The sequence below is a fragment of the Streptomyces sp. AgN23 genome, assembly GCF_001598115.1.
In the GTDB taxonomy this organism is placed as follows: domain Bacteria; phylum Actinomycetota; class Actinomycetes; order Streptomycetales; family Streptomycetaceae; genus Streptomyces; species Streptomyces antimycoticus.
Genome location: NZ_CP007153.1, coordinates 9,689,496 through 9,920,181 on the forward strand (window position 1 = coordinate 9,689,496; position 230,686 = coordinate 9,920,181).

Annotated in this window: 117 protein-coding genes and 4 pseudogenes (2 of these 121 only partly in view); 70 read left to right on the top strand and 51 right to left on the bottom strand. The window is 71.6% G+C overall.

Annotation, left to right across the window (positions count from 1 at the left end):
- Positions 1-3 carry the final stretch of a M20 family metallopeptidase gene (locus AS97_RS41620; RefSeq protein WP_059142887.1) on the top strand. Its footprint begins 1,152 nt before the window's first position, so only the last 3 of its 1,155 coding nucleotides appear in the window; its start codon lies off the left edge, out of view; it ends in the stop codon at positions 1-3.
- A 120-nt stretch (positions 4-123) separates the two neighbouring features.
- Here the strand turns inward: AS97_RS41620 and AS97_RS41625 are convergent, their stop codons facing one another.
- Both AS97_RS41625 and AS97_RS41630 read right to left on the bottom strand, forming a co-directional pair.
- Positions 124-360, bottom strand: a complete 237-nt coding sequence (locus tag AS97_RS41625; protein ID WP_059142886.1) for a DUF397 domain-containing protein — start codon at positions 358-360, stop codon at positions 124-126.
- 5 nt (positions 361-365) lie between these two features.
- Positions 366-1,226, bottom strand: a complete 861-nt coding sequence (locus AS97_RS41630) for a helix-turn-helix transcriptional regulator (RefSeq protein WP_059142885.1) — start codon at positions 1,224-1,226, stop codon at positions 366-368.
- Between the two features lie 212 nt (positions 1,227-1,438).
- On the opposite strand from AS97_RS41630, the gene AS97_RS41635 reads away from it, so the two are divergent.
- Positions 1,439-1,909, top strand: a complete 471-nt coding sequence (locus AS97_RS41635; protein ID WP_079059220.1) for a hypothetical protein — start codon at positions 1,439-1,441, stop codon at positions 1,907-1,909.
- 11 nt (positions 1,910-1,920) lie between these two features.
- On the opposite strand, the gene AS97_RS41640 is transcribed toward AS97_RS41635, so the two are convergent.
- The gene (locus AS97_RS41640; protein ID WP_210567398.1) at positions 1,921-3,912 is read right to left on the bottom strand and encodes a histidinol-phosphate transaminase; all 1,992 of its coding nucleotides are present in this window, start codon (positions 3,910-3,912) and stop codon (positions 1,921-1,923) included.
- 233 nt (positions 3,913-4,145) lie between these two features.
- Positions 4,146-6,449, bottom strand: coding sequence for a LuxR C-terminal-related transcriptional regulator (locus AS97_RS41645; RefSeq protein WP_247204660.1), 2,304 nt, complete (start codon positions 6,447-6,449; stop codon positions 4,146-4,148).
- A 377-nt stretch (positions 6,450-6,826) separates the two neighbouring features.
- Between AS97_RS41645 and AS97_RS48050 the strand changes: the two genes are divergently transcribed.
- The 6 genes from AS97_RS48050 to AS97_RS41670 all read left to right on the top strand — a co-directional run bounded on the left by AS97_RS48050 (position 6,827) and on the right by AS97_RS41670 (position 17,197).
- Positions 6,827-7,021, top strand: a complete 195-nt coding sequence (locus AS97_RS48050) for a DUF5999 family protein (RefSeq protein ID WP_079059219.1) — start codon at positions 6,827-6,829, stop codon at positions 7,019-7,021.
- Positions 7,018-7,512, top strand: a complete 495-nt coding sequence (locus AS97_RS41650; protein ID WP_210566721.1) for an ATP-binding protein — start codon at positions 7,018-7,020, stop codon at positions 7,510-7,512. Before AS97_RS48050 ends, AS97_RS41650 begins: the two co-directional genes overlap by 4 nt.
- Positions 7,513-7,747: 235 nt before the next feature.
- Positions 7,748-10,648, top strand: a complete 2,901-nt coding sequence (locus AS97_RS41655) for an AAA family ATPase (protein WP_125758448.1) — start codon at positions 7,748-7,750, stop codon at positions 10,646-10,648.
- A gap of 57 nt (positions 10,649-10,705) precedes the next feature.
- Positions 10,706-13,462: a LuxR family transcriptional regulator gene (locus AS97_RS41660; RefSeq protein WP_086707080.1), complete on the top strand. Its 2,757-nt coding sequence runs from the start codon at positions 10,706-10,708 to the stop codon at positions 13,460-13,462.
- Entirely contained in the window at positions 13,452-16,259 is a 2,808-nt protein-coding gene (locus tag AS97_RS41665; protein ID WP_125758450.1) for a LuxR family transcriptional regulator, read from the top strand. Before AS97_RS41660 ends, AS97_RS41665 begins: the two co-directional genes overlap by 11 nt.
- A 332-nt stretch (positions 16,260-16,591) precedes the next feature.
- Positions 16,592-17,197, top strand: a complete 606-nt coding sequence (locus tag AS97_RS41670; protein ID WP_185929893.1) for a LuxR C-terminal-related transcriptional regulator — start codon at positions 16,592-16,594, stop codon at positions 17,195-17,197.
- Positions 17,198-17,270: 73 nt separating this feature from the next.
- Here the strand turns inward: AS97_RS41670 and AS97_RS41675 are convergent, their stop codons facing one another.
- Positions 17,271-18,956: a PucR family transcriptional regulator gene (locus tag AS97_RS41675; protein ID WP_086707076.1), complete on the bottom strand. Its 1,686-nt coding sequence runs from the start codon at positions 18,954-18,956 to the stop codon at positions 17,271-17,273.
- A gap of 202 nt (positions 18,957-19,158) precedes the next feature.
- On the opposite strand from AS97_RS41675, the gene AS97_RS41680 reads away from it, so the two are divergent.
- The 3 genes from AS97_RS41680 to AS97_RS41690 all read left to right on the top strand — a co-directional run bounded on the left by AS97_RS41680 (position 19,159) and on the right by AS97_RS41690 (position 23,452).
- A complete protein-coding gene (locus tag AS97_RS41680; RefSeq protein ID WP_086707074.1) occupies positions 19,159-20,418 on the top strand; it encodes an aminotransferase class III-fold pyridoxal phosphate-dependent enzyme in 1,260 nt (419 codons plus the stop codon).
- 89 nt (positions 20,419-20,507) lie between these two features.
- Positions 20,508-21,980: an NAD-dependent succinate-semialdehyde dehydrogenase gene (locus AS97_RS41685; RefSeq protein ID WP_059142875.1), complete on the top strand. Its 1,473-nt coding sequence runs from the start codon at positions 20,508-20,510 to the stop codon at positions 21,978-21,980.
- 107 nt (positions 21,981-22,087) lie between these two features.
- Complete coding sequence (locus tag AS97_RS41690; protein WP_210566722.1) at positions 22,088-23,452, top strand: CAP domain-containing protein; 1,365 nt, start codon at positions 22,088-22,090, stop codon at positions 23,450-23,452.
- A gap of 52 nt (positions 23,453-23,504) precedes the next feature.
- Here AS97_RS41690 and AS97_RS48055 read toward each other — a convergent pair whose 3' ends face one another.
- Positions 23,505-24,239 (bottom strand): peptidoglycan-binding domain-containing protein, encoded by a 735-nt coding sequence (locus tag AS97_RS48055; RefSeq protein WP_247204661.1) that lies wholly within the window; start codon positions 24,237-24,239, stop codon positions 23,505-23,507.
- 173 nt (positions 24,240-24,412) lie between these two features.
- On the opposite strand from AS97_RS48055, the gene AS97_RS41700 reads away from it, so the two are divergent.
- A complete protein-coding gene (locus tag AS97_RS41700) occupies positions 24,413-25,666 on the top strand; it encodes an FAD-dependent oxidoreductase (protein ID WP_125755302.1) in 1,254 nt (417 codons plus the stop codon).
- A 61-nt stretch (positions 25,667-25,727) separates the two neighbouring features.
- Here the strand turns inward: AS97_RS41700 and AS97_RS41705 are convergent, their stop codons facing one another.
- On the bottom strand, positions 25,728-27,248 hold the full coding sequence (locus AS97_RS41705) for an amino acid permease (protein ID WP_059142872.1): 1,521 nt from the start codon (positions 27,246-27,248) through the stop codon (positions 25,728-25,730).
- Between the two features lie 115 nt (positions 27,249-27,363).
- Complete coding sequence (locus AS97_RS41710; protein ID WP_059142871.1) at positions 27,364-28,371, bottom strand: hypothetical protein; 1,008 nt, start codon at positions 28,369-28,371, stop codon at positions 27,364-27,366.
- Between the two features lie 230 nt (positions 28,372-28,601).
- Here AS97_RS41710 and AS97_RS41715 point away from each other — a divergent pair, with 230 nt between their 5' ends.
- The 3 genes from AS97_RS41715 (at position 28,602) to AS97_RS41725 (ending at position 32,850) form a co-directional block, all read left to right on the top strand.
- Positions 28,602-30,098 (top strand): FGGY family carbohydrate kinase, encoded by a 1,497-nt coding sequence (locus AS97_RS41715; RefSeq protein ID WP_125755304.1) that lies wholly within the window; start codon positions 28,602-28,604, stop codon positions 30,096-30,098.
- Between the two features lie 74 nt (positions 30,099-30,172).
- Entirely contained in the window at positions 30,173-31,600 is a 1,428-nt protein-coding gene (locus AS97_RS41720) for an NAD(P)/FAD-dependent oxidoreductase (protein ID WP_059142869.1), read from the top strand.
- On the top strand, positions 31,597-32,850 hold the full coding sequence (locus AS97_RS41725) for an FAD-dependent oxidoreductase (RefSeq protein WP_125755306.1): 1,254 nt from the start codon (positions 31,597-31,599) through the stop codon (positions 32,848-32,850). Before AS97_RS41720 ends, AS97_RS41725 begins: the two co-directional genes overlap by 4 nt.
- Before the next feature lie 7 nt (positions 32,851-32,857).
- Here the strand turns inward: AS97_RS41725 and AS97_RS41730 are convergent, their stop codons facing one another.
- A complete protein-coding gene (locus tag AS97_RS41730) occupies positions 32,858-33,247 on the bottom strand; it encodes an RNA-binding S4 domain-containing protein (RefSeq protein ID WP_059142867.1) in 390 nt (129 codons plus the stop codon).
- Between the two features lie 30 nt (positions 33,248-33,277).
- Between AS97_RS41730 and lpdA the strand changes: the two genes are divergently transcribed.
- Positions 33,278-34,678, top strand: a complete 1,401-nt coding sequence (gene lpdA, locus AS97_RS41735; protein WP_125755308.1) for a dihydrolipoyl dehydrogenase — start codon at positions 33,278-33,280, stop codon at positions 34,676-34,678.
- A 65-nt stretch (positions 34,679-34,743) separates the two neighbouring features.
- Entirely contained in the window at positions 34,744-37,404 is a 2,661-nt protein-coding gene (locus AS97_RS41740; RefSeq protein WP_349017626.1) for a SpoIIE family protein phosphatase, read from the top strand.
- Between the two features lie 72 nt (positions 37,405-37,476).
- On the opposite strand, the gene AS97_RS41745 is transcribed toward AS97_RS41740, so the two are convergent.
- The 8 genes and pseudogenes from AS97_RS41745 to egtA all read right to left on the bottom strand — a co-directional run bounded on the left by AS97_RS41745 (position 37,477) and on the right by egtA (position 46,356).
- Positions 37,477-38,475: an MBL fold metallo-hydrolase gene (locus AS97_RS41745; RefSeq protein WP_210566723.1), complete on the bottom strand. Its 999-nt coding sequence runs from the start codon at positions 38,473-38,475 to the stop codon at positions 37,477-37,479.
- Between the two features lie 189 nt (positions 38,476-38,664).
- Positions 38,665-40,167 (bottom strand): glutamate synthase subunit beta, encoded by a 1,503-nt coding sequence (locus AS97_RS41750; protein ID WP_210566724.1) that lies wholly within the window; start codon positions 40,165-40,167, stop codon positions 38,665-38,667.
- 38 nt (positions 40,168-40,205) lie between these two features.
- Positions 40,206-40,426, bottom strand: a pseudogene (locus AS97_RS48060) (nitronate monooxygenase); the annotation flags it as partial.
- A 119-nt stretch (positions 40,427-40,545) separates the two neighbouring features.
- Positions 40,546-41,790: a transglycosylase family protein gene (locus AS97_RS41755; RefSeq protein WP_210566725.1), complete on the bottom strand. Its 1,245-nt coding sequence runs from the start codon at positions 41,788-41,790 to the stop codon at positions 40,546-40,548.
- A gap of 267 nt (positions 41,791-42,057) precedes the next feature.
- Positions 42,058-43,023 carry an L-histidine N(alpha)-methyltransferase gene (gene egtD, locus AS97_RS41760; RefSeq protein ID WP_059142862.1) on the bottom strand — a complete coding sequence of 322 codons (966 nt, stop codon included), beginning with the start codon at positions 43,021-43,023 and terminating at the stop codon, positions 42,058-42,060.
- On the bottom strand, positions 43,020-43,775 hold the full coding sequence (egtC, locus tag AS97_RS41765; RefSeq protein ID WP_059142861.1) for an ergothioneine biosynthesis protein EgtC: 756 nt from the start codon (positions 43,773-43,775) through the stop codon (positions 43,020-43,022). The genes egtD and egtC overlap by 4 nt, the downstream gene beginning before the upstream one ends.
- Positions 43,775-45,103 (bottom strand): ergothioneine biosynthesis protein EgtB, encoded by a 1,329-nt coding sequence (gene egtB, locus AS97_RS41770; RefSeq protein WP_125755316.1) that lies wholly within the window; start codon positions 45,101-45,103, stop codon positions 43,775-43,777. The genes egtC and egtB overlap by 1 nt, the downstream gene beginning before the upstream one ends.
- Positions 45,100-46,356 carry an ergothioneine biosynthesis glutamate--cysteine ligase EgtA gene (egtA, locus tag AS97_RS41775; protein ID WP_210566726.1) on the bottom strand — a complete coding sequence of 419 codons (1,257 nt, stop codon included), beginning with the start codon at positions 46,354-46,356 and terminating at the stop codon, positions 45,100-45,102. Before egtA ends, egtB begins: the two co-directional genes overlap by 4 nt.
- A 251-nt stretch (positions 46,357-46,607) precedes the next feature.
- Between egtA and AS97_RS41780 the strand changes: the two genes are divergently transcribed.
- From AS97_RS41780 to AS97_RS41805, 5 genes are all read left to right on the top strand, one after another.
- Positions 46,608-47,612, top strand: coding sequence for an NADPH:quinone oxidoreductase family protein (locus AS97_RS41780; RefSeq protein WP_059142859.1), 1,005 nt, complete (start codon positions 46,608-46,610; stop codon positions 47,610-47,612).
- Positions 47,609-48,814: an acyl-CoA dehydrogenase family protein gene (locus AS97_RS41785; protein WP_210566727.1), complete on the top strand. Its 1,206-nt coding sequence runs from the start codon at positions 47,609-47,611 to the stop codon at positions 48,812-48,814. The genes AS97_RS41780 and AS97_RS41785 overlap by 4 nt, the downstream gene beginning before the upstream one ends.
- Entirely contained in the window at positions 48,811-49,950 is a 1,140-nt protein-coding gene (locus tag AS97_RS41790; protein WP_125755321.1) for an acyl-CoA dehydrogenase family protein, read from the top strand. The genes AS97_RS41785 and AS97_RS41790 overlap by 4 nt, the downstream gene beginning before the upstream one ends.
- A gap of 123 nt (positions 49,951-50,073) precedes the next feature.
- Positions 50,074-50,712, top strand: coding sequence for a GMC family oxidoreductase N-terminal domain-containing protein (locus AS97_RS41795; RefSeq protein WP_247204662.1), 639 nt, complete (start codon positions 50,074-50,076; stop codon positions 50,710-50,712).
- Between the two features lie 112 nt (positions 50,713-50,824).
- Positions 50,825-51,019 (top strand): hypothetical protein, encoded by a 195-nt coding sequence (locus tag AS97_RS41805; RefSeq protein ID WP_020866016.1) that lies wholly within the window; start codon positions 50,825-50,827, stop codon positions 51,017-51,019.
- Between the two features lie 36 nt (positions 51,020-51,055).
- On the opposite strand, the gene AS97_RS41810 is transcribed toward AS97_RS41805, so the two are convergent.
- Complete coding sequence (locus tag AS97_RS41810) at positions 51,056-52,444, bottom strand: family 2B encapsulin nanocompartment shell protein (protein WP_086709874.1); 1,389 nt, start codon at positions 52,442-52,444, stop codon at positions 51,056-51,058.
- A gap of 71 nt (positions 52,445-52,515) precedes the next feature.
- Positions 52,516-53,928 (bottom strand): family 2B encapsulin nanocompartment shell protein, encoded by a 1,413-nt coding sequence (locus AS97_RS41815; RefSeq protein ID WP_210566729.1) that lies wholly within the window; start codon positions 53,926-53,928, stop codon positions 52,516-52,518.
- A gap of 401 nt (positions 53,929-54,329) precedes the next feature.
- Here AS97_RS41815 and AS97_RS41820 point away from each other — a divergent pair, with 401 nt between their 5' ends.
- Both AS97_RS41820 and AS97_RS41825 read left to right on the top strand, forming a co-directional pair.
- Positions 54,330-55,235, top strand: a complete 906-nt coding sequence (locus AS97_RS41820; RefSeq protein WP_125755325.1) for a phosphatidylinositol-specific phospholipase C/glycerophosphodiester phosphodiesterase family protein — start codon at positions 54,330-54,332, stop codon at positions 55,233-55,235.
- Between the two features lie 53 nt (positions 55,236-55,288).
- Positions 55,289-55,789, top strand: coding sequence for a GNAT family N-acetyltransferase (locus AS97_RS41825; protein WP_059142852.1), 501 nt, complete (start codon positions 55,289-55,291; stop codon positions 55,787-55,789).
- Here the strand turns inward: AS97_RS41825 and AS97_RS41830 are convergent.
- Positions 55,770-57,067 (bottom strand): annotated as a pseudogene (locus AS97_RS41830) (ROK family transcriptional regulator). The gene AS97_RS41825 and the pseudogene AS97_RS41830 overlap by 20 nt on opposite strands.
- Before the next feature lie 50 nt (positions 57,068-57,117).
- Positions 57,118-58,575, bottom strand: a complete 1,458-nt coding sequence (gene xylB, locus AS97_RS41835) for a xylulokinase (RefSeq protein WP_059142850.1) — start codon at positions 58,573-58,575, stop codon at positions 57,118-57,120.
- 117 nt (positions 58,576-58,692) lie between these two features.
- On the opposite strand from xylB, the gene xylA reads away from it, so the two are divergent.
- Positions 58,693-59,865, top strand: coding sequence for a xylose isomerase (gene xylA, locus AS97_RS41840; protein WP_210566730.1), 1,173 nt, complete (start codon positions 58,693-58,695; stop codon positions 59,863-59,865).
- A 55-nt stretch (positions 59,866-59,920) separates the two neighbouring features.
- Here xylA and AS97_RS41845 read toward each other — a convergent pair whose 3' ends face one another.
- The 3 genes from AS97_RS41845 to AS97_RS41855 all read right to left on the bottom strand — a co-directional run bounded on the left by AS97_RS41845 (position 59,921) and on the right by AS97_RS41855 (position 63,218).
- A complete protein-coding gene (locus AS97_RS41845) occupies positions 59,921-61,024 on the bottom strand; it encodes a pectinesterase family protein (protein WP_210566731.1) in 1,104 nt (367 codons plus the stop codon).
- Positions 61,025-61,323: 299 nt separating this feature from the next.
- On the bottom strand, positions 61,324-62,454 hold the full coding sequence (locus tag AS97_RS41850) for an SWF or SNF family helicase (RefSeq protein ID WP_247204663.1): 1,131 nt from the start codon (positions 62,452-62,454) through the stop codon (positions 61,324-61,326).
- A 71-nt stretch (positions 62,455-62,525) separates the two neighbouring features.
- Entirely contained in the window at positions 62,526-63,218 is a 693-nt protein-coding gene (locus AS97_RS41855; protein ID WP_059142847.1) for an SDR family oxidoreductase, read from the bottom strand.
- A 139-nt stretch (positions 63,219-63,357) separates the two neighbouring features.
- Between AS97_RS41855 and AS97_RS41860 the strand changes: the two genes are divergently transcribed.
- A complete protein-coding gene (locus AS97_RS41860; RefSeq protein ID WP_059142846.1) occupies positions 63,358-63,918 on the top strand; it encodes a TetR family transcriptional regulator in 561 nt (186 codons plus the stop codon).
- Between the two features lie 269 nt (positions 63,919-64,187).
- Here the strand turns inward: AS97_RS41860 and AS97_RS49120 are convergent, their stop codons facing one another.
- The 3 genes from AS97_RS49120 to AS97_RS41875 form a co-directional block, all read right to left on the bottom strand.
- A complete protein-coding gene (locus tag AS97_RS49120; protein WP_161500486.1) occupies positions 64,188-64,421 on the bottom strand; it encodes a hypothetical protein in 234 nt (77 codons plus the stop codon).
- A 107-nt stretch (positions 64,422-64,528) separates the two neighbouring features.
- On the bottom strand, positions 64,529-65,152 hold the full coding sequence (locus AS97_RS41870; RefSeq protein WP_063804840.1) for an AAA family ATPase: 624 nt from the start codon (positions 65,150-65,152) through the stop codon (positions 64,529-64,531).
- Positions 65,139-65,780, bottom strand: a complete 642-nt coding sequence (locus AS97_RS41875) for a hypothetical protein (protein ID WP_210566732.1) — start codon at positions 65,778-65,780, stop codon at positions 65,139-65,141. Before AS97_RS41875 ends, AS97_RS41870 begins: the two co-directional genes overlap by 14 nt.
- A gap of 160 nt (positions 65,781-65,940) precedes the next feature.
- Between AS97_RS41875 and AS97_RS41880 the strand changes: the two genes are divergently transcribed.
- The 12 genes and pseudogenes from AS97_RS41880 (at position 65,941) to AS97_RS41930 (ending at position 76,529) form a co-directional block, all read left to right on the top strand.
- Positions 65,941-66,936, top strand: a complete 996-nt coding sequence (locus AS97_RS41880) for a Gfo/Idh/MocA family oxidoreductase (RefSeq protein ID WP_059142843.1) — start codon at positions 65,941-65,943, stop codon at positions 66,934-66,936.
- Positions 66,929-67,927, top strand: a complete 999-nt coding sequence (locus tag AS97_RS41885; RefSeq protein WP_059142842.1) for a LacI family DNA-binding transcriptional regulator — start codon at positions 66,929-66,931, stop codon at positions 67,925-67,927. Before AS97_RS41880 ends, AS97_RS41885 begins: the two co-directional genes overlap by 8 nt.
- On the top strand, positions 67,924-68,463 hold the full coding sequence (locus tag AS97_RS41890; RefSeq protein WP_086709881.1) for a VOC family protein: 540 nt from the start codon (positions 67,924-67,926) through the stop codon (positions 68,461-68,463). The genes AS97_RS41885 and AS97_RS41890 overlap by 4 nt, the downstream gene beginning before the upstream one ends.
- Complete coding sequence (locus AS97_RS41895; RefSeq protein WP_059142840.1) at positions 68,463-69,374, top strand: sugar phosphate isomerase/epimerase; 912 nt, start codon at positions 68,463-68,465, stop codon at positions 69,372-69,374. Before AS97_RS41890 ends, AS97_RS41895 begins: the two co-directional genes overlap by 1 nt.
- Positions 69,371-70,354: a Gfo/Idh/MocA family oxidoreductase gene (locus AS97_RS41900; RefSeq protein WP_059142839.1), complete on the top strand. Its 984-nt coding sequence runs from the start codon at positions 69,371-69,373 to the stop codon at positions 70,352-70,354. The genes AS97_RS41895 and AS97_RS41900 overlap by 4 nt, the downstream gene beginning before the upstream one ends.
- A gap of 252 nt (positions 70,355-70,606) precedes the next feature.
- Positions 70,607-71,950, top strand: a complete 1,344-nt coding sequence (locus AS97_RS41905) for an MFS transporter (protein ID WP_236669992.1) — start codon at positions 70,607-70,609, stop codon at positions 71,948-71,950.
- The gene (locus AS97_RS41910; protein WP_059142837.1) at positions 71,947-72,711 is read left to right on the top strand and encodes an SDR family oxidoreductase; all 765 of its coding nucleotides are present in this window, start codon (positions 71,947-71,949) and stop codon (positions 72,709-72,711) included. The genes AS97_RS41905 and AS97_RS41910 overlap by 4 nt, the downstream gene beginning before the upstream one ends.
- A gap of 242 nt (positions 72,712-72,953) precedes the next feature.
- Complete coding sequence (locus AS97_RS41915; RefSeq protein WP_210566734.1) at positions 72,954-73,766, top strand: sugar phosphate isomerase/epimerase family protein; 813 nt, start codon at positions 72,954-72,956, stop codon at positions 73,764-73,766.
- Between the two features lie 76 nt (positions 73,767-73,842).
- Positions 73,843-74,634 carry an SDR family oxidoreductase gene (locus AS97_RS41920; RefSeq protein WP_210566735.1) on the top strand — a complete coding sequence of 264 codons (792 nt, stop codon included), beginning with the start codon at positions 73,843-73,845 and terminating at the stop codon, positions 74,632-74,634.
- 95 nt (positions 74,635-74,729) lie between these two features.
- Positions 74,730-75,033: pseudogene (locus tag AS97_RS49125) on the top strand (transposase family protein); the annotation flags it as partial.
- A gap of 97 nt (positions 75,034-75,130) precedes the next feature.
- On the top strand, positions 75,131-75,880 hold the full coding sequence (locus AS97_RS41925; protein ID WP_210566736.1) for a transposase family protein: 750 nt from the start codon (positions 75,131-75,133) through the stop codon (positions 75,878-75,880).
- Between the two features lie 184 nt (positions 75,881-76,064).
- Positions 76,065-76,529: a hypothetical protein gene (locus AS97_RS41930; protein ID WP_210566737.1), complete on the top strand. Its 465-nt coding sequence runs from the start codon at positions 76,065-76,067 to the stop codon at positions 76,527-76,529.
- Positions 76,530-76,751: 222 nt separating this feature from the next.
- Here the strand turns inward: AS97_RS41930 and AS97_RS41935 are convergent, their stop codons facing one another.
- Positions 76,752-78,779: an AAA family ATPase gene (locus tag AS97_RS41935; protein WP_210566738.1), complete on the bottom strand. Its 2,028-nt coding sequence runs from the start codon at positions 78,777-78,779 to the stop codon at positions 76,752-76,754.
- 406 nt (positions 78,780-79,185) lie between these two features.
- Positions 79,186-80,832 (bottom strand): annotated as a pseudogene (locus AS97_RS41940) (SNF2 helicase-associated domain-containing protein); the annotation flags it as partial.
- Positions 80,833-80,974: 142 nt separating this feature from the next.
- On the opposite strand from AS97_RS41940, the gene AS97_RS41945 reads away from it, so the two are divergent.
- A complete protein-coding gene (locus AS97_RS41945; protein ID WP_014057263.1) occupies positions 80,975-81,157 on the top strand; it encodes a hypothetical protein in 183 nt (60 codons plus the stop codon).
- A 161-nt stretch (positions 81,158-81,318) separates the two neighbouring features.
- Here the strand turns inward: AS97_RS41945 and AS97_RS41950 are convergent, their stop codons facing one another.
- On the bottom strand, positions 81,319-82,116 hold the full coding sequence (locus AS97_RS41950; RefSeq protein WP_059142832.1) for a hypothetical protein: 798 nt from the start codon (positions 82,114-82,116) through the stop codon (positions 81,319-81,321).
- A 102-nt stretch (positions 82,117-82,218) separates the two neighbouring features.
- Entirely contained in the window at positions 82,219-82,755 is a 537-nt protein-coding gene (locus AS97_RS41955; RefSeq protein ID WP_059142831.1) for a PadR family transcriptional regulator, read from the bottom strand.
- Between the two features lie 113 nt (positions 82,756-82,868).
- On the opposite strand from AS97_RS41955, the gene AS97_RS41960 reads away from it, so the two are divergent.
- Entirely contained in the window at positions 82,869-83,636 is a 768-nt protein-coding gene (locus tag AS97_RS41960) for an alpha/beta hydrolase (protein WP_210566739.1), read from the top strand.
- Positions 83,637-83,655: 19 nt separating this feature from the next.
- Here AS97_RS41960 and AS97_RS41965 read toward each other — a convergent pair whose 3' ends face one another.
- A complete protein-coding gene (locus tag AS97_RS41965; RefSeq protein WP_197049020.1) occupies positions 83,656-84,276 on the bottom strand; it encodes a methyltransferase domain-containing protein in 621 nt (206 codons plus the stop codon).
- Between the two features lie 241 nt (positions 84,277-84,517).
- Here AS97_RS41965 and AS97_RS41970 point away from each other — a divergent pair, with 241 nt between their 5' ends.
- Positions 84,518-85,036 (top strand): roadblock/LC7 domain-containing protein, encoded by a 519-nt coding sequence (locus AS97_RS41970; protein ID WP_059142829.1) that lies wholly within the window; start codon positions 84,518-84,520, stop codon positions 85,034-85,036.
- Positions 85,005-86,198: a zinc-dependent alcohol dehydrogenase gene (locus tag AS97_RS41975; RefSeq protein WP_059142828.1), complete on the top strand. Its 1,194-nt coding sequence runs from the start codon at positions 85,005-85,007 to the stop codon at positions 86,196-86,198. The genes AS97_RS41970 and AS97_RS41975 overlap by 32 nt, the downstream gene beginning before the upstream one ends.
- Positions 86,199-86,250: 52 nt before the next feature.
- On the opposite strand, the gene AS97_RS41980 is transcribed toward AS97_RS41975, so the two are convergent.
- Complete coding sequence (locus AS97_RS41980; RefSeq protein WP_059142827.1) at positions 86,251-86,679, bottom strand: PPOX class F420-dependent oxidoreductase; 429 nt, start codon at positions 86,677-86,679, stop codon at positions 86,251-86,253.
- 119 nt (positions 86,680-86,798) lie between these two features.
- Between AS97_RS41980 and AS97_RS41985 the strand changes: the two genes are divergently transcribed.
- Together AS97_RS41985 and AS97_RS41990 are read left to right on the top strand one after the other, a co-directional pair.
- Positions 86,799-87,203 carry a roadblock/LC7 domain-containing protein gene (locus tag AS97_RS41985; RefSeq protein ID WP_059142826.1) on the top strand — a complete coding sequence of 135 codons (405 nt, stop codon included), beginning with the start codon at positions 86,799-86,801 and terminating at the stop codon, positions 87,201-87,203.
- Positions 87,204-87,302: 99 nt separating this feature from the next.
- Positions 87,303-88,265: a DUF6397 family protein gene (locus AS97_RS41990; protein ID WP_059142825.1), complete on the top strand. Its 963-nt coding sequence runs from the start codon at positions 87,303-87,305 to the stop codon at positions 88,263-88,265.
- Positions 88,266-88,295: 30 nt separating this feature from the next.
- Here the strand turns inward: AS97_RS41990 and AS97_RS41995 are convergent, their stop codons facing one another.
- Entirely contained in the window at positions 88,296-89,210 is a 915-nt protein-coding gene (locus tag AS97_RS41995; protein WP_210566740.1) for an acyl-CoA thioesterase II, read from the bottom strand.
- A 61-nt stretch (positions 89,211-89,271) separates the two neighbouring features.
- Entirely contained in the window at positions 89,272-91,800 is a 2,529-nt protein-coding gene (locus tag AS97_RS42000; protein ID WP_059142823.1) for a DEAD/DEAH box helicase, read from the bottom strand.
- A gap of 136 nt (positions 91,801-91,936) precedes the next feature.
- Between AS97_RS42000 and AS97_RS42005 the strand changes: the two genes are divergently transcribed.
- Positions 91,937-92,728, top strand: coding sequence for a metal-dependent hydrolase (locus AS97_RS42005; RefSeq protein WP_059142822.1), 792 nt, complete (start codon positions 91,937-91,939; stop codon positions 92,726-92,728).
- A 47-nt stretch (positions 92,729-92,775) separates the two neighbouring features.
- On the opposite strand, the gene AS97_RS42010 is transcribed toward AS97_RS42005, so the two are convergent.
- Both AS97_RS42010 and AS97_RS42015 read right to left on the bottom strand, forming a co-directional pair.
- Positions 92,776-94,557, bottom strand: coding sequence for an ABC transporter ATP-binding protein (locus AS97_RS42010; protein ID WP_086709543.1), 1,782 nt, complete (start codon positions 94,555-94,557; stop codon positions 92,776-92,778).
- The gene (locus AS97_RS42015; protein WP_210566741.1) at positions 94,554-96,458 is read right to left on the bottom strand and encodes an ABC transporter ATP-binding protein; all 1,905 of its coding nucleotides are present in this window, start codon (positions 96,456-96,458) and stop codon (positions 94,554-94,556) included. The genes AS97_RS42010 and AS97_RS42015 overlap by 4 nt, the downstream gene beginning before the upstream one ends.
- Positions 96,459-96,612: 154 nt before the next feature.
- Between AS97_RS42015 and AS97_RS42020 the strand changes: the two genes are divergently transcribed.
- Complete coding sequence (locus tag AS97_RS42020; protein ID WP_210566742.1) at positions 96,613-97,353, top strand: L,D-transpeptidase family protein; 741 nt, start codon at positions 96,613-96,615, stop codon at positions 97,351-97,353.
- 130 nt (positions 97,354-97,483) lie between these two features.
- Here the strand turns inward: AS97_RS42020 and AS97_RS42025 are convergent, their stop codons facing one another.
- Complete coding sequence (locus AS97_RS42025; protein ID WP_059142818.1) at positions 97,484-97,924, bottom strand: MarR family transcriptional regulator; 441 nt, start codon at positions 97,922-97,924, stop codon at positions 97,484-97,486.
- A 134-nt stretch (positions 97,925-98,058) separates the two neighbouring features.
- On the opposite strand from AS97_RS42025, the gene AS97_RS42030 reads away from it, so the two are divergent.
- Positions 98,059-99,921, top strand: a complete 1,863-nt coding sequence (locus tag AS97_RS42030) for an ABC transporter ATP-binding protein (RefSeq protein ID WP_059142817.1) — start codon at positions 98,059-98,061, stop codon at positions 99,919-99,921.
- Here the strand turns inward: AS97_RS42030 and AS97_RS42035 are convergent.
- Positions 99,918-100,157, bottom strand: a complete 240-nt coding sequence (locus tag AS97_RS42035; RefSeq protein ID WP_210566743.1) for a hypothetical protein — start codon at positions 100,155-100,157, stop codon at positions 99,918-99,920. The genes AS97_RS42030 and AS97_RS42035 overlap by 4 nt on opposite strands.
- A 367-nt stretch (positions 100,158-100,524) precedes the next feature.
- On the opposite strand from AS97_RS42035, the gene AS97_RS42040 reads away from it, so the two are divergent.
- The 17 genes from AS97_RS42040 to AS97_RS42120 all read left to right on the top strand — a co-directional run bounded on the left by AS97_RS42040 (position 100,525) and on the right by AS97_RS42120 (position 214,805).
- Positions 100,525-100,848: a hypothetical protein gene (locus AS97_RS42040; RefSeq protein WP_210566744.1), complete on the top strand. Its 324-nt coding sequence runs from the start codon at positions 100,525-100,527 to the stop codon at positions 100,846-100,848.
- Between the two features lie 875 nt (positions 100,849-101,723).
- Positions 101,724-102,818 carry a cytochrome P450 gene (locus AS97_RS42045; protein ID WP_232545999.1) on the top strand — a complete coding sequence of 365 codons (1,095 nt, stop codon included), beginning with the start codon at positions 101,724-101,726 and terminating at the stop codon, positions 102,816-102,818.
- Positions 102,819-102,902: 84 nt separating this feature from the next.
- Positions 102,903-103,109 carry a ferredoxin gene (locus AS97_RS42050; protein WP_059142813.1) on the top strand — a complete coding sequence of 69 codons (207 nt, stop codon included), beginning with the start codon at positions 102,903-102,905 and terminating at the stop codon, positions 103,107-103,109.
- Positions 103,110-103,365: 256 nt separating this feature from the next.
- Positions 103,366-115,209: a type I polyketide synthase gene (locus tag AS97_RS42055; protein ID WP_210566745.1), complete on the top strand. Its 11,844-nt coding sequence runs from the start codon at positions 103,366-103,368 to the stop codon at positions 115,207-115,209.
- 94 nt (positions 115,210-115,303) lie between these two features.
- Complete coding sequence (locus AS97_RS42060) at positions 115,304-125,692, top strand: type I polyketide synthase (RefSeq protein WP_210566746.1); 10,389 nt, start codon at positions 115,304-115,306, stop codon at positions 125,690-125,692.
- A gap of 82 nt (positions 125,693-125,774) precedes the next feature.
- Positions 125,775-135,905 (top strand): type I polyketide synthase, encoded by a 10,131-nt coding sequence (locus AS97_RS42065; RefSeq protein WP_210566747.1) that lies wholly within the window; start codon positions 125,775-125,777, stop codon positions 135,903-135,905.
- Between the two features lie 25 nt (positions 135,906-135,930).
- Positions 135,931-150,174 carry a type I polyketide synthase gene (locus AS97_RS42070; protein ID WP_210566748.1) on the top strand — a complete coding sequence of 4,748 codons (14,244 nt, stop codon included), beginning with the start codon at positions 135,931-135,933 and terminating at the stop codon, positions 150,172-150,174.
- 76 nt (positions 150,175-150,250) lie between these two features.
- Positions 150,251-175,075: a type I polyketide synthase gene (locus AS97_RS42075; RefSeq protein WP_210566749.1), complete on the top strand. Its 24,825-nt coding sequence runs from the start codon at positions 150,251-150,253 to the stop codon at positions 175,073-175,075.
- A gap of 45 nt (positions 175,076-175,120) precedes the next feature.
- Positions 175,121-184,738 carry a type I polyketide synthase gene (locus AS97_RS42080; RefSeq protein WP_210566750.1) on the top strand — a complete coding sequence of 3,206 codons (9,618 nt, stop codon included), beginning with the start codon at positions 175,121-175,123 and terminating at the stop codon, positions 184,736-184,738.
- A 57-nt stretch (positions 184,739-184,795) separates the two neighbouring features.
- Positions 184,796-195,160, top strand: coding sequence for a type I polyketide synthase (locus AS97_RS42085; RefSeq protein WP_210566751.1), 10,365 nt, complete (start codon positions 184,796-184,798; stop codon positions 195,158-195,160).
- A 50-nt stretch (positions 195,161-195,210) separates the two neighbouring features.
- Positions 195,211-202,965, top strand: a complete 7,755-nt coding sequence (locus AS97_RS42090) for a type I polyketide synthase (protein ID WP_210566752.1) — start codon at positions 195,211-195,213, stop codon at positions 202,963-202,965.
- Between the two features lie 121 nt (positions 202,966-203,086).
- The gene (locus AS97_RS42095; RefSeq protein WP_210567400.1) at positions 203,087-209,989 is read left to right on the top strand and encodes a type I polyketide synthase; all 6,903 of its coding nucleotides are present in this window, start codon (positions 203,087-203,089) and stop codon (positions 209,987-209,989) included.
- A gap of 121 nt (positions 209,990-210,110) precedes the next feature.
- Positions 210,111-211,547: a class I adenylate-forming enzyme family protein gene (locus tag AS97_RS42100; protein WP_059145621.1), complete on the top strand. Its 1,437-nt coding sequence runs from the start codon at positions 210,111-210,113 to the stop codon at positions 211,545-211,547.
- Complete coding sequence (locus AS97_RS42105) at positions 211,544-212,593, top strand: ACP S-malonyltransferase (RefSeq protein WP_210566753.1); 1,050 nt, start codon at positions 211,544-211,546, stop codon at positions 212,591-212,593. The genes AS97_RS42100 and AS97_RS42105 overlap by 4 nt, the downstream gene beginning before the upstream one ends.
- A 155-nt stretch (positions 212,594-212,748) precedes the next feature.
- Entirely contained in the window at positions 212,749-213,354 is a 606-nt protein-coding gene (locus AS97_RS42110) for a TetR/AcrR family transcriptional regulator (RefSeq protein WP_059145619.1), read from the top strand.
- 104 nt (positions 213,355-213,458) lie between these two features.
- Positions 213,459-214,343 (top strand): alpha/beta fold hydrolase, encoded by an 885-nt coding sequence (locus AS97_RS42115; protein WP_210566754.1) that lies wholly within the window; start codon positions 213,459-213,461, stop codon positions 214,341-214,343.
- 81 nt (positions 214,344-214,424) lie between these two features.
- A complete protein-coding gene (locus AS97_RS42120) occupies positions 214,425-214,805 on the top strand; it encodes a helix-turn-helix domain-containing protein (RefSeq protein WP_059145617.1) in 381 nt (126 codons plus the stop codon).
- Between the two features lie 80 nt (positions 214,806-214,885).
- On the opposite strand, the gene AS97_RS42125 is transcribed toward AS97_RS42120, so the two are convergent.
- Positions 214,886-215,293, bottom strand: coding sequence for a RidA family protein (locus AS97_RS42125; protein ID WP_210566755.1), 408 nt, complete (start codon positions 215,291-215,293; stop codon positions 214,886-214,888).
- A gap of 287 nt (positions 215,294-215,580) precedes the next feature.
- On the opposite strand from AS97_RS42125, the gene AS97_RS42130 reads away from it, so the two are divergent.
- Positions 215,581-216,366 carry a hydrolase gene (locus AS97_RS42130; protein ID WP_210566756.1) on the top strand — a complete coding sequence of 262 codons (786 nt, stop codon included), beginning with the start codon at positions 215,581-215,583 and terminating at the stop codon, positions 216,364-216,366.
- Positions 216,367-216,406: 40 nt separating this feature from the next.
- Here the strand turns inward: AS97_RS42130 and AS97_RS42135 are convergent, their stop codons facing one another.
- From AS97_RS42135 to AS97_RS42145, 3 genes are all read right to left on the bottom strand, one after another.
- Positions 216,407-216,913 carry a hypothetical protein gene (locus tag AS97_RS42135; protein WP_247204664.1) on the bottom strand — a complete coding sequence of 169 codons (507 nt, stop codon included), beginning with the start codon at positions 216,911-216,913 and terminating at the stop codon, positions 216,407-216,409.
- A gap of 131 nt (positions 216,914-217,044) precedes the next feature.
- Complete coding sequence (locus AS97_RS42140) at positions 217,045-218,325, bottom strand: YeeE/YedE family protein (protein WP_210566757.1); 1,281 nt, start codon at positions 218,323-218,325, stop codon at positions 217,045-217,047.
- Positions 218,326-218,616: 291 nt separating this feature from the next.
- The gene (locus AS97_RS42145; protein WP_210566758.1) at positions 218,617-219,204 is read right to left on the bottom strand and encodes a helix-turn-helix transcriptional regulator; all 588 of its coding nucleotides are present in this window, start codon (positions 219,202-219,204) and stop codon (positions 218,617-218,619) included.
- Between the two features lie 140 nt (positions 219,205-219,344).
- Here AS97_RS42145 and AS97_RS42150 point away from each other — a divergent pair, with 140 nt between their 5' ends.
- On the top strand, positions 219,345-220,034 hold the full coding sequence (locus AS97_RS42150; RefSeq protein ID WP_059145612.1) for a class I SAM-dependent methyltransferase: 690 nt from the start codon (positions 219,345-219,347) through the stop codon (positions 220,032-220,034).
- A gap of 34 nt (positions 220,035-220,068) precedes the next feature.
- On the top strand, positions 220,069-220,578 hold the full coding sequence (locus AS97_RS42155; RefSeq protein ID WP_210566759.1) for a DinB family protein: 510 nt from the start codon (positions 220,069-220,071) through the stop codon (positions 220,576-220,578).
- Between the two features lie 6 nt (positions 220,579-220,584).
- On the opposite strand, the gene AS97_RS42160 is transcribed toward AS97_RS42155, so the two are convergent.
- Complete coding sequence (locus AS97_RS42160; protein WP_185929870.1) at positions 220,585-221,028, bottom strand: hypothetical protein; 444 nt, start codon at positions 221,026-221,028, stop codon at positions 220,585-220,587.
- 209 nt (positions 221,029-221,237) lie between these two features.
- On the bottom strand, positions 221,238-221,999 hold the full coding sequence (locus tag AS97_RS42165; protein WP_210566760.1) for an FCD domain-containing protein: 762 nt from the start codon (positions 221,997-221,999) through the stop codon (positions 221,238-221,240).
- Positions 222,000-222,161: 162 nt separating this feature from the next.
- On the opposite strand from AS97_RS42165, the gene AS97_RS42170 reads away from it, so the two are divergent.
- Positions 222,162-222,965 (top strand): carbon-nitrogen hydrolase family protein, encoded by an 804-nt coding sequence (locus AS97_RS42170; RefSeq protein WP_236670230.1) that lies wholly within the window; start codon positions 222,162-222,164, stop codon positions 222,963-222,965.
- Positions 222,959-224,395 carry an APC family permease gene (locus AS97_RS42175; protein ID WP_210566761.1) on the top strand — a complete coding sequence of 479 codons (1,437 nt, stop codon included), beginning with the start codon at positions 222,959-222,961 and terminating at the stop codon, positions 224,393-224,395. Before AS97_RS42170 ends, AS97_RS42175 begins: the two co-directional genes overlap by 7 nt.
- Before the next feature lie 42 nt (positions 224,396-224,437).
- Here AS97_RS42175 and AS97_RS42180 read toward each other — a convergent pair whose 3' ends face one another.
- Positions 224,438-225,304: an AraC family transcriptional regulator gene (locus tag AS97_RS42180; RefSeq protein WP_210566762.1), complete on the bottom strand. Its 867-nt coding sequence runs from the start codon at positions 225,302-225,304 to the stop codon at positions 224,438-224,440.
- A gap of 204 nt (positions 225,305-225,508) precedes the next feature.
- On the opposite strand from AS97_RS42180, the gene AS97_RS42185 reads away from it, so the two are divergent.
- Entirely contained in the window at positions 225,509-225,853 is a 345-nt protein-coding gene (locus AS97_RS42185; RefSeq protein WP_185929871.1) for a hypothetical protein, read from the top strand.
- Here AS97_RS42185 and AS97_RS42190 read toward each other — a convergent pair.
- The 5 genes from AS97_RS42190 to AS97_RS42210 all read right to left on the bottom strand — a co-directional run.
- Positions 225,811-226,515, bottom strand: coding sequence for a pentapeptide repeat-containing protein (locus AS97_RS42190; RefSeq protein WP_059145605.1), 705 nt, complete (start codon positions 226,513-226,515; stop codon positions 225,811-225,813). The genes AS97_RS42185 and AS97_RS42190 overlap by 43 nt on opposite strands.
- 20 nt (positions 226,516-226,535) lie before the next feature.
- Positions 226,536-227,069: a ferritin-like domain-containing protein gene (locus AS97_RS42195; RefSeq protein ID WP_086710773.1), complete on the bottom strand. Its 534-nt coding sequence runs from the start codon at positions 227,067-227,069 to the stop codon at positions 226,536-226,538.
- A gap of 195 nt (positions 227,070-227,264) precedes the next feature.
- Complete coding sequence (locus AS97_RS42200; protein ID WP_059145603.1) at positions 227,265-229,415, bottom strand: xanthine dehydrogenase family protein molybdopterin-binding subunit; 2,151 nt, start codon at positions 229,413-229,415, stop codon at positions 227,265-227,267.
- The gene (locus AS97_RS42205) at positions 229,412-230,404 is read right to left on the bottom strand and encodes a xanthine dehydrogenase family protein subunit M (RefSeq protein WP_059145602.1); all 993 of its coding nucleotides are present in this window, start codon (positions 230,402-230,404) and stop codon (positions 229,412-229,414) included. The genes AS97_RS42200 and AS97_RS42205 overlap by 4 nt, the downstream gene beginning before the upstream one ends.
- Positions 230,401-230,686, bottom strand: partial view of a 2Fe-2S iron-sulfur cluster-binding protein gene (locus tag AS97_RS42210; RefSeq protein WP_210566763.1) — the 3' portion only. It continues 272 nt past the right edge of the window; only the last 286 of its 558 coding nucleotides appear in the window; the start codon falls outside the window, past its right edge; its stop codon occupies positions 230,401-230,403. Before AS97_RS42210 ends, AS97_RS42205 begins: the two co-directional genes overlap by 4 nt.

A 230,686-nucleotide genomic window follows, 5' to 3' on the forward strand; every position in this document is an offset into this window, starting at 1 on the left:
TAACGTCCGACGCAGACGGCCGGACGGCCGGAAACCCGTGGGCCGCCGCCGTGTCCGGACACCGCGGCGGCCCACGGTGGCACCGGCGCGGCCGTCGAGAGCGGGCCGGTGCACGGAGGCATATCAGGAGATGAGGAAATCGGCCTCGCCCGCCTTGGCACCCTCGATGAACGCCATGATCTCGCTGCGGGTGTAGATCAGCGCCGGACCGTCCGGATCGGTCGACTGACGGATCGCGACCCGGCCGTCGTCCAGCCTCATGGCTTCGACGCAGTTGCCGCCGTTGCCACCACTCCACGGCTTGTGCCAGCCCTCACTGCCGAGGTCGCTCGCGCGCATGCCGTTGTGAATGCGATCCATTCCGATCAGAGCTCCTTGCGGAAATCGCGGAGGATTTCCTTTGTGCGTCGTGCGGTTGCCGCCTGGGCCGCCATGCGGTCCAGGGCCTCCAGATGGGAGGCCACCTCGATGCGCTCATCCAGGTAGACGGCGCCGGTCAGGTACTCGACGTAGACCATGTCCGGCAGTTCGGGAACAGCGAAGCGGAAGAGGACGAAGGGCCCATAAGTGCCCGGATGGTGTCCGGAGGTGAACTCCGAGATCTGCAGCGTGACGTGCGGCATCTCGACGGCCTCCAGCAGCCGGTCGATCTGGTCGCGCATCACCTCCGCCGAGCCCACCTGGCGGCGCAGCACCGTCTCGTCCATCACCACCCACAGCCGGGGCGCGTCCCGCCGGCTGAGCAGCGTCTGCCGCTCCATGCGGAGCGCCACATGGCGCTCCGCCTGCCGGGGAGCGGACTGGCCGACCGCACCGGTCTGCATGACCGCGTGGGCGTACTCCTCGGTCTGGAGCAGTCCGGGGACGAAATGCGGCTCGTACGCCCGGATCATCTCGGCCGCGCCCTCCAGGCTGACATGCACGCTGAACCAGTCCGGGAGAATGTCGTGGAACCGCTGCCACCAGCCGGGCTTGTTGGCCTCCTCGGTCAGGGTGATGAAGGAATCGAGCTCGTCGCCGGTGATCCCGTAGGCGTCCAGCAGCATCTGCACATACGGAACCTTCAGCGCGACCTCGGCGGTCTCCATTCGACGGACGGTGGCGGGCGCGACCCGCAGCACTCTGGCCGCCTCGTCCCGCTTGAACCCCGCCTTCTCCCGCAGGTCCTGCAGCCTCTTGCCGAGGACGACCTGACCCACGGTCGGGGCCGACCGCGGTTCACTCACCTGAATCCCTCCCTGACCTCCCCAACGCTGATGTTCGCAGTGTGCCATGGCCAGTGCGGAACGGACACATTGCACTTACGACTCTGCACTTTTCAGAGTGCCCCTTGCCAAGTGTGCGCGGCGGTGCGCATAGTTGCGTCATGATCCCGTTACCGCGTTCTGCCGCGGCGACCGCAGGCGCAAGCGGCCCGACCTTTGTGAAGTGCCCCTAGATGACGTACGCCTTCGCCGGTGCGCTGACCGGCCTCGTCCGCGGCCGGTTCGGCCGGCACGGATTCCGTCCGGCGTTCGGACGCCACCGCCTTCAACTGCCGTCGGCGCTGCGGACGGACCGGGCCTATGACGCGGTGGGGATCGCCGAGCGGCACGGCCCCGGGGTCATGGACCTGCTGCCCCGGGCGGGATGTGTCCTCGTCCGCGCCGGTCGCTGGTGGTGGATCGTGCCGCCGCAGTCGGACATCGGGGTCAACTGGCCCGCACCGGCCGTCTACGCGGTCGGCGCCATGGTGACCGGCCCGCCCGGGCGGCGGACCGGTCCCACCGGTTCCGAGGAGCCCGGTGTGGTGCACTGGCCGGGCGACGGGGAGCCGTACACCCATCCCCTGCTGCTGCATATCGCGGTCTGCGCGGCGGCCGGGGTCTCCCCGGCCTGGCCGTGCGACGAAGGGCTGCCACGGTCATGACCTCGGCCCGGTCATGACATCGAGTCGTCCTGGAGGTACGCCGCGGGGCGCGGATAGCGCTGCAGCGCCGGAGTCTGTCCCGTCGGGTCGTCCTCCTGCTCGCTGAGGGGCACCATCGGGGCCGCGGCCGCGGCCTTCAGCGCGGCGGGGTCATAGGTCATGGCCTGCGTCCGCTCCACCGGCGACGGCTCGGGCACCCCGGCGTCCCGCTGACCGTAGACCGGGATCTGGTCGACCGTCGTCTCCTCGGGCCGGAACAGGTTGTACCCGGCGCCTGCCCCCTGCCCCTGAGCGCCCTGGACCTGGACCATCGGAAGCTGGCCGGTCTGCGCCTGGGCGCCCTGGTACTGCGCGCTCTGCGGCTGCGGCGCCATCTGCATGAACGGCGCCTGGCCCTGCGGCGCCTGGCTCTGGGCCGGCTGCAACCGCGGGGCCTGGAACTGCTGCGCCGCTGCCTGCTGCGGGATCAGCGGTTGCGCGGCCTGGGCCATCTGGGCCTGGGCCATCTGAGGCTGGGCCAGCTGGGGCTGCGGCGGCGCCGCCGGGGCCTGGTACAGGGGCGTCTGGGCCGGGGGAGTGGCGACATACGCGGGCGACAGCTCCGCGAGCGGCTGCTGCTGGGCGTAACCCGCCGAGGCACCCGCGAAGGACGCCTGCCCGTACGGGTCGCCGGAGACGACCTGCGGGGCCGGGAGGGCGGCCGCGGAGTACATCGGCTGGGGCTCCTGCGCCATGGGCGCCGCGGGCAGCTGGGGCGGCTGCTGGTAGGAGTAGTCCAGCGACGGCGCCTGCGCGGCGCCGGATCCCCAGGACCCCGGTAATTCCGCGTACCCCGAGGAACCCGCGTACCCCGAGGACAGCGACGGCTGCTGGTCCCAGCCGATCTGCGGGGCGTAGAAGGACGTCCCGTACAGCACCGTGCTCAGCCCGGTCAGCAGTCGCTGCACATCGGGCTGGGAGCGCACCACCAGCCGCATGAACTGGCTGCTGCTGCCCAGCTTGTTGCCGCATTCGCGCACCAGCACCCCGTGCTGGGACAGCAGTTGGTCCCGGACCCAGCCGCCGTCCGTTCCGGCCGGCAACTTGACGAAGACGAAGTTGCCCTGGGAGGGGTAGACCGTCATCCCGGGCAGTCCGGCCAGCTGGGTGGTCATCTGCTGCCGGTCGCGACTGAGCATGCGCAGGCTGTCCACGTACTCCTGCCGGTACCGCTTCAGCATGAAGACGATGACCTCGGCGAAGGAGTTGAGGTTCCACTTGGGCAGCCGGGAGCGGATCTGTACGGCCAGCGACGGATTGGCGACCAGGTAGCCGAAGCGCACACCGTGCAGCCCGAAGTTCTTGCCGAGGCTGCGCAGCACGATCACGTTCGGGCGCAGGATGGCCTCGTCGACGACGCTCGGATACGCCTCGGCGTCCGCGAACTCCAGGAACGACTCGTCGATCACGATCAGATCGAGGTCGGCCAGGGCGTCCATGATGCCGATGAGGGCCTGGCGGGACACCAGCCCGCCGTCGGGGTTGTTGGGGTTGCAGATCACCGCGACCCGAGAGCCCCGGGAACGTACGAAGTTGACGAAGGCGTTCGGGTCGAGTGCGAATCCGCTCATTTCCGGAAGCTGGAACATGTCGACCCGCTTGCCGGTTTCCATCGGCTGGTCGGTCCAGCGGCCGAAGGTGGGGATCGGCACCGCCAGGCTCTCCTTCACCAGCAGATGGTCGATCCAGGTGATGAGCTCGGTCGAGCCGTTGCCCATCGCCATGGTCTGCGGCTGCAGCCCGAGCACATCCGCCAGTTCGGCGGTGATGGTCTCCGCGGAACTCGGATAGTAGGTGAGGATGTCCCGCAGCCTGACCGCCATCACGGCGAACATCGCGGGGGTGGGGAAGTAGGGATTGCAGGGGATGCAGAAGTCCACGAGCTCCTGTCCGCCACCCGTGACCCCGGCGCGGTTGAGCGCGAAGAACGACGGGCTGTGAGCGGTGCCACGGAAAAGTTCCATGGCATCACCGGTATTGCCGACTGCGGCAACAGTCACGGCGGGACCTCCTCGGTCGCATGGGTCGCGTCGACGCGCTGACACGGCCGTTGCGGCTCGTCCCTCGAGCCTGACGCATGATCCCTCGAAGCCGGGCCGGGCGAGGATTTTCGTGGGGCTTGTGAAAACTTCGGGGACATGTGCGCCCGTATCGAATAGAATTCCGCCTCTTGCCCCTTGAGAATGCCGGGCCGGCCTCAGACCGTATCCTCCGGCGGGTGTTCGCCATCGGCCCCCGCGGTGCGGTGCTGTTCCGCTACCCAGACCGCCACCTGCGCACGCGAGCTGAAACCCAGCTTGCTCAAAATGTGCTCAATATGGCCCTCGGCCGTGCGCTGGGCGATGACCAGGGACGAGGCGATCTCCTTGTTGCTGAGCCCCTGCGCGACCAGTTGCGCGATTTCGGACTCCCGGGGGGTCAGCGGCGACGGCCGCCCGCCCACCGCCGTCTCCTCGCTGGGCAGTTCGTCCTCGATCGCGTACACCAGCGCCTCGGCGTAGGACAGCCGGGCGCCGAGCCTGAACGCCGCGTTGAAGGCCGGTTTGCCCAGCGCCCGCCGCACCGTGGCCTCGCACTCCTCGTGGTAGTGGACCAGATGCCCGTAGCCGGAGTGGGCGGCGCCGATGGCGTGCCAGATGGTCCGCAGGGCGCCCAGCAGCCTGGCCGCCCGCGTGTGGTCCCGGTCGGTGGCCGCGATCCAGGCCAGCACCTCCAGATTGACCGCGACGCCCAGCGGATCGTCCAGCGAGCGGTTGAACGTGAGGCTGTCCTTCTCCAGGGCGGCCGCCCTGGCCGTGTCGCCCTGGCGCCATACGTCCATGCCGAGCGCCATCATCGTGTAGGCCCGGTGCCAACCCTCGCCGTACGCGTCGCACACCGCCAGCGACTCCTCGCCCAGGGCGATCGCGCGCGGTGAGTCGCCGATGAAGGAGTGGGCGAGCGAGAGCCGGATGAGCGCCAGGGCCAGCCCCACCGGATCGCCGGTCGCGCGATGGCGGGTCACGGCCTCCTCGTAGAGCGCGATCGCGGATCGGGTCTCGCTTCGGTACATGGCGACCATGCCGGAGTAGAGCGCGGTGTAGGCGAGCACGGGGTCCAGGCCCAGCCGGGTCCCGATGGACCGGCTCTCCTCGAGCATGGCCGCGGCGCTGTCGGTGTCCGACTGGATGACGGCCAGCCAGCTGTCGGTCCACAGGGCCCGCGCCCGTGCCCCGGTGGGTTCGGTGCACAGTGCCAGGGCCTGGTCCAGCCAGCGGCGGCCCTCGCCGAGGTAATAGCTGGTGATCCAGTGGTAGAGCAGATCGGCCGCCATCTCCAGACCGTGTTCGGTCTGCCCGGGCTCGGCCAGGCACCCCTCCAGGGCGGTGCGCAGATTGGCGTGCTCCAGCTGGAGCCGGGCGAACCACTGCACCTGGGCCGGTCCGAAGAGCGCCGCCCGCGCGTCCGCGGCGAGCCCGCGGTAGTAGTCGCGATGGCGGCCCAGCCGTACGGCCTCCTCCCCGGCGGCCGCCAGCCGCTCACGGCCGTAGCTGCGCAGGGTGTCCAGCATCCGGTAACGCACCGCCGTCCGGTGCTCCTCCCTGAGCAGCACCGACTTGTCCACCAGCTCGGTCACCAGGTCCAGCATCTCCTCGCGGTCGATGCCCTCGCCCGAGCAGACCGCCTCGGCCGCGTCCAGGTCCAGGCTTCCGGCGAACACCGAGACCCGCGCCCACAGCAGCCGCTCCCGCTCGGTGCACAGCTCATAGCTCCAGTCGATCAGCGCGCGCAGCGTCTGATGGCGGGGGAGGACCGTCCGGGAGCCCGTGGTCAGCAGCCGGAACCGGTCGTCGAGCCGGTCCAGCAGCTGTTGGACGGACAGCGCGCGCAGCCGTACGACCGCGATCTCGATCCCCAGCGGGATGCCGTCGAGCCGCCGGCAGATCAGCTCGACGGCCTCCCGGTTGTCCTCGGTGAGCTCGAATCCGGGCACGATGGCCGCCGCCCGCTCGGTGAACAGCCGTATCGCGTCGCACCGCGCGAGCGTGGCGAGGGCGGGCCGTGGCCCCTCGGGGTCCGGCAGCCCCAGGGTGGGGACGGCCAGGCTCTGCTCACCGGCCGTGCCCAGCGCCTGACGGCTGGTGGCCAGCAGCCGCAGCCGGGGCGCCGCGCGCAGCAGACGATCGGCGAGCCGGGCGCACTCCTCCAGGAGGTGCTCGCAGTTGTCGAGGACGATCAGCGCCTCCCGGTCCCGCAGATGGTCGACGAGGACGTCAAGAGCCGGGCGGGGGGAGTGGTCCCGTATCTCCAGTGCTTCGGTGACGCCCTGGGCGAGCAGCGCGGGATTGTTCAGCTCGGCGAGTTCGGCCAGCCAGACGCCGTCCGGGAAGGCCCGGCGCGCCTCGTCCGCGACCCGCAGCGCCAGCCGGGTCTTGCCCACTCCGCCGACGCCGGTGAGGGTGACCAGGCGGGACGCGGACAGCATCTCCTTGACCTCGGCCGCCTCATGCCGACGTCCCACAAAACTCGTCACCTCGGCCGGCAGCCTCACTGCCTGCCGTCCGGTCGGGGTGCTCGTCGCCACCGCACCCATCGATGCCTCGCCCCGGGCTCGGGCGGACGGGCCGATGCCCGTACGGACCCGAAGCCCTCTATTCCAGCCTATGCCCGGGCCGGGAGCCACCGCACGCACTTCGGGCGGGCGGTCCGCCTGCCGGGGCGGTGTTTCACCGAGGGTGAGCGGGAGGCAGCCATCCGTGACCTCCCCGGGGGCCGGGGGCGGGTTCGGGTACCGATGCGGGGAGATCTCCCCTCGTCGCGCACCACCCCGCCGACCCACCATGGTGACCTCGGAAACGAGTTCCGCCAGTCCATGACGGAAGATCGAAGGTTCGGACCATGTGCCTCCATCAACCTCCCTGTCCGTCGGCCGACGCATCGGATCATGATTCGGCGCGTCTGGTGGCCAGCCACCCCGAGCAGGGGTGGAGCCTGCTCTGCAACGGAGTGGTGATCTTCGCGGACACGGGTGAACTCCTTCCCGACGGGCGTGCCATCCCCGCCCCCCGGATCAGCCCCGACCAGTCGTCATGAATGCGACCGCCGTCACCCCCTCGCGCCGCGCCCTGGTGAGCACCGAGCGCCGGCCCGAGGCCGCCCGGCCTCCCGCCAGTGGCGGGATGTCGTGGCTGCTGCCCTCCGAGCCCTTGTCGGTGCCCAGGGCCCGGCGGCTGACCATCGCCCAGCTCGGCGTATGGTCGCTGCACGACTTTTCCGACGACGCCGAGCTGCTCGTCAGCGAGCTGGTGACCAATGCCCTGCGGCACGCCGGTGGACCGATCCGCCTGACGTTCTCCCTGTGCTCCGTCGACCGCGCCTTCCGGTGCGAGGTGGCGGACGAGGACCCCGGGCAGCCCCGGGTGCGCCGGACGTGCGGCGATGACGAAGGCGGCCGCGGACTCCACCTGCTGGACCTGCTCTCCCGCTGCTGGGGCTCCACCTGCACGGAGGCGGGCAAGGTCGTCTGGTTCGAACTCCACCCACCTGCCCTCGCGCTGGAAGCCGCCCTGGAGAAGGGCACATGACCCCGTGAACGTGAGCCGACGAAAGGAGACGCCATAGACGACTTCATGCCTCGTACCCACACAGTGATACCGAAGCGCCCGGGGACGGAATGGCGATCGCCCTCACCACGCCTTCCGTCTCCGGGCCTCACTGATCGATATTGATCGCCATGACAGCGGTCCTGTAACCTCCTGATCGCGGCAGTAGCACACTTTTCCGGAAAGTTGTTCGCTTTTTGTGGCCCGAGGAGGCTGTGTGGTGGACCGGAAAAACGATTCCGGTTTACCCGGCACGCTGGTCGGGCGCGCTGCCGAACTCGCGGCGCTGACCGCCCACGCGGAGGCCGCCCACAACGGCCGTTCCGGTCTGGTGGTCCTGTCGGGCCCGGCCGGAATCGGCAAGACCAGTCTGCTGCGCGCGTTCCTCGACAGCGAAGTCTGCCGGAAGATGACCGTTCTGCACGGCACCTGCGGTGAGGTGGTGGCCGGCGCCGGCTACAGCGGAGTGCGCGCCCTCTTCGGGGGACTCGGCCTCTCGGCCGAGGACGCCCAGGATTCCCCGCTGCTGCGCGGCAGCGCCCGCCGCGCCCTTCCCGCGCTCAGCCCCCACCCGGGCGAGGAGGGGCCGTCCACGGTCGCCTCCGTCTACCCGGTGCTGCACGGCCTGTACTGGCTCGCTGCCAACCTGATGGCCCAGGGCCCGCTCATGCTCGTCCTGGACGATGTGCACTGGTGCGACGAGCGGTCCCTGCGCTGGATCGACTTCCTGCTGCGCCGGGCCGACGAGCTGCCGCTGCTGGTGGTGCTCGCCCAGCGCACCGAGGAGGAACCGGTCGCCCCCGCGACCCTGGCGGACATCCTCGCCCAGCCCCGCTCCTCGGTGATCCGCCTGGCCCCGCTGACCGACCTCGAAGTGGCCGAAATGGCCCGCCAGGTCTTCGCGGCCCCCGTCGCGCACGCCTTCGCCGGGCGCGCCGCCGCCGTCTGCGGCGGCAATCCGCTGACCGTCACCCGGCTGCTGCGCGAGCTGCGGACCAAGGGCGTCTCACCCGACGAGAGCGGCCTGCGTGAGATCGCCGAGGTCGGGAGTTACGTGGTCGCCCTGTCCGTGCGCGCCCTCTTCGACGCCCGGCCCGGCTGGGTCCGGGACGTGGCCACCGCCATCGCGGTGCTCGGCGAGGAGGACGTGGAGCACATCGGCGCGCTGGCCGGGGTGCCCGCGGCCCGGGTCGCGGAGGCCGTGGAACTGCTGCGCGGGGCCGAGGTGATGGCACCGGACCGGGCGGACCTGGCCCATGACGTGGTGCGCTCCGCGGTGCTGGAGGCCGCCGGGGAGGAGCCGCTGGCCGAGCTGCGCGCCCGGGCGGCCCTGCTGCTGAGCGATGCCGGACGGCCCGCCGAGGAGGTCGCCAACCAGGTGCTGCTGGTGCCCGGCACCCCTCAGCCGTGGATGGGCTGGGTGCTGCGGGAGGCCGCCGTCCAGGCCGAGCACCGCGGCGCCCCGGAAGCCGCCGCCCGCTATCTCTACCGCGTCCTGGAGGCGGAGCCGGACAGCCTGTCGGCCCATGTCCCGCTCGCCAAGGCGCTCGCGGAGATCAATCCCGCCGAGGCCATCCGCCTGCTCAGGCGCGCGCTCACGCTGGCGGCCGACGTCCGTACCAAGGCGCCCATCGCCGTGCAGTTCGGCCTCACCTGCCTCACCGTCCAGCAGTCGCCGACCGCCGTCCGGGTGCTCAGCGAGGTGCTCGACCAGCTCGAGGCGGAGCTGGGGCCCGACCCCGATCCGCGCGACCGTGAGCTGCGCACCCTCGTCCAATCGGCGCTGCTGATCAGCGGATCCGACGAGAAGGCCACGATCCACACGGTCCGGGAGCGCTTCGCGCGGATTCCCGAACCCTCCGGGGACACCCCCGCCCAGCGGCAGTTGCTCGCCATGATGACGGTCCTGTCCGCGATGGAGGGCCGCTCGGTGCGGCGTACCGTGGAACAGGCCCGCCGCGCACTGGACTCCTCGGACCGGCTCGACAACTGGTCGCTGCTCTTCTCCGCGTTCACCCTCGGCCTGGCCGACGAGGTCGAGGGGGCGATGGAGGCGCTGGACCGCGCGCTGCGCCAGGGCCAGGACAACGCCGCTGTGTGGTCGTATGTGATCACCCTGTCCTACCGCGCCATGCTGCTGCATGGCTTCGGCGCGATCCCCGACGCGCTCGCCGACGCCCAGACCGCCGTCGAGATCATCGGCGAGGAGCGCTGGAGCGGCAATGTGACCATGCCCCAGACCGCGCTGGCGACGATCCTGATCGACCGGGGCGAACCGGAGCGGGCCGAGGAGCTGCTGGCCGCCGTCACCCGGCCGAACCTGGACGGGTTCGTCATGGAGTACCACTGGTATCTCATGGCCCGCGCCCGGGCCCGCTGGGCGCTCGGCGACAGTGCCACCGCGCTGCGGCTGCTGCTCGACTGCGGTGCCTCCCTGGAGGATTCCGGTTTCGCCAACCCGGCGTTCCTGCCCTGGTGGACCGAGGCGGCCTGTGTGCTCGCGGCGGAGAAGCGGGCGGACGAGGCGCGGGACCTGATCGAGCACGGCGCCGAGCTGGCCCGCCGCTGGAGCACCCCGCGCGCCTTCGGACTCGCCGCCCTCGCCCGCGGGGTGACCACCCCCGGCGAGCAGGGCATCGCGTATCTCACCGAGGCGGTCGAGCACCTCTCCGGGTCGCCCGCCCGCGCCGAGCACGCCCGGGCCGAGTTCCTGCTCGGCGGGGCGCTGCTGGACATCGGGCGCCCGCGCGACGCCCGGGAGCGGCTGCGCTCGGCCGTCGACCTCGCCCAGGGCTGCGGCGCGCTCGCGCTCGCCAAGGACGCCCGTAACCGGCTGGTCGCCGCGGGCGGCCGGATGCGCGAGATCACCGCCTCACCGGTCGACCTGCTCACCGGCACCGAGCGCAAAGTGGCCCAAATGGCCTCGCGCGGGGCGGGCAACCGCGAGATCGCCGAGTCGCTGTTCGTCACCGTACGCACCGTCGAGACCCATCTCACCAGCGTCTACCGGAAGCTGAGCGTCGGTCAGCGCGGTGAGCTGGCTTCGGTGCTGAACAGCCCGAGCCTTCCCGACCCGCAGGCACCGGCGTGGGTCTTCGCCTCCCGCGGCCGGCGCTGACGTGCACGCGGGAGCGGGCGCCACGTCCGCACCCCGCCCCAGGCATATAGTCACACCATGCAGCTCAACGGGCTCCCGTTCCCCGGCCGTGAACGAGAGCAGGCCATGCTTGCCCGGACCGTCGCCGATCTCGGCAGGGGCCGTTCCTCGGTGGTGACGCTGATCGGCAGGCCCGGCTATGGACAGAGCCGCCTGCTGAACCTCGCCGCCCGGCTGGCCGAGGACCAGGGCTACCGCGTTCTGCGCGCCCAGGCGACGCCGGGCGAGCGCGAGGTGCGCTACGGCGTGGTGGCACAGCTGCTGGCCCCGATGGACGGACTCACCGACGGCTCGCTGAAGGCCCTGACCGGACGGGGACCCCAGAGCCGCTTACCGGGCCTCATCGAGTTGCTACGGACCGCGCGTGGACAGCCCACGCTGCTGGTGGTCGACGATGTGGAATGGCTGGACCCGGCCTCGCTGCGCTGGTTCGGGGCGCTCATCCGGCGCCTGCCCGACGCCCGGATCGCCCTGCTGATGAGCGGCACCGGCCGGCTCTGCCCCGGCGTCTGCCCCCTCTCCACCGCGCCGCACCAAGTGACCACCCTCGAAGTCGAGTTGGCCCCGCTCGCTCCGCGCGATGTGGCCGCCACGGTGGCGCTGATCTGCGACCGCCCCGGCGAGACCGACTTCACCTCGGCCGCTCTGGAGGCGAGCGCGGGCAATCCCGAAGTGCTGTCCGAAGCGCTGAGGCGCTTCATCAGACGCGGATACGCACCGGTGGCCGGGCGGGTGCCGGAACTGTACTCGATCGCCGAGGCCGTCAGCGGTGAATACGCCGTCCGTGCACTCGGAGCGCTGTCCGACACGGCCGTCGCCGTCGTCCGTGCCCTCGCCGTCTGCGGCGATCTGCTGGACCTGTCCCTGCTGTACGCGCTCGCGGACCCCCGCGCCGCCGGCGAGCCCGGACTGCCCGAGGCACTCCAGGAAAGCGGGCTCGCCACCGCCACCGACACCGGGCTCCGGCTGAGCCGGCCCGAGGCGCGGAGCTGGATCCTCGCCGAGATGCCCGGGGACGAGCGGGCCGAACTGCACGCCCGCGCCGCCGAGTTGGCCTACCGGGCGGCCGTACCCGACGAGGACATCGCCCGGCTGCTGCTCGCCGCCCGCCCGGTCGACGAGCCCTGGGTGATCCCCGTACTGCGCCGCACCTGCGCCGACGCACTGCGCGGGGGCCGGACCGCCCAGGCGATCGCCTGTCTGTCGCGGGCGCTGGAGGAGCCGCTGGACCCGGCGTCGCGTGCCCAGTTGGGCCTGGAACTGGCCGCCATCGAAGTGCTGGCCGTCCCCGAGGCCGCGGGCCGCCGGCTGGCGGAGATCATCCGCACTGGCGACGGCGGGCCCGGCCGGATCCGGGTACGCGCCGCCGACCTGGGGCTCTCCCGCGGTGACGACAAGGCTCTGCGCCGCGCGATCGCCGATGTGCTGCCCTTTACCGACGGCGAGGAACGGGGGGCCCTGGCCGGGCTGTTCTGGCTCACCGAGTCCGTCGGGCAGGAGGACACCGATCTGGTCCCGGACGGCATCCCACCGCTGCCCGCCGACCCCACCTGCCCGGTACAGGCCGCGGCGCTCGCCTGGCGCCTGGCGCTGCGTGGCGAGGACCTGCCCACCGCCCGGGCGCTGGCCCAGCGGGTCTTCACCGTGAACGGCACGGCGGGGGCCCTGATCCTGCCCCGGCTCACCGCCGCCCGGACCCTGCTGCTGACCGACGACCTGGACGAGGCCGAGGTCCGGCTGGACGTGCTCCACACCGATCTGCGCAGGCGGCACGCCCGCGCGGCCGCCGCCCAGGCCCTGGCCGTCCGCGGCGAGCTGAACCTGCGGCGCGGCCGGCTCGACATGGCCGAACGGGACGTGGCCGCCGCGGAGCGGTCACTGCCGCGCTCCCTCTGGCATCGCCGCACCGTCCCGTATCTGATGGCCATCCGGATCCTCATCGCCCTGGAGAACGGCGATGTCGGCCAGGCCGGTGTGCTCGCGGGCGCGTCCGCGCCCGCCGAGTCGCGGGAGGGCTCCTCCTGGGGCTATCTGCTCTTCGCCAGGGCGCTGGTGGCCGTCAAGGACGACCGGCTGCCCGAGGCGCTGGAGCTGTTCCGGTCCACCGGCAGATGGGAGCTGGGCCGCGGGCGGATCAACCCCGCGCTGATGCCATGGCGTTCGATGGCCGCCCGGGTCCACGACGCCCTGGGCGACCACGAGGAGGCACGGCGGCTCACCGATGAGGAGCTGGCGCTGGCCCGGTTATGGGGCGCCCCCAACACGATCGGCTGGGCTCAGCTGGGCGCCGGACGGGTGGCCCGCGAGGGGCAGGTCGACCGTCTCCGCGAGGCGGCGGCCACCCTGCGCGGCACCCCGGCCCGGCTCGCCTACGCCGGATCCCTGATGGAGCTGGCCACGGCCGAGCTCGACGCGGGGAACCCGCAGGCCGCGGCCCCCCTGGTGGCCGAGTTGTTCAGCTTCGTCATCGCCCACCGGTCCTCCAGCCGGCTGGTCGCACGCGTGCGCGCGCTGTCCGAGCGGGCCGGGCCGTCCGCCGTTCGCGGACGCGTTCCGCACCCGGCGTGGGCGAGTCTGACCGAACCCGAGCAGCGCACCGCGGCCCTTGTCGGACTCGGCCATGGCAACCGGGAGATAGCGGAAACCCTCTCTGTCACCAGACGCACCGTGGAGCTGAGGCTCAGCGGCGCGTACCGGAAGCTGGGGATCAGCGGCCGAGCAGAGCTGATCGCGTTGCTGCGGGCGGCAGAGGGAGACGGAACGGATGTTGCTTGAGCGGGAGGACGAACTGGCACAGGTCGCGGAGGCCCTGCGGGCCGCGGCGGCGGGCGACTCGTCGCTGGTGTTGCTCACCGGCCCGATGGGCATCGGCCGGACCGCGCTGCTGCAGCAGTTGCCGATGCTCGCCGACGGCGCGGAGATCCGCGTCCTGCGCGCCAACGCCGCGCCGGTGGAGCAGGACTTCACCCTCGGCGTGGTCCGCCAGCTCTTCGACAGCCTGCTGACCGGTGCCCCCGGGGAACTCCACGAGTTCCGGCTGGGGGAAGAGGGCGACCTCTACCGGACGGTCTTCTCCGACGACGTCACGCCGCGTGACGACGGCGGAACCCTCACCATGCCCGAGGAGGCGCTGTACTGCCTGCGCTCGGCGCTGGCCGCCGTCAGCGCCGACAGTCCGCTGCTCATCCTGGTGGACGATCTGCAGTGGGCCGACGCACCGTCGCTGCGCTGGCTCGCCTTCCTCGTCAAGCGGTTGCACGGGCTGCGCGCCGTGGTCGTCTGCGGACTGCGGGACGGCTACCGGCGTCCCGGCGACCCTCTGCTGCGGGAGGTGGTCGACGCGGCGCGGCGGGTGCTGCGCCCCGCGCCGCTGTCGCTGGGCGCCACCAAGGAAGTGATTCACGAGCAGTTCGGCGTGCCGGGGGACGAGGAGTTCGCCCGCGCCTGCCATGAGACCTCCGCGGGCAATCCGCTGTTCCTGAAGTCGGTACTGGCGGACCTGGCCGCGGGCGGCCTGCGGCCCACCGCCGGGCAGGTCGAGGCGGTCCGCTCACTGCGCCCCGCCCTGCTGCGCGAGCGGCTGGCCGGCTCCCTGCGCGTCCAGCCGCGGCCGGCGCGGGATCTGGCCGCGGCCATCGCGGTCCTCGGCGGCCAGGCGGAACCGGACCTGCTGGCCCGGCTGGCCGGGCTGGACCCGATCGGCTTCCTGGCCACGCTGCGCGACCTCCACGAGGTGGGGCTGCTCGCCGCCGAGCAGGAGCCGCGCTTCCTCCACCGGGTGGTGCAGGACGCGGTCGAGTCCTCGATGACCGTGGCGGAACGGGAGCGGCTGCACGACGCCGCCGCGGCCCTGCTCTACCACAACGGACGCCCCGCCGAGCTGGTCGCGGCCCAGCTCATGGCCGTCACCAACTCGGGTCATCCTTGGGCGGTGGAGGTGCTGCGGGCCGCGGCGGACACCGCGCTGCGCCGCGGAGCGCCGCGGACCGCCGCCCGCTATCTGCGCCGCGCCCTTCTGGACGGCTCGCTGGCGGGGGAGGGCCGGGCCCGGCTGCTGATCGATCTGGCCACCGCGGAGCGCGGCTTCGACCCGGCCGCCTGCGAGCGCCATATCTCCCAGGCGATACCCCTGCTGACCACGCCCCGGCTCCGGGCCGCCGCCGCCCTGCGGATCTCGCCGACCATCGTGGGCCTGGGCCCCCCGTCGGCCATCGATCTGCTGCACCAGGTCGCCGAGGATCTGGGGCCCGCCACCTCGCTGGAGGGCACGGCGCGCGATGTGGCGCTGCGGCTCGAGGCGCGGCTGCGGCACGCCGGGCACGAGGATCCGGCGGAGCTGGCCGCCGCGGTGGAGCGCCTGTCCGCGCTGGGGGAGGAGCCGGCGCTGATCACCGCCGCCGAGCGTGAGCTGACGGCGGTGCTGCTCAACTCGGCGGTGCTCACCGCCCGATGGTCGGCGGCCGAGGTCTCCCGGCTGGCGAACCGCATCCTGGAGCGCGAACCGGCCACCTCAGAACAGGTCCACACCCCGCTGCCGCTGGTGGTGATCGGGCTGGTCGCCGCCGATTCGGTACGGGGGATCAGCTCCTGGCTCGCGATGGAACAGCAGACGCGGCGGCAGGGCGGCACGGTCGCCGACGCGCTCGTCAACGTCCAGCAGGCCATGGTGCTCAGCGCCCGGGGGCGCGTCTCCCAGGCGCGTGAGTACGCCGAGCGCGCCGTGCGGCTGGCCGAGGTGCACTGGCAGGAGGCCGGGGTCGTCTCCACTCTCGCCCTCACCCGCGTCGCCCTGGACCTTCAGGACCCCGTACTGATCGAGCGGATTCTGGACGGGCCCGGGCGGCGCCGCTCCTCGAGCCTGGCCCTGACCGCCACGCTGCAGTTCGCCAAGGCGGCGCAGGACGCCGGGAACGGACGCTGGACCAGCGCCCTGGAAACCCTCCTGGCCTGCGGTCGGCAGCTGGAGGCTTCGGGCTGGCGCAACCCCGTGCTCTTCGCGTGGCGGCCCTGGGCGGCCGAACTCCACCGGCGCGTCGGCGACCCCGGCGCGGCCGGGGCGCTGGCCGAGGAGGAGCTGCTGCGGGCGAAGGAGTGGGGCGCCCCGGTGGCGCTCGGCCGCGCGCTGCGGGTGAAGGCCCGGCTGATCGGCGGTGACCAGGGGGTACGGCTGCTGCGTGAATCGGTCGATGTGCTGCGCGCCTCGGCCGATGGACTGGAACTCGCCCGCACGCTCCTGCTGCTGGGCCGGCAGCTGAGATCGGGCGGCGAGGCGGCGGCGGTACTCCAGGAGGCCGGGGCGCTGGCCGCGGCGTGCGGGGTCCCCTGGCTGGTCGAGCGGATCCGCGCCGCGGACGGCAGTGGTGCGTCGGCCGCCCCGCCGGAGGCGGCCCTCACCCGTACCGAGCGCACCGTGGTCTCCCTCGTGGGACGCGGCCTCACCAACCAGGAGGCCGCCGCCGAGCTGGGGGTGACCTCCCGCGCCGTCGAGAAGCACCTGACGAGTTCCTATCGCAAACTGGGCGTGTCCGGACGCCGCGAGCTCATCGAGCTGCTGCCTCGCATGGATTCGTGAACGTAGCGTTAACGGCGATAATTGGCAGGTGTTTGACGAGGATTCGTGAACCGACCGTACCGGCCCACCGAAGGGGTGGGGTTCGGACCGAACCTTCGGAGCACCCCACCACGGGATTGGGCGGCGACACCCCTGTTGACGTTGACTTCCGTGCTCGTAGATCCCTAGTCTCAATTCTGAAATGAACATTTGGAATTGAATATCTGGTACTCGATTCCGAATTCTGAGAATTAGGAAGGGATGGCAGTCCCTTGGCATTGCCTTTACTTACCGATTTGGCTCGGCCAACCCCCCACGAGCTTGGACACGAGCAGACCGAGTACACGGATCTATTGCGCCAGTTCGACCAGCCAGGGGCCTGTGTCGTCTGTCTTGACCCGTCGCTCGCCGTCCAGCAGGCGAACCGGGAGTTCTTCCGGCAGTTCGACGACGCCTCCACGGACGTGTGCGGCCGTGACTTCAGTGACCTTCTGCACCCCAGTGTGCGGCAGGCGGTGAAGCGGCAGTTCAGCCGGCTCCTCGACGGCTCCCGTCACCGGTTCACCACTCATGTGGTGGCCATCGGGGCCGAGGGGGCCGCCTTCACCAGCGGGCTCACGGCGGTCGCCGTGCGCGAGGGCTCCGCCCATGTGGCCTCGATCCTGGTGGTGCTGCGGCCCACGGCGGGCGGCGAGGAGGTCGACATCGTCACCGACCGTAAGAAGCTCCTGACCGAGACCGAGGCACGCATTCTGGAGGGCATCGCCGCCGGGCTCTCCACGATCCCGCTGGCCTCCCGGCTGTACCTCAGCCGGCAGGGTGTCGAGTACCACGTGACACGGCTGCTGCGGAAGCTGCGGGTGCCCAACCGGGCCGCCCTCGTCTCCCGCGCCTATTCCATAGGCGTCCTCAATGTGGGCTGCTGGCCGCCAAAGGTCGTCGACGACTTCGTCAAATGACGCGCGCCCCGCGGGTGCAGACAAACGCGCCACGGCCGGCCCTGACCCGGGTCGACCGTGGCGCGTCGCCGCGTCAGGACGGGGCCGGGCCCCGGGACAGCCGCAACAGACGGAAGGCGGTGAGCGCCACATGGAGTTGGGTGCGCTGCTCACCCGACTCCAGATCGCAGCCGAGCACCCGCTCTATCGAGTGCAGCCGCTGGTAGAACGCCTGGCGGGACAGGTTCGCGCGCTTGGCGGCCACCGTCTTGTTGCCCGCCGCGTCCAGGAAGGTGTGCAGCACCGGCAGCAGATCGGTGCCGTGCCGCTCGTCGTAGTCCACCAGCCGTCCCAACTGCCGCTCCACGAACTCCTGGAGCCGCACATCGCCGCGCAGCGCGTACAGCAACTGCCGCAGCCCGATGTCGGACAGCTCGTGGAACGCCTTGTCCGGCGTCCCCGGAACGGCGGCGTCCGCGACCCGCGCCGCCTGCTGGAACGACCGGGCGGTCTGCGCCAGCTCCGACACCTCCGAGCCGACGCTGATCACGGCATCCGGACGGGATTCGCGCACCGACCGGCTCAGCCGCTCCACCAGCGGCCGCCAGGGCGTGGCGGCGGGCAGGGCCAGCAGAACCCCTATGTGGTCACCGGGCACCGCGCCGACCAGCACGGCGGCCCCGGCCGCCCCCAGCTCGTCGGTCAGCCGGTCCTCCAGCTCGGTGGTCTCCCCGGCGCCGGGGCCGGGGCTGACCAGCACCACCATCAGCCTCCGGCCCGCGACCGGCACGCCCAGCGCCTCGGCCCGGGCCCGGGCCTCCCCCATCGAGCGGCAGCGCTGCTCCACCAGGTCCAGCAGCAGCGTGCGCTGGGCCCGCCGCTCCCAGCGGGTGTGATGGGTGAGCCGGGCGATGGTCAGGGCCGTGGCGGTGCGCTCCAGGACCATCGCGTCCTCGGGGCCGACCGCCGAGTGCCCGGACCCGTCCGGGAGCATCAGCAGTCGCCCCCACCGCTCGCCCCGGTACTCCACCGCGGTCACCAGCCAGTCCTCCGGGCCGCTCAGCCCGGTCCGGTCGGGCGAGGGCGTGGCGCGGGAGCGCCGCTCCCAGCCGGTCAGCGCCCCCTCCACCCCGCGCCCCGGCGAACCGCAGATCACGGCCTGGTGCACCAGGTTCTCCAGCACCACGGGATGCCCGCTCATCTCGGCCGCCATGTCCACCACCTCCTCGGGCCCGGCGCCCCGCAGGGTCAGCGCGGTGAAGGTGTCATGGACGTCCTGGGCCCGGCGCAGGCTCTCCACCTGGCTGCCGACGATCAGGGAGTGGAGCACCTGGGTGACCTCCACGAAGTTCACGGTCCGGGAGAGCAGGACGAGCGGGAAGTCCCGCGCCAGACAGGCCCGTACCAGCTCCGACGGCGGCCGGTGGTAGCGCCGCACCAGCTCGATGACCAGCCCGGCGGCGCCGATGTCCGCGAGTTCGTCGACATACCGGCGGACCAGCGCCGGGTCCTCGGGCAGCGGCATCCCGGTGGTCAGCACCAGCTCCCCGCCCTTGAGGAAGGACGCCGGGTCGAGCAGTTCGGTGACATGCACCCAGCGGACCGGCCGGGACAGCTGCCCATGGCCGGATACCACCTCCGGCACCCCGGCGGCCAGCACCGGAAGCCGCAGCACGTCCGCGAGGCTGAGCGGGGAGCGCCCCGGGACCCGCGGGGGCCCGGCGGGACGGGACGGCGGCCCTCCGGCGGCGTCGTACGCGGTGCCGCCGGAGCCGTTCATGCCGCTCACTCTGGCAAGCCCCCGCGCCGAGCGCAACCATGACCCCGCCCGGAGTCTTGACAAGACCTGTGTGGGAGCTCGTTGACAGATCGTCCATACCGATCACCACCCCGCGACACAGTGATCATTGTCCTGACCGGGTTCGCCCCCTCACCCTCGAAGTGTCCGAGCGCATCGCCGACCTGTGCGTGTGGGAGAGAACATGACCAATCTGTCGCCGCAGCTCCGTCAGGCCACTCCGGTGGTCGCCGTCCGAGGAGAGGGCGCCTATATCGACGGCGAGGACGGGCGGCGATACCTCGACTTCACCGCGGGCATCGGCGTCACCAGCACCGGGCACTGCCATCCGCGGGTCGTCGCCGCCGCGCAGGAGCAGGTGGGCACGCTCATCCACGGCCAGTACACGACCGTCATGCACCCACCGCTGCGACGGCTGGTCGAGAAGCTGGGCGAGGTGCTTCCCAGCGGCCTCGACAGTCTGTTCTTCTCCAACTCCGGCAGCGAGGCCGTCGAATCGGCCCTGCGCCTCGCCCGCCAGGCCACCGGCCGGCCCAACGTCCTGGTCTGCCACGGCGGATTCCACGGCCGCACGGTGGCCGCCGCCTCCATGACCACCTCCGGCACCCGTTTCCGCTCCGGCTTCTCGCCCCTGATGAGCGGCGTCGTGGTGACTCCGTTCCCCACGGCCTACCGGTACGGCTGGGACGAGGAGACCGCGACCCGGTTCGCCCTGCGGGAGCTGGACTACGTCCTGCAGACCATCTCCCCGCCCGACGACACCGCCGCGATCATCGTCGAACCGGTGCTCGGCGAGGGCGGCTACGTACCCGCCACCGAGGGCTTCCTGCAGGGCCTGCGGGAGCGGGCCGACCGTCATGGCTTCCTGCTGATCCTGGACGAGGTGCAGACCGGGGTGGGCCGCACCGGACGGTTCTGGGGCCATGACCACTTCGGCATCCGCCCCGACATCCTGGTCACCGCCAAGGGACTGGCCAGCGGCTTCCCGCTGTCCGGCATCGCCGCCTCCGAGGAGCTGATGAGCAAGGCATGGCCCGGCTCCCAGGGCGGCACCTACGGCGCCAACGCCGTGGCCTGCGCGGCCGCCGCCGCCACCCTGGACGTGGTCCGCGAGGAGAACCTGGTGGCCAACGCCGAGGCCATGGGGGCGCGGCTGCGCAGCGGTCTGGAGGAGGTGGCCGCCAAGACCCCGGCCATCGGCGATGTGCGCGGCCTCGGCCTCATGCTGGCCAGCGAGTTCGTCACCGAGGACGGGGAGCCGGACCCGGCGACCGCGGCCCGGGTACAGCGCGCCGCCGTGGACGAGGGACTGTTGCTGCTCCTGTGCGGGGCCTGGAACCATGTGGTCCGGATGATCCCCGCCCTCGTCGTCGACGAAGCGGCGATCGACGAGGGTCTGCGCGCCTGGTCCGCCGCCGTCAGCGCCGGAACAGCGGACTCCTGACGCGCACCGCACATCGCCCAACGGGAGCCCGATCCGCCCGCCGGTCCGAACCCCTCGGACCGGCGGCGGTCACGAAGGAGATTGCCCCTATGTCCACCCCCTCGTACCCCTCGGCCGCCGAGGTTCTCGCGGCGGTGCCCAAGCAGCTCTACATCGCCGGGTCGTGGTCCGACGCGGCCGGCGGTCAGACCATGCCGGTCGACGACCCGGCCACCGGTGAGGTGCTGTGCGAGGTCGCCGACGCCGCCCCCGCCGACGGACAGCGCGCCCTGGCCGCCGCCGAGGAAGCCCAGGAGAAGTGGGCGGCGACCGCGCCCCGCGCGCGCAGCGAGATCCTGCGCCGCGCCTATGAGCTGATCATGGAGCGGGCCGACGCGCTCGCCGCGCTGATGACGGCCGAGATGGGCAAGCCGCTGGCCGAGGCGCGGGGCGAGGCGGCCTACGCCGCGGAGTTCTTCCGCTGGTTCTCGGAAGAGGCCGTGCGCATCGAGGGCGGGTTCTCCACACTGCCGGACGGCAGGAACCGCATGCTGCTGATGCGCCGCCCGGTCGGCCCCTGTCTGCTCGTCACGCCGTGGAACTTCCCGCTGGCCATGGGCACCCGCAAGATCGGTCCGGCCATCGCCGCGGGCTGCACCATGGTGCTCAAGCCCGCCCCGCAGACCCCGCTGTCCAGCCTCGCGCTGGCCGGCATCCTGGCGGAGGCGGGGCTTCCGGCCGGGGTGCTCAACGTGGTCACGACCTCCCGCGCGGGCGAGGTCGTGGAGCCGCTGCTGACCGGCGGACACGTCCGCAAGCTCTCCTTCACCGGCTCCACCCAGGTCGGCCGCACCCTGCTCGCCCAGTGCGCGCCCGCGGTGGTCCGCACCTCCATGGAGCTCGGCGGCAACGCCCCCTTCATCGTCTTCGAGGACGCCGACCTCGACGTCGCGGTCGAGGGCGCCATGACCGCCAAGATGCGCAACATGGGCGAGGCGTGCACGGCGGCCAACCGGTTCTTCGTCCACTCCTCCGTCGCGGCCGAGTTCGCCGACCGGCTCGCCCGCCGCATGGGCGCGCTGGAGGTCGGCCCCGGCAGCCGGGCCGGTGTCGACGTCGGGCCGCTGATCGACCAGGCCGGCCGTGCCAAGGTCGAGGAGCTGGTCGCGGACGCCGTGGCGCGCGGCGCCGAGGTCCTGGTCGGCGGCAGCACCCCCGAGGGCCCCGGCTGCTTCTACCCGCCCACGGTGCTCACCGGCGTCTCCCCGGCCAGCCGGCTGATGGGGACCGAGATCTTCGGACCGGTCGCGGCCGTTCTCACCTTCGACGACGAGGACGAGGTCGTCGCCACCGCCAACAGCACCGAATGGGGCCTGGTGGGCTATGTGTTCACCCAGGACCTCAGCCGTTCGCTGCGGGTGAGCGAGCGGCTAGAGGTCGGCATGGTCGGCCTCAACACCGGTCTGGTCTCCAACCCCGCGGCACCGTTCGGCGGCGTCAAACAGTCCGGGCTCGGACGCGAGGGCGGCCGCGTCGGTATCGACGAGTTCCTGGAGTACAAGTACGTCGCGGTGCCGGCCTGACGACCGCCCTCACCGCCGAACCGCCGCACACACCGGAACCGCCGTGCGCGCCCGGGCGTTGCCTTCATGACGCGTCGCCTCCATGAACGCGGCGGTGAGGAGCGGACATGGGCGAGTTGGTGCCCGGCGGGAACCAGGCGCTGCCCGACGGCGCGCTGACCATCCGGGTGCCGGGCCCGTTCGACCTGTCCGCGCTGATCACCGGCGAGGACGGCAAGGTCGCGGGTGACGGTGACTTCGTCTTCTTCAACCAGCCCACCGCGCCCGGCGCCCGGCTGGACGGCGACACCGTCACCCTGCGGCCCCGGGGGCTGCGGCCCGGCGCCGCCCGGGTCACCCTCGTCATCAGCCCCGCCGACCCGGGCACCCCGCTCGGGCGGCTGCCGGCGCCCGTGCTGAGCGTCCTGGACGAGCGGGGAGCGCGGCTGGCCCGATTCGCCCCGCCGCGCCCCTCGGCGGAGACGGTGCTGCTGCTCGCCGAGATCTACCGTCGCGGCGGCGGCTGGAAGATGCGGGCGATCGGCCAGGGATACGCCGACGGACTGGCCGGTGTGGCGCGGGACTTCGGCGTGGATGTCGCCGACGACGGAGCCCCGCCCCCGCCCGGGCCGACCACTCGGCCCATGCCCCCGCCGACCACTCGGGCCGGGACCGCGCCTTTCGCGCCTGCCGCCCCACCGCCCGCCGACGGGGCCTCACGACACGCCCTGGAGGTGGTGAACGCGGGGCGGGCACGGGCCGGGGCCGCCCCCGTGGCCCTCGACGGACGGCTGACCGCCGCCGCCGAGGCGCACGCCCGGGCCATGGCCGTCCACGGTGCGCCTGCGTTGGAGACCCCGGACGGTACATCGCTCTTCCACCGGATCGCCGCGCACGGATACACCCCGCTGACCATCGCCGAGCACATCGTCTCCGGGCCGCGCACCCCGCGGGAGTTCGTGGACTACTGCCTCGAAGGCGACGAGAGCCGGGGCCCGTTCCACGATCCGGTCCTCGTCCACCTGGGCATCGGCCGGGCCGACGGCCCCACCACCGGGGACGTCTACTGGACGGCGGTATGGGCCCGGCCGTTCACCCCGGACGGGCTGCTGCGTCTGGCCTCCGAGGTCATCGCCCTCACCAACGCGGAGCGCGCCGCCGCCCGGCTGGCACCGCTCGCCCCGGACCCGCGGCTGACGGCGGCCGCGCAGGCGCACAGCGATGACATGGTGGCCCGCGACTTCTACTCCCACACCGGCCCGGAAGGACATCAGCCCTGGGACCGGGCGCGAGCCGCCGGGGCCACGCACCGCGGCATCGGCGAGAACATCGCATGCGGCCAGCGCTCCCCGGCGGAGGTGGTGCGCGGCTGGATGAACAGCCCGGGCCATCGCGCCAACATCCTGAAACCCGACTTCACCCATATCGGAGTAGGCCACGCCACCGGCAGCCGCGCGGGCACGTACTGGACGCAGGTCTTCGGCGCCGTCTGACGACCTCGGTCGGCGGTCCTGGTCGATGGTCCCTGGGCCGACGGCGGAAGGGTCAGGTGCGGGACTCCAACTGCTCTCGTGTGGCGGATCCGTACACCCCGTTCGCGTCGCCCCGGATTCCGTACCAGACCTGGAACCGGGAGACGGCCTGGGCCAGGGTCTGGTCGTACTGCCCGTTGACCGGCCCGTCCTGATACACGTTCGGAATCCGCAGCAGCCGCTTCTGGAGCTCGGTCACCTCAGGGCCGGTGTCCCCGAGGGTCAGCACATCGCCCGGGTCGCCCGGCGGCGGTAACGCGCCGTCCGGCGGCCGCGAGGCGGGCGCGCTCGGCGTCCCGGGCGCGGCGGAGGTCGCGGGCGCCGTCGGTGTGGCCGACGCGCCGCCCTCGGCCGCACCGGACGCCGAGTCCCGGGGCACCATCACCACCAGCGAGAGGGCGACCCCCGCGCCGATTCCGGCCAATACCAGCAGGGCGGCCCTGGGGTGGCGCCGCCCGGCCGGGGCGGGCGGCTCGGCCGGACGGCGCGGCTCGGCCGGTGCCCCCTGAACCGGCCAGGCGTCGGCCGCGGCCGGACCGCCGGTGATCTCCTGGGTGTCCGCATCCGCCATGGGCGGCGCCTCGGGGGGAAGTTCGGTGCCCGGCGGCCGGAAGAGGTCGAGCTCCTCCATCCATCCCTCGACCGGCCCCTCCGAGCCGTCGTCGTACTCCGGCGTCGCACGGAAGATCGCGGTCGGCTCGAGCACCTCGCGCCCGGCCGGCCGGTCCGGATCGGGTTCGGCTGCCATACAGACCTCCTTATGCGCCCCACGCCATCACGGGGGGATACGGACGCGGGCCCGGCAGGATTCAAGCCGATCGTGGTCGGGCCCACGCGCGGCCCCGGTGTGGCGTGCCGTCAGGGGGTAATTCCTCCTGAGAGGGTGCCCATGGCCTCGGGGACGTCGAAGGGAGCCGTGAGATGGAGCGGACCACATGCTGTGTGGTGGGCGGCGGGCCCGCCGGGATGGTCCTCGGACTGCTGCTGGCCCGGGCCGGGGTGGAGGTCACCGTCCTGGAGAAACACGGGGACTTCCTGCGTGACTTCCGCGGTGACACGGTCCATCCCAGCACACTGCGGCTCTTGGACGACCTGGGCCTGGCCGACCGGTTCGCGGCCCTGCCGCAGCGGCATGTGCGCTCCATCCGGCTGCCCATCGGACGGGACGGCGATCTGTTCACGGTCGGCGAGATCAGCGCGCTGCCGGGGAAGTACAACTACGTCGCGATGGTGCCGCAGTGGGATCTGCTCGATCTGCTGGCGAACGAGGCCAAGCGGGAGCCCACCTTCCAACTGCGGATGAACACCGAGGTGACCTCCTTCCTCATGGAGCGCGGACGGGTCACCGGAGTGCGCTACCGCGACCGCGTCGCCGGCTCCACCGGCGAGCTGCGCGCCACCCTCACCGTGGCCTGCGACGGCCGGGGGTCGCTCGCCCGCGCCCTGCCCGAGCTGGGGCTGCGGGAATTCCCCTGTCCGATGGACGTCTGGTGGTTCCGGCTGCCACGTGAGGAGCGCGACCCGCAGGGGCTGGTGGGCAACGCCGGTGACCGCTATCTCACGGCCATGATCGACCGCGGGGACTACTGGCAGTGCGCCGCCCTGATTCCCAAGGGTGCCGACGACGCCTGGCGCGCCCAGGGCCTCGACCAGTTCCTCGCCTCGTTCGCCGAGGCCACGCCGTGGATACGGCAGGGCGTGGCCGACCGCGAACCCCGCCCGCGGTCCTGGGACGAGGTCAAGTTGCTGGACGTCCGGATGGACCGGCTCCGCCGCTGGCACCGCCCCGGACTGCTGTGCATCGGGGACGCGGCTCACGCGATGTCGCCCGTGTTCGGGATCGGCATCAACCTCGCCGTCGAGGATGCCGTCGCCGCCGCCCGCCATCTGGTCGAGCCGCTGCGGAAGGGCACCGTGGGCCTCGCCGACGTACGCGCCGTCCAGCGCCGCCGGTGGCCGACCGCCGCCGGGACGCAGCTACTGCAGCGGATCGCCCACGCACGGGTCATCGAGCCGCTGCTGCAGGGGCGTTCACCGGGCACCGCGGGTCAGCCGCTGCGACTGGCCCAGGTGCTCACCAAGGCGCCCTGGCTGAAGCGGGGGCCCGCGTACTTCCTCGCCTACGGCGCCGGCCGTGAGCGGCCGCCGGCCGCCTCGCTGCGCCGTTCCGGATGAGTCCGATCGCGCGGAACCGGGGTGCGGAATCCCTCCGCACCCCGGTTCCGGACAGCCACGTTCAGACGATGCCCTCGGCGATCTCCGCCTGTTCGCGCGCCGTGCCGTACGCGGAGGGCGTGTTGTACGAGCGGCGGGCCACGAACCACCAGATCGTGGCCAGCAGCAGCACCACGGCCAGGGCGATCGAGGCGTAGTTCATCGAGTCGGCCGTCACCGGACTGGACTGCGGCAGACAGAACAGCACCGTCACCACGGCCACCCACACCACCGCGATCCAGCCCACCGGTTTGCTCCAGCGGCCCAGGTGCCACGGGCCCCGCTGGAACCGGTCCCCGGCGCGCAGCCGCAGGAAGATGGGGATGGCGTAGGCGGGGGTGATCCCGATGACGTTGATGGCGGTCACCGCGCCGTAGGCCGTCTCGGAGTACAGGGACGGCAGGGCCAGCACACACGCGACCGCCACCGACAGCCAGACCGCGTGCACCGGCGTCTGGGTGCGGGAGCTGACCCGCTGCCACAGCCGTGAGCCGGGCAGCGCGCCGTCCCGGCTGAAGGCGAACACCATCCGGCTGGCCGCCGCCACCTCGGCGTTCCCGCAGAACAGCTGCGCCACGATGACGATGAGCAGCATCGCGGTGGCACCGCTCGTCCCCAGGGCGTCGATCAGGATCTGCGCCGGGGGCACTCCGGTGGCGCTCTTCTGCGTACCGGCGTAGTCCTGGATGGCGAAGGTGAGCCCGGCCAGCAGCACGAATCCGGCCACCCAGGACACCCAGATGGCGCGGACGATCCCCCGGGCGGCGAAGACGGAGGCGTTGGAGGTCTCCTCGGACAGATGCGCGGAGGCGTCGTAGCCGGAGAAGGTGTACTGGGCGAGCAGCAGTCCGATCGCGCCCACGTACAGCGGATTCGACCAGCCGGTGTCATTGACGAATTCGGTGAAGACGAACTCGGGCGACTGGTGGTGGGAGGGCACGATGGCCAGCGCGCCGACGATGATGGCGACGCCGGCCAGATGCCACCACACACTGACCGAGTTGAGCACGCTGACCAGCCGCACCCCGAACAGATTCAGCGCCGCGTGCACCAGCAGAACGCAGACGAAGATGACCATGGTCGATTCCGGTGTGGGATCGAATCCCCACTGGAGGTTGAAGAGCGCGCCGGTGAACAGGGCGGCGCCATAGTCGATTCCGGCGATCGCCCCGAGCAGCCCCAGCAGATTGAGCCAGCCGGTGTACCAGCCCCAGGTCCGTCCGCCCAGCCGGTCGGCCATGTAGTACAGCGCTCCCGAGGTGGGATACGCGCTGGTCACCTCGGCCAGGGCGAGCCCGACGCACAGGACGAAGAGCCCCACTCCGGCCCAGCCCCACATCATGACCGCGGGGCCTCCGGTGTCCAGCCCGAAGCCGTACAGCGTCATGCAGCCGGAGAGAATGGAGATGACCGAGAAACTGATGGCGAAATTGCCGAACCCGCCCATGCGGCGGGCCAGTACGGGTTGATAGCCGAGTTCACGCAGCCGCTGTTCGTCATCCCGTTGGGGAGCGGGACCCGAACTCGACCATGCCGTGGACATGAATGTACCTCCCGGGTGCTGGGGCGGGCGAGGGTGGTGGTACAGGTGGGGAAATCGGTCTGGCGGAAGGGCAGTCGGGGGAGCGGTGGTCGGGCACCCCGGGGAGGCCCCCGGCTCAGCCGCTGACCCCGGGTCTTGGCCCGCGGGCGCCGGCCAGGGAGCGGACCCGAGCGCGAAGAAACATTTCTTCAGCGACGGCGCGGTCGGCGGGGTCGGGGGTGCGGTAGGCCCAGGGGAGCGGGGTGAAGTACGGCCCCAGCGCCTCGAAGACGCGGGCCGCGTCGGTGAATCGCAGCGCGCCCCACAGGGCGTGCGCCAGATGGTTGAGATCCAGCAGTGAACTCGTCGGGAGATCCGCGTGGTCGAACCAGCCGTGCAGCGCCTTCCGGGCGTCCCGGGTGGCGTCCTCGGTGGCCCAGTGCAGGTCGAGCGCCTTCTCGTAGCCCCGCTCCTCGCGGTACCGCTCGACGTGCACATACAGCGGCAGTACCTGCAGCGCGGACTCCCCGGGCGCGCTTGAGGACACCCACTGCACGAAGTTGACCGCCTCGGCCAGCGAACCTCCGGCCCGCCGGGCGTACACGAACTGCAGCATCCGGTGGTACGCCTCGCGGTTGTACGGATCGCGCCGGTCGGCCTCCGCCAGCAGCCCCCAGGGCCCGGGGAACAGCAGCGGACCGGGCGGGGGCACCCGGTGCTCCTCCTGCCGCTGCTCCTTGTCCAACTGCGCCAGGGCCAGCAGACACACCCAGGGCACCGGATCCGCCGGGGAGTGGTGCGCGGCCAACTGGCAGGACTGCCACGCCTCCCGCCACAGCTCCCGGGTGCGGGGATGTCCCTCGCGGTGGGCGCGCACCGCGCGTTCCACCCCCACCCGGGCGCCCATCACCAGCGCCGCCACGCTCTGCGGCTCCTCGGCCCGCCACGCGTCCACCACATTGGATCCGGCCGCGGCCGTGGCCAGCACCTGGGTCCGCTGGGTCCACAGCGCCCACGTGGGAGTCTCCGCCAGCAGATTGCGCATCGATATCCAGCGTCCGGTGCGCAGATCCTGCAGCGCGATGCGCAGTCCGCCGTCATACCCCGCGGGGTGGTACACGGGGCGGAACTCTTCCTCGGGCATCGGATGACTTTCGTACGGAGCTGACGTACCGGACGCGGAAAACGAGGGGCCTGGGGGATGGTTGCACGGATCCTATAGTCCCGCCGCGGCGGCTCGGGCACGGGGGACCACGGGCGTGCCCGGATCGGCCGTCTTGACGCCCGCCCCACGCCTGCATCAGGCTTTCCGGCAAGATCCCCGCACCGCCCCCGAGCCCGAGCGATCCACCCGCCCCGAGCGAAGAACCGGACATGCTGCCTGCAGAGCGTCGCCACCGCACCCCGGCCGACCCCGCGACCGGCCCGGTCCTCGCCGTCGACCAAGGCACCTCGGGCACCAAGGCGTTGGTGCTGTGTCCCGAGCGCGGGGTGATCGGCTCCGCCGAGGTCTCCGTGCGCCCCCGCTATCTGCCCGGCGGACTGGTCGAGGTCGATCCGGCCGCGTTGCTCACCTCGGTCCTCGAGGCCGGACGCCAGGCCCTGGCCGCCGCGGGGGAGCCGGTCGTGGCGGTCGGACTGGCCAACCAGGGCGAGACCGTGCTGGCCTGGGACCCCGTCACCGGAGACCCGCTGACCGACGCGCTGGTCTGGCAGGACCGCCGGGCGCGGACGGTGTGCGAACAACTCGCGCCGCACGCCGAGACCCTGCGCGCACTCACCGGACTGCCGCTCGATCCGTACTTCGCGGCGCCCAAAATGGCGTGGATCCGGCGCCACCTGACCGACGAGGGCGTGGTCACCACCAGCGACGCCTGGCTGATCCACCGGCTCACCGGCGCGTTCGTCACCGACGCCGCCACCGCGGGGCGCACCGGGCTGCTCGACCTCGACCGGGTCGCCTGGTCCCCGAAGGCGCTGGACCTCTACGGGCTGACCGTCGAACGGCTGCCGCGCGTCGTCGACGCCGCCGGGCCCGTCGGCACCACCATGGCCTTCGGCGGCGAGGTCCCGCTCACCGGACTCCTCGTCGACCAGCAGGCCGCCCTGCTGGCGCAGCGGGTGACCGAGCCGGGCACCGCCAAGTGCACCTACGGCACCGGCGCCTTCCTCCTCGCCCAGACCGGGGACCGGCCCCGGCGCGGCCCCCATGGCCTGGTCTCCTGCGTGGCCTGGCGGCTCGGCGGGCGCACCAGCTACTGCCTGGACGGCCAGGTGTACACCGCCGCCTCCGCGGTGCGCTGGCTCAGCGACCTGGGGGTGATCCAAGGGCCCCAGGACCTCGACCCGGTCGGGCGGACCGTGCCCGACACCGGGGGAGTCACCTTCGTACCGGCCCTCGCCGGACTCGCGGCGCCGTGGTGGCGCGGCGACCTCAAGGGCTCGCTGACCGGGCTCGGCCTCGACACCACCGCCGGGCATCTGGTGCGCGCCCTGTGCGAGGGCATCGCCGCCCAGGTGGTGGAGATCGCCGAGGCGGCCGCCTCCGACTTGGGCGCGCCGCTGACCGTCCTGCGGGTCGACGGGGGACTGACCCGCTCGGCGTTGCTGATGCAGACCCAGGCCGATCTGCTGCAGCGGCCGGTGGAGGTGTCGGCACTGCCGGATGTCACGGCGCTGGGCGTGGGCGCCGCCGCGCGGCTGGGGCTCGACCCGGGCCTGACGGTCGAGGAGGCGGTCCCGGCGTGGGAGCCCGCCGCCGTCTACGAACCGCGGATCAGTGCGGAGCGGGCCGCGGAGCGCCTGGCCGGGTTCCGCTCGGCCGTGGCCGCGCTGCTGGACCAGGCGCCGACGGCCGCCGCCCACGACTGAGGACCCCGCTGAGGACACCCGCCCAGGACCGCCGCGCGCCAGGAGCCGTTCGCACCACCGAGCAAGGGACCACAATGACCGTTACGACCACGGGTGACCTCCCCGGCGAGGTCTACGACGTGGCCATCATCGGCGCCGGGGTGGTCGGCACCGCCATCGCCCGCGAACTGGCCCGCCACCGGCTGCGGATCGCCCTCGTCGAGGCGTCCGACGACGTCGGGAACGGCACCTCCAAGGCCAACACCGCGATTCTGCACACCGGTTTCGACGCCACCCCGGGCACTTTGGAGGCCCGCCTGGTGCGCGAGGGCTACCAGCGGCTGACCGCCTACGCCGCCGAGACCGGCATCCCGCTCGAACCGCTCGGCGCACTCCTCGTCGCCTGGGACGCCGAACAGCTCGCCGCACTGCCGTCCCTCGCCGAGAAGGCCGTACGCAACGGCTACGACGAGACGAGCATCCTCGACGCGGACGCGGTCTACGCCCGCGAACCTCATCTGGGACCCGGCGCCCTCGGCGCGCTCGAAGTCCCCGGCGAGAGCATCATCTGCCCCTGGACGACGACGCTCGCCTACGCCACCCAGGCGGTGCGCGCGGGCGTCGCCCTGCATCTGAACTGCCCGGCCGGGGCCATCACCACCGGCGAGGACCACCACGAGATCGCCACCCCGCGCGGAGTGCTGCGCACCCGTCACCTCGTCAACGCCGCTGGGCTGTACTCGGACGAGATCAACCGGAGGCTGGGCCACGAGGAGTTCACCGTGACCCCGCGCCGCGGCCAGCTGATCGTCTTCGACAAGTTCGCCCGCGGCCTGGTGGACCACATCCTGCTGCCGGTGCCCACCGCGCTCGGCAAGGGCGTGCTGGTGGCGCCGACCGTGTACGGCAATGTGATGCTCGGCCCCACCGCCGAGGACCTCGGCGACAAGACCGCCACCGGATCGTCGGCGGACCAACTGGCCTCGCTCCGGGCGAAGGGCGCGCGGATCATGCCGGAGCTGCTGGCGGAGGAGGTCACCGCGGTCTACGCCGGGCTCCGCGCCGCCACCGAGCACGGCGACTACCAGATCCACGCCGACCCCGGCCGGCGGTATGTCGCCGTGGGCGGCATCCGGTCCACCGGACTCACCGCCTCGATGGCGATCGCCGCGCACGTGGCGGAACTCCTCACCGACTGCGGTCTCGACCCCGGGCCCGAGCGGGAGATCGAGCCCGTGCGGATGCCCACCATCGGCGAGGCGTTCCCGCGCCCCTACCAGCGCGCCGATCTCATCGCCGCCGACCCCGCGTACGGCACCGTGGTCTGCCACTGCGAACGCGTCACCCGGGGCGAGATCCGCGACGCACTGACCGCCACCGTGCCCCCGGGCTCGCTGGACGGCCTCCGGCGCCGCACCCGGGCCCTCGGCGGGCGCTGCCAGGGATTCTTCTGCGGCGCCGCGGTGCGCGCCCAGTTCGACGCGGCCACCGCGGCCCAGGACCGGACGGAGGCCCGACGATGACCCCCACCGACCGTACCCACCGCACCGTCGATGCGCTGGTCATCGGGGCCGGACCGGCCGGACTCGTGCTCGCCGCGCGGCTGGCCGCCGCCGGAGTGGACCGGGTCGAGGTCCTCGACCGCGAACAGCACGCGGGCGGCATTCCCCGCCACTGCCACCACACCGGATTCGGACTGCGCGATCTGCGCCGGCTGATGACCGGCCCCGACTACGCCCGCCACCACATCGCCGCCGCCATCCGCGCCGGAGCGGTGCTGCGCACCTCGGTCACGGCCACCGGCTGGGCGGCACCGAGGACCGTGGACATCACCGGCCCGACGGGCCTGGAGCGGATCACCGCGACGGCCGTCGTCCTGGCCACCGGTGCCCGGGAACGCCCGCGCAGCGCCCGGTTGGTGCCCGGCACCCGGCCGGCGGGTGTCCTCACCACCGGACAGCTGCAGCAGGCCGTCCATCTGCACCATCAGCACGTCGGCCGGCGCGCCGTCATCGTCGGCGCGGAACGCGTCGGCTATTCCGCGGTGGCCACCCTGCACCGGGCCGGGGCCGAGGTCGCCGCCATGGTCACCGACCAGCCCCGCCACCAGACCCATCCGGCACGTCACCTCGGCACCCGGCTGCGCTATGGCTTTCCGCTGGTCACCGACGCCACCGTGGCCGAACTGACCGGCCAGGGGCGGCTGGAGAGCGTGCGGCTGCGGCACCGGGACGGCAGGACGGCGGCCGTCGCCTGCGACACCGTGGTGTTCACCGGCGACTGGATCCCCGACCACGAACTGGCCAGAAGCGCCGGGATCGCCCTCGACCCCGGCACCCGCGGCCCCGCGGCCGACGCCGAGTTCCGCACCGGCGAACCCGGGGTCTTCGCCGTGGGCAATCTGCTGCACCCCGTCGAGACCGCCGATATCGCCGCCCTCGACGGCCGGTTGGCCGCCGGGCCCGTGCTGCGCCATCTCGCCGGCCGGCCGTGGACTCCGGGGGCGCTGCCCGTGCGGGTCGAGGCGCCGCTGCTGTGGGTCTCACCCAACCGGATCGCCCCGGACGGACCCCGCCCGCCGCGCGGCCGTTTCACCCTGCGCACCACGCGGTTCCTGACCCGGCCGGTGCTCACCGTCGCCCAGGACGGCCGGACGCTGCACCGCGGGCGCCTTCCCCGCACGGTGGCGCCGGGCCGGCCGTTCCATGTGCCCGCCGACTGGATCGCCCGGGCCGACGCACACGGCGGCCCCGTACGGATCACGGTGGACTGACCGGCTCTCAGCCGATGTCGCCGGGCGTACCGCGCAGCCGCTCCATCTCACGCCGGTCGCGCTTGGTGGGGCGGCCCGCCCCGCGGTCGCGCAGCCCGATCGGCACCGCGTGCTCGCGCGGCGGCGGAGGCGGGCTGTTGTCGACGAAACACTCCGCGGCCACCGGCGCGCCGACCCGCTTGCGCACGATGCGCGAGACGACCACGACCCGGTCGCGCCCCGCATGGCGCAGCCGCACCTCGTCACCGGGCCGCACCGTGTGCGCGGGCTTGACGCGCTCGCCGTTGACCCGGACGTGCCCCGCGCGGCAGGCCGAGGACGCCATCGAGCGCGTCTTGGTCAGCCGCACGGACCAGATCCAGCTGTCCACCCGTACGGACCCCTCGTCTGAAGCCATACCCCGACTCTAATGTCTAAGGTGCGACGCATGAGCGCACATTTCGACGTGGTGGTTCTGGGAGCCGGGCCGGGTGGCTATGTCGCCGCGATCCGCGCCGCCCAGCTGGGCCTGACCACGGCCGTCGTCGAGGAACGCTACTGGGGCGGCGTCTGCCTCAACGTGGGCTGCATCCCGTCCAAGGCCCTGCTGCGCAACGCCGAGCTGGCCCATCTGTTCATCCATGAGGCCGAGAACTTCGGCATCCGGGTGAACGGCGATGTGACCGTGGACTACCGCGACGCGTTCGAGCGCAGCCGCAAGGTGGCCGACGGACGGGTCAAGGGCGTCCACTATCTGATGAAGAAGAACAAGATCACCCAGTACGACGGTCGGGGCACCTTCACCGGGCCCCACGAACTGCGGGTCACCCTCTCCGACGGTGACACGGAGACGGTCACCTTCGACCACTGCGTCATCGCCACGGGCTCGATCACCAATCTGCTGCCCGGCACCTCCCTCAGCGAGCGGGTGGTGACCTACGAGGAGCAGATCCTCGCCCCCGCCCTGCCCGGCAGCGTCCTGATCGCGGGCGCGGGCGCCATCGGCGTGGAGTTCGCGTACATCATGCACAGCTACGGGGTGCAGGTGACGCTGGTGGAGTTCATGGACCGGATCGTGCCGCTGGAGGACGAGGAGGTCTCCGCCGAACTCACCCGCCGCTTCCGAAGGCTCGGCATGAACATCCTGACCTCCACCCGGGTGGAGGCGATCAACGACTCGGGCCCCGCGGTCAAGGTCATGGTGACCACGGGCGGCCAGCGGCAGACCCTGCAGGCTGCCCGGGTGCTGCAGGCCATCGGGTTCCGGCCGCGGGTGGACGGATACGGGCTGGAGCACACCGGCGTCCGGCTGACCGAGCGGGGCGCCATCGACGTGGACGGCCTCTGCCGCACCAATGTGCCGCATATCTTCGCCATCGGCGACGTCACCGCCAAGCTGATGCTGGCGCATGCCGCCGAGGCCATGGGCATCGTCGCGGCGGAGACCATCGCCGGGGCCGAGACCATGGAGCTCGACTATGTGATGATCCCGCGCGCCACCTTCTGCCAGCCGCAGATCGCCAGCTTCGGCTGGACCGAGGCCCAGGCGCGGGAGCGCGGCTTCGACGTCCGGGTGGCGAAGTTCCCGTTCACCGCCAACGGGAAGGCCCAGGGCCTCGGCGACCCCGTCGGCTTCGTGAAGCTCATCAGCGACGGCCGCCACGGCGAGCTGCTGGGCGGCCATCTCATCGGCCCCGAGGTCACCGAGCTGCTGCCCGAGCTCACCCTCGCCCAGCAGTGGGATCTGACCGTGCACGAGGTGGCCCGCAACGTCCACGCCCATCCGACCCTCGGCGAGGCGGTGAAGGAGGCCGTCCACGGGCTCGCCGGCCACATGATCAATCTGTGACCGCCGATGCCCCGCCCCGGCCGCCACCGGGTGTGCGACCCGGGGATATGCGCTAGACAGAGCATGTGAAGGTGCGCTCGGCGCTGGTGGGCTCGCGCAGTGTCGGCGGGCAGGTGTGCGCCCTGATGCTGATCATCGTGACGCTCCTGGTGCTCGCCGCGGGTACCACGCTGTCCCTCCAGGCCCGCGGCAGCGGGGACAGCCAGGCCCGGGCCAGTGCCCTGACCGTCGCGCGGACCGTGGCCCTCGCCCCCGGCGTCCAGCGGGCGCTGGAGTCCCGCGACCCCTCGATGACCCTTCAGCCCTATGTCGAGAAGGTCCGGCACCGGACCGACGTCGACTACATCGTGGTGACCTCCCCCGGGGGCATCCGCTGGACCCACCCCGTTCCGAAGCTGCTCGGCAGGCACATCGGCCGCAGCCTCTATCCGGCCACGGCGGGCCGGACCTTCACCGACAGGCTCCCGGGCCTCACCCGCTCGGCCCCCTCGATCCGTGCCGCCGTGCCGGTCATCGACGACCGGGGCCGGGTGATCGGCATCGTCAACGCCGGGGTCTCCATCCCCTCCGTGGGCCGGACGGTCGGCCGCCAACTGCCGATGATCTACGCCTCCACGGCGTGCGCCCTCGTCCTGGGCGGGGGCGGTGCGGCGCTCGTGGCCCGGCGGCTGCGGCGCCAGACCCACCGGCTCGACCCGGCCGAGATCACCAGGATGTACGAACACCACGACGCCGTGCTGCGCAGCGTCAAGGAGGGGGTGCTGATCGTCGACGACGAGGGGCGGCTGCTGCTCGCCAACGACGAGGCGCTGCGTCTGCTGGGCCTCACGCCCGACGCGCACGGACGGCAGATCACCGACGTCGGCCTGCCCCCGGAGCTCGCCGGACTGCTCGCCTCCGGCCGTGCGGCCACCGGCGCGGTGCATCAGGTCGAGGACCGGCTGCTGGCGGTCAACCAGTGCCCGGCGGAGCGGGACGGAGCGCCCTGGGGGAGGGTGGCCACCCTGCGGGACACCACCGAGCTGCGCGCCCTGACGGACAAGGCCGACCGGGCCTACGCACGCCTCCAGCTGCTGTACGAGGCCGGTGTCCGGGTGGGCAGCAGCCTCGACATGGAAGGGACCGCCCAGGAACTGTCCCGGGTCGCCGTGCCGCGCTTCGCCGACTACGCCACCGTCGATCTCCACGAGGCCGTACTGCGCGGCGAGGAGCCGGGCGACCGGGACTCGCCGCTGCGCCGGGCCGGCTTCAGCGGCATCCGGCAGGACCCCCCGCTGCGCCGCGTCGGCGAGCGCGTCTCCGCCTTCCCCGTCATCCAGCGGGCCGGCGGCACCGGCCAGGCGCGCGTGATCGCCGTGGAGCAGCTGCCGTCCTACCCCGACGGGACGCCACAGGATCCCGAGCGGCTGGGCTGGCTGGTGGCGTACGGCATCCGCTCGCTGCTGACCGTGCCGCTCAGCGGGCGCGGCGTCCGGCTGGGCCAGGTGGCGTTCTGGCGCTCGGGGGACGCCCCGCCGTTTGACGAGGAGGACCGGACCTTCGCCGAGGAGCTGGCCGGCCAGGCGGCCGTCGCCATCGACAACGCCCGCCGCTACGCGCGCGAGCACGCCACCACACTGGCCCTGCAGGAGAGCCTGCTGCCGCGCGGCCGCCCCGAACAGCAGGCCGTCGTCGCCGCCCAGCGCTATCTGCCCGCCCACGGCGGGGTGCGAGGCGACTGGTTCGACGTCATCCCCCTGTCGGGGGCCCGGGTCGCCCTCGTCGTCGGCGATGTCGTCGGGCACGGACTGCACGCCGCCGCGACCATGGGCCGGCTGCGCACCGCGGTGCTCAACTTCTCCGTCGTGGACCTTCCTCCCGATGAGCTGCTCGCCCGGCTCGACGACGTGGTCGACCAGGTCGACCGGGAGGAGACGGCCGCGAACGGCGGCGTCGGCGCCGCGGGCGCCACCTGTCTGTACGCGGTCTACGATCCGGTCTCCCGGCACTGCACCCTGGCGCGGGCCGGTCATCCGCCCCCGGCCCTGGTCCGCCCCGACGGCTCCGCGACCTTCCTCGACCTGCCCGCCGGACCGCCGCTGGGACTCGGCGGCCGGCTCTACGAGGCGACCGAGACGCGACTGCTTGAAGGCAGCCGCCTGGTCCTCTACACCGATGGGCTGGTCCGGGGCCGCGAACGGGACCTGGTGACCGGGCTCGACCAGTTGCGTGACGCCCTCAGCGACGCCGACCCCGACCCGGAGCGGGCCTGCGACGCCGTGATGGCCGCCCTGCTGTCGCCGCGCCGCACCGACGACGTCTGCCTCCTCATCGCCCGTACCACCGCCCTGGACGAGCGCCGGGTGGCCTCCTGGGAGCTGCCGGCGGACCCGGAGGTCGTGGCCCGGATGCGGGCGGCCGTCGCCCGCACCCTGGCCGACTGGAACCTGGAGGAGGCCGCCTTCACCACCGAGCTGGTGGTCAGCGAGCTGCTCGGCAACGCCATCCGGCACGCCGTCGGCCCCGTGCGGCTGCGGCTGATGCACAATCGGGCGCTGATCTGCGAGGTCGCCGACGGCAGCACCACCGCACCCCATCTGCGCCGGGCGGCCATCACCGACGAGGGCGGACGCGGGCTGTTCCTCGTCGCCCAGATGGTTCAGCGCTGGGGCACCCGCTACACCAAGAACGGCAAGATCATCTGGACCGAGCAGGATCTGCCGGCCGCGGAACGCGCCCCGCGCTGACACCGGCCCGTACGGACCGGGCCCCGGCGGCCCTCCGCGGCTCCCGTCACCGGCGTGCTGCCAGGGGCGCGGTCAGGCCGAGGCCGTCGCCGCGCCCTCGCGCCGCTCCCATGCCACCTGGGCGAGGTCGGCCATGGTGGCCACGAGATCCGCCGCCTCGTCCGTGCCGTTCAGATGCCGGTACTCCGAACCCACCGTGATCACCAGCCGCTCGGGCAGGCCCAGCGCCGGATAGGTGTTCTCGGCGATCAGGGTGCGGGCGGCCTCCAGGGCCGGTACCCCTGCCGTGTGCAGCTCCCGGGTGCGGTCCCGCAGATGCTCCAGATAGCCGATGTGGCCGTGGACCCCCTCCTGGTCGAGGATCGGCCCATGGCCGGGGACGATCACCTCGGCCCCGGTCGCGAGAACCCGCTCGCACGCGGAGATCACATGGTCCAGGGGGCCCGCCCAGTGCACCGCGTGGTCGCCGGGGTCCTGGGGGCCGGAGGCGAAGATGACATCGCCGGTGAACGCCACCTTCTGCCGCGGCAGATACGCCATCAGATCGCCCGTGGTGTGCGCGGACGGCAGACTGAACAGCCGCACCGGCACCTCGCCCACGCGCAGGTCGAGTTCGCCCACGAAGGTGAGCGTCGGCTCGACCACCTCGGTGCCGGACCAGTCGAACCGCCCGAAGTGCCGCTGGAGATACCAGCCGAGCGGAGTCGCCGGATCGCTGCCGTGCACCAGGGCGTGGAGCTGCTGCGGCGAGGGCTCGTACTCGATATGGCCGAGTGCCTCGCGGGTGGCGACGATCTCCGCGTCCGGTACGACCTCCGCGCCCCACAGGTGGTCGCCGTTGGCATGGGTGACGATCACCCGCTCGATCCGGCTCCCGCCGGGCAGCAGGGCCCGGCTGCGCTCCAGGAAGTCCCCGGCCATCCGCCGGTCGTAGGGGGTGTCGATCCAGGCGGCGGCGCCGTCGGGCGAGACGATCAGACCGCAGTTGGCCAGACCCCATCCGGCGCTCGGGGTGGGGGACCAGATGTGCACACCGTCGGCCACGGCGAGGAGGGGCGATTGCGAGATCATGGACGCACACTATTCCCGCGCCGCGCGCCCGCGGCAGGCGGCCCGCCCTCCGGGCGCCGGTGTCCGGGTGTGTCGGTGTCCAGGCGCGTCCGTGTCCAGGGTGCGGGTGTCCGTGTGCCGGTGTCCGCGTGCGCAGGTGTCCGGCCACTGGTGTCGGCCACTGGTGTCGGCCATCGGAGTGCCGCCCCGTCAGGCCGTCATCGGGCGGTCGGCCGGCCCGACCGGTGCCGGGAGCGTCGTGGAACCCGCGAGATAGTGGTCCACGGCGGCCGCGGCGGAGCGGCCCTCGGCGATCGCCCAGACGATCAGCGACTGGCCACGGCCCGCGTCGCCCGCCACGAACACCCCGTCCGCGCCGGTGGCGAAGGACGCGTCGCGTGCGACGGTGCCGCGCTCGTCGAGATCCAGCCCGAGCTGGTCGAACAGCCCGCTGTCCCGCTCCGGGCCACGGAAGCCGAGGGCCAGCAGCACCAGATCGGCCCGGAGCACCCGCTCCGCGTCCGGCCCGGGCCGCCCGTCGGCCCGGGCTCCGATCAGGCGCAGCGCGCGGACGCCGCCGTGCGGCCGCTGCGCGTCCGGTGCCGTCCCCTCGAAGCGGACGGTGGTCGCGGAGAAGACCCGCGCGTCCACGTCCGCCTCCGGAGAGGCCGCGAGCTCCATGGCCTCCTCATGGGCGGCGGACATCCGGTAGATCTTGGGGTAGGTGGGCCACGGCTCGCCGTCGGCCCGTTCGTCGCCGGGCCGGGGATGGATGTCCAGCTGGGTCACGGAGGCGGCGCCCTGCCGCAGCACGGTGCCCAGACAGTCCGCGCCGGTGTCCCCGCCGCCGATGATGACCACATGCTTGCCCTCGGCGGTGATCGGCGGCCGGGCGTAATCGCCCTCGCGCACCCGGTTGGCCATCGGCAGATACTCCATCGCCTGATGGATACCGGCCAACTCCCTTCCTGGTACGGGGAGTTCGCGCCAGGAATGGGCGCCCACCGCTATCACGAGCGCGTCGTAGCGCGCCCTGAGCTCGGCGGCGTCCAGATCGGTGCCGACGTCCAGACCGGGACGGAACTTGGTGCCCTCCGCCCGCATCTGCCCCAGCCGCCGGTCCAGCCGGCGCTTCTCCATCTTGAACTCGGGGATGCCGTAGCGGAGCAGCCCGCCCACCCGGTCGTCGCGCTCGTACACCGCCACGGTGTGTCCCGCGCGGGTGAGCTGCTGGGCCGCGGCCAGGCCCGCGGGCCCCGAGCCGATGACGGCGACGGTCCGGCCGGACAGCCGCTCCGGTGGCTTGGGGGTCACATAGCCGCTCTCCCAGGCCCGGTCGGCGATGGCCACCTCGACGTTCTTGATGGTGACCGCCGGCTGGTTGATGGCCAGCACACAGGCGCTCTCGCAGGGTGCCGGGCACAGCCGGCCGGTGAATTCGGGAAAGTTGTTGGTCGCGTGCAGCCGCTCGCTCGCGCGCAGCCAGTCGTCACGGGAGACCAGGTCGTTCCACTCCGGGATGAGGTTCCCCAGCGGGCAGCCCTCATGGCAGAACGGGATGCCGCAGTCCATGCACCGGTCCGCCTGGGCGTTGATGATGGGCAGCAGGGCACCGGGGGCCTGGACCTCGTTCCAGTCCCGCACCCGTTCGTCCACCGGACGGCGGGGCGGAAGACGCCGGGGTGTGGTGAGGAAACCCTTGGGATCGGCCATGATGACCTCCCACTACCCGTGTCATGGTCTGGCCGCTTTCACTCCACTGTACGACCGCCGGTCGGCCGGTCCAGGGCCGTGGCGGCCTCGGCCGTGATCCGGTCCACCAGATCCGCGCAGCAGGGCAGATCCCCGATCACCTCGGCCACTTTCCCGGAGGCCAGCCCCCCCGTGTCGGCGCGCCGTCCACCATCGACCCCTTCAGCGGCATCGGGGTGGTGGCGCCCAGCGGGACCTGGCTCCGGGTGAGGTCCTTGCCCGTGCCGCATGGCCGGTCCGTCGCGCACCCCCCGGCCGGCTCAGCCCGGCCGGGGGCCACCACGCTCACCACAGGGGCCCGATCCACCCGCCTGCCCCGGCTCTCACCCGGGCGCCGGATCAGAGGCTGACGCCGTGTGACCGCAGATAGGCGAGCGGATTGACGTCCGAGCCGTAGCCGGGGCCGGTGCGGATCTCGAAGTGGAGATGCGGTCCGGTGGCGTTGCCCGTCGAGCCGGAACGGCCGATCTGCTGGCCGCCGTTGACGCTCTGCCCGGCCCGCACCGACAGCTGCGAGAGGTGGGCGTACTGGCTGTACTTGCCGTCCGGATGCCGGATGACCACCTGATAGCCGTACGCGTCGCCCCAGCCCGCCGAGACCACATGGCCCGTGCCCACGGCCTTCACCGAGGTGCCGATGCCGACGGGGAAGTCCACGCCCGTGTGATAGCCGCTCGACCAGCTGGAGCCGGCCGCACGGTAGGCGGTGCTCGGGTTGACGCCGCTGACCGGGGCGGTGAAGCCCGAGGAGGCGACGCGCTCGGTGTTCTGCTCCCGGCTGCTGTGCGGCTTCTCGGCCTTCGGGCGCGGCGCGGGCTTCGCCTTGGGCTTCGGCTTGGGCTCGGGCTCGGGCTTGGCCTTGTGGTGGTGCTCGGGTTCCGCCTTGGGCTTGGCGGTGGCTTTACCGCCCTTCAGGGAGAGTTTCTGACCGGGGTAGATCAGATCCGGATCGCCGCCGATCGCCTCGCGGTTGCTCTCGTAGAGCGCCTCCCAGCCGCCGGTGACATCGTGGGAGTCGGCGATACCGGACAGCGAGTCGCCGCTGACGACCACATAGCGGCCGGACTTCGTGGAGTTGTGCCCCGGGAGGCTGGTGGGGGTGGGCTTGCTCGCCGCCGCCTGCTGGGCCTTCTCGGCCCGCTGTGCCTTCTTGACCGGGGCGGCGGAGGTCTTGACGATCTTCGGCGCACTCTGCGGCGCCGCGTCGCCCCGGGTCAGCCCGGCCTTCCCCGAGCACACCGGCCAGGCGCCGGGGCCCTGGCCGTCGAGCACCTTCTCGGCGATCGCGATCTGCTGGTCCTTGGTGGCCAGATCGGCCCGTCCGGCGTAGGCGGTGCCGCCGTACGCCTCCCATGTGCTCTGCGTGAACTGCAGCCCGCCGTAGAAGCCGTTGCCGGTGTTGACGTCCCAGTTGTCGGTGGACTCGCACTGGGCGACCTTGTCCCAGGTCTCGCCCGAGGCCGCGGACGCGCCCGCGGCGCCGATGAGCGGAAGGGCGATTCCGGCGCCGCCCGCCGTGACGCTCAGTGAGGCACGGGAGATGCGGTTGGGCTTGTAACGGCGGTGGCGTCCCCGTAAGGGCATGGACGGCTCCTTCTCGTGCTGCCGGGTGCGGCGCGCTGCCGGGCGGGCCAAAGATAAGGGGGCCGATTTGGCCACAACAAGAGGGGGATCGCCTGGAAAGAGGGCCACAGCGCGCTGTGCTGCGGCCCTCTTCCGTTTATGTGATGTGCATCACACTATTTCCGTCGGTGGTTCGACCGGAACGCAGGGTGACGAGCCCATCCGCGAACGAGCCGCCGCCCGGGGCCGGGGCCCCGGGCGGCGGAGTGCGGTTGATCTGCCGAACGGTCAGCGGCGGACGGCCAGTGACACCGCGAAGCGGCCCTGTGCGTCGGTCCACCAGCGCCGCGAGTCCATCCCCGCGGCGGCCAGTTCGGCCCGCACCTTCTCTTCCCGGAACTTGCTGGACACCTCCGTACGGACCTCCTCCCCGGCCGCGAAATGGACCGCGAGATCCATGGCGGGGATCTTCGCCGTGAGGTCCTTACGGGCCCTCAGCCGCATCTCGATCCACTCCTCCTCGGCGTTCCACACCGCCACGTGGTCGAAGTCGGAGGGCTCGAAGTCGGCGCCCAGTTCGCGGTTGAGCACCGCCAGCACGTTCTTGTTGAACGCCGCGGTGACCCCCTGCGCGTCGTCATAGGCGGAGACCAGCGTGGCCTCGTCCTTGACCAGGTCGGTGCCGACCAGCAGCGCGTCGCCGGGTGCGAGCAGCTCGCTCACCGAGGCGAAGAACGCGGCCCGCTCGGCCGGCAGCAGATTGCCGATGGTGCCGCCGAGGAACGCCAGCAGCCGCGGACCCGGGGTGTCGTCGGGCAGCGCGAGCCCGTTCATGAAGTCGGCGACCAGCGCGTGCACCGTCAGCCGTGGATGCTCGGCCAGCAGGGCCTCCCCGGCCAGTTCCAGTGCGCTCTCGCTCACGTCGACGGGGACGTAGACACGCAGATCCGGCAGTGCCCGGATCAGATGGCGGGTCTTCTCCGAGGAGCCGGAGCCCAGTTCGACCAGGGTGCGGGCCCCGGTGGCATCGGCGATCTCCGCCGCGCGGGCGATGAGGATCTCCCGCTCGGCACGGGTCGGGTAGTACTCCGGCAGCCGGGTGATCTCTTCGAAGAGCGCGCTTCCCCGGGCGTCGTAGAACCACTTGGGCGGAAGCTGTTTGGGGGTGCTGGTCAGCCCGTCGGCCACATCGGCGCGCAGCGCGGCCGCGGTGGCATCGGCGGGCAGGGTGCGGGTGACGGTGAAGGGGCTCAACGGGAAGCCTCCTTAAGGGCGGTGAGCAGTACATCGGTGCGGGTGGCGGTGAGCAGGGTGCGGTCGGGGACCTCCGTCCAGCCGGGATCCTGGTCGTACGGCTCGGAGGCCACCACCACGCCCCGGTCCGGTTCGGCCAGGTACCACAGGGTGTCGCCCCAGGCGGTGGCGGCGATGGTCTCCCCGTCCATGAGCAGCAGGTTGAGCCGTGAGTCGGGGGATGCCCCGGCGAGCTGCTCGACGGCCTCGGCCAGCGCCTCCGGCGGCTCATGGCCCAGCCGCAGCCGGCGCAGCACCAGCGCCCAGACGAACGCCGAGTCGCACCGTGCCTCCAGGCCGAGCAGAGCTACGGGCGGCAGTGAGGCGGCGAGGTCCGCGACCGCGTGCGGCCAGTCGCGGAGCGCCCCGTTGTGGCTGAACAGCCAGGTCCCGGCGGCGAACGGCGAGGCGCCCGCCTCACCGTCCGCACTCGCCTCGGTGGCGTCCCTTACGGCGGCCATCAGCGCCCCGGTCCGCACCACGCGGGCGAGGTCGGCGAACGACAGATCGCCCCAGATGGGCCCGGCGCGGCGGTAGCGCGCGGGCACCGGGTCGCCCGACGCGTACCAGCCGACGCCGAACCCGTCGGCGTTGACCGTGCCGTGCGCCTGCCGCCGCGGCGCCCACGACTGCCGGAACAGGCTGTGCTCGGGCGCCATGACCACCTCGCCGATGGGGGTCCGCGGCCCGAGATACGCCAGATGCCTGCACATCAGGACGCGTCCCGCGCGGTGCGGAAACCCGAGAAGATCTGGCGGCGGACCGGCAGGTCCCAGTTGCGGAACGTGCCCCGGCAGACGACCTCGTCCACCGCGAAGGAACCGCCGCGCAGCACCTTGTGCGCCGGGCCGAAGAAGACTTCCGAGTACTCGCGGTACGGGAAGGCACGGAACCCCGGGTAGGGCAGGAAGTCGCTCGAGGTCCACTCCCACACATCGCCGATGAGCTGCCGCACCCCCAGCGGGGAGGCGCCCTTCGGATAGCTTCCGGCCGGTGCGGGCCGCAGATGGCGCTGGCCGAGGTTGGCCTGGTCGGGGGCCGGGTCGGCGTCGCCCCACGGATAGCGCCGGGACCGGCCGCTGTCCGGGTCGTGGCGGGCGGCCTTCTCCCACTCCTCCTCGGTCGGCAGCCGCCGCCCCGCCCAGCGGGCGTAGGCGTCCGCCTCGTACCAGCTCACATGCACCACCGGCTCCTGGGGCGGCACGGGTTCGGTCACCCCGAACCGGCGGCGCAGCCACTGCCCGCCCTCGCGCCGCCAGAACAGCGGGGCGGCGAGGCCGTGCTCCTGGACGTACGCCCAGCCCTCGGCCGTCCACCAGCGCCGCTCGCCGTAGCCGCCCTCCGCTATGAACCGCTCGTAGGCGCCGTTGGTCACCGGTGTGGTGTCGATGTGGAAGGCCGGGACCAGCCGGTGGTGCGCGGGCCGCTCGTTGTCCAGCGCCCAGGGCTCGGTCGAGGTGCCCATCGTGAACGGGCCGCCCGGGATCAGCACCTCCTCGGGCAGCGCCGCGCCGTCCGCCGTCTCGGGCGGCGGCGGGGCGGTGAGCGCGGCGGGTCCGCGGCGCAGCTGGTGGGTGATGAGCATCGTCTCGTCGTGCTGCTGCTCATGCTGCGCGATCATGCCGAAGGCGAAGCCCGCGTCGATCAGCGGGGCGCCGCGCAGCTCGATCCGCTCCAGGATGTCCAGCACCCGGCCGCGCACCTCGTGGACATAGCCGCGGGCCTCCGCGGGTGCCAGCAGCGGAAGGGAGGGCCGCTCGGCGCGCGGATGCTCGAAGGCGTCGTAGATCGAGTCGATCTCGGGGCGCAGCGCGTCACGTCCGCCGACCGCACGCAGCAGCCACTGCTCCTCCTGGTTGCCGATATGCGCCAGATCCCAGACCAGCGGGGACATCAAGGGGGAGTGCTGGGCGGTGAGGTCGGGCTCGTCCACGCATGTGGTGAGGGCGTGGGTGCGGTCGCGCGCGGTGCGCAGTGCCAGCTCGGCGCGCCGGCGCAGCGCCTCGGGATCGATGGTGAGGTCGGAGTCGGGGGCGGTCATGACCGTCCCTCCTTACCGGTGAGTGGAGCGAGCAGATCGTCGGCGGGACATCGGCCGCGGGCCACATAGCGGTCGGTGAAGTCGGCGACGGCGGCGATGACGGCGGGGGAGGCGCCGATGCGGGGCAGCGCGTCCAGCGCCGTGGCGAAGCAGCTGACGGCGGCGGCGCGCAGCTCGGGGTCGGCCAGACCGTGGCGCGCCGCGGCCCGCCACAGCCGATTGCCCGGTGCGGGGCGCGCGCCCGCCGTCTCGGCGAGCGGCTTCACCACCCGGTAAACCGTTTCAGCAGCCTGCGGATCGTCGAAGAGGGCGACCGTGACGGCGAGGGGGACGATCCAGCCGTCCTCACCGCTCTGCGCGTCGATCATGCGCAGTTCCAGATGGCCGCGCGGGCGGACGGGGGGAAAGAGCGTGGAGGCGTGGAAGTCGAGATCGTCGAGGGTGGGTGGCCGGGGCAGCCCCGTCCGGGCCCACCGGCGGAAGGTCACCCCGGACGGCACCGCCCAGGGCGCCTTCTCGTCCCGGATGGCCATCACGGGTGCGTCCAGCACATAGTCGGCCCAGGCCGTGCGGGGATCGCCGCCGTCGGGCGGGGCGTGGGTGCGGCCGGGCTCCATCGCCGTCCACACCGCCTGCCGGGTGGAGCGGTAGCCCGTGGGGCGGCCCTGGCGCAGGGGCGAGTTGGCGAACGCGGCGGTCAGCACCGCGCCCAGCAGATGGGCGAGCCGCCAGCGCCGTGCCATGCCGAGCGGTCCGGGCTCCTCGTGCCCGGCGTCCACGCAGACCTGTACGGAGGCGGTGCTGCACATCATGGAGCGTCCGGCCGGCCCCCGGCGGTCGAAGTAGGTCTCCATGCACTCGTACCGGGGCGTGGTGAGGAACCGTCTCGGCGGGCGCCAGGGGTCGTGGCCATGGCCGGCCAGGCCGAGGCCGAGCCCGGAGAGGAGGGATCGTACGAGGACCAGATCGGCGGCGGCGGACTCCACGCACGCGGTGAGGGAGTCGGCCGGGAGGGAGCTGAGCTCCACCTGGCCGCCGGGTTCGAAGGTGATGGCGGACCGCAGCGGCAGTCCGCGCAGGGCGGTGACCGCGGCTTCGAGCCGGGCCGCCTCGATGGGTCGTGCGGGGATGTGCGGGTCGTACAGGAGCCATTCGAGCTCGACTCCGATGCGGCGCGGCGGCCCTGTCTTGAAGCAGATGCCGTGCAGCCGGGCCTCCATCTCGGCCTCGCTGATCGCCTTGTCGTCGGGCACTGTCGTTTCTCCCGTTCCCGTTCCGGCAACGGCTCGCCGTGAAACGAGCCGATATGTCGCCGTCCACCTTTACCTGCAGACGCACCGGGCTCAAGGGCGCCTCCAGAGTTGCACAAGAGTTCATCCGCCGCCGGGTGGGAAGGGCAGGAAGGCTGACGGGCGGCGACGGTTTCCCTCGTCGTACCGACTGGTTAGTATGTGCGCGCGGCGCGGGTACCGCGTCCCGACGATCCGTTTGTGGAGGCCACCGGATGCAGGCATGGCGAGTGCACGACAATGGCGAGCCGGGTGAGGTCATGCGCCTCGACGACGTGCCCGATCCCCAGGCGGGACCGGGACAGCTGCTGCTGCGGGTCCGGGCCGTCAACGTCAACTTCCCCGACGCCCTGCTGTGCCGCGGCCAGTACCAGGTGCGGCCGCCCCTGCCGTTCACCCCCGGCGTCGAGGTGTGCGGCGAGGTCGTCGCCGTCGGCGAGGGTGCCGAGGGCGAGGTGGGCTCGCGCGTCCTGGCCACGCCCACGCTCCCCGCCGGCGGCTTCGCCGAACTGGTGCCCGTGGAGGCGGCGGCCGCGCTGCCCGCGCCCGATGCCCTGGACGACGCCGAGGCCGCGGCGCTGCACATCGGCTATCAGACCGGCTGGTTCGGCCTGCACCGCAGGGCCCGCCTCCAGTCCGGCGAGACGCTCTTGGTGCACGCCGCCGCGGGCGGGGTCGGCAGCGCCGCCGTCCAGCTCGGCAAGGCGGCCGGGGCGACGGTGATCGGGGTCGTCGGCGGCGACGACAAGGCCCGGGTCGCCCGCGAGCTCGGCTGCGACCTCGTCCTCGACCGGCGTGCCGATGACATCGTGGCGGCCGTCAAGGAGGCCACCGGCGGACGCGGCGCGGACGTCGTCTACGACCCGGTCGGCGGCGACGCCTTCGTCAAGTCCGTCAAATGCGTCGCCTTCGAGGGCCGCATCGTGGTCGTCGGCTTCGCCAGCGGTATCGTCCCCCAGGCCGCCCTCAACCACGCCCTGGTCAAGAACTACGCCATCCTCGGCCTCCACTGGGGCCTGTACAACACCCACGACCCGGCCGCGGTCCGCGCCTGCCACGAGGAGCTGACCAAACTCGCCGCACAGGGCACCGTCAAGCCGCTGGTCAGCGAGCGCGTACCGCTGGAGGGCGCGGCCGACGCCGTGCAGCGCGTCGCCGACGGCGTGACCACCGGCCGTGTGGTGGTCGTCCCCGGGCAGCCCGCCGGAGGCGCCCGATGAGCACTACCGGGCAGCACCCCGCCGTGGACGCCGACGAACTGCGCCGCCGCGTCCGCGACCTCCTGGACGCCCATCCGCCCGCCACCACCGCCCCCCTGGACTTCCTGCGCGCCCGCTTCGACGCCGGACTCGCCTGGGTGCACTACCCGGCCGGACTCGGCGGCCTGGACGCCCCGCGCTCTCTGCAGGCCGTGGTCGACGCCGAGCTGGCGGCCGCCGGCGCTCCCGACAACGACCCCCGCCGCATCGGCATCGGCCTGGGCATGGCCGCCCCCACCATCCTCGGCTTCGGCACCGACGAGCAGCGGCAGCGGCTGCTGCGTCCGCTGTGGACCGGTGAGGAGGTGTGGTGCCAGCTGTTCAGCGAGCCCGGTGCCGGATCCGACCTCGCGGCCCTGGCCACCCGGGCCGTGCGCGACGGCGACGACTGGGTGGTCGACGGACAGAAGGTCTGGACCTCCAGCGCCCATATCGCCCGCTGGGCCATCCTCATCGCCCGCACCGACCCCGACCAGCCCAAACACCGCGGGATCAGCTACTTCATCTGCGATATGACCGACCCCGGGGTCGAGGTCCGGCCGCTGCGCCAGATCACCGGCGAGGCGGAGTTCAACGAGGTCTTCCTCACCGGCGTCCGGATCCCCGACAGCCGGCGGCTCGGCGAGATCGGCGAGGGCTGGCGCGTCGCCCAGACCACCCTGATGAACGAGCGGGTCGCCATCGGCGGCGGCCGCGTCCCCCGCGAGGGCGGCATGATCGGCCTGGTCGCCGGCACCTGGCGCGAGCGGCCCGAACTGCGTACCCACGACCTCCACCAGCGGCTGCTGCGGCTGTGGATGGAATCCGAGGCGGCCCGGCTCGCGGGCGAGCGGCTGCGCCAGCAGCTCGCGGTCGGCCAGCCCGGCCCCGAGGGCTCGGCCATGAAACTCGCCTTCGCCCGCCTCAACCAGCACATCAGCGCGCTGGAGGTCGAGCTGCTGGGGGAGGAGGGGCTGGGCTACGACGACTGGACCCTGCGCCGCCCGGAACTGGTGGACTTCACCGGACGCGAGGCCGGCTACCGCTATCTGCGTGCCAAGGGCAACTCCATCGAGGGCGGCACCTCGGAGGTGCTGCTCAACATCATCGCCGAACGCGTCCTGGGCCTGCCGCCCGAGCCGCGGACCGACAAGGACGTCCCGTGGAAGGACCTGCCCCGATGAGCACCCCGGACCTGCTCTACTCCGAGGCGGAGGACGACCTGCGCGCGGCCGTACGGTCGCTGCTCACCGACCGCTGCCCGCCCGCCACCGTGCTCTCCGAGGCCGAGAGCGGCCGGGCCCACGACGTCGCGCTGTGGGGCGCGCTCGGCGCCGAGATGGGCACCGCCGGGCTGCTGGTCCCCGACAAGCTCGGCGGCCAGGGCGCCACCGCGCGCGAGGCGGCCGTCGTCATGGAGGAGCTCGGCCGCACCGTCGCCCCCGTGCCCTACCTCACCAGCGCCGTCCTCGCCGCCGGTGCCCTGCTCGGCTGCGACACCGGCCAGGAGCCGGTGGCCCGGCTGCTCGGCGCGCTCGCCGAGGGCCGCACGGTGGGCACGCTCGCGGTGCCGCTGTCCACCACGGCCGGTGTGTCCGGCCCGCCCGCCGCGACCGTACGCGCCGACGGCGACGGAACGCTCAGCGGCCAGGTCTCCGGTGTCGCGGGCGCGGCGGGCGCCGATGTCCTCCTCGTCCCCGCCACCGGCGCGGACGGATACGGGCTGTACGCCGTGGAGACCGCCGAGACCAGCGTCACCGTCGAACCCCTCACCTCGCTCGACCTCACCCGCCCGCTCGCCGCGGTGACTCTCGCCGGCGCCCCGGCCCGCCGGCTGGCCGGGCCCGACCGGGCCGCGACGGCCATCGAGCGGGCGCTGCTGACCGGGGCCGGGCTGCTCGCCTCCGAGCAGCTGGGCGTGGCCGAATGGTGTCTGACCGAGACCGTCCGCCATACCAAGGAGCGCCATCAGTTCGGGCGCCCCGTCGGCTCGTTCCAGGCGCTCAAGCACCGGATGGCCGCACTGTGGCTGGAGCTGGTCTCGGCGCGCGCCACCGCCCGGTACGCGGCCGACGCGCTGGCCACGGACAGCCCGGACACACCGGTCGCGGTGGCCGTGGCCCAGGCGCACTGCGCCGAGGTGGCGGTGCGCGCGGCCGAGGAGTGCGTCCAGCTGCACGGTGGTATCGGCATGACCTGGGAGCACCCGGCGCATCTGTATCTCAAGCGGGCCAAGAGCGATGAGATCGCGCTGGGCACCCCCGGCCGCCACCGGCAGGCGCTCGCCGGGCTGGTGGATCTGGCGGCCCCCACCGGCTGACCGGCCGGGCCCGGCGAACCCGCCCCCGTCCCGCGATCACGCCACTGGAGTGCCGCACGGCTGTTCGGCGCTCCGGTGGCGAACGGTCGTGCGGCACGTCGGGCGAGGCCGGAACAGGGGCACATGATGAGCGACTTCGACTACATCGTGGTGGGCGCGGGCTCGGCCGGCGCGGTGGTCGCGGCCCGGTTGACGGAAATCCCGGACACGCGGGTGCTGCTGCTGGAGGCCGGGAAGGACGACGCGGCCGAGCAGATCCACGACCCCACCGCGTGGTTCACCCTCATCGGCGGTGAGCACGACTGGGGCTACACCACCGTCCCGCAGCCGGGGCTGGCCGGGCATCCGCAGGCCGCCGCGCGCGGCAAGGTGCTCGGCGGCTCCAGCAGCATCAACGCGATGACCTACGTCCGCGGCCACCTCGGCACCTTCGACGCATGGGCCGCCGACGGCTGCACCGGCTGGGACGCCGCGTCGGCGCTGGAGATCTTCCGCGCCATCGAGCACACCGAGGGCCGTGACCGCCGCTTCCGCGGCACCGGCGGCCCGCTGCGGCTCAACCGTGGTCGACCCCCGGCTGCGCGTCCGGGGCGTCGAGGGGCCGCGGATCGCCGATGGACCGATCATGCCGTCGATCGTCACGGCCCACACCAACGCGGCCTGCGTCATGATCGGCGAGATGGCCGCCGAGCTGGTCCGCGCCGACGCCTCAGACGGCTCGCCACGCCCGCTCACCACCGAGGGGCGATCGCCGGGGAGTAACCCGCACAGCAGATCGGCACCCGTATGGAGCACCAGCCGACGGCGGTGCAGGGGCGATTCTGGGCCACACTGACGGCCGGATTCCGATGCTCCGTGGCCGAGGAGGCTCCCCATGGCCATTTCCATCTCCGTGGTCCTGCTGCTTCTGATCCTGACGGTGGTCTTCCTCCGCAGCGGCGGATTGCGCATCTCGCATGCGCTGGTCTGTGTGACGCTGGGCTTCTACCTGGCGAGCAGCAGCGTGGCGCCCACCATCTCCGAGGGGCTTGCCGCCACCGCGGACGTGGTCAGCAGCGTCCGTCCCTGACCCACGCCCGCGGCGACCGGCCTCTTCCGCCCGGGCTCAGCGGCCGATCTCGACGTCCTCCAGCACACCGACCGCGTCGGGCACCAGAATCGCGGCCGAGTAGTAGGCGGAGACCAGATAGGACGTCACGGCCTGCTCGCTGATGCCCATGAAGCGGACGTTCAGACTGGGCTCGTACTCGTCCGGGATACCGGTCTGATGCAGACCGATGACCCCCTGGCTCTCCTCCCCGGTGCGCATCGCCAGGATGGAGCTGGTGCCCGACTCGCTGATCGGGATCTTGTTGCAGGGCAGCAGCGGAACCCCGCGCCACGCCCGCACCGCGACCCCGGCCACCTCGATGCCCTGCGGATACAGACCACGGTCGCTGCACTCACGCCCGAAGGCGGCGATGGTGCGCGGATGCGCCAGCAGATACTGGGTCTTGCGGCGCCGTGCCAGCAGCTCATCGAGGTCGTCGGGGGTGGGCGGTCCGCTGCGGGTGTGGATGCGCTGGGAGAGGTCGGCGTTGTGCAGCAGGCCGAATTCGCGGTTGTTGACGAGCTCGTGTTCCTGGCGTTCGCGCAGGGCCTCGATGGTGAGGCGGAGCTGCTGCTCGACCTGGTTCATGGGCTCGTTGTAGAGGTCGGCGACGCGGGTGTGGACGCGCAGTACGGTCTGGGCCACGCTCAACTCGTACTCGCGCGGTGCCAGTTCGTAGTCCACGAACGTGCCCGGCAGGACCGGCTCGCCCGCGTGGCCGGACGCGACGGCGATATCGGCCTCACCACGCCGGTTCTGAGCGGGCGCGGACCGCTCCGAAAGCCCCTGGAGATGGTCGCGCAGCGCATCGGAGCGGTCGGCGGCCTCCTGGACGACACGGCGGGGGAGGGTGAGCACCGTGGTCCGGGTGACGGCCCGGACGGTGAACTCCCAGGTGTGCTCCGGACCGGTCAGCACCGCGTCGCCGAAGTACTCCCCGTCGGCCAGCACCGCCAGCGTGGTGCCCTCGTCATAGGCGCCGGGGGCGACCTGGCGGACCTTGCCGTGGGCGATCAGGAACACCTGGTCGGCCGGGCGGCCCGCCTCCACCAGCACATCCCCGGGCGCGTACTCGCGCTGGACGCACCCGTCGGCCAGCGATTCCAGTACGGCGGTGTCCCCGAAGCCGCGCAGCGTCGGCAGCTCGCCCAGCTCCGGCGGGATGACCCGCACCTGCGATCCGGTGCTGATGAACTCCACCCGACCGTCTCCGACCGTGTACGTCAGTCGGCGGTTCACCCGGTACGTACCGGCCGACACCTGCACCCAGGGGAGGACGCGCAGCAGCCACCGGGAGGAGATGGCCTGCATCTGCGGAACGGACTTGGTGGTGGTCGCCAGATTCCGTGCGGCGGCCGTGCCCAGACTCAGCGGCTGCTCACCGGACTCCACGGAAGTGGTCATAAGTGCTCATCACCCATTTCGGTAGATCTTCGGGAAGGTATGCGAAGGCCACGGGCCCGGTCGGGCGGGCGTCAGAGCCCGATTTCCACGTTCTCCAGAATTCCGAGCGCGTCGGGGACGAGCACGGCCGCGGAATAGTAGGCGCTGACGAGATACGAGATGATGGCCTGCTCGCTGATTCCCATGAACCGCACCGAGAGGCTCGGCTGGTATTCGTCGGGAATTCCGGTGCGGTGCAGTCCGATGACCCCTTGGTTCTCCTCCCCGGTGCGCAGGACGAGAATCGAGGTCACCCCGCTTCGGGACACCGGAATCTTGTTGCACGGGAAGATGGGCACGCCCCGCCAGGCCGGCATCGCATGGCCGTTCACCTCCGTGGGCTGCGGGGAGATGCCACGGGCGTTGAACTCCCGGCCGATCGCCGCGATGGCGCGCGGATGCGCCAGGATCAGCCCCGGGTCCTTCCAGACGGTGGCCAGCAGCGCGTCGAGGTCGTCGGGGGTGGGCGGTCCGCTGCGGGTGTGGATGCGCTGGGAGAGGTCGGCGTTGTGCAGCAGGCCGATCTCGGGGTTGTTGACGAGCTCGTGTTCCTGGCGTTCGCGCAGGGCCTCGATGGTGAGGCGGAGCTGCTGCTCTACCTGGTTCATGGGCTCGTTGTAGAGGTCGGCGACGCGGGTGTGGACGCGCAGTACGGTCTGGGCCACGCTCAGCTCGTACTCGCGCGGTGCCAGTTCGTACTCCGCGAAGGTGCCCGGCAGGACCGGCTCGCCCGAATGTCCTGAGGCCAGCGCGATGGCCGCCTCCCCGTGCTCGTTCTGCTCGGCCTCCGGCGCCGAGCGCACCCCGTCCACATGCGCCCGCAGCTGGGGTGAGCGGTCCAGCTGCTCCTCGAACTCCTGCCGGGGCAGGGCCAGCACGGTGCAGGAGGTCACGGCCTTCACGGTGATGCCCCAGGTGCCCGCCTGGGCGGCGGTCAGCTCCGGCTCCCCGATGTGGTCGCCGCCGGCGGCCGAGCCGACCACAGCGGGTTCGTCGAACGCGCCCTCGGTCAATTTCTCGACCTTGCCATGGGCGATGAGGAGAAGCTCATCGGCCGGGCGCCCGGCCTCGACCAGCACATCGCCCGGCGCGAATTCCCGCTGGGTGAAGCGGTCCGCCAGGGCCCCGAGCACCGAGGCGTCCTCGAAACCGCGCAGCAGCGGCAGCTCGCGCAGCTCGACCGGGATGACCCGCACCTCGGACCCGGTGGTGGTGAACTCCACCCGGCCGTCGCCGAGCGTATGGGACGCCCGGCGGTTCACACGATAGGAACCGCCCGGAACCTGCACCCACGGCAGCATGCGCAGCAGCCACCGGGAGCTGAGGCCCTGCATTTGCGGAACGGATTTGGTCGTCGTCGCCAGATTCCGCGCGGCCGCCGTGCCGAGACTCAACTGCGGCTGCGAATTTCCGGTACCGGAACCCGGTTCAACGGACGTCGTCATCGTGAATGCTCACCCATCCCTGTACGGACCTTGAGGACAAATTCCGCTCGAGCAACTGCCAAGCTATCAGCGGACTTTGGGTGGTGCATTCACTCAAAAGAGTGCCTGGGTGATGGTTATGTCGGCGGCCGCGGACGGGTAAACACTTCGAATGCGCGCCGCAGGCCGACGGCCGCCGCGACCCCGTCCGTTCACCCGGCCCCCGTTCACCTGTCGCGCGCCCGCCGCGGGCGGGCGCCGCGGCCTCGCCTCGGCACCCCGGGAACGGTGAGGAAATGGCCGGGGACCACCCGTGGAACTCTTCGCGCAGCACTGCCCTTTGGGCGCGACTCCGCCCGATACTCACTGGCGTCCATCCTGCGTATCCGGCACCAGGCCGGGACGAGAGCCGGGAGGCCCCCATGGTCCGCCGTACACGCCGTGCCTTTGTCGTCACCCTCGGAGCCGCTCTGGCGGGCGGCGCGGCCGCGCCCGCGTTCGCCAGCACGGCCAGCTCGTTCGGCACCACGTCCGTCTCGAAGGACGGCTCGAAGGACCTCTCGAAGGGCAAGCGGCCGCTGGCCAGAGCCCACGCCCACAACGACTACGAGCACCCCCGTCCGCTCCTCGACGCGCTCTCCCACGGCTTCGGCAGCGTCGAGGCCGACATCTGGCTGGTCGAGGGCGAGTTGCTGGTCGCGCACGACGCCACCGACCTCGACCCCACCCGCACTCTGGAGTCGCTCTACCTCGACCCGCTGGCCCGGCGGGTGAAGGCCAATGGCGGCCGGGTCTACCGCGGCCACGACCTGTCGCTGCAGCTGCTGATCGACCTCAAGACCGCCGGGGAGGCCACCTACCTGGAGCTGGCCAAGCGGCTGCGCCACTACGGCCCCCTGTTCAGCGCCGCCTACGGCGGGGTGGACGGCCGGGTGCGCCGCGGCGCGGTGACGGCCGTCATCTCCGGTGACCGCGGCGCACGGGCCCCCATGGAGGCCGCGAAGGTGCGCCACGCCTTCTACGACGGACGTCTGGAGGATCTCGGCTCGGGCGTGCCCGCCTCCTTCATCCCGCTCATCAGCGCCGACTGGACCAAGACCTTCACCTGGACGGGGACCGGTCCGATGCCGCGGGCGGAGCGCGAGACGCTGCACCGCCTCGTCGCCTCCGCACACGCCGCCCGGCAGACCGTGCGCTTCTGGGCCACCCCGGACGTGGCCGGACCGGAGCGCGACGCCCTGTGGCGTGAGCTCCTGGCCGCCGATGTGGACTACCTCAACACCGACGACCTGGCGGGGCTGGAGGCGTTCCTGCGCGCGGCCCGCTGACACCTCGCGGGCGGCGGCGGGAAAATCCCTCGCGCGCCGTCGCCCGCACCGCCATGCTGGCCCGCATGCTGATCAGGACCGCCACCGCCGAGGACTGGCCTGCCATCTGGGCTTTCCTGCGCCGCATCGTCGCCGCGGGTGAGACCTACACCTACCCTCGCGACCTGGACGAGGACCGGGCCCGCGACATCTGGATGCCGAGCCCCCCGAGCCGTACCGCTGTCGCCACCGATCCCGACGGCACGGTCCTGGGCTCGGCCAAGATGAACCCCAACCACATGGGACCGGGCGCGCATATCGCGGGGGCCAGTTTCATGGTGGCGCCCGAGCACGGCGGGCGCGGTGTGGGCCGGGCCCTGGGGGAGCATGTCCTGGCGTGGGCGCGCGCCGAAGGCTACAAGGCGATGCAGTTCAACGCCGTGGTGGAGAGCAACACCCAGGCGGTGGCGCTGTGGCGCTCACTGGGCTTCGAGGTCATCGGCACCGTCCCCAAGGCGTTCGACCACCCCACGAAGGGCTATGTGGGGCTGCACATCATGCATCGCTTCCTCTGATCCCGGCAGGCTCACCGGACCCGGCCGGGTCCCTGAACCCCGCCGGATCGTCGAGGACCGCCTGCACCACCGAGTTGGCCGCGCCCAGCAGGGGACCGTCCGGGCCGAGCCGGGAGACGGTCACCGCCCCGCTGCCCGGACGGGCCGGGTCGGTGAGCCGGCGTCCCAACTCCCGCTCCAGGGCGGGCAGCAGCCAGGGCGCCAGCGGCGTCAGTGCGCCGCCGAGCACTACCTTCTCCGGGTCGAGGAGGTTCACCGCGCCCGCGAGGGCGATCCCGAGCGCCGAGCCCGCGCCGCGCAGCGCGCGCCGCACCCGCTGGTCGCCGCTCGCCGCCCTTACGGCCAGCACGGTGATACGGCCGCCGGGGCCCGGGTGCTGGGCCGCGGCCTCCTCGGGGACAGGCCGCTCGCCCGCAGCACCGCCTCCTCGCCCGCGTACTGCTCCAGACAGCCGCGGCCGCCGCAGGCGCACTCGGGCCCCTCGGGACGCACCGGCACATGGCCCAGCTCGCCCGCGAAACCGTGGGTGCCGCGTAGCAGTTGCCCCTCCAGCACGACCGCGGCACCGATGCCGATCTCGGCCGAGACATGGACGAAATCCCGGGGCGCGGGGTCGTGGCCGCCCCGCCACAGCTCGGCGAGCGCGCTCAGATTCGCCTCGTTGTCGACGGTGACCGGCAGACCGGGCAGCGCCGTGCGCAGCTCGGGGCCGATGTCCACCCCCTCCCAGCCCAGGTTGGGGGCGCGGACGATCAGCGAGGAGTCCCGCGCCACCAGACCGGGCACCGCCACCGAGAGCCCCACCGGCCGCAGCCCGGCCAGCTCCGCCTCCACCGCGACCTGCCGGACCAGGGAGGAGAGCTGGGTGAGCACCGGGGCCGGTGCACGGTCGCGGTTCGCCGAGGCTATCTCGGTGCGGGCCCGCACCCGCCCGGCGAGGTCCACCGCGCACACCGCGAGATGGTCCACCCCGATCTCCGCGCCGAGTCCGGCCGGACCGCGCTCATTGAGCTGCAGGGCGCTGCCGGGGCGGCCGACCGTACCGGGCCGGGAGGGGCCCAGCTCGACCAGCAGCCCGTCCCGGATCAGCTCGTCGACGAGCGTGGAGACGGCGGCCCGGGTGAGCCCCACACGGGCCGCCACCGACGCACGGGACAGCGGGCCGTGGGCGGCCACGGCGCGCAGCACGAGGGAGAGATTGCGCCGGCGCATCGCCTGCTGGGTGTTGGGCAGTGGAGCTGCCACGTGTATCTGTCTCCTCTCGCCCGATCCGCTCATTGTGCCGGGCCGGTACGACACCGGTCCGTCCGGCCGAGGCCGTACGGCGCTCACGCGTGGCGCAGCAGGCCCTCCGCGTCCGCCAGCACCCGGGAGAGCCGCTCCAGCGCCGCCTCGTCGCGGGGCACCGGACCGTAGGACGGCCCTTCGGCGGTCGCCCAGCGCCGTGCCACTGCCGCCGGGTCCTCGCCCAGCACCAGCCCCGCGGCCTGCGCGGCGGCCCCGAGGGCGACCAGTTCCTCGGCCCGGGGCACCTGAACCGGGCGTCCGCTCAGCCGCCGGACCGTCTCCCGCCACGCCGTGCCCTTGGCGCCACCCCCTATGAGCAACAGCGGGGCGTCGGGCGCCGCGTCCGCGTCCAGTACCTGGTCCAGCGCGGTGAGCAGGGCGAAGACGGCCCCGTCGTAGGCGGCCTGAAGCACCTGCCCCGGTGTGGTGTCGTGGCGCAGACCGTGCAGCAGCCCCGAGGCGTGGGGCAGATGAGGGGTGCGCTCGCCGTCGAGGAACGGCAGCAGCACGGCCGAGCCGCCCGCCTCCACCGCCTCCCGGTCGCGGCCCAGCAGCGCCGCGATCCGGTCCACCGCGAGCGTGCAGTTGAGCGTGCACGCCAGCGGCAGCCAGGCGTCCCGCGTGTCGGCGAATCCCGCGACCACCCCGCTGGGGTCGGCGGGCCGGTGGGCCGAGACCGCGTAGACGGTGCCGGAGGTGCCCAGGCTGAGGACCGGCTGCCCCGGGCGCAGGCCGAGCCCCAGGGCGGCCGCCATGTTGTCGCCCGTGCCGGTGGCCACCAGGGCGCCGGTGGGCAGCGGCAGATCGGGCAGCTCCCGTACGGTCCCGGCGGCCTCGCCGTGGCGCAGCACGCGCGGCAGCAGCTCGGGGGAGAGCCCGGCCCGGTCCAGGATCTCCTCGTCGTAGGACTCGGTGGCCGAGGACCACCAGCCGGTGCCCGAGGCGTCGCCGCGGTCGGTGGTCCCATAGCCGGTGAGCCGCTCGGTGAGGTAGTCGTGGGGGAGCCGGACGGCCGCGGTGGCGCGGGCCGCCTCCGGCTCGTTCTCCATGAGCCAGGCCCACTTGGTGACGGTGAAGGCGGGCGCGGGCACGCTGCCGACCCGCTCCGCCCATGCCTTCGGGCCGCCCAGCTCCTCGATGAGCCGGTCGCGCTGCGGCGCGGAGCGCACATCGTTCCACAGCAGGGCGGGCCGCACCGAGCGGCCCGAGGCGTCGAGGGTGACCAGGCCGTGCTGCTGGCCGCCCACGGAGACCGCGGCCGCCTCCCGGGCCGGATTGCCGCATTGCCGCAGCGCCTCGGTCAGCGCCTCCCACCACTGCTCCGGGACGGACTCCTTACCGGTGCCGTCGCTGCCGCCATCGACGGTGTGCGGGGCCTGTCCCCGGGCGACGACCGCACCGGTCGCGGAGTCGACGACGAGCGCCTTGGTCGATTGCGTGGAGCTGTCCACGCCGACGACGAGCGGTCCTTGCGGCACGGGCACGGCTGCTGCTGCCATCTCGCGCTCTCCCTTGCGTCCATGGGTCGTGCGGTGTGCGGGTGGAACGGGGCTTCCCCGGAATGCTCGCGCATACTAATTTGTAAAGCGCCATGACGAAATAGGCGAGGAGCCGCGATGAGCTACAACCCCACCCCCGAGGACAGGTTCACCTTCGGACTGTGGACGGTCGGCTGGCAGGGCCGGGACCCGTTCGGGGACGCCACCCGCCCGGCGCTCGACCCCGTGGAGTCCGTGACCCGGCTCGCCGAACTCGGCGCGTACGGCGTCACCTTCCACGACGACGACCTCATCCCCTTCGGGGCCTCGGCGACCGAGCGCGAATCGCATATCAAGCGCTTCCGGCAGGCCCTGGACGCCACCGGGATGAGCGTGCCCATGGCCACCACCAACCTCTTCACCCATCCCGTCTTCAAGGACGGCGCCTTCACCGCCAACGACCGCGACGTGCGCCGCTACGCGCTGCGCAAGACCATACGCAACATCGACCTCGCCGCCGAACTGGGCGCCGAGACCTATGTGGCCTGGGGCGGCCGAGAGGGCGCGGAGTCCGGCGGGGCCAAGGACGTGCGCGCCGCGCTCGACCGGATGAAGGAGGCGTTCGACCTGCTCGGCGCCTACGTCACCGAGCAGGGCTACGATCTGCGCTTCGCCATCGAGCCCAAGCCCAACGAGCCGCGCGGCGACATCCTGCTGCCGACCGTCGGCCACGCGCTGGCCTTCATCGAGCGGCTGGAGCGGCCCGAACTGTACGGCGTCAACCCGGAGGTCGGCCATGAGCAGATGGCCGGGCTGAACTTCCCGCACGGCATCGCCCAGGCACTGTGGGCGGGCAAGCTCTTCCACATCGACCTCAACGGCCAGAACGGCATCAAGTACGACCAGGACCTGCGGTTCGGCGCGGGCGACCTGCGGGCCGGCTTCTGGCTCGTCGATCTGCTGGAGACGGGCGGCTACGAGGGCCCGCGCCACTTCGACTTCAAGCCCCCGCGCACCGAGGACATCTCGGGCGTCTGGGCCTCGGCGGCGGGCTGCATGCGCAACTACCTCATCCTCAAGGAGCGGGCGGCCGCCTTCCGCGCCGACCCCGAGGTCCAGGAGGCGCTGCGTGCCTCGCGCCTGGACCAGCTGGGCGAGCCGACCCTTCAGGAGGGCGAGACCCCGGCGGCGCTGCTCGCGGACCGCACCGCCTTCGAGGACTTCGACGTCGAGGCGGCCGCCGAGCGCGGTATGGCCTTCGAGCGTCTGGACCAGCTCGCCATGGACCATCTGCTCGCCGCGCGCGGCTGACCGTGTCCGGCCGCCGGTCCCGCCCCCCGACGGGACCGGCGGCCGGGGCTCATCGTCAGGCCGACGGCTGCCAGCCGCCGAGCCAGTCGGCGATCTCGTAGTCCGCGGCCTGGGCGTCGGTCAGCTGCGGCCGGTCGGTGCTCGCCGCGCCGGAACCGGCGCCGGTGTTCTTGTACTCCCCGAAGCGGTCGTCCTTCCAGGGGAAGCCACTCATGTCCGTCCACGGAGTGGTCTTGATCGCCGCTGACAGATCCGTATTGCGGACGATCGCCTGCGGATCGAGGCTGGCGTCGCCGCCGGCGTGCCACGGGCGGCCGAGGTAGAACGACCGGCTGCTGACATCCCCGGTGATGTTGCTGTTGATGAACAGGAAGCCCTTCTTTCCGGCCGCCGTCGAGGGCGCCGCGACATAGCCGCCGGAGCTGCCGTCGTAGCGCTTGGCGAGCCGGATCGCCGACTTGTTGATGACGGCGGAGGCACGGCCGAAGATGAAGTCGACGTTCCCCTGGATCCAGGCGTTGTTGATGTACACCCGGCCCACAGTGGACTTGCTCGCCGAGTCCAGCAGCAGGGTGTCCTGGTCCCCGACCGCCCCGATGTTATCCAGGACGATGCGGTCGCCCGCGGTGCGCAGCGCCACCGCCTGCTTGTCGGTGATGGAGCTGTTGGCCTCGTTGAAGTCGTTCACGAACTGCAGATTGCGGGCCTGGAAGTCATCGGCCTCGACGGCGACGGTCGCGCTGCCGCTGGTGCCGTAGGTGCCTCCGCCGGGCTTGGGGGTGCCGGAGGCGTTGTTGTAGACGATCGTCACATCGTTCTTGCCGCTCGTCGTGCCGACCAGCCGGATATGCGGCTTGTTGGCCGGGACCTTCACCGTCTCGCGGTAGGTGCCGGGCTTGACGGAGATGGTGACGGCGGACGGGTTGTTGGCCGGCACCGCGTCTACGGCCGCCTGCACGGTGGTGTAGTTGCCGCTGCCGTCCTTGGCCACCACGATGGTGGCCGCCGCGGCCGGGGGCGTGGCGGCATGGGCCCGGGCACCGTCGCCGAGCCAGCCGGCGGCCGGGGCGGCGACGAGCCCGACACCCGTGGCCAGGGCCAGGGAGCCGATGAGCGGAGCGGGGCGGCGCCGCCGGGGGCGCCGTGGGCTGAGGGTCATGGTCGGTGACTCCGTCCCGTGGAGACGTGCCGAGGGGGTTGACGCCCTTACGGTCTCCACGGCCCACCCAAAGGTTGCCGCCCCGCCCCCCTTCGGTCCGGCTGGATCTGCCACCGGTCCCGTCCGCCCTCACCGGCCACGGAACGGCGGACGGGAAGGGGCGACCGCGAGGCCGCCTCCGCGCTGGGCCGGCGGGCCGGGGCGCGCTCCTCCCTCAGGGGCGGCGCGGCCGACGCCGGGCGGCCCATCCCGGCCCGTGGCCGGTGGCGGACGGATGCCGCCACCGGCCACGGGCCGCGTCAGCCGCCGGCGCCGGGCATCGCCAGCGCCGCCGCCGGATCGTGTCCGGCCGGGCCCGCCGGCCACCAGCGGCCGCGTTCCTTGCGATACGGCCACCAGTGGCCGTCGCGTCCGTAGCGCACCTGGAGATCGGCGCCCACCACGGTCCAGCGGTTCCCCACGGCGCGCAGTTCGGGCGCCTGCTCGTCCTCCTCCCAGGCGGCGGCGAGCTGGACGCGGGCACGCGCGAGGGCTGCCGCGTCCGGCACCCACTCCTCCTCCAGAACGCTGAGCGCGGCGGCCCCGCCGTGCTCCCAGGCACGGACGGCCCGCGCCAGATCGGCGCGGTCGCGCCCGCAGCCGGCCGCCAGCCGGGCGGCGATCGGCGCCGGGGGACCGGCGGCGGTCAGCCGCACCGTGTCCTGCCACACCGTCAGCGCGGCCGGGATCGGAGAGGAGGCGTGGCCGGGCGAGAGGGCCTCGGCCAGCAGCCGCTGGGCGCGTACGGCGGCGTCCGCCGCCAGGAACTCCAGCGCGGCGACGTCCAGCCCCTCGGCCGGGTCCGTGCCGCCCGCCAGCGCCGGAGGACGGCCGGGCGCCGCGACGGCGGGCGGCGGTGCGGGCAGCGGCGGCGGACCGGGTGCGGCGAACGCCTCCCGGGCCGGTACACCTTCCGGAGCCGGGGGAGAGGCGTCCTCCGCCGCCCGTGGGAGGTGCGGTGCGGCCCGTGCCGCGCTGCGCACCTGGAGCTCGTCCAGCAACTCCCGCTCCCCGCGTCCGCGCATCAGGAGCAGCAGATACGGATCCTCGTCCAGCAGCCGGCCCAGCTGGTAGCAGAGCGCGGCGGTGTGCGGGCAGTGGTCCCACGCCTCGCAACCGCACTCCGGCTCCAGATCGCCTATCCCCGGCAGCAGTTCGACGCCCACGGCCGCCGCGTCCTCGGCCAGCTGCGGAGGCATATCGCGGTCCAGCAGGGCGGCGATATGGCCCGAGCGGTCCGCGACCACCTCCAGCAGCCGGTCCCATTCCGCCTCGGTGAACTCCCGCAGCAGCACGTCGGATCGGTAAGGCGTGCGGTCGCGGTCCCGCACCACGGCGGTGACGCGCATTCCGGCCGCGTCGCCGTACTTCTCGACCATGAAGGCCTTCATCGCCGTCTCCGTTTCTGTTCCCGCCGTGAGAGGCAGGGGGTTCCGTTCATTTCGGAAGCGCTCTGGAAGCCTCAGGCGGCGTTCGGCTGCGGAGAGATGGCCAGACTCTGCTTGACCTGCCGGGTCAGCTCGTCGGCGACGATCTCGGGCAGGCCCGTCTCGATGCCGTCGAGGGCCTGGGTCGCGACGTCGGAGGCGGAGATCTTCTGGTCGGCGGGGACCTCGGCGGCCATGTCGGTGTCCATGTATCCGACGTGCAGCGCGGAGACGGTGATGCCGCGCGGCGCCAGCTCCTCGCGGCTCGCGCCGGTCAGCGCCCAAGTGGCGGCCTTGGAAGCGGCGTAGGAGCCGAGGCCTGCCGGGTGGTACCAAGACAGGACGGACAGGACGTTGAGTACGGCGCCGCCGCCGTTGCCCTCGAGGACCGGAGTGAAGGCGCGGGTCGCGGCGAGCGGGCCGAAGAAGTTGGTGTCCATCTCCCGGCGCACCTGGTCCAGATCGCCGTGGACCAGCGTGGCGCCGGTGGAGATGCCCGCGTTGTTGATCAGCAGTGTCGCGTCGGAGGCGGTGCAGGCGGCCGCCCGGATCGACTCCTCGTCCGTGACGTCCAGGCGCAGCGGGATGACTCCCGGCAGGTCGACCGTCTCGGGGCGGCGGGCCGCCGCGTAGACCTTCGCGCCGCGCTCCACGAGCTGGGCGGCGAGATGGCGTCCGAGGCCCCGGTTGGCGCCGGTGACGACCGCGACCGCGTTCTTGAGCTCCATGTCTGATCCTGCTCCCGGTTGTGGCAGGTACCCGTCGGGCCGCCTGCCTCCAGCTGATTTAGATTATGATGACAATCTAAACACCGGATTACGATAGATGCCAGTCGGCATCCAAGCCGGTTTCGCGCAGGAGGTGGCCATGGGCCGGGTATCGCAGGCGCAGGCGGAGGAGAACCGCAGGCGGGTCGTGGACACTGCTTCCCGGCTCTTCAGGGAGCAGGGCACGCACGTCAGTGTCGCCGACCTGATGAAGGCGGCCGGTCTGACCCACGGCGCCTTTTATAAACAGTTCGCCTCCAAGGAGGCGCTCGTCGACGAGGCCACCGCCCACGCGATCGACGAGCTCGCCCAGCGGTACGCGGCCGGGCTCGAGCAGGACGACGGGCGGCGCGACGCCGCTCAGCGCACGCTGATCGACACCTATCTCTCCGTCGAACACCGCGACACCGCGGCAGCCGGCTGCCCGATCGCCGCGCTCGCCACCGACATCGCCCGCACTCCCGACGGCCAGGAGGCCCGCCGCGTCTACGCCGAGGGGGTGGCCGACTTCGCCGGCTTCCTCAGCGATGACGACCAGGACGGCCTCGCCCGCCTGAGCACCCTGTTCGGCGCGCTCGTCCTGGCCCGCGCCACCAAGGGCTCCGAGCTCTCCGAACGGATCCTGGCCGCCGCGCATGAGGCCCTGACGGAAACCGACTGACCGATGGTGTCGTTTGCCGGGGTTTGCCGGGTCCGCCTCAGGGGTGAAGTGTGGCAGCGGGACCGCGACCTGCCGTTGGATGTCGCGCGCGATCTTGTCGTCGGCGGCCGGTCGAGCAGCCTCGGGGAGTGTGGCCCACGAAAGGTTGTTCGCCCTTCGCCGTGAGCGTATTGCCGTCGATGACGATCGCGCTGGGGGGGGGAGGGTGCGGCGGCCGCCGTGCATGATCTGCAGGGAGATGTGTCCGCCCTCGGCGTGCACCGCCTCGGTCACCCTTGGCAGCCGGCCGCCTGTTCGTCGGTGCCGATGCCCGGCACACCGACCCATCCCTGTGCCCCGTGGTCGGGGTAGGTGCACTCGCTGATGATCAGTCCGGCGCTCGCCCACTGCCGGTAGTACTCGGCCATCAGGTCGCCGGGAACGCTGGTAGAACCGATGTCGCCGCCTCCGTGCTCACCCGCCACTTCCGCGTCCTGCGCTAGACCGGTCTCATCCGGCAGCACGACGTCGGCACCCGCCGCACCAACACGCTGCGCAAGGAAGAGCTGGCCCGGCGGTTCCCCGGACTGCTCGACCTCGTCCTCAAGGAGAGCGTCGGCCGCGTTGAGACTTACGAGAACGTCGAGAGCTGCTGATCGCGCGTGAGCGCCACGACCGCATCGAGGTCCGGTTCGCCATCGTTGTTCACGACGATGTGCCGAGCTCCGGACCAGGCGCACTCCCGGCCCCCGAGCTGCCGCCAGAAAGCTGGCCAGTCGGCCAGTTTGGCCCGGTCCCGTGGCAGGCCCCGCTCGGTCAGCCGCGTACGAACGGTCTCCGGGGAAGTCCGTACCTCGACCACGACGACGGGTGTCCCCGTGGGCCAGGAAGTCTGGTCGGCGGAGGCGGTCAGGAAGTCGGGGTCCGCGAGGTATGCCGCGAAGGGGGCGTCCAGCACGACGGGCAGGCCGAGCCGCAGGTTGTCCGCCGCCGTGGCGAACAGCGCCTTGTACTCGGCCGGCATCAACCGCTCGACGTAGGTCGGGTCGTCCTCGCGGCCTCCCGCGCGCCGGCCGACCAGTTCGAGCGCGGCGTCCACGAGGTCGCCGGCCAGGGAGTCCTTGTCGAGGTAGGCCGCCCGCAGTCGGCGTGCGAGCTCCCGGGCGACATGGGACTTTCCCGAGCCCGCGGGGCCGATCGCGACGAAGGCCGGCGGTGTCCCGGGCGCGGGGGACGCCGGGTCAGGCGCGGGCATCGGCCACCGCCTCCAGGAAGGTCCCGGCCGCCGCGCGGACAGGGTGCGGCCCGCCGGCGTCGCGCCGCGCCGCCTTGGTGATGAAGCTTCCGACACCGACTGCCGCGACTCCGGCGTCGAACCACTCCGACACGTTGTCCGGGGACACACCACCGGCCGGGACCAGGGGGATGTGTCCGAGCGGTTCGAGCACCGCACGGGCATAGTCGCGGTTGAGGACCGACGAGGGGAACAGTTTGACGAGGTCGGCGCCCGCCGTGGCGGCCTGGACGATCTCCGTGGGCGTCGCGGCACCGCAGATGCTGACGGCCTGGTAGCGGCCGGCGGTCTCCAGCATGCCGAGGTCGACCTGGGGGCTGACCAGGAAGCGTGCCCCGGCCTGAATGCTCGCGTACGCCGATGTTGCGTCGAGGACGCTGCCGGCGCCGATCTCGGCCTCGGGGTACTCCTCACTCAGCTGGCTGATCACGTCCAGGGCGCCCGGCGTGGTGAGCGTGACCTCGACCGCGCGTATCCCTGCGGCGATGGCTTCGCGGGCCACTCCGTACGACGCCTCGGCGGTGGGCAGGCGCACGATCAGCACCGTCCCCGTGTCGCAGATGGCATTCAAGGTGCGCAGCTTGCGCATGGGGGTCACCTCAAGGAAATCGGATGGTCGGGGGGTGTTGACAGAGCTTAAGCAGCTCTGTTTCCGTATTGCAATCGATCGCAGCAATCGATCGCAGTGACCGGTTTCAAAGAGCACAATCAGTAGAAGTTGCTCTGTGTCAACAGTTGGGAGACGCGTCGTGAGACGTCCGCGAACGGCCGTGCTCGGTGCCCGGCACTGGCACGTACCCCTGCATGTCAGTGCCTGGGGGGACACTCACGATGTCGTGCTGGTCCAGGACGAGGAGCCTGACCAGGTCACCGACATCGCCAGACGCCTCGACGCGGCCGTTTACGGGGAAGTCGGCGAAGCGCTGGACGCCGGCCCCCTGGACCTGGCCTACGTCTTCGGCCCGCACGACCGCATGGTGGAGACCTGTCTGGCCTTGGTCGATCGCGGCATCCCGTTCGTGGTCGACAAGCCGGGGGGCACGGGGCCCGAGGACGTGGAGCGGATTCGCGATGCGGCCGCGGCAGCCGGGGTGGCGGCGACCGTCCTCTTCGTCCAACGTGGCGGCCCCGTGGACCACGCGCTGTCCCTGGCCGGTGCGCCGACGTATCAACGTACGAGCTTCGTTGTCGGCCCTCCGCAGCGCTATCACGCGGCAGGCTGCTCCTGGATGCTCGACCCCGCACGCTCAGGCGGGGGGTGTCTGGTGAACCTGGCGCCGCACTTCATCGATCTCTTCCTGCGGCGAAGCCGCGCCCGCCGTGTGGAACTCGTGGCCGCCAACGTGTCCGCGAGCCTGCACGGCGAGGGCGTCGAGGACCACGCCACCCTCGTACTGGCGGGCGACGACGGCAGCGAGGCGATCATCGAGGTCGGCTACGCCTTCCCGTCGAGCCCCGCCAAGCGGTACTGCTCCTTCACCAGTGCGGGCAGCGAGGGATACGTCGATGTGGGCGCCTCCGGCCATGTCTCGTTCACGCACGCCGCGGACGGTGTCACCGAATCGAGCACCATCGATGTGGACAGCGATCCGCTGTACGACGTGTTCGTCCGGCAGGTGGCCGACACCTGGGCGGACGGCTTCGCCGGGCTGCCGACCTTGGACGACCTTGCCGACACAATGAGCCTCATCTGGGCCGCGTACGGGCGGTCTTCCATTGCGTCCCTGGAGGTCAGCCATGGCTGAGGTGAGCATCGATGACGTCGCCGCCCGGGCGGGCGTGCACCGCTCCACGGTTTCCCGAGCCTTTTCCCGGCCGGAAGCCGTGAATGCCAAGACCCGCAAGCACGTCCTGGAGGTGGCGGAGAGCCTCGGCTACCGGGTGAACCCGCTGGCGCAAGCCCTGCGCCGTCGTGCGAGCAAGCTCGTTCCGCTGATCGTCCCGGACATCACCAACCCCTTCTACGGTGAGCTGGCGAGGACCATGGCGGCAGCGGCGGCCGACCGGGGCTACCAGTTGGTGCTGTGCGTGACCGGCGGCGAAGTCGCCCAGACCAACGCCTATTTGACGTCCCTTCAGGAGATGTACGCGCCCTTCGGGATCGTCGCGCCGTCGACCACCGTCGACCTCGACGAGCTGCAGAACGTCGCGCTCGGCAGCAAGGTCGTGGTCATCGACCGCGTCGAGGAGGCACAGGTGCCGACCGTGACGGTGGACAGCGCCGAAGGCATCGCCCTCGCCGTGGATCATCTGCGCGGCCTGGGGCACCGGCGCATCGCCTACGTGTCCGGCATCTCCGGGGCGTACACCTCCAGGGACCGCCTGGCCGCCTACGAGGGGCTGGCCGCGGAGCTGGACATGCCTGCGATGGTCCTGGACGGAGGCACCGGGCCGGATGTGGGGGAGCGGGCGGCCCAGCGCCTGGTGGACATGGCACGCGAGGAGCGCCCCACAGCAGTCATCGCGGCCAACGACATGGTCGCCTTCGCACTCATCTCCGCTCTTGGTGTGCGTGGTGTGTCCGTCCCGGACGAGGTGTCGGTGATGGGCTTCGACGGCCTGGAGTTCGGCGCCCGGTTCAACCCGCGGCTGACCACCGTCCGCCAGCCCATCGCCGACATGGGAGTGATCGCCATCGACCTCGCAGAGAAACTCCTCAAGGACGGGGAGACCAGCCATGTCGTCCTCGCCCCCGATCTACTGGTTCGTGAGTCGACCGCGGAGGTGCCCCGATGAGCCTGCCCGCAGGATTCCAGCACGTGGACCATGTCGCGTTCACGGTGCCCGACCTCGGCGAAGCGGTCACCTTCTTCGCAGAGGCCTTCGGCGCCGAGGAGCTCTACCGCTCGACGCGAGGGCCCGACGCCGACTTCATGCCCGCGCACTTCGAGGTCCCGGCCGACGCCCATCTGGAACTCGCCATGCTGCGCATGCCGCCGAACCTCAACGTCGAGCTGTTCCAGTGGTGGAGCACCGACCAGCGGAGCGACTACCCGCGCCACTCGGACGCGGGTGGCCACCACTTGTGCTTCACCGTGGCGGACGTCGACACCGCCGTCGAACACCTCCGGTCGCACGGCGCCCGTGTGCTGGGCGGAACCAAGGAGGTCGGCCCCGACAGCCCGCGCGTCGCGGGCAACCGATGGACCTATCTCCGGGCGCCCTGGGGCCTGTTGATCGAGCTCGTCGACCGCTCCCGCGTCCACAGCCCGCCACCCCTGGTCGGCCCCGACGATTGGACTGGCCCCTCCCGAACCGGAAAGAACCTGTAATGCGCATCATTGGCCACACCCTCGGCACACCGGAACAGACCCTCCCGGAGGCGCTGCAACTCTTCGCCTCCGCCGGTCTGGAGGGAGCCGAGGTCATCTACCAGAACGACTACCGCAGCGGACTGCCCATCGGGGACGAAGCCGTCGCGGCCGAGGCGGCCCGAGTGGCGGACGATCTCGGCGTACCGGTGATGGGACTCTCTCCGTACACCACCGGCATCAACCACGAGGACCCGGCACAGCGCCGCGCCGCGCTCGACGAACTGCGGTCGGCCATCGACTGCGCCCATCGCCTGGGCGCCACCCGGATCCGGGTGTACGCGGGTTCCTGGGGAGCCGATCGAACCGACCACGCCGCACACTGGGAGCGCCTGCGCTCGGCACTGACGGAGCTTGCACCGCTCGCCGCCGACGCCGGAGCGCTCCTGTGCGTGGAGAACCACTTCGGCACCATGACGCAGTCGGCCAAGGACACAGCTCGGCTGATACGCGAGGTGGACTCGCCTGCCGTCCGCGTGCTCTACGACCAGGCGAACCTCACCTTCACCCACGACGAGGCATGGCCGGAGGCGCTGCGGGAGCAGGGCGACCTGATCGGGCACGTCCACGTGAAGGACCTCGTCTTCACCGATCCGGACGCCCCCTTCGTCGCCTCCGAGACGGCCCGGGTGAAGGCGGACGAGCGGGCTGTGCGCTCCCGCGTCGTCGGCGAGGGCGTCGTGCCCTGGGCGGAGATCCTGCGGGCGGTCAAGCAGAACGGTTACGACGACGTCCTCAGCCTCGAGTACGAGTACCGGTGGCACCCGCAGGACCTCCCGGCTCCGGAGGTGGGCTTCGCCCGGTCCGCCCGCGCGCTCCGTGCTCTCCTCGACCAGGCCGCCGGTCTCACGCCCGCGGAGGTGTACCGATGAGCACGACCCCGCTGCGTGTCGGCGTGGTCGGCGCGGGGAACATCGCGCACATCGCGCAGCTGCCCACCCTGGTGGCACGGGACGACGTCGAGCTCGACGTGCTGGTGTCCCGGTGCGAGGACCCCTCCGAACTGGTCCGCCGGTGGGGGTTTTCCACCGCGGTCCGGACCGTCGAGCATGCCCTGGAACGTGACCTGGACGCCCTGTTTGTGTTGACCCCGAGGTCGGAGCATGTCGCCGGCGTGCGCAGCGCGCTGGAGGCGGACGTGGATGTCTTCTGCGAAAAGCCCCTCGCGACCGCGACCAGCGACGCGGAGCGGCTCGCCGACCTCGCCGACGAGCACGAGCGCGTCCTGATGGTCGGCTTCAACCGCCGCTTCGCGCCGACCTACGTCGCCGCCCGCGAGGAGTTCGGGGACGCCGGCGCCGCGTTCTGCGTCGCGCAGAAGAATCGCCGCGGCAGTGAGTACCGCGCGACCTTCGAGAACGCCATCCACATGGTGGACCTGCTGCGCTGGTTCTGCCCGGGCGAACCGGTCGATGTCGCCGCGCACGCCGCCGGTGACGACCCCTGGCAGGAGGACGGCGTCTCTGCCCTGGTCCGCTTCGCCGGCGGCGGTACCGGCGTCCTGACGGCGGCACGGACCGCTGGCGCCTGGGCGGAAAAGCTGGATGCCTACGGCGCCGAGCGCTCGGCCGAGGTGGTGGCTCCGGACACGGTGACCCTCACCCGGGACGGCGTCAGCACCGTGCGCTCGATGAGCCCCGAGGCATTCGGCTGGGCCACCGCGACGAACACATTCGGATTCGCCGCCGCCGTTCACCACTTCCTCGACCGCGTACGTGACCGTGGCACGCCGCTGACATCGGGGCGGGAAGCCGCCCGCACGCAGGCGCTGCTCGACGACATCTTGCAGACCGCAGGTCTCCCCGTGAAGGAGCAGGAGGGCCGCACCTGGTCCAGCCACGCGACGCGCTGATTCCTCCGCGAGCCTCGAACGGCCCCGCCCCGAGGCAGGTGTCGGCGGCATCCATGCTCGAAGAAGGCTTCCGGCACCGCCGACACTTTCGGCCCAACAACTGGACCGCGGCGCTCTCACCCGCCGCTTGTTCGCACAGATCCCATCCCTCACTGCACTGAGGAGCGCTCAATGGCGAACGCACCAAGGATAACCTCACCGAACTCCCCCTCCAACCCGGCCAAAGGAGAAGTCCCGCCCCGCAGAAGGCGGTTGAACATCCTGGCGGGCACCGTCGGCCACTTCATCGAGTGGTACGACTGGTACATCTACGGCCTCCTGGCCGCCGTCTTCTCGAGCCAGATCTTTCCCGGCAGCAGCCCGGCGATGTCGCTGATCAGCGCCCTGCTTACCTACGCGGTCGGGTTTGTGGTGCGACCACTGAGCGGCGTCATCATCTCCCCGCTGGCCGACCGCTACGGCCGTCGCGTCGTGATGGCCGTAGCGGTCGGCGGCATGACCGTGGGCAGCCTGATCCTCGCGCTCACCCCGCCGTTCTCCGCCATCGGCTACGCGGCGCCGCTGCTGTTCCTGCTCGCCCGCGTACTGCAGGGCATCTCGGCCGGCAGCGAGTCGCAGAGCGCCATCGCCTACATGGTGGAGAACGGCTCGACCGACCGGCGCGGCCTGTTCGGCTCGCTGTCGAACGCGGCCAGCGGCCTGGCCACACTGGCCGCCACCGGCATGGGGGCGATCGTCACCTCGACCCTGAGCACCCACGACCTGGAGACGTGGGGATGGCGCATCCCGTTCGCCATCGGCGGCGTCCTCGGCATCGTCGGGATGTTGCTGCGCTCGCGCGCCGACGAATCCCCGGAGTTCGAAGCCGCCGTCGAGGACTCCGCCGCCGACAGCAAGCCCGAGACCCTGCGTTTGCGGGAACTGCTGAGCAGGCACCCCAGGGCACTGCTGCAGACCGCGGCTCTGTCGGCCCCGGCTGTCGCCTACTACACGTGGGCCACGTTCCTGCCCACCTACGCACACCTGACCACCGGACGTGACCTGGGCTCCGCCCTGGCGGGGAACGCCATCGGGCTGGGCGTGCTGGTGATCATTGTGCCGCTGTGCGGAGCCCTGTCCGACCGCATCGGCCGCCGCAAGCCCTTCCCCATCATCGGGGCCGCGGGCATGGTGGTGCTCTTCTACCCGCTGCTGTTGCTCTTGCAGCACCCCGGATTCGGCGTATACGTGACGGTGACCGTCAGCGGCTGGGTGGTACTGGCCATCTGGCAGGGCGTCTACCCGACGATCCAGGCCGAACTGTTCCCCGCCGCCGTCCGCGTGTCCGGCATCGGTCTGGCCCACCAGATCGTCATCGCGACCCTCGGTGGGACGGCCCCGCTCATCGCCAGCTCATTCGTTGAGTCAGGCCATCCTATGGGCGTGGCGGTGTACATGACGGCCATCGTCCTGATCTGCCTCATCGTCTACCTGACGCTGCCGGAGACGGGCTGCCAGGTCACGCACACCACTGACACCACGCCCCCTGCGGCATCTGGAAGCCAAGTAATGCTCAGCATCACGAAACCCACGGCATCTACGAAGGACACCCCATGACCGCCCAACCGCAGATCGCACTGGTCACCGGGTCCAGCGGCGGCATCGGAGCCGCCACCGCCGAGCGACTGCACGCAGTCGGCGCGACGGTCATCGGCTGCGACCGCACGGCACCGGACAGCCTCCCGAAGTGGCTCGCGGACTTCCGTGAGCTCAATGTCACAGACGAGCGGGCGGTGCGCGACACCGTGAACGGGATCCGGGCGGAGTACGGGGCGATCGACGTCCTGGTGCACGCCGCCGGGGTTCTCGGCAACGAGCCGGACCTCCTCACCACCCCGAGCTCCGAGTTCGCCCGGGTGATGGCGATCAACGCCACGGGTGCCTTCTCCGTACTGCGCGAAGTCGGCCTCGTGATGAAGGCCCAGGGCTCCGGCTCCATGGTCGCGGTGGCATCGGTCGCCGCCAAGGAGGCCCGTCGCGCGTACGTGCCGTACAACGCCAGTAAGGCGGCCGTGTTGAACATCTGCTGGTCGCTGGCTCTGGAACTCGGCCCGGACAACGTGTCGGTCAACTGCGTGTGCCCCGGCCCGGTCAACACCGCCATGTGGGCGCAGCTCGCGACCCGCGCCGGCGGCGGCGACCCCGAGGGAGACCGCCGCGCCCGCCAGGCCCGGGCCGCGCAGATCCCGATGGGCCGGTTCGCCGAGCCCGAGGAGGTGGCGGCAACCATCGCCTTCCTCACCGACCCGGCCAACCGTTACCTGACCGGCCTGAGCCTGGATGTCGCCGGCGGCGCCCGGCTCGGGATGGGCAGTTGATGCAGCGGCTCCACCTTGAGCACGGAGTCGTCATGAACTGTCCGATGCGGAGTGGGAGTTCATCCGGCCGTTGCTGCCCGGGTTGAGCAGGGAAAACGTGGGCGCCTGGGCTCACTCGCGGCGGGGTGTGAAGAGCTCACTGCTGCTACTTCAGCCCCTGAACAGTCCAAGGAATCCCGGTCGTAGCCGCCCAGCTCCCGAGCGCACGATGAGGACACCTCAAAGATTGAAGGGAAAGCCCAATGATCATCAACACGTTTTCATATCTTTGGTCGGCAACGGCGACCGATGCGATATCCGAGTTGGTCCAGAATGGGTACAACACCTTCGAGGTTCCCATCAGCTCTCCACACTGCTGGCCGGAAGAGATCTCCAGCTCCGAGCGTTCGGCAATGCTGGCGACGCTCAACGAGAACGGCGCCAAGATCCGCTCCCTGAATGCCGGCGGATACGACATCAATCTGGCCAGCCCTGGCGCCAGCATGCGCCGAAAGAGCATCGAGCACATCACGTCGGTGATCGACCTTGCAGTAGCTTGGGATGTCCCGGAAGTTGTGATTTCACCCGGCACGCGGCGTCCTATGATCTCCCCCTCGCTCGAGAAGGTCCACGGGTGGATGCACGAAGGCTTGGAAGAGCTGATTCCGCTAGCCAAGCGGGCGGGAAAACGACTCCTCTTCGAGAACACCCCCTACTGCTTTGCACCGACGATTGGGGAACTGGCAGATATCGTCGACACGGTCAATGATGATGCACTAAAAATCGTGTACGACGTCGCGAACGCTGCTTACATCCGGGAGGATCCCGTATCGAGCCTGCGCTTGCACCACGGATCGGTTGCACTCATACATATATCCGACACGGGGACGGAAACGTGGGGCCACGACCCCATCGGCACTGGGGTGATCGATTGGAACGAGCTGGGTAAAGCAGTCCAAGAAACACTCGGGGTGGACAACGTCGTGCTCGAAGTCATCCGCGAAGAGAACACCCTTGAAGAATTCGCGAAGGCGATGCGTGACCTCAGTGAAGAGGGTTGGAATCTCGGAGACTGATTTCGAAACTCGGGGTTCAGAGTGACTCCGGGGGTCGCTGAGTAGGCCCGCTGGGAATATACAAGGAGAGTGTGCAATGAGAGTTCTGGTCAGTGGCGGAAGCAGTGGCATCGGCGCCTCTGCAAGTGTGAGGATCGCAGAGGCAGCCCTTGCCCGTGGCGAACAGCCGATGATCGCGGTATCCGGCCTTACTGCGAACACGCGACAAGACGAGGTCGTCCGATTGATCCAGTCGATGGGCGGCAAAGCAATTGCATTGACAGGAGACCTGGGTGATCCCGACATACCCGGTCACCTGGTAACCGCTGCGGTGGACGAGTTCGGCGGCTTGGATGCACTGGTGGCAAATGCCGGAATCGCCAGCCCTGGCGCACTCAAGGATCTCTCCCTCGAGGACTGGGACGGCATGTTCTCCGTCAACCTCCGCGGGGCGTGGCTACTTGCCAAAGCAAGTTACCCGCATCTGAAGGGTAGTCGCGGGTCCGCCTGTTTCACCTCTTCGATGTCCGGCCAGCTCCCACATGCCGAATCGGGTGCTTACAGTCCGACCAAGGCTGCACTCACGATGTTGGCTCAGACACTCGCACTGGAATGGGCGCCTGACGGAATCCGCGTGAACGTGGTGTCCCCGGGCATGACTCGCACACGGATGACTGAACAAATGTACCTCGATCCCGAAGTCAAGAAGGCGCGGGGAAAAATCATCCCGTTGTCGAAAATTGGCGACCCGATGGATATCGCGAACGTGATCGAGTTTCTTGTCAGCCCGCTGGCAGGATATGTCACCGGCCAAGATGTCTGCGTCGATGGGGGTTTCTCCAAGTCCATTCTCAGCCATATTCCCGGTCGGCCCAGCTCCAAGTCCTGACGGGAACTGTTCAACCGGCTTGACTTTCACACAGCGGTGCCTCCTAAAGGGTGTGGCACAAGGCCGTGAATTGGGCATCTCCGGTGTAGGCCAGGGTGTTGAGGGCTGAACGCGTGTGGGTGGAAACACCCACGGGGCTGCGGTTGGAGCAGTTCGGGCAGCTGCTGAAGGCGGTGCGGGAGCGAGGCGGCAACGGCACGCACTGGGGTCGGCCGTGGTGTCTGCCGCTGGCCGAGCGGGTCCTGATCGTGGTCGTGTATTACCGCACGGACCTGACCATGCGGCAGCTCGGGCCGCTCTTTCGGTGTCTAGTTCTTGACGGTGTGCCGGGTGATCCAGAGGCTGAGCCCGCTGCTCGCGCTCGAGCCATTGAGCCTTTTCAGCGTGGCCAATGATCGGGTGACGGGCCGGAGTGTGGGCGGATGCGCAACGGGCAGGGCTCCCGTGCCGTTGAGGGAGGTGTTCGACGTCGCAACTCAGCAGCACAGGAATCCTGTTGGTTCCGTATCCTGCCGCACTCGACCTGCCCCACGCCCTGGTCGAGTGGGCCAGGATGCTCATCGTCAACCGTGAGGGTGACCGACGGTGCAAACTCCCGCCGCACCGCCGTGCGCTGGTCGCACTCGTGTACCTGCGCCGCCACGACACCTTCGCCCATATCGCCGCGGCCTTCGGAATATCCGTCGGCACCGCCCACGCCTACGTCACCGCGGTCACCGGTCTGCTCGCCGAGCAGGCGCTGGGCCTGCTGAAGACGCTGCGCGAGCACGACCCGGACTTCGTCCTCCTGGACGGCACGCTCGCGGAGTGCGAACGCGTCGGCGACGGCAGAGCCGACTACTCAGCGAAGAACAAGCGGCACGGAGTGAACGTGCAGGTCGTCACGGACCCGACCGGCCAGGTTCTGTGGCTGTCGCCGGCACTGCCGGGCCGGACCCACGACCTCACGGCAGCCCGCACCCACAAGATCCTCCGGATCTGCGCACGCCAAGGCGTCCCGATCCTCGCCGACATGGCCTACATCGGTGCGGGCGACTGGATCACCACCGCCAAGCGCCGCCCGCCAGGCGGCGAACTCACCCCCACCGAGCGAACCAGGAACCGGGCCCTGTCTGCAGCCCGGGCACCCGTCGAACGCGGCATGGCACGGCTCAAGTCCTGGCAGGTCTTCCGCAGATCCCGGATCAGCCCCCACCGCATGAGCGTCATCACCAAAGCCGTACTCACCCTGGAGAGGCAACGCTGAAAAGGCTCATTGTCCGAACCGACTGGCAAGCAATCGCGCTCCGCGAACGGGCCCAGCAGTTGGAGATTGAAGCCGACCACGTTCCCGGTCCGCTGGCAGACCGCGGTCTCGTGGCAGCCCAGCAGTTCCGCGACCAAGCTGACGAACATGACCGCACCCGCTTCGCTATTGAGGACATCACGGCATGAGCCCGGCACCCGACGAACGCGACCGCATTCGCGTCTCCATGGACCGCATCCTCGACGGCACTCCTGAACGCTCCAACGGAGCGCTCACCATCGTCGCCCTCGCTATCGAGGCCGATGTTCCCCGCAACGCCCTGACCCAGCGGCACACCGACCTCAAAAACAAGTTCTACGACCGAGTCAGGGCCCGGGGCGGAATTCCGGATGTCGAAATCCGGCTCCGTAGAAAGATCTCCGACCTCAAGACCACCATCACTAACGAGAACAAGGAGATCGTCCGGCTTCGCGACGATGTCCAGGGATTCCTGGCGGAGAACACGCGACTGACCCTGGAGAACAAGGAGTTGCGGGACGTGCTCAGCGGGCGCCCGAGCAACGTCACTCCGCTGCGGGCGGGACCAGGTAGCCGGTGGGCGGTAGCGCGAGACACTATCCCGCGCTGCGAATCCACTACAGCCTGGTAGTCGCCTACCCGTCCGAGGCGAACCCCTCGGACGGGTAGAGCAGGTCGCAGACTCCGTCGGTCTCAGTCTGCAGGGACCCGGTAGCCGACTCCCTGGTTGGACGATGCAGGCCGGAAGGCAGGATATCAGGCTGAGAAGGGAGGCCAGGGCTACACCAGTGCGTACGTTGACGGCGCGTCGGGGCACTTGTGCGCCCGCGGCGACCACGCAGGCGCCGCGCCCTCATGCGGGCTGGGTGGTGATGGTGCACAGGCGCTTGGTGGCCCGGGTCAGGGCCACGTACAGGTCCCTCTCCCCGCCGGGGCGGGCCGTGATGATCTCCTCGGGGTTCAGGACGACGACCCCGTCGAACTCGAGGCCACGTGCTTCGGACGCGGGCACGATGCGTGCGTGGTCGGCGATGCCGTTAGCCGTCAACTGGCTGACCCGGGTGTCCGCGCAGATCACTCCCAGGAGTTCGTCCGGCTGCGCGGTGCTCTGGGCGCGCAGTTCCTCCACGATGGCGGTGACCAACCCGTCCCCATGTGTGGTCACGGTGCGCGGGCTCTCACCGCTGCGCAGTGACCGTGTGGGCCGCTGGTCCGGAGCGATCCGTGCGAGCAGGTCCCGGACGCTCTCCAGGATCTCCTGCGTGGTGCGGTAACTGACCGTCAGGTCGTGCAGTCTGAACCGCGTCCCGACATGCGGGCTTAGGGCTTCCTTCCAGTCGCGTGCCGTCGTGGCCGGGCCCGACTGGGCGAAGTCACCCACCAGCGTCATCGCCCTCGCCGGGCAGCGGCGGACGATCATCCGCCACTGCATAGCGGTCAGTTCCTGCGCCTCGTCGACGACGACGTGCCCGTACGTCCGCTCGGGCGGGCCGCCGACCAGGCTCGCCGCCTCGTCCAGCAACGGCACGTCCGCATCGGTCCACGGGGCGTCCGGGGCACGCAGGAGACGGGACCGCTCCCGCGGGGTCAGGTTCGGCAGGCGCTTGGCCAGGGCGCCGGCATCCGTCAGCAGTGTCTTCACGAGGTCGCCGGGTACCAGCCTCGGCCACAGCGCCTCGACCGCCCGGTCGACACCGGCGTCGTCGAGGAGATCGGCCCCGATGGCGTCCAGGTCCAGCTCGTGGACCGGACCCGGGTCGGCGGCGCCCTCGGCACGGTGCTGGGCGACCCCCGTGAACCGGTCGAGGTTCAGGCCCGTCATCTGCTCGGCATCGGCGTCGATCTGCTCCAGGAGGTCGCCCATGTTCCGTTGCATCGCGTCGGTGACGGCGTCTACCAGGAGTTCCTTGAACACCTGTCGCGCGGGGTTGTGGCCGGATGCGGCCGCCAGGGCGGCGGCGCGTGCAGTGGCGACCTCCTTCTCGGACAGGTGGACCAGTTCCTGCCCGACCCGGACGGTGAAGTCACCGGCGGGGGCCTGGTGGTCTCGCAGCAGGCCGGCCAGGGCGTCGGCGAGGTCCAGGCCGCCCTTGAGGCGCGCCGTGTCGAACGGGTCCACCGCGTCCGGGGACACTCCGGCGAGTTCCTGGCAGGTCGCCAGATCGACGTCGTTCTCCCCGAGCGAGGGAAGGACCTGGGAGATGTAGTCAAGGAAACGGGCGTTGGGGCCCACCACGAGGACGCCTTCCTCCGCGGCGCGCGGGAACGCGTACAGGACGTACGCCGCCCGGTGCAGGGCGACCACCGTTTTGCCGGTGCCGGGCCCGCCCTGTACCACGGTCACCCCGCGGTGGGCGGAGCGGACGATCTCGTCCTGCTCGGCCTGCAGCGTCGCGACGGCCGCGTGCATCCTGCCCGTACGCCGTGCCGACAGAGCCTCGGTCAACGGGCCGTCCCCCACGACGTCTTCGTCGGTCGGGGCGGTCCCGTCGAGCAGTTCGTCGCTCACCGAGATGACCGTGCGCTCCTCGAGGCGCAGGTGCCGACGCCGCCGCAGACCCATCGGGTGGACCGGTGTGGCCTCGTAGAAGGGCCGCGCCGCGTTCGCGCGCCAGTCCACGAGCAGCGGCAGTTCGTCCTCCTCCGTGTGCAGTCCGATCCGCCCGATGCGCAGGGCCGTGCCGTCCGTCCAGTCGATGCGCCCGAAGACCAGCCCCTTCTCGGCGCCTTCCAACCGGCCGATCTCCTTGGTCAGACGGTCGGCGGCGACCTCTCTCTCGTACGCCTCGCTGGCGCCGTCCGCCGGGGCCTTCAACACACTCGCCCGGTTCGATCGCGCCTCGGAAAGCCGCTCGGTGAGCAGCTCATACAACGAGGACACGTAACCTTGCTCCGATTCAACCGCACGCACGGCCAAATCATTTATGTTTGACAACAAGGGACTCCTTCGATTCGAGCCGCACCATACGGCCAAAGTTCCCTAAAGGTAAGTCTTGACTTACTTGTTGCGTCTATGTCCTTACTGCTGACCGCACTTCGTGTCATGCATTCCGTCGTTTCCCTTGAATGCCGGTGATATTTTCCCGTGCACGGGAAAGGCAGTGAGTCCATGGGAAAGGTTCGTGGTCGCGTCACAGGCCGGGACAGGGCTGGCCTGCATTCCAAATGCGGACACCGGTGGCCGCCGTGATCCGGTTGTGCGACGCGGCGAGTTGGGTGATGTTCCCGCCGCCGTGTGCGGCCCGGATGCCGGACCTCAATGACTCAACATGCTGACTGACAGGGAAGATCAGGGTGATGGTCTTGCCGAGCCCCATGTCGTCGGCGAGACAGCCGCCGAGGCCGATCGAGGTCATACGGACCAGCCAGTCCAGGCCGCGCAGCTGATAGTCGCGCAGCGTGGCGGCCAGCGCGGCCGGCTGGGACACGGGCGGCAGCTGTGCGCCGGCGGCCCCCTCGGGGTCGGCGAGATGGTCCCGCAGGGCCTCCAGCCAGCCGGTGGGCCGCACCTCCACCTCGCTGCCGTCGGCTTCCGCGCGACCGGTGAGGACGGCACCGAGGGCGTCGGCGGGGGTGAGCTTGCGGTCCTGCCGGTCGCGGATCCGTCGCGCCGCCTCAGGGTCGAGGAGGACCCATTGGTCGCGCAACCGCACCACCGGCCGGCTGGCCTCGGCGAGCTGGTCCAGCTCGGCGCGGGTGAGCTCCTGGTCGCCCACGGCGAACCGCCAGCTGAAGCGCAGCAGCGCGTCGGCCGAGAGGAAGGCGGGGAACCGGGGCCCGGCATCGTCCTGAGCCTCGTCGTCGCCGTCCGGGCCGATGACGGCACGTGCGGTGAGCCCGCGGGCCAGCTCCCTGGGCCAGTGGACCTGGACCCCGGCGGCGTCCAGCGCCCCGGCCGCCGGGCCGAGCAGCTCGGCGACCTCCTCGTCGGCGAGGTCCAGGGCGTCGGGCACGGCGGCCGACAGCAGCGGGGCGAGCGGCGCCCAGGCGCGGGCCGCCCGCCGCAGGGTCAGCAGCGCGTCCATACGGGCGCGCGGACCGAGGGCCGGGATGACGGGCGAGGTGCCCGCCCAGACATCGGCGGCGTCCGCGACCAGCGCCGGGTCGGTGAGGCTGTGCAGCTGGAGGACGGCACGGAAGTGCGGCCTGTCCGCCTTACCGTTCCCGTCGCCGCTTCCGTGCAGCAGCTCGATACGGACCGAGAGCCGCACCCCCGCGTCATGTCCGGCGGCCACGTCCGCGGCCCAGGCACGCTGTTCGGGCAGCCGCCGTGGCGCGGTGGCGGCGAAGGCGGGGCCGCCCGCGGCCGACGCCGCGGCGGGCGAGCGCGGCAGGCCGTCCGCCACCCCGTCCAGAAACGCGCGCAGATGCCGCTCGGGCTCGGGCAGCAGCACCGGGCCGGAGGCGGGCAGCGGTGTCGCGTGCGCGCTGGGCGGCATGGCGGCGGCCAGTTCGCGCACCCGTGTCAGGTCGTCGGGGGTGAGCGGACCGACGCGCCAGGCGTCATGGTCGGTGGCGGTGAGCCCGGGCAGCAGCTTTCCGCGGGCCGCGAGTTGGAGGGCGAGTACGGCGGCGGCGCCCCAGAAGGCCGTGGCGGGGTCGCACTGCCCCGGACCGGCCTGCGCGGCCCGCGCCCGGGCCCGGGTGAGCACCGGCAGCGCCTCGCCCAGGGGCAGCACGAGCGCCCGTACGGTTCGTGTCCGGACGTCGAGGCCGGTGGGGGCGGGGCCGGTGGAGCCGTCGTCGGGAACGTCCACCGGGAGGGCGACCGTCAGCTCCTCGGCGGAGCCGGTGGCGGGACCGGAAGGGGGCGAGCCGTCCGGCCGCCAGAAGGCGATCCGGCCGGTGCGTGCCGGGTCACCGGGAAGGAAGACGGCGGTGCAGCGGGAGAGTTCGGCGACGTCGGAGGGTGTTGCCGCGGAGGGTGGGGTCACAGCGCTGAGCGTTCCTCAAATTTGACTAGTGGAGCCCGGGCCGCCCGAGGGTACAGGATGACGGCGCGAGGAGGAACCGGGTGCCGTCGGTGTCCGTTGTGTGGAGTGAGTGCGGCTATGGGCCGTGAAGGAGGCGGGTGAAATGTCCACACGCGCGAAGGTCGCCACCGGTGGTGTGGTGGCAGGTGTGATCCTGCTCTGGGTGTTGCCCTTCTGGGCGGCGCTGCTGGTGATCGTGGGGGTGCCGGCGGCGGCCTATCTGCTGCTCGACTCCTCCCAGCGCCGCAGGCTGCACAGGGTCTCCCGTAAGCAGCTGGGTCGCTGAAGCCGGGCCGCCGAGCGCGGCCGCGGAAGGCGACCGGCCGGGCTCGGGGCCACGGGCGGCGCGCAGCCGGGAGTGACCGTGCAGTACCGATCGCGGACCGCCCGCGGCCCCGTTCGGGGCCCGGCCGGCTGGGGGAGCGGTGTCTCAGTGAGGTCGCGCTCTCAGTGGGGTCGCACGGCCAGCCTGTCCAGGGCCGTCAGCAGCTCCGGCAGCTCGGGGCCACGGCCGACCGGCAGCACCTCGCCCGGAGCGTCGTCCAGCAGCACGAACGCGATGTCGTCGGTCCGGGCCACCATGCTCCAGCCCGGGCCGTCGGCCCGGAGCGTCCGCGCGTCGCCGGAGGCGAACGCCGAACGGATCCGGCCCGCCGGCGGGGGCGAGGCCAGATAGCCGCGCGCCTCCTCGAGCACCCGCCGTACGCCCCCGTGCGGCTTCTCGCCCGGGGCCACGAACGTCACATCGCTGTCCACCTGCTCACGCCAGATCGCCCACTGGAGTGCGATCTCATCGGCGCCGAGCCGCCGCTGGGCCGGGCCCCACCGCTCGGAGTCCGGCGGTGTCAGCGGCGCCCGGGAGGCGTCCGCCCCCAGCTCGGCGCCGGGAGCGGGGTCATGGGGAGCCGGAATGCCCGGGGCGGCCACGGCCACCGCGAGCGGCCAGCCGGGAAGGGAGGCGACCACCGTCCGGTCGTCGATGGCCAGGGCGTACTCCATACCGCAGTCCCACGTCGCGATGGCGCACGCCACGAGTGACACATCGTCGGTGACCACCGTCCAGCGGGCGCCGCCGCCGTCCTGCCCCAGCACCAGTCCGTAGCCGGTCTCGTACGGCTCCAGCCCGAGCGCGGCACATGCCTCGGGATAGTCGTCACCGAGCACGCTCGGGAATTGAGCCGGTGTCAGCAGCACCGCGGTCAGCACATACAGTGCCTCGTCGCCTGACTCCTCCGTGGCGGGCACGACAGCCTCCTCTTGCGCATGCGGATCCGAAGGGCGATCCGTCGTCGCGCACCTTAACCACCCAGTAGCCATGGAGTCGAGACATCGGGTCGCGGTCGGCCCTCAGCCGTCGTTCGCCGCGCGGAGTGTGTCGAGCGTGCGCCGCAGCCAGGACAGCTCGGCCTGGCTGGTGGCCCGGGCGATGGTGAGGATGCCACGCCGGAAGGGGTCCTCCACCTCTTCGGCCCGCAGGGGACGGTCGCCTTCGTAGAAAAAGCTCGACGGCTGGCGCAGAAAGGCCATCCGGCGCTCCAGCACCTCCGCCTGTGCCGACGGGTCGTCGAGATGCCGCAGGAACGCCAGCAGGGTGAACCAGCGGTTCTCGTCGGTAATGTCGATGTCCGCCGGATGCGCAAGGCGGCGGCGCAGCTCCGCATGCCCCTCGGCGGTCAGCGTGAGGACGTGCCGGGGTGCCGCCCCCGCGCCGGGCTGGGGCCGGCGGGCCAGCAGCCCGGCCTTCTCCAGCCGCTTGATCGCCGGATAGAGGGTGCTCTCGGCCACGGGTTTCACATGTCCGGTCAGTGCGGCGATGCGCTTGCGCAACTCGTAACCGTGCAGGGGGACGTCGTGGAGGAAGCCCAGGATGGCGAGTTCGAGCATGGGCGCATTGTGCCGCATGATCGCTGTACCTCGCAGAGGCAATACATCGATTCCGATGTATTGGCGATGTAGGGTCGGGTGTCCGATGCGATCCGTAAGGCGGGAGTCAGGCCATGCAGCACGCTTCATTCGGCCCGGAGGGGGCCCACATCAGATGGACCGGCACGGCCGGGGCCGGGGACGGCGATCCGCCGCGGGTGTACGTCCATGGACTCGGCGCGATATCGGCCGTCTATCACGCCCATATAGCCGCCGTCCCGGCCCTCGCGGGCCGTCGGTCACTCTTCGTGGACCTGCCCGGCCACGGGATCAGCGACCGCCCCGCCGATTTCGGCTACACGCTGGAGGACCACGCCGACGCACTGGCCGCGGCCCTCGACGCGGCCGGGGTGCGGGGCGCGGAGGTCATCGGGCACAGCATGGGCGGATCGGTCGCCATCGTGCTGGCGGTGCGCCGCCCGGAGCTGGTGTCCCGTCTGGTGCTCACCGAGGCCAATCTGGATCCGGATCCGCCGCTGACGGCGGGCAGCAGCCGGATCGCCACCTACACGGAGGACGCGTTCGTACGCGGCGGCGGATTCGAGGAGACCCTGGAGCGGGTCGGACCGGTGTGGCGGGCGACGATGCGGCTCGCCGACCCGACCGCCCTGCATCGCAGCGCGTGCGCGCTGGCCCGCGGCACCCGACCGACCATGCGGGCGATGCTCCTCGGCCTGGAGATCCCCCGCATGTATCTGGTCGGCGGGCACGGCGACGAGCTCACCGGGCGCGACGAGCTGACGGCGGCCGGAGTGACGGTCTGCACCGTGCCCGGAGCGGGGCACAACGTGATGTTCGACAACGCCCCCGGCTTCGCGGCGGCGATCGCGGATCAGCCCTGATCCGAACGATCCGGCTCGTCTAGTCGATTTCGCGGACGGCGAGTGCCAGAAAGCGTGCGTCCTCGTCGGCGTAGGACTCCAGGCGCCAGCCGGCGCCCGCCAGCAACGGCCGCAGCTGGGGCTCCGCCCGCAGGTCGTCGAGGGTGAGGGGGCGGCCGTGGCGGGCGGCGAGAGCGGCCCGCCCCACCGGATGGAACAGCGCGAGCCGCCCGCCGGGGCGCACCACCCGGGCCAGTTCCCGCAAGCTTGGCCCGGGCTCGGCGAGATGGGAGATCAGTCCGGCGGCGAACACCGCGTCGAGACAGTCGTCACCCAGCGGCAGCCGCGCCACATCGGCGAGGGCGAGGGCCGCGAAGCCGTCCCGGCCCTCGCGCACGGCGGCGTCCAGCATCGCGGGCGTGAGGTCCACGCCGAGGACGGTCCCCTCGGGACCGACCGCGGCGCGCAGCGCGGGCAGCGCGCGCCCCGTCCCGCACCCCGCGTCGAGGACCGCGTCCCCGGGTCGCGGCCCGAGGTCGGCCACGGCGGCGGCGTAGGCGGGGCCGTCGTCCGGGAAGCGGCTGTCCCAGCCGGCCGCCCGGGGAGTGAAGAAGTCCCTCACGTCGGCCGCACTGTTTCCGCGGGAGGGCTCATGTGGCACGGGAACTCCTCGGGACACCTTGGATACGAACGGGGAAGCGACGCGATGAACAAGCAGCCTACGCCCGCATCGAGTGCAGATTCGGACGCTGGCCGATCGCTCTGGCATCTGACTCTGTCAAATTTCAACAGGTTCCGTAATGCGCCCCCAATGTGCGCCCCCGCCGGGTCTAGCGTCCCTGGCCCAGGGGACATCCGCAGCGCCGCCCGGCACGGCGCATCCCGACCGAGGGAGACCGCCCATGACCAAGCCCCGCAGCGCCGCCGCACGCTCCATGGCCGATCTCGACCGGATCCTGGACGATCTGGTGGCCGGGGCCGGAGGTGTACGCCATGCCGTGGTGCTCTCCCGGGACGGGGCGACCGTCAGCGCGTCCCGTGGGCTCTCCCGCCAGGAGGCCGAGCACCTGGCCGCCGTCGCCTCCGTATTCCACCGCGTCGCCGCGAGCGCGGGGCGCCGGGGGCGCGGCGGCGCGCCCCGGCGGACGATGATCGAGATGGCGGCGGGGCTCCTCTTCGTCGCGGCGCTGGCGGACGGTGCGTGCCTGGCCGTTCTGAGCACCGCGGGCGCCGAGCCGTCCGTGGTCGCCGCGGAGACGTCCCGGCTCGTGGACCTGGTGGACCGGCGGCGCGGGCCGTGGTCCCGCCGGCGCTTCGCCCGGATCCGCCGGGGTACCCGTGGCGGGTCCCGGAAGACCATGCCGACGACCACGGCGAAGGGATGCGGCGATGCGAGCGGTGACCTGGCAGGGCCGACATGATGTACGGGTCGAGACAGTGCCGGACCCGATCATCAAGGAGCCGACGGACGCGGTCGTCCGGATTACCACCACCGGGCTGTGCGGCTCCGATCTCCATCTGTACGAAGTGCTCACGCCCTTCATGACCCCCGGCGACATCCTCGGCCACGAGCCGATGGGCATCGTGGAGGAGACCGGCCCTGAGGTGACGCACATCAGCCCCGGCGACCGCGTGGTGGTCCCCTTCCAGATCGCCTGCGGACACTGCTGGATGTGCCGCTCCGGTCTGCCGACGCAGTGCGAGACCACCCAGGTCGCCGAGCACGGCATGGGGGCGGAGCTCTTCGGCTTCACCAAGCTCTACGGCGCGGTGGCCGGCGGCCAGGCGGAGTATCTGCGGGTGCCGCAGGCCCAGTACGGCCCGATCAAGGTGCCCGAAGGAGTCCAGGACGACCGCTACGTCTATCTGTCCGACGTGCTGCCCACGGCATGGCAGGCCGTCGAGTACGCGGAGATCCCGCGCGGCGGCACGCTCGCGGTCCTGGGACTGGGCCCCATCGGAATCATGGCCTGCCGGGTGGCGAAGGTCCGGGGCATGGCCGACCGGGTCATCGGAGTGGACCTCGTCCCCGAACGGCTGCGCCGAGCGCGCACCGACGGTGTCGAGGTCCATGACCTCGATGACTTCTCCCGTCAGGAGGACCTGGTCGAGGCCATCCTCTCGACCACCGGCGGCCGCGGACCTGACGCGGTCATCGACGCGGTGGGAGCGGAGGCCCACGGCAGCCCGCTCGGCCGGACCGCCCAGCGGGTCACGGGCTTCCTTCCGCGGGACTGGGCCGCCAAGCTCACGGAGAAGGCCGGGGTCGACCGGCTGGCGGCGCTGCGGCTGGCCATCGCGCTGGTGCGGCGCGGTGGAACGATCTCCCTCAGCGGGGTGTACGGCGGCATGGCCGATCCGCTGCCGCTGATGACCATGTTCGACAAGCAGATCCAGCTGCGGATGGGGCAGGCGAACGTGCGGCGCTGGGCCGACGACATCTTCCCGCTGCTGACGGACGACGACCCGCTGGGCGTCGACGGGTTCGCCACCCATCGCATGCCGCTGGAGGAGGCACCCCGCGCCTATGAGATGTTCCAGCACAAGGAGGACGGTGCGATAAAGGTCCTCATGCGCCCGTAAACGTCGAATGGGCGGGGGTGCTCATGAAGGAATGGATTTCGGTCGAATCTCGTTAGTCGGCGACTCCGGCGAGCGCGAGTACCTTGTCGATGCGGACCCTGACCAGCAGCTCGCCCGGCACTCCGTTGCGGTCGCCGAACTCCTTCGCCCGGTCCTCGCCCATGTAACGGGCGGCGATCCGGGTCGCCCAGTCGTGGACCTGCTGCAGATCGTCGATGAGTTCGGCCTGACCCCGCAGCGTGACGAAGGCGAACGGCGGCCTGTCGTCGTCCACGCAGATGGCGACCCGGCCGTCCCGGGCCAAGTTGCGTCCCTTGACCGTCTCCTGACCTGTGTTGAAGAGAAGGTCGTCACCGTCCAGCAGGAACCATACGGGGGCGATGTGCGCGCTTCCGTCGGCCCGCACGGTCGACAGCTTCGCGGTGCGGGTGCCCTCCATGAGGAACTTCTGCCACTGATCCTTGGTCATGTTCTGTGCCATGTCCCCATCTTGCGTCAATCAGCGCACAACCGTGGGGTGCCGGGCGGGACGGGTTGCCCAGACGGCGGCAGTGAGAAAGGCTGGCACGCAGCTGAAGGGGAATCGGGGAGGAATCGGATATGGCAGTGAACAAGGGGCTCGACTGGTTACTGGACGACCTGACCGAGCGGATCGCGGAGATACGGCATGCGCTGGTGCTGTCCAACGACGGGTTGGTGACGGGGGCGAGTTCCACACTGGTGCGCCAGGACGCCGAGCACCTGGCCGCGGTGGCCTCGGGGCTGCACAGCCTCGCCAAGGGGTCCGGGCACCACTTCCGGACGGGCCGGGTGCGGCAGACGATGGTCGAATTCGACGAGGGCGTCCTCTTCGTCACCGCGGCCGGGGACGGCAGCTGTCTGTGTGTGCTCACCGGGCCGGACTCCGATATGGGGCAGGTCGCCTACGAGATGGCGCTGCTGGTCAACCGGGTGGGGGAGCATCTGGGAGTCGAGGCCAGGCAGGAGACCGGCACACCCGGCTGATGCCGCGCGGAAGTTATCCACAGGCCTGACCGGCCGACTTGCTTCGCGGCTATCGTCGTCACTGTCAGTGATTGAGGCAGTGCGGGGGAGGACGTCGCGATGGCGGTGCGGATGGATCAGGAACTGCGGGAGAGCCAGGGGCCGTGGAGCCTGGAGTGGCTCGGCGGGCCGGGCGTACCGGGGCAGGCGAGCGGGCCGGAAGACCCTGGCGGCCCGGCGGAACCGGGCGGAGCGGGCGAGAGCGTCGGATTCGGCGCGGCGGCCCGGGCGCTGGGGCTCAAATCGCGAGAGTTCGAGCTGGCCGTGCGGCTGGGAGAGGTGCGCACCGTCACCACCGGCCTGGGCCGACGGGTGGCGTGCGAGGAGTTGAGGCGGGTGACCGCCGCCGAGGGCTTCCCGGAGGTGCTCATCGCCCGCCTGCGTGTGGTCGGCACGGCGGAGGGCGCGGAGCTGCTCGGCATCAGCCAGGGCCGGCTGACCCGTCTCGCGCGCGGGGGTTTCTTTGCCCCTGTCCGGTTCTATGTCAATCGTTATCGGGCCGTCGTATGGCTCTATCTGGCGTCGGAGCTGACCGAGTTCGCCATCAGGCGGCCGGAGTTGCTGAGCGGCCGCACCCCGCCGGGGCTGAGCGCCGCATTGGCCGCCGGGGAGGACTGGCGGGCCGCGAAATGGCGTAGCCGCCGGATCGGCCAGTTGCTCGACCAGACCGAGGACCTCTGGGAGCGGGCCGCGGTCCTGGCCTCGGTGCTCGGCTCCGTCGAACTGGCCTCGGCCGTGGCCGATCCGTACGAGCGGGCACATCTGCGGCAGCTCCGTCCCGCGCTCGTCCGGATGCGCCCCGAGGCCGGCGCGGTCCGGGATGTCATCGACGCGGTGGTCACGGCCGACGACCCACGGGAGATCCGGCGCTATCGGGCCGCCCTCGCCTCCTCACTGGGCGACGCCCGCCGGGCCCGGCCGGCGCCGCGCCCGGACGCCGGGGCGGAGCGGCCGATGGAGGACCGCACCCGGGTTCCGGGCCGCCCGCGGAGTCTGTGGCAGAAGCTGGTCGGCGGGCGATGAGACGCGGCGCGGCACACACCCCGGGGGCGCTCAGCCGCCGTCGGCGGCTCCTCCGCCGACTCCTTCGGCAGCACTTTCGGCGGACGGCAGCGGGCGGAACAGCCCCTCCTGCACCACCGACACCAGCAGTCGGCCCGCACGGTCGTAGATCCGGCCGCGCGCCAGTCCCCGGCCGCCCGTGGCCACGGGCGACTCCTGGTCGTAGAGAAACCACTCATCCGTGCGGAACGGCCGGTGGAACCACATGGCGTGATCCAGCGAGGCCATGTCGAAGCCCCGTGGGCCCCACAGCGGTTCGACCGGCATCCGCACCGCGTCCAGCAGCATCATGTCGCTCGCATAGGTGAGCGCGCAGGTGTGCACCAGCGGGTCGTCCCCGAGCGGCCCCACCGCGCGCATCCATACGGCGCTGCGCGGCTCGACGCCCTTGAGCTCCTCGTCCGTCCAGCGCAGCCGCTCCACATAGCGGACGTCGAAGGGCTGTCGGCGCTCCATGCGGGCGAACGCCTCGGGGAGCGCTCCCAGATGGGAGCGGACCTCGTCGGCGAGGGTCGGCAGATCCTCCGGGCCGGGCACCTCGGGCATCGGCAGCTGCTGCTCGATACCCGGTTCAGCAGAATGAAAGGAGGCCGTCAGATTGAAGATCGTGCGACCCTGCTGGATGGCGACGACCCGGCGGGTGGTGAAGGAGCGCCCGTCCCGGATCCGCTCCACCTGGTACACGATGGGCACGCCCGGCCGCCCCGGCCGCAGGAAGTACGCGTGCAGCGAGTGCACCGGACGCAGCCCGTCGGTGGTCCGCCCGGCGGCCACCAGTGCCTGGCCCGCCACCTGCCCTCCGAACACCCGCTGCAGCGACTCATCGGGGCTGAGGCCGCGGAAGATGTCCTGCTCGATCCGTTCCAGATCGAGCAGATCGACCAGGCGCTCGGCGGGATTGGCCATCGGTGGTGCTCCTTCACTGAGGGGGCCGGGCCGGTCATCGGCGTGGACCGCGCCCAGGAGGCTACAGCTGGCCCACGTCGGTGAGCCGGACCACCGCCCGGCCCTCCTCGTCGGAAGCGGCGAGATCGACCTCCGCCGAGATGCCCCAGTCATGGTCGCCGTTCGGGTCGTCGAAGGTCTGCCGCACCCGCCACAGGCCGTGCTCGGGGTCCTCCTCGATCAGCAGCAGCTTCGGCCCGCGGGCCTGCGGTCCGGTGCCGAGCTCCTCGTACTCCTCCCAGTACCCGTCCATCGCCTCCGCCCAGGCGTCCTCGTCCCAGCCGGAGTCGGCGTCCATCTCCCCGAGTTCGGCGACCTTGTCCAAAGCGGCCAGCTCCACCCGGCGGAACATCGCGTTGCGCACCAGCACGCGGAAGGCGCGGGCGTTCGCGGTGACCGGCCTGACCTGGTCGGCGCGCTCCTGCGCTTCCTCCGCCGACTCGTCCTCCGGGTTGGCCAGCTGCTCCCACTCATCCAGGAGGCTGGAGTCGACCTGCCGCACCATCTCGCCGAGCCAGGCGACGATGTCCTGGAAATCGTCGGACTTCAGGTCGTCCGGCACGGTGTGGTCCAGGGCCTTGTAGGAGCTGGCCAGGTAGCGCAGCACAATGCCCTCGGTCCGCGCCAGGTCGTAGAACGAGGTGAACTCGGTGAAGGTCATCGCCCGTTCGTACATGTCGCGGATCACCGACTTGGGCGACAGCGGGTGGTCGCCGACCCAGGGATGGCTCTTGCGGTAGAGCCCGTACGCGTGGAAGAGCAACTCCTCCAGCGGCTTGGGGTAGGAGATGTCCTGGAGCCGCTCCATGCGCTCCTCGTACTCGACGCCGTCCGCCTTCATCGCGGCGACCGCCTCACCGCGCGCCTTGTTCTGCTGCGCCGCCAGGATCTGCCGGGGATCGTCCAGCGTCGACTCGACGACCGAGACCATGTCCAGGGCGTAGGAGGGCGATTCGGGGTCCAGCAGCTCGAAGGCGGCCAGCGCGAAGGTGGACAGCGGCTGGTTGAGTGCGAAGTCCTGCTGCAGATCCACCGTCAGCCGGACGATCGGGGCGCCCCCGTCCGCACCGTCGGCGCCCTGTGGCTCCACCCGCTCGACCACCCCGCCGTCCAGCAGCGACCGGTAGATCGCGATGGCCCGGCGGATGTGCCGCAGCTGGTTCTTGCGCGGCTCGTGGTTGTCCTCCAGCAGGCGGCGCATCCCCTCGAAGGCGTTTCCGGGCCGGGCGATGACCGACAGCAGCATCGCGTGGGTGACCCGGAACCGGGAGGTGAGCGGCTCGGGTTCGGAGGCGATGAGCTTCTCGAAGGTGTTCTGTCCCCAGTTGACGAAGCCCTCCGGCGCCTTCTTGCGGACCACCTTGCGGCGCTTCTTCGGATCGTCCCCGGCCTTCGCGAGCGCCTTCTCGTTCTCGACGACGTGCTCGGGCGCCTGGGCCACCACAAAGCCCGCGGTGTCGAAGCCGGCCCGGCCGGCCCGGCCCGCGATCTGGTGGAACTCCCGGGCCCGCAGCGTCCGCACCCGCTGGCCGTCGTACTTGGTCAGCGCGGTGAACAGGACGGTGCGGATGGGCACATTGACGCCCACGCCGAGGGTGTCCGTACCGCAGATGACTTTCAGCAGCCCGGCCTGCGCCAGCTTCTCCACCAGCCGCCGGTACTTGGGCAGCATGCCCGCATGGTGCACGCCGATCCCGTGCCGGACGTAACGGGACAGGTTCCGGCCGAACTTGGTGGTGAACCGGAAATTGCCGATCAGCGAGGCGATCTCGTCCTTCTCGGCGCGCGAGCACATATTGATACTCATCAGCGCCTGGGCCCGCTCGACCGCCGCCGCCTGCGTGAAGTGCACGATGTAGACCGGCGCCTGCTGGGTCTCCAGCAGCTCGGTCAGCGTTTCGGTCAGCGGCGTCGTCCGGTATTCGTAGCTCAGCGGCACCGGCCGGGTCGCGGACCGCACGACCGCGGTGGGCCGTCCGGTGCGCCGAGTCAGATCCCCCTCGAACCGGCTCATATCACCGAGCGTCGCCGACATCAGGATGAACTGTGCCTGCGGCAGCTCCAGCAGAGGGATCTGCCACGCCCAGCCGCGGTCCGGCTCCGCATAGAAGTGGAACTCGTCCATCACCACCTGGCCGATATCGGCGTCCTTGCCGTCCCGCAGGGCGATGGACGCCAGCACCTCGGCTGTACAGCAGATGACCGGCGCGTCCGCGTTGACCGACGCGTCCCCCGTCAGCATCCCGACGTTCTCGGTGCCGAAGAGCTTGCACAGCTCGAAGAACTTCTCCGATACCAGGGCCTTGATCGGCGCGGTGTAGAAGGTGACCTGGTCCCGGGCGAGCGCGGCGAAGTGGGCGCCCGCCGCTACCAGGCTCTTGCCCGATCCGGTGGGGGTGGACAGGATGACATTCGCCCCGGACACCACCTCGATCAGCGCTTCCTCCTGGGCGGGGTAGAGCGAGATGCCCCGCTCCTCGACCCAGGCGGAGAACGCCTCGAAAAGTGCGTCGGGGTCGGCGTCGCTCGGCAGCTGATCGATAAGAGTCACGCACCTATACTGCCTGGTTTCCCCGCCGGGACGGGAACCGGCTGTGCGGACGAAGATCGCCCGCCGCTAGGCTGTGCCGGGCCGAAGCAGTCAACTCCCGCGCGGAAGCGGGAAAGAACAGGGGCGGGGTACGACCATGATGGGACCGGCGCATTCGCTGTCCGGAGCGGCGGCCTGGCTGGGGGTGGGGGCGGCGGCCGCGGCGGCCGGCCACTCGATGCCGTGGCCGGTGCTGGTCACCGGCGCGCTGATCTGCGCGGGAGCGGCGCTCGCCCCCGACCTCGACCACAAGGCGGCGACCATATCGCGCGCCTTCGGGCCCGTCTCAAAGGGACTGTGCGAGGTGATCGACAAGCTCTCGTACTCCGTCTACAAGGCGACCAAGAAGCAGGGCGACCCGCGCCGCTCGGGCGGCCACCGCACCCTCACCCACACCTGGGTATGGGCGGTGCTGATCGGCGCCGGAGCCTCGGCGCTCGCCCTGGTCGGCGGGCGCTGGGCGGTGCTGGGCATCCTCTTCGTGCATATGGTGCTGGCCGTCGAGGGGCTGCTGTGGCGCGCGGCCCGGGTCTCCAGCGATGTCCTGGTATGGCTGCTCGGCGCGGCCAGCGCCTGGATCCTCGCCGATGTGCTGCACCAGCCGGGCAACGGCTCGGACTGGCTGTTCAGCGCACCGGGCCAGGAGTACCTCTGGCTCGGCCTGCCGATCGTGCTCGGCGCCCTGGTCCACGACATCGGGGACGCGCTCACCGTCTCCGGCTGCCCGATCCTGTGGCCCATCCCGATCGGCCGCAAGCGCTGGTACGCGCTCGGCCCGCCCAAGGGCATGCGTTTCCGGGCCGGCAGCTGGGTCGAGTTGAAGGTGCTGATGCCGGTCTTCATGCTGCTCGGCGGCATGGGCGGACTGGCCGCGCTCGGCGTCATCTGAACCCCGGACGGGACGAGGGTGGCCGCGCCGAGGCGTGGCCACCCTCCTCACTGATGCCAGGAGCGCCACAGCGCGGCGTAGGCCCCGTCCGCCGCGACGAGTTCGTCATGGCTGCCCAGCTCGGTGATCCGGCCGCTCTCGACCACGGCGATCACATCCGCGTCATGCGCGGTGTGCAGCCGGTGCGCGATCGCCACCACGGTCCTGCCCTCCAGCACCCGGCCCAGCGAGCGCTCCAGATGGCGCGCCGCCCGCGGGTCCAGCAGCGAGGTGGCCTCGTCCAGCACCAGCGTATGGGGATCGGCGAGCACCAGCCGGGCCAGCGCGATCTGCTGCGCCTGTGCGGGGGTGAGCGCGAGACCGCCCGACCCGACCTCGGTGTCCAGGCCCTCGTCCAGCCCCCGAGCCCAGCCGTCGGCGTCCACCGCGCCCAGCGCCGCCCACAGCTCGGCCTCCGTGGCGACGGCGCGGGCCAGCAGCAGATTGTCACGCAGCGAGCCCACGAAGACATGGTGCTCCTGGTTGACCAGGGCCACATGCTCACGGACCCGCTCGGCCGGCATCCGCGCCAGCTCCGCCCCACCCAGCGTCACCCGGCCGGTGCGCGGGGAATAGATCCCGGCCAGCAGCCGCCCCAGGGTGGACTTCCCCGCCCCGGACGGGCCCACCAGCGCCAGCCGCGTCCCCGGGGACACCTTCATGGACACCTCGTGCAGTACATCGCTGCCCTCGTGGTAGCCGAACCGCACCTCATCCGCCCGCACCTCCCGGCCGCCGGGGACCACCCCCTCATCGGCGGGGCCCTCCTCGATCTCCCGCACCCCTACCAGCCGGGCCAGCGACACCTGCGCGATCTGCAGCTCGTCGTACCAGCGCAGGATCAGTCCGATCGGCTCGACCAGCATCTGCGACAGCAGCGCCCCGGTGGTCAGATCGCCGATCGACATCCAGCCCCGCATCACACACACGCCGCCGATCATCAGCACCGAACCGGTGATCAGCGTGTAGCTCACATTGATCACCGGGAAGAGCACCGAGCGCAGCCAGAGCGTGTAGCGCTCCCACGCCGTCCACTGCTTGATACGCAGCTCGGACTGGGCGATCCGCCGGTCGCCCAGCCGGTGGGCCTCGATGGTCCGCCCGGCGTCCACGCTCTCGGTGAGGGACGCGGACACCGCCGCATAGCCGGCCGCCTCCGAGCGGTAGGCGCTCGGCGCGCGGCGGTAGTACCAGCGACAGCCGATCACCAGCACCGGAAGCGCCACCAGTACCGCGAGACCCAGTGGGGGAGCGGTCAGGGTCAGCGCGCCGAGCAGCAGCCCGGTCCACACCACGCCGATGGCCAGCTGCGGCACGGCCTCGCGCATCGCGTTCGCCAGCCGGTCGATATCGGTGGTGATCCGGGACAGCAGATCCCCGGTCCCGGCCCGCTCCAGCACCCCCGGCGGCAGACCCACCGACCGTACGAGAAAGTCCTCCCGCAGGTCCGCCAGCATCTGCTCGCCCAGCACCGCCCCGCGCAGCCGCACCATCCGGACGAACACGGTCTGCACCACCAGCGCCACCGTGAACAGCGCCACGATGCGGCCGATGTGGAGGTCCTCCTCGCCCTGGGAGAGGTCCTCGACCAGTCCCCCCAGCAGCTGGGGGCCGACCATGGAGGCGATCACCGCGGTCGCGTTCACGACCATCAGCACGGTGAACGCGGCCCGATGCCGCCGCAGCAGCTCACGCACATAGGCCCGCACGGTGATGGGTGTGCCGACCGGCAGCGTCGTCGCCGACTCCGGTGCGGCCGGGTCATAGCCGGGCGGTGCCACGCCGATCATGCCGACTCCTCGATCTGTTCCTCGATCCGCCCGATCTCCCGCGGGCCGTGTCCGGCCGGCCCGGTGCCCCGCCCGGCCCTCCGCACGGCGGCCTCGTCCTCCGTCTCGCGGGTGACGACCGCGCGATACGCGGGATCGGTGCCCAGCAGCTCACGGTGGGTGCCCACCCCCGCCGCCGCGCCGTCGGGCACGAACACCACCCGGTCGGCCCGGTCCAGCAGCAGCGGGCTGGAGGTGAGCACGATGGTCGTCCGGCCCGCCCGCAGCCGCCGCACCCCGTCGGCGATCCGCGCCTCGGTGTGCGAGTCCACCGCGGAGGTCGGCTCGTCCAGCACCAGCACCTCCGGATCGGTCACCAGCGAACGGGCCAGTGCCAGCCGCTGCCGCTGGCCACCCGACAGGGAGCGGCCACGCTCGGTGATCCGGGTGCGCATGGGGCCGGCGTCATCCGCCTCGGCCGCCGACGCCTGCGCCAGCGCGTCCAGCACATCGCCGCACTGGGCCGCCTCGAGCGCCGTCTCCGCCGAGATCTCGCCGGACCTCGGCACATCCAGCAGCTCGGTGAGCGCCCCCGACAGCAGCACCGGGTCCTTGTCCTGCACCAGCACCGCGGCGCGTGCCGTGGTCAGCGGCACCTCGTCCAGGGCGACCCCGCCCAGCAGCGCCGACGGTGCCCCGACGTGGTCCCCGTCGCCCGGGCCGTCGTGGGTGGGATGTCCGCCGAGCCGGTCGGCCAGCCGCCCTGCCGCGTCCGGGTCGCCGCACACCACCGCGGTCAGCAGCCCGCTGGGCGCCAGCATCCCGCTCGCCGGGTCGTACAGATCCCCGCCGAGCGGCGCGGTGGCCTCCTGCGTCTCCCCGCGCTCGCCGCCGTCCACGGCGGCCGCGCCCTCGCTGGCCGAGGAGGAGCGTTGCAGCGCCAGCACCCGGGCCGCGCGCCGCGCGGAGGGCCGGGAGAAGGAGTACGCCATGGCGATCTCCTCGAAGTGCCGCAGCGGGTAGAGCAGAAAGGTCACCGCGCTATACACGGTGACCAGCTCACCCACCTCGATCCGTCCGTCGCCGGCCAGCGACGCCCCGTACCAGACGACACCGATCAGCAGCAGCCCCGGCAGCGCGACCTGCACGGCCGCGATCAGCGCCCACATCCGCGCGCTGCGCACCGCCGCGACCCGCACCTCCTGCGAGGCATGCCGGTAGCGGCCCAGGAACAGCTCCTCCCCGCCGATGCCCCGCAGCACCCGCAGACCGGCCACGGTGTCCGAGGCGAGGTCGGTCGCCCGGCCCGCCTTCTCCCGCTGCTCATCGGCCCGGCGCGCCGCGCGCGGCAGCAGCGGAAGTACGGCCAGTGCCAGTGCGGGCACCCCGACCGCCACCACCACTCCCAGCGCCGGCTGGTAGAGAACCAGGGCCACGCAGACCGCGACGGTGGTGATCGCGGCCGCCGTGAAGCGGGACAGGGCCTCCACAAACCAGCCGATCTTCTCGACGTCGCCCGTGGAGACGGCGACGACCTCACCGGCCGCCACCTTCCGGGTGAGGGCGGAACCCAGCTCCACCGCCTTGCGGGCCAGCAGCTGCTGCACCCGTGCCGCCGCCGTGATCCAGTTGGTGACCGCCGCGCGGTGCAGCATGGCGTCCCCGAGCGCGGTGAGCACGGTGAGCCCCACCATCAGCGCTCCGGCCATCGCCAGCCGGGAGCCGGAGCGGTCCATGACCGCCTGCACACCGAAGCCGATGGCGATGGGGAAGGACACCAGCGCGGCCATGTGCACCAGACCCCAGAGGGCCGCCTTGACCTGCCCGCCCAACTGATTCCTGCCCAGCCAGAAGAGAAACCGCGGACCTGACCGTACGTCGGGTCGGCCGGGGTCGGTATACGGAAGATCGCGAATGTGCATGGCGTCCCAAGGTCGGGCGGGCTGAGGAGGGCTGGTAGGAGACGTGAAAGGTTGACGTTCCTACGGTGCGGAATTCAACTGGTTTTCCCGGCAGCGGCCGGAACACGCCAATCCCGCATACGGCACTGTCCTACGCAGGTGGGACCATGGGGACATGCGAATCTCCGGCACGATGTCCATGCGCGCGGCGGCCGCGGCCGCCGCGGCCCTTGTCCTTCTCACCGCCTGCGGCGACGGCGGCGGGGACGGCGGCGGTGACAAGGGCGGAAACCCGGGCAAACAAGCGCTGCGCGGCGGGGCGCCCACACCGGATCCCACGCGTATCCCTGATGTGGGGGACAAGCTCCAGTCCCGGATCCCGGACCAGTCCCGTCAAGTCGTGGCGGTCTACGGCAAAGGGGTGAACTCCGCGGACGCGACTGTGGTCCTCTATACCAAGCAGGGCAAGGCATGGGAGCGGACACGCAGTTGGGCGGCGCACAACGGTAAGCGCGGCTGGGCGACGAGCCATCACGAGGGCGACAAGCGCAGCCCGGTCGGGGTCTACACGCTCAGCGACGCGGGCGGGGTGCTGCCCGACCCCGGCGCCCGGCTGCCGTATACCGCCTCCGGCTCCTTCGCGGCGCCCCACTACTGGCCCAAGTCCCACTGGACGGACTTCAACTACGTCATCGCCATTGACTACAACCGCGTCAAGGGCGCCTCGCCGCTCGACCAGACCCGGCCCGAAGGGCAGAGCAAGGGCGGCAGCATCTGGCTGCACATGGATCACGGCAGCGGCACCTCGGCCTGTGTCAGCCTCTCCAAGTCCGGTATGGAGTATCTGCTGAAGAACCTCGACCCCAAGCTGCACCCGGTGGTGGTCATGGGGGACAAGGCGCATCTGGCCGCCTGAGCGCGGCGAGTACGGCGTGAAGGCCGTGTGGGCGTAGGGGAAGTGGGTCGCGCCGTGATACGGCTTCGCGCCGCTCTTCCCCCGCGTCCAGCTGCCCTTTCACCACAGCAGCCGCTCTTCCGTCGCGACCTCAGCAGCGGTGGTCCGGGGTGCCGGAGAGGGTGTTCAGCAGATCGCCCAGCGCGTCGCGCTGCTGATCGCTGAGCGGTGCCAGGATGTCCTCCGCGGCGGCCCGGCGCGCCTCGCGCAGCGCGCGCAGCGTCGCCCGCCCGGTGTCGGTGAGCTCGATGCGCACCACCCGGCGGTTGGACGGATCCGGTACCCGGCGCACCGAGCCATGCGCCTCCAGGGCGTCCACCAGCGTCGTCACGGCGCGCGGGACCACCTCGAGGTGCTGCGCCAGGTCCGCCATCCGCGGCGGCTGGTCGCTGTGGGACACGGTGCGCAGCAGGCGGGACTGGGCGGGGGTGATGCCCAGTGGCTCCATATGGCGCTTCTGGGCGCGATGCAGTCTGCGGGTCAGGCGCAGCAGCTGCTCCGCGAGGAGGCCGGATGTCTCGGGGGTGGGCATGATCGCAGTTTATCAGGACCCGGTTCATTGTGAGTATAGGTAACAGTGAGCTATGCTCTCAAAGTCCGCGCCGTCGCGATCACGGCTCGATATGCCGTCACGCGCGGCGGCCTCCCTGACTCCAGAAGGAGCCCATGCACCCCGACACACCACCGTCCTGGACCCCGTCCGCCCCCGAGCCCGAGCGGCCCGCCCAAGTGCGGCGCATCCTCCGGCTCTTCCGTCCCTACCGCGGCCGCCTCACCGTGGTCGGCCTGCTGGTCGCCGCCTCCGCGCTGGTCTCGGTCGCCACCCCGTTCCTGCTCCGGGAGATTCTCGACACCGCCATCCCCGACGGCCGCACCGGGCTGCTCACCCTGCTCGCCCTCGGCATGATCGCCGCGGCCGTCGTCAACAGCGTCTTCGGCGTTCTGCAGACCCTGATCTCCACCACCGTCGGCCAGCGGGTCATGCACGATCTGCGCACCGCCGTCTACGACCGGCTGCAGCGCATGCCGCTCGCCTTCTTCACCCGCACCCGCACCGGCGAGGTGCAGTCCCGTATCGCCAATGACATCGGCGGTATGCAGGCCACCGTCACCTCCACCGCGACCTCGCTGGTCTCCAACCTCACCAGCGTGGTCGCCACCGTCGTCGCGATGCTCGCGCTCGACTGGCGGCTGACCATCGTCTCCCTGCTCCTGCTGCCGGTGTTCGTCTGGATCAGCCGTCGTGTCGGCGCCGAGCGCAAGAAGATCACCTCACAGCGCCAGAAGCAGATGGCGGCCATGTCCGCGATGGTCACCGAGTCGCTGTCGGTGAGCGGAATCCTGCTCGGCCGCAGCATGGGCCGGTCCGAGTCGCTCACCCGGCAGTTCGCCGAGGAGTCCGAGCGCCTCGTGGGCCTGGAAGTCCGCTCCAACATGGCCGGCCGCTGGCGGATGTCCACCATCGGCATCGTCATGGCCGCCATGCCCGCGCTGATCTACTGGGCCGCGGGAATCGCCCTCCAGGCCGGTGGCCCGGCCGTCTCCATCGGCACGCTCGTCGCCTTCGTCTCGCTCCAGCAGGGGCTGCTCCGGCCCACGGTCAGCCTGCTGTCCACCGGTGTGCAGGTGCAGAGCTCCCTGGCCCTCTTCGCCCGCATCTTCGAATACCTCGACCTGCCGATCGACATCACCGAGCCCGCCGATCCGGTGCGGCTGGCGAAGGTGCGCGGTGAAGTCCGCTTCGACGGCGTCGACTTCGACTACGAGGGCACGGCCCCCGGCGCATCGAAGGACGGCCTGTCGAAGAGCGCGAAGGACGGCTCATCGAAGGGCACCCTGCGCGGCATCGATCTGACCGTTCCCGCGGGCGGCAGCCTGGCAGTCGTCGGACCGACGGGTTCGGGCAAGACGACTCTCAGCTATCTGGTGCCCCGGCTCTACGACGTGACCGGCGGCCGGGTGCTGCTCGACGGCGTGGACGTCCGCGACCTCGACTTCGACAGCCTCGCCCGGGCCGTCGGCGTCGTCTCACAGGAGACCTATCTCTTCCACGCCTCCATCGCCGAGAACCTGCGCTTTGCCAAGCCCGACGCGACTGATGAGGAGATCGTGGCGGCGGCCGAGGCCGCCCAGATCCACGACCACATCGCCTCCCTCCCCGACGGCTATGACACCCTCGTGGGAGAGCGCGGCTATCGCTTCTCCGGCGGGGAGAAGCAGCGTCTGGCCATAGCCCGCACGATTCTGCGCGACCCGCCCGTCCTCATCCTCGACGAGGCCACCAGCGCCCTGGACACCCGCACCGAGCAGGCCGTTCAGCAGGCCATCGACGCACTCTCCGCCGGTCGCACCACGATCACCATCGCCCACCGGCTCTCCACCGTGCGCGACGCCGACCAGATCGTCGTCCTCGACGGCGGCCGAGTCGCCGAGCGGGGCACCCACGAGGAGCTGCTGGCCAAGGACGGGCGCTACGCCGCACTGGTGCGGCGCGACACCCACCCGGGGCCCGTGGTCCCTGCCGTCTAGATTGGTTCGCTGGTTCGCTGGTTCGCTGGTTCGCGCACCGCGCTCGTTACGCGGGCACAGTGCCCGCCGGGGCCGAGGTGTCCGTGTCCTGTGCCGGGGCATTGCTCGCCGGGCGGGAGAATCAGATCCTGGCCGAGCACCCGCCAGGATTCCTCCGCCGTGGCGGGGTCGATGCGCCCGTTCGCCAGGTCGTACTCCAGCTCGGCGAAGGCGCGCACGGGGAGCTGGCGCACCATGGTGCCGTGCCGGGCACGCAGTTCCGGACGGATGCCGTCCCGGCGGATGGCACCTATCTCGTCCAGCAGGCGCCGCGACGGAGTGTCCAGATGGTCCTGAAGGACGTAGTCGCGCAGCGGGGGCTCGACGAGGGCCTGCGCGAGGAACCGGGCACACCACGTGGGAGTGCCCGGTTCGATGTGGTTCTCCGACGTTCGGCAGGATCAGGCAGCCGTAGTGCTCCTCCAGGGACACGGTCTCCCGCTCGCGCAGGGCCTCCTCCACCACTCCCGGCACCAGCCCGGGATCGGCGAGCAGGGTTTCGTAGCGCTCCCGCTCCGACAGCAGCATCGTCATCATCTTGAGGATCATGTTCGAGGTGGTCTCGTGGCCCGCGAGCAGGAGCCCGACCACGGTGGCGATGAGTTCGTCGTGGCTGAGCCGGCCGTCCTCGCTGTCGGAGATCTGGGTCGGCTCACTGAGCAGGTCATCACCCGGCCGCGCCCGCTTGCGCTCGACGAGATCGGATGCGTAGGCACGGAACTCCGCCTGCGCCTCGTCCACTTCGGCCTGGGTGTAACGCGTCAACGTCAGCGGCGTCTCCGACCGGCGCGTGAACGTGTCCTGGTCCTCGCTCGGCGCGCCCAGCAGCGCGCGGATGACCCGCAGGGGAAGGGGGAGTGCCACCGCCGCGCGGAGATCCGCGGGTGACCCCTCGGCCACCATGGCGTCCGCCAACTCATCCGCGTCTCCTGGATGCGCGGGCGCCACGCTTCCCTCTTCTTCACCGTGAACGCGCGGCTGAGCAGCCGTCGCCACCTCCGGTGCCCCGGGCCCCCTCGATGTTCGCGTCCCCCTGGAGGGCCGGCTGAACGTCCCCCCCCGTCCTCGGTGGTCGACATGCGGGCGGCGTCCTTGCGGTCCGGATTGCGGCTGAACCGCGGGTCGGTCAGCAGCCCACGGACCTTCTCGTCCCCGGTCAGCAGGCCGACCATGTCCCCACTGGGCATCCGTACGTGTGCCACGGGGGCACGTGGCCCGCGTCTCGGCCCACTCCCGCGGGGGCTCCAGCGCGTTCGGCTGCTCGAAGGGGTAGTCGGGTATGGCTTCCGTCCCGGGGGCTCCTCCGGTGTCGGGGACCTTTGATCACCGTAAGGCGGTCGTCTTATCGAGACAATCGCCTTAGGGGGGACGGCCGGCATTCGACCTGGGTCGGTTGTGGTTGGACCGGGCACACCCGGGGAAGGGGAGTGGAGGGTGGTCGGGCCGCACGCTCAGACGCGGCGGCCGACGCGGTGGGTTCACCGACCCGGACGGGGTCAACAGCTTTCGCCTTTGTCTAAGGAAATTTGCAGACGTTGTCTGCGGGGGCCTTTCGGTGTGCTGTCGGGTCGACGGCGAAGCTAGCATCGACATCGAGCCAGCCGGTGTAGCCGCCGACGACCTCGATGCATGGATGTGAAATCGATGGAGGAGTCTTGGTCGACGCCCCGCACCCCACTGTGTCAATGCCCACCCAGCGGAGCTGCCCCTTCGATCCTCCGGACGGCTACACCCCCCTGCGCGAGCAGGAGCGGATAACGCGCATGAGTTACCCTGATGGGTCGCCCGGGTGGCTCATCACGCGTCACGCCGAAGCGAAGGAACTCCTCACCCATAAAAGCTTCAGTGCGCGCCAGGAAGGGATAATCTCGCCGGTTCCCACGGAGCTGCAGTACGACGGCCGCCCGGCCGACCCCGGCGCCTTCGCGAAGACGGACGACCCGATCCACAGCCAGTATCGCAAGCTGGTCACCGGCTTTTTCACGGTCCGTCGTACGCGTCAGCTCGCCCCCATGATCGAGCGAATCGTGCACGAACAACTCGACGATCTGGAAAAGGCCGGTCCGGGTGCCGATCTGGTCGAGGTATTCACGGAATCCGTTCCCTCCCGGGTGATGTGCGAGATGATCGGCGTCCCCGAATCGGAGCGGAAGACCCTCCAGCGGCACGTGGAGACACTCGGACGCCTCTCCTGCACCGTCCCCGAGGCGCTCGCCGCCGTGTCGGGGATGAGCGGATTCCTGTCCCGCTTCGTGCCGACCAGGATGGACGACCCCCGGGACGACCTCCTCGGTGACCTGATCCGTGGCGGGCAGCTCAACGAGCAGGAGCTCATGGGCATGGCCGCCACGCTGATCACCGGGGCCTTCGACACCACGGGCAACATGCTGGCCATGGGCGTCTTCACGCTGCTCGAGCACCCCGATCAGCTGGCCAAGCTCCGCGAGGACCCGGAGCTCATGGCGGGTGCCGTCGAGGAACTCCTGCGCTTCCTCACCATCTCCCACCTCGGGGCCAGCCGGTGGGCGCTCGAAGATGTCGAGTTCGCCGGCCAGGCCATCAAGAAGGGCGAAGTGGTCACCGTCGCCCTCCCCGCCGTGAACCGCGACCCCGAGCGCTACAACAACCCTGACCAGCTCGACATCGGCCGCACGGACCACGGGCACCTGGCGCTCGGCCACGGCGTGCACCAGTGCCTCGGTCAGCACCTCGCCCGCACGATCCTGCGCGTCGGCTACGAGGCCCTGTTCGACAGGTTCCCCACGCTGCGGCTGACGGTCCCGGGCGACGAGATCCCGATGCGTGATGACTTCGTGCACTACGGCCCCAGGTCGCTTCCCGTCACCTGGGACGACTGAACGAGCCCGGATTCCTGTCCTGAGCCGGCCACTCCGCGAGTGGTCGGCTCATCACCCCGAACGACAAGGTAGGACTGAGACCCGATGAGGATCACCGCCGACCGTGAGGTGTGCTGTGCGGCGGGCCAGTGCGCGCTGATCGCGCCTGACCTGTTCGACCAGAGCGACGAGGACGGCTCCGTCGTTCTGCTCGAAGCACAGCCGGAAGCCGGACGGCTGGACACCCTGCGCGAGGTCGTATCCCGTTGCCCAACCGGTGCGATCCGCATCGAAGAAGACCCTGGCGCGTGAAAAAGACGGGTCGAACCGGAGCGCGAACAGCGGCGGAGAACGCACGGTGGCACGCGATACACGGCCGGTGAAACATTGGTGAAATCAAATCCCGCGAACATGCCCGGGAGTGTTAACCGAGCCTGCGCGGGTTTCTAGGGTTTCCCTTACGGGTGCGGGGCTAGTGTGGCCGGTGTCCGTCTGGCAAGGCGTGTTTTGGAAAATCTCAGGGCCGTTGCGCTCTCCAGCGAACGACGCGTTAAGTGTGGAGTTTTCGATGCCTGCTGCATCCAATCAGAACAAAGCTGTTGAAGCGCTGCGCAAGTCGTTCAAGGAAATCGAGCGGCTCAAGCGTCAGAACCGCCAGCTGATCAGTTCGGCAACCGAGCCCCTTGCCATCATCGGTATGGCCTGCCGATTTCCGGGCGGAGTGAATTCCCCCGAGGCGCTGTGGCGTCTGGTCGCCGATGGAGCGGATGCGATCTCACCCTTCCCGACAAACCGCGGCTGGGACGTGGAAGGGATCTACGATCCGGACCCGGAGCGTCCGGGTACCAGTTACGTACGCGAAGGCGGCTTCCTCCACGACGCGGACCAATTCGACTCCGCGTTTTTCGGAATCTCGCCCCGCGAGGCCCTCGCCATGGACCCCCAGCAGCGGCTGCTGCTGGAGACCTCATGGGAGGTGTTCGAACGGGCGGGCATTGACCCCGCGTCACTGCGTGGCAGCCAGACAGGTGTCTTCACCGGTGCCATGCACACCACGTACGCGTCCGAGGCCGCGCAGATACCGGACGAGATCGAGCCGTACCTCCACAACGGCGCCACCACCAGCATCGCCTCGGGCCGTGTCTCCTACACCTTCGGCTTCGAAGGTCCCGCGCTGACCGTGGACACCGCCTGCTCATCGGCGCTGGTCGCGCTGCACCTGGCGGCGCAGGCGCTGCGTCAGGGCGAGTGCTCCATGGCGCTGGTCGGCGGTGCGACCGTCATGGTGAGCCCCAAGGGCTTCGTCACCTTCAGCCGCCAGCGCGGACTGGCCGCCGACGGCCGGTGCAAGGCGTTCGCCGACGGAGCCGATGGCACCACATGGTCCGAGGGCATCGGTGTGCTGCTGGTGGAGCGGCTGTCCGACGCGCGGCGCAACGGGCACCAGATACTCGCGGTGGTACGCGGCTCCGCCGTGAACCAGGACGGCGCGAGCAACGGTCTCACGGCCCCCAACGGCCCGTCACAGCGCCGCGTGATCCGGCAGGCCCTGGAAAACTGTGAGCTGACCCCCAGCCAGATCGACGTGGTCGAGGCGCACGGTACGGGTACGACGCTGGGCGATCCGATCGAGGCGCAGGCGCTGCTGGCGACGTATGGACAGGACCGGCCCGAGGGCCGGCCGTTGTGGCTGGGCTCGCTGAAGTCGAACCTCGGTCATACGCAGGCCGCCGCCGGTGTGGCCGGTGTCATCAAGATGGTGATGGCGATGCGGCACGGCGTCCTGCCGAAGACGCTGCATGTCGACGCTCCGTCGAGCCATGTGGACTGGTCCGAGGGCCAGGTCGAGCTGTTGACCGAGGCGCGGCCGTGGCCGGAGACCGGGGAGCCGCGCAGGGTGGGCGTGTCCTCGTTCGGGGTGAGCGGGACCAACGCGCATGTGATCCTGGAGCAGGCTCCGGAGGTCGAGACCGAGGCGGAGGTTGCCGAGGAGCCTGCTGACGGTGGCCTCGCGGGTCCGGTGGCATGGGTGGTGTCGGGCAAGACCGACACCGCGTTGCGGGTGCAGGCCGGGCGGCTGCGGGAGTTCGTGGCGGAGCGCCCGGAGCTGGGCGCTGCCGATGTGGCGCTCTCCCTGGCGACGACCAGGTTCGCCTTCGAGCAGCGCGCCGTGGTGACCGGGACCAGCCGTGAGGAACTCCTCGAGCGCCTGGAGGCGGTGGCCGAGGGCGCGAAGCTCCCGGGCGTGGTCTGGGGAAAGGACGCCGAGACTCCTGGTCGTTCGGTGTTTGTGTTCCCGGGTCAGGGTGCGCAGTGGATGGGCATGGCGGTGGGGCTGTTGGAGTCCTCGCCGGTGTTCGCGGCGGCGATCGGTGAGTGTGAGGCGGCGTTGTCGGCTCATGTGGACTGGTCGCTGACGGATGTGCTGCGCGGTGCCCAGGGCGCTCCTGGTTTCGACCGGGTGGACGTGGTCCAGCCGGCGCTGTTCGCGGTGATGGTGTCGCTGGCGAGGTTGTGGCGTTCGGTGGGTGTGGAGCCGGATGCGGTGATGGGTCACAGCCAGGGTGAGATCGCGGCGGCGTGTGTGGCCGGTGCGCTCTCGCTGGAGGATGCCGCGAAGGTGGTGACCTTGCGGTCGCAGGCCATCGCGGCGGGCCTTGCGGGCCGTGGTGGCATGGTGTCGGTCGGGCTGCCGGTCGACCAGGTGAAAGAGCGTCTCGCCCGGTGGGGTGGCGCGATCTCGGTGGCGGCGGTGAATGGCCCGGGGTCGGTTGTGGTGTCCGGTGACCCGGGCGCGCTGGATGAGATGGTCGCGGAGCTGGAGGGTGAGGAGGTGCGTGTTCGCCGGGTTCCGGTGGACTACGCCTCGCACTCGGCCCATGTGGAGGGAATCCGCGCGGAGTTGCTGAAGGTTCTGGCGGACATCGCGCCGCGTTCGTCGGAGGTGCCGTTCTACTCGACGGTCTCCGGTGAGCTGGTGGACACCGCTGGGCTGGACGCGGAGTACTGGTACCGGAACCTGCGGCAGACGGTCGAGCTGGAGTCCACGACGCGCACGCTGCTCGATGAGGGCCACACCGTGTTCATCGAGGTGAGCCCGCACCCGGTGCTCACCCTGCCGGTGCAGCAGACCGTGGAGGCCGCCGAGTCGCGGGCGGTGGTCCTGGGGACTCTGCGGCGTGATGAGGGTGGACCTGAGCGGTTCCTGACCTCCGCCGCCGAGCTGCATGTCAGCGGAGCGAGCGTCGACTGGCGGAAGGTGTTCGATGGACACGGCGCCCGCCGTGTGGAACTGCCGACCTACGCCTTCCAGCACGAGCGCTTCTGGCTCGACGCTCCCGCGGGCGTGGGCGATGTGGGTTCGGTGGGGTTGGGCTCGCTGGGGCATCCGTTGCTGGGCGCGGTGGTGTCGTTGGCGAGCGGCGGCGGGGTGCTGCTGAGCGGGCGGCTGTCCTTGGCCACGCACGGGTGGCTGGCGGATCACGCCGTACACGGGGTGATGTTGCTCCCGGGGACGGCCTTCGTGGAGTTGGTGGTATCGGCGGGCGATCAGGTCGGGGCCGGTCGCGTTGAGGAACTGGTCCTGGAAGCGCCGCTGGTCGTGCCCGAGAAGGGTGGCGTACACCTTCAGGTCGAGGTGGGGGAGGCGGACGCTTCCGGTTTCCGTGAGGTCAGCGTGTTCTCGCGGGAGGAAGCGGAGGGCGAGGGCGCCGCATGGGTGCGGCATGCCCATGGTGTGGTCGGTTCGGCCGCGCCCGTCTCCGGCACACAGTTCGACTTCGGTGTGTGGCCCCCGGCGGGGGCCGAGCCGGTCGATGTGTCGGGTGAGTATGTGCGGGCCGCGGAGAACGGGTTGGAGTACGGGCCGGTCTTCCAGGGGTTGAAGCATGCGTGGCGGCGTGAGGGGGAGGTGTTCGCGGAGGTCGAGCTCCCGGAGGCGGAGCGGGACCGGGCGGGTCAGTTCGGTTTGCACCCGGCGCTGTTCGACGCGGCGTTGCACGCGATGGGTGTGAGCGAGAGCCTGGCGGGTGGTTCGGGGAGTCGGCTGCCGTTCTCGTGGCGCGGGTTCGCTCTGGAGGCGGTGGGCGCGACATCGCTGCGGGTACGGCTGGCGTCGGCGGATGCCGGGTCGGATGCGGTGTCGGTGCTGGTGGGCGATGAGTCCGGGCGAGCGGTGGCGTCGGTCGAGTCGCTGGTGTTGCGCCCGGTTGATGCGGATCAGCTGAAGGCCGCGGGTGGGGCGGCGCGGGAGGCGTTGTTCCGGGTCGAGTGGGTGGACGCGCCCGGGGCCGTCGTGGCGGGGGGTGACGCCGCGCCGCGAACAGAGGTCATGCGGGTGGTCTCCGATGGTGCGGATGTGGTGGGTGAGGCGTACGGGCGTGTGCTGGAGGTCCTGGAGCGGGCGCAGGAGCGGTTGGCGGATGAGGACCGTGCGGGTGAGCGGTTGGTGGTGGTGACCCGGGGTGCTGTTGATGTGGGTGACGGGGTTGGTGTGGGGGATTTGGCGGGGGCCGCGGTGTGGGGTTTGGTGCGGTCCGCGCAGGCGGAGAATCCTGGGCGTCTGGTGCTGGTGGACACGGATGACCTGGAGGGCGTTGATGGTCTTCTTCCGGGGCTGCTGGCTCGGGGTGAGGAGCAGTTGGTGGTGCGGTCGGGCGTGGTGCGGGTGCCGCGTCTGGGCCGGGTGCTGCTGTCGGGTGAGGCTTTGGGGGCGGGTGGGTTTGGTTCGGGTGCGGTGCTGGTCACGGGTGGTACGGGTGTGCTGGGTGGTGTGGTGGCGCGGCATCTGGTGGCCCGGCATGGTGTCGGGAAGTTGGTGTTGCTGTCTCGTCGTGGTGCGGAGGCTGAGGGTGCGGCTGAGTTGCGGGCTGGGTTGGAGGCCGCGGGCGCCGAGGTGGTGATCGCGGCGTGTGATGCGGCGGACCGTGTGGCTCTGGCCGGGGTGTTGTCGGGGTTGCCGGAGGGGTTCGTGTTGAGTGGTGTGGTGCATGCGGCGGGTGTGCTCGATGACGGGTTGCTCACGTCGCTGACGCGTGGGCGGGTTGAGCCGGTGCTGCGGGCGAAGGTGGATGCGGCATGGAATCTGCATGAGCTGACGGCGGGGATGGACCTGTCGGCGTTCGTGCTGTTCTCGTCGGCCACTGGTGTGCTGGGTGGTGCGGGGCAGAGCAACTATGCCGCGGCGAATGTGTTCCTGGACGGTCTGGCGTCCTGGCGGCGCGCTCAGGGGCTGCCGGGCGTGTCGATGGCGTGGGGGCTGTGGGCCGAGGCCAGCGGCATGACCGGACACCTCGGCGAGGACGACATCCAGCGGATATCCCGCTCGGGCGTGGTGCCACTGGCCACGGACGAGGGCCTTGAGCTCTTCGACGCCGCTCTGGTCTCGGACGCGGTGGTACCCGTTCTCTTCCGGCTGGACATCCCGACGCTGCGTGCGCAGGGCGCCGAACTCCCCGCCCTCTTCCGTAACGTCGTACCGGGGATGACCGTCCGGCGTGCCGCGGGTGCCGGAGACACGGACGTGGACGACGTTGCCGCCCGCCTGCGGCGGCGACTGGTCAGCATGTCCGAGGCGGAGCAGGAGCAGTTCCTGCTCCAAGAGCTGATCCGGGTCCAGGTGGCCGCCGCCCTCGGACATGCCAAGACGGACACCGTCGAGGTGGGACGGCCCTTCAAGGAACTGGGCTTCGACTCCCTCACCGCCGTGGAATTGCGGAACCGGCTGAGCGCCGAAACAGGTCTGCGCCTCCCGGCGACACTCGTCTTCGACTATCCGAACCCGACGGTACTGGCGGACTATCTGCGTTCGGAGATCCTCGGATCCCAGGCCACGGCCACCGCGGCGCCGGGCGGACCGTCCGGCGTCCCGTCCGGCACCGACGACGACCCGATCGCGATCGTGGCCATGAGCTGCCGCTTCCCCGGTGGTGTGCAGACCCCCGAGGAACTGTGGCAGCTGGTGATGGCGGGCACCGATGCCACGTCGTCGCTCCCGTCCAACCGCGGCTGGGACCTTGAATCGGCCTACGACCCGGACCCCTCGCATGAGGGCACGTACTACGCCCGCAACGGTGGCTTCCTCTACGAGGCGGACCAGTTCGACCCGGAGTTCTTCGGGATCTCGCCGCGTGAGGCGCTGTCCATGGACCCGCAGCAGCGGCTGCTGCTGGAGACGTCGTGGGAGGCGTTCGAGCGGGCCGGTATCGCTCCCGAGACGGCGAGGGGGAGCCGGACCGGCGTCTTCGTCGGCGTTGTGTACAACGACTACGGCACCCGTCTGCAGGGGCACTCTCCCGAAGGCATCGAGGGCTACCTCGGCATCGGCAGTGCGGGCAGCGTGGCCTCGGGCCGTGTCTCCTACACCCTGGGTCTCGAGGGTCCTGCCGTGACGGTGGACACCGCGTGCTCCTCTTCGCTGGTCGCGCTGCACCTGGCGGTCCAGGCGCTGCGCCAGGGCGAGTGCGACATGGCGCTGGCCGGTGGTGCCACGGTGATGTCCACGCAGGTCGGGCTGGTGGACTTCAGCCGTCAGCGGGCGCTGTCCGCGGACGGCAAGTGCAAGGCGTTCAGCGATGCCGCCGACGGCTTCGGATTCGCCGAGGGCGTCGGGCTGCTGCTCGTGGAGCGGCTGTCGGACGCCCAGCGCAACGGGCACGAGGTGCTGGCCCTCGTCCGGGGTACGGCGACCAACCAGGACGGTGCGTCCAACGGCCTGACCGCCCCGAACGGGCCGTCTCAGCAGCGGGTGATCCGCGCCGCGCTGGCCAACGCCCGGCTGTCGGCCACCGAGGTGGACGCGGTCGAGGCACATGGCACCGGTACCAAGCTGGGCGATCCCATTGAGGCCCAGGCCGTGCTGGCCACCTACGGCCAGGACCGGCCCGCGGACCAGCCGCTGTGGCTCGGCTCGGTGAAGTCGAACATCGGCCATGCGCAGGCGGCCGCCGGTGTGGCCGGTGTCATCAAGATGGTGATGGCGATGCGGCACGGCGCACTGCCGAAGTCGCTGCACATCGATGAGCCGTCGCCGCATGTGGACTGGTCCGCGGGTGGCGTGAGCCTGCTGACGGACGCTATGCCCTGGCCGGAGACGGGACGGCCGCGGCGTGCGGGAGTCTCCTCCTTCGGGATGAGTGGCACCAATGCCCATGCCGTGCTGGAACAGGCTCCGCTGGACGACGCTGCCAGCCCTGCCGCCGAGGACGAGGCCCCGGCGGCGGAACTGCCGGAGATCACGCCGTGGGTGATCTCCGGACGGTCGGACAGCGCGGTCGAGGCACAGGCGGAGCGGCTGCTGACGCAGGTGCGTGAGCGCCCAGAGGTCTCGCCCGCCGATATCGGGCTGTCGTTGGCGACCACGCGCAGTGTGTTCGAGCACCGCGCGGTGGTGCTGGCGGGCGACGGCGACGGCCTCCTGAACGGCCTGGGGGCGTTGGCCGAGGGGAACGTGGCACCCGGTGTGGTACGGGGGACAGCCGGCGCTCGTGACCAGGCGGTGCTTGTCTTCCCTGGTCAGGGTTCGCAGTGGGTGGGGATGGCGGCGGGGCTGCTGGATGCCTCGCCGGTGTTCGCGGAGCGGATCGGTGAGTGTGCGGCGGCGTTGGCGCCGTACGTGGACTGGCCGCTCGCGGAGGTGTTGCGCGGCGGTGAGGGTGCCGCGGAGGCGCTGGAGCGGGTGGATGTGGTCCAGCCGGTGCTGTGGGCGGTGATGGTGTCGCTGGCGGAGCTGTGGCGCTCCTACGGTGTGGAGCCCGCGGCGGTCATCGGTCACTCCCAGGGTGAGATCGCTGCCGCGTGTGTGGCGGGTGCGCTGTCGCTGGAGGACGCGGCGAAGGTGGTGGCGTTGCGGAGCCAGGCGCTGCGTGCGCTGTCCGGGCGCGGGGGCATGGTGTCGGTGTCGCTGCCCGTGGACTCGGTGCAAGAGCGGCTCGAGGCGTGGGGTGAGCGGCTGTCGGTGGCGGCGGTGAACGGGCCCTCGGCGGTCGTGGTCTCCGGCGACGCCGACGCGTTGGACGAGCTGATGGGCGTATGCGAGGGCGACGGGATCCGGGCGCGTCGCGTCCCCGTGGACTACGCCTCCCACTGCGCTCATGTCGAGGCCATCGAGGACGAGCTTCGGCAGATCCTCGCGGGAATCACCCCGCGTGCGTCGTCGGTGCCGTTCTATTCGACGGTGACCGGCGGGGTGCTGGACACCACGGAGATGGATGCCGGGTACTGGTACCGCAATCTGCGGCAGACGGTGCGCTTCGACGAGACCGTCCGTGTTCTGCTGACCGATGGCTTCCAGGTGTTCATCGAGGCCAGCGCTCACCCTGTCCTGACGATGGGGGTGGAGCAGACCGCGGAGGACCATGGCGCCCGGGTGACGGCTGTCGGTTCGCTGCGCCGCGACGAGGGCGGCCCGCAGCGGTTTATGACCTCCCTGGCCGAGGCGTATGTCGGCGGAGCATCCGTCGACTGGGCGGGTCTCTTCGCCGGAACGGCGGCCAGGCGCGTCGATCTGCCGACGTATGCCTTCCAGCGTGCGCGCTTCTGGCTGGACCCCGAAGCAAACGGCGCCGGTGACGTGTCGTCGGCGGGGCTGGACGCGGCGGGGCATCCGTTGCTGGGTGCTGCTGTGCCGCTGCCCGACTCCGATGGGTTCTTGCTGACCGGCCGGCTGTCGCTGCGTACGCATCCCTGGCTGGCCGACCACGCGGTGCTGGGCCGGGTCATTCTGCCGGGTACGGCGTTTGTCGAGTTGGCGTCGCGGGCCGGTGACGCGGTGGGTTGTGACCGGTTGGAGGAGCTGGCGCTGGAGGCGCCTTTGGTGCTGCCCGAGGAGGGGGCGGTCCAGGTGCAGCTGGTGGTGAGTGGCCCCGGGCAGGGCGGGGAGCGCGAGCTCAGTGTGTACTCCCGTCGTGGCGATGGCCCGGACGCGCCGTGGACGTGCCATGCGAAGGGCGTGCTGGCCGTGGCGTCCGCGGCCGATGGGGCGGCGGGTGAGATGGACCTGAGCGCATGGCCGCCGGCGGGCGCGGAGGCGGTTGAGACCGCGGGCTTCTACGAGGATGTGGCGGCCACGGGGCTGGCCTACGGGCCGGTGTTCCGGGGGCTGCGTGCCGTCTGGCGCAAGGGCGATGAGGTCTTCGCGGAGGTGGCGCTGCCGGAGGAGTCGCGGGCGGAGGCGGCCCGGTTCGGGCTGCATCCCGCGCTGCTCGACACGGCGCTGCACGCCTGGCTGGTGTCCGCTGCCGCGGAGAGCGGAGGGAGCTCGGGCGGGATTCGGCTGCCGTTCGTGTGGAGCGGTGTGTCGCTGTACGCCACGGGCGCTACCTCCCTGCGGGTACGGCTGGCCCGCACGGGCGCCGATGGGATGTCGGTGCTGGTGGCGGATGCCGCCGGTACGCCGGTGGCATCCGCGGAGGCGCTGGTCACCCGGCCGGTATCGGAAGCGCAGCTCGCGTCGTCCACCGAGGACACCGAGTCGCTGTACCGGGTGGAGTGGGTCGCGGCGTCCACCAGCGCCCCGGTCCCCGCGACCGACCGGTGTGCCGTGGCCGGGCCCGATGTCTTCGGCCTGGCCCGGGCGTTGAAGGCGGCCGATGGGTCGGTGGAGGAGCACGCCGACCTGGCTGCTCTCGCGGCGCATGTGGGGTCGGGCGCTCCGCTGCCGAACCTGGTGTTCGTGACCGTCTCCTCCGCCCCCGGTGAGGACGTCGTTCCGGCGACGCGGGCGGTGGCCCACCAGACCCTGGACCTGGTCCGGGCATGGCTGACGGAGGACCGGTTCGCCGAGGCGCGGCTGGTGCTCGTGACCCGCGGTGCGTTGGCGACCGAGGACGGCGTGGACCCGCGTGACCTGGCGGCGGCTCCGGTGTGGGGGCTGGTGCGGTCGGCGCAGGCCGAGAACCCGGACCGGTTCGTCCTGCTGGATGTGGACGGCGGCGAGGAGTCGCTGGCCCTGGTGCACCAGGCGGTGTCCATCGGGGAACCGCAGCTGGCGGTGCGTGGTGCCGAGATGCTGGTGCCGCGTCTGGCGTCCGGGGCCGCGGCGGGTGTACTGACGCCGCCGGTCGGTACGGAGGCGTGGCGGCTGGAGGCGTCCGGAGCGGGCACGCTGGAGGGGCTGGCGCTGGCCACGGCCACGGACGCCACCGGGGAACTCGGCGAGCACGAGGTGCGGGTCGCGGTGCGCGCCACGGGCCTGAACTTCCGCGACGTGCTGATCTCCCTGGGCATGTACCCGGGTGAGGCCCTGATGGGCGGCGAGGGGGCCGGTGTGGTCGTGGCCGCCGGCCCCGGTGTGACCTCCCTCGCCGTCGGCGACCGCGTGATGGGGCTGTGGGAGGGCGGTTTCGGGCCGCTGGCCGTCGTGGATCACCGCACCCTGGTGCGGATTCCGGACGGCTGGTCCTTCACCGAGGCCGCCTCCGTCCCGGTCGTGTTTGTGACGGCTCTGTACGCGTTGCGGGAGCTGGCGGGTCTCCGGCGTGGTGAGTCGCTGCTGGTCCATGCCGCCGCCGGTGGTGTGGGGATCGCGGCGGTGCAGTTGGCGCGCGCCTGGGACTGTGAGGTGTTCGCGACCGCGAGTGAGGCCAAGTGGGATGTCCTGCGCGGTCTCGGGCTGGATGAGGCGCATATCTCCTCGTCGCGGACGCTGGAGTTCGAGGAGCGGTTCAAGGCCGCCTCGGGCGGTCGTGGTGTGGATGTGGTCCTGGACTCCCTGGCCGGTGAGTTCGTGGACGCGTCGCTGCGGCTGCTGGGCGAGGGCGGCCGGTTCATCGAGATGGGCAAGACGGATGTGCGGTCGGCCGATGAGGTGGCTGCGGCGCGTCCGGGCGTGCTGTACCGGGCGTTCGACCTGGCGGAGGCGGGCCCCCAGCGCATCGGGGACATGCTCGCCGAGATCGTGGCCCTGTTCGAGCGAGGTGAACTGCGGCCGCTGCCCACCCGGGTGTGGGATGTGCGCAGGTCCCCCGAGGCGTTCCGGTTCATGAGCCAGGCCCGCCATGTGGGCAAGCTGGTGCTGAGTGTTCCGGCCGCGCTGGACCCGGAAGGCACGGTACTGATCACCGGTGCCGGAGGTGTCCTGGGTGGGCTGGTCGCGCGGCATCTGGTGGCCGAGCACGGGATACGTCGGCTGCTGCTGGTCAGCCGCCGTGGCCGCGCCGCCGAGAGCATGGCAGCGCTCGAGACGGAGCTGACGGCCCTGGGGGCCTCGGTCGACGTTGCCGCCTGCGATGTCGCCGACCGCGACGTGCTGGCCGAACTGCTGGCGGGGCTGCCCGATGACGGGCACGGTCTGACCGGTGTGGTCCATGCCGCGGGCCTCCTGGACGACGGCACGGTGACCTCGCTGACACCGGAGCGGCTGGACGCGGTGCTGCGCGCCAAGGTCGACGGGGCGTGGCATCTGCATGAGCTGACGCGCCGGTTCGATGTGGCCATGTTCGCCCTGTTCTCCTCGGCCGCCGGTGTTCTGGGGTCCGCGGGCCAGGCCAACTACGCCGCCGCAAACACCTTCCTGGACGGACTGGCCCAGCGGCGCCGGGCGATGGGTCTGCCGGGAGTGTCGCTGGCCTGGGGCATGTGGGCCGAGCGCAGCGGGATGACCGGACACCTCGCCGAGGCGGACCTGTCGCGGATGACGCGCGGCGGGCTGGTGCCGTTCTCCTCCGAGGAGGGGCTGCGGCTGTTCGACACGGCCGGGCGGCTGGCCGAGGGCCTGGTGGTGCCCGCGCGGCTCGACCTCGGCCACGTGGCGGCCACCGCCGACACCACCCCTGTGCCCCCCTTGCTCAACGGACTCGTACGACGGCCCGTCGTGTCCCGGCGTGCCTCGGCCCAGGACGAGTCCGGTGCGCAGGAGGCGCCGCTGGCGCGGCGTCTTGCCGGGCTCGGCCAGGGAGAGCGGCAGCGGACGCTGCTGCGCCTGGTCCAGGAACACGCCGCCACCGTCCTCGGCCACGGGTCGGCGTCGGCGGTGGACACCGATCGTGGCTTCCTGGAGCTGGGCTTCGACTCGCTCACCGCGGTCGAGCTGCGCAACCGGCTGAACGCGGCCACCGGGCTGCGGCTGCCCGCGACCCTCATCTTCGACTACCCGACCCCCGCCGCGCTGGCCGCACAGCTGAACGCGGAGATCGCTCCCGTGGCGGCGGACGACCCATCGGACGTGGCCGCCGAACTCGACCGGCTGGAAGCGGCGTTGCTCGGCACGGGCGCGGCGGCCGATGAGGACACCCGGGCGATGGTCGCGGGCCGGTTGAAGCGTCTTCTGTCCCACTGGGACGGCGGCCGTGGCGGCCCGGCCCCGGATGGCCCGGCCACCGATTCCGGCGATGCCCAGGATGTCGCCGAACATCTGGAGACGGCGGAGGCCGACGAGCTCTTCGCCTTCATCGACCAGGAGTTCGGGACGTCGTGATCCGACCAGCGGCCGCCACCACGGCGCACCCACGAACCCACACCACCTGCCCGCCGACCACCCCGCTCCCGAAGCGCGACCCCGAGAGGTTCTGATGTCGGAACAAGAAAAGCTGCTCGGTTACCTCCGGCGGGTGACGGCTGATCTGCACCAGGCGCGGCAGCGTCTGCAGGATGTGGAGTCGGCGGCCCGTGAGCCGATCGCGATTGTCGGGATGAGTTGCCGTTTCCCCGGTGGGGTGGGTTCTCCCGAGGAGTTCTGGCAGTTGCTGAGCGGCGCCGAGGACGCCATCACGCCGTTCCCCGAGGACCGTGGCTGGGACCTCGACTCGCTCTATGACGCGGATCCTGACCGGTCGGGTACCTCCTATACGCGTGAGGGGGGATTCCTGTACGACATCGGCGACTTCGATGCCGAGTTCTTCGGGATCTCGCCGCGTGAGGCGATGGCGATGGATCCGCAGCAGCGGTTGCTGCTGGAGACGTCGTGGGAGGCCATTGAGCGGGCGGGTATCGACCCGGTCTCGCTGCGGGGCAGCCGGTCCGGGGTCTTTTTCGGGGCGGTGGCCCCTGACTATGGGCCGCGGGTGCACGAGGCGCCGGATGGTGTCGAGGGTCATCTGGTGACCGGCAGCGCGATCAGCGTGGTGTCCGGGCGGGTGGCCTACACGCTCGGGCTGGAGGGCCCGGCGGTGACGGTGGACACCGCGTGCTCGTCGTCGCTGGTCGCTCTGCATCTGGCCGTGCAGGCGCTGCGCCAGGGGGAGTGCTCCTTCGCTCTGGCCGGCGGTGTGAGCGTGATGGCCACGCCGGGTACGTTCGTCGGTTTCAGCCGGCAGCGCGGGCTCGCACTGGACGGCCGGTGCAAGCCCTTCTCGGCGGCGGCCGATGGTTTCGGGGCGGCCGAGGGTGCCGGGATGCTGTTCCTGGAGCGGCTCTCCGATGCGCAGCGAAATGGGCATCCGGTGCTGGCGGTTGTCCGGGGGACGGCGACGAACCAGGACGGCGCGAGCAGTGCGCTGTCCGCCCCCAACGGACCCTCGCAGCAGCGGGTGATCCGTCAGGCGCTGGCCAACGCCGGGCTCACGGCCGGGCAGGTCGATGCCGTGGAGGCCCACGGGACGGGTACGAAGCTGGGCGATCCGATCGAGGCGCAAGCGCTGCTGGCCACCTATGGCCGTGAGCGCACCGCGGCTGATCCGCTCCTGCTGGGGTCGGTCAAGTCCAACATCGGCCATACACAGGCGGCCGCCGGCGTGGCCGGTGTGATGAAGATGGTGCTGGCGATGCGGCATGGTGTGCTGCCCCGCACCTTGCACATTGACGAGCCGTCGCCGCATGTGGACTGGTCGACGGGCACGGTCGAGCTTCTCACCGAGGCCGCCGCATGGCCCGAGGGCGAGGAACCGCGCCGGGCCGGGGTGTCCTCCTTCGGTATCAGCGGGACCAACGCCCACGCCATCATCGAGCAGGCGCCGGCACCGTCCGCCGCCAGTGGCGTGACGCATGACGACGCCACCGAGGCGGCCTCCGGCTCCGAGGTGGCCGAGGAGGCGCCCCGGACGGCGCTGCCGCTCATCCCCTGGCTGTTGTCGAGTAAGTCCGAGGCGGCGCTGCGCGCTCAGGCCAGGCGCCTGCTGGACCATGTGGAACAGCATCCGGAGATGGCGGCCGGGGACATCGGACTCTCGCTTGCCACGACCCGGACCGCTTTTGACCATCGTGCGGTCGTGCTGGCCCAGGATCGTGCGCAGGCTGTCCGGGCTCTGACCGATCATCTCGCGGGCGGTGGCGCTGCGGGGCTGGTCGAAGGTGTCGCCAGGCGCAGTGCCGGGGTGGTGTTCGTCTTTCCCGGTCAGGGTTCGCAGTGGGTGGGGATGGCGGCGGGGCTGCTGGACGCCTCGCCGGTGTTCGCGGAGCGGATCGGTGAGTGTGCGGCGGCGTTGGCGCCGTACGTGGACTGGTCGCTGGTGGAGGTGTTGCGCGGCGGTGAGGGTGCCGCGGCCGCGTTGGAGCGGGTGGATGTGGTCCAGCCGGTGCTGTGGGCGGTGATGGTGTCGCTGGCGGAGCTGTGGCGCTCCTACGGTGTGGAGCCCGCTGCCGTGATCGGTCATTCGCAGGGTGAGATCGCGGCGGCGTGTGTGGCGGGTGCGTTGTCGCTGGAGGACGCCGCGAAGGTGGTGGCCCTGCGCAGCCAGGCGCTGCCGGTGCTGTCCGGGCGCGGGGGCATGGTGTCGGTGTCGCTGCCCGTGGACTCGGTGCGGGAGCGCCTTGAGGCATGGGGTGAGCGGCTGTCGGTGGCGGCGGTGAACGGGCCCTCGGCGGTCGTGGTCTCCGGTGATGCCGACGCGCTGCAGGAGCTGCTGACGGCGTGTGAGGCGGAGGAGGTCCGGGCGCGCCGTATCCCGGTGGACTACGCCTCGCACTCCGCCCACGTCGAGAGCCTGGAAGAGGAGATCCGGCGCACTCTGGCCGGGATCGCGCCGCGCTCCTCCTCGGTGCCGTTCTACTCGACGGTGACCGGCGAGGTGCTGGACACCACGGAGATGGACGCCGGGTACTGGTACCGCAATCTGCGCGGGACCGTGCGTTTCGACGAGACCGTACGGGTGCTCCTGGACGAAGGCTTCCAGACGTTCGTGGAGGCCAGCGCGCATCCGGTACTGACGGTGGGCATCGAGCAGACGGCCGAGGACCACGGCACCCCCGTGGCGGCCGTCGGCTCGCTGCGCCGTGACGAAGGCGGTCTGGAACGGTTCCTGACCTCCCTGGCCGCGGCCCACGTCGGCGGTATCGCCGTGGACTGGCGGACGGTGTTCGCCGGGACCGGTGCCCACCCCGTGGAACTGCCCACCTACGCCTTCCAGCGCCAGCGGTACTGGCTGGACGCCACCTCGGCTGCCCAGGTGGCCACCGCCGGCGGCGGCTTGAGCGCGGATGCGGTGGACGCGCGCTTCTGGGAGGCGGTGGAGCGCGAGGATTTGGAGGCGCTGGTCCGCACCCTGGAGGTGGAGGACGAGGAGCAGCAGTCGTCGTTGACGGCGTTGCTTCCGGCGCTGTCGTCCTGGCGCCGTCAGCGGCGCGAGCAGAACACGGTGGACGGCTGGCGTTACCAGGCGGTCTGGAAGCCCCTGGCCTCCGCGTCCGAGACCACGCTCTCGGGCACCTGGCTCGTGGCCGTTCCGGAAGCCCGTGGTGACGACGCTTTGGTCGCCGCCGTGCTGGATGGGCTGGCCGGGCGCGGTGCGCATGTGGTTCGGGTGGCCGTGGGGTCGCCGGATGACCGTGAGGTGATTGCGGAGCGGCTGCGCATGGCCCTCGATGGCGTGGAGCCGTCGGCCGTGGCGGGTGTGTTCTCGCTGCTGGGGCTGGACGAGTCGGCGCATGAGTCCTTCGCGGTGGTCCCGGCCGGACTGGCGGCGACGGTGGCGCTGGTTCAGGCGCTGGGCGACGCGGATGTGGTGGCTCCGCTGTGGTGCGGCACCCGGGGAGCGGTGTCGGTGGGCCGCTCCGACCGGCTGGTGAGCCCGGTGCAGGCCATGGTGTGGGGCCTGGGCCGGACTCTGGAGGCGGAGTACCCCCAGCGCTGGGGCGGCGTCGTCGATCTGCCCGAGACCATGGACACCCGCGCGGTGGCCCGGCTGGCCGGAGTGCTCGCGGGCACGGAGGGCGAGGACCAGGTCGCGGTGCGCGGCTCCGGCGTCTTCGCCAAGCGGCTGGTGCGGGCCTCCGCGCCTGATGCCACGACCGCGGATGGCTGGCGGCCGAGTGGTTCGGTGCTGGTGACCGGTGGTACGGGTGCGCTGGGCGGTCACGTTGCCCGTTGGCTGGCGCGCAACGGTGCCGAGCATCTGGTGCTGACGAACCGTAGCGGTATGGAGGCCGAGGGTGCCGCCGAGTTGAAGGCGGAGCTGGAGGAGCTGGGTGCCCGGGTGACGGTGGCGGCGTGTGACGCCGCGGACCGTGAGGCGCTCGCCGCGGTGCTGGACGCGATTCCGCAGGAGTTCCCGCTGACCGCCGTGGTGCACACGGCCGGTGTGCTGGACGACGGCGTCGTGGACGCCCTGACGGTGGAGCGGGCGGCCGGGGTGCTGCGTCCGAAGGTGGACGCGGCGCGGAATCTGCATGAGCTGACCGCCGGGAGGGATCTGTCGGCGTTCGTGCTGTTCTCCTCGGCGGCGGCCACGTTGGGCAATCCGGGGCAGGGCAGTTACGCCGCGGGCAATGCCTTCCTGGACGCGCTGGCGGCCCAGCGGCGTGCGGACGGCCTTCCGGCCACCTCCGTCGCCTGGGGCGCCTGGGCCGGAGGTGGCCTCGTCACGGACGAGGTCGGCGAGCAGATGAGCCGCTCGGGGATCCTGGCCATGCCCCCAGAGCTGGCGATTTCGGCGCTGCAACAGGCACTGGACCACGACGAGACGTTCCTCGCGGTCGCGGACATCGACTGGGCACGCTTCGAAGCGGGCTCCGCCGACACTCCCCTCTTCCGCCAGCTGCGGAACGTGCCGAGCGCGGCCACGGGGAAGCAGATCACGGCGGGCAGTGCCGCCCCCGAGCGGGCGGAACTCCACGACCGGCTGGAAGCCATGCCCCGGGAGAAGCGCGAAGGAGCGCTGCGGGACCTGGTGCGTGCCCAGGCCGCCGACGTCCTCGCGCACGACAGCGCGGACGCGGTCGCGTCGGACCGTGCCTTCCGTGACCTCGGCTTCGACTCGCTGACCGCGGTTGAACTGCGCAACCGGATCGGCGCGGCGACCGGGCTGCGGCTGCCCGTCAGCCTGGTCTTCGACTACCCCACGCCCACCGTGCTGGCACGGTTCCTGCACGGCGAGATGTTCGGCACCGAGGAAGGCGGCGCCGCCGAGACGGCGCCGACCCGATCGGACTCGTTCGACGAGCCCATCGCGATCGTGGCGATGAGCTGCCGGTTCCCGGGCGGTGTGCGGACCCCCGAGCAGTTGTGGGACGTGGTGAACGCCGGAGTCGACACGATCTCCGGATTCCCCGACGACCGTGGCTGGGACCTCGAGGGGCTGTACGACCCCGACCCCGACAAGCCGGGCAAGACCTACGCCCTCACCGGCGGATTCCTGGACAACATCACCGACTTCGACCCGGACTTCTTCGGGATCAACCCGCGCGAGGCGCTGGCCATGGACCCGCAGCAGCGGCTGCTGCTGGAGACGTCCTGGGAGGCGTTCGAGCGCGCCGGCATCGACCCGGCGGCGTTGCGCGGCAGCCAGGCGGGCGTCTTCATCGGCTCGAACTACCAGGACTACAGCGGCCGGGCGATCAGCGCGCCGGACGGTGTGCAGGGCTATCTCGGACTCGGCAGCGCGTCGAGCGTCGCCTCCGGCCGCCTCTCCTACACCTTCGGTTTCGAGGGCCCGGCCGTGACGGTGGACACCGCGTGCTCGTCGTCGCTGGTCGCCCTGCATCTGGCCGCGCAGTCGCTGCGCCAGGGCGAGTGCGACATGGCACTGGCCGGCGGTGTGACGATCATGGCCACGCCGGGCACGTTCGTCGAGTTCAGCTCCCAGCGGGTGCTGTCGCCGGACGGGCGGTGCAAGGCGTTCTCGGCCGAGGCCGATGGCACCGGCTGGTCCGAGGGCGTGGGCTTGCTGCTGGTGGAGCGGCTGTCGGACGCGCGGCGCAACGGCCACCAGGTGCTGGCCGTCGTCCGGGGTTCGGCGATCAACCAGGACGGCGCGTCCAACGGTCTGACGGCGCCCAACGGCCCGTCGCAGCAGCGGGTGATCGGCAAGGCGCTGGAGAGCGCGGGCCTGTCGGCCGCCGATGTGGACGCGGTGGAGGCCCATGGCACGGGCACCTCGCTCGGTGACCCGATCGAGGCGCAGGCGCTGCTGGCCACCTACGGCCAGGGGCGGCCGGAGGACGAGCCGCTGTGGCTGGGCTCCATCAAGTCGAACATCGGGCACACCCAGGCGGCGGCCGGTGTGGCCGGGGTCATCAAGATGGTGATGGCCATGCGTGAGGGCGTGCTGCCGAAGACGCTCCACGCGGACGAGCCCTCGCCGCACGTCGACTGGACCAGCGGCGCGGTGTCCCTTCTGACCGAGGCGACCCCGTGGCCGCAGACGGACCGCCCGCGCCGGGCGGCCGTGTCGTCCTTCGGGATCAGCGGCACCAACGCGCACACCATCATCGAGCAGGCCGACGCCGCGGAGGCACCGTCGCAGGAGACCAGCGGCGAGACCGGCGGCGAGGCCGCCAGTGCGCCGGCCGGCATCACGGTGGTTCCCTGGCTGCTCTCCGGCGGAAGCCCCGACGCGCTGAGCGCTCAGGCCGCGCGGCTGCGCGAGTTCGAGGGTGTGGCCACCGCGCACACCGACGACCTCGCGGACATCGGCTATTCGCTGGCGACGACCCGTTCCGCCCTGTCCTGCCGCGCGGTTGTGGTCGCCGAGGAGCCGGCCCAGTTCCGGTCCGGACTCGACGCGCTGGCGGAGGGCAGGAACGCGGCCACGCTGGTCCAGGGTGTGGCGCGGGCCGAGCACAAGACGGCGTTCCTGTTCTCGGGCCAGGGTGCGCAGCGCCTGGGCATGGGCCGGGAACTGTACGAGGCGTTCCCGGTGTTCGCCCAGGCGCTGGACGAGGTGTGCGCGCATCTCGATGTGCTGCTCGACCGTCCGCTCACCGAGGTGATGTTCGCGGCCGAGGGCAGCGCGGATGCCGACCTGCTGAACCAGACGGCGTTCACCCAGCCCGCGCTGTTCGCCATCGAGGTGGCGCTCTTCCGGTTGCTGGAGCACTGGGGCGTCACCCCGGATGTGCTGATCGGACACTCCATCGGTGAGATCGCCGCCGCACATGTGGCGGGAGTGTTCTCGCTGGAGGACGCGTGCGCGCTGGTGGCCGCCCGTGGCCGGCTGATGCAGTCCATGCCCGAGGGTGGCGCGATGGTGGCCATCCAGGCGCCCGAGGAGGAGATCGCGGCGTCGCTGGCCGGTCGTGAGGCCGAGGTGAGCATCGCCGCCATCAACGGCCCGACCGCCGTGGTCATCGCGGGCGACGAGGCCGCGGTGCTGGAGATCGCCGGACAGTGGGAGCGAGCGGGCCGTAAGACGCGCCGGCTGCGCGTCAGCCACGCCTTCCACTCCCCGCGCATGGACGGGGTGCTCGGCGACTTCCGCAAGGTCGTCGAGGGCCTGTCGTTCGCTCCGCCGACCCTCTCCTTGGTCTCCAACGTCACCGGCACAGCGGCGGACACCGATGAGGTGTGCTCGCCGGAGTACTGGGTGCGGCATGTGCGGGAGGCGGTGCGGTTCGCGGACGGGGTACGGACCCTGGAGAAGCTGGGTGTCACCTCGTTCGTGGAAGTGGGTCCGGACGGTGTGCTCACCGCGATGGCCCAGGACTGTCTGACGGCTGAGGAGTCCGACGGCGGGCTCGCTCCCTCCCTCGTGTCCGTGCTGCGCAAGGACCGGCCCGAGATCCAGTCGCTGACCATGGCGCTGGCCGAACTCCACGTCCACGGCACCACGGTGAAGTGGGACGCGGTGTTCGCCGGGCGTGGTGCCCGGCGGGTGGAGCTGCCCACCTACGCCTTCCAGCGACAGCGCTACTGGCTCGAGACGGCGCCGGCCGCCGGCCGGGATGTGACCTCGGCGGGGCTGGACTCGCCCGACCACCCGCTCCTCGGCGCCGCCGTCGCCCTGGCCGACACCGACACCTACCTGTTCACCGGCCGTCTGTCCGTCGCCACTCAGCCGTGGCTGGCCGACCACGTATTCGCGGAGACCGTGCTCTTCCCGGGTACGGCCTTCGTGGAAGTGGCCCTGCGCGCGGCGGAGCAGGTGGGCTACGAGCGGCTGGACGAGCTGACCATCGAGACGCCGCTGATCCTGCCCGCACGGGGCGCGGCCCAGATCCAGCTCACCGTGGGCGAGCCGGACGAGTCCGGAGCCCGTTCGCTCAACCTGTACTCCAGGTCCGAGGACGCCCAGCCGGACGACCCCTGGACACGCCACACCACCGGCCTGCTCACCAGGGACCCGTCCACCACGGCAGCGGAGTCCGTGGCCGCCGACTTCGCCGTATGGCCGCCCGCGGAGGCGAAGCCGATCGACGTGGACGGTCTCTACGACCGCTTCATCGACGTGGGCTTCGCCTACGGTCCGGCCTTCCAGGGGCTGCGAGCCGCCTGGCGCCGTGGTGACGAGATCTTCGCCGAGATCGACCTGCCCGAGACACAGGAGGCCGAGGCCGCGCGGTACGGCCTGCACCCGGCGCTGCTCGACGCCGCGCTGCACACCGTCGCCTTCAACCCCACCGGCACCGACGGCAGCACCCTTCCGTTCTCGTGGAACGGGGTGACCCTCCACGCCGGTGGCGCGGCCGCGCTGCGCGTACGGCTTGCGAGCGCCGGCGGGGACACCGTCTCCCTGCATGCCACCGACACCTCAGGCGCACTCGTCGTCGCGGTCGACTCCCTCGTCCTGCGGCCCGTGGCCCCGGAGCAGGTGAACTCCGCCCAGCCGTACGAGTCGCTGTACCAGGTCGAGTGGGTGCCCGTGGACACCTCCCGTGCCCCGGAGCCGAACGGGGTGGCGGCCGGGCGCTGGGTTCTCGTCGGACCCGACCGGGCCGAGGTGGCCGGTGTCCTCGGATCGGCCGATCGCACCGTGGACACCTACCCGGACCTCGCGGCCCTGGCCCAGGCCATCGACGCGGGCGCCACCGCGCCCGACGTCGTCCTGGTCTCCACCGTGTCCGGCACCGGCCGGACGCAGGACCTGGCGGAGGCGGTACGGGATGCCGGCCACCGCGCCCTCGACCTGCTCAAGAGCTGGCTGGCCGACGATCGCTTCGGCGCCTCCCGACTGGTGTTCCTCACCCGGGGAGCCCTCGCCGCGGGCGAGGACACCGATGTGGCCGACCCCGCCGCCGCGGCCGTGTGGGGCCTGGTGCGCTCGGCCCAGTCCGAGAACCCCGACCGGTTCGTCCTGGCCGACCTGGACGACCAGGACGGCTCACGCCGGATCCTCCCGGCGGCGCTGACCACCGATGAGCCGCAGATCGTGGTCCGCAAGGGCACGGTCCTGGCCGGCAGGCTGGCCCGGGTCCCGGCGCGCGGCGACGAGCCCGAGCAGGACACGGCCGCGACCGGCGTCAGCTGGGACCCGCAGGGCACCGTCCTGGTCACCGGAGCGGCCTCCGGCCTCGGGGGCCTGGTCGCCCGGCACCTCGTCGGCGAGCACGGGGTGCGCAACCTCGTGCTGGCCAGCCGCCGCGGCCTGGCCGCGGACGGCGCGGCCGAACTGCGCACGGAGCTGGCGGACCTCGGCGCCCACGCCACGGTCGCCGCCTGCGACACCGCCGACCGCGACGCCCTCGCCGGACTCCTGGCCTCCCTGCCGGACGAACACCCGCTCACCGCCGTGGTGCACACCGCCGGTGTGCTGGACGACGGCGTCGTCGAGGCACTCACTCCCGAGCGCGTCGACCGCGTGCTGCGGCCCAAGGTCGACGCGGTGCTCAACCTGCACGAGCTGACCGCCGGCCTCGACCTGTCCGCGTTCGTGCTCTTCTCCTCGCTCTCCGGGACGCTCGGCGGCCCGGGCCAGGCCAACTACGCCGCCGCCAACGCCTTCCTGGACGCGTTCGCGTACCGGCGCCGGGCCGAGGGCCTTCCCGCCCAGTCACTCGCCTGGGGACTGTGGGAGGAGCGCAGCGGCATGACCGGCAAGCTGGACGAGGCCAACAGGCGACGCATCGCCCGGGACGGCGTGGTCCCGATGGCCTCCGAGGAGGCCCTGGCGCTGTTCGACGCCTCGTGCGGCATCGACGCGGCCACCCTGGTCCCGGCACGGCTCGACGCCTCGGCCTGGCGAGCCCAGGACGGGCCGATCCCGGCCCTGCTGCGGGGCATCATCCGGACCACGGCCCGGCGCGGCCCCGCGAGGACGTCCACGGGCGGTTCCGGCGCCGGCTCCGCCGAACTGCGTCGCCGTATCGGCTCGCTGGACCCGGCCGCCCGGCAGCAGGCGCTCCTCGAGCTGGTGACCGAGCACGCGGCCATGGCGCTGGGCCACGACAACCCCCGCATGATCGCTCCGGACCGCGGATTCCTCGATCTCGGCTTCGACTCGCTGACCGCGGTCGGACTGCGCAACCAGCTGGGCACGGTGACCGGCCTTCGGCTGCCCGCCACGCTGCTCTTCGACTACACGACCTCCAGGGCGCTGGCCGGGTACCTGGCCGAAGAGCTCGTCGACGGAGAGACGGACGGATCGGTGGTGCTGCCGGTCCTGTCGGAGCTGGAGAAGCTGGAGAACTCCTTCGCCGAGGTGGTGGCGGACGAGGCCGCCAGGGAACGCCTCACCGCACGCCTGCAGCAGGTCCTGGCGAAGCTGGGCGCGCAGCAGACACAGACAACGAACGGTGGGGTCGCTGCCGCCGACAGGTTCGAGTCGGCGACCGACGACGAGATCTTTGACTTCCTCGACGAGGAGCTCTCGTGACGTGGACGCCCCCGTCCCCAGAAGTCGCCGGCCGAAGGCTTTCCACCCCTGTCCGGGGTTCTCAGAGGAGTGACAAGAAGCGGTGAGTGAGACCAAACTGCGCGACTACCTCAAGCGCGCCACGGCCAGCCTGCACGAGACCCGTGAAGAGCTGAGGGAACTCAAGGACAGGGACCGGGAACCCATCGCGATCGTCGGCATGGGGTGCAGGTATCCCGGTGGGGTCGAGACGCCGGAAGACCTGTGGGAACTGGTCGCCTCGGGCACCGACGCCGTCTCCGCCTTCCCCGTGGACCGGGGATGGGACGAGGACCTGTACGACCCGGACCCGGAGAAGCCGGGCAAGAGCTACACGCGTGAGGGCGGGTTCCTGCACGACGCGAACGGCTTCGACGCCTCGTTCTTCGGCATGAGTCCGCGCGAGGCGCTGGCGACCGATCCCCAGCAGCGGCTGCTGCTGGAGACCTCATGGGAGGCGCTGGAGCGGGCGGGCATCGCTCCGGCGTCCATGCGCGGCAGCCGCACCGGCGTATTCGTCGGTGTGATGTACAACGACTACGGCTCCCGCATCCACTCGATACCGGAGGGTCTCGAAGGCCACCTGGGCAACGGCAGCGCCGGGAGCATCGCGTCCGGCCGTATCTCCTACACCTTCGGTTTCGAGGGCCCCGCGGTGACCGTGGACACCGCGTGCTCCTCGTCGCTCGTGGCGCTCCACCTGGCCATGCAGGCGCTCCGCAAGGGCGACTGCTCGCTGGCGCTGGCCGGCGGCGTGGCCATGATGGCGACTCCAGAGGTGTTCATCGAGTTCAGCCGGCTGCGCGGACTCGCCGTGGACGGACGCTGCAAGTCGTTCTCGAACGCGGCCGACGGCACCGCATGGGCCGAGGGCGCCGGTGTGCTGCTGCTGGAGCGGCTGTCCGACGCGCGGCGCAACGGGCACCAGGTGCTGGCGGTGGTACGGGGCGCCGCCGTCAACCAGGACGGGGCGAGCAGCCGGTTGACCGCGCCGAACGGTCCCTCGCAGCAGCGGGTGATCCGCGATGCACTGCGGAACGCGGGCCTGTCGGCGGCCGAGGTGGACGCGGTGGAGGCACACGGCACGGGTACGACGCTGGGCGACCCGATCGAGGCGCAGGCGCTGCTGGCCACCTACGGCAAGGAGCGCCCCGGAGCGGACCGGCCGTTGTGGCTGGGCTCGTTGAAGTCGAACATGGGGCACACGCAGGCGGCCGCCGGTGTGGGTGGCGTCATCAAGATGGTGATGGCCATGCGGCACGGTGTGCTGCCGAAGACCCTGCATGTGGAAGAGCCGTCGGAGCATGTGGACTGGTCGGCGGGGGCGGTGTCACTGCTGACCGAGCCGACCCCGTGGCCGGCGACGGGGGAGCCGCGCAGGGTTGGTGTGTCCTCGTTCGGGGTGAGCGGGACAAACGCACATGTGATCCTGGAGCAGGCCCCCGAAGCCGAGGCGGTCGAGGCCGCCGGGACCGAGGGCGTCGACGGTCCGGTGGCCTGGGTGGTGTCCGGGCGCGGTGCGGAGGGATTGCGGGCGCAGGCCGGACGGCTGCGGGACTTCGTGGCGGAGCGCCCGGAGTACGGCGCGGCCGACGTCGCGCTGTCGCTGGTGACCACTCGCTCGGTGCTGGAGCACCGAGCGGTGGTGGTGGGCAGCGACCGGCAGGAATTGCTGGCGGGCCTCGGCGCGGTGGCGGAGAAGTCCGCTCATCCGGGCGTGGTGGTGGGCGAAAGCGCGACTCCCGGCCGCTCCGTTTTCGTGTTCCCGGGTCAGGGGGCCCAGTGGGTGGGCATGGCGGTCGGGCTGATGGAGTCCTCGCCGGTGTTCGCGGAGGCGATGGCCGAATGTGAGGCCGCGTTGGCGCCTCATGTGGACTGGTCGCTGGCCGAGGTGTTGCGTGGCGCCGACGGCGCTCCCGGTTATGACCGGGAGGACGTCGTTCAGCCGGTGCTGTTCGCGGTGATGGTGTCGCTGGCGAGGCTGTGGCGTTCGGTGGGTGTGCTGCCGGACGCGGTGATGGGTCACAGCCAGGGCGAGATCGCGGCGGCCTGTGTGGCGGGTGCGCTCTCGCTGGAGGACGCGGCCAAGGTGGTGGCGCTGCGGTCGCGGGTGATCGCGGCGGGTCTGGCCGGCCGTGGTGGACTGGTGTCGATCGGACTGCCGATCGACCAGGTGCGGGAGCGGATCGCCGCTTGGAACGGCGCCGTGTCCGTGGCCGCGGTCAACGGGCCGGGGTCGGTGGTGGTGGCGGGTGATGCGAAGGCGCTGGACGAGCTGTTCGCGGCGTTCGACGGCGAGGAGGTCCGGGTCCGCCGGGTCGCCATCGACTACGCGTCGCACTCCGTCCTGGTGGAGGAGGTCCGGGAGGAGCTGCTGAAGGTCCTGGCGGACATCTCGCCGCGCTCCTCGGAGGTGCCGTTCTACTCCACGGTGACCGGTGAGCCCATGGACACGGCCGGTCTGGACGCGGAGTACTGGTACCGGAACCTGCGGCAGACCGTCGAGCTGGAGACCACCACCCGCAGGCTGATCGCCGACGGGCATTCGGCGTTCGTCGAGGTGAGCCCCCACCCCGTGCTGCGGCTGCCGGTGCAGCAGACCGTCGAGGCCGCTGAGGCGGAGGCCGTGGTCCTCGGCACGCTGCGGCGTGACGACGGTGGACTCCAGCGATTCCTGACCTCTGCCGCCGAGCTGTTCACACATGGCGTGCAGGTGGATTGGGCCGCCGCGCTGGAGGAGCGCGGCGGCCGGCGGGTCGGGCTGCCGACGTATGCCTTCCAGCGCGACCGTTACTGGCTCGAAGCGCCCGCGGGTGTGGGCGATGTGGGTTCGGTCGGCCTGGGTTCGCTGGGGCATCCATTGCTGGGTGCGGTGGTCTCGCTGGCGAGCGGTGGCGGGGTGCTGCTGAGCGGACGGCTGTCGTTGGCCACGCATGGCTGGCTGGCGGATCATGCCGTGCACGGGGTCGTGCTGCTGCCGGGAACGGCGTTCGTGGAGTTGGCGGTGCAGGCGGGCGACCAGGTCGGCTGTGGCCGGGTCGAGGAACTGATCCTGGAAGCACCGCTGATCGTGCCCGAGAAGGGCGGGGTGCGCCTTCAGGTCGAGGTGGGAGAGGCGGATGCCTCCGGCTACCGCGAGGTGAGTGTGTTCTCGCGGGATGAAACGGAGGGAGAGACCGCGGCGTGGGTGTGCCATGCCCGCGGGGCCCTCGCGCCGGTCCAAGGCGCCGGCGACACCCTCTTTGACTTCGGGGCGTGGCCTCCGGCGGCGGCTCAGGTCGCGGAGGTGTCGGAGCATTATGTGCGGGCCGCGGAGAACGGGTTGGAGTACGGCCCGGTCTTCCAGGGGCTGAAGCGTGCGTGGCGCCGTGGCGACGAGGTGTTCGCCGAGGTGTCGCTCCCGGAGGCGGAGCGGGACCGGGCGGGTCAGTTCGGTTTGCACCCGGCGCTGTTCGACGCGGCGTTGCACGCGATGGGTGTGAGTGAGGCTCTCGCGGCTGGTTCGGGCAGTCTGCTGCCGTTCTCGTGGCGAGGGTTCTCGCTCGGGGCGGTCGGCGCGTCCTCGCTGCGGGTGAGGCTGGCTCCGGCGACCCAGGGAAACTCGGGTGCGGTGTCGGTGGTGGTGGGGGACGAGTCCGGGCGTGTGGTGGCCTCGGTGGACTCCTTGACGTTGCGACCGGTTGAAGCCGGTCAACTGAGGGTTGCGGGCGGGGCGGCTCGGGATGCGCTGTTCCGGCTGGAATGGGTGCACGCGCCTGCGGCGGATCGGGCGGAGCCCGTGCCGGAGGCGGAGGTCGTGCGCGTGGTCTCCAGCGGCACGGACGTGGTGGGTGAGGTGCATGGGGAGGTGCTCGAGGCCTTTGACCGGGTGAGGTCGTGGGTGGCCGATCAGGGTTCCGCTGACGGCCAGTTGGTCTTGGTGACCCGGGGCGCTGTTGATGTGGGTGACGGCGTTGGTGTGGGGGATTTGGCGGGGGCCGCGGTGTGGGGTTTGGTGCGGTCCGCGCAGGCGGAGAACCCTGGGCGTCTGGTGTTGGTGGACACCGATGACCTGGAGGGCGTTGATGGTCTTCTTCCGGGGCTGCTGGCTCGGGGTGAGGAGCAGTTGGTGGTGCGGTCGGGCGTGGTGCGGGTGCCGCGTCTGGGCCGGGTGTTGCCGTCGGGTGAGGCTTTGGGGGCGGGTGGGTTTGGTTCGGGTGCGGTGCTGGTCACGGGTGGTACGGGTGTGCTGGGTGGTGTGGTGGCGCGGCATCTGGTGGCCCGGCATGGTGTCGGGAAGTTGGTGTTGCTGTCTCGTCGTGGTGCGGAGGCTGAGGGTGCGGCTGAGTTGCGGGCTGGGTTGGAGGCCGCGGGCGCCGAGGTGGTGATCGCGGCGTGTGATGCGGCGGACCGTGTGGCTCTGGCCGGGGTGTTGTCGGGGTTGCCGGAGGGGTTCGTGTTGAGTGGTGTGGTGCATGCGGCGGGTGTGCTCGATGACGGGTTGCTCACGTCGCTGACGCGTGGGCGGGTTGAGCCGGTGCTGCGGGCGAAGGTGGATGCGGCATGGAATCTGCATGAGCTGACGGCGGGGATGGACCTGTCGGCGTTCGTGCTGTTCTCGTCGGCCACTGGTGTGCTGGGTGGTGCTGGGCAGAGCAACTATGCCGCGGCGAATGTGTTCCTGGACGGTCTGGCGTCCTGGCGGCGGGCCCAGGGGCTGCCGGGCGTGTCCATGGCCTGGAGTCTATGGGCCGAGGCCAGCGGCATGACCGGACACCTCGGCGAGGAGGACCTGCGCAGGGTGTCGCGTTCGGGTCTGGTGCCGCTCTCCTCCGAGGAGGGGCTCGAACTGTTCGATGCCGCGCTGGCGTCGGACGAAAGCGTGCCGGTTCCGCTGCGGCTGGACATCCCCACGCTGCGTGCGCAGGGCGCCGAACTCCCCGCCGTGTTCCGCAACGTCGTGCCCAACGTGACGACACGCCGCACCGCGCGTTCGGAGCAGAGCGACAGTCTTCCCGACGAACTGCGCCGCCGCCTCGCGGGGCTGCCGCGGACCTCGCAGGACGAGACGCTGTTGGAGCTGGTCCGCGTTCAGACCGCGGCCGCCCTTGGGCACGCCACCCCCGAAACGGTGAACACACGGCAGCCCTTCAAGGAACTCGGCTTCGACTCACTGATGGCCGTCGATCTGAGGAATCGGCTCACCGCCGAGACCGGCCTGCGACTGTCCGCCACGCTGGTTTTCGACTATCCGACCCCGATGGCACTCGTCGGCCACCTGCGCGACGAAATCCTGGGCACCGACGGCGCCACCACCTCGGCGGGCGCTGGCGTGATGGCCGCGGCGGGCACACCGGTGGACAGCGACCCCATCGTGATCGTGAGCATGAGCTGCCGTCTCCCGGGCGGGGTCCGGACCCCGGAGGAACTGTGGCAGCTCGTGATGTCAGGCACGGACGCGGTGTCCGAGTTCCCGTCCAATCGTGGCTGGGACCTCGACGGGATGTACGACCCGGACCCCGACCGGGAGGGTACGTACTACGTCCGCAACAGCGGATTCCTCTATGACGCCGACCAGTTCGACCCGGCGTTCTTCGGGATCTCGCCGCGCGAGGCGCTGTCGATGGACCCGCAGCAGCGACTGCTGCTGGAGACCTCGTGGGAGGCGTTCGAGCGGGCGGGCATCGATCCCGTGGCCAACCGGGGCAGCCGCTCCGGCGTCTTCGTCGGCGTCATGTACAACGACTACGCCACTCGGCTGCAGGGGAACCCCCCGGAGGGCTTCGAGGGCTCCCTCGGCACCGGCAGCGCGGGCAGCGTCGCGTCCGGCCGCATCTCGTACACCTTCGGTCTCGAGGGTCCGGCGGTGACGGTGGACACCGCGTGCTCCTCCTCGCTGGTGGCGCTGCACCTGGCGGCGCAGGCGCTGCGCCAGGGCGAGTGCGACCTGGCACTGGCCGGCGGTGTCACGGTGATGTCGTCGCCGAATGTGTTCGTCGAGTTCAGCCGACAGCGGGGACTCTCTCCCGACGGCCGATGCAAGCCCTTCGCGGAAGCGGCGGACGGCACTGGCTGGTCCGAGGGTGCGGGCATGCTGCTCCTGGAACGCCTGTCGGACGCCCGGCGCAATGGCCACCCGGTGCTGGCGGTGGTCCGTGGCTCGGCTGTCAACCAGGACGGTGCGAGCAACGGCCTGACGGCCCCGAACGGCCCGTCGCAGCAGCGCGTGATCCGCCAGGCGCTGGCGAGTGCTCACCTGCCGGCGGCCGACGTGGACGTCGTGGAGGCGCACGGTACCGGCACGCCGCTGGGCGACCCGATCGAGGCACAGGCCGTGCTGGCGACGTACGGGCAAGGGCGGCCCGAGGGACAGCCGCTGCTGTTGGGCGCGTTGAAGTCGAACCTCGGTCATACGCAGGCCGCTGCCGGTGTCGCCGGCGTGATCAAGATGGTGATGGCGATGCGGCACGGCGTGGTGCCGAAGACGCTGCACATCGATGAGCCGTCGAAGGAGGTGGATTGGTCGGCGGGTGAGGTGCGACTGCTGACCGAGGCCGCCCAGTGGCCGGAGACCGGGCACCCGCGTCGGGCCGCTGTGTCGTCGTTCGGTGTGAGCGGGACGAACGCGCACACCATTCTGGAGCAGGCTCCGGAGGACGAGGCGGCCGAGGTCGCCGACGCCGAGGTGGCCGAGGGGCCGGTGGCCTGGGTGGTGTCGGGCCGCAGCCTGGCCGGTCTGCAGGCACAGGCCGGGCAGTTGCGGGAGTTCGTGGCGGCCCGCCCGGAGCTGGGCGTTTCGGATGTGGCGCTGTCGCTGGCGACGACCAGGTCCCCGTTTGAGCACCGTGGGGTGGTGACAGGTGCTGATCGTGAGGAGCTCCTGGCGCGGCTGGGTGCGTTGGCGGCGGACGAGGCTGCCCCTGGTGTGACACGTGGTGTGGCGGATGCGCGGGGCCGTTCGGTGTTCGTGTTCCCGGGTCAGGGTGCGCAGTGGATGGGCATGGCGGTGGGGCTGTTGGAGTCCTCGCCGGTGTTCGCGGAGGCGATCGGTGAGTGTGAGGCGGCGTTGTCGGCTCATGTGGACTGGTCGCTGACCGAGGTGCTGCGCGGGACGGAGGGCGCTCCCGGTTTCGACCGGGTGGATGTGGTCCAGCCGGTGCTGTTCGCGGTGATGGTGTCGCTGGCGAAGTTGTGGCGTTCGGTGGGTGTGGAGCCGGATGCGGTGATGGGTCACAGCCAGGGTGAGATCGCGGCGGCCTGTGTCGCGGGTGCGCTGTCGCTGGAAGACGCCGCGAAGGTGGTGACCTTGCGGTCGCAGGCCATCGCGGCGGGCCTCGCGGGTCGTGGTGGCATGGTGTCGGTCGGGCTGCCGGTCGACCGGGTCAAGGAGCGCATCGCCGCCTGGGCTGGTGCGATCTCGGTCGCGGCGGTCAACGGCCCCGGTTCGGTCGTGGTCTCGGGTGACCCGGGTGCGCTGGATGAGATGGTGGCGCAACTTGAGGGTGAGGAGGTGCGTGTTCGCCGGGTTCCGGTGGACTACGCCTCGCACTCGGCCCATGTGGAGGCGATCCACGAGGAGCTGCTGAAGGTTCTGGCGGACATCCAGCCGCGTTCCTCGGAGGTGCCGTTCTACTCGACGGTCTCCGGTGAGCTGGTGGACACGGTTGGTCTGGACGCCGAGTACTGGTACCGCAACCTGCGGCAGACCGTTGAGCTTGAGGCCACCACCCGCACCCTGCTCGACAGCGGGCATGACGTGTTCATCGAGGCGAGCCCGCATCCCGTCCTCATGCTGCCGTTGCAGCAGACCGTGGAGGCAGCCGGGACGCGGGCCGTGGTCGTCGGCACGCTGCGGCGCGACGAGGGCGGCCTGGAGCAGTTCCTGACCTCCGCCGCCGAGCTGCACGTCAGCGGGGTCGGCGTCGACTGGCCGACGGTGTTCGAGGGCCGCGGTGCCCGCCGGGTCGACCTGCCCACCTACGCCTTCCAGCGGCAGCGGTACTGGTTGGACGCGCCGGTCGGTGAGGTGCCCGCCGGCGGTGAGGGGCTGGGCGCGGACGCGGTGGACGCGCGGTTCTGGGAGGCCGTGGAGCGCGAGGACCTGGAGGCGCTGGTCCGCACCCTGGAGGTGGACGACGAGGAGCAGCAGTCGTCCCTGACCGCGTTGCTTCCGGCGCTGTCGTCGTGGCGTCGTCAGTGGCGTGAGCGGAGCACGGTGGACGGCTGGCGCTACAGCGTGGTCTGGAAGTCGGTGGAGTCCGCCGCTGAGGCTACGCTCACCGGCACCTGGCTGGTCGCCGTTCCCAAGGTCTGTGGTGACGACGCCTTGCTCGCCTCCGTGGTGGATGGGCTGGCCGGGCGCGGAGCGCATGTCGTGCGCGTGGTCGTCGACGCGGCCGATGGCCGCGAGGTGATGACGGAGCGGCTGCGTGGTGCGCTCGACGAGACGGGGGTGGATCCGTCGGGTGTGGCGGGTGTGTTCTCGCTGCTCGGGCTGGACGAGTCGGCGCACGGGTCGTTCGAGGTGGTCCCGGCCGGGCTGGCGGCGACGGTGGCGCTGGTCCAGGGGCTGGGCGACGCCGGTGTGGTGGCCCCGCTGTGGTGCGGGACGCGGGGTGCGGTGTCGGTGGGACGTTCCGACCGGCTGGTGAGCCCGACACAGGCGATGGTCTGGGGGCTGGGACGGATCGTGGGAGTGGAGTATCCCCAGCGCTGGGGCGGTGTCGTGGACCTGCCCGAGACCATCGACAGCCGTGCGGTGGCCCGGCTGGCCGGAGTGCTGACCGGTGCGGAGTCCGAGGACCAGGTCGCGCTGCGTGGTTCGGGGGTCTTCGTCAAGCGGCTGGTGCGGGCCTCGGCGCCTGACAGCACGGCCACGGATGGCTGGCGGCCGAGTGGTTCGGTGCTGGTGACCGGTGGTACGGGCGCGCTGGGCGGCCATGTGGCGCGGTGGCTGGCGCGTACGGGCGCCGAGCATCTGGTGCTGACCAGCCGTCGTGGGATGGAGGCCGAGGGCGCCGCCGAGTTGAAGGCGGAGCTGGAGGAGCTGGGTGCCCGGGTGACGGTGGCGGCGTGTGACACGGCCGACCGTGCGGCGCTGGCCGGGGTGTTGGACGCGATTCCGTCGGAGTTCCCGCTGACCGCCGTGGTCCATTCGGCGGGTGTGCTGGACGACGGCGTGATCGACGCCCTGACGGTGGAGCGGGCGGCCGGGGTGTTGCGTCCGAAGGTGGACGCGGCGCGGAATCTGCATGAGCTGACCGCGGGGATGGATCTGTCGGCGTTCGTGCTGTTCTCCTCGGCGGCGGGCACGACAGGCGGTCCGGGGCAGGGAAGCTATGCGGCGGGCAACGCGTTCCTGGACGCGCTGGCGGCCCAGCGGCGGGCGGACGGGCTTCCGGCCGTCTCCATCGCCTGGGGCGCCTGGGCCGGCAGCGGCATGGTCATCGACGGCGACCTCGAAGGGCACATGGAGCGGGGCGGCGTGGCCCCGATGGACCCAGACTTGGCGATCTCCGCGCTCCAGCGCGCGCTCGACGTGGACGAGACCTTCGTCCTTGTGGCCGACGCCGCATGGGACCGCCTCGGCGAAGAGCTCGGTGGAACCCGGCCGACCCCCATGCTGAGCGAGTTGGTGAAGCCGCGGCGGTCGAACGTCTCGTCGGCGTCGTCCGACCCGGAGCCGGCCGAATCGGCCGCGGCGGAGCTGCGCGCGAGTCTGGAGGGGCTGTCCTCGGCGAAGCGTCAGCGTTCCCTGCGCAAGCTGGTCCGGCAGCACGTCGCCGCGGTCCTGGTGCATGCGACCCCCGACGCCATCGAGAGCGATCGGTCGTTCCGGGAACTCGGCTTCGACTCGCTGACGGCCGTGCAGCTCCGCAACCGTCTGGGCGCGATCACCGGCCTGGAGTTGCCGACCACGTTGGCGTTCGACTTCCCGAACCTCACCGTACTGGCCGAGCATTTGGAGACGAACATGTTTCCGCGGGCCAGTGGCGCTGACCAGAACGACCCCGAAGAAGACCGAATTCGCGAGGCCTTGGCCTCAATTCCGCTCGCGCGTTTCCGTGAGGCCGGACTGATGGACGCCCTGCTGGAACTCGCCCACATCTCGGAGAGCGGTTCTGAGCCGGTGCCCCAAGAAGAAATGAACAGCGCTGTCGACGAGATGGATGTCGACGACCTCGTCCAGAGGGCACTGGGCGGCGCAGACCTTTGATGTTCGTGGAAGTGTGGAGCTACTGATGGCTACGTCCTCCGAAAGAGTTGTCGAAGCGCTGCGCGCTTCCCTGCGGGAAAACGACCGCCTCAAGCTACAGAACCAGCGCCTGATGGCGGCGTCGCGGGAGCCCATCGCCATTGTGGGAATGAGCTGTCGCTTTCCCGGGGGCGTAAGCACCCCGGAGCAGCTGTGGCGACTCGTCGCGGATGGCGTCGACGCCATCTCCGGATTCCCGACCAATCGCGGCTGGGACCTCGAGGGGCTTTACCACCCGGACCCGGACAATCCTGGGACGAGCTACACCCGAGAGGGTGGCTTCATCTACGATGCCGACCAATTCGACCCGCAGTTCTTCGGAATTTCTCCCCGTGAGGCCGTGGCGACCGATCCGCAGCAGCGGCTGGTGCTGGAAGCGTCATGGGAGGCGTTCGAGCGAACCGGGATCGACCCCGTGTCCCTGCGCGGCAGGCCGGTCGGGGTTTTCGTCGGTACCAACGGTCAGGACTACTCGACTCATCTCTATGAGGTGGGGGGTGAACTCGAGGGCTATCTGACCGGTGGCGCGGCCAGTGTGGTGTCGGGGCGTATCTCCTACACCTTCGGTCTCGAGGGACCCGCGGTGACGGTGGACACGGCGTGTTCGTCGTCGCTGGTGGCGCTGCACATGGCCATGCAGGCGCTGCGTCAGGGCGAGTGTGAGCTGGCGCTGGCCGGTGGGGTGTCGGTGATGGCGTCGCCGGGCTCGTTCGTGGAGTTCAGCCGACAGCGCGGGCTGGCGCCCGATGGCCGGTGCAAGCCGTTCGCGGACGCCGCGGACGGTACGGGCTGGGCCGAAGGTGTGGGCATGCTGCTGGTGGAGCGGCTGTCGGACGCGCGGAAGAATGGCCATCCGGTGCTGGCGGTGGTCCGGGGCAGCGCGATCAACCAGGACGGTGCGTCCAACGGTCTGACGGCGCCGAACGGTCCGGCGCAGCAGCGGGTGATCCGTCAGGCGCTGGCCAGTGCCGGGCTGTCGGCGTCCGAGGTGGACGCGGTGGAGGCACACGGTACGGGCACGACATTGGGTGACCCGATCGAGGCGCAGGCACTGCTGGCGACGTATGGCCAGGAGCGATCGGCGGACAGCCCGCTGTGGCTGGGGGCCGTCAAGTCGAACATCGGTCATACGCAGGCGGCGGCCGGTGTGGCCGGTGTGATCAAGATGGTGATGGCGATGCGGCACGGGGTGCTGCCGCGGACGCTGCATGTGGATGAGCCGTCGCGGCAGGTGGATTGGTCGGCGGGTGAGGTGCGGCTGCTGACGGAGGCCACCGCGTGGCCGGAGACGGACCGGCCGCGCCGGGCCGGTGTCTCCTCGTTCGGGGTGAGTGGCACCAACGCGCACACCATCATCGAGCAGGCCCCGGAAGCCGACCGTGATGGGCAGCCCGAGGCGACCGCTCCCAAGGCGGACGGGGCAAAGCGGCCCGCTGTCCTGCCGTGGCTGGTGTCCGCCAAGAGCGCTGACGCGCTCGCCGCCCAGGCGGGCCAACTCCACGCCCATCTGAGCGCCCACTCGGAGCTGACACCGGCGGACGTCGGCTTCTCCCTCGCCACGACCCGTTCGGCTTTCGATCACCGCGCGGCCCTGGTCGCCGGGGACCGGGACGAGCTCCTGCGTGGCCTGGAGGCCCTGTCCACCGGCGAGAACGCGGCCCAGGTCGTCCAGGGCACGACCCGGATCGAGGACACTCTCGCGTTCCTGTTCTCGGGTCAGGGTGCGCAGCGTCTGGGTATGGGCCGGGAGTTGTACGACGGTTTCCCGGTGTTCGCGGGTGCCTTGGACGAGGTGTGTGCGCACCTGGATGTGGTGCTGGACCGTCCGTTGCGGGAGGTGGTGTTCGCGGCGGAGGGGAGCGCGGATGCCGCGCTGCTGGATCAGACGGCGTTCACTCAGCCCGCGTTGTTCGCGGTCGAGGTGGCGTTGTTCCGGTTGCTGGAGCACTTCGGTGTCACCCCGGATGTGGTGATGGGCCATTCCATCGGCGAGATCGCCGCCGCCCACGTTGCTGGGGTGTTCTCGTTGGAGGACGCGTGCACGCTGGTGGCCGCTCGTGGCCGCCTGATGCAGGCGCTGCCCGAGGGTGGGGCGATGGTCGCCGTCCAGGCGTCGGAGGAGGAGGTCGCTCCGTCGCTGGCCGGTCGTGAGGCCGAGGTGAGCATGGCCGCGGTCAACGGCCCGAACGCCGTGGTGATCGCGGGTGATGAGGCGGCGGTGCTGGAGATCGCGGGGCAGTGGGCGGAGCAGGGTCGTAAGACCCGTCGGCTGACGGTCAGCCACGCGTTCCACTCGCCTCGCATGGACGCGATGCTGGACGACTTCCGCAAGGTCGTCGAGGGGCTGTCGTTCGCCCCGCCCGCCATCGACCTCGTCTCCAATGTCACCGGCAGGATGGCCTCGGAGGCCGAGGTGTGCTCGCCGGAGTACTGGGTGCGCCACGTGCGGGAAGCCGTGCGCTTCCTGGACGGGGTGCGGGCGCTCGAGGGACAGGGCGTGACCACCTTCCTGGAGGTGGGTCCCGACGGTGTGCTCTCGGCGATGACGCAGGACTCCCTGACGGAACGGGGCGAGCCTGCCTCGGCGCCCGTGATCGTGCCGGTGCTGCGCAAGGACCGCTCGGAGGCCGTGGCCCTGACCACCGCGCTGGCACGGCTGCACGTTCACGGCTCCGCTGTCGATTGGGCCTCGGTCTTCGACGGTCTCGAGGCCCGCAGGATCGACCTGCCGACCTATGCCTTCCAGCGCCGGCGGTACTGGGTCGAGAAGTCCGTCGATGCGGCCGGTGCCGATGCCGGAATCCGTCGCGAGGTGGATGCGCGGTTCTGGCAGGCCGTCGAGCGCGAGGATCTCGAATCGCTCGCGAAGGAGCTGGACTTCGACGACGAGGCGTCGTTGCGTGCGGTGCTGCCGGCGCTGTCGGCGTATCACCGCAGCAGCCGTGATCGGTCGACGATTGATGGCTGGCGTTATCGGGTGTCGTGGAAGCCGGTTCCGGAGGTGGCTGAGGGGTCGTTGTCGGGGTCGTGGTTGGTGGTGGTTCCGGCGTCTTGTGCCGGGGATGAGCTGGTGGCGGGGGTTGTCGCTGGGCTGGAGCGGCATGGTGCGGGGGTGGTCTCGCTGGTGGTGGATGAGTGCGACCTGGAGGCGAAGGTGCTGGCGGGGCGGCTGCGTGAGGCGGTCGCGGAGCTGCCCGAGGTGGGTGGTGTGCTGTCGCTGGTGGCTTTGGACGAGGAGCCTTGCCCGGGGTATCCGGCGCTGTCGGGTGGTTCTGCGCTGAGCCTGACGCTGGCGCAGGCGATGGTTGAGGCGGAGGTTCCGGCTCGGTTGTGGTGCGGTACGCGTGGTGCGGTGTCGGTGGGGCGTTGGGATGCTCTGGCCGGTGTCGTGCAGTCGCAGGTGTGGGGTTTGGGCCGGGTGGTGGGGTTGGAGCACTCTGCGGTGTGGGGTGGTCTGGTCGATCTGCCTGAGGTGCTGGACGAGCGTGCGGTGGCGCGGTTGGCCGGTGTGTTGGTGGCTGGGGATGGTGAGGATCAGGTCGCGGTGCGTGGTTCTGGTGTGTTCGCCAGGCGTCTGGTGCGGGCTGATGCGGGTGAGGGGGCGGAGCGGCCGTGGCGGGCGCGTGGCACGGTGTTGGTGACGGGTGGCACGGGTGCGCTGGGCGGTCGGGTGGCCCGCTGGGTGGTGCGTAGTGGTGCCGGGCATGTGGTGCTGACCAGTCGTCGTGGCGCCGAGGCGCCGGGTGCGGGCGAGTTGTGCGAGGAGCTGGAGGCGCTGGGTGCCCGGGTTACCGTGGCGGCGTGTGATGTGACTGATCGTGCGCAGGTGGCCGCTGTGCTGGATGCCGTTCCGGAGGAGTTTCCGCTGAGTGCGGTGTTCCATGCGGCGGGTGTTGAGCAGGCGGCCGAGCTTGTGGAGATGAGTCTGGCGGATGCTGAGGCGGTGGTGTCCGGGAAGGCCGCGGGGGCGGCGTGCCTGGATGAGCTGTTGGGCGACCGGGAGCTTGACGCGTTCGTGGTGTTCTCGTCGATCGCCGGTGTGTGGGGCAGTGGTGGCCAGGCCGCGTACAGCGCCGCCAACGCTTACCTGGACGCTTTGGTGGAGGACCGCCGTGCGCGGGGTCTCGCCGGTACGGCCGTGGCTTGGGGTCCCTGGGCAGAAAGCGGCATGGCGACATCGGAGGGGATGGAGCGCGAGCTCGCCCGTCGCGGCCTGCTCGTCATGGCTCCGGAGCTGGCCCTTGCCGCCTTGCGGGGCGCGATCACGGGCGACGACGGTGTGGTGACGGTCGCGGACATGGACTGGGAGCGGTTCGCCCCCGCGTTCACCTTGGAGCGGCCGAGCCCGCTCATCGGCGACCTCCCCGAGGTCGAAAAGGTGCTCCGATCCGGGGGCGGGTCCGGCCAGTCGGAAGCCGCGGCGGGCCTGCGGGAGCGGCTGGCGGGGCTGACCGAGGCCGAGATCGACCGGACCCTGCTCAACCTGGTACGTGGCCATGTGGCCGCGGTCCTCGGATTCACCGGTGGGGAGACGGTTGAGCCCGAGCGCGCGTTCAAGGAGCTGGGTTTCGAATCGCTCACGGCGGTGGAGTTCCGTAACCGGCTGGTGGCGGAGACCGGGCTGGAGCTGCCGACGACGCTGGTCTTCGACTACCCCAACGCATCGATTTTGGCGGACCATCTGCGTGCCGAGGTGCTCGGGACGCGAGGCGCGGTGGTCGCGCCGGTGGCGCTGGCGGCCCCGGTCGACGACGATCCGATCGCGATCGTCGGGATGAGCTGCCGTTTCCCGGGGGGTGTGCGCAGCCCGGAGGAGCTGTGGAACCTCGTGGCCGGTGGCGGCGACGCGATCTCCGACTTCCCGTCCAACCGTGGATGGGACGTGGACGGGATGTACCACCCGGACCCCGACCACTCGGGCACGTTCTACTCGCGCGAGGGCGGCTTCCTGCACGACGCGGGTGAGTTCGACGCGGCGTTCTTCGGCATCTCGCCGCGTGAGGCACTCGCCATCGATCCCCAGCAGCGGCTGCTGCTGGAGACGTCCTGGGAGGCGTTCGAGCGCGCCGGCATCGCTCCCACCTCCGTGCGCGGCAACCAGATCGGCGTGTTCGTGGGCGCTGCCACCTCGGGCTACGGGGCCGGCGTCAACGAGTCGGCGGAGGACCTGGAAGGGCAGATATTGACCGGCAACGCGACCTCGGTCGTGTCCGGTCGAATCTCCTACACCTTGGGCCTCGAGGGGCCCGCCTTGACGGTGGACTCGGCGTGTTCGTCGTCGCTGGTGGCCCTGCACCAGGCCGCGCAGTCGCTGCGTCAGGGCGAGTGTTCCATGGCGCTCGCCGGCGGTGTGACCGTGCTGGCCACGCCGGCGGCGTTTGTGGAGTTCAGCCGGCAGCGCGGGCTGGCGCCCGATGGCCGGTGCAAGCCGTTCGCGGATGCCGCGGATGGTACGGGCTGGTCCGAGGGTGTGGGCATGCTGCTCGTGGAGCGGCTGTCCGACGCGGAGCGCAACGGTCACCAGGTGCTGGCCATCGTGCGGGGCTCCGCCGTGAACCAGGACGGTGCGTCCAACGGTCTCACGGCGCCGAACGGCCCGGCGCAGCAGCGGGTGATCCGGCAGGCGCTGGCGAACGCCCGCCTGTCGGCCGCTGAGGTGGACGCGGTGGAGGCACACGGCACCGGTACGACGCTGGGCGACCCCATCGAGGCGCAGGCGCTGCTCGCGACCTATGGCCAGGAGCGGCCGGAGGGGCGCCCGCTGTGGCTGGGCGCGCTGAAGTCGAACATCGGTCACACGCAGGCCGCCGCCGGTGTCGGCGGGATCATCAAGATGGTGATGGCGATGCGGCACGGGGTGCTGCCGCGGACGCTGCACGTGGATGAGCCGTCGCGGCAGGTGGACTGGTCGGCGGGTGAGGTGCGGCTGCTGACGGAGGCCACCGAGTGGCCCGAGACCGGTCAGCCGCGCCGGGCGGGTATCTCCGCCTTCGGCGTGAGCGGTACGAACGCGCACACCATCATCGAGCAGGCCCCGGTGTACGACCAGGCGGCGCCGGACGAGGACCCCGCCGAGGACCATGGCGTCCTTCCCTGGGCGCTCTCCGGCCGGAGCCCGGAAGCCCTGCGTGCCCAGGCCGAGCAGCTGCGGTCGCATCTGATGGCGCGCACCGAATTGGGCACGCTGGATGTGGCTTACTCCTTGGTGGCGACGCGCTCGGCCCTCGAACACCGTGCGGTGGTCACGGCCGCGGACCGTGCGGAACTGCTGCGCGGGCTCGAGGCCGTCGCGGCCGGTGAGGCTGCCCCGGGAGTGATGCAGTCCGTCGCGCGTACTTCGGGTTCGACGGCGTTCTTGTTCTCGGGTCAGGGTGCGCAGCGTCTGGGTATGGGCCGGGAGTTGTACGAGGCGTTCCCGGTGTTCGCCGGTGCCCTGGACGAGGTGTGTGCGCACCTGGACATGCTGCTGGACCGTCCGCTGAAGGATGTGATGTTCGCGGCGGAGGGCAGCGAGGACGCCGGGCTGCTGGATCAGACGGCGTTCACTCAGCCCGCGTTGTTCGCGGTCGAGGTGGCGTTGTTCCGGCTGCTGTCGGCGTGGGGTGTGGCCCCGGATGTGGTGATCGGTCATTCCATCGGTGAGATCGCGGCCGCGCATGTGGCGGGGGTGTTCTCGTTGGAGGACGCGTGCACGCTGGTGGCCGCTCGTGGCCGCCTGATGCAGGCGCTGCCGGAGGGTGGCGCGATGGTCGCCGTCGAGGCGTCGGAGGAGGAGGTTGCTCCGTCGCTGGCCGGTCGTGAGGCCGAGGTGAGCATCGCCGCCGTCAACAGCCCGACCTCTGTCGTCATCGCCGGTGACGAGGAAGCGGCGCTGGAGATCGCGGAACAGTGGGCGGGGCAGGGCCGTAAGACCCGCCGCCTGCGGGTCAGCCATGCCTTCCACTCGCCCCGCATGGACGCCATGCTCGGCGACTTCCGCAAGGTCGTCGAGGGTCTGTCGTTCGCCCCGCCGGCCATCGCGCTGGTTTCCAATGTGACGGGTAAGCCGGCGGGTGCCGATGAGGTGTGCTCGCCGGAGTACTGGGTCCGGCATGTGCGGGAGGCCGTGCGGTTCGCGGACGGAGCACGGGCACTGGAGGCGCAGGGCGTGACCGCCTTCCTGGAGGTGGGCCCCGACGGTGTGCTCTCGGCGATGGCGCGGGAGTGCCTGACGGCGCAGGAGGCGTCGGCCGCGGTCGTCGTGCCGGTGCTGCGCAAGGACCGCCCCGAGGCCCAGGCGCTGACGACGGCGCTGGCCGAACTCCACGTCCATGGCGTCACCGTCGACTGGGAACAGCTCTTCACCGGACGCGACGCGCGGAAGGTCGAGCTGCCCACCTATGCCTTCCAGCGACAGCGCTACTGGCTGGAGGACACGGGCGGGGCGACAGGCGGTTCGGCCGCTGCCGACAGCGTGGACGCCCGGTTCTGGGAAGCCGTTGAGCGCGAGGATCTGGAGGCGCTGGCCGAGGCGCTGGACGTCGACGGCAAGGGCCCGCTCGGCGAGCTGATGCCCGCGCTGTCGTCCTACCGCCGGCAGCAGCGTGACCGGGCCACGGTCGACGGCTGGCGTTACCGCGTCTCCTGGAAGCCGGCCCCGGACGTGGCCACCGCCACTCTCTCGGGCACCTGGCTGCTGGTGGTGCCCGCCGGACTGGCGGAAGGCGAGGTCACCACGTCGATCCGCCAGGGATTCGAGAAGCACGGCGCCCGGGTGGTGCCGGTGGCGGTGGCCGCGGACACGGACACGGACGGGCTCGCCCAGGCACTGCTCGGCGCACTCGACGGCGAGTCCGAGGTCGGCGTGATGTCGCTGCTCGCCCTGGACGAGGAGCCGTGCGCCGGGGAGCCGGTGGTCGCGGCGGGCCTCGCGCTGACGCTGCGGTTGGTGCAGGCCCTTGCGGGGCTGGAGGTGGGCGTTCGGCTGTGGTGCGCGTCGCGGGGCGCGGTCTCGGTGGGGCGTTCGGACCGGCTCACCAGCCCGGTGCAGGCGGAGGTGTGGGGCCTCGGCCGGGTCGCGGCCCTGGAGCACCCCCGGATCTGGGGTGGCCTGGTGGATCTGCCCGAGGTGCTCGACGAGCGCGCCGTGGGGCGGCTGGCCGGTGTGCTGTCCGCCGAGGGTGGCGAGGACCAGGCGGCGGTGCGGGGCTCCGGAGTGTTCGTCCGGCGGCTGGGGCGTGTCGTGTCGTCGGGCGGCGAAGCCTGGCGGCCGAGCGGCTCGGTGCTGGTGACCGGCGGTACGGGGGCGCTCGGCGCGCATGTGGCCCGTTGGGCGGTGGCCGAGGGCGCGGAGCACGTCGTCCTCACCAGCCGCCGCGGCCTGGCGGCCGACGGTGCGCCCCAGCTCAAGGCCGAACTCGAGGCCATGGGTGCGCTGGTCTCGGTGGTCGCCTGTGATGTCGCGGATCGCGAAGCGCTCACCGAGGTGCTGGCAGGGATCCCCGAGCGGTTCCCCCTGCGCGGCGTGGTGCACGCGGCAGGTGTGCTGGACGACGGTGTGCTGGACGGTCTGTCCGTCGACCGGGTCGCCGGAGTGCTCGGCGCGAAGGTGGCGGGCGCGAGGCAGCTGCACGAGCTGACCGCACATCTGGATCTCGACGCCTTCGTGCTGTTCTCGTCGTTCGCCGGTGTCGTCGGCGGTGCCGGACAGGGGGCCTACGCTGCGGCGAACGCCTACCTGGACGCGCTCGCGGTGCTGCGTCGCGGTGCCGGACTCGCCGGCACGGCGGTCGCCTGGGGGCCGTGGGCCGAGGCCGGTATGGCCGTGGAGGGCCGTGCCGGGGAACGGGTACGCGGCGGTGTGGTGGCCGCGATGGACCCGGCGCTGGCCGTGGCGGCACTCGGCTGGGCTGTCGGCCATGACGAGGCTTCGCTTGTCGTGGCCGACGTCGACTGGGAGCGCCTGGCCTCGGCGCACGCCGCGTCCGGCGGCGGCGCTCTCATCAGTGACATCCCCGAAGCCCTCAGGCACCTGACCGCGGTCAACAGCGGTGCCGAGGCGGAAGCGGCCACCTTCGCCGAGAAGCTCGCCGGGCTGTCGGCGGTCGAGCGGAACCAGGCCGTGCTGGAACTGGTACGGGGGCACGCGGCCGCCGTACTCGGCCATGCTTCGGCGGAATCCGTCGAGCCCGGCCGGGCCTTCCGCGACCTCGGATTCGACTCCCTCACGGCGGTCGAGCTGCGCAACCGGCTGGACATCGCGACGGGGCTGCGCCTCCCGGCCACGCTGGTCTTCGACTATCCGAGCGCCGCCGAACTGGCCGACTACCTGGACACCGAGGCGTTCGGCACCGCCCAGCCGGCCGTGGCCGCCGCTGAGCCGACGGCTGTTGCCGTGGCCCATGACCCGATCGCGATCGTCGCGATGAGCTGCCACTTCCCCGGCGATGTCCACACACCGGAGGAACTGTGGCGGCTGGTCGCCGAGGGCGGCGACGCCATCGCCGGGTTCCCCGCCGACCGCGGTTGGGACCTCGACGGGCTGTACGACCCCGACCCCGAGCGGCTCGGCACGTCCTACGCACGCGAGGGCGGCTTCCTCTACGGCGCCCCGGACTTCGACGCGGGGTTCTTCGGGATCTCGCCGCGCGAGGCGCTCTCCATGGACCCGCAGCAGCGGCTGCTGCTGGAGACCTCGTGGGAGGCGTTCGAGCGAGCCGGTATCGCTCCGGACGCGCTGAGGGGCGCCCGGGCGGGTGTGTTCGTGGGAACAAATGGCCAGGACTACACGGGGCTGTGGGCGGACGCGCAAGGTGACCTCGAGGGCCACCTGGGCACGGGCAGCGCGGCCAGTGTGGTGTCGGGACGCATTTCCTACACCTTCGGTCTCGAGGGACCCGCGGTGACGGTGGACACGGCGTGTTCGTCGTCGCTGGTGGCGCTGCACATGGCCATGCAGGCGCTGCGTCAGGGCGAGTGCGACCTGGCACTGGCCGGTGGGGTGTCGGTGATGTCGACGCCGGGTGCGTTCGTGGAGTTCAGCCGGCAGCGCGGACTCGCTTCCGACGGTCGGTGCAAGCCGTTCTCGGACGGGGCGGATGGCACGGGCTGGGGCGAGGGCGTGGGCATGCTCCTCGTGGAGCGGCTGTCGGACGCCCGCCGTAACGGTCACCCGGTGCTGGCCGTGGTCCGGGGCTCGGCCATCAACCAGGACGGTGCGTCGAACGGTCTGACGGCGCCGAACGGCCCGTCGCAGCAGCGGGTGATCCGTCAGGCGCTGGCGAGTGCCGGGCTGTCGGCGTCCGAGGTGGACGCGGTGGAGGCGCACGGAACGGGTACCTCGCTGGGCGACCCGATCGAGGCGCAGGCACTGCTGGCCACCTATGGGCAGGGCCGGCCGGAGGGAAGTCCGCTGTGGCTGGGCGCCATCAAGTCGAACATCGGTCATACGCAGGCGGCGGCGGGTGTGGCCGGTGTGATCAAGATGGTGATGGCGATGCGGCACGGGGTGCTGCCGAAGGTGCTGCATGTGGATGAGCCGTCGCGGCAGGTGGACTGGTCGGCGGGTGAGGTGCGGCTGCTGACCGAGGCCACCGCGTGGCCGGAGACGGACCGGCCGCGCCGGGCCGGCATCTCCTCGTTCGGACTGAGCGGAACCAACGCGCACACCATCATCGAGCAGGCCCCCGCTGTGGAGGAGCCCGCGGTCTCGGACACCGCGGCCCCCGGCACGGGCGAGTCGGCGGCCGTGGTGCCGTGGCTGGTCTCCGGGAAGAGCCGGGAGGCGCTGCGGGCACAGGCCGGGCGACTGCACGCACATGTGGCGGCCCGGGCCGACCTCGACACGCTGGACGTGGGGTACTCGCTGGCGACTCGCTCGGTGTTCGAGCACCGGGCCGTACTGGTCGGCGAGGACCGCGAGGCCCTGCTGCGCGGTCTCGAGGAGATGGCTCAGGGCGGAATCGGCTCGGGAGCCGTCCAGGGACAGGCCGTAACGGGTGGCAAGACGGCGTTCTTGTTCTCGGGTCAGGGTGCGCAGCGTCTGGGCATGGGGCGGGAGTTGTACGAGGCGTTCCCGGTGTTCGCCCGTGCGCTGGACGAGGTGTGTGCGCACCTGGATGTGGTGCTGGACCGTCCGCTGCGTGAGGTGATGTTCGCGGCCGAGGGCAGTGCGGATGCCGCGCTGCTGGATCAGACGGCGTTCACCCAGCCCGCGCTCTTCGCCATCGAGGTGGCGTTGTTCCGGTTGCTGGAGCACTGGGGCATCACCCCGGATGTGCTGATCGGACACTCCATCGGTGAGGTCGCCGCCGCGCACGTTGCCGGGGTGTTCTCGCTGGAGGACGCGTGCACGCTCATCGCGGCGCGTGGCCGTTTGATGCAGGCGCTGCCCGAGGGCGGCGCCATGGTGGCCATCCAGGCGACCGAAGAGGAGGTCGCCGGCTCACTCTCCGGCCGCGAGCACGAGATGAGCATCGCCGCGGTCAACGGTCCGTCGGCCGTGGTGGTCTCGGGCCATGCGCACGCGGTCCAGGAAGTCGCGGGTGTCTGGGAGGCGAGGGGGCGAAAGACTAAGGGTTTGCGGGTCTCTCATGCGTTTCACTCTTGCCTTATGGACACTATGTTGGACGCGTTCGGCCACGTGGTCCGCGAGCTCTCCTTCGAGCCGCCGACCATGACGCTGGTGTCCAATGTCACTGGTGGGCCGGTTTCCGAGACAGAGGTGTGCTCACCCGATTACTGGGTGAGGCACGTGCGTGAGGCGGTGCGGTTCGCGGATGGGATACGTGCGCTTAAGGCGTTGGGTGTGACCAGGTTCCTTGAGGTGGGTCCCGATGGTGTGCTCACGGCGATGGCCCAGGATTGCCTGGCGGAAGAGACGGATGACACCCCCGGCACGGTTCTCGTTCCAGTGCTGCGCAAGGACCGTTCCGAGGCACGGACGTTGACGACGGCGCTGGCCGAACTCCACGTCAGTGGTGTCTCGTTGGACTGGGAGTCGGTCTTCGCCGGTCGTGGCGCACGGCAGGTCGAGCTGCCGACGTATGCCTTCCAGCGCGAGCGGTTCTGGCCCGAGGTGTCCATGGCCCTGGGAAGCCGGGACACGGAGGCCGCGGACTCGGTGGACGCGCGGTTCTGGGAGGCCGTCGAGCGCGAGGATCTCCAAGCGCTGGCCCAGGCGCTCGACATCGACGGCGAGGCCCCGCTGAGTCAGGTGCTGCCGGCGCTGTCGGCGTATCACCGCAGCAGCCGTGATCGGTCGACGATTGATGGCTGGCGTTATCGGGTGTCGTGGAAGCCGGTTCCGGAGGTGGCTGAGGGGTCGTTGTCGGGGTCGTGGTTGGTGGTGGTTCCGGCGTCTTGTGCCGGGGATGAGCTGGTGGCGGGGGTTGTCGCTGGGCTGGAGCGGCATGGTGCGGGGGTGGTCTCGCTGGTGGTGGATGAGTGCGACCTGGAGGCGAAGGTGCTGGCGGGGCGGCTGCGTGAGGCGGTCGCGGAGCTGCCCGAGGTGGGTGGTGTGCTGTCGCTGGTGGCTTTGGACGAGGAGCCTTGCCCGGGGTATCCGGCGCTGTCGGGTGGTTCTGCGCTGAGCCTGACGCTGGCGCAGGCGATGGTTGAGGCGGAGGTTCCGGCTCGGTTGTGGTGCGGTACGCGTGGTGCGGTGTCGGTGGGGCGTTGGGATGCTCTGGCCGGTGTCGTGCAGTCGCAGGTGTGGGGTTTGGGCCGGGTGGTGGGGTTGGAGCACTCTGCGGTGTGGGGTGGTCTGGTCGATCTGCCTGAGGTGCTGGACGAGCGTGCGGTGGCGCGGTTGGCCGGTGTGTTGGTGGCTGGGGATGGTGAGGATCAGGTCGCGGTGCGTGGTTCTGGTGTGTTCGCCAGGCGTCTGGTGCGGGCTGATGCGGGTGAGGGGGCGGAGCGGCCGTGGCGGGCGCGTGGCACGGTGTTGGTGACGGGTGGTACGGGTGCGCTGGGCGGTCGGGTGGCCCGCTGGGTGGTGCGTAGTGGTGCCGGGCATGTGGTGCTGACCAGTCGTCGTGGCGCCGAGGCGCCGGGTGCGGGCGAGTTGTGCGAGGAGCTGGAGGCGCTGGGTGCCCGGGTTACCGTGGCGGCGTGTGATGTGACTGATCGTGCGCAGGTGGCCGCTGTGCTGGATGCCGTTCCGGAGGAGTTTCCGCTGAGTGCGGTGTTCCATGCGGCGGGTGTTGAGCAGGCGGCCGAGCTTGTGGAGATGAGTCTGGCGGATGCTGAGGCGGTGGTGTCCGGGAAGGCCGCGGGGGCGGCGTGCCTGGATGAGCTGTTGGGCGACCGGGAGCTTGACGCGTTCGTGGTGTTCTCGTCGATCGCCGGTGTGTGGGGCAGTGGTGGCCAGGCCGCGTACAGCGCCGCCAACGCTTACCTGGACGCTTTGGTGGAGGACCGCCGTGCGCGGGGTCTCGCCGGTACGGCCGTGGCTTGGGGTCCCTGGGCCGAAAGCGGCATGGCGGCCGGAAGCGGAGGCGAACAGCTCGCGCGTCGCGGCCTGATCAGCATGGCGCCCGACCTGGCGATCGCCGCCTTGCAGGGCGCGATCACGAGTGACGACGGTGTGGTGACGGTCGCGGACATGGACTGGGAGCGGTTCGCCCCCGCGTTCACGATGGGGCGGCCGAGCCCGCTCATCGGCGAGCTGCCCGAGGTCGTATCGGCCCTGGAACAGGCCCGTGCCGCCGAAGAGGGCTACGCGGAGGCCGGATCGCGGTTGCGGGAACGGCTCTCCGCACTGGCCCCCGGTGAGCGGGAGCGCGCCGTGCTGGATCTGGTGCGCAGTCACGCGGCCGCGGTTCTCGGTTTCTCGGGAATGGAAGGCGTGGAGTCCGACCGGGCGTTCAAGGAATTGGGCTTTGACTCGCTCACAGCGGTAGAATTCCGCAACCGACTCAACGCGGATACTGGGCTGAGGCTGTCCACCACGCTGGTCTTCGACTATCCGAACTCAAGGGCACTCGCAGAACATGTGCGAGCGGGTGTCCTCCCCGACGAAGGGACATCCTCCACTCCGCTGATCGCGGATCTGGAACGACTTGAGGCAACACTTTCCACGGCTGAGCCGGACAATGCCGAGCGGTCGGCCATCGCGACCCGACTCCAGGTGCTTCTCGCCAAGTTGAACGGCGGTGAGGCCGGAGCGGCGAACGCTGAAAGCGTCACGCAGCGGCTTGACGCGGCATCCGATGACGATCTCTTCGATTTCATCGAAAATGAGCTCAGTTAAGTGCGGTCCCGGGGCACATCTCTCTCCGGCCCTTCCATTCTTCAGTCTTCTATGACTCGTTATAGGCAAGGTTTCCATGGTGAACGAAGATAGGCTCCGGGACTATCTCAAGCGGGTGACGGCTGATTTGCACCAGGCGCGTCAGCGCCTGCGTGAGTTGGAGGCAGGAGAGACCGACCCCATCGCGATCGTGGCGATGAGCTGCCGTTTTCCGGGTGGGGTGGGGAGCCCGGAGGACCTGTGGCAACTGGTGGTCGGCGGTAGCGACGCCATTTCCGACTTCCCGTCCAACCGTGGGTGGGACGTGGACGGGATGTATGACCCGGACCCCGACCACTCGGGCACCTTCTATTCCCGCGAGGGCGGTTTCCTGCACGACGCGGGCGAGTTCGACGCCGGCTTCTTCGGGATTTCGCCGCGTGAGGCGCTTGCCATGGATCCGCAGCAGCGGCTGCTGCTGGAGACCTCATGGGAGGCATTCGAGCGTGCGGGCATCGCTCCGGGGTCGGTGAAGGGCCGTCGGGGCGGTGTCTTCGTGGGCGCCTCGACCTCCGGCTACGGGGCGGATGTCGACGAATTCCCGGAGGAAATCGAAGGCCATTTGCTGACGGGCACGTCGGCTTCCGTCGTATCGGGCCGTATCGCGTACACCTTCGGTCTCGAAGGACCCGCGGTGACGGTGGACACGGCGTGTTCCTCTTCGCTGGTGGCGCTCCATCTCGCGGTACAGGCGCTGCGTCAGGGCGAATGCGACCTGGCGCTGGCCGGTGGTGTGACGGTGATGTCGACCCCGAGCGCCTTTGTGGAATTCAGCCGGCAGCGCGGGCTGGCGCCCGATGGCCGGTGCAAGCCGTTCGCGGACTCCGCGGATGGCACGGGCTGGTCCGAGGGTGTGGGCATGCTGCTCGTGGAGCGGCTGTCCGACGCTCGGAAGAACGGTCACCCGGTGCTGGCCGTCGTGCGCGGCTCCGCCGTGAACCAGGACGGTGCGTCCAACGGTCTGACGGCGCCGAACGGTCCGTCTCAGCAGCGGGTCATCCGGGACGCGCTGACAAGTGCCCGGCTGACGCCGGCCGATGTGGACGTGGTGGAGGCCCACGGGACCGGTACGTCCCTGGGTGACCCGATCGAGGCGCAGGCGCTGCTGGCCACCTATGGCCAGGAGCGGCCGGAGGGGCGCCCGCTGTGGCTGGGCGCGCTGAAGTCGAACATCGGTCACACGCAGGCCGCCGCCGGTGTCGGCGGGATCATCAAGATGGTGATGGCGATGCGGCACGGGGTGCTGCCGCGGACGCTGCATGTGGATGAGCCGTCGCGGCAGGTGGACTGGTCGGCGGGTGAGGTGCGGCTGCTGACGGAGGCCACCGAGTGGCCCGAGACCGGTCAGCCGCGCCGGGCCGGTGTCTCCGCCTTCGGTGTGAGCGGTACGAACGCGCACACCATCATCGAGCAGGCTCCGCCGGTCGACGAGGACGAGGCCGAGGCGAACTCGGTTTCCGACCAGGACAGCGGTGTGGCCACGTGGCTGCTGTCGGCTCGTGGCGCGGATGCTCTGCGGGCCCAGGCCGCACGGCTCAGCGCGTTCCTGCTCGAGCGGACCGAGCTGAGTCCCCTGGACGTCGGCCACTCCCTGGTTGCCGCACGGTCGACGTTCGAACACCGTGCGGTGGTGTCGGGCGCGCATCGTGCGGAACTCCTCCGCGGGCTCGAGGCGGTCGCCACCGGCGAAGCCGCTCCTGGCGTGGTCCAGGGCGTGGCCGGAACGGTGGTCAAGACGGCTTTCCTGTTCTCGGGCCAGGGCGCGCAGCGTCTGGGCATGGGGCGGGAGTTGTACGACGCGTTCCCGGTCTTCGCTCGCGCGCTGGACGAGGTGTGTGCGGGGCTCGACCTGCTGCTGGACCGTCCGTTGCGGGAGGTGGTGTTCGCGGAGGAGGGGAGCGCGGAGGCCGCACTGCTGGACCAGACGGCGTTCACCCAGCCCGCGCTGTTCGCCATCGAGGTGGCGCTCTTCCGGCTGCTGGAGCAGTTCGGTGTCACCCCGGATGTACTGATCGGCCACTCCATCGGTGAGATCGCCGCCGCGCATGTGGCCGGGGTGTTCTCGCTTGAGGACGCCTGCACGCTGATCGCGGCGCGTGGCCGTCTGATGCAGGCGCTGCCCGAGGGCGGCGCCATGGTGGCGGTGCAGGCGTCGGAGGACGAGGTCGCTCCGTCGCTTGCCGGCCGTGAGGCCGAGGTGAGCATCGCCGCCGTCAACGGCCCGAACGCCGTGGTCATCGCCGGTGACGAGGAAGCGGCGCTGGAGATCGCCGCCCACTGGTCGGAACAAGGGCGCAAGACGAGCCGGCTGCGGGTCAGCCACGCGTTCCACTCGCCTCGCATGGACGCGATGCTGGACGACTTCCGCAAGGTCGTGCGCGGGCTGTCCTTCCAGACCCCCACCCTGGCGCTGGTCTCCAATGTCACGGGAGAGCCGGTCGGGGCCGATGAGGTCTGCTCGGCGGAGTACTGGGTGCGGCACGTCAGGGAGGCCGTGCGCTTCGCCGACGGCATTCGCTCCTTGGAGGCCCAGGGCGTCACCGCCTACCTGGAGGTGGGCCCCGACGGTGTGCTCTCGGCAATGGCGCGGGAGTGCCTGACTGGAGAGGCGGTTTCGGCCCCGGTCGTGGTGCCGGTCCTGCGCAAGGAGCGCCCTGACGCCCAGGCTCTGATGGCCGCGCTGACCGAAGCCCACGTCCACGGCGTGGCGGTGGACTGGGAAACGGTCTTCGCCGGGCGGGGCGCCCGCACGGTGGAGCTGCCGACCTACCCGTTCCAGCGTCAGCGTTACTGGCTGGAGAGCACGAGCCGAGCATCGGCCGGCTCCGCCGCCGCGGACACTGTGGACGCGCGGTTCTGGGACGCGGTGGAGCGCGAGGACCTGGGCGCGCTGGCGAAGGCGCTGGACGTCGACGGCGGCTCGCTGGGCGAGTTGCTGCCCGCCCTGTCGTCGTACCGCCGGCAGCAGCGCGACCGGGCCACGGTCGACGGCTGGCGGTACCGCGTCTCGTGGAAGCCCGTCTCGGAGAACCCCGCGGCCACGCTGTCGGGGACCTGGCTCGTGGTGCTTCCCGCCTCCGGCGTCGATGACGGGTTCGCCGAGTCGGTGTCCACCGCACTCCAGCGGCACGGTGCCGATGTCGTGCGCGTCGTGGCCGACGAGGACGACCTCGCCCCGGGCGTACTGGCCGAACGGCTGCGTGAGATCGCCACCGGTCTGCCCGGGATCGGCGGTGTGCTGTCCCTGGTAGGCGTGGACGAGCGGCCCTGCACCGAGTACCCCGTTGTCTCCCGCGGACTCGCGCTGACCCTGATGCTGGTGCGGGCCCTGGCCGAGGCGGACATCGAAGCCCGTCTGTGGTGCGGCACCCGCGGTGCCGTCTCGGTGGGCCGTTCCGACCAGCTCACGAGCACGACGCAGGCCGAGATATGGGGCCTCGGCCGGGTGGCGGCCATGGAACACCCGCGGATCTGGGGCGGCCTCGTCGATCTGCCCGAGGCGCTGGACGAGCGCGCCGCCGCGCGGCTGCTCTGGACGCTGTCCGCCGAAGGCGGCGAGGACCAGGTGGCGGTGCGCGGCTCCGGGGCGTACGCCCGGCGCCTGTCCCGCGTCACCGCCGGAAACGAGTCGGCGGAGCGCGCGTGGCGGCCCCGCGGCTCGGTGCTGGTGACCGGTGGCACCGGTGCCCTGGGCGCGCACGTGGCGCGCTGGGCCGTGCGCGAGGGCGCCGAACACGTGGTGCTGACCAGCCGTCGCGGCCCGGCGGCCGAAGGCGCTGTTGAGCTCAAGGCAGAGCTCGAAGAACTGGGCGCGGAGGTGACCGTCGCGGCCTGCGACGCCGCCGATCGGGACGCCCTCGCCGCGGTGCTGACCGCCATCCCCGAGCGGTATCCGCTGAGCGCCGTCGTGCACGCGGCGGGCATCCTGGACGACGGTGTGCTGGACGGCCTGACCGTCGACCAGCTCGCCGGGACCCTGACCGCGAAGGTGGAGGGCGCGCGGCATCTGCACGAGCTGACCGAAGGACTGTCGCTCGACGCGTTCGTGCTGTTCTCCTCCGTCGCCGGCGTCGTCGGCGGCGCGGGCCAGGCCGCCTACGCGGCGGCCAATGCCTACTTGGACGCGCTGGCGCAGCAGCGCCGCGCCCAGGGCCTGGCGGCCACCGCGGTCGCCTGGGGCCCGTGGGCCGAGAGCGGCATGGCCGCGAGCGGCCGAGCCGGGGAGCGGACGCGTGGCGGGCCACTGCCCCCCATGACTCCCTCGCTGGCCGTGGACACGCTGCGCTGGGCCGTCGGCCAGGACGAGCCCGCGCTGGTCGTGGCCGACATCGACTGGGCCGGTATGGCCTCGATGCTGAGCGCGGGCCCCAGCGCCCTCGTGAGCGACATCCCAGAAGCGCGGGAACTCCTGGCCGCCTCGGGCGGTGCCACCGCCCGGACAGAGCCGGGATCCGGTCTGCGGGAACAACTGGCCGGACTCTCGGGCGCCGAACAGCAAGCCGTCCTCCTGGACCTCATCCGCACCCACGCGGCCTCGGCGCTCGGCCACTTCTCGGCGGACGCCGTCGAGCCCGGCCGTGCCTTCCGGGACCTCGGGTTCGACTCCCTCACGGCCATCGAGCTGCGCAACCGGCTCGACCTGGCCACCGGTCTGCGCCTGCCGTCGACCCTCGTCTTCGACTACCCGACCGCCGAGGTGCTCGCCGGCCATCTGCGGCAGGAGCTCGGCGGAGCCCACACCGAGGCGGCCGCCGCCGCGGTGTCGCCTCGTGTGCCCGCGGATGACGACGACCCCATCGCGATCGTGGCGATGAGCTGCCGCTTCCCCGGAGGTGTCGAGACCCCGCAGGACCTGTGGCGCCTCCTGGCCGAGGGCGGCGACGGCATCGCCGGGTTCCCCGGAGACCGTGGCTGGGACGTCGAGGGGATGTACCACCCGGACCCCGAACACCCGGGCACCTTCTACGCCCGCGAGGGCGGCTTCCTCTACGGAGCACCCCAGTTCGACCCGGTGTTCTTCGGCATCTCGCCGCGCGAGGCGGTCGCCATGGACCCGCAGCAGCGGCTGCTGCTGGAGACCTCCTGGGAGGCATTCGAGTACGCGGGCGTCAAGCCGGCCGCGCTGCGGGGCACCCGGACCGGTGTGTTCGTCGGCACCAACGGCCAGGACTACTCCACGATCATGCTCGACGCCCCCGAGGACTTCGGTGGCCATGTGGGCACGGGCAGCGCGGCCAGCGTGGTGTCCGGGCGTATCTCGTACACGTTCGGCCTCGAGGGGCCGGCGATGACGGTGGACACGGCGTGTTCGTCGTCGCTGGTGGCGCTGCATCTCGCGGCGCAGGCACTGCGTCAGGGCGAGTGCGATCTGGCGCTCGCCGGCGGAGTGTCGGTGATGTCGACGCCGGGCGCCTTCGTCGAGTTCAGCCGGCAGCGCGGTCTGGCGCCCGACGGTCGGTGCAAGCCGTTCGCGGAGGGCGCGGACGGCACCGGCTGGTCCGAGGGCGTCGGCATGCTGCTGGTGGAGCGGCTGTCGGACGCGCGGAGGAACGGCCATCCGGTACTGGCGGTGGTCCGGGGCAGCGCGATCAACCAGGACGGTGCGTCCAACGGTCTGACGGCGCCCAACGGGCCGTCGCAGCAGCGGGTCATCCGCCAGGCGCTGGCCAGCGCCGGACTGTCGGCCGCCGAGGTGGACGCCGTCGAGGCGCACGGCACCGGTACGACGCTGGGTGACCCGATCGAGGCGCAGGCGCTGCTCGCCACCTATGGCCAGGAGCGGCCGGACGGCCGCCCGCTGTGGCTGGGCGCTATCAAGTCCAACATCGGTCACACGCAGGCCGCGGCCGGTGTGGCCGGGGTCATCAAGATGGTGCTGGCGATGCGGCACGGGGTGCTGCCGCGGACGCTGCACATCGGCGAGCCGTCGCGGGAGGTGGACTGGTCGGCGGGTGAGGTGCGGCTGCTGACGGAGGCCACCGCGTGGCCGGAGACGGGCCGGCCGCGCCGGGCCGGTGTCTCCTCGTTCGGACTGAGCGGAACCAACGCCCACACCATCCTCGAGCAGGCTCCTGACCTGGTAGAGGCCGCGGCCTCGGAGGCGGCCCCCGAGGCCGCGGTGTCGGCGGCCGTGGTGCCGTGGCTGGTCTCCGGGAAGAACCGGGAGGCGCTGCGGGCGCAGGCCGAGCGGCTGTACGAGCATGTGGCGGCCCGGGAAGACGTCGGCGTGCTCGACGTCGGGCACACCTTGGCCTCCAGGTCGGTGTTCGAACACCGTGCCGTGCTGGTGGGCGAGGACCGGGAGACCCTTCTGCGCGGCCTGCAGGCTCTCGCGCAGGGCGGAATCGCCTCGGGAGTCGTCCAGGGAGAGGCCGTAACGGCGGGAAAGTCGGCGTTCCTGTTCTCGGGTCAGGGTGCGCAGCGTCTGGGTATGGGCCGGGAGTTGTACGAGGCGTTCCCGGTGTTCGCGGGTGCCTTGGACGAGGTGTGTGCGCACCTGGATGTGGTGCTGGACCGTCCGTTGCGGGAGGTGGTGTTCGCGGCGGAGGGGAGCGCGGATGCCGCGCTGCTGGATCAGACGGCGTTCACTCAGCCCGCGTTGTTCGCGGTCGAGGTGGCGTTGTTCCGGTTGCTGGAGCACTTCGGTGTCACCCCGGATGTGGTGATGGGCCATTCCATCGGCGAGATCGCCGCCGCCCACGTTGCTGGGGTGTTCTCGTTGGAGGACGCGTGCACGCTGGTGGCCGCTCGTGGCCGCCTGATGCAGGCGCTGCCCGAGGGTGGGGCGATGGTCGCCGTCCAGGCGTCGGAGGAGGAGGTCGCTCCGTCGCTGGCCGGTCGTGAGGCCGAGGTGAGCATGGCCGCGGTCAACGGCCCGAACGCCGTGGTGATCGCGGGTGATGAAGCGGCGGTGCTGGAGATCGCGGGGCAGTGGGCGGAGCAGGGTCGTAAGACCCGTCGGCTGACGGTCAGCCACGCGTTCCACTCGCCTCGCATGGACGCGATGCTGGACGACTTCCGTGACGTCGTCACGGGCCTGTCCTTCCAGGCGCCGTCTATCGCCCTGGTCTCCAATCTGACGGGCGAGGCGGCGAGCCGCGACGAGGTGTGCTCGCCGGAGTACTGGGTGCGCCACGTCCGGGAGGCGGTGCGGTTCGCGGATGGCATGCGGGCACTCACCGCCCAGGGCGTCACCAGGTTCCTGGAGGTCGGCCCCGACGGCGTGCTGTCCGCGATGGCGCGGGACTGCCTGACGGAGGACCAGGCCGCGGCCTCGGCCGTGGTGCCGGTGCTGCGCAAGGACCGTCCCGAGGCCCAGGCGCTGACGATGGCGCTGGCCGAACTCCACGTCCACGGAGCCTCGGTGGAGTGGGAGTCCGTGGTCGCCGGGCGCGGTGCGCGGATGGTGGAGCTGCCGACGTACGCCTTCCAGCGCGAGCGGTTCTGGCCCGAGGTGTCCATCTCCCTGAACGGCTTGGGCGCGTCGAGCGCCGTCGACTCGGTGGACGCGCGGTTCTGGGAAGCGGTCGAGCGCGAGGATCTCGAAGCGCTCGCCGAGACGCTCGACGTCGACGGCGAGACGCCGCTGAGCGCGGTGCTGCCCGCCCTGTCCACGTACCACCGCAACCGACGTGACCAGTCCACGATCGACAACTGGCGCTACCGGGTGGCCTGGAAGCCGGTCCCGGACGTGGCCGAGAGGTCGCTGTCGGGCACGTGGCTGGTAGTGGTGCCGGCGTCCCGTGCCGAGGACGAGCTGGTGACGGAGGTTCTCTCCGGGCTCGAGCGGCATGGCGCGGGCGTGGTGTCGCTGCTGGCCGACGAGCGGCACCTCGAAGCCGAGGTGCTGGGGGAGCGGCTGCGTGAGGCGGCCGCCGACGCGCCCGCGCTGGGCGGCGTGTTGTCGCTGCTCGCCCTGGACGAGGAGCCCTGCCCGGGACACTCCGCGCTCCCCAGTGGTCTCGCCCTGACGCTGACACTGGTGCGGGCCATGGCCGACGCCGGTATCGAGGCTCCGCTGTGGTGCGGTACGCGGGGCGCCGTGTCGGTGGGCCGCTCCGAAAGGCTCAGCCACCCGAAGCAGGCGATGGTGTGGGCGCTGGGCCGGGTGGCCGCGCTGGAGCTGCCGCGGCTGTGGGGCGGTCTGATCGACCTGCCCGAGTCGCTGGACGAGCGTGCGGTCGCGCGGCTGGCCGGTGTGCTGGCCGCCGAGGCCACCGAGGTCGTCGAGGACCAGGTGGCGGTGCGCGGCTCCGGCGTGTTCGCACGCCGTCTGACGCGGTCCGCCGCGCCCGTCGCCGACGTAACGACGTGGCGGGCGCGCGGCACGGTGCTGGTCACCGGTGGCACGGGCGCGCTGGGCGGGCAGGTGGCCCGCTGGCTGGTGCGCAACGGCGCCGAGCACCTGGTGCTGACCAGCCGTCGTGGTCTCGAGGCGCCGGGCGCGCCCGAGCTGCGCGAGGAGCTGGAGGCGCTGGGCGCCCGGGTGACCGTGGCGGCCTGCGATGTGGCCGACCGCGAGCAACTGGCCGCGGTGCTGGCCGCGGTGCCGGAGGAGCATCCGCTGACGGCCGTGGTGCACGCGGCGGGCGCCAACGGGGCCGGGCCGCTGGCCGAGACCGGGCTGGCCGACGCCGCCGCCGTGGTCTCCGGCAAGGTGGCCGGCGCCGTCAATCTGGACGAGCTGCTGGGCGACCGGGAGCTGGACGCGTTCGTGGTCTTCTCCTCGATCGCGGGTGTGTGGGGCAGCGGCGGCCAGGCCGCCTACGGTGCGGCCAACGCCTACCTGGACGCTCTGGTGGAGGACCGCCGTGCCCGCGGCCTCGCCGGTACGGCCGTGGCCTGGGGTCCCTGGGCCGAGGGCGGCATGGCGGCCGGGGACGAGGCCGACCATCTGGCGCGCCGCGGTCTGCCCGCGATGGTGCCCGGCCTGGCGATCGCCGCGCTGCAGGGAGCGGTCGCGGGTGACGACGGTGTGCTCACGGTCGCCGATGTGGACTGGGAGCGATTCGCCCCCGCGTTCACGATCGGGCGGCCGAGCCCGCTCCTCGGCGATCTGCCCGAGGTCCAGCGGGCGCTGGCAAGCGCCGGCAACGCCGAAGGCGCCGGCACCGGTTCGGCACTGCGGGAGCGCCTGGCGGGGCTCACCGAGGCCGAGATCGACCGGACCCTGCTCGACCTGGTGCGTGCCCACGCGGCGGCCGTCCTCGGCTTCGCGGGTGCGGAGGCGGTCGAGCCCGGCCGGGCGTTCAAGGAGCTGGGCTTCGACTCGCTGACGGCCGTTGAGTTCCGTAACCGGCTGAACGCGGAGACCGGGCTGGTGCTGCCGGCCACGCTGGTCTTCGACTACCCGAGCGCCACGGTGCTGGCCGGCCATCTGCGTGCCGAGGTGCTGGGGACGCGAAACGCGGTGGCCGCGCCGTCGGCGGTGGCGGTCCCGGTCGACGACGATCCGATCGCGATCGTCGGGATGAGTTGCCGCTTCCCGGGCGGTGTGCGCAGCCCGGAGGAGCTGTGGAACCTCGTGGCGGCCGGTACGGACGCCATCACGGACTTCCCCTCCGACCGTGGATGGGATGTCGAGGGGATGTACGACCCCGACCCGGAGCGGTCGGGCACGTTCTACGCCCGCGAGGGCGGCTTCCTCGACGGGGCGAGCGAGTTCGACGCGGCGTTCTTCGGGATCTCGCCGCGCGAGGCGCTCGCCATGGACCCGCAGCAGAGGCTGCTGCTGGAGACCTCGTGGGAGGCGTTCGAGCGGGCCGGTATCGACCCGGCGTCCATGCGCGGCAGCCAGATCGGTGTCTATGTCGGAGCCGCGACCTCCGGTTACGGAACGGGGCTGCACGAGATCCCCGAGGGACTCGAAGGGCAGATGCTGACCGGCAGCGCCACTTCGGTCGTGTCGGGCCGCATCTCCTACACATTCGGTCTTGAGGGACCCGCGCTGACGGTGGACACGGCGTGCTCGTCGTCGCTGGTCGCGCTGCACCAGGCCGCGCAGGCGGTGCGCCAGGGCGAGTGCTCCATGGCGCTCGCCGGTGGCGTCACCGTGATGACCAGCCCGGCCGCCTTCGTGGAGTTCAGCCGTCAGCGCGGGCTCGCCCCCGACGGCCGGTGCAAGCCGTTCGCGGACGCCGCGGACGGCACCGGCTGGTCCGAGGGTGTGGGCATGCTGCTGGTGGAGCGGCTGTCGGACGCCCGGCGCAACGGCCACCAGGTGCTGGCGATCGTGCGCGGCTCCGCCGTCAACCAGGACGGTGCCTCCAATGGTCTGACGGCGCCCAACGGCCCCTCGCAGCAGCGGGTCATCCGCCAGGCCCTCGCCAACGCCCAGCTCTCGCCGGCCGACGTCCAGGTGATCGAGGCACACGGCACCGGCACGACGCTGGGTGACCCGATCGAGGCGCAGGCGCTGCTGGCCACCTACGGCCAGGAGCGCCCGGAGGACCTGCCGCTCTGGCTGGGATCGATCAAGTCGAACATCGGTCACACCCAGGCCGCGGCCGGTGTCGCCGGTGTCATCAAGATGGTGATGGCCATGCGGCACGGGGTGTTGCCGCGGACGCTGCATGTGAATGAGCCGTCGCGCGAGGTGGACTGGTCGGCTGGCGAGGTGCGGCTGCTGACCGAGGCCGCCGCGTGGCCCGAGACCGAGCAGCCGCGCCGGGCGGGTATCTCCGCCTTCGGTGTGAGCGGCACCAACGCGCACACCATCATTGAACAGGCCCCGGTCCAGGACGAGACGGAGCCCGTCCAGACCCCCGCCGACGACCACGGCATGGCCCCCTGGGTGCTCTCCGCCCGGAGCCCGGAAGCCCTCCGGGCCCAGGCCGAGCGGCTGCGCGCCCACCTTTCCGACGGGGCCGAGCCCGGCGTGCTGGACATCGCCGAATCGCTGGTCGCCACGCGATCGGTGTTCGAGCACCGTGCGGTGCTGCTGGGCACCGAACGCGAGACGCTGCTGCGTGGCCTGGAGACCGTCGCCGCCGGCGACGACGCCCCCGGCATCGTCCAGGGGCAGGCGGCCAAGGCCGGAAAGACCGCGTTCCTGTTCACCGGCCAGGGTGCGCAGCGTCTGGGCATGGGGCGGGAGTTGTACGACGCGTTCCCGGTGTTCGCCCGTGCGCTGGACGAGGTGTGTGCGCACCTGGATGTGGTGCTGGACCGTCCGCTGCGTGAGGTGATGTTCGCGGCCGAGGGCAGTGCGGATGCCGCGCTGCTGGACCAGACGGCGTTCACCCAGCCCGCGCTCTTCGCCATCGAGGTGGCGTTGTTCCGGTTGCTGGAGCACTGGGGGATTACCCCGGATGTGCTGATCGGACACTCCATCGGCGAGATCGCCGCCGCCCACGTTGCCGGGGTGTTCTCCCTGGAGGACGCCTGCACCCTGGTGGCCGCCCGTGGCCGCCTGATGCAGGCGCTGCCCGAGGGCGGGGCGATGGTCGCCATCGAGGCGTCGGAGGAGGAGATCACCGGTTCGCTCGCCGGCCGTGAGGCCGAGCTGAGCATGGCCGCCGTCAACGGCCCGAACGCCGTGGTCATCGCCGGTGACGAGGAAGCGGCGCTGGAGATCGCCGGACAGTGGGCGGAGCGGGGCCGCAAGACCCGCCGCCTGCGGGTCAGCCACGCCTTCCACTCCCCGCACATGGACGCGATGCTGGACGGCTTCCGCGCGGTCGCGGAGACGCTCACCTACCACGGCCCGTCCACCGCGTTCATCTCGAACGTCACGGGTGAGCAGGCCGGTGCCGAAGAGGTGCGCTCGCCGGAGTACTGGGTGCGGCACGTGCGCGAGACCGTCCGCTTCCTCAACGGGGTGCGGACCCTCGAAGCCCAGGGCGTCACCACCTACCTCGAGGTGGGCCCCGACGGCGTGCTGTCCGCGATGGCCCAGGACTGCCTGACCGAACCGGTCGACGACATCGCCGCCGAGGACGCACCGGCCCCCCTGCTGGTCCCGGCGCTGCGCAAGGACCGTCCCGAGACGCAGGCGCTCGTCGCGGCCCTCGCCGAAACACACGTCCACGGCGAAACCGTCGACTGGCGCGCCTTCTTCGCCGGACGCGGCGCCCGCCGCGTGGACCTGCCCACCTACGCGTTCCAGCACCAGCGCTACTGGCTGGAGGCCGGCACCGCGGCGGGAGACGCCGCCGCCTTCGGCCTCGACCCCGCCGATCACCCGCTGCTCGGCGGAGCCGTTCCCCTCGCGGGCACCGACAGCCTGGTCTTCACCGGAACGCTCTCGCTGCACACCCAGCCCTGGCTGGCGGACCATGTCCTGCGCGGCGAGGCGGTCCTGGCCACTACGGCCCTCGTGGAACTGGCGATTCGCGCCGGTGACGAGGTCGGCCTCGGCCATGTGGAAGAGCTCGTCAGCCAGGCGCCGCTGGTCCTCCCCCGAGGGAACGGAGTCCAGATTCAGCTCGTCCTCGGCGAGGAGGACGAGTTCGGCACCCGTTCGCTGGAGATGTACTCGCGCGTGGCCGAGCCGGTGGACGACGACGAGGACGAGTGGATCTGCCACGCCAGCGGTGTGCTCGCCCCGGAGCCGGAGGACATCGCGACCGCCGAAGGAGCGGTGCGCTTCGCCTCCGCCGCATGGCCCCCGCCCGGCGCCGAGCGCGTCGACGTGGACGGCATGTACGAGCTGCTCGCCGAAAGCGGCCTCGTCTACGGACCCTCCTTCCGTGGCCTGCGAGCGGTGTGGCAGCGCGATGACGAGGTGTTCGCCGAGATCAGCCTGGCCGAGGAGTCCGTCGCGGAAGCCGAGCGGTTCGGGCTGCACCCGGCCCTTCTGGACGCGGCATTGCAGCCGCTCGGCCTCGGAGTGCTGGACGGCGTGGGGCGCGGCCGCATCCTGTTCAGCCTGGCCGGGGTGTCGCTGTACGCGTCCGGCGCCTCCGAGCTGCGTGTCCGACTCGCCCGCACGGGCCCGGAGACCCTCTCCCTGGCCGCGGTCGACGGAGCCGGCGAGGCCGTGGTCTCCGCCGACACGCTGACGCTGCGCCAGGTCGCCACGGACCAGCCGGAGTTCCCGGCGCCGGAGACGACCGAGACCCTGCCGGAGCCCGCCGCCTCGCCCGAGGCGAGCACCGACGCACCGACGGCCACCGAATCCCCCGTGGCCACCGAAACCCCCGTGGAGGAGACCACCGCCATGCCTGCCCGTCGACGCAGGACCGCACGGCGCACCGCCCAGCGGAGCGGACCCGAGTCCGGGTCCGGGCCGCTCGCCGCGCTGCGGGAGCGGCTGGCCGGACTCTCCGAGCCCGAGCAGGACCGTGTGCTGCTCGATGTGGTCCGCACACATGTCGCGGCGGTGCTCGGACACGATTCCGCCGACCAGGTCCAGGGCTCACAGGCGTTCAAGGACCTCGGCTTCAGCTCGCTGACCGCCGTCGAGTTCCGCAACCGGGTGAGCAAGGCCATCGGCCTGCGCCTCCCGGCGACGGCCGTCTTCGACTACCCGACCCCCGTCGAACTGGCGAAGTTCGCCCGTGCCGAGGTCCTCGGCGCGCTGACCGGGGCGCGGCAGCCGGTGCCGGTCGCGGTGGCGGACAGCGACGAGCCGATCGTGATCGTGGGGATGAGCTGCCGCTATCCCGGAGGGGTGGCCACCCCGGAGGATCTGTGGGACCTCGTCGCCCAGGGCCGGGACGGCATCTCGCCCTTCCCGACGGACCGCGGCTGGGATGTGGAGAACCTCTACGACCCGGACCCGGACGAGCCCGGCAAGTGCTACACGCAGGAAGGTGGCTTCCTGCACGGCGCCAGCCAGTTCGACCCGGCGTTCTTCGGGATTTCGCCCCGTGAGGCAATCGCGATGGACCCGCAGCACCGTCTGCTGCTGGAAACCTCGTGGGAGGCGCTGGAGCGGGCCGGTATCGACCCGCTCTCGGCGAAGGGCAGCCAGACCGGCGTCTTCGCGGGCGTGACCTACCAGGACTACGGCGGTGTCCTCGCCGGATCCCAGGAAGCGGTCGAGGGCCTCGTCGGCACCGGTGTCTCGCCGAGCGTGCTGTCGGGTCGCATCTCCTACACCATGGGCCTCGAGGGGCCCGCCATGACGGTGGACACCGCGTGCTCGTCGTCGCTGGTGGCCCTGCATCTCGCATGGCAGGCGCTGCGCCAGGGCGAGTGCTCGCTGGCGCTGGCGGGCGGTGTGACGGTGATGTCCACCCCGATGTCGCTGGTCGAGTTCAGCCGGCAGCGTGCGCTCGCCTCCGACGGACGCAGCAAGCCCTTCTCGGCCGCCGCGGACGGCGCCAGCTGGGCCGAAGGCGTCGGCATGCTCGTCCTCGAGCGGCTGTCGGACGCCCGCCGCAACGGACACCCCATCCTCGCCGTGGTGCGCGGCAGCGCGGTGAACCAGGACGGTGCGTCCAACGGTCTGACGGCGCCGAACGGTCCCTCGCAGCAGCGGGTGATCCGTCAGGCGCTGGCGAACGCCCGCCTGTCGGCCGCCGAGGTGGACGCGGTCGAGGCGCACGGCACGGGCACCTCGCTGGGTGACCCGATCGAGGCGCAGGCGCTGCTGGCCACCTACGGCCAGGAGCGTCCCGAGGGCCAGCCGCTGATGCTGGGCGCCATCAAGTCGAACATCGGCCACTCGCAGGCGGCCGCGGGCGTGGGCGGCGTCATCAAGATGGTGATGGCGATGCGTCACGGCGTGCTGCCGAAGACGCTGCACCTCGACGAGCCCTCGCCCCACGTGGACTGGACGGAGGGCGACGTCGAGCTGCTGGCCGAGGCCAGGCCGTGGCCGGAGACCGGGCATCCGCGGCGTGCGGGTGTGTCGGCGTTCGGCATGAGTGGCACCAACGTGCACACCATCCTGGAGCAGGCTCCGGAGATCGAGGCGGCCGAGACCGCCGACGCCGAGGTGGCCGATGGCCCGGTGGCGTGGGTCCTGGCGGGCAAGAGCAGCGACGCGCTGCAGGCCCAGGCGGCCACGCTGCGGGAGTTCGTGGCCGAGCGCCCGGAGCTTCGTACCGCCGATGTGGCGCTCTCCCTGGCGACGACCAGGTCCGCGTTCCAGTACCGGGCCGCGGTGACCGGGACCGGCCGCGAGGAGCTCCTGGAGCGCCTGGAGGCGGTGGCCCAGGGTGCGAAGGCACCGGGTGTGGTCCGCGCCAGCGCCGCCGAGGCAACTGGCCGTTCGGTGTTCGTGTTCCCCGGCCAGGGCGCGCAGTGGATGGGCATGGCGGTGGGGCTGTTGGAGTCCTCGCCGGTGTTCGCGGAGGCGATCGGTGAGTGTGAGGCGGCGTTGTCGGCTCATGTGGACTGGTCGCTGACGGATGTGCTGCGCGGGGTTGAGGGCGCTCCCGGTTTCGACCGGGTGGACGTCGTTCAGCCGGTGCTGTTCGCGGTGATGGTGTCGCTGGCGAAGTTGTGGCGTTCGGTGGGTGTGGAGCCGGATGCGATGATGGGTCACAGCCAGGGTGAGATCGCGGCGGCCTGTGTCGCGGGTGCGCTCTCGCTCGAAGACGCCGCGAAGGTGGTGACCTTGCGGTCGCAGGCCATCGCGGCGGGCCTTGCGGGTCGTGGTGGCATGGTGTCGGTCGGGCTGCCGGTCGACCAGGTCAAGGAGCGCATCGCCGCTTGGGACGGCGGAATATCCGTCGCGGCGGTGAATGGCCCGGGGTCGGTTGTGGTGTCCGGTGACCCGGGTGCGCTGGATGAGATGGTGGCGCAACTTGAGGGTGAGGAGGTGCGTGTTCGCCGGGTTCCGGTGGACTACGCCTCGCACTCGGCGCATGTGGAGGCGATCCACGACGAGCTGCTGAAGGTTCTGGCGGACATCCAGCCGCGTTCCTCGGAGGTGCCGTTCTACTCGACGGTTTCCGGTGAGCTGGTGGACACCGCCGGTCTGGACGCCGAGTACTGGTACCGCAACCTGCGGCAGACCGTTGAGCTTGAGGCCACCACCCGCACCCTGCTCGGCAGCGGGCATGACGTGTTCATCGAGGTGAGCCCGCACCCGGTGCTGACCCTGCCGGTGCAGCAGACGGTGGAGGCCGCTGGGGCCCAGGCCGTGGTCGTCGGCACCCTGCGGCGCGACGAGGGCGGTCTGGAGCGGTTCCTGACCTCGATCGCCGAGCTGCATGTCAATGGGGCCGGTGTCGACTGGCCGAAGGTGTTCGCCGGGCACGGCGCCCGTCAGGTCGACCTGCCCACCTACGCCTTCCAGCGGCAGCGGTACTGGCCGCAGCCCTCCGATGACGCCGGGTCCGGCAATGCCCCGGTGTCCGAGGCCGACGCGGTGGACGCCCGGTTCTGGGAGGCCGTTGAGCGCGAGGACCTCGAAGGACTGGCGCGGACGCTGGAGCTCGACGGGGAGGCGCCGCTGAGCGCGGTGCTGCCGGCCCTGTCGTCGTACCGGCGCGGCAGGCGTGACCGCTCGACGGTCGACAACTGGCGCTACCGGATCAACTGGAAGCCCCTGATCGACCAGCCGTCGTCCGGTTCCGAGCAGGAGCGGGGCGCCCCGATCACCGGTACCTGGCTGGTCGTCGTCCCGCCGGTCGACACCGCCCGTGAACTGGCGGAGCGCATCGCGCGGGACGTGGAGCGCCACGGTGCCCGCATGGTGCGGGTCGACCTGGACGAGTCGGAGCCGGAGCGGTCGTCGCTGACCGGACTCCTCCGGGACGCGGCCCCCCGCACACTCTCCGCGGACGGTTCCGAGCAGGAGGGGACGCTCGCGATCGACGGAGTGCTCTCCCTGCTCGCGCTCGACGAGGAGGCACTCGCCGAACACCCGGGCGTTCCGCGCGGCTTCGCCGGCACCGTGACCCTGGTCCAGGCGCTGAGCGACATCGACATCGATGTGCCGCTCTGGCTCGCCACCACCGGAGCCGTGTCCGTGGGCCGCTCCGACCGGGTCGGCAGCGTCAAGCAGTCCCTGGTGTGGGGTCTGGGCCGAGTGGTCGGCCTGGAGTACGCACAGCGGTGGGGCGGTCTCGTCGACCTCCCCGAGTCGCCGGACGCGATCGACGACCGGGTGCTGAACCGTCTGGTCGGCCTGATCGGGCGCTCCGGTGACGAGGACCAGGTCGCGGTGCGCGCCTCCGGGATCTTCGGCCGGCGGCTCGTCCGGGCGCCCTTGGGCGACGCCCGGCCGGCCCGTACCTGGCAGGCCGGCGGCAGCGTCCTGATCACCGGTGGTACCGGTGCCCTCGGTGGCCGCCTCGCCCGCTGGCTCGCCCGTGGCGGCGCCGAGCACCTGGTGCTGACGAGCCGCCGCGGCCTGGACGCCCCCGGCGCGGCCGAGCTGCGGGACGAGCTGACCGCTCTCGGTGTGCGGGTCACCGTCGCGGCCTGTGACGCCGCCGACCGCGGCGCGTTGCGGGAGCTCCTCGACGGGCTGCCCGCGGAGTACCCGCTGACCGCGGTGGTGCACGCGGCCGGTGTGCTGGACGACGGCCTCATCGACACCCTCACCGTCCCCAGGACGCAGGGTGTCTTCCGGCCCAAGGTGGACGCCGTGGTGAACCTCCACGAGCTGACCCAGGACCTGGATCTGTCCGCTTTCATCCTCTTCTCCTCCTACGCCGGAACCGTCGGTGGTGCCGGTCAGGGCAGCTACGCCGCCGCGAACGCCTTCCTCGACGCCCTGGCGCAGCAGCGCCGGGCCCAGGGGCTGGCCGCGACCTCGGTGGCGTGGGGTGCCTGGGGTGGCGGTGGTCTGGTCGACGACGCCACCTCGGCCCAGCTGAAGCGGCGCGGTATGCCGCCGCTGGTGCCCGAACTCGCCGTCGACGCCCTTCAGCAGGCGCTCGATCACGACGAGGTCGACGTCACCGTCGCCGACGTGGACTGGGAGCGCTACGCCCCCGGCTTCGCCTCGGCCCGGCCGCGTCCGCTGCTGAACGAGCTGCCGGAGGTGCGGCAGGCCCTGGAGGCGGCGGAGGCCGAGCTGGGTGCGGCGCTCTCCGGGCTGGCCGAGCGCCTCGAGGGGCTGTCGGCCGTCGAACGCGAGGCGGAGGTGCTCGACCTCGTCAGGTCCCAGGCCGCCGAGGTGATCGGATACCCGAGCGCCGACGCGGTGGAGCCGGACCGGGCCTTCAGGGACATCGGATTCGACTCGCTGACCGCGGTGGAGCTGCGCAACGGCCTCAGCACGGCCGCCGGTGTGAACCTGCCGGTCACCGTGGCCTTCGACTACCCGACACCCACTGTGCTCGCCCGGTTCATCCTGGGTGAGGTGCAGGGCACCGACCCCGCGCCGGTGGACGACCTGCCGGTGGCGACGGGCACCGTCGTGGACGACGATCCGATCGCGATCGTGTCGATGAGCTGCCGCTTCCCCGGTGGCGTGCGCACTCCCGAGGACCTGTGGCGACTGGTCTCCGAGGGCAGCGACGTGATCAGCGCCTACCCGACCAACCGTGGCTGGGACCTCGACGACCTCTACGACCCGGACCCGGAGAACACGGGCACCAGCTACGCGAGCGGCGGCGGCTTCGTCTACGACGCCGACGAATTCGACCCGGTGTTCTTCGGCATCGCCCCCCGCGAGGCGCTGACCATTGACCCGCAGCAGCGGCTGCTGCTGGAGACCTCCTGGGAGGCGATCGAGCGGGCGGGCATCGACCCCATGTCGCTCAAGGGAAGCCGGACCGGCGTCTTCGCGGGCAGCAACGGCCAGGACTACATCGGCCTGCTGCTGGCCGCCCCGGGCGGACCCGAGGGCTACCTCGGAACCGGCAACTCGGGCAGCGTCGTATCGGGCCGTATCTCCTACACCTTCGGCCTCGAAGGACCGGCCGTCACGGTGGACACGGCGTGCTCCTCCTCGCTGGTGGCGCTGCACATGGCCGTGCAGTCGCTGCGCCAGGGAGAGTCCTCCCTCGCGCTGGCCGGCGGTGTCACGATCATGTCCAGCCCGGGCTCGTTCGTGGACTTCAGCCGCCAGAAGGGGCTGTCGACGGACGGACGGTGCAAGGCGTTCGCGGCATCGGCCGACGGCACGGGCTGGGCCGAGGGCGTCGGCATGCTGCTGCTCGAGCGGCTGTCGGACGCGCGGCGCAACGGTCACCCGGTGATGGCGATCGTGCGCGGCTCCGCCGTCAACCAGGACGGCGCGTCCAACGGCCTGACGGCGCCCAACGGCCCGTCGCAGCAGCGGGTGATCCGCCAGGCGCTGGCCAGCGCCGACCTCGCCGCCCACCAGGTGCAGGCGGTCGAGGCGCACGGCACCGGCACCCGGCTCGGTGACCCGATCGAGGCGCAGGCGCTGCTGGCCACCTACGGCCAGGGGCGGCCGGAGAACGAGCCGCTGTGGCTGGGCTCCATCAAGTCGAACATCGGGCACACCCAGGCGGCCGCCGGTGTCGCGGGGATCATCAAGATGGTGATGGCCATGCGTGAGGGCGTGCTGCCGCAGACGCTCCATGTCGACGAGCCGACGCCGCATGTGGACTGGACGGCGGGCGAGGTCCGGCTGCTGACCGCGCCGACCCCGTGGCCGGAGAACGGCGAGCCGCGCCGGGCGGGCATCTCCTCGTTCGGCATCAGCGGCACCAACGCCCACACCATCATCGAGCAGGCCCCGGAGCCGGAGGAGCCGGAGACGGTGGAGCGGGTCCGTACGGACGCTCCGCCGGCCGGTTCGGACACGCTTCCCTGGACGGTCAACGGCAAGGGCGCCGAGGCGCTGCGCGCCCAGGCGAGGAACCTGCACGACTACGTGACGGCCCACCCCGAGCTCGACCTCGACGACGTGGGCTATTCGCTGGCGACCACCCGGTCCGCCTTCGACCACCGCGCCGTGCTCTTGAGCGGCGACCGGGACGGGCTGCTGAGCGGTCTCGACGCCATCGCCTCGGGCGCCACGGCCCCCGGAGTCGTCCAGGGATCGGTGGGCACCGCCGGCAAGACGGCGTTCCTGTTCTCGGGCCAGGGTGCGCAGCGCCTGGGCATGGGACGGGAGCTGTACGACGGCTTCCCGGTGTTCGCCCGTGCGCTGGACGAGGTGTGTGCGCATCTCGATGTGCTGCTCGACCGGCCGCTGCAGGAAGTGATGTTCGCCGCCGAGGACAGCGCGGACGCCGCGCTGCTCGATCAGACGGCCTTCACCCAGCCCGCGCTGTTCGCCATCGAGGTGGCGCTCTTCCGGCTGCTGGAGCACTGGGGAGTCACCGCGGACGTGCTGATCGGCCACTCGGTGGGCGAGGTCGCCGCCGCGCATGTGGCCGGGGTGCTCTCGCTGGAGGACGCGTGCGCGCTCATCGTGGCGCGTGGCCGGCTGATGCAGGCGCTGCCCGAGGGCGGCGCGATGGTGGCGGTACAGGCGTCGGAGGAGGAGATCGCCGGTTCGCTGGCCGGCCGTGAGGCCGAGCTGAGCATCGCCGCGGTCAACGGCCCGACGGCCGTGGTGATCGCGGGCGATGAGGCCGCGGCTCTGGAGGTCGCCGGAGAGTGGGAGCGGCAGGGCCGTAAGACCCGCCGGCTGACGGTCAGCCACGCGTTCCACTCGCCTCGTATGGACGCGATGCTGGACGACTTCCGAGACGTCGTCACGGGCCTGTCCTTCCAGGCACCGTCGATCTCCTTGGTCTCCAACCTCACCGGTAAGCCGGCGGGTGCGGCCGAAGTGTGCTCCCCGGAGTACTGGGTGCGGCATGTGCGGGAGGCGGTGCGCTTCGCGGACGGGGTACGGGCCCTGGAGAAGCTCGGGGTCACCTCGTTCCTGGAAGTGGGGCCCGATGGTGTGCTCACCGCGATGGCCCAGGACTGCCTGGCGTCCGACGAGGACGGAGGGGTCGCCGCCTTCACCCTCGTCCCCGCTCTGCGCAAGAACCGTCCCGAAACCCAGTCGCTGACCACGGCGCTGGCCGAACTCCACGTCCACGGCACGACGGTGGACTGGTCGACGGCGTTCGCCGGGCGTGACGTCCGGCGGGTGGAGCTGCCCACCTACGCCTTCCAGCGGCAGCGCTACTGGCCGAAGGCCCCCGGCGCCATGACCGGCGACGTCGCCTCCATCGGGCTCAGCTCGCCCAACCACCCGCTGCTGGGTGCCGGAGTCGAACTCGCGGGCAGCGACGGATTCCTGTTCACCAGCAGGCTGTCGGTGCAGAGCCAGCCGTGGCTCGCCGACCACGCGATCGGGGGCGCGGCCCTGTTCCCCGGGACCGGGTTCCTCGAACTGGCCATTCGCGCCGCCGACCAGGTCGGATGCGGCCGGGTGGAAGAGGTCACCCTGGCCACCCCGATGGTCCTGCCCGAGAACGAACCGGTCCAGGTGCAGCTGTGCGTGGGTGACGCGGACGAGACGGGTCACCGCTCGCTCAGCCTGTACTCCCGCCCGGCCGACGCGACCTCGGACCAGCCGTGGACGCAGCACGCGAGTGGTGCGCTCGCCCCGGCCGGCCCCGAGCCGTCGTTCGACTTCGGCGTCTGGCCCCCCGAGGGCACCGAAGCCCTGGAGATCGACGACTTCTACGAGCGCTTCGCCGCCACCGGGTTCGCCTACGGCCCGGTGTTCCAGGGCCTGCGGGCCGCCTGGCGCTCGGGCGACGACGTCTACGTCGAGGTCAGCCTCGGGGAGCACGCGTCGGACGCGGTCGACTTCGGCCTCCACCCGGCCCTGCTGGACGCCGCCGTGCAAGCGGTGACGTTCGTCGCCCTGGAGGACGTCGGCCTCTCCCGGCTCCCGTTCTCCTGGAGCGGGGTGTCGCTCCACGCCGGTGGCGCGTCCACGCTGCGGGTGCGGCTCAGCAAGCTCGGACCGGACTCGATCTCCCTCACGGTGGCCGACGGAACCGGCCGCCCCGTGGCGTCGATCGAATCCCTCGTGCTGCGCCCGGTGTCCGTGGAACACATCGACGCGGCCAGGACCGCGGCGTTCCGCGACTCGCTGTTCACGCTGGACTGGACCCCTGTCCCGGCCATCGCTCCGGCCGAGGTGGCAACGGCACAGTGGGCCGTGGTGGGCACCGACCCCTACGGACTGGCCGCCGGTGAGATCGCCGGGGCCGAGGTGACCGCCTACGCCGACCTCGAGGCACTGGGCGCCGCGATCGACGGTGGCGCCACTGCCCCGGAGGCCGTGCTGGTGTCCTACGCGCCCGGTCTCGACGACCCGGCGGCGCAGGGCACGCCCAAGAGCAAGACGAAGGGCCAGGGCAAGGGCAAGGGCAAGCAGGGCCTGGAGCCCGCGGGCGCCATCCACGCGGTGACGCACCACACGCTGGGCATGATCCAGGGCTGGCTCGGCGACCGCCGGTTCGCCTCCTCCCGACTGGTCTTCGTGACCTCGGGCGCCATGGCGCCCGAAGACCGCGACGAGACCCCGGACATGATCCACGCCCCCCTCTGGGGCATGGTGCGGTCCGCGCAGTCGGAGAACCCGAACTGCTTCGTCCTGGTGGACCTGGACCCACAGGAGCCCGCCGAGGCGTCCAAGGCGGCACTGCCCACGGTGCTCGCCGGCGACGAGCCGCAGGCCGTGGTCCGCGAGGGCACGGTGCTCGGCCAGCGCATGGCCCGGGTCTCCTCGGGCACCGCGCTGCTGCCGCCCGCGGGGATTCGGGAATGGCGGCTGGACATGCACGCCAAGGGGACCTTGGAGAACCTGGCGCTGCTGCCCAGCCCCGATGTGACGGAGGAACTGGGCGCGACCGAGATCAGGGTGGCGCTGCGCGCCGCGGGCCTGAACTTCCGCGATGTGCTCAACGCCTTGGGGATGTACCCCGGCGAGGCCGGGCCGCTCGGTGGCGAGGGCGCCGGCGTGGTGACCGAGGTCGGCTCCGCGGTGACGGACCTCGCGCCCGGCGACCCGGTGATGGGCATCTTCGGCGGGTCGTTCGGCCCGGTCGCCATCACCGACCGGCGCGTGGTCGCCCGGGTCCCGGAGAGCTGGACGTTCGAGCAGGCGGCCTCCACGCCCATCGTGTTCCTGACGGCCTACTACGCCATGGTGGACCTGGCAGGTCTCGAGGCCGGTCAGTCGGTGCTGGTGCACTCGGCGGCCGGTGGTGTGGGCATGGCCACGCTCCAGCTGGCGCGGCACCTCGGAGCCGAGGTGTTCGGTACCGCGAGCGAGGGCAAGTGGGACACCCTGCGGGCACTCGGCCTGGACGACGAGCACATCGCGTCGTCGCGGACGCTGGACTTCGAGAAGCGCTTCCTCGACGCGACCGGCGGACGCGGCATGGACGTGGTGCTCGACTCGCTGGCCCGGGAGTTCGTGGACGCGGGTCTGCGACTGCTGCCGCGCGGCGGCCGGTTCCTGGAGATGGGCAAGACCGACATCAGGGTTCCGGACGAGGTGGCCGCCGAGTACACCGGTGTCTCCTACCAGGCGTTCGACCTGATGGAGGCGGGCGCCGACCGCATCCACGAGATGTGGAGCGTCCTGATCTCCCTGTTCGAGAGCGGAGTGCTGCGACCGCTTCCGGTGCGCACCTGGGATGTCCGCAGGGCACCCGACGCCTTCCGCTTCATCAGCCAGGCCCGCCACACCGGCAAGGTGGCGCTGACGATCCCGAGGACGCTGGACGGCCGTGGCACGGTGCTGATCACGGGTGGTACGGGTGGTCTGGGCGCGCTGTTGGCCCGTCATCTGGTGGTGGAGCACGGTGTGCGGTCTCTGGTGCTGACGAGTCGTCGTGGCGTGGAGGCGCCGGGTGCGGCGGAGTTGGTGGCGGAGCTGGCCGGGCTCGGTGCGCGGGCGGAGGTCGTGGCGTGTGATGTGGCCGATCGGGCGTCGGTGGAGGGTCTGCTGGCCGGGATCGGGTCGGAGCATCCGCTGTCGGCCGTGGTGCATGCGGCGGGTGTGCTGGATGACGGTGTGGTGGAGTCGCTGACGCCGGAGCGGGTGGACAAGGTGCTGCGTCCGAAGGTGGACGCGGCGCTGCATCTGCACGAGCTGACCCGCGACCTCGACCTCTCCGCCTTCATCCTGTTCTCCTCCGTCTCCGGAACCTTCGGCGGCGCCGGCCAGGCCAACTACGCGGCGGGCAACGCCTTCATGGACGCCCTGGCCCAGCACCGCAGGGCCGCGGGACTCCCGGCGGCGTCGCTCGTCTGGGGCCCGTGGACGCAGGACGGCGGCATGACCACCGAGCTGGCCGACGCCGACGTCACCCGCATGACCAGGACCGGTATGGTCGCCCTCACCCCCGAGGCCGGGCTCGCACTGTTCGACGCGACCCGCGATCTCGACGGTGCCGTCCTGGTGCCCATGACGATGGACATGTCCTCGGTGGGCGAGCCGGTACCCGCGCTGCTGCGCGGACTGGTGCGAGGCCCCGCGCGCAGGACCGCGGAGTCGGCCGCCACCAGCACCGGGGCCGACCCGGCCGCCGAGCTCAAGCAGCACCTGGCCGGGAAATCCGAAGCGGAACGCGAGCGCATCCTGGTGGACCTGGTGTGCGACCAGGTGGCCATCGTCCTCGGCTACGCGTCGGGACAGGCGATCGAGCCGGGACACGCGTTCAAGGACCTGGGCTTCGACTCCCTGTCGGCCGTCGAACTGCGCAACCGTCTCAACGCGATCACCGGAACGCGGCTGCCGGCGACCCTGGTGTTCGACTACCCGACCCCGGCATCGCTCGGACGATTCCTGCGCGAAGAGGTCACCCCCGCCGACGGGCCCGCGACCGAGCCCGTCTTCGGAGAACTCGACCGCCTGGAATCCACCCTGTCGGCGCTCGACTCCGACGGTGAGACGCGCGACAAGGTCATGGCGCGACTCCAGGGCCTGGTGGCCAAGTGGTCGGCCGGCGGAACCGGGCAGGTGTCCGGCACCGCGACGGCGCTGGACGACGAGATGGACGACGACAGCGAGATCGAATCGGCCACCGCCGACGAGATCTTCAAACTCATCGACGACGAATTCGGAACCTCCTGACGTGGCGAGCTGGAACTCACAGAGTGTTTCAAGGGGCTGGGCATAGTGGCGGAAGACGAAAAACTCCTTGACTACCTCAAGAAGGTGACGGCTGACCTGCGTCAGGCTCGTCGGCAACTTCGACAGGTGGAGGAGCGGGACCGGGAGCCCATCGCCATTGTGGCGATGAGCTGCCGGTACCCCGGCGGTGTGAAGACTCCGGAGGAGCTGTGGCGGCTCGTCGCCGAGGGCGGCGACGCCATCAGCGAGTTCCCTCCTGACCGGGGCTGGGACGTCGATGGCTTCTTCGACCCGGACTCGGAGCGGTCCGGTACCTTCTCCGTCCGCGAGGGCGGGTTCCTGGAGGCTCCCGGCGACTTCGACCCCGGCTTCTTCTCCATGAGCCCGCGGGAGGCGCTCGCCACCGACCCCCAGCAGCGACTGCTGCTGGAAACCGCCTGGGAGGCGTTCGAGCGCGCCGGAATCGACCCGGCGTCGGTCCGGGGCAGCCAGGCCGGTGTGTTCGTCGGCGCGTCGCCCTCCGGCTACGGCGCCGGAGTGAGCGAGATGCCCGAAGACGTGGAGGGGCTGCTGCTCGCGGGCAACGCCACCTCCGTGGTGTCCGGTCGGGTGGCCTACACCCTGGGGCTCGAGGGCCCGGCCGTGACGGTGGACACCGCGTGCTCGTCGTCACTGGTCGCCCTGCACTGGGCCTGCCAGGCGCTCCGTCAGGAGGAGTGCTCACTGGCCCTGGCGGGCGGCGTCGCCGTCATGTTCACCCCCAGCATGTTCGTCGAGTTCAGCCGGCAGGGCGGGCTCGCGCCCGACGGCCGGTGCAAGGCGTTCGGCGCGGGCGCCGACGGCACGGGCTGGGCCGAGGGCGTGGGCCTGCTCCTTTTGGAGCGGCTCTCGGACGCCCGGCGCAACGGTCACCCGGTGCTGGCCGTCGTCCGGGGCTCGGCCATCAACCAGGACGGTGCGTCCAACGGTCTGACGGCGCCCAACGGCCCCTCGCAGCGCCGGGTGATCCGCCAGGCGCTCAAGAACGCGGGCCTGACACCGGCCGATGTGGACGCGGTCGAGGCACACGGCACGGGCACGTCGCTGGGTGACCCCATCGAGGCGCAGGCCCTGATGGCCACCTACGGCAAGGAGCGGCCGGAGAACAAGCCGCTGTGGCTGGGCTCGCTGAAGTCCAACATCGGCCACTCCCAGGCGGCCGCCGGTGTCGGCGGGGTCATCAAGATGGTGATGGCCCTGCGGAACGGCATGCTGCCCAAGACGCTCCACGCGGACGAGCCCTCCAGCCAGGTGGACTGGACCGAGGGCGACATCCGGCTGCTGAACGAGCCGACCCCCTGGCCCGAGACCGAGCAGCCTCGGCGGGCGGGCGTGTCCTCGTTCGGCATCAGCGGGACGAACGCGCACGCGATCCTGGAGCAGGCTCCGGAGGCCGAGGTGGCCGAGGAGACTCAGGCCGAGGTCGCTGACGGTCCGGTGGCCTGGGTGGTGTCCGGCCGTAGCCCGGCCGGCCTGCGGGCCCAGGCGGGCCGGCTGCGGGAGTTCGTGGCGGAGCGTCCGGAGCTGGGCGCGGCCGATGTGGCGTACTCGCTGGTGTCGTCGCGGTCGGTGTTCGAGCACCGTGGCGTGGTGACGGGCGCCGACCGTGAGGAACTCCTGGCGCGGTTGGGCGCGTTGGCCGGTGATGAGGTCACCTCCGGTGTGACGCGCGGTGTGGCCGACGTCCGGGGCCGTTCGGTGTTCGTGTTCCCGGGTCAGGGTGCGCAGTGGATGGGCATGGCGGTGGACTTGCTCGAAAGTTCGCCGGTGTTCGCGGAGGCGATCGGTGAGTGTGAGGCGGCGTTGTCGGCTCATGTGGACTGGTCGCTGACCGAGGTGCTGCGCGGGGTTGAGGGCGCTCCCGGTTTCGACCGGGTGGACGTGGTCCAGCCGGTGCTGTTCGCGGTGATGGTGTCGCTGGCGAAGCTGTGGCGTTCGGTCGGCGTTCGGCCCGACGCGGTGATGGGTCACAGCCAGGGTGAGATCGCGGCGGCCTGTGTCGCGGGTGCGCTCTCGCTGGAGGATGCCGCGAAGGTGGTGACCTTGCGGTCGCAGGCCATCGCGGCGGGCCTCGCGGGCCGTGGTGGCATGGTGTCGGTCGGACTGCCGGCGGACGAGGTCAGGGAGCGCATCGCTTCCTGGGACGGTGCCATCTCGGTCGCGGCGGTCAACGGTCCGGGATCCGTCGTGGTCTCGGGCGATCCGGGTGCGCTGGATGAGATGGTGGCGCGGCTGGAGGGTGAGGAGGTGCGTGTTCGCCGGGTTCCGGTGGACTATGCCTCGCACTCGGCCCATGTGGAGGCGATCCACGAGGAGTTGCTGAAGGTCCTGGCGGACATCCAGCCGCGTTCCTCGGAGGTGCCGTTCTACTCGACGGTGCTCGGTGAGCTGGTGGACACGGTCGGTCTGGATGCCGAGTACTGGTACCGCAACCTGCGGCAGACCGTCGAACTGGAAGCCACCACCCGCACCCTGCTCGGCAAGGGACACGCCACCTTCATCGAGGTGAGCCCGCATCCCGTGCTCACCCTGCCCGTGCAGCAGACCGTGGAGGCCGCCGAGGCCCAGGCCGTGGTCGCCGGCACGCTGCGGCGCGACGAGGGCGGCCTGGAGCGGTTCCTGACCTCCGCCGCCGAGGTGTTCGCGCGCGGCACCAAGGTCGACTGGGTCACCACGCTGGAGGGCCGTGGAGGCCGCCGGGTCGAGCTGCCGACCTACGTCTTCCAGCGCGAACGCTACTGGCTCGATGGATTCGGCCTGCCGCCCGGCGGAAGCGCGGCCGAGGTCACCGGCTCCGTCGACGCGCGGTTCTGGGACGTGGTGGAGCGCCAGGACCTGGAGTCGCTGGCGGGGACGTTGGCGGTCGACAGCGAGGCGCCGCTGAGCGCGGTGCTGCCCGCCCTGTCCGCATATCACCGCAACAACCGTGACCAGTCCACGATCGACGGCTGGCGCTACCGGGTGTCATGGAAGCCGCTTTCCGAGATCGCCGACGGCTCGCTGTCGGGGACGTGGCCGGTGGTGGTTCCGGCGTCCCGCGCGGGGGACGAGCTGGTCTCGGAGGTCGTCGCCGGGCTCGAGCGGCACGGCGCCGATGTGGTCTCGATCGTGGTGGACGAGCGGGACCTCGACGCGGAGGTGCTCGCGGAGCGGCTGCGTGAGGTGGCCGCCGACGCGCCCGAGCTGGGTGGGGTGCTGTCGCTGCTGGCCCTGGACGAGGAGCCCTGCCCGGGGTATCCGGCGCTGTCGGGCGGCTATGCGCTGACCCTGGTACTGGTGCAGGCCATGGTCGCGGCCGAGATTCCGGCCCGGCTGTGGTGCGGTACCCGCGGCGCGGTGTCGGTGGGGCGTTCGGACCGGCTCACCAGCCCGACGCAGGCGATGGTCTGGGCGTTGGGCCGGGTGGCCGGGCTGGAGTTGGCACCGCTGTGGGGCGGTCTGGTGGATCTGCCCGAGTCGCTGGACGAGCGCGGTGCGGCGCGGCTGGCCGGTGTGCTGTCCGTCGAGGGCGGCGAGGACCAGGTCGCGGTGCGCGGCTCCGGTGCCTTCGTACGCCGTCTGGTGCGCTCGGCCGCGGCCGCCGATGAGGGGACCTCGTGGCAGGCGCGCGGCACGGTGCTGGTGACCGGTGGCACGGGCGGGCTCGGCGGCCAGGTGGCCCGCTGGCTGGTCCGTAGCGGTGCCGAGCACCTGGTGCTGACCAGCCGCCGCGGTCTCGAGGCCGAAGGCGCCGCCGAGTTGAAGGCGGAGCTGGAGGGCATGGGCGCCGAGGTGACGGTGGCCGCGTGCGACGCGGCGGACCGCGACGCGCTCGCCGCCGTCCTGGACGCCGTGCCGGAGCACCTGCCGCTGACCGGGGTGGTGCACGCGGCGGGTGTCACGATCGCGGCCTCCCTGGTGGAGACGGAGCTCGCGGACGCGGCGAGGGTGGTGTCGGGCAAGGTGGCGGGCGCCGTCAACCTGGATGAGCTGCTCGGCGACCGTGAGCTCGACGCGTTCGTGGTCTTCTCGTCCATCTCCGGTATCTGGGGCGGCGGCAGCCAGGGCGTCTACGGCTCCGGAAACGCCTTCCTGGACGCGCTGGTGGAGCAGCGCCGTGCGCGGGGTCTCGCGGGCACCGCCGTCTCCTGGGGCCCGTGGGCCGAGGGCGGCATGGCGACCCGCGACGACGCGGGGGAGCAGCTGGCGCGGCGCGGACTGCCCGCGATGGCACCCGAGTTGGCGATCGCCGCTCTGGAACGCGCGGTGGCCGGTGACGACGGTGTGGTGACGGTCGTGGACGTGGACTGGGAGCGGTTCGCCCCCTCGTTCACCGCGGTCCGGCCCAGCCCGTTCCTGAGCGACCTCGACGAGGTCCAGCGGCTGGAGGCCAAGGGGGGCGACGGCGAGAGCTCCGACGCCGCTGGGGCGCAGCTGCGTGAGCGGCTGAAGCCGCTCACCGAGGGCGAGCGGGACCGGGCGCTGCTCGATCTGGTGCGCAAGCACGCCGCCTCCGTGCTCGGCTACGCCTCCGCGGAGATGGTCGAGCCGAACCGGGCCTTCCGCGATCTGGGCTTCGACTCGCTGACCGCGGTCGACCTGCGCAACCGGCTGGCGGCCGAGACCGGTCTCAGCCTTCCCGCCACGCTGGTCTTCGACTACCCCAGCGCCTCGACGCTCGCGGCGCATCTGCGCACCGAGGTACTCGGCGCCTCGTCCCCGGCGCTCACCGCCGGGTCCGGTGCCTCCGCCGTCGCCGGCGCGGACGACGACCCCATCGCGATCGTCTCCATGAGCTGCCGCTTCCCCGGTGGAGTGCGGAGCCCGGAGGACCTGTGGCAGTTGGTCGAGGGCGGCGGTGACGCCATCTCGTCGTTCCCGTCCGACCGCGGCTGGGACCTGTCGGGCATGTACGACCCGGACCCGGACCGGCCGGGCACGTTCTACGCCCGTGAAGGCGGATTCCTCTACGACGTGAGCGAGTTCGACCCCGGCTTCTTCGGGATCTCGCCCCGTGAGGCGCTGGCGACCGACCCACAGCAGCGGCTGCTGCTGGAGACCTCCTGGGAGGCGTTCGAGCGGGCGGGCATCAACCCCACGTCCGTGCGTGGCAGCCAGGTCGGTGTGTTCGTCGGCTTCTCGGGATCCGGATACGGCACCAACCTGACGACGGTGCCCGAGGACGTCGAGGGCCATCTGCTGACGGGCAACGCCGGCAGCGTCGTCTCGGGCCGCCTCGCCTACACCTACGGCCTGGAAGGCCCCGCCGTCACGGTGGACACGGCCTGCTCGTCGTCGCTGGTGGCCCTGCATCTGGCCTGCCAGTCGCTGCGCCAGGGCGAATGCTCCATGGCGCTGGTCGGCGGCGTGACGGTGATGGCGACCCCGATGGCATTCGTCGAGTTCAGCCGGCAGGGCGGTCTCGCGCCCGATGGCCGCTGCAAGCCCTTCTCGGCCGCGGCGGACGGTACCGGCTGGTCCGAGGGCGCCAACGTGCTGCTCGTGGAGCGGTTGTCGGACGCCCGGCGCAACGGGCACCAGGTGCTGGGCATCGTGCGGGGCTCCGCCGTGAACCAGGACGGTGCGTCCAACGGTCTCACGGCGCCGAACGGTCCCTCGCAGCAGCGGGTGATCCGTCAGGCGCTGGCCAGCGCCGGGGTGTCGGCCGCCGAGGTGGACGCGGTGGAGGCGCACGGCACGGGTACCTCGCTGGGTGACCCGATCGAGGCGCAGGCGTTGCTGGCCACCTACGGCAAGGAGCGCCCGGAGGGCCGCCCGCTGTGGCTGGGCGCGCTGAAGTCGAACATCGGGCACACCCAGGCCGCGTCCGGACTCGCCGGTGTCATCAAGATGGTCATGGCGATGCGGCACGGTGTGCTGCCGAAGACGCTGCACGTGGACGAGCCGTCACCGCAGGTGGACTGGTCGGCGGGCGAGGTGCGCCTGCTGACCGAGGCCACGGCGTGGCCGGAGACGGGCCAGCCGCGCCGGGCCGGTGTGTCCGCGTTCGGTGTCAGCGGCACCAATGTGCACACCATCATCGAGCAGGCCCCGACGGACGCCGAAGACGAGCGACCGGCCGAGGTGACGGCTCCCGACGACCGTGGCGCGGCTCCCTGGACGCTCTCCGCCCGGAGCGCGGACGGGTTGCGCGCCCAGGCGCGGCGGCTGCGGGCGCATCTGACCGCACGGCCGGAGCTGAGCCTGAAGGACGTGGGCTACTCCCTGGTCGCCACCCGGTCGGTGTTCGAACACCGTGCCGTGCTGACGGGTACGGACCGCGCGGAGCTGCTGCGCGGGCTCGAAGCCGTCGCGGCCGGTGAGGAGACTCCCGGGGTCGTGCGCTCGGTCGCCACTCCCACGGGCATCACGGCGTTCCTGTTCTCGGGCCAGGGTGCGCAGCGTCTGGGTATGGGCCGGGAGCTGTACGAGGCGTTCCCGGTGTTCGCCGGTGCCCTGGACGAGGTGTGTGCGCACCTGGACATGCTGCTGGACCGTCCGCTGAAGGATGTGATGTTCGCGGCGGAGGGCAGCGAGGACGCCGGGCTGCTCGACCAGACGGCGTTCACTCAGCCCGCGTTGTTCGCGGTCGAGGTGGCGTTGTTCCGGCTGCTGTCGGCGTGGGGTGTGGCCCCGGATGTGGTGATCGGTCATTCCATCGGTGAGATCGCGGCCGCGCATGTGGCGGGGGTGTTCTCGCTGGAGGACGCGTGCACGCTGGTGGCCGCTCGTGGCCGCCTGATGCAGGCGCTGCCGGAGGGTGGCGCGATGGTCGCCGTCGAGGCGTCGGAGGAGGAAGTCGCTCCGTCGCTGGCCGGTCGTGAGGCCGAGGTGAGCATCGCCGCCGTCAACAGCCCAACCTCTGTCGTCATCGCCGGTGATGAGGCCGCGGCGCTGGAGATCGCGGAACAGTGGGCGGAGCAGGGTCGCAAGACCCGCCGCCTGCGGGTCAGCCATGCCTTCCACTCGCCCCGCATGGACGCCATGCTGGACGACTTCCGCAAGGTCGTCGAGGGCCTGTCGTTCGCCCCGCCCTCCCTTGCCCTGATCTCCAACGTGTCGGGCAAGTCGGCGGGTGCGGACGAGGTGTGCTCGCCGGAGTACTGGGTGCGGCACGTCCGGGAGTCGGTGCGCTTCCTGGATGGGATGCGCTCCCTCGAAACCGCGGGCGCGACCAGGTTCTTCGAGGTGGGTCCCGACGGTGTGCTCTCGGCGATGGCGCGCGAGTGCCTGACGGCGGAGGAGGCTTCGGCTCCCGTTGTAGTGCCGGCGCTGCGCAAGGACCGCCCCGAAGCCCAGTCGCTGACCACGGCGCTCGCCGAACTCCACGTCCACGGCACCACCGTCGACTGGGAGGCCCTGTTCGCCGGGCAGGACGTCCGACGGGTCGAGCTGCCGACGTACGCGTTCCAGCGGCAGCGCTACTGGCTGGAGGACCCCGCGAGCGACGACTCCGCCGGCCCCGCCTCGGTGGACTCGGTCGACGCACAGTTCTGGGACGCGGTCGAGCGTGAGGACCTCGAGGCGCTGACCACAGCGCTGCATGTGGACGGAAACGCCTCGCTGACCGAGGTGCTGCCCGCCCTGTCGTCCTACCGCAAGGGCCATCGTGAGCGCTCCACGGTCGACGGCTGGCGCTACGAGATCGCGTGGACCCCGGTGTCCGAGCTCTCGGAGCGGGCGCTGACCGGGACCTGGATAGTCATGGTTCCCGACTCGCACGCCGACGACGAGTTGGTCACCTCGGCGGTGAACACGCTCGAGCGGCAGGGCGCGCAGGTGGCGCGGATCGTGCTCGACGGCGCCGTGGCCATCGACCGCGCGGCGGTCGCCGAGCGGTTGCGCACGGCGGCCGAGGGTGCGTCGGACGGGTCCGTCGGCGGGGTCCTCTCCCTGCTGGCCCTGGACGAGAACCCCCGCCCCGACCACGCGGTCGTGCCGCGAGGACTCGCGCTGAACCTTCTCGCCCTGCAGGCACTCGTGGACGCCGGAGTCGAGGCCCCGCTGTGGGTGGCCACGCGAGGCGCCGTCTCGGTGACCGGATCCGACACCCTGCGCAGCGCCGCCCAGGCGCAGATGTGGGGCCTCGGCCGGGTCGCCGGTCTGGAGCACCCCCGGCTCTGGGGCGGTCTGGTCGACCTCCCGGAGAGGCTGGACGAGCGGGCCGCGAACCGGCTGGCCGGTGTGCTGGGCGGCGGCGCGGGCGAGTTCGAGGACCAGGTGGCGGTGCGCACCTCCGGCGTGTTCACCCGGCGTCTGTCGCGGGCCGCCACCCCGCAGACCACGGCTCAGCCGTGGAACGCGCGGGGCACGGTGCTGGTGACCGGCGGCACCGGGGGAGTGGGCAGCCAGGTGGCCCGGTGGCTGGCAGGCGCCGGCGCCGAGCACCTGGTGCTGACCAGCCGCCGTGGTCTGGAAGCCGACGGGGCCGTCGAACTGCGCGACGAACTCACCGCGTTGGGCGCCCAGGTGACCATCGCGGCATGTGACGCCGCCGACCGCGACGCCCTGGCCGCCGTACTGGCCGCCATCCCGGAGCGGTATCCGCTGAACGCCGTCGTGCACGCGGCGGGTGTCCTGGACGACGGTGTCCTGGACTCGATGTCGGTGGAGCGGGTCGCGGGCGTGCTGCGTCCCAAGGTGGACGGGGCCCGCAATCTGCACGAGCTGACCGAGGGCCTCGACCTGTCCGCGTTCGTGCTGTTCTCCTCGCTCGCCGGAGCCATCGGCGGCGCCGGGCAGGGCAGTTACGCGGCGGCCAACGCCTACCTCGACGCCCTGGCGCAGCAGCGCCGGGCACAGGGCCTGGCGGCCACCTCGGTCGCCTGGGGCCCGTGGGCCGAGGGCGGCATGGCGGTCGACGGGGCGCTGGAGGAGCGGCTGCGGCGCGGCGGTATGGCCCCGATGACCCCGGAGCTGGCGGTCAAGGCCCTCCAGCAGGCCCTCGACCTGCGGGAGACGCACCTGGCCATCGCCGACCTCGACTGGGAGCGCTTCGTGCCCTCCTACGTCGCCGTTCGGGGCAGCCGGCTGCTGGACGAGGTGCCCGAGGCGCGCCGGATCCTGGAAGCCGCGATCGGCGGTGGCACCGCGGCGCAGTTCGAGACCGGTGGCTCCGAACTGCGCGAGCGGCTCGCCGGAATGTCGGAGGCGGAGCAGGAACGAGGGCTGCTCGACCTGGTCACCACGCAGGTGGCGATGGTGCTGGGCTTCCCGTCGGTGGAGTCGGTCGAGTCCCAGCGGGCCTTCCGTGAACTCGGCTTCGACTCGCTGACCGCCGTCGAACTGCGCAACAGGCTGGACGCCGCGACGGGCCTGCGCCTGCCCGCGACGATCGTCTTCGACCACCCGACGCCCGTCGCGCTCGCCCGCCGGCTGCGTACCGACGTCGTCCAGGACGGGATCTCGGCGGCCGCACCGATCCTCGGCGAGCTGGACCGGATCGAAGCGGCGATGGCCACGATCTCCGCCGACGACGTGGACCGGCCCAGGATCACGACGCGTCTGCAGACGCTCCTCCTCAAGTGGGGAGAGGCGGAACAGGATTCGGGCAACTCCGGCAAGAAGGCGGTCTCGGACAAGATTCAGTCGGCGACGTCGGACGAGATCTTCGACTTCATCGACAAGGAGCTTGGGATCTCCTGAGCTGGCGCGGTCGGTTCCCGAGCGTCGTCCCTTACTACTTCCATGGGTGACATAACAATGAACGAAGAGAAGCTTCTCGACTATCTCAAGCGGGTGACCGCGGATCTCCAGCAGACTCGCCAGCGCCTGCTCGAGGCCGAGTCAGCGGACCAGGAACCGATCGCGATCGTCGCCATGAGCTGCCGGTTCCCCGGAGGGGTGAACTCTCCGGAGGACCTGTGGCGCCTGGTGGCGGACGGCACCGACGCGATTTCGGAATTCCCCATGGACCGTGGTTGGGACATCGACGCCCTCTACGACGAGGACCCGGACCGTCCCGGCACCAGCTATACGACCGAGGGCGGCTTCCTGGAGAACGCCGACCAATTCGATCCGGCGTTCTTCGGGATCTCGCCGCGTGAGGCGCTGTCGATGGACCCGCAGCAGCGACTGCTGCTGGAGACGTCGTGGGAGGCGTTCGAGCGGGCGGGCATCGACCCGATGTCCCTGCGGGGCAGCCGGACCGGCGTGTTCGTCGGAACCAACGGCCAGGACTACTCCATGCTCACGCTCGGCGCCGCCGAGAGCATGGAGGATGTCGAGGGCCACTCCGGCACGGGCAACGCGGCGAGCATCGTCTCCGGCCGGATCTCCTACACCATGGGCCTGGAGGGCCCCGCGCTCTCCGTGGACACGGCGTGCTCGTCGTCCCTCGTGGCCCTGCACCTGGCCGTTCAGGCACTGCGCCAGCGCGAGTGCACGCTCGCGCTGGCCGGTGGCATCACGGTGATGTCCACCCCGGCGGCGTTCGTCCAGTTCAGCCGGCAGCGCGGTCTGGCGGCGGACGGCCGCTGCAAGCCGTTCGGGGCGGCGGCCGACGGCACCGGCTGGGGCGAGGGCGTTGGCATGCTGCTCGTGGAGCGGCTGTCGGACGCGCAGCGCAACGGCCACAAGGTGCTGGCCATCGTCCGGGGTTCGGCGATCAACCAGGACGGCGCGTCCAACGGTCTGACGGCGCCCAACGGCATATCGCAGCAGCGGGTCATCCGGCAGGCGCTGACCAGCGCCCGGCTGTCGGTCACCGATGTGGACGCCGTGGAGGCGCACGGTACGGGCACCACCTTGGGCGACCCGATCGAGGCGCAGGCGCTGATGGCCACCTACGGCCAGGACCGGCCCGCGGACCAGCCGCTCTGGCTGGGCGGCATCAAGTCCAACATCGGCCATACGCAGGCCGCCGCCGGTGTCGCGGGCGTCATCAAGATGGTGATGGCCATGGTCGAGGGCGTGCTGCCGAAGACGCTCCACGCGGACGAGCCCTCGCCGCACATCGACTGGACCGGCGGCGCCGTCTCCCTGCTGCACGAGTCGACCCCGTGGCCGGACCGGGACCACCCGCGCCGCGCCGCCGTCTCCTCGTTCGGCATGAGCGGCACCAACGCGCACACCATCCTGGAGCAGGCTCCGGAGGCCGAGCCGGCCGAGGCCGCCGAGGCCGAGGCCGTCGACGGGCCGGTGGCGTGGGTCGTGGCGGGCCGTAGCGCGGAGGCTCTGCAGGCACAGGCCGGACGACTGCGGGAGTTCCTCACGGAGCGCCCGGAGTTGGGCATGGCGGACGTGGCTCTCTCGCTGGCCACGACCAGGTCCGCGTTCGAGCACCGGGCCGTGGTGACCGGGGCCGACCGTGAGGAACTCCTCCAGCGTCTGGAGGCGGTCGCCGAGGAAGCCACCGCGTCCAACGGAGTGGTGCGGGGGAGGACCGGCGACGCCGGCCGTTCGGTGTTCGTGTTCCCGGGGCAGGGTGCGCAGTGGGTGGGGATGGCGGTGGGGCTGTTGGAGTCCTCGCCGGTGTTTGCGGAGGCGATCGGTGAGTGTGAGGCGGCGTTGTCGGCTCATGTGGACTGGTCGCTGACCGAGGTGCTGCGTGGCGCCGAGGGCGCTCCCGGTTTCGACCGGGTGGATGTGGTCCAGCCGGTGCTGTTCGCGGTGATGGTGTCGCTGGCGAAGTTGTGGCGTTCGGTGGGTGTGGAGCCGGATGCGGTGATGGGTCACAGCCAGGGTGAGATCGCGGCGGCCTGTGTCGCGGGTGCGCTCTCGCTCGAAGACGCCGCGAAGGTGGTGACCTTGCGGTCGCAGGCCATCGCGGCGGGCCTTGCGGGTCGTGGTGGCATGGTGTCGGTCGGGCTGCCGGTCGACCAGGTCAAGGAGCGCATCGCCGCTTGGGACGGCGGAATATCCATCGCGGCGGTCAACGGCCCCGGTTCGGTCGTGGTCTCCGGTGACCCGGGCGCGCTGGATGAGATGGTGGCGCAACTTGAGGGTGAGGAGGTGCGTGTTCGCCGGGTTCCGGTGGACTACGCCTCGCACTCGGCCCATGTGGAGGCGATCCACGAGGAGTTGCTGAAGGTCCTGGCGGACATCCAGCCGCGCTCCTCCGAGGTGCCGTTCTACTCGACGGTGCTCGGTGAGCTGGTGGACACCGCCGGTCTGGACGCCGAGTACTGGTACCGCAACCTGCGGCAGACCGTCGAACTGGAAGCCACCACCCGCACGTTGCTGAATGACGGTCACACCGTGTTCATCGAGGCGAGCCCGCACCCGGTGCTCACCCTGCCGGTGCAGCAGACGGTGGAGGCCGCCGGGGCCCAGGCCGTGGTCGTCGGCACGCTGCGGCGCGACGAGGGTGGTCTGGAGCGGTTCCTGACCTCCGCCGCCGAGGTGTTCGTGCGTGGTGTCGCGGTGGACTGGACCGCGCTGCTCGAGGGCCGTGGCGCCCGCCGCGTCGAGCTGCCGACCTACGCCTTCCGGCGCCAGCGGTACTGGCTGGAGGTGTCGGCCGCGGAGCTGCGGGCCACTGCCGACGGTCTCGCCGCGGACGCGGTGGACGCGCGGTTCTGGGAGGCGGTGGAGCGCGAGGATTTGGAGGCGCTGGTCCGCACCTTGGAGGTGGAGGACGAGGAGCAGCAGTCGTCGTTGACGGCGTTGCTTCCGGCGCTGTCGTCGTGGCGCCGTCAGCGGCGCGAGCAGAACACGGTGGACAGCTGGCGCTACAAGGTGGTCTGGAAGCCGTTGGCGGCCGCCACCGAGGCGGCCCTCTCGGGCACGTGGGTGGTCGTCCTTCCCGCGTCGCACGCCGATGACGCTCTCGTGACCGCCACGGTGAACGGCCTGGAGACGAGCGGCGCCGACATCGTCCGGGTGGTGCTTGAGGAAAAGGGCAACGACCGCTGGTCGGTCGCGGAGCGGCTGCGCGGGGCGCTTGACGAGGCCGGGGTGGAGCCGTCGGGCGTGGCGGGGGTGTTCTCGCTGCTCGGGCTGGACGAGTCGGGGCATGCGACGTTCGGTGTGGTGCCGGCCGGGCTGGCGGCGATGGTGGCGCTGGTCCAGGGGCTGGGCGACGCCGGTGTGGTGGCTCCGCTGTGGTGTGGCACCCGGGGTGCGGTGTCGGTGGGGCGCTCCGACCGGCTGGTGAGCCCGGTGCAGGCGATGGTCTGGGGCCTCGGGCGGATCGTGGGGGTCGAGTACCCCCAGCGCTGGGGCGGCGCGGTCGATCTTCCCGAGACCATGGACGCCCGTGCGGTGGCCCGGCTGGCCGGAGTGCTGGCGGGCACGGAGGGCGAGGACCAGGTCGCGGTGCGCGGCTCCGGCGTGTTCGCCAAGCGCATGGTGCGGGCCTCGGCGGCTGACGACGCGGAGAACCGGGGCTCCTGGCAGGGCCGTGGTTCGGCGCTGGTGACCGGTGGTACGGGTGCGCTGGGTGGCCATGTCGCCCGCTGGCTGGCGCGTACCGGCACCGAGCATCTGGTGCTGACGAGCCGTAGTGGCATGGAGGCCGAGGGTGCCGCCGAGTTGAAGGCGGAGCTGGAAGGGCTGGGTGCCCGGGTGACGGTGGCGGCGTGTGACGCCGCGGACCGTGAGGCGCTGGCCGCGGTGCTGGACGCGATTCCGCAGGAGTTCCCGCTGACCGCCGTGGTGCACACGGCCGGTGTGCTGGACGACGGCGTCGTGGACGCCCTCACCGTGCGCCGGGCGGCCGGAGTGCTGCGCCCGAAGGTGGACGCCACGCGGAACCTGCATGAGCTGACCGCCGGGATGGACCTGTCCGCCTTCGTGCTGTTCTCCTCCGGTGCCGGCACGTTGGGCGGCCCGGGCCAGGGCAGCTACGCGGCGGGCAACGCCTACCTCGACGCGCTGGCGTTGCAGCGGCGTGCGGATGGCCTTGCGGCCACCTCCATCGCCTGGGGTGCCTGGGCCGGAGGCGGCCTCGGATCCGGTGAGGTCGGCGAGCGGATGGACCGTTCCGGCATGGTCGGAATGGTGCCCGAGCTGGCCATCTCCGGCATGCAGCAGGCCCTTGAACTGGACGAGGCCTTCATGGTCATCGCCGAGATCGACTGGGATCGCTTCCAGCCGGAGTTCGTCGGTTCACGTCCGAGCGCGCTCTTCCGCGAGCTGCCCGAGCTGAACCGTCCCGCTGCCGCCGCCGGCGCGGACACCGGCGACGGCGACGACGCCGTGTCCGAGCTGCGCCGGGAGATGGCGAAGCTGTCCCCCGCCGAGCAGCCCAAGCTCCTCCTGGAACTCGTGCGCAACCAGGCCGCAGACGTCCTCGGTTACGACAGCGCGGACGCGGTGGAGGCCGAACGTGCCTTCCGTGACCTCGGCTTCGACTCGCTGACCGCTGTCGAGCTGCGCAACCGCCTCGGCGTGGTCACCGGCCTCCGACTGCCGGTCACCTGTGTCTTCGACTACCCGACCGCCACGGTTCTGGCCCGGTACCTGTACACGGAGATGTTCGGCGACCAGCCGGTCACCGAGGGCGGCCCCGCTGCCGCGGCCAAGGGATCGGACGGGCTCGACAGGCCCATCGCCACCGATGAGCCGATCGCCATCATCGGCATGAGCTGCCGGTTCCCCGGCGGAGTGCGCAGCCCCGAGGAGCTGTGGGAGCTGCTGATGGCCGAGGGGGACGTGATCTCCCGGTTCCCCGATGACCGCGGCTGGGACATCGACGGTCTCTACGACCCGGACCCCGAGAAGTCCGGCACCAGCTACGTCCAGGCCGGCGGCTTCCTCGACGAGGTGGGCCACTTCGACCCCTCGTTCTTCGGGATCTCGCCGCGAGAGGCGATGGCGATCGACCCGCAGCAGCGGCTGCTGCTCGAGACGTCCTGGGAGGCGTTCGAGCGTGCCGGTATCGACCCCGTGGCGCTGCGCGGCAGCCAGACCGGAGTCTTTGTCGGCTCCAACTACCACGACTACGGTTCGCGCATCCTGAGCGACACCGAAGGAGTGGAGGGCTATCTCGGACTCGGCAGCGCCCCCAGCGTCTCGTCCGGCCGCATCTCCTACACCTTCGGCTTCGAGGGCCCGGCCGTGACGGTGGACACCGCGTGTTCCTCGTCTCTGGTCGCCCTGCACCTGGCCTGCCAGTCGCTGCGCCAGGGCGAGGCCTCCGTGGCGCTGGCCGGTGGTGTGACCATCATGGCCACCCCGGGTACGTTCATCGAGTTCAGCGCCCAGCGCGTGCTGTCGTTCGACGGGCGGTGCAAGGCGTTCTCGGCGGATGCCGACGGCACCGGCTGGTCCGAGGGCGTGGGCATGCTCCTGGTGGAGCGGCTGTCGGACGCGCAGCGCAACGGCCACAAGGTGCTGGCCGTCATCCGGGGCTCGTCCATCAATCAGGACGGCGCCTCCAACGGTCTGACGGCGCCCAACGGCCCGTCCCAGCAGCGGCTCATCGAGCAGACGCTGGCCAGTGCCCGGCTGGTCTCCGCCGATGTGGACGTGGTCGAGGCCCATGGCACCGGCACTCCCCTCGGCGACCCGATCGAGGCGCAGGCGCTGCTGGCCACCTACGGACAGGGACGTCCCGAAGGTGAGCCGTTGCTGCTGGGTGCCATCAAGTCGAACATCGGTCATACGCAGGCCGCCGCCGGTGTCGCCGGGGTCATCAAGATGGTGATGGCCATGCGCGAAGGCATCCTTCCCAAGACGTTGCACGTGGACGAGGTGTCGCCGCACGTGGACTGGTCGGCGGGCGACCTCGAGCTGCTGACCGAGGCGATGCCCTGGCCGGAGCGGGACCACCCGCGCAGGGCGGCGGTGTCCGCCTTTGGCGTGAGCGGTACCAACGCGCACACCATCATCGAGCAGGCGCCGGCCGACGACGAGCCAAAGGCGCCGCGGGCCGCAGAGGGCCCGGACTCCGCCACGGCCCCGGTGCCGTGGATCCTGTCCGGCCGGACCGACGCCGCCCTGCGGGGCCAGGCCGAACGGCTGCTTGCCCAACTCGCCACCGCCACCGAAGAGTCCATGCCCGCTGTGGACGTCGGCTATTCCTTGGCGACGGCCCGGTCGCTCTTCGACCACCGGGCCGCCGTGGTCGGCGAGGACCGCGCGGACATGCTGCGTGGCCTCGAGGCCCTCGCGAAGGGCGAGGCCGCGCCCGGTGTCGTACGTGGCGTGGCGGGGGCGGCCGGCAAGACGGCGTTCCTGTTCTCGGGCCAGGGTGCGCAGCGCCTGGGCATGGGACGGGAGCTGTACGACGCCTTCCCGGTGTTCGCCGACGCGTGGGACGAGGTGTGCGCGCATCTGGACGGTCTGCTCGACCGCCCGCTGCGGGAGGTGGTGTTCGCGGCGGAGGGGAGCGCGGACGCCGGGCTGCTGGATCAGACGGCGTTCACTCAGCCCGCGTTGTTCGCGGTCGAGGTGGCGTTGTTCCGGCTGCTGTCGGCGTGGGGTGTGGCCCCGGATGTGGTGATGGGCCACTCCATCGGTGAGATCGCGGCCGCGCATGTGGCGGGGGTGTTCTCGCTGGAGGACGCGTGCACGCTGGTGGCCGCTCGTGGCCGCCTGATGCAGGCGCTGCCGGAGGGCGGCGCGATGGTCGCCGTCGAGGCGTCGGAGGAGGAGGTTGCCGGTTCGCTCGCCGGTCGTGAGGCCGAGGTGAGCATCGCCGCCATCAACAGCCCGACCTCCGTCGTCATCGCGGGCGACGAGGCGCCCGCGCTGGAGATCGCCGGACAGTGGGCGGAGCAGGGCCGCAAGACCCGCCGCCTGCGGGTCAGCCACGCCTTCCACTCGCCCCGCATGGACGCCATGCTCGGCGACTTCCGCAAGGTCGTCGAAGAGCTGTCGTTCGCCCCGCCGGCCATCGCGCTGGTCTCCAATGTGACGGGGCAGCCGGCCGACACGGCCGGGGTGTGCTCGCCGGAGTACTGGGTCCGGCATGTGCGGGAGGCCGTGCGGTTCGCGGACGGCGTCCGGGCGCTCGAGGGACAGGGCGTGTCCAGGTTCGTCGAGGTCGGTCCCGATGGCGTGCTGACCGCGATGGCGCGGGACTGCGTGGCGGACCAGCCCGAGGGGACCACCGAGCCGGTCCTGGTGCCGGTGCTGCGCAAGGACCGCCCCGAGACGCGGGCGCTGACGACGGCGCTGGCCGAGCTCCACGTGGGCGGCGTCGGAGTGGACTGGGAACGGGTCTTCGCCGGACGCGGCGCCCGGACGGTCGAGCTGCCCACCTACGCCTTCCAGCGGGAGCGCTACTGGCTGGAGGCCCTGTCGTCGTTCGCCAGCGATGTCACCGCGGTGGGACTCGTCCCGCCGACGCATCCGCTGCTGGGGGCAGCCGTCGAACTGCCCGACGCGGACGGCTTCCTGTTCACCGGCCGCCTCTCGCCGCAGACGCATCCGTGGCTGGTCGACCACATGGTCCAGGACACGATCCTGCTGCCCGGCACCGCCTTCCTCGAGCTGGCCCTGCACGCCGCCGACCAGGTGGGATGCGACCGGGTCGAGGAGCTGACCCTCACGGCGCCGCTGCCGCTGCCCGAGCGAGGCGCGGTGCACCTCCAACTGGCGGTGGGCGGACCGGACGAGAGCGGCGCGCGCACGCTGAACGTGTACTCCCGGCTGGAAGACCCCACCATGGAGCAGCCGTGGGTCCAGCACGCCTCCGGCCTGCTCGTCCAGAGCGGCGCGCCGGACGAGACCGGGCAGGCCGACCTCGCCGTATGGCCCCCGGAGGGCGCGGAGCGGATCGAGATCGAGGACGTCTACGACCGGATGGCGGCAGGTGGCTTCGCCTACGGCCCGGTCTTCCAGGGGCTGCGGTCGGTGTGGATCCGTGGCGACGAGGTCTTCGCCGAGGTGCGCCTGCCGGAGGAGAACGCCTCGGACGCCGGGAAGTTCGGACTGCACCCCGCCCTGCTGGACGCGGCGATTCAGGCCGTCATGTTCGTACCCCAGGAGGAGGCGGGCCTCGCCAGGCTTCCGTTCTCCTGGACCGGCGTGTCGCTGCGGGCCACGGGCGCCTCGGAACTGAGGGTGCGCCTCAGCGCGCTGGGGCCCGACTCGATCGGCCTCGCGGTGGCCGACACCAGCGGCCGTGCCGTGGCCACCGCCGACTCCCTGGTGATGCGGCTGGTCGCGGAGGGGCAGATCCAGTCGGCCGGTTCCCCGGCGGCCGGGCATGACTCGCTCTTCCGGCTGGACTGGACCCCCGTCCCCGTCGGCGCTCCGGCCCCCGCCTCCGAAGGCACCTGGGCCGTGCTGGGCACCGACGACCTGGGGGTGCTCTCCAGCTTCGCGGCCGAGGGTGCCGACGTGGCGTCGTACGCGGATCTGGCCGCGCTGCGCGAGGCGATCGACTCCGGGGCCACGACGCCGGACGTCGTCATGGTGGCGGGCGCCGCGGAGGCGGTCGGCATCGACGACGGCGCGGATCTGGCGGGACGGGTGCGCGCCACCACGTACCGTGCGCTGGAGCTGGTGCGGACATGGGTCACCGACGACCGGTTCGACGACTCCTACCTGGTGTTCGTGAGCCGCGGCGCGATGGGCGCCCAGTCCGCCGGGGAGGTGCGCACCCCGGCCGAGGCCGCCGTATGGGGCCTGCTGCGCTCCGCGCAGACCGAGCACCCCGGGAAGTTCCTCCTGGTGGACCTGGACCCGCGGGAGCACGGCGAGGTGTCCTCGGCGCTGCGGACGGCGCTGACCGCCGGGGAGCCGCAGGTGGCCGTGCGCGACGGACGGGTGCTCGCGGCGCGCCTCGCCCGGGTGGCCCCGGCGGAGGACCGGCCCGAGCCGGAGATCACGCCGTTCGACGGCCGTGGCACGGTGCTGATCACGGGTGGTACGGGTGGTCTGGGCGCGCTGTTGGCCCGTCATCTGGTGGTGGAGCACGGTGTGCGGTCTCTGGTGCTGACGAGTCGTCGTGGCGTGGAGGCGCCGGGTGCGGCGGAGTTGGTGGCGGAGCTGGCCGGGCTCGGTGCGCGGGCGGAGGTCGTGGCGTGTGATGTGGCCGATCGGGCGTCGGTGGAGGGTCTGCTGGCCGGGATCGGGTCGGAGCATCCGCTGTCGGCCGTGGTGCATGCGGCGGGTGTGCTGGATGACGGTGTGGTGGAGTCGCTGACGCCGGAGCGGGTGGACAAGGTGCTGCGTCCGAAGGTGGACGCGGCGCTGCATCTGCACGAGCTGACCCGCGACCTCGACCTCTCCGCCTTCGTGGTGTTCTCCTCGGCCTCCTCCAACTTCGGTGGTGGCGGCCAGGCCAACTACGCCGCGGCGAACGCTTTCCTGGACGCCCTGGCGCACCAGCGCCGCGCGCTCGGCCTGCCCGCGGTCTCGCTGGCCTGGGGCATGTGGGAGCAGCGCAGCGAGATGACCGGGGATCTCGGCGAGGCGGACCTCCAGCGCATCGCGCGGGCCGGGCTGAACGCGCTCAGCTCGGAAGAGGGCCTCGCGCTGTTCGACGACGCGCTCGGGACCGATGAGACCGTGCTCGTGCCGACCCATGTGGACCTCGCCGCCCTGCGCGTCCAGGCCCGCACCGGAGAGGTGCCCGCTCTGCTGCGCGGCCTGGTGCGGGTCCCCCGACGCCGGGTCACGGCGGCGGAGACCGCGCAGACCGGCACCGGATCGCTGCGGGACCGCCTGGCCGGTCTCTCCGCGGCCGACCAGTACCGGGCCCTGCTGGACCTGGTGCGGGTGCAGGTGGCGACGGTGCTCGGTCATGGCTCGCCGGAGACGGTCGAGCCCGACATGGCCTTCAAGGACATGGGCTTCGACTCGCTGACCACGGTGGAGCTGCGCAACCGGCTCAACGCGGAGACCGGGCTGCGGCTGTCGGCCGTGCTGGTCTTCGACCACCCGACTCCCACGGCGCTGGTGGAGCACCTGCAGGAGGAGCTCCTGCCGGACGGCGGCACGGGGGAGCCCATGGTCTTCGCCGAGCTGGACAAGCTGGGGCCCCTGCTCTCCAGCGTGATGGACGACGGTGAGACCCGCACGAAGGTGGCCGAGCGGCTGAAGGAGCTCCTGGAGAAGCTGGGCGAGGCTTCCGATGACGCCGACGCCACCGCGGAGGTGGCCGAACGGATCGGATCGTCCTCCAACGACGAGCTGTTCGACTTCATCGACAACGAACTCGGGCTGTCCTGAACCGTTGTCCAGCGTCTGACCCTGACTGTAGAGAAAGTGACGGCAAACCAGTGAGCGAGACCAAGCTCCGCGACTACCTCAACAAGGTGACGACCGATCTGCACCGCACCCGTCTGCGCCTTCGGGAGGTGGAGGAGAAGAACCGGGAGCCGATCGCGATCGTCGCGATGAGCTGCCGCTTCCCCGGCGGGGTCAGCTCTCCTGAGGACCTGTGGCGCATGGTCGCCGACGGCGCCGACGGGCTCTCGCCGTTTCCGAAGGACCGCGGCTGGCACGAGGAGGTGTACAACCCGGACCCCGACAGTCAGGGCACGAGCTATGTGAACGAGGGCGGGTTCCTGCACGACGCCGCGATGTTCGACCCGGTGTTCTTCGGGATCTCCCCGCGTGAGGCGCTGGCGATGGACCCCCAGCAGCGGCTGCTGCTGGAGGCGTCCTGGGAGGTCCTGGAGCGGGCCGGCATCGACCCGCAGTCCGTCAAGGGCACTACCGGTGGCGTGTTCATGGGCGCCGCGTTCCAGGGATACGGCGCGGCCGGCCCGATCGAGGCCGAAGAGGTCGAAGGCCATCTGATGACGGGGCAGACGCCCGCCGTCACCTCCGGCCGGATCTCCTACGTCCTCGGTCTCGAAGGCCCCGCGGTGACGGTGGACACGGCGTGTTCGTCGTCCCTGGTGACGCTGCATCTGGCCGCGCAGGCGCTGCGCCAGGGCGAGTGCGACTTCGCCCTGGCCGGCGGCATCACCGTGATGGCCGGCCCCGGAACGTTCACCGAGTTCAGCCGTCAGCGGGGACTCGCGTCCGACGGCCGCTGCAAGCCCTTCGCGGCGGCCGCGGACGGCACCAACTGGTCCGAGGGCGTCGGCGTGCTGCTCGTGGAGCGGTTGTCCGACGCCCGCCGCCACGGCCACCCCGTGCTGGCCGTGGTGCGCGGCTCCGCGGTGAACCAGGACGGGGCCAGCAACGGTCTGACGGCCCCCAACGGCCCCTCGCAGCGCAGGGTGATCCGCCAGGCGCTCGACAACGCGGGACTCACCCCGGACGATGTCGACATCGTGGAGGCGCACGGCACCGGCACCTCACTCGGTGACCCGATCGAGGCGCAGGCGCTGATCGCGTCCTACGGCCAGGACCGGCCGGCGGACCGGCCGCTGTGGCTGGGATCCATCAAGTCCAACATCGGCCACGCGCAGGCGGCGGCGGGTGTCGCGGGGATCATCAAGATGGTGATGGCCATGCGGCACGGCATCCTGCCCAAGACGCTGCACGTGGACGAGCCGACCCCGCATGTGGACTGGTCGGCGGGGGCCGTGGAGCTGCTGACCGAGGCCCGGCCCTGGCCGGAGACTGGCCGGCCCCGCCGGGCGGCGATCTCCTCCTTCGCGATCAGCGGGACCAACGCGCACACCATCATCGAGCAGGCCACCGAGGCCGAGGAGCCGGAGTCGGACGGTTCCGGGGCCGAGGCTCCCCACCCGGTCGCCTCCGCCGTCGTGCCCTGGCTGCTCTCGGGCAAGGGCGAGGCCGCGTTGCGGGCGCAGGCCGAGCGGTTGTACGACCGTCTGACAGCTCAGGGCTCCGCCGAGGACGACGATCTCGCGACGGCGTCGGTGGCGGACATCGGCTACTCCCTGGCGGCGTCCCGGTCGGCGTTCGAGCACCGCGCGGCGGTGATCGGCGAGGACCGCGAGAGCCTGCTGCGCGGCCTGCGCGCCGTGGCCCAGGGCGAGGTGACCCCGGGCGTGGTCAGGGGACAGGCGGCGAAGGGACGCAGGACCGCCTTCGTCTTCCCGGGGCAGGGTGCCCAGTGGGTGGGGATGGCGGTGGGGCTGTTGGAGTCCTCGCCGGTGTTCGCGGAGGCGATCGGTGAGTGTGAGACGGCGCTGTCGGCTCATGTGGACTGGTCGCTGACCGAGGTGCTGCGCGGGACCGAGGGCGCCCCCGGCTATGACCGGGTGGACGTCGTTCAGCCTGCGTTGTTCGCGGTGATGGTGTCGCTGGCGAGGCTGTGGCGTTCGGTGGGCGTGGAGCCCGACGCGGTGATGGGTCACAGCCAGGGCGAGATCGCGGCGGCCTGTGTCGCGGGTGCGCTCTCGCTGGAGGATGCCGCGAAGGTGGTGGCGCTGCGGTCGCAGGCCATCGCGGCGGGCCTCGCGGGCCGTGGTGGCATGGTGTCGGTCGGACTGCCGGCCGATGAGGTCAGGGAGCGCATCGCTCCCTGGGACGGTGCCATCTCGGTCGCGGCGGTCAACGGTCCGGGATCCGTCGTGGTCTCGGGCGATCCGGGTGCGCTGGACGAGATGGTGGCGCGGCTGGAGGGGGAGAAGGTGCGGGTCCGCCGGGTTCCGGTGGACTACGCCTCGCACTCGGCCCATGTGGAGGCGATCCACGACGAGCTGCTGAAGGTCCTGGCGGACATCACGCCGCGTTCCTCCGAGGTGCCGTTCTATTCGACGGTCTCCGGCGAGGTGATGAACACGGCGGGTCTGGACGCGGAGTACTGGTTCCGGAACCTGCGGCAGACCGTCGAGCTGGAGTCCACCACGCGCACCCTGCTCGACGAGGGGCACAGCGTATTCATCGAGGTGAGCCCGCATCCGGTGCTGACCCTGCCGGTGCAGCAGACGGTGGAGGCCGCCGAGTCGCGGGCGGTGGTCGTGGGCACCCTGCGGCGTGATGAGGGAGGAACTGAGCGGTTCCTGACCTCCGCCGCCGAGGTTCACGTCAGCGGCGTCGGTGTCGACTGGCCCAAGGTGTTCGCGGGACGTGGTGCCCGCCGGGTCGATCTGCCGACCTACGCCTTCCAGCGTCAGCGCTACTGGCTGGACGCGATGGCGGCCGGCGGCGACGTGGGATCGGTGGGCCTCGGCGCGGTGGCGCACCCCATGCTGAGCGCCGCGATCTCGATGGCGGGCGGCGGCGGAGTGCTGCTCAGCGGGCGGCTGTCGATCGCCACCCACGCCTGGCTCGCCGACCACGCGGTGCAAGGCGTTGCGCTGGTGCCCGGGACGGCCTTTGCGGAGATGGCCGCACAGGCGGGGGACCAGGTCGGATGCGGCCGGGTCGATGAGCTGGTGCTGGTGGCGCCGTTGGCGATGCCCGAGCGCGGAGGGGTGCAGATCCAGGTCGAGGTGGGGGAGGCCGACGCCTCGGGCCGCCGCGACGTCAGCGTGTACTCACGACTGGAGCCGACCGACGACAGCGCCGACCTCGAGCAGCCGTGGGTGCAGCACGCCCACGGTGCGCTCACCCCGCCCGCGCCGGCGGCCTCCTTCGACTTCGCGAAGTGGCCGCCCTCCGGCGCCAAGCCTGTCGACGTCTCCGGCGGCTACGAGCACGCCGAGGAGCACGGGCTGTACTACGGTCCCGCGTTCCGGGGGCTGCGGCGCGCCTGGAAGCGCGGCGACGCGGTGTTCGCCGACGTCGAACTGCCCGAGGACCAGCTCGGCGTGGCGAAGTACTTCGGCCTGCACCCGGCCCTGTTCGACGGGGCCCTCCAGGCGATCGGCGCGAACAACGCGCTGCGCGGCGGCGACGACGCACCGAGCGCGGGCAATCTGATGCCGTTCTCGTGGCGGGGCTTCTCCCTGGAAGCCGTCGGTGCCCAAGCGCTGCGGGTCCGGGTCGTCCCGGACGGACGGCAGGCCGTGTCGCTGGCCATGGCCGACTCCTCGGGCCGCCCGGTGGCCACCGTCGATTCCCTCCTCTTCCGGCCCATGCAGGCCGCCGCGTTGCAGAGCATGAGCCGGACGGCCGGTGAAGCGTTGTTCCGCATGGAGTGGACGGCGGACGGGGCCAAGCCCGCCGAGGGCGTGGCACCCGGCTGGTGGGCGGTGCTGGTCGACGACTGCCTCGGCGTGGGCGACGCTCTGGAGGTGGCGGGTTTCTACCCCGCCGACGTGTACACGGACACCGCGGCGCTCAGCGACACCGTGGCGGCGGGCACGAGCATGCCCGGCATGGTGGTGCTGCCGGTCGCTTCGAGCGGCTCCGATGTGGTGGACGAGGTCCACACACGGGTCGCCGAGGTGCTGGAGACCGTTCAGTCGTGGGTGGCGGACGACCGGTTCGCGGACGTCCCGCTGGTGGTGCTGACACGGGGCGCCGTCGACACCGGCGACGGTGTGGGGGATCTGGCGGGTGCGGCCGCATGGGGTTTGGTGCGGTCGGCGCAGTCCGAGCACCCGGGACGGGTGGTGCTGGTCGACACGGATGATGTCGAGCGGGCGGTGGGACTTCTCGGCGGGGTGGTGGCCACTCGTGAGGAGCAGGTGGTGCTGCGTTCGGGCGAGGTCCGCGTGCCACGGCTGGCCCGCGCCCTGCCCGCGGGTGACGCTCCCGAGTCGGAGGTGTTCGGTTCCGGCGCCGTGCTGGTGACGGAGGGCACGAGCGCTCGGGGCGGTTTGGTGGCCCGGCATCTGGTGGCCCGGCACGGTGTCAAGAAGCTGGTGCTGCTGTCCCGTCGTGATGCGGAGACGGACGGCGCGGCCGCGTTGCGGGCCGAATTGGAGGCCGCGGGCGCCGCGGTGGTGGTCACGACGTGCAATGCCGCGGACCGTGACGCGCTTGCCGCGGTGCTGGCCGCACTGCCCGAGGAATTCGCGCTGAGCGCCGTGGTGCATGCGGACGAGATGCTCGACGACGGGCTGTTCGCATCGCTGACACGCGAGCGGGCGAGCGCGATGCTGCGGACAAAGGTGGACGCGGCCTGGAACCTGCACGAGCTGACCGCGGGCATGGACCTGTCGGCGTTCGTGCTGTTCTCCTCGACCGCGGGTCTGCTCGGCGCGACCGGACGCGGCAACTACGCCGCGGCGAACGTGTTCCTGGACAGCCTCGCGTCATGGCGTCGCGCTCGGGGACTGCCGGGTGTCTCGCTGGCGTGGGGCCGGTGGGCCCAGGACGCCGACGTGGCACAGTCCGAGCAGGAGATGATCGACAACTGGCGCTATCAGGTGTCGTGGAAGCCGGTTCCGGACCCGGCCCGGAGGTCGCTGTCGGGGACCTGGCCGGTGGTGGTTCCGGCGTCCCGCGCCGGGGACGAGCTGGTCGCGGAGGTCGTTGCCGGACTCGAGCGGCACGGCGCGAATGTGGTCTCGGTCGTGGTGGACGAGCGGGACCTCGATGCGAGCGTGCTCGCCGAGCGGCTGCGCGAGGTGGCCGGGCGGGCGCCCGAACTGGGCGGTGTGCTCTCGCTGCTGGCCCTGGACGAGGAGCCTTGCCCGGGGCACCCGGCCATGCCGAACGGCTACGCGTTGAGCCTGGTGCTGGTGCGGGCCATGGTCGAGGCGAGGATTCCGGCCCGGCTGTGGAGTGGTACGCGAGGGGCCGTCTCGGTGGACGGTTCGGAGCGGCTCACCAGCCCGCTGCAGGCGATGGTGTCGGCGCTGGGCCGGGTGGCCGCGCTGGAGCTGCCGCCGCTGTGGGGTGGTGTGGTGGATCTGCCCGAGTCGCTGGACGAGCGCGGTGCGGCGCGGCTGGCCGGTGTGCTGTCCGTCGAGGGCGGCGAGGACCAGGTCGCGGTGCGCGGCTCCGGTGTCTTCGTACGCCGCCTGGTGCGCTCGGCTCCGCCCGTTGCCCAGGGGACGGCGTGGCGCCCGCGCGGCACGGTGCTGGTGACCGGTGGTACGGGCGGACTGGGTGGTGAGGTGGCCCGGTGGCTGGTGCGCAAGGGCGCTGAGCACCTGGTGCTGACCAGCCGCCGGGGCCCTGAGGCGCCGGGCGCGGCAGAACTGCGCGAGGAGCTGGAGAAGCTGGGCGCCCGGGTGACCGTGGCGGCCTGTGATGTGGCCGACCGTGAGCAGCTGGCCGCGGTGCTGGCCGCGGTGCCGGAGGAGTATCCGCTGACGGCGGTCGTCCACGTGGCGGGCGCCACCGGCGGGACGCCTCTGCTGGAGACCGGCTTGGCCGATGCCGCCAGCCTCGTGTCGGGCAAGGTGGCGGGTGCCGTCAACCTGGACGCGCTGCTGGGCGACCGGGAGCTCGACGCGTTCGTGGTCTTCTCGTCCATCTCCGGTCTGTGGGGCAGTGGCGGCCTGTCCGCCTACAGTTCCGCCAACGCCTATCTGGACGCGCTGGTGGAGGATCGCCGCGGGCGGGGACTCGTCGGCACCTCCGTGGTCTGGGGCCCCTGGGCCGAGATCGGCATGGCGGCCGGGGACGACCAGGGCGATCACTTGGAGCGGCGTGGGCTGCCCCGGCTGGCGCCACGGCCGGCGATGGCCGGCCTGGAGCGCGTCGTAGCGGACGACGACGGTGTGGTGACGGTCGTGGACGTGGACTGGGAACGGTTTGTTCCCGCGTTCACCGCGGGCCGGCCCAGCCCGTTGCTGAGCGATCTCTACGAGGTCCGGCGGTTGGACGCGGCGTGGAACGACGTGGCGCGCACCGGGCTGGCGCCGCTCACCTCCGACGAGGGCCTGGAGCTCTTCGACGCCTCAGTCACCTCCGGTACGGCCGTGGTGATTCCCGCCCGGCTGGACATGGCCGCGCTGCGCGCCCAGGGCGCCGCGCTGCCCGCCGTGTTCCGGCCCGTTGTCCCGCAGGCCCCCGTCCGGCGTGCGGCCCGGGCGGCGGAGTCCGAGGTGGACCAGCCCACCCAGCTGCGGCAACGGCTTGCGGGGTTGCCGGAGGCCGAGAGGGACGAGGCTCTTCTCGAAATGGTGCGTACCGTCGCCGCCGCGGTGCTCGGGTTCGCATCACACAACGACATCGACACCGGCCATGAGTTCATGGAGATGGGCTTCAACTCCCTTACGGCGGTCGAATTCCGTAATCAGCTGGCCGCCCTCACCGGCCTCAGGCTGAACACCACGGTCGTCTTCGACTACCCGAGCCCGGGCGAGATGGTGGCTCATCTGCGCCCCCGGCTCGCGGCCGAGATCGCGTCCGCTCCCGCCGTCGGCCAGGTCCAGGAGCAGACCGCTCCGGCCGCTGTGGCCGCCGCGCCCGCGGCCGAGCCCGTTTCCCCGGCACCGCAGGGGAACGCGCCCGACACCCTCGGCTCCCTCTACCGGCTGGCAGCCCAGCAGGGCAAGTCCAGCATCGGCATGGAGCTGCTGGTGAGCGCGGCGAAGCTCCGTCCGACCTTCGAGGACCCGGCCGACTTCGAGGGGAACATCAGGCCCGCGCGGCTCTCCCGGGGCCCTGGGCGGCCCCGGCTGATGTGCTTCGCCTCCCATGTCGCGCTGGGCGGCGTCCACCAGTACGCGCGGTTCGCCGCACCGTTCCGCGGCAACCGGGACGTGGCGGCCCTTCACACCGTGGGGTCGGTCGAGGGCGAGAGCCTTCCGGCCAACCTGGACGCGCTGTTCCGCTTGCAGGCGCGGGTCGTCGCCGAGTACGCGGAGGGCGCCCCGATCGTCCTGTGCGGCTCCTCGGCCGGAGGAATGCTCGCCCACTCGGTGGCCGCCGCTCTCGAGAGCCAGGGCACACCGGCCGCGGGAGTCGTCCTGATGGACACCTACCTTCCGTACACCACGAGGCTCGGCGGGGGCGTCGCGGACGCCTGGCTGGACGAGATGTACGAGCGGGAAGAGGTCGTCTCCATGGAGGGCGTCCGGATGTCCGCCATGGGCTGGTACGCACATCTGATGGAGGGGTGGAAGCCGCCGGAGATCTCGGTTCCCAGCCTCCACCTCCGTGCGTCGGAGGTGTCGGCCGACCCGAACGCGCCGGCGGAGACATGGCAGGCCGACTGGCCCGCCGACACCGTCATCGATGTGCCCGGAAATCACTTCACCATGATGGAGAACTACGCGGACACCACCGCCCAGGCCGTCGAGGACTGGGTGGCCGACCTCTAACGGCCACGCGCCCGCCCGGCACCGTTGAGTACCGGGCGGGCGCCCACGCCGATGCCGCGTTCAGCGCGGCACACAGCTTTGCCACAAGGTTTTTCCACCAAGCAGGAGATAGGTGAGCAGCATGTTGCGCGGGTCCAGCGACTCAGGCGAGTCCGGAATCCAGGCTGGGCCGGATTGCGGCGAGAGCCCAGGCGAACTTCCTTCACTCGCACCGGACTTCAGGGAACTGCCGGACCTCGAACAGCGCAGGGTCCTGTTCGACCTGGTACACGCACACGTCGCCGCGGCGCTGCGGTCCGAGTCACCGCGCACCCTCGACGCGGAGAGCTCGTTCCTCGACCTGGGGCTGGACTCGCTCGCGGCGGTCAATCTGCACCGCGGGCTGGTCGCCGCCACCGGGCTCACCCTCGATGTGTCGCTCGCCTACGACTATCCGACGCCCAGTGAGCTGGTGGACCACCTCCACCGGAAGATCTTCCCCGTCGCCGGGGACGACACCGCTCCCGCGCGTGCCGTCGTGGGCTCGGACGACCCCATCGCGATCGTCGGGATGAGCTGCCGCTTCCCCGGCGGCGTCAACAGCCCCGAGGACCTGTGGAAGGTGGTCTCCGAGGGCGTGGACGCCATCACCCCGTTCCCCACCGACCGTGGCTGGGACCTGGAGGCGCTCTACAGCCCGGACCCGGACCAGCCCGGCACCAGCTACGCCACCGAGGGCGGGTTCATCCACGACGCCCCCGAGTTCGACGCGGAGTTCTTCGGGATCTCGCCCCGCGAGGCGCTGGCCATGGACCCGCAGCAGCGGCTGCTGCTGGAGACCAGCTGGGAGGTCTTCGAGCGGGCCGGTATCGATGTCACCAAGCTGCGGGGCAGCCGGACCGCCGTCTTCACCGGAGCGGAGCACCACGACTACGGGCCCCACCTCCAGAGCACCAAGAGCGGCCTCGAAGGCTATGCGCTGACCGGCATCGCGGGCAGCGTCGCCTCCGGGCGCATCGCCTACACCTTCGGCTTCGAGGGCCCGGCGTGGACCGTGGACACCGCGTGCTCCTCGTCGCTGGTCTCCCTGCACCAGGCGGCGCACTCGCTGCGCCAGGGTGAGTGCGATCTGGCGCTCGCCACCGGTGTCGCCACCATGCCCACCCCGGGGGACTTCATCCTCTTCAGCCGCCAGCGCGGACTCTCCTCCAACGGGCGCTGCAAGGCGTTCGGCGCCGAGGCCGACGGCACGTCGTGGGCCGAGGGCGTCGGCGTCCTCCTGGTGGAGCGGCTTTCGGACGCCCGGCGCAACGGCCACGAGGTGCTGGCCATCGTGCGTGGCACCGCCGTCAACCAGGACGGCGCCTCCAACGGTCTGACCGCCCCCAACGGGCGCTCCCAGCAGCGTGTCATCCGGCAGGCGCTGGCCAACGCCGAGCTGACCGCGGACCAGATCGACGTCATCGAGGCACATGGCACCGGCACCTCGCTCGGTGACCCCATCGAGGCGCAGGCGCTGATGGCCACCTACGGCGAGAGCCGCCCGGAGGGGCAGCCGGTATGGCTGGGGTCCCTCAAGTCGAACATCGGCCACACCCAGGCGGCGGCCGGTGCGGGTGCCGTCATCAAGATGGTGATGGCCATGCGCCACGGCATCATGCCCAAGACGCTGCACGTGGAGGTGCCGACCCCGCACGTGGACTGGTCCTCGGGCGGCGTCGCGCTCCTCGCCGAGCAGCGCCCGTGGCCGGAGGACGGGCAGCCGCGCCGTGCCGGTATCTCCTCGTTCGGCATGAGCGGCACCAACGCACACGCCATCATCGAGCAGGCCCCGCCGCAGGAGCCCGTCGCCGCGACCGACGACGCCGCTATCGAGGAGACGGCGTCCCAGCCCATCTCGTGGCTGGTGTCCGCCAGGAGCGAGGAGGCGCTGCGGGCGCAGGCCGCGCGGCTGCGCGAGCACGTGGTGCGCGACCGCGACGCGAATCCGGTCGACGTCGGATGGTCGTCCGCCGTGACGCGTGCCGCACTGGAGCAGCGGGCCGTGGTGGTGGCGTCCGACCGGGACGGGCTGCTGCGGGGACTCGCGGCGCTCGCCGAGGACACCGACGCGCCCGGCCTGGTGCTGGGCAGGTCCAGGGCGCAGCGGGTGGCGTTCCTGTTCACCGGCCAAGGCGCCCAGCGGATGGGCATGGGCCGGGAACTCTACGAGACCTACCCGCTGTTCGCCGACGTATTCGACGAGGCGTGCGACTATCTGGAGGTACGCCTCGGCACCTCCGTGCTCGACGTGGTGTTCGGCCCCGAGGACGATGCCGCCGACGCCGGGAGCGCGTCCGGTGACGAGCTGAACCAGACGATGTTCACCCAGGCCGGGCTGTTCGCCTTCGAGGTGGCCCTGTTCCGCCTGCTGGAGTCCTGGGGCGTGCGCCCCGACTTCCTGATGGGGCACTCGGTGGGCGAGATCGCGGCCGCGCACGTCGCCGGGGTGCTCTCCCTGGAGGACGCGTGCGCCCTGGTCGCGGCCCGTGGGCGGCTGATGCAGGAACTGCCCGAGGGCGGCGCCATGGTGGCCGTCCAGGCGTCCGAGCAGGAGGTCCTGGAGAGCCTGAAGGGCCGCGAGGACCAGGTGTCGCTGGCGGCGCTCAACGGTCCCACCTCGGTGGTGCTCTCGGGCGACGAGGACGCGGTGCTCGAACTCGTCGGCCACTGGGAGGCACAGGGCCGAAAGACCAAGCGGCTGCGGGTGAGCCACGCGTTCCACTCCCCCCGGATGGACGCCATGCTGGAGGAGTTCCGCCAGCTCGCCGACTGCCTGTCGTACTCGGCCCCGGCGATCCCGGTCATCTCCAACGTCACCGGCGATGTCGCCGGCGCCGAACTGGCCACCGCCGAGTACTGGGTCCGCCATGTCCGCGAAGCCGTCCGCTTCGACGACGGCATGCGCTCCCTCGCGGCCCAGGGGGTGACGACCTGCGTGGAGCTAGGCCCCGACGCCGTGCTGACCGCGATGGGCCAGGACTGCCTGGACGCCATCGACGCCGACGCGGCGTTCGTGCCCCTGGCCCGGTCCGGGCGCGCCGAAGCGCAGACGCTGGCGGAGGCCGTCGCCACCCTGTACACCAACGGCGTCGGCGTGGACTGGAACGCGGTGTACGCCGGGCGCGGCGCCCGCCGGGTCGGACTGCCGACCTACGCCTTCCAGCACAAGCGGTACTGGCTCGAGGCGGGCGGTGCCGTCACCGGCGACGCCCGCAGCGTCGGGCTCGGCAGGGTGGACCACCCGCTGCTCGGCGGCCTCACCGAACTGGCCGACGGCGAGCGCACCGTGCTGACGGGGCGCCTCTCCCTGCAGACGCACCCCTGGCTCGCCGACCATGCCGTGGCCGGCGGAGTGCTCTTCCCCGGCACCGGATTCGTGGAACTGGGCCTGCTCGCGGGCACCGAGACCGGGGCCGGTCGGCTCGGCGAGCTCACCCTCGAGACGCCGCTGCTCCTTCCCGAGCAGGGCGGCGTCCGCATCCAGCTCGTGGTCGGCCCCACGGACGAGTCCGGGGTACGGCCGCTCGGCGTGTACTCGCGCTCCGACAGCGACGAGCCGGGCGAGGAGTGGGTGCGCCACGCCCAGGGCGTCCTCGAGGCGGACAGCGGCGCCGCGGTCACCGACAGCCTGCTGCAGTGGCCCGTCCCGGGCGCCGAGCAGGTGCCGATGGAGGGCTTCTACGAGGGCCTGGCCCAGGTCGGTTACGGATACGGACCGGTCTTCCAGGGGCTGGAGTCGGTCTGGCGGCTGGACGGCGATGTCTTCGCCGAGGTGGCACTGCCGGACTCGGCGGCCCAGGACGCCGGACGCTTCGGCCTGCACCCCGCCCTGCTCGACGCCGCCCTGCACGCCATGGAGATGGGCGACTTCGGCGGCGAGAGCGGGCGGGTGACGCTGCCGTTCTCCTTCACCGGGGTGACCCTGCACGCGGTGGGCGCCGGACGGGTGCGGGTGCGGCTGCGCCCGCAGGGCAAGGACACGGTCGCGTTGCTGGTGACCGACGCCACGGGTGAGCCCGTCGCCTCGGTGGAGTCGCTGGTGGTGCGTGAGGTGGCGCCCGAGCGGTTCGCGTCGGGCCCGCGCTCCACCGGCGGCGACGGAACGCTGTTCCGGGCCAACTGGGATGTGTTCCCCGCCGCGCGGGGCGGCAGCCTGACCGCGGACGGCGGGTCCGCGGCGGTCATCGGCGCCGACCGGGCGCGGGCGGGCGAGCTGCTCGCCGCCTCCGGCGTCGAGTACGCCGAGTACGCCGGGACGGACGAGCTCCTCGCCGCCATCGACGAGGGCGCCGCGCTGCCGGACGTGGTCTGGGCCTGGTGCGGCGCCGCGCCGGACACCGAGGACATCGCCGACGCCGCGCGGAAGTCGACCCACCGGGCGCTGGCCCTGGTGCAGTCCTGGCTGGCGGAGGACCGGTTCGAGGGGTCCCGGCTGGTGGTGGTGACCAGCGACGCGGTCGCGACCGGCCCGGGCGAGGGCGTCGCCGGACTGTCCAACGCCGCCGTGTGGGGGCTGGTGCGCTCGGCGGCCACGGAGAACCCGGGCCGGCTCGTGCTGGTGGACGTCGACCGCCACGCCGAGTCGGCCACCGCGGTCGCCGGCGTGGTGACGGCCGCGATTGCGGCGGGCGAGCGCGAGGTGGCGCTCCGCGTGGGCCAGGGGCTGATCCCCCGGCTCGCCAGGAACGCCGCCGGGCGGGTGCTCGAGGCCCCGGCCGGCACCTCCGCGTGGAAGCTGGGCACCAGCGGCGGAGGCACGCTGGACAACCTCTCGCTGCAGCCCGACCCGTCGGCCGAGGCGCCGCTGGCTCCCGGCTACGTCCGGATCGCGGTGCGCGCCGCCGGTCTGAACTTCCGGGACGCGCTGATCGCCATCGGCATGTACCCCGACGACCACGCCACCATGGGCGGCGAGGGCGCCGGTGTGGTCCTGGAGGTCGGCCCGGGAGTCACCGACCTGGCACCCGGTGACCGGGTCATGGGCATGATCAACGCATCGTTCGGGCCCATCGCGGTCGCCGACCGGCGGCAGATCGTCCCCATGCCACGCGGCTGGACGTTCGCGCAGGGCGCCTCGGTGCCGGTGGTCTTCCTGACGGCCTACATCGGCCTGGTGGAACTCGGCAAGCTGCAGCCGGGCGAGTCCATCCTCGTGCACACCGCCACCGGTGGTGTGGGCATGGCGGCCACACAACTCGCGCGCCACCTCGGTGCCGAGGTGTACGCCACGGCCAGCCCTGGCAAGTGGGACACCCTGCGGGCGATGGGATTCGACGAGAAGCACATCGCCTCGTCGCGTGACCTGGAGTTCGAGCGGCGCTTCATGGAGACGTCCGGCGGCCGGGGCATGGACATGGTCCTGGACTCGCTCGCCCGCGAGTTCGTCGACGCCTCCCTGCGGCTGATGCCCAGGGGCGGGCGCTTCCTGGAGATGGGCAAGATCGACGTGCGCGACCCCGAGGTCGTCGCCGCCGAGCACCCCGGGGTGAAGTACGAGGCGTACGACCTGGTCGTGGCCGACTACGACTGGGTCCAGCGGATGCTGGTCGAACTGGTCGCCCTCTTCGACCGCGGCGCGCTGCACCCCCTCCCGCTGACGGCGTGGGACGTGCGCCGGGCCCCGGACGCGATCCGGCACATCAGTCAGGCCCGGCACATCGGCAAGAACGTGTTCACCATGTCCCACACCCTGAACCCCGAGGGTTCGGTGCTGGTGACCGGGGGCACCGGCGGCCTGGGCAGCGAAGTGGCGCGCCATCTGGTGGCCGAGTACGGAGTGCGCAACCTGGTGCTGGTCTCCCGGCGCGGGCCGGACGCCGCGGGCGCCGCCGAGCTCAAGGCCGAACTGGCCGAGGCGGGCGCGTCGGTGACGCTGGCGGCCTGTGACGTGGCCGACCGCGCGTCGCTGGAGCGAGTGCTGTCCGCGGTGCCCGCCGAGCACCCGCTGACCGCGGTCGTACACGCGGCGGGTGTACTCGACGACGGTGTCATCGACACCCTGTCGCCCAAGCGGATCGACGCGGTCTTCGAGCCGAAGGTCGACGCGGCGTGGAATCTGCACGAGCTGACCCGCCATCTGGACCTGGCGGAGTTCGTGATGTTCTCGTCCGTCGCGGGTGTGTTCGGCAGCCCGGGACAGGGCAACTACGCCGCGGCCAACGCGTTCCTGGACGCGCTCGCCGCACACCGGCGCAGCCTCGGCCTCCCCGCCGTATCGCTGGCCTGGGGTCCGTGGGAGCAGGGCGGCGGCATGACCGGCACGCTCAGCCAGGCAGACATGGTGCGCATGGCGCGCGAGGGCATGGCGGCCCTGTCCATGGCGGGCGGTCTGCGCCTGCTGGACGCCGGACGGACGGGCGAGGACGCCCTGCTGGTGCCGATGCGGCTGGAGACCTCGGCGCTCAGCGGCCAGGCCGACATCCCCACCCTGTTGCGCGGTGTGGTCCGGGTGCGGAGCAAGGCGGCGGCCGACGGCAAGGCGGCCGCTCCGGAATCGGCCCGGGTGAAGCTGGCCGGTCTCTCCGGAGCCGAACTCGACCGTGCGCTGCTGGACCTGGTGCGCGGCAGTGCGGCGATGGTGCTGGGACACAGCGGCGCCCAGTCCATCGAGCCCGACCGCTCGTTCCAGAACCTCGGGTTCGACTCACTGGCGGGTGTGGAGTTCCGCAACCGGCTGAACTCGGCCACCGGGCTCCGTCTCCCCTCCACGCTGATCTTCGACAACCCCACGCCGGCGGCGCTCGCCGAGTACCTGCGTGGCCGGGTGGCGACGGACAGCACGGCCGAGCCGGACGTCGATCCGGAAGAGGCCAGGATCCGTGCCGTTCTGGCGTCGATTCCGCTGGAGCGTCTGCGCCGCGCCGGTCTGCTGGACACGCTCACGGAGCTGGCGAGCGGCAAGGACCAGGCCGAGAAGGACGCCGGTGAGAAGGAGACGGACTCCATCGACGCGATGGACGACGACGACCTGATCGACATGATGCTCGGAGATCTCGACTCCTGATGAAGGCCGAGTCCCCCCGGAGACCTCCGGGGGGACTCGCCCTCTCGGGCAACGTCCGCCCTCGTCGCGGGTGTTCCTCACCCCAAGAGCTTCAAGAAGAAGAAAGGCACAGTGAAACCCGATGACCGCAAAGCTCTTTACGACGGAAGCGGTGCACACGCTTCCCGAGTTCGAGCAGCGGGCCCTGGGCATCGCCGACGCGCTCCGCGAGCGTGGCATCAGCGACGGCACCCGGGTCATGCTGAAGGCGGGCAACTCCGCCGGTTACGTGGGGGCCCTCCTCGCCCTGATGCACGTCGGCGCCTCGATCGTCATGGTCGACCACCAGGAGCGGGCGGAGGCGACACAGCGCATCTGTGACCGGGCCGGCGTCAAGATATGCGTGGTCGACGACGACACCCCGATGCCCGAGAGCGGCCCGGCCCGGGTCACCGTCTACGAACTGCTCGTGGCGGCCATGGAGCAGGACCCCGCCGAGCGGCGGCTGTCCTTCGACACCTGGTGCGAGCTGCCCGACGGCCTGATCATGTGGTCCTCCGGGTCCACCGGCGAGCCCAAGGGCGTCGTCAAGACCGGGGCGAAGTTCCTGAAGAACCTGGAGCGCAACGCCGAACAGGTGGGCCACCGCTCCGACGACGTGCTGCTGCCGCTGCTGCCCTTCTCCCATCAGTACGGGCTGTCCATGGTGCTCATCGCCTGGCTGGTCAAGTGCTCGCTGGTCATCGCGCCCTACCGGCGTCTGGACCGGGCGATGACCATGGCGGGCACCTGCGGGGCGACGGTGGTCGACGCCACCCCGGCCAGCTACCGCAGCATGCTCAACATGATCGGCCGCAAGCCCGCCCTGGCGGACGAGCTGTCCGGTGTCCGCATGTTCTGCAGCGGGGCGGCCCCGCTGGATCCCGGTCTGGTCGGCGACTACGTCAAGAAGTTCGGGCTGCCCCTGCTGGACAGCTACGGCAGCACGGAGGCCGGAAACGTGGCCTTCGCGACCGAGGACAACGTCGTCGCCTGCGGGCGGGCCGTCCAGGGACTGAAGCTGCGGATCGTGGACGACGAGGGCTCGGCCCTCCCCCCGGGCGAGGTCGGGGAGATCCAGGTCCACTCGCCCGACCTGATGGAGGGATACCTGGCGGACGACGGCACGGTGGCCCCCGTCGACCCGGCCAAGACCGACTGGTACCCCACCGGGGACTTCGGCTATCTCGACGGCGGGGACAACCTCTTCGTCCTCGGCCGGAAGTCCGCGGTGCACCGCAACGGCCACACGCTCTACCCCGAGATCATCGAGCACAAGCTGGCCGCGGGCGGCTGTCTCGTCAAGGTCGTGCCCGTCCCCGACGAGCAGCGCGGTTGTCAGCTGGTCTTCTTCGTGGAGGACGAGCAGCAGCGGGAGTCGCGGTTCTGGCGGGAGCCGATCAGCTCCCTGCTGCCCGCCTTCGAGCACCCCAACCGCATTCACGTCCTCGAGCGATTCCCCCTGAACCGCAACGGCAAGCCCGACAAGCGACAACTCGAGCAGCTGGCTCTCGACCTGGCACCCGGAGCGAACGCATGACAGAGCCACAGGCGACCGAGCCCCAGATCGCAGAGGCCCAGACCGCAGAGGCCCAGACCACCGAGCCCCGGGCAACGGAGTCACAGCCGGGCCGCACGGCGTTCGTCTTCCCCGGGATGGGGCCCTTCCGCTTCACCGACGTGGGCGAGTTCCTGCTGACCAACCCCCATGCCCGGCGCCGGCTCGCGATCGCCGACGAGGTGGTGGGGTACTCGGTGTTCGACCGGTACCGCCAGTCGGACGGCGACGAGGAGGGGCAGTACGCCGCCCATACCCAGATCGCCTTCCTGACCGTCTGCCTCTCCCTCGCCGACTGGGCCGAGGAGACGCTGGGCGAGAAGCCGGAGCTGTGCGCCGGGCCGAGCTTCGGCCAGCGGGCCGCGGTCACCTACGCGGGGTCGCTGCCGTTCGAGGAGACCGTGCGGCTCACCGCCGAGCTGGCCCGCTGCGAGGAGGAGTACTTCGCGCAGGAGCACCGTGAAGCGGTCACCCACTGCGTGATCCACACCCCCGAGGAGAGCCTTCGCAAGGCGCTGGGCGAGCTGGACGACGAGGGGGAGTGGCACGACGTCTCCGGCCACATCGACCAGGGCTTCTACCTCGTGTCCCTGCGCGAGCCCGTGCTCGACCGGTTCAAGAAGCGGATCGGCGACCTGGGCGGCTACAACATGTACACGATGTGGCCGCCCGTCCACGCCCCCTCGTTCGGCGACCTGCGCCGCAAGGCGGAGGAAGAGGTCTTCGGCGGGTTCGAGCTGGCCGACCCCGAGCTTCCGGTCGTCTCCGACCAGAACGGCGCGCTGCTGACCGAGGCGGAGGGGGTGCGCACCATGCTGCTCGACACCTTCAACTGCCCGATCCGCTGGCCGGACATGGTGGAGACGATGCGGGAGCAGGGCATCACCAAGGTCTGCATCTCGGGCCCGGACAACCTCTTCGGCCGGGTGAACAGCACCGGGGAGAACTTCGAGGTCCTGGCCATCGACGCCCGCAAGGCGATGCGCCCGCGCGTCCGTCAGAGGAGTGCTCGCCGGGCGCGGCGGTGACGGCCGTTCCGCCCTCGGCCACGGCCGGCCCCGGATCGTCGTCCGCCGTCTGACGGAGGCGCTGCCCTCGGGCAGCGCCCAGTCGGCGGTCGTCGTCCGTGGCACCGCCACTCCTCCAAATTGACTGATCGATCTAGAAAGCTTAGTGTGCCGGTATGGCACGGAGGAAGGAATTCGACCCCGAGGTCGCGCTGGACGCCGCGATGCGGCTGTTCTGGCGCAATGGCTACGAGGGGACGTCCACCAGCGACCTGGTGGACGGGCTGGGCATCGCGCGGGCCAGTCTGTACGGGACCTTCGGGTCCAAGCGCGGACTGTATCTGGCCGCGCTCGACCGCTTTCTCTCCGGCGCCGCGGCGCCGAGTCCGGCCGATATCCTGGCGTCGCGTGCGTCCGCCCTGGACGCCGTCCGGGATCTGCTGGAGACCAGCGCGGCAGACCCGAAGCCGGGTACGCCCCGGGGCTGCTTCGCGGTCAACGCCACAGTGGAGCACGGGGATTCCGACCCCGAGATCTCGCGGCGCCTGGAGGGCAACCGAAGCCGCCTCGAGACGGCGCTCTACGGCGCGCTGCTGAGGGCCCGTGCGCAGGGCGAGCTGGCGCCCGGCGTCGATCCGAGTTCGGCGGCGACCATGCTGGCCTCGCTCAACAGCGGCCTGAAGGTGCTCTCGTGCGCGGGCGAGGGTCAGCGCGACCGCATCACCACCACGGTCGACACCGTCATGGCGATGCTGACCTCCCCGGCTGCCGCCACCGGCTGACGGCGGTGCTCCGCGACCGCGCCGACGCGTAAGACACCCACACCCCTGGGTGTCCTGTGTTTGCCCTAATTCAAGACTAATCAGTCCCGAAATAAGGAGGGCTCATGCTTTTCGGCCATCGTGGAGAACCCGTCCGCACCGGCCGCGCCGCCGTCAACGGCACCAAGCTCCATTACCGAACGGCCGGCTCCGGTCCGGTGGTGGTACTGCTGCACGGAGTGCCCAAGACCGGCTACCACTGGCGGCATCTGGTGCCGAAGCTGACGGCGCGGCACACCGTCGTCGTACCGGACCTCCGTGGTCTGGGCGACGCGGCCCGGCCCGCGGGCGGATTCGACTGCGCCACCATGAGTGACGACATCGCCCAGCTCATGGCCCGCCTGGGGCATGCGTCCTACACCGTCATGGGAGAGGACTGGGGAGCGGTGGTCGCCTACCAGCTCGCCGCCCGGCACCGTGATCACGTCGAGGCGCTGGTGTTCGCCGAGGCGCTGCTGCCCGGCTTCGGCTTCGAGGACCACACCGCCCTGACCCACGAGAATGTCTCGGGCGGGATGTTCCTGTGGCATCTGGGCTTCTATTTCCAGCCGGACGTACCCGAGATGCTGATCACCGGGCATGAGCGCGAACTCATCACGTACATGCTCAAGGACGAGCGCAGCCACCCCGACACCGCCACCGCCGACGCGATCGACGAGTACGTACGCTGCTACTCCATGCCCGGCGGTATCCGCTCGATGCTGGCGATCTACCGGGCGATGCTCGTCGACGCCGAACAGAACCGGCAAGCGGCGCGCACGATGCTGGACATCCCGGTGCTGGCGCTCGGCGGCGACGCGTTCATCGGCGAGCGGAACGAGACCCAGATGCGGCTGCTCGCCCATGACGTCACCGGTCATGTCTTCCGGGCCGGACACGACCTCGCCGAGGAGGTGCCGGACGAGGTGGCCGATGTCCTGCTGCCGTTCCTGGCCGACCGGCTCACATGACCGAGCCGCAGACGCGCCGCGGCCGGCCCGCCGCCCCCGTGCTCTCTTGTGGTGACTCGGGTCCTGTAGGAGAGTGTCCCCATGGGCACCAAGCAGTACACCGGCTCGCCCGAGGACGCCGATCTGATGCGCGCGGACTCCTTGGCGCGGGAGATCTTCGCGGATGTCGCCAACAAGTGGGCGTTCCTGATCATCGAGTTCCTCGGTGAACGCACCCTGCGCTTCAGCGAGTTGCGGAACGAGGTCGAGGGCATCAGCCACAAGATGCTCACCCAGAACCTGCGCATGCTGGAGCGCAACGGTCTGGTCGAGCGGAAGGTGCACCCCACCGTGCCGCCCCGGGTCGAGTACACCCTCACCGAGGCGGGCCGGGCCCTGCGTGCGACGGTCGACGGCATGTGCGGCTGGACCCACACCTACCTCGGCCATATCGAGGACTCCCGGCGCCGCTTCGACGGCTGATCCGGGGGGCTGCTCACGCTCGGACCGCGTGGTGGCCCCGCCTCCCGCGGGGCCACCACGCGGCCACGTCGGCGGCCACGTCAGTCGAGGACCGCGGTGGCTTCGATCTCGACCAGATGCTCGGGCACGTCCAGCGCCGCGACTCCCAGCAGCGTCCCCGGCGGGACCGGGGTGACCCCCAGCTTCGCGGCCGCCCGGGCGGCCCCCTCCAGGAACAGGGGCATCTTGTCGGGCGTCCAGTCGACGACGTAGACGGTCAGTTTCGCCACGTCGTCGAAGGAGCCGCCGACCTCGGCCAGGGCGATGCCGATGTTGAGGTAGCACCGCTCGACCTGAGCGGCGAGGTCGCCTTCGCCGACCGTGACCCCATCGGCGTCCCAGGCGACCTGCCCGGCGATATGGACCAGCCTCGACCCGGTCGCGATCGACACCTGCCGGTACACCTCGATCTCCGGCAATCCGTCGGGGTTCACCAGGGTGATGGCCATGTGCTGCCTGCCTTCTCGTCAGGGGAGCCCCTGGGCTCGCTTCCGTGGAGCCCAAGAGCGCCCGCTCTCTCTCGGTTACTCGGAAACCGTAAGAGAGTTGGCTCTGACATGGAAGAACGCACTTTTCGGTGACTGAGTCACCTTATGGTGACCGCCTGGGCCGGGGGTCTCGCGTACCGATTCCGCGTACGGCCGGGGTTCCGGCCTTGTCATGTACCGGCTACAGTGCCGAGAGTCGTGGGAGCGCTCCCAAGCTCCCGATCCTCATCATCGGCCGAAGGATCGCCATGACCCCCACCTCATATCGCGCTCTGGCCGCCGCCGCGGTGGCCGTGGCGCTGGCACTGACCGCGCCGGCCGCGCCAGCCGCGGCACAGCCGGCGGCCTGTGCCGCCAATGGCTTCTGCGAGGACTTCGAGTCCCAGACCGGGACCACCCCCGCCGGGCGCTGGACCACGGCCGTCGCCAACTGCTCGGGCACCGGCACCGCCACCGTGGACACCACCACGGCTCACGGGGGCACCAGGTCGGTGCGGGTCACCGGCAAGGCGGGGTACTGCAACCACGCCTTCGCGGGCACCTCGCTGTCCGATGTGCCGTCCGGCGGCGACCTCTACGCCCGCTTGTGGGTCCGCCACACCACCGCGCTGCCCGCCCAGCACGTCACGTTCGCCGCCCTGCGCGACGCCAATGACAATGGCCGGGACCTGCGCATGGGCGGGCAGAACAAGGCACTTCAGTGGAACCGGGAGTCGGACGACGCCACTCTGCCCGCGCAGAGCCCGGCGGGCGTCGCGCTCAGCACCCCTCTGCCCGTCAACACCTGGACCTGTCTGGAGTTCCGTCTCGACCGCACCGCGGGCCGCCTGGACACCTGGGTGAACGGCGGGCTCGTCGCCGGTCTGGTGGTCGACGGCACCCCGACCCAGGACGTCGACCAGCAGTGGCTGAACCGGGGCGGGTGGCGGCCCGCCCCGGGTGATCTGCGGCTGGGCTGGGAGAGCTACGGCGAGGGCGACGACACCCTGTGGTACGACGACGTGGCCGTCGGCACCTCCCGTATCGGCTGCTGAGCGCCGGATACCGGACGGAGGGTCAGGGGTTGGTGGAGCATCAGGGGTTCATGGCGGGCGGCACCGGCGGCGCCCGGAAGCCGAGGTATGCGGTGGAGCCGGAGCCGGGCGCGAACTCCAGGCCCTCGACGTTGAATCCGTCGATCTGCTCAGGCACCTGGCCGTCCGCGGTGCCCTTGGCGAAGCCGAGCCGGTCTCGGTTGGCCTTGTCCCGGTCCACCAGGTCCTCGCGCAGGCCCTGGTACGAGCTGACGTCCCCGGTCTCGGTGACCGAACCGTGGGTGGTGGCGGTCGCGGACACGGTGAGCTTGTCCGCGGCGGCGCCACTCTGGCCGGCCTTCACGGTCACCGCCGGGTCGCCGGTGGCGCCGACGGCGCCGGACAGGTACGAGGCGGCCGGTTTGATGGTCGGCGTGCCGTAGTCCGCGTTCCCGGCCACGGCGGAGGCCGGGAGTGCGGACAGCGTGGCGCCGGCCACCAGCGCCGGCGCGGCGGCGTGGACGACCCGGCGGGTACGGCGCGGGGGAGCGGCATGGAACGGGACCATCGTGAGCACCCCTTCGTCAGCTGCGGGGCCGGTCGGCGGACCGGCACACCACCCCGACGATGGATCATTTACCTGGCGGTGCATGAACAACCCCCGAACACACACCACTTCCGGCCCAGGGGCCGTCGGCGTCAGCAGACACCGTCGCCCGGCTTGGGGTTCCCGAGCCCGAAGAGCGGCCGCAGCTTCAGCCCGGCCCAGGTGCCGAGGAGGGCGAAGCCGCCCCAGACCCAGCCGTGCAGGCTGCCGGAGGCGATGCCCGCGAGGTAGGCGCCGATGTTGCAGCCGCCCGCGAGCCGGGCGCCGATGCCCATCAGCACCCCGCCGAGCACGGCCGCGGTCGCCGTCCGCCACGGCACGCCGCGGTGCAGGGTCCAGGTGCCGCCGAGCGCCGCGGCGACGGCCGCGCCGATCATGATGCCGATGTCGGTGAGACTGGTCTTGTCGGCGAGCACCGGACCGGCGAGCATCTCCTTGTTTCCGGGCTGCTGCCACCAGCTCCAGCTCTCCGGGTGGCCGCCGAGCGCTCGCACCAGCTCCGATCCCCACAGGCTGAAGGCACTGGTGACGCCCCACGCACCGCCCGAGACGAGCAGCACCCCGGCGCCCAGCACGGCCAGCGCCAGGGCGCCGACCGCCAGCGGCCAGGAGCCGCGCAGGACACGGGCGGCGGCACCGCGCGCGGAGGGCACCGCACCGATCGGCGGCGGGTTGCGGCGAGCCTGGACGCGACGGCTGACCAGGACGATGGCGGCGAGCACGAGGATCGTCACTGCCCAGGAGCCGAACCAGCCGATGTGGTCCGCCATGACGACCGGCTCCAGCGACGGCAGGTCCTTCCACAGGTCGAACTGCCAGGCGGCCAGGGTCGCACCGCCGATGAAGCCGCCGAGTGTGAGCACGATCGACGTCTGTCCCGAGCCGACCGCGAAGAGGGTGCCGGAGGCGCAGGCCCCACCGAGCTGCATGCCGACGGCGAAGACGAACGAGCCGATCAGCAGCCCGAAGCCGAGCGGTCCGCCGGAGGGCGCCGGTACGGATCCGAACAGCCCGGTCTTGGTGCCGATGAGCAGGGCGAACAGCGTGGCCGTGGTGCCGAGCAGCAGAGTGTGGGCGCGCAGGCCGGTGCCATTGCCGACGGCGACCAGCTGCCGCCAGGCGGAGGTGAAGCCGAAGCGGGAGTGGAAGAGGGCGATTCCCAGGGCGAGGCCGAGCAGCAGCAGAACGCCGGGCTTGGCCCCGTGGGCGGACCAGACATACGCGGTCAGCGCCGCGCCGAGCAGCCCGGACACGGCGAGCGGCACCCGGCGCACCGGCGGCGCGGCGGGCGCCTCCGGCCGGGGCGCGGAGGTGGGTGAGGGGGACAGCAGTGCGGCGGTCTTCGCTGCCTCGGCGGGCGGGGCGGTGGTCACGTGCGGACTCCGGAGACGTTCGAAAGGGGGGGCATCACGCTGGGTGGGCGGGTCCGGCCGGGCGGCGCGGCGCCGGGCGGCGGCGCATGGTGGGGAAACCGGCCGGTTCTGGCTCAGCGGCGACAGAGGATGTCGTCGACGCACCACGCCGAGTTCGCGAACAGCGCGAGACACAGCGGATGGGCGGGTGCGGACATGTACTCGAGGATATGGTCCGGATTTCAAAAACTGGACCCTGGTCTCACCATGTGATCTGTGGAGTCAGCCACAGACGGATCCCATCCCGGACGGTCAGTGCCCGGCCGGTGCCAGATGTGCGCGCTCTCCCTGCGCGCCGAACAGGGAGAGCACCTCCGCGGGCCGGCTGCCGGCACTGCCGATCCAGCGCGGTATGCGGGTGTCGAACTCCGCCGCCTCGTCGGCGCCGAGCCGGAACTCCCGCTCGCCGAGCACAAACCTGGCGTGTCCGTCCAGGACGTAGAACCACTCGTATCCCTCGTGGGTCCGCAGCTTCATCGTGGGTGACCGGCCGGCGGGCGGATAGATGACCTTGTACGCCTGGATACCGTCGGCCCGTCTGGTCAGCGGCACCATCATCAGCCCGGATCGCCGCACCGGCCGCGGGTGGATGCGCGGGTCGCCGGTGGGCGGCGCCGCGACGGGGTCGTCGAGCGGGACGCCGTGTGCCCGGTCCAGGGGCAGCAGTTGTTCCAGCGTGGGGCGGAGCTTGCCGTTCTCGGGACGGGACAGGGTGCTCGCCGTGAGGCCGGTCTCGTTCGCCAGCGACGCCGGCGTGGCGCTCCGCGCCCGGCGCAGGGCACGCAGCCGCGGTCCCACTCCGGCCAGCACGTCTTCCGCGGGGTTGTCCGGGTTGTCCATCCGGTTGTCCATCGATGATGCGGATCCGCAATTTTTCTTGCACGAGCGAAATGGTGGCATCGAGGCTGTCGGTACATCACCGGCGTCGAAGGCGCGTATCGGATCACGCTCGGCACGCCGGCCGACGAAGGGCGACTCAGATGGATGCCACGCAAGGTCGACGACCCACTGGCCACGCCGGGGATCAGGGCACGGCGGACGCGGACGCCGAGCAGTTCTGGGAGCGGCACTACGGCACCCGGCGGAGCTGGGACGCGCAGGTCAACCCGCTGCTCGCCGAGACCGCCGCTCCGCTGCGCCCCGGCGCCGCTCTGGATCTGGGCTGCGGCCCCGGCGGCGACGCCATCTGGCTGGCCCAGCAGGGCTGGCATGTCACCGCCGTGGACATCTCCACCACGGCCGTCGAACGGGTGCGGGAGCGCGCCCGCGATCTCGGCGTCGGGGACCGGGTCGCCACCGAACAGCACGATCTGGCCTGCAGCTTCCCGGCCGGCCAGTTCGATCTGGTCTCCGCCCAGTACTTCCACACCCCGTTCTCGCTGCCCCGCAGCCGAGTCCTGCGTACCGCCGCGGGGGCGCTGCGCCCCGGCGGTCTCCTGCTGATCGTCGACCATGGCTCCACCGCGCCCTGGTCGTGGAACCAGGACCCCGGCATCCACTACCCCACGCCCACCGAGATCGCCGCCGAACTCGATCTCGACCCCGCGCACTGGTCCGTGCTGCGCGCCGGGATGCCCGGCCGCCAGGCCACCGGACCCGCTGGTGAGAGCGCCACCGTCATCGACAACGTCCTGCTCGTCCAGCGAGGCGACCGCCGGACGGCCGCCTGAACCACACGACTTCACGACGCAGAGGAGCGACTCGATGCACGAAAGCAGTGCCCAGCGATCCCGGACTCGGAGGAAGGAAACCGGCCCTCCGGCGACCGGCGCCGATGAGAAGGCCACCCTGCGGGGCTTCCTCGACTATCTGCGGAACTCGGTCGCGGACAAGGCCGCGGGCGTACCGGAACCGCAGGTCCGAACGGGTGGAGTGCCCTCGGGCACCAGCCTTCTCGGACTGCTCAAGCATCTGGCGTTCGTCGAGCGGTTCTACTTCCTCGGCGAGGACGCCGGCGACTGGCCCGCGACCATGCGGCCGTCCGCGCAGGACACCGTCGACGGCGTGCTCGCCGACTACCGCAAGACCGTCGAGCGGGCGAACCGGGTCATCGACGCCTGCTCGGATCTGGCGCTCCCCGCTCCGCGGGCCCCGCGCCGGGGGTCGGCACCGTCGATGCGCTGGGTCCTGGTGCACATGATCGAGGAGACCGGCCGGCACGCCGGTCACGCCGACATCCTCCGTGAGCGGATCGACGGATCCACCGGCCGTTGACACCGGCTACCGCCCAGGAGGGCCGATCTCGCAGCCCAGCAGCCGCAGACAGGTGTCCAGCATGCGGCGTGCGCTCTCCGGGGAGGTGGTGTCGGGGTGCTGGAGCCGGAGGTCGGTCCAGTGGCGGATGACCTCGAAGATCCCGCCGACGAGCAGGGCCGTGAGGGCTGCCGCGTCGGCCTCGGAGACGGCGGGGCCCTCGCCCGCTTCGGTCGCGCGGTGTGCGATGACCTGCTCGGCCAGCCGCCGGCAGGCGGGACGTACGAGGTCGCGGAAGGTGTCGGCCGCCCGCTGGGAGGCGGCACTGGGATACAGGTTGTGGTACAGCTCCGCGTGCTCGGCGGCGAAGTCGACGAGCCGGTGGACGGGGGCCATCGGACCGGCTCCGGCCCGGCCGGGCTCCTCGGTGCCCACGGCCGTGCGCAGGGCATCGCCGACCGCGCCCGCCACGGCGTCGTCGCGGTCACGGAAGTGCTGGTAGAAGACCTGCCGACTGACATCGGCGCGAACGTCCTGTCCCCGCGCGGCGCCGACCAGCCCGCCTGGCTGCCCCGGCCCCGGCGGCCCGATGTGTCAGCGATGCTGAAGATCCTCCGTGACCGACCGGGCCGCCGCCTGACGGACGCCCGGGGTGACCTCCGGCGCGGGCGGCGCCGGCGTCAGCCGCCGTCGCCCCGCTCGGCGGTGTCCGCGAGCCCGACGTACATCGAGTGGTGGAGCTCCGCGACATGGTCCCGGAGGAGGCCGGCCGCCAAGGTGGCGTCCTGCGCGCCGAGCGCGGCCCGGATGGCCCTGTGCTGCTCGTTGCTGCCGCGGAGGTAGCCCATCGGGTACGGCAGGAAGTACGCGTACAGCTCCCCGGTGACCCGCCGGTACATCGCCAGGGCGGCGGACAGCCCGGCGCCCTCGGCGAGGGCCAGATGGAACCGCTGGTCACTCGCGTGGAACTCGGCCCAGCTCTCGGCCGCGTCCATCTCCCGGATGCACTGATCGAGCCGGTCGAGCCCGTTCCGATCGAGCCGCTCGGCGGCCAGATGCGCGAAACCGGCCTCCAGTACGATGCGTTCGTCGATCAGCCGGTGGACCCGTTCGCTGTCCTCCCGGTACGCGGCGACCTGCGCCACGGTGCGGCGGCGGGGCCGCTCCGCGATGAAGGTCCCGCCCGTGCGCCCCGGGCGCCGCTCGACCACGCCTTCACGCTCCAGGTTGCCGAAGGCCCGGCGGACGGTGATCTCGCCGACCCCGAGCGCCGCCGCCGTGGCCTGGATATTGGGCAGCCGCTCACCGGGCGCCAGCAGGCCCAGGTCGACCGCCAGGGAGATCCGGGCCCGAACGGTGTCGACGGCGCTGGTGCGGCGGATCGCGGCGAGCGCGCTGCTGGTCAGGGCGCTCGGTGCGCCGGACGGTTCCTGGGTCGCCATGCCCTCAGGGTAGGGCCCGCTCATGTGGCCTCCCAGCCTTCCCAGAGCCTTCGTACGGGGCCGCCGCTTTGCGGAACCGTGACCTCCGGGGGTTTACCTGATCAAAGTGAGCATGTTTCTATGGCTCGCATTCACCCCTGGACGCCCACTTCAAAGGCACTGATGAAGATCTCCGGACTGCAGACGGCGGGAACGCCCGGCGACGTCGACGCCAACCTCCACGAACTGGACGCGGCGTGCCGCCGGGCCCGTGCCGAAGGCGCCGAACTGCTGATCACCACCGAGTTGTTCGTCACCGGCTATGACATCGGCGACGCCGTCCGGGAGCTGGCCCGCACCGACCTGCTGTCACCGGCACGCGAGATAGCCGCCACCCACGGCATCGCGCTCGTCCTCGGAGCGCCCGAGTACGACTCCGGCGCCTACTACAACAGCGCCTTCTTCATCGACGCGGCCGGAGCGATCCTCGGCCGGCACCGCAAGAACCATCTCTTCGGCGAGCTCGACCGCAGGTACTTCACCCCGGGCGACCTGCCCGCCCCCGTCATCGACCACGCGGGCGTCCGGATCGCGATGCTGATCTGCTACGACGTGGAGTTCCCCGAGAACGTGCGGTCCGCGGCCCTCGCCGGTGCGGACCTCGTCGCGGTCCCGACCGCCCAGATGCAACCGTACGAGTTCATCGCCGAGCACCTGCTGAGGGTGCGCGCCTGGGAAAACCAGATCTACATCGCCTATGTCAACCATGACGGCGACGAGGGTTCACTGCGCTACGTCGGCCGCAGCTCCATCGTGAGCCCGTCCGCGACCGTGCTGGACAGCGTCGAACACGGCAACCGGTTGCTCTTCGCGACCGTGGAACCACACACGGTCCGACAAGCGCGCAAGGCCAATCCGTACCTGGCCGACCTCCGGCCAGACCTCTTCACCCCGTCCGCCCGCGCCACCAAGGACCCGTCATGCTGACCGACTCCGACGCGCACACATCCACCCGGCGACCGGCACACACGAATCTGTCGGGGCGGCTCGGCACCGGTGCCATCGTCTTCATGGTGATCGCCGCCGCCGCGCCCCTGACGGTGGTCGGCGGCAATGTCCCGCTCGCCATCGCCGGTGGCCCCGGCGCCGGAGCCCCCGTGGGCTTCGCCCTCGCCTCGATGGTCCTGCTGGTGTTCGCGGTCGGCTTCGTCACCATGACGCCCCACGTTCCGCAGGCCGGCGCCTTCTACGCCTACGCCACCCGTGGCCTGGGGGACCGCGTCGGAGTGGGCACCGCCGCCGTCGCGCTCGTCGCGTACACGGCGATCCAGGTCGGCGTCTACGGCTACCTGGGCTGGGCCGTCAACGATGTTCTGCACACCTTCGGCGGTCCCACCCTGCCCTGGTGGGTGTGGGCACTCGCGGCCCTGGGCATCGTGGCCCTCCTCGGCTACCGCCATATCGACCTCAGCTCCAAGGTCCTCGGTGTCGCACTCGTCCTGGAGATCGTGGTGGTGCTGGTCCTGGACGCGGGGATCTTCGCCCGGGGCGGCGCCCACGGTGTCGACGTCGAGTCGTTCACCCCGCATGCGGCGTTCTCCGGACCGCTGGGTGTGGCCGTGCTGTTCGCGATCACCGGATTCATCGGCTTCGAGGCCACCGCCGTCTTCCGGGACGAGGCCCGTGACCCGGAGCGGACCATACCCCGGGCCACTTACCTCGCCGTCCTGATCATCGGCGCCTTCTACACGCTGTCCTGCTGGGCGCTGGTCCTGGCGGCGGGCACCGATGACGCCCCGGCCGTCGCCCAGAAGACCCTGGACAGCCAGGGCAACATGCTCATGGACACCGCCCAGGTCTACGTCGGCACCGCGCTGCGGGACGTCATGCAGGTCCTGCTGCTCAGCAGCCTCTTCGCCTGCGTGCTGTCCTTCCACAACGTCATCGCCCGCTACACCTTCACCCTCGCCCGCCAGGACCTCCTCCCCGCACGGCTGGGCGCCGTCCACCCGCGCCACCACTCCCCGTCCGTCTCCTCGGTCGTCCAGACCGTCACCGCGCTGGTCCTGGTCGTCGCCTGCGCCGCCATCGGACTGGATCCGCTGGTGGGTGTCTTCGGCTCCATGGCGGGGTTGGCGACGGTGGGCATGATCCTGCTCATGCTCATCACATCCGTCGCCGTGGTCGTCTTCTTCGCGCGCAACGCCCGGCTCTCCGCGGGCAGGCCCTGGCAGACCCGGATCGCCCCGCTGCTGGCCGTGGCCGGACTGCTGACCGCGCTGTGGCTGGTGTTCTCCAACTTCACCCTCGTCACCGGTGGTGGCGTGGGCGTGAGCACCGTCCTCGGCGTCATCCCCTTCCTCGCGTTCATCGCCGGCCTGATCCGAGGGGCTCAGGGCTCGCGGGGGCGTAGGTGAGACGCGGGCTCCGCCCGGCCGTCGTTTCGGCCGGGCGGAGTGTCAGACCGCGGTCCGCTCCACGGGGATCCACAACTCCGCGTCCGCCTGCGCCGCGTCCTGCGACAGCCGGGTGCGCAGAATCTCCGGCCCCGGCCTGCTCTGGTACGGATTGGACGGGAACCACTGAGTGAAGACGTCCCGCCACAGGTGCTGGAGCGCCTGCGGGAACGGCCCCGAGCTCTCGAAGACCGCCCAGGTCCCCGCCGGGACGACGAGCTCGTCCAGGTCCTTTGGCGCGGCGGCTCCGGTCACCACCCCGTGGTAGTAGTCGAGTTCGGTGCCCTCCGCCCGGCTGGGGTCGAGGTTGTCGCTCACGCCCAGGATCCCCTCCGGCTGCTGATCGGACAGGGCGGCGATCCGCCCTATCGTCTCCTGGCCGATGCCTCGGATGAACTCCGCGATCCGCGGATTGACCCCCTCATGGACGAGCGGAACCCGGACCTTCTTGCCGACCACATGGAATCGCTCCTTCTCCACGACCCGGTATCGCATGCTGCTGCTCCCTTCGACAACGAGGCGGAAGGACATCCGAGGTTGGGAGCGCAGTACGGCACCTGCCCGCCGGGCGTCGCCCGGCCCCACACCGTGCATGGCCCGGAACGCACGCGCGAACGCCTCGCCCGAGCCGTAGCCGTAGCGCACCGCGATCTCCAGGAGCGTCCGCTCCCCGGCGAGCACCTCGGCCCCCGCGAGGGTGAGCCTCCTGCGCCGGATGTACTCCGACAGCGGGATCCCCGCCAGCGCGGAGAACAGCCGGCGGAAGTGGTACTCCGACGTCACCGCGATCCGTGCCAACTCGGCCGTCTCGATCCGCTGATCGAGATGCGACTCGATGTGTTCCAGGGCCTCGTTCAGCCGCTCCAGCACCTCGGTCTCCTTCCCTGACGACCCTCACGTTAGGAAGTCCGCACCCTGCCGGACCCGACATCCTGTGCCCGCTCCGGTCGGGTGTGCGGGATCGCCCTGTACGCCCGTTCGGTCACCGTTTCATCACAACGGTGACCCGGCTCTCCCACCCGGCCGCCCCGGAGCCGCATGATGCACCCCACCATCGACGCCCCTGGGAGACATATGCGCACCCGTACCCTCGAAGCCGCGGCCGTCATCGCCATCACCCTGCTGCTGACCGGCTGTTCCGGCGGTGGTGACGCGGGCGACAAGGGCAAGCCGAGCGGCACCCCGGCCGCCGCCGAGAAGGCCGAGGTCACTCAGCGCTGTGTCGATGCCATCGCCGACCGCGCCGCCGCCCACAAGGGCGGAGCGGTCCGCTCCCACCCCGTCCCCGGACCGTGCGCCCGGCTGTCGGACGCCGACTATCTGGACGCCTACATGGCAGGTCTCGAGCAGGCGCACCGTGTCGCGCAGAAGGCGTCTCAGGGCGAATCCGGCAAGGCGGCCGACGGCGCGGGGAACTGACCCGCCGCCCGGGACTCGGCCCGGGTCAGATGCTCGGCGCAGGAATCCCGTGCGCTCGACCGCGAGCCGTCCGGGCACAGGACGTTCTCCCAGCTCGTCGTCGAGATATCGGCCTCCCGCAGCCGCGCGCCGCGGAGATCGGAGTCGGACACCGCGGCGCCGCGCAGATCGGCGCCGCGCAGATCGGCTTTGATGAGGCCGACATGGGTGAGGGACGCCGCCCGCAGATCCGCGCCGTCCAGCTGTGCGCGATCGAAGCTGACGTCGGTGAGCAGGCCCTTGCCGAGCTTGGCCCCGCTCAGATCGGCGCCGCGCAGGTCGACCTGCGAGAGGGTGGCGGAGGTGAGGTCGGCCCGGCGCAGGTCGGCGTTGCGCAGGTCGACGTTCTCCAGGGAGACACCGGCCAGCCGCGCTTCGTAGAGGTTGCCGCTGCGCAGGTTGGCCTCGGACACCAGCCCGGTCAGTGTGGAGCGTTCGAGGTTGACGCACCGCATCTTCTTCTGCCACAGGTCGCCACCGGAGACGGTGCGGCTGGAGAGATCCTTGCCCGGACGGCCGGAGCAGCTCCGGCCGTGTTCGTCCTCCCCGCACCCGACGAGCAGGGCCGACGACAGGGCGGTCACGACGAGGCAGGAGAGCGTACGGGGCCAACGCGTGGTCATGGGCCGACCCACCGCGGCTGTCAGACGCCGATCAGATCCACCAGATCGTCGGCATGCTCCTCCTCTTCCTCCAGGATCGACTCCATCAGCCGGCGGGTGGTGGGGTCGTGTTCGCCCAGCCAGCGGATGATCTCCTGATAGCTGGCGATCACGATGCGCTCGGCGAGCAGATTGTGCTCCAGCATCGCCTTGAGGTCGTTGTCCGGCGGTGTGGTGTAGTCGGTGTGGGCGCGCTGGGCCAGCGAGGCGGGGTCGAAGTCGGGGTCGGCGCCGAGCTGGGAGACGCGTTCGGCGGCGCGCAGCGCGTGCTGCATCTCCTCCTTCGCGTGCTCGGTGAACTCCGAGGAGACTTGGGCGCGGTCGATCCCGCTGGCGGAGATGGCGTGGCGGGTGTAGCGCAGCCAGCACACCACTTCGGTCGCGATGACGTCATTGAGGATGCCGATGACCCGGTCCTTGTCCAGGCCGTAGGCGTCCGTCACCGGTCCCGCCTCCATCTTCCGGCGGGCCTCGTCGCGGATCTTGGTCACGTCCAGCACGAAGTCGTCGCTCATCAGTGCCCTCTCTGCTCTCCTCGGGTTGGGCGAGTGTTCCCCGCGGGGGCCCGGAGGGCATCGGGCGGAGCGTGAGGATGACTGGATCGCCGCACAGCGCCAGCCGATCGGCGGTATCCGGCCGACGAACGCGGCCGAGAGTTCGGCGCCGGTCGGGCCCACAGCCCGGCCGGCGCCGATCACTCGAGGGCGGGGTCAGCCTCCGAGGCCGGGCTCCGGCACGCTCGTCCCCGCCGACAGGACCCGGTCCGGGCGGATCGGCAGGTTGCGGTGGCGGACGCCGGTGGCATGCCACACCGCGTTGGCGATGGCCGCCGCGGCTCCCACGATGCCGACCTCACCGATGCCCTTGATGCCCACCGGGTCGTCCGGATCCGGGTCGTCCACCCAGTCCGCCTCGATGAGCGGCACATCGGCGTTCGCGGCGAAGTGATAGCCCGCGAGGTCCGGGCCGACGTGGCCGCCCGAGGCCCGGTCCCGGACCGCCTCCTCGTGCAGGGCCATGGAAATGCCCCAGGTCATCCCGCCGACGAGCTGGTTGCGCGCGGTCAGCGGGTTGACGATCCGGCCCGCCGCGAAGATCCCGAGCATCCGCCGCACCCGGACCTCTCCGCTGGTGACGTCCACGGCCACCTCGGCGAACTGCGCCCCGAAGGAATGCCGTTCCTTCTTCGAGAGGGCACCGATCGCCTCGGAGGTGTCGGACCGCGCGGTGATTCCCTCGGGCGGGATGTCGCCGCCCAGGGCCAGCCGCTCGCGCAGCTCGCGCACCGCGATCGACACCGCCCACGCCCAGGAGCGCATGCCCATCGAGCCACCGGCGATCATCGCCGGGCCGAGGTCGCTGTCCGCCATGACCACCCGGACCCGGTCCGGATCCACTGCCAGCGCGTCCGCGGCGACCAGGGCGATGCCGGTCCGGGCGCCGGTCCCGATGTCCGCCGCGTTGATGCGCACGGTGAAGGTGCCATCGGCCTCGGCCGTCACGCCCGCCGTGGACGGGTTGGCCCCGGAGTGGAAGCTGGCCGCCGCCATACCCGTTCCGAGCAGCCACCGTCCCTCGCGGCGCAGCCCCGGACGCGGATCCCGGTCCGCCCAGCCGAACCGGCGGGCGCCCTCCTCGTAGCAGGCCACCAGGTTGCGGCTGCTGAACGGCAGGCCGGAGACAGGGCCCCGGTCGGGTTCGTTGCGGACGCGCAGCGCGATCGGGTCGATGCCGGACGCCTCGGCGAGTTCGTCGAGCGCGCACTCCAGCGCGAACGAGCCCGGTGCCTCGCCGGGCGCGCGCATGAAGGTCGGGGTCGGCACATCGAGCCGTACGACCCGGTCGCTGGTGTGGTGCGCCTCGGCGTCGTACATCACCCGCCCCACCGTGGCGCTGCGCTCGATGAACTCGTGCACGGTCGAGGTGACGCACTCGGACCGGTGGTCGAGCGCGCGCAGCCGCCCCGACGCGTCGGCGCCGAGCCGGACCCGCTGCGCGGTGGGGCTGCGATAGCCGATGGTCGAGAACATCTGGCGGCGGGTCATGACGACGCGGACCGGACGGTCGAGGACGGTCGCGGCCATGGCGGCGGCCACCTGGTGCGGGCGGACCGTCTTGGAGCCGAAGCCGCCGCCGACGTGCTCGGACCGCACCCGCACCGACTCCGCGTCGAGGGAGAAGATCTGCGCCAGCTCACCGGCCACGTAGGTGGTGCCCTGATTGGAGTCGAGGACCTCGAGCCGGCCGCCGTCCCAGTGGGCCGTCGCCGCGTGCGGCTCCATGGGGTTGTGGTGCTCTTCCGGGGTGGTGTACTCGGCGTCCACCACGAACGTGGAGGCGGCGAGTTCGGCCTCGATGTCGCCCTTGGTCGTCTCCGCCGCACCGAACGGCGAGTCCCCGGGGGTGTACGCATTGGGGTGTCCGGCGAAGAAGTCGATGTCGTGCGACTCCTGGTCGTACTGGACCACCAGCGCTTCCGCGGCCTCCCGGGCCTGCTCGGGCCGCTCGGCGACGACCAGCGCCACCGGCCAGCCCCGGAAGGGGACACGGTCGTGCTGGAAGACCCCGATGATCGGGTCGGGCGGCCCGATCATGCCCATGTAGTCCAGGCTGACGCGCGGGGCGTTCTCATGGTGGAGCACCGCGAGGACCCCGGGCATGGCGAGGACGGAGTCGGCCTCGACCGAGCGGACCCGGCCACGGGCGATGGTGGACAACACCAGCCAGCCGTGGGCGAGTTCGGGCAGCGGGATGTCGCCCGAGTAGCGGGCCGCCCCGGTGACCTTTTCCCGGCCCTCGACGCGGGTGCGCGCGGTGCCCAGGGCCCCCGTCGTCGTGGTGGTTCCGGTCGTCGTGGTCATCGGGCGGCCTCCTCGGCGAGTTCGGTCAGCAGGGCCACGACGAGGTTGCGCATCAGCGGCACCTTGTATCCGTTGTGGGGCAGTGCCTCGGCGGCGGCCAGTTCCGCGTCCGCGGCGGCGGCGAACGCCTCGGCGGTCGCCGGGCCTCCGGTCAGCGCCCGCTCGGCCTCCAGGGCCCGCCACGGCCGGGAGGCGACCGCTCCGAAGGCGAGGCGGACCTCGTGGACGACGCCGTCCCGGACGTCGAGGGCGGCGGCGATCGAGCCGATGGCGAAGGCGTACGACGCACGCTCGCGGACCTTGCGGTAGCGGGAGTGCGCGGCGACCGGGGCCGGCGGCAGGGTGACGCCGGTGATCAGCGCGCCGGAGGGCAGCGCCGTCTCCAGGTGCGGGGTGTCGCCCACGGGCAGATAGAAGTCGGCGAGCGGCAACTCGCCCGGCCCGTCGGCGGTTTCGTACCGCACGACGGCGTCGAAGGCGGCGAGCGCGACCCCCATGTCCGAGGGGTGGGTGGCCACGCAGTGCTCGGAGGCGCCGAGGATCGCGTGGTTGTGGTGCTCACCCTCGATGGCCGGGCAGCCGCTGCCGGGGAGCCGCTTGTTGCAGGGCCCGGCCACATCGGTGAAGTAGCCGCAGCGGGTGCGCTGGAGCAGATTCCCGCCGACGGTGGCCATGTTGCGCAGCTGCCCGGACGCACCGGCCAGGACGGCCTGGGCGAGGGCCGGGTAGCGGCGCCGCACCTCGGGGTGGGCGGCGAGGTCGCTGTTGGTGACGGTGGCCCCGATGAGCAGACCGCCGTCCGGCGTCGCCTCGATGCCGTCCAGGGGCAGTTCGCGGACGTCGACGAGGCGTCCCGGCCGCTCGATGCCGGTCTTCATCAGATCGACCAGATTGGTGCCGCCGCCGAGGAACCGTGCGTCGGGATCGGCGCCGAGTACGGCGATCGCCTCGGAGACGTCGAGGACGCGCTGGTAGCCGAACTCCTTCATGCGACGACCTCCTCGGTTCCGGTCGCCCGCACCTCGGCCGCCTGCGCGACCGCCTGCACGATCGACACATACGCGCCGCAGCGGCACAGGTTGCCGCTCATCCGCTCCCGGATCTCATCGGCGGTCAGTGGTGGGGGCCCCGCTTCGGGGCTGACGTCGGCGGTGACCGCGCTCGGCCAGCCCGCCGCGTGTTCCTCGATCACGGCGAGGGCGGAACAGATCTGCCCCGGGGTGCAGTAGCCGCACTGGTAGCCGTCGAGGTCGAGGAACGCCTGCTGCACC

Excerpts from the sequence above, each read along its gene's own strand:
- AS97_RS42175 (WP_210566761.1), top strand. The coding sequence starts at position 222,959 with ATGCTGACCGACTCCGACGCGCACACATCCACCCGGCGACCGGCACAC.
- AS97_RS41860 (WP_059142846.1), top strand. The coding sequence starts at position 63,358 with ATGGGCCGGGTATCGCAGGCGCAGGCGGAGGAGAACCGCAGGCGGGTC.
- AS97_RS41885 (WP_059142842.1), top strand. The coding sequence starts at position 66,929 with ATGGCTGAGGTGAGCATCGATGACGTCGCCGCCCGGGCGGGCGTGCAC.
- AS97_RS41985 (WP_059142826.1), top strand. The coding sequence starts at position 86,799 with ATGGCAGTGAACAAGGGGCTCGACTGGTTACTGGACGACCTGACCGAG.
- AS97_RS41975 (WP_059142828.1), top strand. The coding sequence starts at position 85,005 with ATGCGAGCGGTGACCTGGCAGGGCCGACATGATGTACGGGTCGAGACA.
- AS97_RS42120 (WP_059145617.1), top strand. The coding sequence starts at position 214,425 with ATGGGCACCAAGCAGTACACCGGCTCGCCCGAGGACGCCGATCTGATG.
- AS97_RS41960 (WP_210566739.1), top strand. The coding sequence starts at position 82,869 with ATGCAGCACGCTTCATTCGGCCCGGAGGGGGCCCACATCAGATGGACC.
- AS97_RS41700 (WP_125755302.1), top strand. The coding sequence starts at position 24,413 with ATGGAGCGGACCACATGCTGTGTGGTGGGCGGCGGGCCCGCCGGGATG.
- AS97_RS42135 (WP_247204664.1), bottom strand. The coding sequence starts at position 216,913 with ATGGTCCCGTTCCATGCCGCTCCCCCGCGCCGTACCCGCCGGGTCGTC.
- AS97_RS42085 (WP_210566751.1), top strand. The coding sequence starts at position 184,796 with ATGAACGAAGAGAAGCTTCTCGACTATCTCAAGCGGGTGACCGCGGAT.
- AS97_RS41895 (WP_059142840.1), top strand. The coding sequence starts at position 68,463 with ATGCGCATCATTGGCCACACCCTCGGCACACCGGAACAGACCCTCCCG.
- AS97_RS42060 (WP_210566746.1), top strand. The coding sequence starts at position 115,304 with ATGTCGGAACAAGAAAAGCTGCTCGGTTACCTCCGGCGGGTGACGGCT.
- AS97_RS41980 (WP_059142827.1), bottom strand. The coding sequence starts at position 86,679 with ATGGCACAGAACATGACCAAGGATCAGTGGCAGAAGTTCCTCATGGAG.
- AS97_RS42020 (WP_210566742.1), top strand. The coding sequence starts at position 96,613 with ATGCGAATCTCCGGCACGATGTCCATGCGCGCGGCGGCCGCGGCCGCC.
- AS97_RS41910 (WP_059142837.1), top strand. The coding sequence starts at position 71,947 with ATGACCGCCCAACCGCAGATCGCACTGGTCACCGGGTCCAGCGGCGGC.
- AS97_RS42170 (WP_236670230.1), top strand. The coding sequence starts at position 222,162 with ATGAAGATCTCCGGACTGCAGACGGCGGGAACGCCCGGCGACGTCGAC.
- AS97_RS41875 (WP_210566732.1), bottom strand. The coding sequence starts at position 65,780 with ATGCGCAAGCTGCGCACCTTGAATGCCATCTGCGACACGGGGACGGTG.
- AS97_RS42035 (WP_210566743.1), bottom strand. The coding sequence starts at position 100,157 with ATGGTGCGCCAGCTCCCCGTGCGCGCCTTCGCCGAGCTGGAGTACGAC.
- AS97_RS41725 (WP_125755306.1), top strand. The coding sequence starts at position 31,597 with ATGACCCCCACCGACCGTACCCACCGCACCGTCGATGCGCTGGTCATC.
- AS97_RS41750 (WP_210566724.1), bottom strand. The coding sequence starts at position 40,167 with ATGGCCGATCCCAAGGGTTTCCTCACCACACCCCGGCGTCTTCCGCCC.
- AS97_RS41825 (WP_059142852.1), top strand. The coding sequence starts at position 55,289 with ATGCTGGCCCGCATGCTGATCAGGACCGCCACCGCCGAGGACTGGCCT.
- AS97_RS42145 (WP_210566758.1), bottom strand. The coding sequence starts at position 219,204 with ATGGACAACCCGGACAACCCCGCGGAAGACGTGCTGGCCGGAGTGGGA.
- AS97_RS41715 (WP_125755304.1), top strand. The coding sequence starts at position 28,602 with ATGCTGCCTGCAGAGCGTCGCCACCGCACCCCGGCCGACCCCGCGACC.
- AS97_RS41680 (WP_086707074.1), top strand. The coding sequence starts at position 19,159 with ATGACCAATCTGTCGCCGCAGCTCCGTCAGGCCACTCCGGTGGTCGCC.
- AS97_RS41690 (WP_210566722.1), top strand. The coding sequence starts at position 22,088 with ATGGGCGAGTTGGTGCCCGGCGGGAACCAGGCGCTGCCCGACGGCGCG.
- AS97_RS41780 (WP_059142859.1), top strand. The coding sequence starts at position 46,608 with ATGCAGGCATGGCGAGTGCACGACAATGGCGAGCCGGGTGAGGTCATG.
- AS97_RS41855 (WP_059142847.1), bottom strand. The coding sequence starts at position 63,218 with ATGGAGCTCAAGAACGCGGTCGCGGTCGTCACCGGCGCCAACCGGGGC.
- AS97_RS41650 (WP_210566721.1), top strand. The coding sequence starts at position 7,018 with ATGAATGCGACCGCCGTCACCCCCTCGCGCCGCGCCCTGGTGAGCACC.
- egtC (WP_059142861.1), bottom strand. The coding sequence starts at position 43,775 with ATGTGCAGGCATCTGGCGTATCTCGGGCCGCGGACCCCCATCGGCGAG.
- xylA (WP_210566730.1), top strand. The coding sequence starts at position 58,693 with ATGAGCTACAACCCCACCCCCGAGGACAGGTTCACCTTCGGACTGTGG.
- AS97_RS41755 (WP_210566725.1), bottom strand. The coding sequence starts at position 41,790 with ATGCCCTTACGGGGACGCCACCGCCGTTACAAGCCCAACCGCATCTCC.
- egtB (WP_125755316.1), bottom strand. The coding sequence starts at position 45,103 with ATGACCGCCCCCGACTCCGACCTCACCATCGATCCCGAGGCGCTGCGC.
- AS97_RS41730 (WP_059142867.1), bottom strand. The coding sequence starts at position 33,247 with ATGGCTTCAGACGAGGGGTCCGTACGGGTGGACAGCTGGATCTGGTCC.
- AS97_RS41675 (WP_086707076.1), bottom strand. The coding sequence starts at position 18,956 with ATGAACGGCTCCGGCGGCACCGCGTACGACGCCGCCGGAGGGCCGCCG.
- AS97_RS42195 (WP_086710773.1), bottom strand. The coding sequence starts at position 227,069 with ATGAGCGACGACTTCGTGCTGGACGTGACCAAGATCCGCGACGAGGCC.
- AS97_RS42045 (WP_232545999.1), top strand. The coding sequence starts at position 101,724 with ATGAGTTACCCTGATGGGTCGCCCGGGTGGCTCATCACGCGTCACGCC.
- AS97_RS41795 (WP_247204662.1), top strand. The coding sequence starts at position 50,074 with ATGATGAGCGACTTCGACTACATCGTGGTGGGCGCGGGCTCGGCCGGC.
- AS97_RS41805 (WP_020866016.1), top strand. The coding sequence starts at position 50,825 with ATGGCCATTTCCATCTCCGTGGTCCTGCTGCTTCTGATCCTGACGGTG.
- AS97_RS41635 (WP_079059220.1), top strand. The coding sequence starts at position 1,439 with ATGACGTACGCCTTCGCCGGTGCGCTGACCGGCCTCGTCCGCGGCCGG.
- AS97_RS42110 (WP_059145619.1), top strand. The coding sequence starts at position 212,749 with ATGGCACGGAGGAAGGAATTCGACCCCGAGGTCGCGCTGGACGCCGCG.
- AS97_RS41640 (WP_210567398.1), bottom strand. The coding sequence starts at position 3,912 with ATGGAACTTTTCCGTGGCACCGCTCACAGCCCGTCGTTCTTCGCGCTC.
- xylB (WP_059142850.1), bottom strand. The coding sequence starts at position 58,575 with ATGGCAGCAGCAGCCGTGCCCGTGCCGCAAGGACCGCTCGTCGTCGGC.
- AS97_RS41820 (WP_125755325.1), top strand. The coding sequence starts at position 54,330 with ATGGTCCGCCGTACACGCCGTGCCTTTGTCGTCACCCTCGGAGCCGCT.
- AS97_RS41720 (WP_059142869.1), top strand. The coding sequence starts at position 30,173 with ATGACCGTTACGACCACGGGTGACCTCCCCGGCGAGGTCTACGACGTG.
- AS97_RS41710 (WP_059142871.1), bottom strand. The coding sequence starts at position 28,371 with ATGCCCGAGGAAGAGTTCCGCCCCGTGTACCACCCCGCGGGGTATGAC.
- AS97_RS42185 (WP_185929871.1), top strand. The coding sequence starts at position 225,509 with ATGCGCACCCGTACCCTCGAAGCCGCGGCCGTCATCGCCATCACCCTG.
- AS97_RS42025 (WP_059142818.1), bottom strand. The coding sequence starts at position 97,924 with ATGCCCACCCCCGAGACATCCGGCCTCCTCGCGGAGCAGCTGCTGCGC.
- AS97_RS42030 (WP_059142817.1), top strand. The coding sequence starts at position 98,059 with ATGCACCCCGACACACCACCGTCCTGGACCCCGTCCGCCCCCGAGCCC.
- AS97_RS42095 (WP_210567400.1), top strand. The coding sequence starts at position 203,087 with ATGTTGCGCGGGTCCAGCGACTCAGGCGAGTCCGGAATCCAGGCTGGG.
- AS97_RS42190 (WP_059145605.1), bottom strand. The coding sequence starts at position 226,515 with ATGACCACGCGTTGGCCCCGTACGCTCTCCTGCCTCGTCGTGACCGCC.
- AS97_RS41815 (WP_210566729.1), bottom strand. The coding sequence starts at position 53,928 with ATGACGACGTCCGTTGAACCGGGTTCCGGTACCGGAAATTCGCAGCCG.
- AS97_RS41900 (WP_059142839.1), top strand. The coding sequence starts at position 69,371 with ATGAGCACGACCCCGCTGCGTGTCGGCGTGGTCGGCGCGGGGAACATC.
- lpdA (WP_125755308.1), top strand. The coding sequence starts at position 33,278 with ATGAGCGCACATTTCGACGTGGTGGTTCTGGGAGCCGGGCCGGGTGGC.
- AS97_RS41870 (WP_063804840.1), bottom strand. The coding sequence starts at position 65,152 with ATGCCCGCGCCTGACCCGGCGTCCCCCGCGCCCGGGACACCGCCGGCC.
- AS97_RS41955 (WP_059142831.1), bottom strand. The coding sequence starts at position 82,755 with ATGCTCGAACTCGCCATCCTGGGCTTCCTCCACGACGTCCCCCTGCAC.
- AS97_RS42010 (WP_086709543.1), bottom strand. The coding sequence starts at position 94,557 with ATGATCGGCGTGGCACCGCCCGGCTATGACCCGGCCGCACCGGAGTCG.
- AS97_RS42150 (WP_059145612.1), top strand. The coding sequence starts at position 219,345 with ATGGATGCCACGCAAGGTCGACGACCCACTGGCCACGCCGGGGATCAG.
- AS97_RS41890 (WP_086709881.1), top strand. The coding sequence starts at position 67,924 with ATGAGCCTGCCCGCAGGATTCCAGCACGTGGACCATGTCGCGTTCACG.
- AS97_RS41920 (WP_210566735.1), top strand. The coding sequence starts at position 73,843 with ATGAGAGTTCTGGTCAGTGGCGGAAGCAGTGGCATCGGCGCCTCTGCA.
- AS97_RS48050 (WP_079059219.1), top strand. The coding sequence starts at position 6,827 with ATGTGCCTCCATCAACCTCCCTGTCCGTCGGCCGACGCATCGGATCAT.
- AS97_RS42165 (WP_210566760.1), bottom strand. The coding sequence starts at position 221,999 with ATGGCGACCCAGGAACCGTCCGGCGCACCGAGCGCCCTGACCAGCAGC.
- AS97_RS42075 (WP_210566749.1), top strand. The coding sequence starts at position 150,251 with ATGGTGAACGAAGATAGGCTCCGGGACTATCTCAAGCGGGTGACGGCT.
- AS97_RS42155 (WP_210566759.1), top strand. The coding sequence starts at position 220,069 with ATGCACGAAAGCAGTGCCCAGCGATCCCGGACTCGGAGGAAGGAAACC.
- AS97_RS42105 (WP_210566753.1), top strand. The coding sequence starts at position 211,544 with ATGACAGAGCCACAGGCGACCGAGCCCCAGATCGCAGAGGCCCAGACC.
- AS97_RS41845 (WP_210566731.1), bottom strand. The coding sequence starts at position 61,024 with ATGACCCTCAGCCCACGGCGCCCCCGGCGGCGCCGCCCCGCTCCGCTC.
- AS97_RS42115 (WP_210566754.1), top strand. The coding sequence starts at position 213,459 with ATGCTTTTCGGCCATCGTGGAGAACCCGTCCGCACCGGCCGCGCCGCC.
- AS97_RS42005 (WP_059142822.1), top strand. The coding sequence starts at position 91,937 with ATGATGGGACCGGCGCATTCGCTGTCCGGAGCGGCGGCCTGGCTGGGG.
- AS97_RS41995 (WP_210566740.1), bottom strand. The coding sequence starts at position 89,210 with ATGGCCAATCCCGCCGAGCGCCTGGTCGATCTGCTCGATCTGGAACGG.
- AS97_RS41660 (WP_086707080.1), top strand. The coding sequence starts at position 10,706 with ATGCAGCTCAACGGGCTCCCGTTCCCCGGCCGTGAACGAGAGCAGGCC.
- AS97_RS42050 (WP_059142813.1), top strand. The coding sequence starts at position 102,903 with ATGAGGATCACCGCCGACCGTGAGGTGTGCTGTGCGGCGGGCCAGTGC.
- AS97_RS41745 (WP_210566723.1), bottom strand. The coding sequence starts at position 38,475 with ATGATCTCGCAATCGCCCCTCCTCGCCGTGGCCGACGGTGTGCACATC.
- AS97_RS42200 (WP_059145603.1), bottom strand. The coding sequence starts at position 229,415 with ATGACCACGACGACCGGAACCACCACGACGACGGGGGCCCTGGGCACC.
- AS97_RS41685 (WP_059142875.1), top strand. The coding sequence starts at position 20,508 with ATGTCCACCCCCTCGTACCCCTCGGCCGCCGAGGTTCTCGCGGCGGTG.
- AS97_RS41665 (WP_125758450.1), top strand. The coding sequence starts at position 13,452 with ATGTTGCTTGAGCGGGAGGACGAACTGGCACAGGTCGCGGAGGCCCTG.
- AS97_RS41705 (WP_059142872.1), bottom strand. The coding sequence starts at position 27,248 with ATGTCCACGGCATGGTCGAGTTCGGGTCCCGCTCCCCAACGGGATGAC.
- AS97_RS42015 (WP_210566741.1), bottom strand. The coding sequence starts at position 96,458 with ATGCACATTCGCGATCTTCCGTATACCGACCCCGGCCGACCCGACGTA.
- AS97_RS41790 (WP_125755321.1), top strand. The coding sequence starts at position 48,811 with ATGAGCACCCCGGACCTGCTCTACTCCGAGGCGGAGGACGACCTGCGC.
- AS97_RS41810 (WP_086709874.1), bottom strand. The coding sequence starts at position 52,444 with ATGACCACTTCCGTGGAGTCCGGTGAGCAGCCGCTGAGTCTGGGCACG.
- AS97_RS42125 (WP_210566755.1), bottom strand. The coding sequence starts at position 215,293 with ATGGCCATCACCCTGGTGAACCCCGACGGATTGCCGGAGATCGAGGTG.
- AS97_RS42205 (WP_059145602.1), bottom strand. The coding sequence starts at position 230,404 with ATGAAGGAGTTCGGCTACCAGCGCGTCCTCGACGTCTCCGAGGCGATC.
- AS97_RS41785 (WP_210566727.1), top strand. The coding sequence starts at position 47,609 with ATGAGCACTACCGGGCAGCACCCCGCCGTGGACGCCGACGAACTGCGC.
- AS97_RS41850 (WP_247204663.1), bottom strand. The coding sequence starts at position 62,454 with ATGAAGGCCTTCATGGTCGAGAAGTACGGCGACGCGGCCGGAATGCGC.
- AS97_RS41990 (WP_059142825.1), top strand. The coding sequence starts at position 87,303 with ATGGCGGTGCGGATGGATCAGGAACTGCGGGAGAGCCAGGGGCCGTGG.
- AS97_RS42070 (WP_210566748.1), top strand. The coding sequence starts at position 135,931 with ATGGCTACGTCCTCCGAAAGAGTTGTCGAAGCGCTGCGCGCTTCCCTG.
- AS97_RS41930 (WP_210566737.1), top strand. The coding sequence starts at position 76,065 with ATGAGCCCGGCACCCGACGAACGCGACCGCATTCGCGTCTCCATGGAC.
- AS97_RS41945 (WP_014057263.1), top strand. The coding sequence starts at position 80,975 with ATGTCCACACGCGCGAAGGTCGCCACCGGTGGTGTGGTGGCAGGTGTG.
- AS97_RS42055 (WP_210566745.1), top strand. The coding sequence starts at position 103,366 with ATGCCTGCTGCATCCAATCAGAACAAAGCTGTTGAAGCGCTGCGCAAG.
- AS97_RS42130 (WP_210566756.1), top strand. The coding sequence starts at position 215,581 with ATGACCCCCACCTCATATCGCGCTCTGGCCGCCGCCGCGGTGGCCGTG.
- AS97_RS41625 (WP_059142886.1), bottom strand. The coding sequence starts at position 360 with ATGGATCGCATTCACAACGGCATGCGCGCGAGCGACCTCGGCAGTGAG.
- AS97_RS41915 (WP_210566734.1), top strand. The coding sequence starts at position 72,954 with ATGATCATCAACACGTTTTCATATCTTTGGTCGGCAACGGCGACCGAT.
- AS97_RS42100 (WP_059145621.1), top strand. The coding sequence starts at position 210,111 with ATGACCGCAAAGCTCTTTACGACGGAAGCGGTGCACACGCTTCCCGAG.
- AS97_RS48055 (WP_247204661.1), bottom strand. The coding sequence starts at position 24,239 with ATGGCAGCCGAACCCGATCCGGACCGGCCGGCCGGGCGCGAGGTGCTC.
- AS97_RS41970 (WP_059142829.1), top strand. The coding sequence starts at position 84,518 with ATGACCAAGCCCCGCAGCGCCGCCGCACGCTCCATGGCCGATCTCGAC.